Origin of the sequence: Paenibacillus durus ATCC 35681 (assembly GCF_000993825.1) — a bacterium.
Classification (GTDB): domain Bacteria; phylum Bacillota; class Bacilli; order Paenibacillales; family Paenibacillaceae; genus Paenibacillus_AQ; species Paenibacillus_AQ durus_B.
Window position 1 is genome coordinate 3629656 of the sequence record NZ_CP011114.1, and the last position, 229587, is coordinate 3859242.

General features: G+C 50.7%; 250 protein-coding genes, 3 pseudogenes and 1 riboswitch (2 of these 254 cut by a window edge). Of the genes and pseudogenes, 49 read left to right on the top strand and 204 right to left on the bottom strand.

All coding sequences use genetic code 11. From position 1 onward, the window contains the following. Positions 1-5504: the 5' portion of a WIAG-tail domain gene (locus VK70_RS16770; RefSeq protein WP_046723539.1), read on the bottom strand. Its footprint begins 4513 nt before the window's first position; 5504 of the gene's 10017 nt are visible here — the first part of the coding sequence; it begins with the start codon at positions 5502-5504; its stop codon lies off the left edge, out of view. A 299-nt stretch (positions 5505-5803) separates the two neighbouring features. On the opposite strand from VK70_RS16770, the gene VK70_RS16775 reads away from it, so the two are divergent. Then, positions 5804-6883 carry a YheC/YheD family endospore coat-associated protein gene (locus VK70_RS16775; RefSeq protein ID WP_025696377.1) on the top strand — a complete coding sequence of 360 codons (1080 nt, stop codon included), beginning with the start codon at positions 5804-5806 and terminating at the stop codon, positions 6881-6883. A 99-nt stretch (positions 6884-6982) separates the two neighbouring features. Then, on the top strand, positions 6983-7774 hold the full coding sequence (gene asd / locus VK70_RS16780) for an archaetidylserine decarboxylase (protein ID WP_025696380.1): 792 nt from the start codon (positions 6983-6985) through the stop codon (positions 7772-7774). 123 nt (positions 7775-7897) lie between these two features. Here asd and VK70_RS26575 read toward each other — a convergent pair whose 3' ends face one another. From VK70_RS26575 to VK70_RS16805, 5 genes are all read right to left on the bottom strand, one after another. After that, a complete protein-coding gene (locus VK70_RS26575) occupies positions 7898-8275 on the bottom strand; it encodes a toxin-antitoxin system TumE family protein (RefSeq protein WP_051505129.1) in 378 nt (125 codons plus the stop codon). 31 nt (positions 8276-8306) lie between these two features. Further along, positions 8307-8984 carry a helix-turn-helix domain-containing protein gene (locus VK70_RS16790; RefSeq protein ID WP_025696383.1) on the bottom strand — a complete coding sequence of 226 codons (678 nt, stop codon included), beginning with the start codon at positions 8982-8984 and terminating at the stop codon, positions 8307-8309. A gap of 280 nt (positions 8985-9264) precedes the next feature. Next, positions 9265-10014: a 2,3-diphosphoglycerate-dependent phosphoglycerate mutase gene (gpmA, locus tag VK70_RS16795; RefSeq protein WP_046723543.1), complete on the bottom strand. Its 750-nt coding sequence runs from the start codon at positions 10012-10014 to the stop codon at positions 9265-9267. A gap of 128 nt (positions 10015-10142) precedes the next feature. Then, positions 10143-10928 carry an AraC family transcriptional regulator gene (locus VK70_RS16800; protein ID WP_025700659.1) on the bottom strand — a complete coding sequence of 262 codons (786 nt, stop codon included), beginning with the start codon at positions 10926-10928 and terminating at the stop codon, positions 10143-10145. Between the two features lie 46 nt (positions 10929-10974). Next, positions 10975-12672: an aminotransferase-like domain-containing protein gene (locus VK70_RS16805; RefSeq protein WP_046723545.1), complete on the bottom strand. Its 1698-nt coding sequence runs from the start codon at positions 12670-12672 to the stop codon at positions 10975-10977. A 118-nt stretch (positions 12673-12790) separates the two neighbouring features. Here VK70_RS16805 and VK70_RS16810 point away from each other — a divergent pair, with 118 nt between their 5' ends. From VK70_RS16810 to VK70_RS28985, 3 genes are all read left to right on the top strand, one after another. Beyond that, positions 12791-13408, top strand: coding sequence for a pyridoxamine 5'-phosphate oxidase family protein (locus tag VK70_RS16810; protein ID WP_025694723.1), 618 nt, complete (start codon positions 12791-12793; stop codon positions 13406-13408). Positions 13409-13670: 262 nt separating this feature from the next. Next, a complete protein-coding gene (locus tag VK70_RS16815; RefSeq protein ID WP_025694724.1) occupies positions 13671-14987 on the top strand; it encodes an aminotransferase class I/II-fold pyridoxal phosphate-dependent enzyme in 1317 nt (438 codons plus the stop codon). A gap of 219 nt (positions 14988-15206) precedes the next feature. Continuing rightward, a complete protein-coding gene (locus VK70_RS28985; protein ID WP_211245151.1) occupies positions 15207-15317 on the top strand; it encodes a YjcZ family sporulation protein in 111 nt (36 codons plus the stop codon). A gap of 338 nt (positions 15318-15655) precedes the next feature. On the opposite strand, the gene VK70_RS16825 is transcribed toward VK70_RS28985, so the two are convergent. The 19 genes from VK70_RS16825 to VK70_RS29260 all read right to left on the bottom strand — a co-directional run bounded on the left by VK70_RS16825 (position 15656) and on the right by VK70_RS29260 (position 33041). Then, positions 15656-16393 (bottom strand): hypothetical protein, encoded by a 738-nt coding sequence (locus VK70_RS16825; RefSeq protein WP_046723546.1) that lies wholly within the window; start codon positions 16391-16393, stop codon positions 15656-15658. A 21-nt stretch (positions 16394-16414) separates the two neighbouring features. After that, positions 16415-16813, bottom strand: coding sequence for a DUF4280 domain-containing protein (locus VK70_RS16830; RefSeq protein ID WP_025695210.1), 399 nt, complete (start codon positions 16811-16813; stop codon positions 16415-16417). Between the two features lie 15 nt (positions 16814-16828). Further along, positions 16829-17356: a hypothetical protein gene (locus VK70_RS16835; protein ID WP_046723548.1), complete on the bottom strand. Its 528-nt coding sequence runs from the start codon at positions 17354-17356 to the stop codon at positions 16829-16831. Further along, positions 17338-18003, bottom strand: coding sequence for a hypothetical protein (locus tag VK70_RS16840; RefSeq protein WP_233277698.1), 666 nt, complete (start codon positions 18001-18003; stop codon positions 17338-17340). Before VK70_RS16840 ends, VK70_RS16835 begins: the two co-directional genes overlap by 19 nt. Then, positions 18000-19007, bottom strand: a complete 1008-nt coding sequence (locus VK70_RS16845; protein WP_324607945.1) for a phage tail protein — start codon at positions 19005-19007, stop codon at positions 18000-18002. Before VK70_RS16845 ends, VK70_RS16840 begins: the two co-directional genes overlap by 4 nt. Then, positions 19004-19408 carry a hypothetical protein gene (locus tag VK70_RS29355; protein ID WP_324607946.1) on the bottom strand — a complete coding sequence of 135 codons (405 nt, stop codon included), beginning with the start codon at positions 19406-19408 and terminating at the stop codon, positions 19004-19006. Before VK70_RS29355 ends, VK70_RS16845 begins: the two co-directional genes overlap by 4 nt. After that, entirely contained in the window at positions 19405-20001 is a 597-nt protein-coding gene (locus VK70_RS16850; protein WP_046723550.1) for a hypothetical protein, read from the bottom strand. Before VK70_RS16850 ends, VK70_RS29355 begins: the two co-directional genes overlap by 4 nt. Positions 20002-20033: 32 nt before the next feature. Then, positions 20034-20807, bottom strand: a complete 774-nt coding sequence (locus tag VK70_RS16855) for a hypothetical protein (RefSeq protein WP_046723552.1) — start codon at positions 20805-20807, stop codon at positions 20034-20036. A 133-nt stretch (positions 20808-20940) separates the two neighbouring features. Beyond that, positions 20941-23592, bottom strand: a complete 2652-nt coding sequence (locus tag VK70_RS16860) for an Hsp70 family protein (protein WP_046723554.1) — start codon at positions 23590-23592, stop codon at positions 20941-20943. A gap of 34 nt (positions 23593-23626) precedes the next feature. Then, positions 23627-24316 carry a hypothetical protein gene (locus VK70_RS16865; RefSeq protein ID WP_025695658.1) on the bottom strand — a complete coding sequence of 230 codons (690 nt, stop codon included), beginning with the start codon at positions 24314-24316 and terminating at the stop codon, positions 23627-23629. Beyond that, a complete protein-coding gene (locus VK70_RS16870) occupies positions 24313-25620 on the bottom strand; it encodes a hypothetical protein (RefSeq protein WP_046723556.1) in 1308 nt (435 codons plus the stop codon). The genes VK70_RS16865 and VK70_RS16870 overlap by 4 nt, the downstream gene beginning before the upstream one ends. Positions 25621-25688: 68 nt before the next feature. Beyond that, on the bottom strand, positions 25689-27494 hold the full coding sequence (locus VK70_RS16875; RefSeq protein WP_046723557.1) for a PP2C family protein-serine/threonine phosphatase: 1806 nt from the start codon (positions 27492-27494) through the stop codon (positions 25689-25691). A gap of 35 nt (positions 27495-27529) precedes the next feature. Then, the gene (locus tag VK70_RS16880) at positions 27530-28396 is read right to left on the bottom strand and encodes a PP2C family protein-serine/threonine phosphatase (RefSeq protein ID WP_025697095.1); all 867 of its coding nucleotides are present in this window, start codon (positions 28394-28396) and stop codon (positions 27530-27532) included. A gap of 74 nt (positions 28397-28470) precedes the next feature. Next, positions 28471-28995: an FHA domain-containing protein gene (locus tag VK70_RS16885; protein WP_025697094.1), complete on the bottom strand. Its 525-nt coding sequence runs from the start codon at positions 28993-28995 to the stop codon at positions 28471-28473. A gap of 18 nt (positions 28996-29013) precedes the next feature. Further along, entirely contained in the window at positions 29014-29625 is a 612-nt protein-coding gene (locus tag VK70_RS16890; RefSeq protein WP_025697092.1) for an FHA domain-containing protein, read from the bottom strand. 32 nt (positions 29626-29657) lie between these two features. Next, on the bottom strand, positions 29658-30110 hold the full coding sequence (locus VK70_RS29255; RefSeq protein WP_025697091.1) for a DnaJ domain-containing protein: 453 nt from the start codon (positions 30108-30110) through the stop codon (positions 29658-29660). A gap of 135 nt (positions 30111-30245) precedes the next feature. After that, positions 30246-30671: a hypothetical protein gene (locus VK70_RS16900; protein ID WP_025697089.1), complete on the bottom strand. Its 426-nt coding sequence runs from the start codon at positions 30669-30671 to the stop codon at positions 30246-30248. A 116-nt stretch (positions 30672-30787) separates the two neighbouring features. Beyond that, positions 30788-32956, bottom strand: a complete 2169-nt coding sequence (locus VK70_RS16905) for a hypothetical protein (RefSeq protein WP_025697086.1) — start codon at positions 32954-32956, stop codon at positions 30788-30790. Further along, positions 32916-33041 carry a hypothetical protein gene (locus tag VK70_RS29260; RefSeq protein ID WP_267885605.1) on the bottom strand — a complete coding sequence of 42 codons (126 nt, stop codon included), beginning with the start codon at positions 33039-33041 and terminating at the stop codon, positions 32916-32918. Before VK70_RS29260 ends, VK70_RS16905 begins: the two co-directional genes overlap by 41 nt. Positions 33042-33484: 443 nt before the next feature. Between VK70_RS29260 and VK70_RS16910 the strand changes: the two genes are divergently transcribed. After that, positions 33485-35599, top strand: a complete 2115-nt coding sequence (locus tag VK70_RS16910) for a VWA domain-containing protein (protein WP_046723559.1) — start codon at positions 33485-33487, stop codon at positions 35597-35599. Between the two features lie 65 nt (positions 35600-35664). Here VK70_RS16910 and VK70_RS16915 read toward each other — a convergent pair whose 3' ends face one another. Further along, positions 35665-36582 carry a serine/threonine protein kinase gene (locus VK70_RS16915; RefSeq protein WP_025697083.1) on the bottom strand — a complete coding sequence of 306 codons (918 nt, stop codon included), beginning with the start codon at positions 36580-36582 and terminating at the stop codon, positions 35665-35667. A gap of 158 nt (positions 36583-36740) precedes the next feature. Here VK70_RS16915 and VK70_RS16920 point away from each other — a divergent pair, with 158 nt between their 5' ends. Together VK70_RS16920 and VK70_RS16925 are read left to right on the top strand one after the other, a co-directional pair. Next, on the top strand, positions 36741-37097 hold the full coding sequence (locus tag VK70_RS16920) for a PadR family transcriptional regulator (RefSeq protein WP_025697081.1): 357 nt from the start codon (positions 36741-36743) through the stop codon (positions 37095-37097). Then, positions 37084-38109 carry an HAAS signaling domain-containing protein gene (locus VK70_RS16925; RefSeq protein WP_025697079.1) on the top strand — a complete coding sequence of 342 codons (1026 nt, stop codon included), beginning with the start codon at positions 37084-37086 and terminating at the stop codon, positions 38107-38109. The genes VK70_RS16920 and VK70_RS16925 overlap by 14 nt, the downstream gene beginning before the upstream one ends. A gap of 150 nt (positions 38110-38259) precedes the next feature. On the opposite strand, the gene VK70_RS16930 is transcribed toward VK70_RS16925, so the two are convergent. From VK70_RS16930 to VK70_RS16965, 8 genes are all read right to left on the bottom strand, one after another. After that, positions 38260-39141, bottom strand: a complete 882-nt coding sequence (locus tag VK70_RS16930) for a putative RNA methyltransferase (protein WP_025697077.1) — start codon at positions 39139-39141, stop codon at positions 38260-38262. Between the two features lie 381 nt (positions 39142-39522). Further along, positions 39523-40455: a hydroxyacid dehydrogenase gene (locus tag VK70_RS16935; RefSeq protein ID WP_025697075.1), complete on the bottom strand. Its 933-nt coding sequence runs from the start codon at positions 40453-40455 to the stop codon at positions 39523-39525. Then, entirely contained in the window at positions 40452-41549 is a 1098-nt protein-coding gene (locus VK70_RS16940) for an Ldh family oxidoreductase (RefSeq protein ID WP_025697073.1), read from the bottom strand. The genes VK70_RS16935 and VK70_RS16940 overlap by 4 nt, the downstream gene beginning before the upstream one ends. A gap of 35 nt (positions 41550-41584) precedes the next feature. Further along, positions 41585-42739 (bottom strand): UxaA family hydrolase, encoded by a 1155-nt coding sequence (locus VK70_RS16945; RefSeq protein WP_025697071.1) that lies wholly within the window; start codon positions 42737-42739, stop codon positions 41585-41587. Between the two features lie 2 nt (positions 42740-42741). Then, entirely contained in the window at positions 42742-43020 is a 279-nt protein-coding gene (locus VK70_RS16950; RefSeq protein ID WP_025697069.1) for a UxaA family hydrolase, read from the bottom strand. 94 nt (positions 43021-43114) lie between these two features. After that, positions 43115-44200, bottom strand: coding sequence for a tripartite tricarboxylate transporter substrate binding protein (locus tag VK70_RS16955; protein WP_233277699.1), 1086 nt, complete (start codon positions 44198-44200; stop codon positions 43115-43117). Positions 44201-44234: 34 nt separating this feature from the next. After that, positions 44235-45764 carry a tripartite tricarboxylate transporter permease gene (locus VK70_RS16960; protein WP_046723561.1) on the bottom strand — a complete coding sequence of 510 codons (1530 nt, stop codon included), beginning with the start codon at positions 45762-45764 and terminating at the stop codon, positions 44235-44237. 4 nt (positions 45765-45768) lie between these two features. Then, a complete protein-coding gene (locus VK70_RS16965) occupies positions 45769-46239 on the bottom strand; it encodes a tripartite tricarboxylate transporter TctB family protein (RefSeq protein WP_025695040.1) in 471 nt (156 codons plus the stop codon). Between the two features lie 352 nt (positions 46240-46591). On the opposite strand from VK70_RS16965, the gene VK70_RS26580 reads away from it, so the two are divergent. Beyond that, entirely contained in the window at positions 46592-47281 is a 690-nt protein-coding gene (locus VK70_RS26580; RefSeq protein WP_025695039.1) for a GntR family transcriptional regulator, read from the top strand. Positions 47282-47474: 193 nt separating this feature from the next. Here VK70_RS26580 and VK70_RS16975 read toward each other — a convergent pair whose 3' ends face one another. The 5 genes from VK70_RS16975 to VK70_RS16995 all read right to left on the bottom strand — a co-directional run bounded on the left by VK70_RS16975 (position 47475) and on the right by VK70_RS16995 (position 52302). Further along, complete coding sequence (locus tag VK70_RS16975; RefSeq protein ID WP_046723563.1) at positions 47475-48695, bottom strand: ABC transporter permease; 1221 nt, start codon at positions 48693-48695, stop codon at positions 47475-47477. Between the two features lies 1 nt (position 48696). Next, positions 48697-49443: an ABC transporter ATP-binding protein gene (locus VK70_RS16980; protein WP_046723564.1), complete on the bottom strand. Its 747-nt coding sequence runs from the start codon at positions 49441-49443 to the stop codon at positions 48697-48699. After that, positions 49440-50921 carry a DEAD/DEAH box helicase gene (locus tag VK70_RS16985; protein ID WP_046724344.1) on the bottom strand — a complete coding sequence of 494 codons (1482 nt, stop codon included), beginning with the start codon at positions 50919-50921 and terminating at the stop codon, positions 49440-49442. The genes VK70_RS16980 and VK70_RS16985 overlap by 4 nt, the downstream gene beginning before the upstream one ends. A gap of 94 nt (positions 50922-51015) precedes the next feature. After that, the gene (locus VK70_RS16990; RefSeq protein WP_025699602.1) at positions 51016-51792 is read right to left on the bottom strand and encodes an SDR family NAD(P)-dependent oxidoreductase; all 777 of its coding nucleotides are present in this window, start codon (positions 51790-51792) and stop codon (positions 51016-51018) included. Between the two features lie 51 nt (positions 51793-51843). Then, positions 51844-52302 (bottom strand): chemotaxis protein CheX, encoded by a 459-nt coding sequence (locus VK70_RS16995; protein ID WP_025699605.1) that lies wholly within the window; start codon positions 52300-52302, stop codon positions 51844-51846. Between the two features lie 255 nt (positions 52303-52557). On the opposite strand from VK70_RS16995, the gene VK70_RS17000 reads away from it, so the two are divergent. Beyond that, the gene (locus VK70_RS17000; RefSeq protein WP_025699607.1) at positions 52558-53463 is read left to right on the top strand and encodes a LysR family transcriptional regulator; all 906 of its coding nucleotides are present in this window, start codon (positions 52558-52560) and stop codon (positions 53461-53463) included. 44 nt (positions 53464-53507) lie between these two features. After that, positions 53508-54317: a histidinol-phosphatase gene (locus tag VK70_RS17005; RefSeq protein ID WP_025699609.1), complete on the top strand. Its 810-nt coding sequence runs from the start codon at positions 53508-53510 to the stop codon at positions 54315-54317. A 132-nt stretch (positions 54318-54449) separates the two neighbouring features. Here VK70_RS17005 and VK70_RS27325 read toward each other — a convergent pair. Beyond that, a protein-coding gene (locus tag VK70_RS27325; protein ID WP_144415257.1) for an IS3 family transposase occupies positions 54450-56005 on the bottom strand; the annotation gives its coding sequence in 2 pieces (ribosomal slippage) (positions 54450-55375 and positions 55375-56005; 1557 coding nt in all). Between the two features lie 100 nt (positions 56006-56105). Further along, positions 56106-56333, bottom strand: coding sequence for a helix-hairpin-helix domain-containing protein (locus VK70_RS17020; protein ID WP_025694441.1), 228 nt, complete (start codon positions 56331-56333; stop codon positions 56106-56108). A gap of 224 nt (positions 56334-56557) precedes the next feature. Here VK70_RS17020 and VK70_RS17025 point away from each other — a divergent pair, with 224 nt between their 5' ends. Genes VK70_RS17025 through VK70_RS27970 form a run of 3 tightly spaced genes read left to right on the top strand, consistent with a single transcriptional unit; the run spans position 56558 to position 57444 of the window. Beyond that, entirely contained in the window at positions 56558-56845 is a 288-nt protein-coding gene (locus tag VK70_RS17025) for a DJ-1/PfpI family protein (RefSeq protein WP_025694440.1), read from the top strand. Positions 56846-56905: 60 nt separating this feature from the next. Further along, entirely contained in the window at positions 56906-57277 is a 372-nt protein-coding gene (locus VK70_RS17030) for an MFS transporter (protein ID WP_046723566.1), read from the top strand. Next, positions 57274-57444 (top strand): hypothetical protein, encoded by a 171-nt coding sequence (locus VK70_RS27970; protein ID WP_158454074.1) that lies wholly within the window; start codon positions 57274-57276, stop codon positions 57442-57444. Before VK70_RS17030 ends, VK70_RS27970 begins: the two co-directional genes overlap by 4 nt. Before the next feature lie 150 nt (positions 57445-57594). On the opposite strand, the gene VK70_RS17035 is transcribed toward VK70_RS27970, so the two are convergent. The 6 genes and pseudogenes from VK70_RS17035 to VK70_RS17060 all read right to left on the bottom strand — a co-directional run bounded on the left by VK70_RS17035 (position 57595) and on the right by VK70_RS17060 (position 64104). Next, on the bottom strand, positions 57595-58524 hold the full coding sequence (locus tag VK70_RS17035; protein WP_046723568.1) for a metallophosphoesterase: 930 nt from the start codon (positions 58522-58524) through the stop codon (positions 57595-57597). Positions 58525-58622: 98 nt separating this feature from the next. Continuing rightward, a pseudogene (locus VK70_RS26585) lies at positions 58623-59534 on the bottom strand (DUF3891 family protein). Next, positions 59467-60330, bottom strand: a complete 864-nt coding sequence (locus VK70_RS17045; RefSeq protein WP_025695902.1) for an MBL fold metallo-hydrolase — start codon at positions 60328-60330, stop codon at positions 59467-59469. Before VK70_RS17045 ends, VK70_RS26585 begins: the two are co-directional and overlap by 68 nt. Before the next feature lie 465 nt (positions 60331-60795). Next, positions 60796-61560 carry a succinate dehydrogenase iron-sulfur subunit gene (gene sdhB, locus VK70_RS17050; protein WP_025694234.1) on the bottom strand — a complete coding sequence of 255 codons (765 nt, stop codon included), beginning with the start codon at positions 61558-61560 and terminating at the stop codon, positions 60796-60798. A gap of 114 nt (positions 61561-61674) precedes the next feature. Beyond that, the gene (gene sdhA / locus VK70_RS17055) at positions 61675-63420 is read right to left on the bottom strand and encodes a succinate dehydrogenase flavoprotein subunit (RefSeq protein WP_025694235.1); all 1746 of its coding nucleotides are present in this window, start codon (positions 63418-63420) and stop codon (positions 61675-61677) included. A 15-nt stretch (positions 63421-63435) separates the two neighbouring features. Next, complete coding sequence (locus VK70_RS17060) at positions 63436-64104, bottom strand: succinate dehydrogenase cytochrome b558 subunit (protein WP_025694236.1); 669 nt, start codon at positions 64102-64104, stop codon at positions 63436-63438. A gap of 326 nt (positions 64105-64430) precedes the next feature. Between VK70_RS17060 and VK70_RS17065 the strand changes: the two genes are divergently transcribed. Both VK70_RS17065 and thrS read left to right on the top strand, forming a co-directional pair. Next, positions 64431-65339: a LysR family transcriptional regulator gene (locus VK70_RS17065; RefSeq protein ID WP_025694237.1), complete on the top strand. Its 909-nt coding sequence runs from the start codon at positions 64431-64433 to the stop codon at positions 65337-65339. 416 nt (positions 65340-65755) lie between these two features. After that, positions 65756-67670: pseudogene (gene thrS, locus VK70_RS17070) on the top strand (threonine--tRNA ligase). A gap of 208 nt (positions 67671-67878) precedes the next feature. Here the strand turns inward: thrS and VK70_RS17075 are convergent. Both VK70_RS17075 and VK70_RS17080 read right to left on the bottom strand, forming a co-directional pair. Beyond that, complete coding sequence (locus VK70_RS17075) at positions 67879-68559, bottom strand: potassium channel family protein (protein WP_025694238.1); 681 nt, start codon at positions 68557-68559, stop codon at positions 67879-67881. A gap of 13 nt (positions 68560-68572) precedes the next feature. Continuing rightward, positions 68573-69931, bottom strand: coding sequence for a TrkH family potassium uptake protein (locus tag VK70_RS17080; protein WP_036638571.1), 1359 nt, complete (start codon positions 69929-69931; stop codon positions 68573-68575). 197 nt (positions 69932-70128) lie between these two features. Here VK70_RS17080 and VK70_RS17085 point away from each other — a divergent pair, with 197 nt between their 5' ends. Beyond that, positions 70129-71865 (top strand): CPBP family intramembrane glutamic endopeptidase, encoded by a 1737-nt coding sequence (locus VK70_RS17085; RefSeq protein WP_025694240.1) that lies wholly within the window; start codon positions 70129-70131, stop codon positions 71863-71865. A 193-nt stretch (positions 71866-72058) separates the two neighbouring features. Here VK70_RS17085 and uvrC read toward each other — a convergent pair whose 3' ends face one another. Beyond that, a complete protein-coding gene (gene uvrC, locus VK70_RS17090; protein WP_046723571.1) occupies positions 72059-74119 on the bottom strand; it encodes an excinuclease ABC subunit UvrC in 2061 nt (686 codons plus the stop codon). Positions 74120-74502: 383 nt separating this feature from the next. Continuing rightward, positions 74503-74820, bottom strand: a complete 318-nt coding sequence (trxA, locus tag VK70_RS17095) for a thioredoxin (protein ID WP_025688833.1) — start codon at positions 74818-74820, stop codon at positions 74503-74505. 507 nt (positions 74821-75327) lie between these two features. Between trxA and VK70_RS26595 the strand changes: the two genes are divergently transcribed. After that, the gene (locus tag VK70_RS26595) at positions 75328-76608 is read left to right on the top strand and encodes an S-layer homology domain-containing protein (protein WP_025698619.1); all 1281 of its coding nucleotides are present in this window, start codon (positions 75328-75330) and stop codon (positions 76606-76608) included. A 38-nt stretch (positions 76609-76646) separates the two neighbouring features. On the opposite strand, the gene VK70_RS17105 is transcribed toward VK70_RS26595, so the two are convergent. Together VK70_RS17105 and VK70_RS17110 are read right to left on the bottom strand one after the other, a co-directional pair. Then, positions 76647-76910 carry a hypothetical protein gene (locus VK70_RS17105; RefSeq protein ID WP_144415259.1) on the bottom strand — a complete coding sequence of 88 codons (264 nt, stop codon included), beginning with the start codon at positions 76908-76910 and terminating at the stop codon, positions 76647-76649. Continuing rightward, positions 76891-77088, bottom strand: a complete 198-nt coding sequence (locus tag VK70_RS17110) for a hypothetical protein (protein WP_046723572.1) — start codon at positions 77086-77088, stop codon at positions 76891-76893. The genes VK70_RS17105 and VK70_RS17110 overlap by 20 nt, the downstream gene beginning before the upstream one ends. A 203-nt stretch (positions 77089-77291) precedes the next feature. Here VK70_RS17110 and VK70_RS17115 point away from each other — a divergent pair, with 203 nt between their 5' ends. Together VK70_RS17115 and VK70_RS17120 are read left to right on the top strand one after the other, a co-directional pair. After that, positions 77292-77654, top strand: coding sequence for a hypothetical protein (locus tag VK70_RS17115; RefSeq protein ID WP_233277700.1), 363 nt, complete (start codon positions 77292-77294; stop codon positions 77652-77654). Between the two features lie 151 nt (positions 77655-77805). Continuing rightward, complete coding sequence (locus tag VK70_RS17120; protein WP_025694578.1) at positions 77806-78984, top strand: hypothetical protein; 1179 nt, start codon at positions 77806-77808, stop codon at positions 78982-78984. Positions 78985-79191: 207 nt separating this feature from the next. Here VK70_RS17120 and VK70_RS17125 read toward each other — a convergent pair whose 3' ends face one another. After that, positions 79192-79404 carry a helix-turn-helix domain-containing protein gene (locus VK70_RS17125; protein ID WP_025694579.1) on the bottom strand — a complete coding sequence of 71 codons (213 nt, stop codon included), beginning with the start codon at positions 79402-79404 and terminating at the stop codon, positions 79192-79194. 126 nt (positions 79405-79530) lie between these two features. Here VK70_RS17125 and VK70_RS17130 point away from each other — a divergent pair, with 126 nt between their 5' ends. Together VK70_RS17130 and VK70_RS17135 are read left to right on the top strand one after the other, a co-directional pair. Next, positions 79531-79902 (top strand): hypothetical protein, encoded by a 372-nt coding sequence (locus VK70_RS17130; RefSeq protein WP_025694580.1) that lies wholly within the window; start codon positions 79531-79533, stop codon positions 79900-79902. 49 nt (positions 79903-79951) lie between these two features. Beyond that, positions 79952-80488, top strand: a complete 537-nt coding sequence (locus VK70_RS17135; RefSeq protein WP_025694581.1) for a hypothetical protein — start codon at positions 79952-79954, stop codon at positions 80486-80488. A 156-nt stretch (positions 80489-80644) separates the two neighbouring features. Here VK70_RS17135 and VK70_RS17140 read toward each other — a convergent pair whose 3' ends face one another. Further along, positions 80645-80860, bottom strand: coding sequence for a hypothetical protein (locus VK70_RS17140; RefSeq protein WP_025694582.1), 216 nt, complete (start codon positions 80858-80860; stop codon positions 80645-80647). Between the two features lie 21 nt (positions 80861-80881). After that, complete coding sequence (locus VK70_RS17145) at positions 80882-81103, bottom strand: helix-turn-helix domain-containing protein (RefSeq protein ID WP_025694583.1); 222 nt, start codon at positions 81101-81103, stop codon at positions 80882-80884. A 111-nt stretch (positions 81104-81214) separates the two neighbouring features. Here VK70_RS17145 and VK70_RS17150 point away from each other — a divergent pair, with 111 nt between their 5' ends. The 4 genes from VK70_RS17150 to VK70_RS17160 all read left to right on the top strand — a co-directional run bounded on the left by VK70_RS17150 (position 81215) and on the right by VK70_RS17160 (position 82946). After that, complete coding sequence (locus tag VK70_RS17150; protein WP_025694584.1) at positions 81215-81424, top strand: hypothetical protein; 210 nt, start codon at positions 81215-81217, stop codon at positions 81422-81424. A 58-nt stretch (positions 81425-81482) separates the two neighbouring features. Next, entirely contained in the window at positions 81483-81638 is a 156-nt protein-coding gene (locus VK70_RS28375; RefSeq protein WP_155986875.1) for a hypothetical protein, read from the top strand. Between the two features lie 39 nt (positions 81639-81677). Continuing rightward, positions 81678-81995: a hypothetical protein gene (locus VK70_RS17155; protein ID WP_025694585.1), complete on the top strand. Its 318-nt coding sequence runs from the start codon at positions 81678-81680 to the stop codon at positions 81993-81995. Between the two features lie 120 nt (positions 81996-82115). Then, the gene (locus VK70_RS17160) at positions 82116-82946 is read left to right on the top strand and encodes a hypothetical protein (RefSeq protein ID WP_025694586.1); all 831 of its coding nucleotides are present in this window, start codon (positions 82116-82118) and stop codon (positions 82944-82946) included. Between the two features lie 136 nt (positions 82947-83082). Here the strand turns inward: VK70_RS17160 and VK70_RS17165 are convergent, their stop codons facing one another. The 74 genes from VK70_RS17165 to VK70_RS17520 all read right to left on the bottom strand — a co-directional run bounded on the left by VK70_RS17165 (position 83083) and on the right by VK70_RS17520 (position 136695). Further along, complete coding sequence (locus VK70_RS17165) at positions 83083-83298, bottom strand: phage holin (protein WP_025694587.1); 216 nt, start codon at positions 83296-83298, stop codon at positions 83083-83085. Positions 83299-83300: 2 nt separating this feature from the next. Then, complete coding sequence (locus VK70_RS29360) at positions 83301-84173, bottom strand: M15 family metallopeptidase (protein WP_025694588.1); 873 nt, start codon at positions 84171-84173, stop codon at positions 83301-83303. 11 nt (positions 84174-84184) lie between these two features. Next, on the bottom strand, positions 84185-84685 hold the full coding sequence (locus VK70_RS17175; RefSeq protein ID WP_233277701.1) for a phage holin family protein: 501 nt from the start codon (positions 84683-84685) through the stop codon (positions 84185-84187). Positions 84686-84779: 94 nt separating this feature from the next. Continuing rightward, positions 84780-84881 carry a CD1375 family protein gene (locus tag VK70_RS28735; protein WP_201778734.1) on the bottom strand — a complete coding sequence of 34 codons (102 nt, stop codon included), beginning with the start codon at positions 84879-84881 and terminating at the stop codon, positions 84780-84782. After that, positions 84881-85273 (bottom strand): hypothetical protein, encoded by a 393-nt coding sequence (locus VK70_RS17180; protein WP_025694590.1) that lies wholly within the window; start codon positions 85271-85273, stop codon positions 84881-84883. The genes VK70_RS28735 and VK70_RS17180 overlap by 1 nt, the downstream gene beginning before the upstream one ends. Positions 85274-85291: 18 nt before the next feature. Further along, entirely contained in the window at positions 85292-87181 is a 1890-nt protein-coding gene (locus tag VK70_RS17185) for a hypothetical protein (protein WP_025694591.1), read from the bottom strand. A 17-nt stretch (positions 87182-87198) separates the two neighbouring features. After that, positions 87199-87729: a hypothetical protein gene (locus tag VK70_RS17190; protein ID WP_144415260.1), complete on the bottom strand. Its 531-nt coding sequence runs from the start codon at positions 87727-87729 to the stop codon at positions 87199-87201. Between the two features lie 12 nt (positions 87730-87741). Then, positions 87742-88800, bottom strand: coding sequence for a hypothetical protein (locus tag VK70_RS17195; RefSeq protein ID WP_025694593.1), 1059 nt, complete (start codon positions 88798-88800; stop codon positions 87742-87744). Continuing rightward, positions 88797-89954: a baseplate J/gp47 family protein gene (locus VK70_RS17200; RefSeq protein ID WP_025694594.1), complete on the bottom strand. Its 1158-nt coding sequence runs from the start codon at positions 89952-89954 to the stop codon at positions 88797-88799. Before VK70_RS17200 ends, VK70_RS17195 begins: the two co-directional genes overlap by 4 nt. A gap of 16 nt (positions 89955-89970) precedes the next feature. Then, entirely contained in the window at positions 89971-90879 is a 909-nt protein-coding gene (locus VK70_RS26600) for a baseplate J/gp47 family protein (protein ID WP_025694595.1), read from the bottom strand. Beyond that, positions 90876-91244: a hypothetical protein gene (locus VK70_RS17210; RefSeq protein WP_025694596.1), complete on the bottom strand. Its 369-nt coding sequence runs from the start codon at positions 91242-91244 to the stop codon at positions 90876-90878. The genes VK70_RS26600 and VK70_RS17210 overlap by 4 nt, the downstream gene beginning before the upstream one ends. 1 nt (position 91245) lies before the next feature. Next, positions 91246-91875: a hypothetical protein gene (locus VK70_RS17215; protein ID WP_025694597.1), complete on the bottom strand. Its 630-nt coding sequence runs from the start codon at positions 91873-91875 to the stop codon at positions 91246-91248. 12 nt (positions 91876-91887) lie between these two features. Further along, positions 91888-92541 carry a hypothetical protein gene (locus VK70_RS17220; protein ID WP_025694598.1) on the bottom strand — a complete coding sequence of 218 codons (654 nt, stop codon included), beginning with the start codon at positions 92539-92541 and terminating at the stop codon, positions 91888-91890. Then, positions 92538-94295 carry a LysM peptidoglycan-binding domain-containing protein gene (locus VK70_RS26605; protein ID WP_025694599.1) on the bottom strand — a complete coding sequence of 586 codons (1758 nt, stop codon included), beginning with the start codon at positions 94293-94295 and terminating at the stop codon, positions 92538-92540. The genes VK70_RS17220 and VK70_RS26605 overlap by 4 nt, the downstream gene beginning before the upstream one ends. Further along, positions 94292-98347, bottom strand: coding sequence for a peptidoglycan DD-metalloendopeptidase family protein (locus VK70_RS26610; protein ID WP_052756012.1), 4056 nt, complete (start codon positions 98345-98347; stop codon positions 94292-94294). The genes VK70_RS26605 and VK70_RS26610 overlap by 4 nt, the downstream gene beginning before the upstream one ends. Positions 98348-98366: 19 nt before the next feature. Beyond that, a complete protein-coding gene (locus VK70_RS17235; protein WP_025699295.1) occupies positions 98367-98579 on the bottom strand; it encodes a hypothetical protein in 213 nt (70 codons plus the stop codon). A 46-nt stretch (positions 98580-98625) separates the two neighbouring features. Beyond that, complete coding sequence (locus VK70_RS17240) at positions 98626-99072, bottom strand: hypothetical protein (protein WP_025699293.1); 447 nt, start codon at positions 99070-99072, stop codon at positions 98626-98628. Positions 99073-99143: 71 nt separating this feature from the next. Continuing rightward, positions 99144-99590, bottom strand: coding sequence for a hypothetical protein (locus tag VK70_RS17245; RefSeq protein WP_025699292.1), 447 nt, complete (start codon positions 99588-99590; stop codon positions 99144-99146). Between the two features lie 18 nt (positions 99591-99608). After that, positions 99609-100715 carry a phage tail sheath subtilisin-like domain-containing protein gene (locus VK70_RS17250; protein WP_082210242.1) on the bottom strand — a complete coding sequence of 369 codons (1107 nt, stop codon included), beginning with the start codon at positions 100713-100715 and terminating at the stop codon, positions 99609-99611. An 8-nt stretch (positions 100716-100723) separates the two neighbouring features. Beyond that, positions 100724-100957 (bottom strand): hypothetical protein, encoded by a 234-nt coding sequence (locus VK70_RS17255; RefSeq protein ID WP_025698495.1) that lies wholly within the window; start codon positions 100955-100957, stop codon positions 100724-100726. Beyond that, positions 100938-101486, bottom strand: coding sequence for a hypothetical protein (locus tag VK70_RS17260; protein ID WP_025698492.1), 549 nt, complete (start codon positions 101484-101486; stop codon positions 100938-100940). Before VK70_RS17260 ends, VK70_RS17255 begins: the two co-directional genes overlap by 20 nt. Position 101487: 1 nt before the next feature. Further along, positions 101488-102306 (bottom strand): hypothetical protein, encoded by an 819-nt coding sequence (locus tag VK70_RS17265; RefSeq protein WP_025698491.1) that lies wholly within the window; start codon positions 102304-102306, stop codon positions 101488-101490. Further along, positions 102281-103021: a hypothetical protein gene (locus tag VK70_RS17270; protein ID WP_025698490.1), complete on the bottom strand. Its 741-nt coding sequence runs from the start codon at positions 103019-103021 to the stop codon at positions 102281-102283. The genes VK70_RS17265 and VK70_RS17270 overlap by 26 nt, the downstream gene beginning before the upstream one ends. A gap of 2 nt (positions 103022-103023) precedes the next feature. Next, entirely contained in the window at positions 103024-103902 is an 879-nt protein-coding gene (locus tag VK70_RS17275) for a hypothetical protein (RefSeq protein ID WP_025698488.1), read from the bottom strand. Positions 103903-103907: 5 nt separating this feature from the next. Further along, the gene (locus tag VK70_RS17280) at positions 103908-104183 is read right to left on the bottom strand and encodes a hypothetical protein (RefSeq protein ID WP_025698485.1); all 276 of its coding nucleotides are present in this window, start codon (positions 104181-104183) and stop codon (positions 103908-103910) included. A 53-nt stretch (positions 104184-104236) separates the two neighbouring features. Further along, on the bottom strand, positions 104237-105712 hold the full coding sequence (locus tag VK70_RS17285) for a hypothetical protein (protein WP_025698484.1): 1476 nt from the start codon (positions 105710-105712) through the stop codon (positions 104237-104239). Positions 105713-105728: 16 nt separating this feature from the next. Further along, positions 105729-106682, bottom strand: a complete 954-nt coding sequence (locus VK70_RS17290; RefSeq protein ID WP_025698483.1) for a hypothetical protein — start codon at positions 106680-106682, stop codon at positions 105729-105731. 17 nt (positions 106683-106699) lie between these two features. Next, entirely contained in the window at positions 106700-106912 is a 213-nt protein-coding gene (locus tag VK70_RS17295; protein ID WP_036642088.1) for a hypothetical protein, read from the bottom strand. Between the two features lie 39 nt (positions 106913-106951). Then, positions 106952-108079 carry a hypothetical protein gene (locus VK70_RS17300; protein WP_025698479.1) on the bottom strand — a complete coding sequence of 376 codons (1128 nt, stop codon included), beginning with the start codon at positions 108077-108079 and terminating at the stop codon, positions 106952-106954. After that, a complete protein-coding gene (locus tag VK70_RS17305) occupies positions 108079-109578 on the bottom strand; it encodes a phage portal protein (RefSeq protein ID WP_025698478.1) in 1500 nt (499 codons plus the stop codon). The genes VK70_RS17300 and VK70_RS17305 overlap by 1 nt, the downstream gene beginning before the upstream one ends. A gap of 15 nt (positions 109579-109593) precedes the next feature. Next, a complete protein-coding gene (locus tag VK70_RS17310; protein ID WP_036642085.1) occupies positions 109594-110844 on the bottom strand; it encodes a PBSX family phage terminase large subunit in 1251 nt (416 codons plus the stop codon). Then, the gene (gene terS, locus VK70_RS17315) at positions 110837-111694 is read right to left on the bottom strand and encodes a phage terminase small subunit (RefSeq protein ID WP_025698474.1); all 858 of its coding nucleotides are present in this window, start codon (positions 111692-111694) and stop codon (positions 110837-110839) included. The genes VK70_RS17310 and terS overlap by 8 nt, the downstream gene beginning before the upstream one ends. Positions 111695-111741: 47 nt before the next feature. After that, positions 111742-112155 (bottom strand): BC1881 family protein, encoded by a 414-nt coding sequence (locus VK70_RS17320; RefSeq protein ID WP_025698473.1) that lies wholly within the window; start codon positions 112153-112155, stop codon positions 111742-111744. Further along, entirely contained in the window at positions 112155-112676 is a 522-nt protein-coding gene (locus tag VK70_RS29365; protein ID WP_046723580.1) for a DUF2829 domain-containing protein, read from the bottom strand. The genes VK70_RS17320 and VK70_RS29365 overlap by 1 nt, the downstream gene beginning before the upstream one ends. Before the next feature lie 42 nt (positions 112677-112718). Further along, entirely contained in the window at positions 112719-112931 is a 213-nt protein-coding gene (locus tag VK70_RS17330) for a hypothetical protein (protein ID WP_025698472.1), read from the bottom strand. Between the two features lie 136 nt (positions 112932-113067). After that, positions 113068-114360 carry a DNA modification methylase gene (locus VK70_RS17335; protein WP_025698471.1) on the bottom strand — a complete coding sequence of 431 codons (1293 nt, stop codon included), beginning with the start codon at positions 114358-114360 and terminating at the stop codon, positions 113068-113070. Further along, positions 114350-115399 (bottom strand): DNA cytosine methyltransferase, encoded by a 1050-nt coding sequence (locus VK70_RS17340; protein ID WP_025698470.1) that lies wholly within the window; start codon positions 115397-115399, stop codon positions 114350-114352. The genes VK70_RS17335 and VK70_RS17340 overlap by 11 nt, the downstream gene beginning before the upstream one ends. Further along, positions 115396-115935: a ParB N-terminal domain-containing protein gene (locus VK70_RS17345; protein ID WP_025698469.1), complete on the bottom strand. Its 540-nt coding sequence runs from the start codon at positions 115933-115935 to the stop codon at positions 115396-115398. The genes VK70_RS17340 and VK70_RS17345 overlap by 4 nt, the downstream gene beginning before the upstream one ends. A gap of 239 nt (positions 115936-116174) precedes the next feature. Further along, the gene (locus tag VK70_RS17350; protein ID WP_025698468.1) at positions 116175-116366 is read right to left on the bottom strand and encodes a hypothetical protein; all 192 of its coding nucleotides are present in this window, start codon (positions 116364-116366) and stop codon (positions 116175-116177) included. A gap of 742 nt (positions 116367-117108) precedes the next feature. After that, positions 117109-117393: a hypothetical protein gene (locus tag VK70_RS17360; RefSeq protein WP_025698466.1), complete on the bottom strand. Its 285-nt coding sequence runs from the start codon at positions 117391-117393 to the stop codon at positions 117109-117111. Between the two features lie 38 nt (positions 117394-117431). Beyond that, on the bottom strand, positions 117432-117932 hold the full coding sequence (locus VK70_RS17365) for a hypothetical protein (RefSeq protein ID WP_025698465.1): 501 nt from the start codon (positions 117930-117932) through the stop codon (positions 117432-117434). A 90-nt stretch (positions 117933-118022) separates the two neighbouring features. Continuing rightward, positions 118023-118190, bottom strand: a complete 168-nt coding sequence (locus VK70_RS28380) for a hypothetical protein (RefSeq protein ID WP_155986957.1) — start codon at positions 118188-118190, stop codon at positions 118023-118025. Beyond that, complete coding sequence (locus VK70_RS26625; protein WP_025698464.1) at positions 118183-118575, bottom strand: LexA family protein; 393 nt, start codon at positions 118573-118575, stop codon at positions 118183-118185. The genes VK70_RS28380 and VK70_RS26625 overlap by 8 nt, the downstream gene beginning before the upstream one ends. After that, positions 118572-119330 (bottom strand): hypothetical protein, encoded by a 759-nt coding sequence (locus tag VK70_RS17375; protein WP_025698463.1) that lies wholly within the window; start codon positions 119328-119330, stop codon positions 118572-118574. The genes VK70_RS26625 and VK70_RS17375 overlap by 4 nt, the downstream gene beginning before the upstream one ends. Continuing rightward, positions 119327-119569: a hypothetical protein gene (locus VK70_RS17380; protein WP_025698462.1), complete on the bottom strand. Its 243-nt coding sequence runs from the start codon at positions 119567-119569 to the stop codon at positions 119327-119329. Before VK70_RS17380 ends, VK70_RS17375 begins: the two co-directional genes overlap by 4 nt. Positions 119570-119600: 31 nt before the next feature. After that, positions 119601-120068, bottom strand: a complete 468-nt coding sequence (locus VK70_RS17385) for a hypothetical protein (RefSeq protein ID WP_025698460.1) — start codon at positions 120066-120068, stop codon at positions 119601-119603. A 39-nt stretch (positions 120069-120107) separates the two neighbouring features. After that, on the bottom strand, positions 120108-120860 hold the full coding sequence (locus VK70_RS17390) for a hypothetical protein (RefSeq protein WP_025698458.1): 753 nt from the start codon (positions 120858-120860) through the stop codon (positions 120108-120110). 32 nt (positions 120861-120892) lie between these two features. Continuing rightward, on the bottom strand, positions 120893-121720 hold the full coding sequence (locus VK70_RS17395; protein ID WP_025698456.1) for a DNA adenine methylase: 828 nt from the start codon (positions 121718-121720) through the stop codon (positions 120893-120895). Between the two features lie 211 nt (positions 121721-121931). Next, a complete protein-coding gene (locus VK70_RS17400) occupies positions 121932-123740 on the bottom strand; it encodes a DNA cytosine methyltransferase (RefSeq protein WP_036642082.1) in 1809 nt (602 codons plus the stop codon). Beyond that, entirely contained in the window at positions 123719-123985 is a 267-nt protein-coding gene (locus tag VK70_RS17405; protein ID WP_025698453.1) for a hypothetical protein, read from the bottom strand. Before VK70_RS17405 ends, VK70_RS17400 begins: the two co-directional genes overlap by 22 nt. Further along, positions 123982-124341: a hypothetical protein gene (locus tag VK70_RS17410; RefSeq protein WP_025698452.1), complete on the bottom strand. Its 360-nt coding sequence runs from the start codon at positions 124339-124341 to the stop codon at positions 123982-123984. The genes VK70_RS17405 and VK70_RS17410 overlap by 4 nt, the downstream gene beginning before the upstream one ends. Before the next feature lie 15 nt (positions 124342-124356). After that, positions 124357-124548 carry an IDEAL domain-containing protein gene (locus VK70_RS28385; protein WP_025698450.1) on the bottom strand — a complete coding sequence of 64 codons (192 nt, stop codon included), beginning with the start codon at positions 124546-124548 and terminating at the stop codon, positions 124357-124359. 34 nt (positions 124549-124582) lie between these two features. Beyond that, complete coding sequence (locus tag VK70_RS17420) at positions 124583-125623, bottom strand: hypothetical protein (protein ID WP_025698448.1); 1041 nt, start codon at positions 125621-125623, stop codon at positions 124583-124585. A gap of 2 nt (positions 125624-125625) precedes the next feature. Beyond that, positions 125626-126159 carry a crossover junction endodeoxyribonuclease RuvC gene (locus VK70_RS17425; protein WP_025698446.1) on the bottom strand — a complete coding sequence of 178 codons (534 nt, stop codon included), beginning with the start codon at positions 126157-126159 and terminating at the stop codon, positions 125626-125628. A 134-nt stretch (positions 126160-126293) separates the two neighbouring features. Continuing rightward, on the bottom strand, positions 126294-126497 hold the full coding sequence (locus VK70_RS17430) for a hypothetical protein (RefSeq protein ID WP_025698444.1): 204 nt from the start codon (positions 126495-126497) through the stop codon (positions 126294-126296). Next, a complete protein-coding gene (locus VK70_RS28580) occupies positions 126497-126664 on the bottom strand; it encodes a DUF6906 family protein (RefSeq protein ID WP_169733344.1) in 168 nt (55 codons plus the stop codon). Before VK70_RS28580 ends, VK70_RS17430 begins: the two co-directional genes overlap by 1 nt. Positions 126665-126680: 16 nt before the next feature. Continuing rightward, a complete protein-coding gene (dnaB, locus tag VK70_RS17435; protein ID WP_025698442.1) occupies positions 126681-128099 on the bottom strand; it encodes a replicative DNA helicase in 1419 nt (472 codons plus the stop codon). Next, a complete protein-coding gene (locus VK70_RS17440; RefSeq protein ID WP_025698440.1) occupies positions 128092-128436 on the bottom strand; it encodes a replicative helicase loader/inhibitor in 345 nt (114 codons plus the stop codon). The genes dnaB and VK70_RS17440 overlap by 8 nt, the downstream gene beginning before the upstream one ends. Then, entirely contained in the window at positions 128396-129397 is a 1002-nt protein-coding gene (locus VK70_RS17445) for a hypothetical protein (protein WP_025698438.1), read from the bottom strand. Before VK70_RS17445 ends, VK70_RS17440 begins: the two co-directional genes overlap by 41 nt. 33 nt (positions 129398-129430) lie before the next feature. Continuing rightward, the gene (locus VK70_RS17450) at positions 129431-129748 is read right to left on the bottom strand and encodes a hypothetical protein (RefSeq protein ID WP_158454075.1); all 318 of its coding nucleotides are present in this window, start codon (positions 129746-129748) and stop codon (positions 129431-129433) included. Further along, complete coding sequence (locus VK70_RS17455) at positions 129712-129921, bottom strand: hypothetical protein (protein ID WP_025698436.1); 210 nt, start codon at positions 129919-129921, stop codon at positions 129712-129714. Before VK70_RS17455 ends, VK70_RS17450 begins: the two co-directional genes overlap by 37 nt. After that, positions 129918-130109, bottom strand: coding sequence for a hypothetical protein (locus VK70_RS17460; RefSeq protein WP_051505171.1), 192 nt, complete (start codon positions 130107-130109; stop codon positions 129918-129920). Before VK70_RS17460 ends, VK70_RS17455 begins: the two co-directional genes overlap by 4 nt. Beyond that, complete coding sequence (locus tag VK70_RS17465) at positions 130106-130813, bottom strand: MBL fold metallo-hydrolase (protein ID WP_025698433.1); 708 nt, start codon at positions 130811-130813, stop codon at positions 130106-130108. The genes VK70_RS17460 and VK70_RS17465 overlap by 4 nt, the downstream gene beginning before the upstream one ends. Continuing rightward, positions 130813-131712 (bottom strand): recombinase RecT, encoded by a 900-nt coding sequence (locus VK70_RS17470; RefSeq protein WP_025698431.1) that lies wholly within the window; start codon positions 131710-131712, stop codon positions 130813-130815. The genes VK70_RS17465 and VK70_RS17470 overlap by 1 nt, the downstream gene beginning before the upstream one ends. Further along, a complete protein-coding gene (locus VK70_RS29000) occupies positions 131713-131898 on the bottom strand; it encodes a hypothetical protein (RefSeq protein WP_025698429.1) in 186 nt (61 codons plus the stop codon). After that, entirely contained in the window at positions 131898-133970 is a 2073-nt protein-coding gene (locus VK70_RS17480) for a hypothetical protein (RefSeq protein ID WP_025698427.1), read from the bottom strand. The genes VK70_RS29000 and VK70_RS17480 overlap by 1 nt, the downstream gene beginning before the upstream one ends. Then, positions 133967-134197, bottom strand: coding sequence for a hypothetical protein (locus VK70_RS17485; RefSeq protein ID WP_025698426.1), 231 nt, complete (start codon positions 134195-134197; stop codon positions 133967-133969). The genes VK70_RS17480 and VK70_RS17485 overlap by 4 nt, the downstream gene beginning before the upstream one ends. Before the next feature lie 98 nt (positions 134198-134295). Beyond that, complete coding sequence (locus VK70_RS17490) at positions 134296-134532, bottom strand: hypothetical protein (RefSeq protein WP_025698424.1); 237 nt, start codon at positions 134530-134532, stop codon at positions 134296-134298. Further along, entirely contained in the window at positions 134516-134845 is a 330-nt protein-coding gene (locus tag VK70_RS17495) for a hypothetical protein (RefSeq protein ID WP_025698423.1), read from the bottom strand. The genes VK70_RS17490 and VK70_RS17495 overlap by 17 nt, the downstream gene beginning before the upstream one ends. Positions 134846-135184: 339 nt before the next feature. Further along, positions 135185-135436, bottom strand: a complete 252-nt coding sequence (locus tag VK70_RS17500; protein ID WP_025698422.1) for a hypothetical protein — start codon at positions 135434-135436, stop codon at positions 135185-135187. Next, positions 135433-135720, bottom strand: coding sequence for a hypothetical protein (locus VK70_RS17505; RefSeq protein ID WP_025698420.1), 288 nt, complete (start codon positions 135718-135720; stop codon positions 135433-135435). The genes VK70_RS17500 and VK70_RS17505 overlap by 4 nt, the downstream gene beginning before the upstream one ends. Then, positions 135717-135989 (bottom strand): helix-turn-helix domain-containing protein, encoded by a 273-nt coding sequence (locus VK70_RS17510; protein WP_025698418.1) that lies wholly within the window; start codon positions 135987-135989, stop codon positions 135717-135719. Before VK70_RS17510 ends, VK70_RS17505 begins: the two co-directional genes overlap by 4 nt. Before the next feature lie 169 nt (positions 135990-136158). Next, on the bottom strand, positions 136159-136467 hold the full coding sequence (locus VK70_RS17515) for a hypothetical protein (RefSeq protein ID WP_025700294.1): 309 nt from the start codon (positions 136465-136467) through the stop codon (positions 136159-136161). Further along, on the bottom strand, positions 136468-136695 hold the full coding sequence (locus tag VK70_RS17520) for a helix-turn-helix domain-containing protein (RefSeq protein WP_025700293.1): 228 nt from the start codon (positions 136693-136695) through the stop codon (positions 136468-136470). It abuts the gene before it with no gap. A gap of 147 nt (positions 136696-136842) precedes the next feature. Between VK70_RS17520 and VK70_RS17525 the strand changes: the two genes are divergently transcribed. Together VK70_RS17525 and VK70_RS29565 are read left to right on the top strand one after the other, a co-directional pair. Next, on the top strand, positions 136843-137199 hold the full coding sequence (locus tag VK70_RS17525) for a helix-turn-helix domain-containing protein (RefSeq protein WP_025700292.1): 357 nt from the start codon (positions 136843-136845) through the stop codon (positions 137197-137199). A gap of 157 nt (positions 137200-137356) precedes the next feature. Then, complete coding sequence (locus VK70_RS29565; RefSeq protein ID WP_411431680.1) at positions 137357-137572, top strand: helix-turn-helix domain-containing protein; 216 nt, start codon at positions 137357-137359, stop codon at positions 137570-137572. Between the two features lie 184 nt (positions 137573-137756). Here the strand turns inward: VK70_RS29565 and VK70_RS17530 are convergent, their stop codons facing one another. Further along, the gene (locus tag VK70_RS17530; RefSeq protein WP_025700290.1) at positions 137757-138092 is read right to left on the bottom strand and encodes a LytTR family transcriptional regulator DNA-binding domain-containing protein; all 336 of its coding nucleotides are present in this window, start codon (positions 138090-138092) and stop codon (positions 137757-137759) included. A 220-nt stretch (positions 138093-138312) separates the two neighbouring features. Between VK70_RS17530 and VK70_RS17535 the strand changes: the two genes are divergently transcribed. Together VK70_RS17535 and VK70_RS27975 are read left to right on the top strand one after the other, a co-directional pair. Beyond that, positions 138313-139578, top strand: coding sequence for a tyrosine-type recombinase/integrase (locus tag VK70_RS17535; RefSeq protein WP_025700289.1), 1266 nt, complete (start codon positions 138313-138315; stop codon positions 139576-139578). Between the two features lie 708 nt (positions 139579-140286). Continuing rightward, positions 140287-140445, top strand: a complete 159-nt coding sequence (locus VK70_RS27975; RefSeq protein ID WP_144415263.1) for a YqzM family protein — start codon at positions 140287-140289, stop codon at positions 140443-140445. Positions 140446-140880: 435 nt separating this feature from the next. Here the strand turns inward: VK70_RS27975 and dnaI are convergent, their stop codons facing one another. The 3 genes from dnaI to VK70_RS17550 form a co-directional block, all read right to left on the bottom strand. Then, positions 140881-141837, bottom strand: a complete 957-nt coding sequence (dnaI, locus tag VK70_RS17540) for a primosomal protein DnaI (protein WP_025700288.1) — start codon at positions 141835-141837, stop codon at positions 140881-140883. An 18-nt stretch (positions 141838-141855) separates the two neighbouring features. Next, the gene (locus tag VK70_RS17545; protein WP_046723586.1) at positions 141856-143382 is read right to left on the bottom strand and encodes a replication initiation and membrane attachment family protein; all 1527 of its coding nucleotides are present in this window, start codon (positions 143380-143382) and stop codon (positions 141856-141858) included. A gap of 258 nt (positions 143383-143640) precedes the next feature. Continuing rightward, positions 143641-143937 carry a YuiB family protein gene (locus VK70_RS17550; RefSeq protein WP_025698774.1) on the bottom strand — a complete coding sequence of 99 codons (297 nt, stop codon included), beginning with the start codon at positions 143935-143937 and terminating at the stop codon, positions 143641-143643. 179 nt (positions 143938-144116) lie between these two features. Here VK70_RS17550 and hemQ point away from each other — a divergent pair, with 179 nt between their 5' ends. Continuing rightward, the gene (gene hemQ / locus VK70_RS17555) at positions 144117-144869 is read left to right on the top strand and encodes a hydrogen peroxide-dependent heme synthase (RefSeq protein WP_025698773.1); all 753 of its coding nucleotides are present in this window, start codon (positions 144117-144119) and stop codon (positions 144867-144869) included. Between the two features lie 55 nt (positions 144870-144924). On the opposite strand, the gene VK70_RS17560 is transcribed toward hemQ, so the two are convergent. Together VK70_RS17560 and VK70_RS17565 are read right to left on the bottom strand one after the other, a co-directional pair. Continuing rightward, positions 144925-145188, bottom strand: coding sequence for a hypothetical protein (locus VK70_RS17560; RefSeq protein WP_025698771.1), 264 nt, complete (start codon positions 145186-145188; stop codon positions 144925-144927). A gap of 1 nt (position 145189) precedes the next feature. Next, the gene (locus tag VK70_RS17565; protein ID WP_025698769.1) at positions 145190-146383 is read right to left on the bottom strand and encodes an NAD(P)/FAD-dependent oxidoreductase; all 1194 of its coding nucleotides are present in this window, start codon (positions 146381-146383) and stop codon (positions 145190-145192) included. A 303-nt stretch (positions 146384-146686) separates the two neighbouring features. On the opposite strand from VK70_RS17565, the gene VK70_RS17570 reads away from it, so the two are divergent. Continuing rightward, positions 146687-147703: an NAD(P)/FAD-dependent oxidoreductase gene (locus VK70_RS17570; protein WP_025698767.1), complete on the top strand. Its 1017-nt coding sequence runs from the start codon at positions 146687-146689 to the stop codon at positions 147701-147703. Positions 147704-147887: 184 nt separating this feature from the next. On the opposite strand, the gene sda is transcribed toward VK70_RS17570, so the two are convergent. Both sda and VK70_RS17580 read right to left on the bottom strand, forming a co-directional pair. Then, entirely contained in the window at positions 147888-148031 is a 144-nt protein-coding gene (gene sda / locus VK70_RS17575; RefSeq protein ID WP_090834316.1) for a sporulation histidine kinase inhibitor Sda, read from the bottom strand. 263 nt (positions 148032-148294) lie between these two features. Further along, positions 148295-148957: a YheC/YheD family protein gene (locus VK70_RS17580; protein WP_025698765.1), complete on the bottom strand. Its 663-nt coding sequence runs from the start codon at positions 148955-148957 to the stop codon at positions 148295-148297. Between the two features lie 347 nt (positions 148958-149304). Here VK70_RS17580 and VK70_RS17585 point away from each other — a divergent pair, with 347 nt between their 5' ends. After that, complete coding sequence (locus VK70_RS17585) at positions 149305-149517, top strand: hypothetical protein (protein ID WP_025698763.1); 213 nt, start codon at positions 149305-149307, stop codon at positions 149515-149517. Positions 149518-149604: 87 nt separating this feature from the next. On the opposite strand, the gene VK70_RS17590 is transcribed toward VK70_RS17585, so the two are convergent. The 8 genes from VK70_RS17590 to VK70_RS17630 form a co-directional block, all read right to left on the bottom strand. Beyond that, on the bottom strand, positions 149605-151191 hold the full coding sequence (locus VK70_RS17590) for an S-layer homology domain-containing protein (RefSeq protein WP_046723587.1): 1587 nt from the start codon (positions 151189-151191) through the stop codon (positions 149605-149607). A gap of 66 nt (positions 151192-151257) precedes the next feature. Continuing rightward, complete coding sequence (locus VK70_RS17595) at positions 151258-158178, bottom strand: TIM-barrel domain-containing protein (protein ID WP_025694907.1); 6921 nt, start codon at positions 158176-158178, stop codon at positions 151258-151260. A 78-nt stretch (positions 158179-158256) separates the two neighbouring features. Continuing rightward, positions 158257-159534 (bottom strand): ABC transporter substrate-binding protein, encoded by a 1278-nt coding sequence (locus tag VK70_RS17600; protein WP_025694906.1) that lies wholly within the window; start codon positions 159532-159534, stop codon positions 158257-158259. Between the two features lie 181 nt (positions 159535-159715). Beyond that, positions 159716-161344 carry a response regulator gene (locus VK70_RS17605; protein WP_025694905.1) on the bottom strand — a complete coding sequence of 543 codons (1629 nt, stop codon included), beginning with the start codon at positions 161342-161344 and terminating at the stop codon, positions 159716-159718. A 25-nt stretch (positions 161345-161369) separates the two neighbouring features. Beyond that, positions 161370-163187 carry a sensor histidine kinase gene (locus VK70_RS17610; RefSeq protein ID WP_144415264.1) on the bottom strand — a complete coding sequence of 606 codons (1818 nt, stop codon included), beginning with the start codon at positions 163185-163187 and terminating at the stop codon, positions 161370-161372. 422 nt (positions 163188-163609) lie between these two features. Further along, positions 163610-164137, bottom strand: a complete 528-nt coding sequence (locus VK70_RS17620) for a DNA topology modulation protein (protein ID WP_025694302.1) — start codon at positions 164135-164137, stop codon at positions 163610-163612. Positions 164138-164204: 67 nt separating this feature from the next. Beyond that, positions 164205-164762 carry an ATP-binding protein gene (locus VK70_RS17625; protein WP_025694303.1) on the bottom strand — a complete coding sequence of 186 codons (558 nt, stop codon included), beginning with the start codon at positions 164760-164762 and terminating at the stop codon, positions 164205-164207. Between the two features lie 61 nt (positions 164763-164823). Continuing rightward, a complete protein-coding gene (locus VK70_RS17630; protein ID WP_025694304.1) occupies positions 164824-165483 on the bottom strand; it encodes a spermine/spermidine synthase domain-containing protein in 660 nt (219 codons plus the stop codon). 290 nt (positions 165484-165773) lie between these two features. On the opposite strand from VK70_RS17630, the gene VK70_RS29570 reads away from it, so the two are divergent. Together VK70_RS29570 and VK70_RS17640 are read left to right on the top strand one after the other, a co-directional pair. Next, positions 165774-166118 (top strand): helix-turn-helix domain-containing protein, encoded by a 345-nt coding sequence (locus VK70_RS29570; RefSeq protein ID WP_025695928.1) that lies wholly within the window; start codon positions 165774-165776, stop codon positions 166116-166118. Further along, positions 166112-166951 carry an IS3 family transposase gene (locus VK70_RS17640; protein WP_036640882.1) on the top strand — a complete coding sequence of 280 codons (840 nt, stop codon included), beginning with the start codon at positions 166112-166114 and terminating at the stop codon, positions 166949-166951. Before VK70_RS29570 ends, VK70_RS17640 begins: the two co-directional genes overlap by 7 nt. A gap of 383 nt (positions 166952-167334) precedes the next feature. Here VK70_RS17640 and VK70_RS17645 read toward each other — a convergent pair whose 3' ends face one another. From VK70_RS17645 to VK70_RS17780, 27 genes are all read right to left on the bottom strand, one after another. Next, positions 167335-168084: a class I SAM-dependent methyltransferase gene (locus tag VK70_RS17645; RefSeq protein ID WP_025695064.1), complete on the bottom strand. Its 750-nt coding sequence runs from the start codon at positions 168082-168084 to the stop codon at positions 167335-167337. A gap of 34 nt (positions 168085-168118) precedes the next feature. After that, positions 168119-169006: an aminoglycoside phosphotransferase family protein gene (locus VK70_RS17650; protein WP_025695065.1), complete on the bottom strand. Its 888-nt coding sequence runs from the start codon at positions 169004-169006 to the stop codon at positions 168119-168121. Between the two features lie 509 nt (positions 169007-169515). Continuing rightward, positions 169516-170016, bottom strand: a complete 501-nt coding sequence (lepB, locus tag VK70_RS17660; RefSeq protein ID WP_025695067.1) for a signal peptidase I — start codon at positions 170014-170016, stop codon at positions 169516-169518. Between the two features lie 194 nt (positions 170017-170210). After that, positions 170211-171047, bottom strand: a complete 837-nt coding sequence (locus tag VK70_RS26630) for a hypothetical protein (RefSeq protein ID WP_025695068.1) — start codon at positions 171045-171047, stop codon at positions 170211-170213. Positions 171048-171290: 243 nt separating this feature from the next. Next, complete coding sequence (locus VK70_RS17670) at positions 171291-172004, bottom strand: class I SAM-dependent methyltransferase (RefSeq protein WP_025695069.1); 714 nt, start codon at positions 172002-172004, stop codon at positions 171291-171293. A gap of 83 nt (positions 172005-172087) precedes the next feature. Continuing rightward, on the bottom strand, positions 172088-172540 hold the full coding sequence (locus tag VK70_RS17675; protein ID WP_025695070.1) for a hypothetical protein: 453 nt from the start codon (positions 172538-172540) through the stop codon (positions 172088-172090). Between the two features lie 20 nt (positions 172541-172560). Beyond that, positions 172561-173070, bottom strand: a complete 510-nt coding sequence (locus VK70_RS17680; RefSeq protein WP_025695071.1) for a hypothetical protein — start codon at positions 173068-173070, stop codon at positions 172561-172563. Between the two features lie 37 nt (positions 173071-173107). After that, on the bottom strand, positions 173108-173890 hold the full coding sequence (locus tag VK70_RS17685) for an alpha/beta fold hydrolase (RefSeq protein WP_025695072.1): 783 nt from the start codon (positions 173888-173890) through the stop codon (positions 173108-173110). A gap of 221 nt (positions 173891-174111) precedes the next feature. Further along, the gene (locus VK70_RS17690) at positions 174112-174495 is read right to left on the bottom strand and encodes a DUF5071 domain-containing protein (RefSeq protein ID WP_025695073.1); all 384 of its coding nucleotides are present in this window, start codon (positions 174493-174495) and stop codon (positions 174112-174114) included. Positions 174496-174750: 255 nt separating this feature from the next. Then, positions 174751-175167: a cytidine deaminase gene (locus VK70_RS17695; RefSeq protein ID WP_025695074.1), complete on the bottom strand. Its 417-nt coding sequence runs from the start codon at positions 175165-175167 to the stop codon at positions 174751-174753. A gap of 715 nt (positions 175168-175882) precedes the next feature. Beyond that, entirely contained in the window at positions 175883-176374 is a 492-nt protein-coding gene (locus VK70_RS17700) for a DUF6933 domain-containing protein (RefSeq protein WP_036639740.1), read from the bottom strand. Positions 176375-176610: 236 nt separating this feature from the next. Then, positions 176611-177258, bottom strand: coding sequence for a Type 1 glutamine amidotransferase-like domain-containing protein (locus VK70_RS17705; protein ID WP_025695075.1), 648 nt, complete (start codon positions 177256-177258; stop codon positions 176611-176613). A 273-nt stretch (positions 177259-177531) separates the two neighbouring features. Further along, positions 177532-178143, bottom strand: a complete 612-nt coding sequence (locus VK70_RS17710) for a hypothetical protein (protein ID WP_025695076.1) — start codon at positions 178141-178143, stop codon at positions 177532-177534. A 1022-nt stretch (positions 178144-179165) separates the two neighbouring features. Further along, positions 179166-179360 (bottom strand): CDI toxin immunity protein, encoded by a 195-nt coding sequence (locus VK70_RS29650; RefSeq protein ID WP_428829526.1) that lies wholly within the window; start codon positions 179358-179360, stop codon positions 179166-179168. Then, a complete protein-coding gene (locus tag VK70_RS17720) occupies positions 179321-179548 on the bottom strand; it encodes a hypothetical protein (protein WP_025695078.1) in 228 nt (75 codons plus the stop codon). The genes VK70_RS29650 and VK70_RS17720 overlap by 40 nt, the downstream gene beginning before the upstream one ends. 237 nt (positions 179549-179785) lie before the next feature. Continuing rightward, entirely contained in the window at positions 179786-180226 is a 441-nt protein-coding gene (locus VK70_RS17725; RefSeq protein ID WP_025694510.1) for a hypothetical protein, read from the bottom strand. A 225-nt stretch (positions 180227-180451) separates the two neighbouring features. Continuing rightward, positions 180452-181009, bottom strand: coding sequence for a DUF4240 domain-containing protein (locus tag VK70_RS17730; protein ID WP_025694511.1), 558 nt, complete (start codon positions 181007-181009; stop codon positions 180452-180454). Continuing rightward, positions 180999-181487, bottom strand: coding sequence for a hypothetical protein (locus tag VK70_RS17735; RefSeq protein WP_233277702.1), 489 nt, complete (start codon positions 181485-181487; stop codon positions 180999-181001). Before VK70_RS17735 ends, VK70_RS17730 begins: the two co-directional genes overlap by 11 nt. Positions 181488-181877: 390 nt before the next feature. Further along, a complete protein-coding gene (locus tag VK70_RS17740; RefSeq protein ID WP_025694512.1) occupies positions 181878-182405 on the bottom strand; it encodes a hypothetical protein in 528 nt (175 codons plus the stop codon). 234 nt (positions 182406-182639) lie between these two features. Further along, positions 182640-183239 carry a hypothetical protein gene (locus VK70_RS17745; protein WP_025694513.1) on the bottom strand — a complete coding sequence of 200 codons (600 nt, stop codon included), beginning with the start codon at positions 183237-183239 and terminating at the stop codon, positions 182640-182642. A 229-nt stretch (positions 183240-183468) separates the two neighbouring features. Continuing rightward, a complete protein-coding gene (locus VK70_RS17750; protein WP_025694514.1) occupies positions 183469-183894 on the bottom strand; it encodes an NUDIX hydrolase in 426 nt (141 codons plus the stop codon). A gap of 220 nt (positions 183895-184114) precedes the next feature. Then, complete coding sequence (locus tag VK70_RS17755; protein ID WP_046723589.1) at positions 184115-184579, bottom strand: hypothetical protein; 465 nt, start codon at positions 184577-184579, stop codon at positions 184115-184117. Between the two features lie 215 nt (positions 184580-184794). Further along, complete coding sequence (locus VK70_RS26635; protein ID WP_025693886.1) at positions 184795-185685, bottom strand: toll/interleukin-1 receptor domain-containing protein; 891 nt, start codon at positions 185683-185685, stop codon at positions 184795-184797. Between the two features lie 230 nt (positions 185686-185915). Next, positions 185916-186356 carry a hypothetical protein gene (locus VK70_RS26640; protein ID WP_025693885.1) on the bottom strand — a complete coding sequence of 147 codons (441 nt, stop codon included), beginning with the start codon at positions 186354-186356 and terminating at the stop codon, positions 185916-185918. Between the two features lie 267 nt (positions 186357-186623). After that, positions 186624-187013 (bottom strand): hypothetical protein, encoded by a 390-nt coding sequence (locus tag VK70_RS17770; RefSeq protein WP_025693884.1) that lies wholly within the window; start codon positions 187011-187013, stop codon positions 186624-186626. A 105-nt stretch (positions 187014-187118) separates the two neighbouring features. Then, positions 187119-187604, bottom strand: a complete 486-nt coding sequence (locus VK70_RS17775; protein WP_025693883.1) for a hypothetical protein — start codon at positions 187602-187604, stop codon at positions 187119-187121. Positions 187605-188213: 609 nt separating this feature from the next. Further along, positions 188214-188414, bottom strand: coding sequence for a helix-turn-helix domain-containing protein (locus VK70_RS17780; protein ID WP_025695361.1), 201 nt, complete (start codon positions 188412-188414; stop codon positions 188214-188216). A 172-nt stretch (positions 188415-188586) separates the two neighbouring features. Here VK70_RS17780 and VK70_RS17785 point away from each other — a divergent pair, with 172 nt between their 5' ends. After that, entirely contained in the window at positions 188587-188874 is a 288-nt protein-coding gene (locus VK70_RS17785) for a hypothetical protein (protein ID WP_025695360.1), read from the top strand. A 141-nt stretch (positions 188875-189015) separates the two neighbouring features. Here the strand turns inward: VK70_RS17785 and VK70_RS17790 are convergent, their stop codons facing one another. The 9 genes and pseudogenes from VK70_RS17790 to VK70_RS17820 form a co-directional block, all read right to left on the bottom strand. Then, entirely contained in the window at positions 189016-189717 is a 702-nt protein-coding gene (locus VK70_RS17790; RefSeq protein WP_025695359.1) for a hypothetical protein, read from the bottom strand. Between the two features lie 198 nt (positions 189718-189915). Continuing rightward, positions 189916-190623, bottom strand: a complete 708-nt coding sequence (locus tag VK70_RS17795) for a DUF4145 domain-containing protein (protein ID WP_081754820.1) — start codon at positions 190621-190623, stop codon at positions 189916-189918. Between the two features lie 245 nt (positions 190624-190868). Continuing rightward, positions 190869-191498, bottom strand: coding sequence for a hypothetical protein (locus VK70_RS26645; protein WP_025695357.1), 630 nt, complete (start codon positions 191496-191498; stop codon positions 190869-190871). 26 nt (positions 191499-191524) lie between these two features. Beyond that, on the bottom strand, positions 191525-191806 hold the full coding sequence (locus VK70_RS26650) for a hypothetical protein (RefSeq protein ID WP_025695356.1): 282 nt from the start codon (positions 191804-191806) through the stop codon (positions 191525-191527). A 165-nt stretch (positions 191807-191971) separates the two neighbouring features. Further along, on the bottom strand, positions 191972-192310 hold the full coding sequence (locus tag VK70_RS17805; RefSeq protein ID WP_051505041.1) for a hypothetical protein: 339 nt from the start codon (positions 192308-192310) through the stop codon (positions 191972-191974). Continuing rightward, the gene (locus VK70_RS28395) at positions 192310-192474 is read right to left on the bottom strand and encodes a hypothetical protein (RefSeq protein WP_155986898.1); all 165 of its coding nucleotides are present in this window, start codon (positions 192472-192474) and stop codon (positions 192310-192312) included. Before VK70_RS28395 ends, VK70_RS17805 begins: the two co-directional genes overlap by 1 nt. Before the next feature lie 244 nt (positions 192475-192718). Beyond that, a complete protein-coding gene (locus VK70_RS17810; RefSeq protein ID WP_025695355.1) occupies positions 192719-193648 on the bottom strand; it encodes a 5'-nucleotidase in 930 nt (309 codons plus the stop codon). A 144-nt stretch (positions 193649-193792) separates the two neighbouring features. Then, positions 193793-193918: pseudogene (locus tag VK70_RS29575) on the bottom strand (restriction endonuclease); the annotation flags it as partial. A 490-nt stretch (positions 193919-194408) separates the two neighbouring features. Beyond that, the gene (locus tag VK70_RS17820; protein WP_025695353.1) at positions 194409-194768 is read right to left on the bottom strand and encodes a HesB/IscA family protein; all 360 of its coding nucleotides are present in this window, start codon (positions 194766-194768) and stop codon (positions 194409-194411) included. A 369-nt stretch (positions 194769-195137) separates the two neighbouring features. Between VK70_RS17820 and mqnE the strand changes: the two genes are divergently transcribed. After that, complete coding sequence (gene mqnE, locus VK70_RS17825) at positions 195138-196244, top strand: aminofutalosine synthase MqnE (protein WP_025695352.1); 1107 nt, start codon at positions 195138-195140, stop codon at positions 196242-196244. Positions 196245-196291: 47 nt separating this feature from the next. Continuing rightward, a complete protein-coding gene (locus VK70_RS17830; protein WP_046723592.1) occupies positions 196292-197353 on the top strand; it encodes an NAD(P)/FAD-dependent oxidoreductase in 1062 nt (353 codons plus the stop codon). A 6-nt stretch (positions 197354-197359) separates the two neighbouring features. On the opposite strand, the gene VK70_RS17835 is transcribed toward VK70_RS17830, so the two are convergent. After that, positions 197360-197614: a YuzB family protein gene (locus VK70_RS17835; RefSeq protein ID WP_025695244.1), complete on the bottom strand. Its 255-nt coding sequence runs from the start codon at positions 197612-197614 to the stop codon at positions 197360-197362. 82 nt (positions 197615-197696) lie between these two features. Between VK70_RS17835 and VK70_RS17840 the strand changes: the two genes are divergently transcribed. Further along, positions 197697-197945, top strand: a complete 249-nt coding sequence (locus VK70_RS17840; protein ID WP_025692191.1) for a NifU family protein — start codon at positions 197697-197699, stop codon at positions 197943-197945. A gap of 200 nt (positions 197946-198145) precedes the next feature. Here the strand turns inward: VK70_RS17840 and VK70_RS17845 are convergent, their stop codons facing one another. From VK70_RS17845 to VK70_RS17910, 14 genes are all read right to left on the bottom strand, one after another. Continuing rightward, positions 198146-199003, bottom strand: a complete 858-nt coding sequence (locus VK70_RS17845; RefSeq protein ID WP_046723594.1) for a MetQ/NlpA family ABC transporter substrate-binding protein — start codon at positions 199001-199003, stop codon at positions 198146-198148. Positions 199004-199146: 143 nt separating this feature from the next. Beyond that, on the bottom strand, positions 199147-199815 hold the full coding sequence (locus VK70_RS17850) for a methionine ABC transporter permease (RefSeq protein ID WP_025695759.1): 669 nt from the start codon (positions 199813-199815) through the stop codon (positions 199147-199149). Further along, entirely contained in the window at positions 199815-200831 is a 1017-nt protein-coding gene (locus VK70_RS17855; protein WP_025695758.1) for a methionine ABC transporter ATP-binding protein, read from the bottom strand. Before VK70_RS17855 ends, VK70_RS17850 begins: the two co-directional genes overlap by 1 nt. Before the next feature lie 127 nt (positions 200832-200958). After that, a riboswitch (SAM riboswitch) is annotated at positions 200959-201104 on the bottom strand. 58 nt (positions 201105-201162) lie between these two features. Then, positions 201163-201870 carry a Cthe_2314 family HEPN domain-containing protein gene (locus VK70_RS17860; protein WP_025695757.1) on the bottom strand — a complete coding sequence of 236 codons (708 nt, stop codon included), beginning with the start codon at positions 201868-201870 and terminating at the stop codon, positions 201163-201165. A gap of 43 nt (positions 201871-201913) precedes the next feature. Beyond that, positions 201914-203692: a UbiD family decarboxylase gene (locus VK70_RS17865; RefSeq protein WP_046723596.1), complete on the bottom strand. Its 1779-nt coding sequence runs from the start codon at positions 203690-203692 to the stop codon at positions 201914-201916. A gap of 25 nt (positions 203693-203717) precedes the next feature. Continuing rightward, positions 203718-204671 carry a COX15/CtaA family protein gene (locus VK70_RS17870; protein ID WP_025699645.1) on the bottom strand — a complete coding sequence of 318 codons (954 nt, stop codon included), beginning with the start codon at positions 204669-204671 and terminating at the stop codon, positions 203718-203720. 292 nt (positions 204672-204963) lie between these two features. Next, positions 204964-205308, bottom strand: a complete 345-nt coding sequence (locus VK70_RS17875; protein WP_025699644.1) for a thioredoxin family protein — start codon at positions 205306-205308, stop codon at positions 204964-204966. A gap of 86 nt (positions 205309-205394) precedes the next feature. Further along, positions 205395-207020 (bottom strand): putative polysaccharide biosynthesis protein, encoded by a 1626-nt coding sequence (locus tag VK70_RS17880; RefSeq protein WP_046723600.1) that lies wholly within the window; start codon positions 207018-207020, stop codon positions 205395-205397. A 26-nt stretch (positions 207021-207046) separates the two neighbouring features. Continuing rightward, positions 207047-207532, bottom strand: coding sequence for a DUF456 domain-containing protein (locus tag VK70_RS17885; protein ID WP_025695061.1), 486 nt, complete (start codon positions 207530-207532; stop codon positions 207047-207049). Positions 207533-207585: 53 nt separating this feature from the next. Then, on the bottom strand, positions 207586-208353 hold the full coding sequence (locus VK70_RS17890; protein ID WP_144415268.1) for a Cof-type HAD-IIB family hydrolase: 768 nt from the start codon (positions 208351-208353) through the stop codon (positions 207586-207588). A gap of 22 nt (positions 208354-208375) precedes the next feature. Then, positions 208376-210463, bottom strand: coding sequence for a peptidoglycan D,D-transpeptidase FtsI family protein (locus VK70_RS17895; RefSeq protein ID WP_046723604.1), 2088 nt, complete (start codon positions 210461-210463; stop codon positions 208376-208378). 255 nt (positions 210464-210718) lie between these two features. Continuing rightward, on the bottom strand, positions 210719-212815 hold the full coding sequence (locus VK70_RS17900; protein WP_046724363.1) for a peptidoglycan D,D-transpeptidase FtsI family protein: 2097 nt from the start codon (positions 212813-212815) through the stop codon (positions 210719-210721). 106 nt (positions 212816-212921) lie between these two features. Next, on the bottom strand, positions 212922-214067 hold the full coding sequence (locus VK70_RS17905) for a transglutaminase domain-containing protein (protein WP_025700211.1): 1146 nt from the start codon (positions 214065-214067) through the stop codon (positions 212922-212924). A 21-nt stretch (positions 214068-214088) separates the two neighbouring features. After that, complete coding sequence (locus VK70_RS17910) at positions 214089-214538, bottom strand: hypothetical protein (RefSeq protein ID WP_025700213.1); 450 nt, start codon at positions 214536-214538, stop codon at positions 214089-214091. Positions 214539-214847: 309 nt separating this feature from the next. Here VK70_RS17910 and VK70_RS17915 point away from each other — a divergent pair, with 309 nt between their 5' ends. Together VK70_RS17915 and VK70_RS17920 are read left to right on the top strand one after the other, a co-directional pair. Continuing rightward, positions 214848-216050 carry an MFS transporter gene (locus tag VK70_RS17915; protein WP_046723606.1) on the top strand — a complete coding sequence of 401 codons (1203 nt, stop codon included), beginning with the start codon at positions 214848-214850 and terminating at the stop codon, positions 216048-216050. 488 nt (positions 216051-216538) lie between these two features. After that, complete coding sequence (locus VK70_RS17920) at positions 216539-216883, top strand: toprim domain-containing protein (RefSeq protein ID WP_025699580.1); 345 nt, start codon at positions 216539-216541, stop codon at positions 216881-216883. Positions 216884-216903: 20 nt separating this feature from the next. Here VK70_RS17920 and VK70_RS17925 read toward each other — a convergent pair whose 3' ends face one another. Together VK70_RS17925 and cyoE are read right to left on the bottom strand one after the other, a co-directional pair. Next, a complete protein-coding gene (locus VK70_RS17925) occupies positions 216904-217521 on the bottom strand; it encodes an SCO family protein (RefSeq protein ID WP_025699582.1) in 618 nt (205 codons plus the stop codon). A gap of 15 nt (positions 217522-217536) precedes the next feature. Continuing rightward, entirely contained in the window at positions 217537-218430 is an 894-nt protein-coding gene (cyoE, locus tag VK70_RS17930) for a heme o synthase (protein WP_046724364.1), read from the bottom strand. 304 nt (positions 218431-218734) lie between these two features. Between cyoE and VK70_RS17935 the strand changes: the two genes are divergently transcribed. Together VK70_RS17935 and VK70_RS28590 are read left to right on the top strand one after the other, a co-directional pair. Next, complete coding sequence (locus VK70_RS17935) at positions 218735-219739, top strand: metal-dependent hydrolase (protein ID WP_025699586.1); 1005 nt, start codon at positions 218735-218737, stop codon at positions 219737-219739. Between the two features lie 241 nt (positions 219740-219980). Further along, positions 219981-220157, top strand: coding sequence for a hypothetical protein (locus VK70_RS28590; RefSeq protein ID WP_169774234.1), 177 nt, complete (start codon positions 219981-219983; stop codon positions 220155-220157). A 65-nt stretch (positions 220158-220222) separates the two neighbouring features. On the opposite strand, the gene trpS is transcribed toward VK70_RS28590, so the two are convergent. Then, the gene (gene trpS / locus VK70_RS17940; protein ID WP_025695889.1) at positions 220223-221215 is read right to left on the bottom strand and encodes a tryptophan--tRNA ligase; all 993 of its coding nucleotides are present in this window, start codon (positions 221213-221215) and stop codon (positions 220223-220225) included. Between the two features lie 470 nt (positions 221216-221685). Here trpS and VK70_RS17945 point away from each other — a divergent pair, with 470 nt between their 5' ends. Beyond that, the gene (locus VK70_RS17945) at positions 221686-222663 is read left to right on the top strand and encodes an aldose 1-epimerase (protein ID WP_025695890.1); all 978 of its coding nucleotides are present in this window, start codon (positions 221686-221688) and stop codon (positions 222661-222663) included. A gap of 199 nt (positions 222664-222862) precedes the next feature. Continuing rightward, the gene (locus tag VK70_RS17950; RefSeq protein WP_025695891.1) at positions 222863-223105 is read left to right on the top strand and encodes an alpha/beta-type small acid-soluble spore protein; all 243 of its coding nucleotides are present in this window, start codon (positions 222863-222865) and stop codon (positions 223103-223105) included. A gap of 108 nt (positions 223106-223213) precedes the next feature. Here VK70_RS17950 and VK70_RS17955 read toward each other — a convergent pair whose 3' ends face one another. Further along, the gene (locus VK70_RS17955) at positions 223214-223618 is read right to left on the bottom strand and encodes a hypothetical protein (RefSeq protein ID WP_025695892.1); all 405 of its coding nucleotides are present in this window, start codon (positions 223616-223618) and stop codon (positions 223214-223216) included. 304 nt (positions 223619-223922) lie between these two features. Next, a complete protein-coding gene (locus VK70_RS17960) occupies positions 223923-225722 on the bottom strand; it encodes a M3 family oligoendopeptidase (RefSeq protein ID WP_025695893.1) in 1800 nt (599 codons plus the stop codon). 137 nt (positions 225723-225859) lie between these two features. Between VK70_RS17960 and VK70_RS17965 the strand changes: the two genes are divergently transcribed. Both VK70_RS17965 and VK70_RS17970 read left to right on the top strand, forming a co-directional pair. Next, the gene (locus VK70_RS17965) at positions 225860-226042 is read left to right on the top strand and encodes a YycC family protein (RefSeq protein ID WP_025695894.1); all 183 of its coding nucleotides are present in this window, start codon (positions 225860-225862) and stop codon (positions 226040-226042) included. Continuing rightward, the gene (locus tag VK70_RS17970) at positions 226039-226269 is read left to right on the top strand and encodes a hypothetical protein (protein ID WP_025695895.1); all 231 of its coding nucleotides are present in this window, start codon (positions 226039-226041) and stop codon (positions 226267-226269) included. The genes VK70_RS17965 and VK70_RS17970 overlap by 4 nt, the downstream gene beginning before the upstream one ends. Positions 226270-226290: 21 nt before the next feature. Here the strand turns inward: VK70_RS17970 and VK70_RS17975 are convergent, their stop codons facing one another. Next, positions 226291-227007 carry a DUF2225 domain-containing protein gene (locus VK70_RS17975; RefSeq protein WP_046723607.1) on the bottom strand — a complete coding sequence of 239 codons (717 nt, stop codon included), beginning with the start codon at positions 227005-227007 and terminating at the stop codon, positions 226291-226293. Between the two features lie 31 nt (positions 227008-227038). After that, positions 227039-227428, bottom strand: a complete 390-nt coding sequence (locus tag VK70_RS17980) for a globin domain-containing protein (protein WP_025696886.1) — start codon at positions 227426-227428, stop codon at positions 227039-227041. Between the two features lie 614 nt (positions 227429-228042). Between VK70_RS17980 and ylbJ the strand changes: the two genes are divergently transcribed. Beyond that, on the top strand, positions 228043-229302 hold the full coding sequence (gene ylbJ / locus VK70_RS17990; RefSeq protein ID WP_411431681.1) for a sporulation integral membrane protein YlbJ: 1260 nt from the start codon (positions 228043-228045) through the stop codon (positions 229300-229302). A gap of 253 nt (positions 229303-229555) precedes the next feature. Then, on the top strand, positions 229556-229587 hold the 5' end (the start) of the coding sequence (locus VK70_RS17995) for an NAD kinase (protein ID WP_025699023.1). The gene runs 772 nt beyond the window's last position; only the first 32 of its 804 coding nucleotides appear in the window; the start codon lies at positions 229556-229558; its stop codon lies off the right edge, out of view.

Below are 229587 nucleotides of genomic sequence, written 5' to 3' on the forward strand. Positions count from 1 at the left end.
TTCGGCGCAAGCTTATTTCCGGTAACCGAGCCGTCGGGCAGCAGCTCTGGGGAACGCACATCGTCTGACAGATGCTGGAGCGTAATTTCGCCTGCCGCGATATGACGGCCTTCCACCGAATCTTCCGCCAGATGCTTCGATTGAACGGAGGATGCCGTCAAGTGCTCACTGCCAATGGAGGAAGGAGCAAGATGGTAACTTTGCACGCTCTCTTCTTCCAGATGGCGGGACTGGATAGAGAAAGAGGCAATCTTCGAGCCGTCCACCGCTTCATCTTGAAGCTCCACTCCGCCCACTGCGCCTTCCGCCAGCCGGTCGCTGCCGATGCTCTTTGGCGCAAGCTTATTTCCGGTAACCGAGCCGTCGGGCAGCAGCTCTGGGGAACGCACCTCATCTGCCAGATGCTGGAGCGTAATTTCGCCTGCCGCGATATGGCGGCCCTCCACCGAGCCCTCTGCCAGATGTTCTCCAGTGACGGCTTCCGGCATCAAATGCTCGGGGCCGACCGCTCCTTCACCCAGTTTACTAGCGGTAACGCTGCCGTCCTGAAGCTGTACGGACGAGACCGAGTCCGGCAGAAGATGGCTAACGCCGACAGATGAGGGGCGGATATGCTCGCCGCCGATAACGCCAGGGGTCAAATGCTCCGGCTGAACCGCACCCGCCTCAATATGGCGGCCTTCCACCGAGCCATCCGCCAGATGCTCCGATTGAACGGAGGATGCCGTCAAGTGCTCACTGCCAATGGAGGAAGGAGCAAGATGGTAACTTTGCACGCTCTCTTCTTCCAGATGGCGGGACTGAATGGAGAAGGGGGCAATCTTCGAGCCGTCCACCGCTTCATTCTGAAGCTCCGCTCCGCCCACAGCGCCTTCAGCCAGCCGGTCGCTGCCGATGCTCTTCGGCGCAAGCTTATTTCCGGTAAGCGAGCCGTCGGGCAGCAGCTCTGGGGAACGCACCTCGTCTGCCAGATGCTGGAGCGTAATTTCGCCTGCCGCGATATGACGGCTTTCCACCGAGCCCTCTGCCAGATGTTCTCCAGTAACGGCTTCCGGTATCAAATGTTCCGAACCAACCGCTCCTGCACCCAGTTTACTAGCGGTGACGCTGCCGTCCTGAAGCTGCATGGACGAGACCGAGTCCGGTAGGAGATGACCAACACCGACAGATGAGGGGCGGATATGCTCGCCGCCGATAACGCCAGGGGTCAAATGCTCCGGTTGAACCGCGCCCGCCTCAATATGGCGGCCTTCCACCGAGCCATCCGCCAGATGCTCCGATTGAACGGAGGATGCCGTCAAGTGCTCACTGCCAATGGAGGAAGGAGCAAGATGGTAACTTTGCACGCTCTCTTCTTCCAGATGGCGGGACTGAATGGAGAAGGGGGCAATCTTCGAGCCGTCCACCGCTTCATTCTGAAGCTCCGCTCCGCCCACAGCGCCTTCCGCCAGCCGGTCGCTGCCGATGCTCTTCGGCGTAAGCTTGCTTCCTGCAATCGAGCCGTCGAGCAGCAGCTCTGGGGAGCGCACCTCGTCTGCCAAATGCTGGAGCGTAATTTCGCCAGCTGCGATATGGCGGCCTTCTACCGACCCTTCCGCCAGATGCTCCGATTGAACAGCCGATGCCGCCAATTGTTCGCCGCTAACAGATGATGGAGTAAGATGATAGCTCTGCACACTCCCTTCTCCCAAATGGCGGGACTGAATGGAAAAGGGGGCAATCTTCGAGCTGTCCACCGCTTCATCCTGAAGCTCCACTCCGCCCACTGCGCCTTTCGCCAGCCGGTCGCTGCCGATGCTCTTCGGCGCAAGCTTATTTCCGGTAAGCGAGCCGTCGGGCAGCAGCTCTGGGGAACGCACATCGTCTGCCAAATGCTGGAGCGTAATTTCGCCCGCCGCAATATGGCGGCCTTCCACTGAACTGTCCGCCAGATGTTCTCCAGTGACGGCTTCCGGCATCAAATGCTCGGAGCCGACGGCTCCTTCACCTAGTTTACCGGCGGTAACGCTGCCGTCCTGAAGCTGTAGGGACGAGACTGAGTCCGGCAGAAGATGGCTGGCGCTGACGGATGAGGGGCGGATATGCTCGCCGCCGATAACGCCAGGGGTCAAATGCTCGGATTGAACCGCGCCGGGTCCGATGGCTTTCTTCCCTACCGACCCTTCCGCCAGATGCTCCGATTGAACAGCCGAGGCCGCCAGCTTGGCGGAATTGATGCTGCCGTTCGCTAGTTTGGCGGCGGTTACCGCAGAATCGCTGAGCTTATCGCTCGTTATGCTCTCGGGCGACAGCTTGAGCGAAGTCACGGCATGATCCGCGAGATGATGGGGCTGAACCGCTTCGGCGGCAAGATGGTAGCTCTGCACGCTCGCCTCTTCCAGATGGCGGGACTGGATGGAGAAGGGAGCGATCTTCGAGCCGGTCACCGATTTATCCTGAAGTTCCTCTCCGCTGACCGCGCCTTCCGCCAGCCGGTCGCTGCCAATGCTCTTGGGCGCAAGCTTGCTTCCGGTGATCGAATTGTCGGGCAGCAGCTCCGGGGAGCGGACCTCAGCCGACAGATGCAGGAGCGTAATTCCACCAGCCGCGATGTGGCGGCCTTCCACCGAGCCTTCCGCCAGATGCTCTCCAGCTACAGATTCCGCGGCCAAATGCTCGGAGTGGACGGCTCCCGCACCTAGTTTGCCAGCGGTGACGCTGCCGTCTTGAAGCTTTACGGACGAGACCGAACCCGGCTGAAGATGGCCGAGTCCGATGGACGAGGAACGGATATGCCCGCCGGCGATACTCTCGGGGGATAAATGCTCTGACTGAACCGCTCCCGGCTGAATAGCTTCCTTCCCTACCGAACTTTCCGCAAGATGCTCCGATTGAACAGCCGAGGCCGCCAATTGCTCCTCGCCGACAGAGGATGGGGCGAGATGGCTGCTCTGCACGCTCGCCTCTTCCAGATGGCGGGACTGGACGGAGGAAGGTGCGATCTTCGAACCGCTTACCGCTTCATCCTGAAGCTCCGCTCTGCCCACCGCACCTTCGGCCAGCTGATCGTTGCCGATGCTCTTCGGTGCAAGCTTGCTCCCGGCAATCGATCTGTCGAGCAGCAGATCCGAGGAGCGCACCTCATCTGACAGATGCTGAAGTGTAATCCCGCCGTCTGCGATATGCCGGCCTCTCACCGAGCTGTCCGTCAGGTGCTCCGAATTAACGGATTCCGGGGCCAAATGTACGGAACCGACAGCATTTTCTCCCAGTTTATCTGCGGTGACGCTGCCTTCCTGAAGCTGGACGGATGAAACCGAGTCCGGTAAAAGATGACTGACGCCGACAGACAGAGAGCGGATATGCTCACTGCCGATAATGCCGAGGGACAAATGCTCCGGCTGAACCGCTCCCGCCGCGATTGCTTTCTTCCCTACCGATCCGTCCGCCAGATGCTTCGATTGAACGGACGATGCCGCCAGCTTGACGGATTGGACACTGCCGTCAGCAAGCTTGGCGGCAGTTACCGCGCAATCGCCGAGCTTGTCGTTCGTTACGCTCTCGGGTGACAGCTTGAGCGAGGTAACCGCATGATCCGCAAGATGATGAGGCTGAACCGATTCTGCGGCAAGATGGATATCCTTTACTGCGCCTTCCGCCAGCTTATCCCCCGACACCGATCCTGGCTGAAGGGCAATAGGGGCTACGCTGTTCTTCCGCAAATGCCGGGTGTCCACCGCTCCGGCCGCCAGATGTTCGGCCTCCACCGCCGCGTTCTGCAGAATGCGGGCACTGACGCTGGAATCGGCGAAATGCTTCTCTCCCACCGAGCAGAATGCGATATGCTCTCCGCTGACCGCACCCGGCGTAAGTGCGGCTCCGCCAACCGCACCCGCGGCCAGCTTGCTTGCAACTACGCTGCCGTCAGCGAGCTTGGCTGCGGTAACGCTCTGCGGACGAAGATGACCTTCGCCCACCGCTTCCCCGGCGAGCTCCCCGCCCCCAACGGCTCCGGCCGCCAGGTGCCGGGAATGCACCGCGTTGTCCTGAATCTGGCCAGGTCCCACCGCATCAGCTGCAAGCTGTTCTTCGCTTACAGCTTCGCGCTGAAGGTGGGCGTTGCCCACGGACTGAGGAGCAATTTGCGGACCGCGCACGGCGGATTTGGCGATATGCCGGGTGCTCACGACCTCGTCGGCCAGCTTGTGCCCAAGCACGCTCTGGTCGGCAATCTTGGATGAGGTGACCGCCTGTTCCACAAGCTGCGACGTGCCTACAGCGCCGTCCGCCAGCTTGGCGTAAGTTACGCCCCGGTCCGCCAGATGACGTCCCGCAATCGCTCCGCTGGCGATATGCCCGCCGGTGATGCTGTCCGGCGCAATATGCGAACTCTGTACGGAGTCATCGGCTAGCTCCTTGGAACCGACCGCACCTTCAGCCAGATGCCCGCTGCCGATGGTGCCAAGCTGGATCTGCTCCCCGCTGATGATCCGGCCCACGAGCTGTTCTCTGCCGATGGCTCCCGGCGCTAGATGCTTCGCGCTTATAATGCCATTTCCCAGATGGCGGCCTTCGATGATACCTTCCTCCAGCTTTGCGCCGGAAATAGAGTCGTCTTCGATGATGTCGCCGCCAACCGATCCGTCGGTGAGCTTGGAACGGTCGATAAGTCCATTCTCCAGATGGCGGCCGGCAATCGAGCCGCTCTGGATTTTGTCTCCGGTCACCGCTCCTTCCTCCAGCAGCTCGGTGGTGACGACGCATTCACTCAAATGACGGCTTTCAATCGACCCCTCGGCAATTTTGCTGGCGTCGATCAGACGGTCGGCCAGCTTCTCCGGACCGATGCTGCCCTCCTTCAGCTTCTCGCCGCCGATGGAGTGGTCCAGCAGCTTGCCGCCAGAGATGCTGCCTTCGGCCAAATGCTCGCCAGACACGGATTCCGGCGCGATTTTGACCGAAGTTATCGCCTTGTCCGCGATATGGATGGTTTGCACTGCATAATCCTGGATCCAGGGAGCGCCGATAATGCCAGGCTTCAGCTTCGATCCGTCGATGCTGCGCGGAGCAATTTTGGGTCCGGTCACCGCTCCGTTGGACAGGTCATCGGTATATACCTTCCGCTTCTCTTTCTCCAATCTCTCGGGAAAAGAGAGCGTATCCGGCTTTACGTCGGCAGTGACGTCTATGGCTTCCGCCACCGAATGCAGCGCCAATGCCTCTTTTTCCATGTTGTCTGCCGGTTTGACAGCCGGGGCTATGGTACCTTCTGATTTGACAGTCGGGACTATGGTGTCTTCCGGTTTGACAGCCGGGACTATGATGTCTTCCGGGTTGGCAGTCGGGGCTATGATGTCTTCCGGTTTGAAGGTCAGGTCTATATCCGTTTCATCACTTTCCACATCACCCTTCCCAGACTGCTGCCACCCGTCTTCCAGTATACTCAGTTCCTTGATGTTGGGATTATCCACAAAATACAGCCGTTTTTTCGCCTTGCTCGGCAGCTTCTTTCTGGATCTGCTCACAAGCAGTCCCTCCCTCCCTGTGTTATCGCCTAAGCATCATATGCGGGAAACCGGGCGAGTGACACCCTTTTCTCCCATATCAGGAACCAAAAGGCGTATAGAGATAGAGATCCGTCTCATTAGACAAGCTGCTCGGTCAAGCGGACAACTATTTTTATCAATATGAAAGGAATATGTAAAAAATGGGCTCCTGCCACTCGCTCATTCGTCCACCCTGACAAGCGGATATGCACATATCTTAATTGAAGAGATCGACATTAGCCGCAAGGCGCGGATTACCACCCGGGAGGGATAGACTAATGGAGCAAAAACTCATCGGCATACTACTGAATGCCGCCGCCCACCGGGGGGTTCCCCAAGGCAGGACGGGGTGGGAATCCCTTGCACGCTATGAGGAAGCCGCGGACGCCTACGGCCTGACTCCCTGCTATTTGAAGCTGTCGGACATTGATCCCGCCTCCGGTTACAGCGCCGCTTATATCAAGGGTCCTCAAGGCTATAAGAGAGTCGTTATACCGATTCCCCAAGTCATCCATAACCGGGCGATTTATCCTCCCGGAAATACCGGGACACAGCGGCTGGCCGCCCGCGGGGTCAAGGTGTTCAACCGGCGCAGCAGATACGGCAAAGATGAGATCCACAGGCTGCTGTCCCTTAATCCGGAACTTCTCCGCCATCTTCCGGGTACGGAGGCCGGAAGCAAAGGCCTGCGGAGAATGATGGAGCAGTATTCGGATCTTATCCTGAAGCCCCGCCGGGGGAGCATCGGCAAAGGGATCATGCGTCTGAGACGCGAAGACCAGGAGGGCTGGGTCTTGGATTATCTGTATAAGGGCCGGATGGTCACTGTAAATATCGATCCCTCCAAACTTCCGCATGCGCTGCTGCGCCGCATGGATGCCGGCTCTTATCTCATTCAGGAGCGCATTCCGCTTGCGGAGGCGGGCGGAAGACCCTTTGATTTACGGGTCACCGTCCAGCGGGGATGGGGCGGCGATTGGGCCGTAACCGGCCTCTTCGCCAAGCTGGCGCCTCCCGGCGGCTTTGTCTCCAACATCGCCCGGGGCGGAGAAGCGGTGCAAGCTTCTTATGTGTTGGATCAGGCCTTCCCCGCCCGCGCCGCCGCTCATTACCGCATGTCGGCTGCAAGCCTCAGCCTTGCGGTCGCACACTGCCTGGAGAGCAGCCTGCCGGGACTCGCCGATATCGGACTCGACATCGGACTTACGCGGGACGGACAGCTTTTTTTCATCGAATGCAACGGGCGAGACCAGCGGTACGGATTCTATAAAGCGGGACTGCCTGAAGTCTGGAAGGACAGCTACCGGCGGCCGATGGGATATGCGCGGTACTTGCTGGAAGGCGGGGCGGAGCGATAACGTTATTGATTTGTCCTCTATTCTATGTCAATATAATGCAGAGCGGCCCTGGGCCTAAAGGACCCGGGGCTGTGCTGTATGACGGAAGGGTGACAAGGCATGGTTAAACGACTCCTGCGGCTGATGACCGAGTTGTCCTCGCACAGGTGGATTTCCCGCATAATGGGCGCTTTTTCCCACAGCAGGATCAGCCGGTTTCTGATCCCGGCATTTATCCGGACCTATCATATTCCCGCCTCGCAGGCCGAGAAAGACCCCCGGGAATACGCGACTCTCAACGAGTTCTTCAGCCGCAGGCTGAAGCCGGGCATGCGGCCCGTCACAGAAGTGGCGGACGCTCTGGCAAGCCCCGTGGACGCGATGATTACGGCGATGGGGAAGATTGAATCGGGAACGATTCTGAATGTAAAAGGACAAGACTATAATCTGGAGGAGCTGCTGAACCACTCTCCCCACCAGGAGCTTTACAAGAAAGGCTTTTTTTTCGTGCTGTATTTAAGTCCTACCGACTATCACCGCATTCATTCTCCCGTTACCGGAAAAAAGACGGAGAGCGACCACATTCGCGGGCGCTGTTATCCTGTTAACGAATTTGGCATGAAACATATGAAAAGCGTGCTGTGCCGCAACGAGCGGCTGATCACCTATATCGCCCACAGTTCCGGTGAAGTTGCGGTCGTGAAGGTGGGCGCGATGAACGTCAGCAGTATCCGCTATTCAGTTGAGGACAAAAGCGCATGGGAAATCGGCGAGGACCTCGCTTACTTCGAGTTCGGTTCGACGGTGGTGCTTCTGACCGAGACCGGCATTTTCAGCCCCCGCCCGGGACTTGAGCCCGGCACGAAGGTCAAAATGGGTGAGCTGCTTGGATTTTTGCAGCCAGCAAAATAAGTGGCGCCATGAGTTGAACCGAAGCAGGCCGGGAGATCGGCAGGATGATAATCCGCCAATCTCCCGGCCTGTTCTTTTGCTCACGGGCTGGTTAGTGCAAGCTTAATTACAACTTAATAAGTGCTATTTACCTGATCGTCTTATCCGAAGAATATGGGGAATAATCTGGTCTGTCAGAACATCATGAATCGTATAACCTGCTATTCCAGTTACCCTGTGACCATCTTTATCTCCAATGTTCTGTGGTACATGAAAGTGCCAAGGATCGAATTGTCTCACATCATCCGAAGCCTCTTTGGGATGGTAGTGAGCATGAAACTTTTGAAGAACTTCTCCGTTGCCAGCGTGCCAATCATAATAATACTCAATCAGCATTGAAGATGAATCAAAAATTTCTCTACAGCGAAGATAACAATCATCATGGTGAAAAGAGATTTTTGCGTTAACTTCTCTTCCCTTTTTGTGGTCCAGTTCTTGTTGAGGTGTCTCAGCAACTCTCACTTCTAGAATTTCTCCATAAACATATTCAAGGTTAGAAAAAGTGGTTTTGGGTATGTTGAGCGACTTTCGCACTTGTTAACCTCGCTTTGTATGACCACCAAACTGAAGCATCGGTATCTTCTTCTGTCAATTCCTTGATTGTCTTATCACCAAAAACTTCTTCAAATGGTTTGCCGTCGTATTTATCTTCCATTTCCTTAATAGAAAGCTGTAAATATGTTATTTCGTCGACTTCAGGTTGTTGATTTTCTTTCTCCCAATTCGCTTTTAATACGGTGATGGAGACTTGCTTTCCATTCGGAAACAAGACCTCAGCCTCTTCAGGAATCCTGGACCACTTTTTGTCTTCTTTTTCCGGAACACCTATAATTTTCTTCTCACGCAACCAAGTATTGATGGTTTGTGGGGACACTCCAATATACTTAGCAACATCGGTTGTCGAAAATGTTATACCGGATATTTCTTTGGCAGACTCCTCCGAAATATGTTGCAGCAACATGGTAGCACATTCAATCAAAGAATCTTTACGGAACAAATCTTCTTCGCTCCAAGTTTTGATGTATCGTTCAGCACCTTTAACGGTATACAGAAGATTTTTAATAATTGCAGCCGTAAGAGGCAGGTCAATCTCCACCATCTTCTTCAACAAATCGTGAGCAGCCGGTCCATTTAAAAGCCCACGTTCAATTACTGTAGGACGCATAATCATCTCACCTCTCACCTCCTAATTTACTAGTATACGAACCAGATGTCAACAAAGTGAAAGCAAACAGAAAGCAAATTTAAAAAATATTATTAATCTTTCAATGAAAATTATACATATCTGAAGGGAATATCGGCGGCGCCCGTAATGATCGCCATTGTTTCAAGGATTCATCTTGCAGCTTGCCTGAGGTAACGAGGTAAATATTGCGGAGTATAAAAGAACGACGATCAGCCCGCTGGAAGCCATTCTGGGCTTGAAGGAATGAAGAAAGCAGCCCCCTTCTTCATTCGCTTACCTTGCCCTGATCTGCCACCTCGCGGGCTTTGGCCTCCACCTTCTCCGGCTCGCCGAGATAGAACCGGCGGATTGGCTTCACATCGTCGTCCAGCTCGTAGACGAGAGGAATTCCGGTCGGAATATTGAGATTCACCAGTGCGGCCTCGTCGATGTCTTCCATATATTTAATCAGCGCACGCAGCGTGTTGCCATGCGCCGAGATGAGCACACGCTCTTTCTTGCGGACGAGCGGCACGATCCGGTTTCCCCAGAAATCGCCGACCCGGTGGACCGTGTCCTCCAGACTCTCGCCGAGGGGAATATCTTCGGGACGCAGCTCCCGGTAGCGTCTGTCGTTTCTCGCATAGCGCGGATCGTCCGGCTTCAGCAGCGGCGGCCGGACCGACAGGCTGCGCCGCCAAATATGCAGCTGCTCGTCGCCATATTTTACCGCCGTCTCCGATTTGCTAAGGCCCTGAAGCGCGCCGTAATGGCGCTCGTTCAGCTTCCATGATTTCTGCACGGGAATCCACAGTAGGTCCATCTCTTCCAGAACAAGATTAAGCGTCTTGATGGAACGCTTGAGCACCGAAGCAAAGGCAAGGTCGAACGTATACCCGGCTTCCTTCAGCATTCTGCCCGCATCCTTGGCTTCCTGTATTCCCTTCTCCGTGAGATCCGGGTCGCTCCAGCCGGTAAACAGGTTCTGCCGATTGTATTCGCTCTCTCCATGCCGTATCAGCACGATTTCGTACATATGCACTCTCCTTTCCTATCCCAGGCCTGCCATTTTGCTCACAATAGTCATTTAATACAATTTTCAGCCGTTTTAAACGTTGCAGCACAAGAAAAACCGAAGACCCAAAAGGACCTCCGGTTCGTTTTTTAGCGAATTTCCGAGGGGCTCTTCCCCGTATGCTGCTTGAACTGGCGGCTGAAAAAGAAAATATCGCGGTATCCGAGCGCGTCCGCTACCTCCGTCACGTTCATTCCCGCGTACAGCAGCAAATGCTGGGCCCGTTCGATCCGGGTGCGGATGACGTAAGACTGCACGGAGGAGCCGATCAACTCCTTGAATTTGATGGAAAAATAGCGCGGCGACAGACCGGCCCGGGCCGCCAGTTCCTCCACCCGATGCACAGCGCCGGGATGCTGGCTGATATAATTCGCGACCTCGTGGATGACCTCCACCAGTTGGTTGCTGACATTGCGTTCCACCGGCTTGACCCGGTCTTCCCGCAGCAGGTTGATCATAATCTGCTTGAGAATCAGTTGGCCCTCTTCCTCCGCAGCGAAGGTCTTGACCAGAAACAACCGGACGTAGCGGGCAAGCAAATGCTCGAACTCCAACATCTCCGTCAGCTTGCGGTAAGGCTCGGGAATATCGGTGACCGGCTCCTTGACGTCAAAATGAATATATGTAAGCACAAGCGGCTTCTGCGGGTTATGCGATGCGCTAGTATGATCTCCCGGACGAAACAGGAAACAGCTTCCCTTTCCTACTTCATAGGCTGTACCGTTCCGCACAACCGTTCCTTCGCCGCTCCAGATGTAGAACAGATCGTAATTGGGCAGCGGCTTCTCCCTTTTCTGCCATTTCCATCCCGGCTCGCAGACGATTTTGGCCAAGGCGGGCAGGATGACAAAAGCGGACGGCGATGCATGCAGCATCCTTTCTCCCTCCTTCATCATTAATAGCTTATCCTATCATACCTTTTCATGATTCATTTTGCACATCGTTCCAGGCCAGCGACAGCCGCCGAACTCCCTCAATCAGTTCCTCCTCGTCCAGATGGGAAAAAGCGAAGCAAGCGGCGGGCTCTCCGGGTGTAATCCGGTAAATGGCGGCGTCTCTAAAATCGACGTCCCGCCGCTTGGCCGCCTCTTGAAAGCGTGCGAATTCCTCTTCGCTCCGCAGCCAGCGGGCGTAGATATGCAGTCCCGCGTCGCCGGGCTGCGGATGAAACAGACCGCCCGGCATTCCGGCCAGCAGCTCGCGAAGGATGCGGCCGCGTTCGCCAAAGAGGCGCGTCATGCGCCGGATATGGCGGGCGTATACGCCGAGCGACATGAAGCGGGCCAGCGCCCGCTGTTCCAGCAGCCCGGCGGGAAGCGGCTCGTACAGCGCCTTCGCGGCCGTCACAGGCGGGACCAGGGAAGGCGGCAGGACGGCGTAGCCGAGGCGAAGCCCGGCGAACATCGTGTTGGAGAAGGAGCCGATATACACGACGCGCTCCTCCCGGTCAAGCGCCTTCAGCGGCTCGATGGGACGGCCGGACCAGCGGAACTCGCTGTCGTAATCATCCTCGATGATGATCGCCCGCCGAGCGGATGCCCATTCCAGCAGCCTCCGCCGCCGCTCAAGCGGCAGGACCGCGCCCGTGGGATATTGGCGGCTCGGCGTCACGAACAGCAGCCGGGCGTCCCAGTCCTGCGGCACAAGGCCGCTGCCGTCGAGGCGGCCTGGAACCGGCACGCCGCCGGACACCTCGACGGCGCGCCGGATGCCGTGAAAGCCGGGGTCCTCGACCACGGCCTGTCCGCCGCTGTCCAGCAGCAGCTGAGTCAGCAGGACGATGCCCTGCATGGAGCCGCTGAACGTGACGATATGCTCCGCTTCGGCGCGGATGCCGCGGGTAATCCGCAGATGCGCCGCAATCGCCCGCCGCAGCCCCTCGTCTCCCTGCGGCGGTGCGGAGACGGCGAGCGAGCCGCCGCCCCTGCCCCCGGCGCGGGACAGCGCGCTGCGCCATTCCGCGTAGGGGAAATGCTCCATCGGCATTCCGGCACTGCGGAAGTTGATGACGGGGCTCCCCGCAGCCTGCTCCCTTACAGGCGGATACGCCGCAAGCCGCCGGGCCCAGTCGGACAGCGGAATGTCCGCCGTAAGGTCCAGGATTGCCGCGGCTCCCTCCGCCGGCAGCGAGGTTCCGCCGCTCCCTCCTGTGGAGAGCGGACTTCCCGGCCTGCCGGTATGAGCCGGGGCTTCCGCAGACCGGCCCTCCCTAACGGAGGCGCGGTTTCGTCCCGCTTCGCCGGGATGAGCCGCCATTCCCGCGCCGGCTTCCGCCTGTCCCGTGCTTCCGTCCGCCGTTCCCGAATGATCCTGCGCCTGTCCCGCTCTTTTTTCCGCCGCTTGCCCGCCCTCCGTCACGAAGCTATCCTTGGACACGAAGGTGCCCCGTCCCGTTTCCGATTTTACATAGCCGTCAGCGCTGAGCATATCGTATACCTGAGCCGCCGACCCCCGCGACAGACCGTATAAAACGGCAAGTTTGCGAGTGGAGGGAAGCCGCGCGCCTCCCGGCAAATTCCCGTTCAGGATCGCCGACCTAAGCGCATGATACAGCGCCAGATACTTATAGCGGTATTCGGCCAAGTATTCGTCAAAGCTTAATATTGGAATGGCGTCCATGCCTTCCTCCCCCCCATTCAAGTGGACCAATAAAAATAATGTAAATGGGCTCTTTTTTCTTGTCAATCTCCTGGTATGCTGTTGGTTAACCATTCTATCAGCCAAAGGAGCACTGCATATGAGAAGAAAAGAATTTAAAGTCGAACAGGAAGAAGAACTGCAATCCTTTCTGGATGAAATGAGCTTCGGCTTTCTCGGCGTGATCGACGGACAGGGCCGTCCGCGCGTCATCCCGCTTAATTTCGTCTACACTGGCGGATGCTTTTATTTCCACGGGAGCCATGCCGGCGGCAAGATGGACGCAATCCGCAAAATGGACAAGGTCTGTTTCACCGTCGCGGATGAGTTTGCCCTGATTCCTTCGTATTTTACCGATCCCCAAATGGCCTGCCCGGCCACCGCCTATTTTAAAAGCGTCACCGCCTTCGGTACAGCCGAGATCGTCACTGATTTAAACGAAAAAGCGGCTGCGATGGAAAAGTTCATGCAGAAGCTTCAGCCGGAGGGCGGGTACGACCCCATTGATGCGGAAAACCCGAAGTACCGCCCCCAGCTTAAAGCGGTCGCTGTCGTACGAATCGCTCCGGAAGAAATTACCGCCAAATTCAAGTTCGGGCAAAATCTGAAGGAAGAAGAACGCAGCGCTGTCATCAGCGGGCTTGAGGCCAGAGGCGGGGAACGAGATGCCGAAACAGTGGAAATGATGAAAAAATTCTGTCCGTTCCACTCCTCTTAACTGTTAAATATGCGAATATTATCGGGGATTGTCCGTATAACGAGGACAGTCCCCGCTTTGCGTGTGAACGTTTATCAAAAGCCTTAAAATTATCCCCAATTCTTTTAGAAAAAACCGATATTCCGAAGTGACTGCCCCGTACCGCAGATGATATAATGTTAGGCAATGTTAGGACGTTTGCTAACGATTTCAAGGGCGCTCCCATCTAGGCGCTCCTCGTAAGTGTGCTCCGATTTCAAAGATACCCGGAAGGATGAAACCGATGAATCCACAGGCTGGACAATTAAACGAAAGCATTAAAGCCGGAAATGAGCATGTATACGACATGCTGTCCACTCTTGGCAGAGAAATTTATTTTCCAAAAGTAGGCATTCTGAGCCAATCCGCCGAGGCGACCGCTCATGCCAAGAAATACAACGCCACCATCGGCATCGCCACCGAGAACGGCGGCCCAATGCATCTAAACGTCATCCAGGAGAAGCTCTCCGCATTTGCCCCGAAGGACTTGTACGGCTACGCTCCGCCGGCGGGCAAACCGGAGCTGCGCACCGTATGGCGCGAGAAAATGCTCCGCGAGAACCCTTCTCTAGAGGGCAAATCCTTCGGCAATCCAATCGTAACCAATGCGCTGACCCACGGACTCAGCATCGTTGCCGACCTATTCGCCGAGTCCGGCGATGCTGTCATCTACCCCGACAAGAACTGGGAGAACTACGAACTGACCTTTAGCGTCCGCCGCCACGCGGAGCTGGTTACCTACCCGCTGTTCACCGAACACATGACCTTCAACAGCGACGGACTGCTTCAGGCGCTCCTGTCGCAAAAGGACAAGGGCAAGGCGATCGTTCTGCTGAACTTCCCGAATAACCCGACGGGCTACACGCCGGGCATCAAGGAAGGCGACGCAATCGTTGCGGCGATTCTGCGCGCGGCGGAAGAAGGCGTTAACGTGGTTGCGGTGTGTGATGACGCCTATTTCGGACTCTTCTTCGAGGATTCGCTCAAGGAATCGCTGTTCGGCAAGCTGGCGAACGTGCACCCGCGTGTGCTTGCCGTCAAGATCGACGGCGCGACCAAGGAGGAATACGTATGGGGCTTCCGCGTAGGCTTCATCACTTATGCTTCCGAGAGCAAAGACGTGCTGGCCGCCTTAGAGCAGAAGACGCTCGGCATTATCCGGGCCACCATTTCCAGCGGGCCGCATCCTTCGCAGACGTTCGTGCTCGATGCGCTCAAGGCGCCGGAATTCGTCGAACAGAAAGAAGAGAAGTTCCGGGTCATGAAGGGCCGGGCCAATAAGGTCAAGTCGCTGCTCGACAGCGGCAAGTACGGAGACGAAGTATGGACGTATTATCCTTTTAACTCCGGCTATTTCATGTGCCTGAAGCTTCATACGGTCAATGCGGAAGAACTGCGCCAGCATCTGATCCACAATTACGGCCTTGGCACCATTGCCCTTGGCGACACCGACCTGCGCATCGCTTTTTCCTGCATTGCAGAGGAGAATCTGGAAGATCTGTTCGACCTGGTATACGCAGGCATTCGCGATTTGGAGAAAGCCAGAAAACATAACGTTTAAAATCCAGCCTATATATCAGCCTCCGCATAACGCATGCGGAGGCTTTTTGCGTGTGTATCATGCGGCAGCTGCGGAGCCGCAAATACTGGGGAAGCTTCTGCGGGGAATCCTTACTTTTATTTTAGCAGGCCCTAATGGCATCGGCCTATACCACAGAGGAATGAGACACATACAATACGGTGTACACAAGTACAACAACTCACCGAAAGGGGAATGAACATGAGCGAAGAAGTAAGAGGCGGATACGGATACGGACCTTTCACCAGCACTGGAGCCATCCTGGTTCTCTTTATTCTGCTGGTTATCATCACCCGTTCTCTGTTTATCTAATCGGCATTGATTCATCTTCGGAAGAGAGCCTACCGGCTCCCTTCCCTCCCATCATGTTCACGCCGCTTTGTCCCCACGGCACAATCGGCGGAAGAACTTTTCGAGAAAAATAAAGAGATCCGAACAAGTCCGCCAAGGGCCCCGGGATCTCTTTTTCTGTGACATGGTTGTCACTGGATTATTCTTATACTTAATCATCTTAAACGAGATGTACTTACTGCCACCATCGGCTTCAGCAGCCAAATGGTCGTCGTCTCCGCCACGCCGACCACTTTATCCGTTGCTTTCACCAGCTTGCTTCCAAGTAACCTTCATGACGTTATCTAGGTAAAACTGAACTATTCTAACCCATCAGATCGAACCTGATCCCCAATCGCGTAACGTTCTCCTGTCTCGACTTCATACTCAAAAAAGTCAGTATCATGCAGTCCGGCTTCTGCTCCCCCAGCCCGCTTGTAGGCGGTTAAGTTCTTGCGGGCGGTATACGCTGTGCCTGCGGGCAGGGTACGGGCGGTTCCCTGAGGCATACCAAAGTAGATTTTCGGCCCTGCTGCTTCCAATATATCACATACGATAACCGCCTGTAAGCGGCTGGCCAGCCGCTTGAGCAGCTCCCAGTCCGTTTCATCGTATTGCAAAATGGCGTCGCCTACGGCCCCCTGTTCACCAGCGCTAGGTAAAGCATCGCTATTCGGATAATCCTGCATGACTTTGGACACGAGTTCCGGATAGGTTTGATTCGCCTCGGGAAAGGAACGCTTCTTTTTTTCAATATCCATCTGATAAGAACTGCTAACGCCTTCAATGACCACCTGATGGACGCCCTGGATATGGGATAGCGCAACATGATTGACCGTTCCTTTAAACAAGGGGATATCCTGCCCGCCTTCGCTATAGAACAGGTGAATCTCATCCTCGGCGGAAGCCCCCAGGACAGCAGACGTCTGACGCGCTTCCTCACTGATGGCGTGAAGGGTCATCCGGCCATGTTCCCCCGGCTTCCACTCCAGAGTCAGATCGGTAATACGCTGTATGTAAAAAGGGGAGACGACCTTGAGCTGATGATAATGGATCATCGTCTTTGCACCTCCTCCCGGCTATTCATCTTCCTGGCCCGTCTTTTCAAAATAAATGCAGCCTTCGGGCAAATGCTGGCAGATCAGGTAAGACGCGCTGGTCAGCGCCGGCTGATCCCCAACAAGCATATCCGCTTTCGTCTGATTCCAGCAGGCTGTAATCACCGGCAGGCAAGGTTTGCCTTGAATCGTCTCTCCTTTTTCCGACACCAAATAAATCGTCTCGCCGCTTGGGTTCGATGGACTGGCGCAAATGCCGAAATGAGGCACGTTCTCCGGCTTATAATCCCCTTGGTTCATCAAGGGCTTTCCTTTGTAATAGGCGCCGTGGCTCACCGGCAGGTTAATCTTCCGCGCATGCGTTCCGTACTGGCAGCGCATAGTCGCGCCGCGTACGATGTAAGCTTCCAGACTTGACATTTCTTCATCCTCCCCTCAGGTATCCAGCTCTGCTCTTTCCAGCCGGAGGCCGGTGAAATCCCGCCTCAAGATGCTTTCGGCCACATCAAGCCGGATCACCAGCAGCGGTGTGGCGACACCGGCGACTTTGAATATTTTTTTGCCCCGTATACGCTCTTCTTGCAGAACGGCGGATTTGAGCACACTCCGGTCCAGATTAAACTCACTGCGCGGCGACAACGCATCGATTTCTTCCAGAAAGGGAAGATAGTAGTTTTTTTGCAGCTGGAGTTCCGGGTTGATCAGGGCCGCCGGTTTAAATCGGCACTCTGGAACATACACCTTCATCAGCTTCATCAGCCGGTCGGAAAGCAGCGGAAACGGGCTTTCCATAAAATCGACAAACTGGCTCTCCTTGCCCGCCTTGACATGGAACACAAGCACCCGCGGCAGCTCTTCAGGCGGCAGCTTATTCACTTTCCACAGGTCGATGCGTCCCATCCCTTTCTGCAGCACCGGTACATCGGTATACCGCTGATCCTGCTTTAAGTAGAAATAATCCATCGCTTCTCCCCTCTTTCCGCAAATGGGGATGCCGCCCCCGCCTCGGCCGTTTGGCGTTCCAGTTTACACAGGATGATACTCTCATCCCGGTACTCACCAGCCGATAGGGTGAACGGTTCCGCCTTAGCCAGTTCCTCCAGTTTTGGGCTTGTGATTAGAGCCGGAATCATGGTTTTAAGAAATTGAAGTGTCAGCAGATGATATTTAACGGCTTCGATCTGCGTGATTTGCTCGATATCCATCGACGTAATCTTGCGGGCATAGTCTCTTTTATTTTCTTCAAGTCCTGCCATTCGGTTGAAGAGCGGCCTGAACACAAAATCCGCCGACCATAATTCCGCGCACTCTACCGGGTCCAGAAACCAGTTGGCATCATGGGCGTCGATCCGGTAGTACGCTTTATTTTCAAGTAAACTAGTGCGAAGCAAGGAGATATACATATATTGGATGTCACCCTTCATCCCCGCGCGCTGCTGCAGCAATGCCTTTTCACACACGGCTTCGAATGCGCTCAGGAGGTCGGCCTCAATCTGTTCGTTATGCTCTTCCACATACTGCTCAATCAGCGAAAGATCGCCCAGCCAGCCTTCAAGCACATGCCTCTCCAGAAAATCCTGCAGCGCCGCATCCCGGTCCATCCTCTTCATTCGATGTTCACCTTGCCGCCTTTAAGCGTGACATTGTCCATGATCTGCAATGTAGCCCCGGCTTGGATCAGATCTACGCCTTCATCGCCTTCGATGAATACCTTGCTGCCCCGGATTTCGATATCCTCTTCGGCATGCAGCATGATTTTTTTGTCACTGTTGATTTCAATGCCGCCTTCATCGGTCAGACGCATGAGAAGCTGGCCGCTGCCGATAATTTCTACGGCTCCCGGTTTGAACACGATCTGTTTGCCATACTTGGTGCTGATGCTTTTCACGGAAGGGTCACTGCGCTTGACGGGGTCGGAGGAGGTGATATCGACGGAGCTTGCAGCGAAAGCATGGTGCTCCTGTTCGTCGGGGAAATACAAGCGTACCTCATCCCCCTCTTCCGGCATGACATACCAGCCGCTGCCATCCGGAGAAGAGTAGACGGTAGAGTAAGGGAACCACATGGAGCCGGATGAGGAGGAGCCCTGATCGATTTCCAGATGGAGCTGTACTTTATCTTTGGAGATCTTCGTTACCTTGCCAAAAAGGGACACTCCCGCCAGCTGCGTGGCATAAACCGTCCGGCATTCAAATCCCTGCTTATTACGAAGGTGATAACGGCTGACAACCAGACCGCCTTCAATCACCGTTTCCGCCCGGGCCACATACAGGGTTTGCCCCTGAAAGCTGACGGGACTGCCAAGCTCCAATACTTTAGGGCTGGTCACTTCATAGCTCAGGCTGCTCTGCTCGCTGGCCTCGGGAATTCCATTGCCGGCCTTTAGTTTGTATTCATGAAGGTCTTTTCGGATGGTGTAGTTAAACTCTTCAAGCGGCCGCGCCTCTCCCAAATCCGGTAAACCAACGACAAATTTCAAGCCCTGCTGCATGGAAAAAGGAATCACCACCGCATGCAGCCTGGAAGCCGCACGTTTGACAAATGCCCAGTCGGTCTCGTTGTACTGAACCAGTAATTCGCCAATGGACCGCCCGCCGGAAGCTTCGTCAATCACCTCGGCATCCGCGTACCCGCAGCAACCTGGGAGAACAGTTCGTTGTACGCTTGCCCTGTATTTTGAAAGGAGCGGCTTTGCCGGGTTAAATCCATAAGCAGCGTTAAGCTTGCGGCCTCAACGGTCATTTCACGCACATGATTTACGGCTCTCACGGTGATGTCCGACACGGTTCCCTGAAACAAGATGACCTGGCGCTCGTCATCCCGCAGAAAAACCTGAATGCTCTCCTCTTCATCCGCCTTCTCCACATACTGATCCAGCAACCCATCCGGCACGATGCCGGTAATGGAAAAAGACACGTGCTCATTAACCTGCTTAAGCAGCTTCAGACTGGTAATGCGCTCAAATTGATACGGCCAGATCACAACATTGGCTGCGGTAAAGAAAGCATCGCTCATAAGCTGGGTTCCTCCTCTTCCTGAACGGTCCGTATGGAACGAATCACTTGCACCACAATATCCCGCCAGTCCGCGTATTGTCTGTACGGACAGTTGAAACTGCCCATCACCGTCTCGCCCTCAAGTTCAAAATAGAACAAATTGTGATAGACCGGTTCATCCAGCGCAGGGCTTTTGAAATCAAAATAACCGATGCTTTTCCCGTTCACTTCTTCAAGCTGTTCGTCATAGAAAACGTTCGCCGGCTGCATTTTTTTCAGCATGGCTTTCATACCGGAGATCAGTCTTTGAACCCATTCGTCCTGCAGCTTTTGGTCCACCCGGTTTAACGTAAGATTTACCGTGCCGGGCTCATTGCTCAAGACGATCTCTGGACGCTGTTCGTAAGGGTATTTTATTTTCTGCATCGCTACAGGCATTTCCTCGAAAGTGACGGGAAGGTACATCTTCAGCTTGTCTTCAAAAAAAGCACGTTCCACAAACTGGTAGCTTTCGTCTCCGATGCGAACAGGACCCGATAAGATATCCCTGGGCATTTTAGCCTGTTCCACTTGATTAAGCAGCGCTTGTATTTGTTCATCCTGAAAGCTCACATTCATTCCTCCCTTATCCGTTGGTATACGGGTTAATCTACGATCATCCGCTGCGGGCCAAGGGCCGTTCTGCGTAAGGAATTCGCCCTTCCGGAATCCGATAAAATACGAGACAGCTCATTATGGATTTGCATATTGGAATACTCCCTGTATGCTGATCCGGACCGGCTGGAGAGATAATACAAAATCGTCTTGCGTTCCACCCGCTCGGCATTCAGACACATTAAGGAGAACATCGTATCCTGCGGCTCAACGGCTCGGCTACTTAACATTTCTGCAGCAAAATAGTGTAAAATCTCGGGTCTAAGGGTGGCTTCCCGCTTCCCTGCATAATGGGCGGTAATTGAACTCCACGTATTGTACTCAGTTGCCATATCGGAGAAATCCTGATAATCAGACCTTAATTCCGCTCCGGTCTTCAACTTGAAGCGGCCCAGTTCAAGCTCGTCCGTTCCCGATGATGCTTCGGCTGTCTCTACGAGAATTTCAGCAGAATAACGGGTAAAATCCGGCTGATCCACATCCTCCAGAAACCGCACCTTCAGCACCATCTCCCGCCCCGTTGCCGAATAAGAAACCTCCTGCTCCTCTTCCATCAGGTACAGCCGTCCGGCGTGCTTGATAATGCCTGGGGAGATGCATAGCACATGCTCCCTGACACTGACGTTTGTTCCCGCTATGATTCCGTCCGAGTAATCCTGGTAACGGATATCGAGGAAGGAGCGCGGATAGTCCCGCAGGTTTTCCAGCATGCCCGTCTTCAGAATCCGGCCTTTCTCAAATTTCGGTACGATGTGGGTAAACAATAACACTCCGCTCCTTTCGAGTGGCATACGCCGTCTCTGCGCATAGGCTGCTTACGCGCACATACGCTTGCCTGCACACCATCCGCTTGTACGCATATGCGCCGTGTCCCTCTTGGGTACCGCCTGGCTGCCCTTATTTGGTTCCGTCAAAAAAATCCAGTTCGGACAGATCGCTCTCAAACGCGAAGAACCGTTTCGCGCCAAGCTCCAGAATTTCATTCTGCCGCGCGACCGGCACAACGTGAAATCCCCAGCGGCTTCCACCAGCCAATACAAAATATTTAGTTTCGCCGTTGCGGATCGAATCCGTGTCATCCTGGGGAATCCCCTCGCCGTACAGCTCCGCGATATTCTCGTATGTGACTTGCCGGAACTCGTTCGGACGGCGCTGGTATACATGACGCTGGCGGAGCGCTCCTCCGTGCGCAGTCAGGAAGAATTCCACTTCAACCGCCTGCGACGGCCGGGAAATATAACCGCCGGAACGGCTCGGCGTCAGGCTCTCCACCAGTTCCTTCTCCTGACCGGTGTGCGTGTACGCGCTGACCGTATAAGGAATCACCGGCACATGATCGGTAATGAATGGCTCAATCCGCCCCATTTTCTTCGCATTGAGATAACGGATCGCCCCGCGCACGCACGCCAGCTTCAGCTCCGGCACCCTGTCCTGCTCCGCGGCCTTTTGCCGGAATTCAATGCTGCGTCCCGGGACAAATTCCTTCAAGGCTTCACGGAACACGTCGATGCGGCAGCTCTGACCGGTCAGCTTGATGATTGAATAATCCTGCAGACGCCCATCCTGATAGAAGTCCTCCAGAAACTTACGTACAATACCGTAAATATCCGCCTTGACCAACTGCTGGATTTCGCGAATGTTAAAGACGACGTCAGGCAGACTGTACTCATCCCGGAACCTTCCGTTCTCCACAACCGACACCATCCACCGGTTCATGACTGCAATATTCAGGTCACTGTCGGCCGACCGCACCTGTTCCGCTTCGAAACGGCTTCGGAGAATACCCGTCCGCCGAAAAAATTCGCGCTTCATCTGCTCCGCCGCGTCCCACAGCAGATGGAAATTCCCGAGCACCCGCTGATATTCGTCGCGGCTGGCCTGCTCATACTGCCTGAACGCGGTCGGCAGAATCGCCTCAGCTTCACGGTAACGGCGTTCCAGCCCGGCATATACGGACTCCACGCCGTATTCATCGACGTACCGGTACACATCGCCGGACGGAATACCGATCAGGGCGTCAATGTCCGTGTCGGGCAGGCGTGTCTCCGCCGCATAGTAGCCGGCGAATACGATTTTCATAAACTGCATAATCCGGTAGGTCAGATTGTTGCCGCCAAAATTGGTGTCCCCATTCTCATACGTGGTGTGGATATCCAGCTTGTAGGCAATCCGCCCGTCCTCGATCCTGAATCGGCATGACGACAAATCCGTTGTTCCCCCGCCGCAATCGATAACCAGCGCCTGATATTCTTTTCCGTCGGCGAACGTTCCCTTGTCCATCTGGTCGGCCAGCGTATTGTAGAGGACAGCGAGTCCTTCGTCCAAAGTGTCCTTGGCTTCAATCCGGTACTCCGGCAGAATCTCGCTGAACATCTCGATGAACTGGGCCTTCAGCTTCACCGGAGAGGACAGATGCAGATGCCGGAACCGGCATTTGAACTGCTGCTCCGCAGTCCCGACCACATAGCGGATGAACGCGGCCAGTATCTCGCTGCGCGGAGCCCGCGCCGTATTTCCTTCCGGGTCCATCAGCTCTTCCGGCCGCTTGTAATCATTGACCCAGCGTTTGATGCCGCGCATAACCGTCGCCCGGCTGCCCGGCACTCTGCCGCCCCGCAGCGCCTCTTCCCCGAAGGCATAGACAATATGCTGCGGATTCGCGCAGTCCTCCACACTGACGGCGGTCGGCAGCACTTCAATCCACTCCCCACCTGGTCCGTCCGCTCCCGGGAAGGAGACGTAATTGACCGCATCAAGCAGGACATGCCCGGCGCCGTTCGGATCGGGTGCAGATACGTAGGTACTGTCCAGATAAGCCCCCGCCGTAGTGTTGGAAGTGCCAAAATCAATAGCGAGCACCGCATCGGTCATCTCCGGCTTGCGGATGACAAGCTCTGCCACGGGAATGCGGACGGCGTGCAAGGTCGACGGCAGCAGCGGCTTGTCCCCGTAATAGGCATCGTACAAATATTCCGATTCCTGCCGTCGGAAGAACAATAGGCTGTATTGCTGGTTCGCGGTCAGCCGCAGCTCGGCCAAGCTATGCCGGGACAGAAAATAGACCCCCGCCTCCGTCTCGTCCTTAACCAGATTCAGCACACCGCACAGCCCGCCGAGCGCATTGACGATCAGCACATTGGATTCAGCCAGCCAATGAAGATCCGATTCCACCCGGTATCCGTCCATGCGGCCAAGCCGGATTTCCTCGTACAGCACGATTTTGGCCGGAACGCGAATATGTCCCGCTTCCAGCCGGTCGGTGCCAAGCCGCTTCTGCATCGCCGCTTCCAGCCGCTCGAACCCGCCCGGATGCGGTCTGCCGATCAGTTGGCTGCTGTCGGCCCCCCGAAACCGCAGAATCAGCGCGATTAATTCCTCGCGTTCGAGCCGCTTGGCAAGCCCTTCTACCAGCCGCTCTTTGTCACAGATGCCCCGGAGCTGAAACGTTGTCATCTGTTCCAGCTCCGTCCGCGTAAATCTGGCTGTGAACCGGACCCCAGCGCTCTCCATGGAGTGGTTGTACAGCCGATAGGTATAAGGTCCGTTCATCCTTCACATGTCCTTTCTTCTGCCGCAGCCGCCATTAATACAGCGCAATCGCATCCATTCGCATAGTCGATTCCGTTCCCAGCACCCCGAAATGACGGCTCCAATAAAGCTCCGTTTGAAAGCGGGGCGGCAGGAACAGCTCCAGAATCAGCTCGACGCGGATGCGGGCAGCTTCATCCTCTTCCCGTCCTACATAGATGAGCAGTTCGTCCTTCTCTTCACAGTTGGCATAGATCACCGAGCCGGGGAACAGACGCTTCATCATCTCCTTGAACAGATGCACAGCCTCCCCCGTTTCATACAGCCGCAAAATCCCTTCGGCCACCGTCTCCTGCTCCTCCCGCTCCAGCCTTGAGAAATACTCGCGAATCCGGCCGCCGAACAGCCCGCTGGCGATATCCCGCCGTACAAACCGGATATAATACTCCCGCCGGTTCATCCCCTGATACAAATCGATTTCCGCTAGAAAATGCATCAAAAGATCAAACAGCGTATCCCGCAGTTCCTCGTCGCCGGTTAAATCCGGGGCGTACAAATCGCGGAAAATATCGTAAAACCGGTAGTAGGGGTTGATTTCGAGCATCTGCCCTGGCAGCACCGCATTCAGCTCCGGCAGACTCAGCTCCATATAAGGCGAGTAGGTCTCTGCCGGCACAAACCGGATATCGGCGGCATCGGCCTGAAGATTGCGGATTCGCATCACGACATCCCAGATGTAATTCATACCCACACCCCTTCACAGCGGTATTCGGGAAAATACATCTGTACCTCCGAGACGACAAAGCTCATCAGGTCGCCGATCATAAACGGCGGGATCGATTTCGCGCCTTGTGCCCCCGCCAAAGGCTTGAACCCGAGCCGCATGACCAGCTTGCCTGCTTCCGTGCGCACGTTATCGCTGACAAACGGATTGAGCGGATAGGTCAGCGGCAAGGCTTCCCGCCGGTCCGGTTCAACAATCTCGACACCTTCCAGTTCCAGCACTTCGGCAGCTTCAAAAGAGTGAACAATGCGCGCGATCTCCGCCCTGGCGCGCACCACCATTGCCTGCTTGCGGGCATACCGTTCGGTAAAGCTGTCCCGCCGGCGGTTCGATACCAGCTTGTACAGCTGCCGTCCGAGCCGGGTCTCTACCGGCTTCGTGACCTTCAGCACCTCCCAGACGCCCGCTTTCTCGCGCGGAGTCACAACGGTCAGCTCGTGCTCGGAGCGCTTGATATAGCGTACTTCCCCTTCACCTCCGGCCCGGACCAAATATCCGTGCTCCACACCGGTTTTGCGCAGGGACAGCACATGCTCATAATTCACCCGGTCAATGGCCGGAACGGGAAAGCCGCTGTTCTTCATCGACAGCCGCTCCACATTCCAGAGCGGAATTACCTCCTGGCGGCTGCAAGCATCGAACTCATCCAGCGAGACCGTAATCTCCCGGATTTCCTCATGCGATCCGGGCTCCCCTTCGCCCCCGGTCAGCAGCACATCGACGAATTTATGCGCGTAAGGATGGTTCACCGTCTTCCACGGAATTCCGTTGTCCAGAAACACATGATATAATTTTTCAATTTCATGGATATACCTCTTGTCCTGTCTCAGCCGGATATCTATCCGGTAAGAGCCGGCATCCGTAACGACCTGGCCATGAAAGACGCGACCGCTTTGAATGAGCCGCTGCGCCTCGCCGGTCTCCATTTCCAGAAACAGCCCGAACAGCTTCAGCTCGCCGCCTTCGCGAATAACCGAAGCGACGCTGCTCATATCCACCGTGTTGTCCGCATAATCCGACGGCAGCATCGGGTACAGGAACTCATGAATCGGGTCGAAATCCTCCCGGGAGCACATGGAGACGAAGATATCGTACCGCTGGCCGTCGTCCTCCATTTCATGGAAGACGCGCTGCTCCAGCTTGCGGGTCATTTCTTCCTGATATTCCACCAGATTCAGGAACACACCGGTCATGAGATTTTTCAAAATCTGCCGCTGCTGAAGATCCTCCATCCTGCCAAGCCGGTCCTGTACAAGTTCCTTCATCCCCCTCAGCTCCTCTCCCTTAAGTTCGCTGCTTCTTGCGCTGCTGCCATAGTACCCTATAAGTTCCTCTAAGCTCCTCCTGCAGCATCGCTTGTCTCCGCTGCATCCTTAGCCGCATCCTTAGCCGCATCCGGCGCAGGCTGCCCGGACCCAGGCTGTCCGGATGCAGGTTGCCCCGGTGCTGGCTGCCCGGACGCCTTGCCCGGAGCCTCATTTACTTCGGCTGCCTGTCCGGCCGCAGCTTGCTCTGCCGCAGCCTGTTCGGCAGCCGCCGCTTCCGCGGCAGCCTGTTCGGCTTCCTGCTCCTTGGCAAGCGCAGCCGCTTCCTCCTGCTGTTTGGCCATTTTCTTATCATCAATCTTCGAAATGGTACGTTCTACGGCCACTACGCTCTCCAGTTTTCCTATTGCCTGATAGATTTCCTCGGCGTCGTTGTAGGCATCAATCGCTCCATCGAAATCCTCTGCCGCCAGCAAACGTTTTCCCCGGGCTTCCAATTGTCCGGCGCGGATCTCCTGAATCTCCTGCTTCAAAGCCGCGATCTTGTCCTGGGTCTCCTGTTTCTTTTTGGTAATGATCTCGATCGCCGCATCATAACCGGCTTCCGTTGCCGCTGTATTCGCCTTGTTGTATAACGCCAGCGCCCCCATATAATCCTGACCCTGAAATTTCAGCGCCGCTTCATCCATTTGTTTTCGGATGCCGGCGTAGTCATCTAAACTTTTTAGCTTGTGCTCAATATCGTCGCTGTCGGAGGGCAGGTAGACGTTCGCCGCTTTTAATGCCTTTTCATAGCTGACTTTCGCATTCTCAAAATCACCCTTATCCACGTATCCGTCGCCGTCAACCATTGCCTGGGAAATGTTCTGTTTGTTTACGTACAGCTTTTTGCTGATTTTGTCATTCGCTTTAGTGGCCGCATTTTTGGCTTCACTGTACGCTTTCAGCGATTTTTCGAAATCACCCATATGTGCGTAGTCATCACCCTGTTTTCCGTATTGAATCATATCTTCAATCGCCTCGGCCTTTTTTTCCGCCGCTTTCGCCGCGTAGATCCAGGCGCCGCCGCCCGCCAGCATCAGCGCCAGCGCCCCAATGGCGATCCGCTTGATCAGCTTGCGGCGGTTCTTCGGTTTCTCCTGAAAAATCTTGTCTATGTACACCGCCGCCGCCGTGTAATTCGGCACCGTCCGCAGCTGGCGGCTGAGAAGCACCTCTTCGAGCGTGTCGGTCAGCGCATTCGGGTCCTTCGCCTCTTCCAGCGCGCCCAGCATTTCCGCCAGTTCAACGTTCCCCCATAGACCGGGGGTGGCAAGCAGCAGAATGTCCCCGTCGGCCAACAGGGTTTTCTTGGATAAGAAGCTCCGGATTTTCCCTGGTTTGCCAATATACTCAAGCAAATTCCCGCGTTCTTCATGAACGGTTGCCGCTTCCTCCGGGATACGCCCCTCATCCGCCATCGCTTGGGCCAGACTGTGATCCCTGCTGCGGAAATTCAGCCTGCCGCCGCGAAAGTGGTACAGCCTGACATTCCCGCATGAGGCATACACCATGCGCGTATAGTCCGTGACGACCGCCAACAGACTGGCTTTGAGCCGTACGCGGCGGCTCTCGAATTGCAACCACTCCTGCGCATCCCGCAGACCTTCGCGCAAACGACGCTTTGACATGTACGGCTTTTCCATGAAATTTTCCAGTATGGCCTTTACCGCCATCTCGGCGCTCCTTACCTCCTGGTCGGTATCAAGTCCGTGGGCCAGAACATAACAAGCCATGTCATCCGTTTCCATATAAGCAAAATAATCGCGGTTGTCGATATGGGAGCCTGCTTCTGACACAAAGGCGGTCGTGAACTGGCTGTTCTCCTTGCGCATGCTTACCTTCCCCTTTACATTTCTCCCCCCGAACTTCAGCAGGCGTCCTCCCGCAGAATCACTACGGTGGCGTTATCCTGGCCGCGCAGCCCTTTCGCCTCAATAGCGTCAATGATGTCTTCCGCCATATCCTGGGGCGTTTTCTGCTGCAGCAGAATTTGTTCAAGCTCAATTTCTGTCAGCGCTTCGTGTACACCGTCGCTTGCGAGCAGGACCAAATCATCGCCCCGAAGCGGCAACGGGTCCTCTCCGATCTCCATCCGCTCGAATCCCTCGTAGCCGAGATAATTCGTCAACTGGCGGCGGACCGGGCTGGATGCAGCCTCCTCGCGGGACATTTCCCCGGTGAGCACCTTCTCCTCCAGCAGCGTTTCCGCCGTATGCTTCGAATTCACCGGCACGAACTCGCCGTTTCGAAAAAGGGTAATCAGACTGTCGCCTACAGCGCCGTAATACAGCTTGCCGCCTGTGATTACAGCCGCCGCCAGCGTCGTTCCTCCGCCCTGTCCATTCAGATTTTGCAGGATTTCGCGGTTGCTTTTCCGCGCGGCCCTGGCAAAGTATTCTTCCAGCTCGTCTGCCCGCTCCACTTTGGCGAATTCTCTTGTAAATGTTGTCACCGCCAAAGTGCTGGACATCCGTCCGTTCTGCAGGCCGCTGATCCCGTCGGCGACCACAGCCAGCGTCCCGACCGGCGTCGTCAGGCTGGCGAAATAATCGTCCTGCTCGGCGCGGCGGCCAATGGTCTGCCCGTTGCCGATCCGGATGGCTCCGGCCTGCCCCGGCCGCCGCCGGGGCGGAATCGCCGCTACGAATCCAAAACGGATAATAAGCAGTGCAATAATGATGCAAACTGCTATAGCCACAACAATATAAAAATCAACTGCACTCTCATAGTCCACTCTTTTCACCTCAAAAGTCAGGCTTGCAATTAACGCGCAGCATCCATTTGGCCTTGCGATTTCAGCCCGATGAACTATCCGTTGTTCTCCCACTCAAAGTGCGGCCCGCACAGCGGAATAAAGATAAACTTGCTTCTCCCAAGCTGAATGACATCGTACGCGTTGAGCTCCACCGGGGAATATACCGCTTCATTGTTATGATAAGCCAGCCCCGATGCATCTCCGGGCAGCAGAAAAAAGTTGCGCTTTTTCGGATCATACACAATGACGGCATGATTCCGGCGCGACACGGTGTTATCCCCGATAATACGGATATGCATTTCTTCTGCACGCCCGATAAAGTTCTTCTCGGCCATAATCCGGTAGTCCTGGCCCATCTGCGCTCCTTCAATGCACACCAGCCAGCCGGTTACCGGATGAATGCCGGTCGTCTCTCCGAGATACGGCATCGTCTTATCCTCTTCCGCAGGAAGCGGAATTTGGCGCGCAGCCGGATCGCCCGCCGCCGCGGCTTGCACCACTGAGTGGCAATAAGGACATGTATTTCCATGCTTACGTGTACTGAACATGTGTCCGTTCGGGCATCTTGTCAAACTCATCGTATGTACTCTTCCCCCTTATTTCACCAGCAATCTTGTGTTGGCGATATACAGCAGATCCCCTGGGCCTATCCTATGAGGCGTCCCGCTCTCGAGCTTGTCAACAGAGCTTTTCTTCGCCGCGCGCAGTCCGGTTCCGCTTCTGGAATCGACATCCTCCACGTACCATTCGCTGCCTACCCGGTTAAGGACCGCATGCTCCGCGCTGACCAGCGAAGCATACTCGCTGTCCGCCAGATCGATATCCGCCTCCTGGCGGGCATTCGTTTTCCCGATCAGCAGCGAAATCTCTCCTTTGATGTACCACTCTTTGAGCGGATCGCCGTCGTCATCAAGCAGAACAAGCTTGATCACCTCCTGTACCGGAGGACGTGCCGCCTGCCGAGGGCGCGGCTTCTTATTCGTCACCGTCTTGCCGGCATCCACAGCTTCAACGCCCCTAGCATCTGTCGCCCTGCGTCTGCCCAAATACAGATACAGCAACACGCAACACGCAGCCCCTGCAACTACCCCAACCTTCAACGGGTAAAAATCGGGTCTGCGGAACACTTGTATGGCAGTGGCCGCGATCAATCCCCAAATGATGACGTCCAGTATGAACAGCCAAATGACCCTGACCGATTTGACCAAGTCAATCTCTCCTTTGCTCCGGAAATCCGCTGTTATTTGCGGAATCCGAAAAATTGATTGAACAGTCCGTCAGCATTCACTGGGCCTCCGGCTTTCTTGCCGGAAGCTCCCGGCGTGCCCTTTCCGGTCTTTGGGTGAAAGCCGAAAAACTTCTCAAATTCCTCCGCCATGGCAGCCGGGTCCGGAGCTGCATATGATTTCGGCTTCGCGCTTCCGGTCCGGCCGCCGCCGCTGCGGGTTCGGCCGCCTTCCGCCTGTTTCCCCGCTTCCTGACCCTGCTCCATCCTGACATCGTATGCCTGCCGCGAGGCTTCGCTGCGCAGCGTCTCATAGGCCTCATGAATCTGCTTAAACTTCTGCGCCGCTTCCTTGCTTCCCTGATTCGTATCCGGATGATATTTTTTAGCGAGCTTACGGTAAGCCCGTTTGATTTCTGCTTCCGAAGCATCCCGGCCGACATCGAGCAGTTCATAGTAATCCGCCATGCCTTGTCTCTCCCCTTCATTTCTTGCGCGGATTAGGAAGCCCGCATTTCCCAATCTGAGGTGGGGAATACGGGCTTCTGTTAAGACAACCCTATCCGCTGCCCTAAGGCATTAGCTGTATAACGGAATGCGAGATTATACCGCGTAGCCGCCGTCGATCTTTGCCAGCTCGGTCTTGTCTTTTTTCTGTTTAATGAAGATCGAGAATGTACCCACTCCTTCGGTGTCGCCGAAGCTTTCGTTGTAATCTACAACAAAAGCGTTAGGGAAGGAAATTTTGCGCACAACCTGATCGGCCGCGATAACTTCCAGAGTAAGCTTGCGGTAGCAATCCGCTTTCTCAGCGGGTACAAGCGACCAGAGCGCCAGCTTCATGGTGTCGTCTGCTTTGTCTCCATCCGTTGCGGTAATAATTTTGCCGCTGATACGCAGCGTCGAGCCTACGTCTGTGGAGCGGGCGTTGGAATCATCCGGTGTGTCTGTGTCATAAACAACCTTTTGAATATTGTCCAAGCCCACCTCAATCGTTTCTTGTCCTTCAATTGTCAGTCTGAATCCCATCTGTGTTTCCTCCTTAGAATAAATTTTGATTTCCGGGAAGCTTTCGCTTGGCCGGAATTTATGTATAAAGGCGAATCGGTTAAGAAACGCCTTTAATACCTTTTTCACAGTGCCCATCACGCTTTCACAGGGCTGGTTCCCTTGGTAATCATGACTTCAAGGTTCTTGACATTGCCGTTGAAGACCAGATCGATATGGCACAGGTTGTTCTTCTCATCAATCACATAACTGATGTCATCCCCGTCCTGAATGATCGAGTTGATATATCCTCTTGTGCCGACCCACTTGCTCTTTTGGCTGCTCGGGTTGTTACTGAAGAAACGGACGATATTCTCATGCTTGAAATCCCCGGTCTGGTAGCGGAGAATCCGCTCGATATACGTGCTGACCAGTGTCTTGTAGATAGAATCGAATCCGTCCTCCGATAACGCCATACTTCTGGCTTTGTACACCGTAATCCGGCGGATGTCTTTATCCTGCAGCTGCGCATTTTCCGATGAGAACACAAACCCGAAGTTTTTCCGGTTGATCGCATCCTTGATGCTGTTCGTAAAGCCTGTAATCTCTTTGGCCATTGTCGTTACCGTGCGCAGACTGTTGTCTCCCGCTTCAATGTCGAAGCGCGCTCCCGGAAAGTCCTTGTTGACCGTTTTGAACGTTTCCCGCAGATACTCCGGACATTGATATGCGGCAGCGAGTCCTGCGGCTACATAAGCAGCTCCGACATACACGCCTTCAATCCACAATTTCAGAATGTCTTCCTTCTCCTTGGACAGTTCCACGCCATTCTCCGTTTGCAGCATCTTGCTGTCAATGATTACGCCCGATTTCTCTTTCGGAATGATGGTGAAATTCGGGACACAAGGAATGGCAAATTCGCTGTATTCCTTGCGGACCAGCGGGGCGCATTTGTCGATATACTTATCGATGCCCGCTGTCGCCATGCTGTTAAAGGTCGTATCTTCCCCGGATTCGAAATTGAAGAAGATTTGAATTTTGTAATCCTTGACCACCTGAAGCAGCATGGACAGTGATTCCATCGTGTACCCGTCATTCTTCACAACCTTCTCATTGCCTTTAAAGCGTTCGCGCGATACCTTGACTTTGCCTGCAGTTTCCAGTTCAACCGATGGCACAATGCCGAACCAGATCGTGTCGCTGAAATCATTCTTCGAGTTGACGGTGTTAAGGAACGTCTCCAGACGCGGGATGTTGCTGCTCTTCACGAGCATATCGAGCTTGCTGTTGGCAATCAGCATCGTCGGCAGCATACCTTTGTTCTTGGTGGCGTACTGGTCAAAGAACAGTTTGACGCCAATAATTTTCTCGACAAGCGGCTTAACGGTCTTAACAAAATCATCCTTGGCATTCTTATAAAATTCCAGGTAGGTATTGTAGTTCTGTACCTCCAGCTCCGTGTTCACTTCCGCATGCACGGCAGGGAGCGGTACGAAGGTACGGACAACCAAATCCTTCACGTAATTGGATGGGCTCTCCGTAATGGAGTCATAGTCCTCCCCAAAGACGGCCGATAAATCGCCTGCCCCGTTCTCATCCAGCAGTACCAGCTCTGTGCTGTCGCTTTTCGGCGCTTCAATAATCTTGAGCTCGCCGCCCTCGCCGATGGTCAGCATGCCGATCTGAACGGCTTCTCCCGCATTCTCTTCCTGTGCTCCGCCAAGCAGAAGCCGGGTCTTGATATCCTCGATCGCCAGCGGCAGCATGGCCATAACATTGTTGTAGTTTCGGCTCGCTTCCTCGAACATTGCGTTCAGCTTATCGCCCATATCGAGCTTTTTCGGGTCGCCTTCATCCAGCTGATCATATTGCCCGTACAGATAATGAATTTCTTTGCGCACCTGGCGGATATCATCCATCACTTTTTTGGGCGAAATCATATCAAGCAGGTTCTCGAATTTAAAATCGACGTTCGTGATGCCCTGGCTGCGTTTCGTATCAATCAGGGTAAACAGCATTTTCAGAAAATCATTGTTCTGATCCACCCGGATCTCCGAAATCATCTCGTCGGGAATGCCATCCGGCTTGCGCAGCGTATACATCACCTTCTGGTTGGCCGCGTTAAAAAACGAGTATACCGTCGGGGTAAACTTGTCCAGAAATTCATCGAAGCTGCGGACCAGCAGCTGCTGGTTAATCTCTTTAATGCGGTCGTCGCTTAAGCTGTCAATCCCTTTGACATCACCTACGATGGTAATCAGATCAAGCTTTTCCGGATTAATCTCCTCAAAAAGAATGGTGCGGTTCGTTTGATTGATAATCTCCATTCATGTTCGGCAGCTCAATTGCCAAAATATTGTCGATTCGCCATCCGCTGTACGAATGCCAAATACCCAGGACCTTGTCACCCATTTCGCTGCCTCCTCCTCCCTCAGTGCATATGTATGGTCGTCCGTTAGACTCAAGGAACATACATTCCCATGTCTCGCGGTTCTTCCTGAATTTCTACAAAAGCCGATTGTATTCCAGATAATTCCTCAATCTCACACCTAATATTAACGACGGCCTATTATTTTTGTCAATTTAAGTCATTCATATAAAAAACAGGTCCTATAGACTCATAGTTCCGTGAAATTACGAAAATTTCTATGCAAATAGACCTTATTACAAAATTCTCTATTCATTCCAAAATGCTGCCGTCCGATAAAGTAATGTTAGATTTTAGGGTATTGTTCATATTCAGGAATGGGTTCCATCTTGATCCGCTAAACGGTCCGAAGGTTCGGGAATGGTTCGAAAAAGCAAGGGGCTCAGGCACATAGCGGTAAATCCAGTCAAAATTCAGGGAGGAGATTATGAAGAACCTAAAGAAATACAGGACTAAGGCTGTCGTGACTTTTGTACTATTTTTAATTTTTGTTCAAACTTTTTTTTCTGCCGGTTTGACCGGATCCGCGGAGGCTGCTTCCTCGGCCCTTCCTGCCGGATATGACGTTGTGTTTGTTATGGATACCAGCTATTCAATGCGAGAATCGGACAAGGAAGGAATCGCCACTGAAGTCGTGAAAATGTTCATGGACATGAGCGACGCCAGCCGCACCAAGGTCGGATTTGTCGCTTACAATCACCAGATTGTCGCCGCTAGTCCCCTCGCCTCCATTGCAGTGGCGGCCCGGCGGACGGGAATTCAAACGGACATTTCCAGCCTGAAACGGTCCGGATATACGGATCTGGGCCTCGGTCTCCGCAAAGGAGCGGATCTGCTTGCTTCCGGGACGGGAGAAGGAAGAAAGCCGTTTCTGATTCTGCTCTCCGATGGCGAGACGGACTTCGGTCCTTTTTCCAGCTCACGGACCAAAGCGGATTCCGACCGGGATGTGGCCTCTGTAATTAAATCGGCCAAGGCCAGAAACTATCCCGTCTATACGATCGGGCTTAATCACAACGGAGCCGTAAACCGGAAGGAGCTGGAGCAAATTGCCGGGGAAACCGGCGGGAGCTCATATATTACGAGCAGCGCGGATGATCTTCCGGAAATCGTCAACCGTATTTTCGCTAGTCAGATTCGTTCCCAGCTCATGCAGACCGCCGGCATCACCGCGACTGGTTCACTCCAAGACGTAATGGTGACCATTCCCGATTCCAGCATGGAGGAAGCGAATCTCGTCCTGCTCTCCGAGCATCGGCTGAAAGAGGCGCAGCTGTACTATAATTCGGACAATATCCGAAGATATGAATCGAACCGGTACGTCATTCTGAAAATCGGCCATCCGGCAGCCGGGTCGCTGAAGCTGAAGCTGCGGGGACAGGCGGGCGATCTGATCAAAGTCAATTTGCTTGGAAGCTACGCGCTGGAAGTAGACAGCAAGATGACTGGCGGAGGGGCGAGCGGGAAGAATGCCGGAAACGGAGCGTCCCGGCTTGCGGGGGGAGAAACCCTAAAAGGGCAGGAGACCGCTTTTGAAGCGCGGCTTGTGACCGGCGGCGGGCAGCCGCTCCAAAATGAAGATGTCTATACCTCGCTTAAAGCAGAGCTTGTTGTCACTTCGGCGAACGGTCAGAGCAAGAAGCAGATTCCAATGGTCTATAAGTCCGGAAGCTTCCGTGCGAAGTACAGCTTCCCGCAGACGGGAAAATATACATGGCAGGTTAAAATGCACGGCGCGGCTTTCTACCGGAATGGAATAGTAAATAACGTCCATGCAGTGAACACCGGACCTGAGGCGACGGGGAATTGGAAGCTCCATGCCATCCGCGAGGACGGGGAAATCCGGCTGAATCTGGACGATTATTTTCACGATGCCAACAATGATCCGCTGACCTTCTCCGCAGCAGATGAGAAAGCTTTCGATCTTGGCCGATATAAATGGGAAGGACATACATTGGTATTGTCTTCTCTGCGCACGGGAGAGGCGGGCCTAAAACTGACTGCGGCGGACCCGCAAGGGGAGACGGCGAGCGCTGTCCTGCTTCTGACCGTGGAATCCAGATATACCGTGCTAAAATGGTCATTGGGCGGGGCCCTGCTGGCGATTGCCGCCGGTGTGCTGCTATATTTCTGCTTTAGACCAAGGCCAGATTTCACCGGCAAGCTTGAAGGCTTGTTCCTCGCGACGGCCAGCGGCAACGAGGTTCCGGTCAAGTCATGGCCGCTTACTTCCTTCCCTGGGCGCAAGGTTACACTAAATGAGCTGTTCCACTCGCTTGCTGTGCATGAGCCCCTGCCGGAAGCGGAGCGGATCGTCTTCACGCCAGGTAAAAACGGGATGCTGACCGTCAAGCACGATACGCGCTGCGCGGTCCAGCACGGCAAGACGCCGGTCGCGAGAAATCAAAAGGCAGTCATGTCCTACAATGAGAAACTGTACATTACATTCGAGGATGGAATAACGGAAATTGAGCTTCGCTACAAGGCGATTAAGCCGGTAACGAACATTTACACCGGCGGAGATTCGAACCGGGCAGGATAACCGGAGAAGAAGCGGAGCTCCGCTGCTCGGGTACAATGGCGCCTGAAAAGCGTCAGCCCTGAAGGTTATCCTCCAGAGCGCTGACGCTTCCCTCTGTGCAGCCAATATTCCGCCTGCAGAGCAGCCTTAAACCAGCGGAATGAACGGACCCGCCGCTGATGCTTCACAGCAAGAGCCCGGCGAATGACAAAGGACAGCAGCGGGGAAGAAGCGCTGCCGCTGAGCGCAACTGGCTGCAGATTGTCCCGGAACAACCGCTTCGGTACGTCTGGGGGAGGGGTCCCGTTACAGCAATAGTACACCGTGGCGGCCAAACTATACATGTCGGAGACCGGTCCCTGACAGGAGCGGCTCGAGTAGAACTCCAGCGGCGAATAGCCGGCGGTTGTAAAGATCGGATGCGCTTTGCCGTCATATCTTACAGCCGATCCAAAATCCAGAAGCTTAACCTCTCCGCCTTCTCCAACCATAATATTTCCCGGTTTAATATCCCGGTGGATAAAACCATTTTTGTGAATATACTTCAGCGCGTCGATTAGCGGCAGCAGCGTGCTGCGGAGGAATGCTGCATCAACCGGGGTGTTCCGGTCCTTGATCAGCTTGTCCAGGGTTTGACCTTCGCAGTACTCCATGACAAGATAGGCCGTACCGTTCTCTTCAAAATGGTCCACATAACCTACAATCCCCGGATGCCTCAGTTCCTTCAAAATCTCCGCTTCCTGCAAAAAGGAATCCATCAGCTCCCGGTACTTGCCTGCCAGCGAGTGCGAGCGGCACTTCACCGCCTGTTTGTCAGTGGTCCGTACAGCCAGCAGCGCCGGAAAAAATTCCTTAACAACCACCTTCAAGGCCGACTCGCCTTGGATGCTCCGGGCCTGGTAGACAATCGACAGCTCGCTGCGGCACAGCGGCTTCCGAATCTGATAGGTGCCGCGAAGTTTCGTGTTCCGAGACAGATTGTCATCACCCTTAACGCTGTTCATGCTTCAGCCTCCTATATAGCGGTTAATCCTAATTTTTCTACTTTAGACCATTATGTGTCAAGCCTTCCCTTCCTTTAAATAGGATTATGAATCGATAATATTATTTCATTTACAATAGTGTGTGACACACAGTATAATGAAATCAGGAGCTGATGCATATGGCCGATATTCAAGAGACGATCAACGGGTTAATTCAGGAGCTGCGGCGCGGAACAATTATCATCAGCGTTCTCAGCCAATTATCCGAGCCTCATTACGGCTATTCTCTGGTCACCATTTTGCAGGAAAAGGGTGTAAATATTGATCCGGGTACCTTATACCCTCTTCTGCGCAGATTGGAGAAGCAGGAATTGCTGGAAAGTACGTGGGACACAAATGAAACGCGCCCAAGGAAATATTATTCACTCAGTCCTACCGGGAAAGAGGTCTATCTGCAGCTCTGCAAGGAATGGAAGAGCCTGAGCGACGGCCTTGAAAGCTTAATTAAAGGAGACGATGGCAATGGAGCTGGTTAACCGATATATCCATGCGGTAACGCACCGGCTGACGGGCAGACAGCGGGAGGATATTAAGAGGGAGCTTCAGGGATTAATCGAGGACATGCTTGAAGAGCGCAGCGGAGGCCGGGACGCCTCCACCGCAGATGTGGAAGAAGTGCTGCTAGAGCTTGGAGATCCGCAAAAACTGGCTGATCAATACAGGGGGTACGGAAGATACCTGGTCAGTCCGGAAGTGTTCGGGTCCTATCTGGCTGTGCTTAAGATTGTGCTGCTCTCCATTGGGATTGCCGTTACGGTTGCATCCGCGTTCCAGATGTTTACCGCCCCTCTGGATGCGCTTGGACATTTTCTGGATTATCTGGCTTCCTTGTTTATGGGATTCATTCAGGGATTCGCCTGGGTAACTCTTACTTTTGGGTTGATCGAATATGCAGGAGCGAGACGCATCCGAACGGGGATGGGGGCAAGGAACGCTTGGAAACCAGCCGATCTGCCTCCCCTGCCTGACCACCGCTTAAGCATCAAACGGTCAGACCCAATCGCCAGTCTGATCTTTACCATTCTGCTGGGGCTTCTGTTTACCTCGTCGCTTAATCTCTTCGGAGTATGGCATTTTCCGGAGAGCGATTCCATGAAGATTGTGCCTATTTTTGACGAAACGGTATTTCGCGGGTTCCTCCCGTTTATCTTGGCGGTATTCGCCCTCAGTATTTTGAAGGATATCCTGAAGATAGCTGCGAGGAAATGGACGCCGGCGCTGATAGGCTTTGAAATTCTGGTCAGTCTGCTGTATTTCGTGCTGGCTCTGTTCATGTTCAACGATTCGGCCATATGGAATCCCGATTTTATGCGGCAAATGGCAGAATCCGGGATAACGCCGGCAGGGAGCGGGGCCTTCTACAGCGTGAGCGGCAACTGGAGCAGAATCACCGGAGGATTCATTTATTTGATCGGAATCGTAATCTTCATTGATATGATCACTGCTGCGGTAAAGGCATACCGGCTAAGAACCATTTATCAACGTTAGTGCGAATCATCTAAAGCCGGAGATACAAGAAGCGGAGAGGGGCTCTCCGCTTACTGCTCAATGACATAGATATGGTCGGCCACACGGTCAATAAACATACGGTCATGCGATACGAGGAGAATCGTGCCTTCATACTTTTGATAAGTCGGCTCATCCAGAATCAGTACTTACTCCAATCAAAATATCCAGATCCACGGTGATCTCAGCATAATCCCGGTTAATATAGCCGTCGATCCGCGTCTTATTGCTGGACCAGGAAAGTGGGGTCATGCGCACCATATTTCCGAGTTCCGCTTGATTCAGTTCTTTGATGTAGTTTAGATGAATCACATCCGCTAGAACAAAATGCTGCCTGAACAGCGCCGCCGTCTCATCGTTGCGATAGCTCATATTCTCCTCGCGGCCGAAGAGGGCTTCTCTGAGTTCTTTTAGGTAGCCGGAGCGGGGTACGACTTTAATCACTAGGCCATCATGAGCCGAAATCCGCTTGAATTCCTTGTAATTGGACGGAGACAAAATATTGAGTACGACATTAAGCGATTGGTCTGCAAGCGGTGATTTGGCCAAGTCGCCCACAATCCAAATGGGAGCTTCGTATTTTTTTGAAGCCATGACAATGCCTTCCTTGGATAGATCAAGACCGATTCCGGTAATTCCCGGACTCCCGCATTCCTCCAAAATCCGGTGTAAATGCGAGCCCTCCCCACAGCCCAAATCCGCCATCGTATAGGAGTCGGCAGAACCGCCCTTATGCTTCTCTATCGCTCCCGCAATCGTCTCATGCATCTTAGTATAGAGGCCGGATTCCGTAATGATTTTGCGCCTTGCTTGAAATAATTCTTTCGTGTATTTTCTGCTTGCGGGACGGGCCGACAAGTTAAGATAGCCGTGTTTTGAGAAATCAAAGGTGTGGTTTCTACAACAGATCAGGCTTTTACAATCGGCAACTCTCATCGGACTTTCGCAGAGCGGACATTTAAATGCCGACTCCAATTCTTTCACACGCGCTGCACCTATTGATTGTCTGGTCATGACTTATCTCCCTCTGAAAAAAATAAAAAATCACAGGCGGTTTGCCTGTGATCCAGAGTAAACGGGAAAAGCCCCATCCCTATTCGATTAAGGTTTAAGCCAAGATAGCCGTCGCCAAATAAACCTCACTTATGCTAAACAAAAGAAGAGGATGATTAAAAATGGACAGACTGATCCCGTTTACTCTGTATAGCCAAACAGAGCCTTTGAACGTATTTAATTACGCGTTCAAAGCCGGGAAACGCAGTCTGATATAGAATACCATTTTTAACAATCCTCCTTGGAAAATATGAGCGTAATATTGGAAGTATCATTCATAGTATAAAGTTCGTCAAAGCATTTGGCAATTAACAGTCAGGAGCCGGCGCCGCATTAATGTACTTACCGGTTCACTTGCCCCCGCAGCGCGGAGATCACCCCCAGCGATACAATCTCCGATATTTGAGCCTGCGATTCCCGGGTCAGCCCGGCAATATGGGGCGTAACCGTGCAGGAGGGAAGCGCCAGCAGCGGATGATCCTCCGGCGGCGGTTCGTGACTCAGCACATCCAGCACGGCGCCGGCAAGCCGGTTCGCGGCAAGCGCTTCGTACAGGGCGTCTTCATCGACCACGGCTCCCCTCGACGTATTGATTAGAATAGCGGACGGCTTCATCCGATTCAGCGCCGAAGCGTCAATCAGACCATGCGTCGACGGAAGCAAAGGAACGTGTAGGCTGACATAGTCGCTTTCGGCGAGTACCCGGCTTAGATCGGCGGGGATAATCTCCGTATTGGCGGCATCGCCGCCATCCTTAAGCCGCGGATCGCAGCCCAGGACATTCATCCCGAGTGCCGCTGCTTTGGCGCCTGTCCGTCGGCCGATTTCACCTACGCCGACCAGCCCCAGCGTCTTGCCGCCGATTTCGTGCAGCGTGAACTGCTGCCGGGGCCAGCCTCCGGAGCGCACGCCGGATGCCGCCTCCCCGAGACGCCGGGCAGAATGGAAGATGGCTGCGATGACGTATTCAGCCACAGCGGACGCATTGGCGCTTCCCGCCGTAACGACCGGGATCTTCCGGCAGGCCGCCGCATCCAAGTCGATATTGTCCAGCCCCGCGCCAAGCCGTCCAATCGCCTTCAGACGGGATGCCGTCCCGATAAGCGCCTCAGTTACCCGTGTCTGATTGCGGACGATCAGAGCGTCCGCTTCCTTGACCGCTTCCCCGAGTTCCGGACTGTTCCACAGACCCGGATCATAGCGTACATGATACCCCTCCTTCTCCAGCAATTCCAGACCATTCGGAGCGTTCCATTCCGTTACGAGGATATTCATGCTTCATTTCCCTTCCGTGTTTCTTCCCCTTCATGCGTCAGCTGCGGAGGAAACGGGGTCCCTGCCTCCCGGGCCAGCTCCTCCAGTTCACTGACGACATTGTCCGGCAGGGAGATTCCAGACAGCCGATTCCGCCCGGCGGAGCGGAATCTCCGCTCTCCCGGAAGCAATATTTCCTCCGCGCCGGGCGACAAAGGTACCTCCTTGATCTCGTCTGCGAACCGCGAGACGGTATCGTAATATGCCTCCATATTCAGCCAGCGGGCCGGCGAGAACAGCAGGATGACATGGCCCACATCGGCATGTTTATCTCCATCTTTGTACAGATTGCCAATATGCGGACCAAAGGAGGCGCCGGTCAGGATACCGCACAGCATCTCCACGGCAAGTGCCAGAGCATAGCCTTTGGCTCCGCCCAGCGGCAGAATCGCTCCCTTCAGCGCTTCTCCGGCTTCCGTGGTCGGCCGTCCCTCACTGTCGATGGCCCAGCCCTCGGGGATCGGCTGCTCCCGCTTTTGCGCCTGCATGATCTTCCCGCGCGCCACAACGCTGGATGAAAGGTCGGCAATGATCGCCGGCTTGCCTTCGGCGCCGGATGGGAATCCGAATGCGATCGGGTTCGTCCCGAGAAAAGCCGACCGGCCTCCCCAGGGGGCGATGCCCGGCGGAGAGTTGGTCATGACGACCGACGCCATGTTCTCCTTGGCCGCCTCCTGGCAAAGATAGGCCGCCGTTCCGAAATGATTGCTTCCGTGTACGAACACGGCCGCGAGCCCCTGCTCCCGGGCGATGGGTATCCCCTCCCGCAAAGCCCGAACGGCCACTGCTTGGCCCAGCCCGTTCCCTCCGTCCACAGTCAGCACCGAACCGTGACGCTCGGCCGTAATTTTGGACGCGGCATTGATCCTTCCTTCCTGAATGCGCCGGAAGTAGACCGGCAGTCTGCTGACGCCATGGCTCCCGTGCCCTTCCAAATCGGCTCGGACCAGGGAATCGGCCGTAATGAACGCGTCCTCCTCAGGCACATTCAAGGAGATCAGTACCGATTGTACAAAGTCATTGAGCTTCCCGCTGTCATAGCGCTTTGCTGTCATACGAACGTTACGCCTCCCCGTTCATTTATCTTTATTCACGCGCTCGGATACAGCTTGGTCATCACGAACTCCCGGTGGCCCAGCGCTTCTGCCGCCGTCAGACGTCCGTTGACGGTCCGTTCCAGCGTCTCCAGCAATCGCTCCCGCGCTTCCGGCAGCGTGATCGAACGCTCCAGCAGCGGGCTTACATCGACGTCGATATGCTCGGCCATCAGCTTGACCGTCTTCGGATTGGCCGATATTTTGACTACCGGCTCGATCGGGTTGCCGATGACATTGCCCTGACCCGTTGGGAAAAAGTGGATGACCGCTCCGGCAGCGGCCATGAGCGTTATGCATTCCGCAGCGGCGGAAGAGCTGTCCATGAAATACAGGCCCGGGCCGTTCTGCGGCGCCTCGGCAGGCTTCAGTACGCCAATGACCTGCTTGGTGCCGGTTTTTTCGATATTGCCGAGCGCCTTCTCTTCAATCGTGGACAGCCCGCCGGCGATATTGCCCTGGGTCGGCTGGGAGCCGAGCAGGTCCACGCCCTGGGAAGCGAATCCGGAGACATAACGTTCATAGGTGCGCTGGAATTGTTCGCGCAGCTCTTCCGTCGCCATCCGGTCCGCAATCAGATGCTCTCCGCCCGTAAGCTCGGAAGTCTCCCCGAAAAACACGGTCGCCCCCTGATCGATCAAATAATCAACCGTTTCGCCGACCGTCGGGCAGGAGGCCAGCCCCGTTGTCGTATCCGATTCTCCGCACTTGATGCTTACGGTAAGCTCCGAGAGAGATACGGGCTCCCGCTGAAGCTCTGTGGCCCACTGCACGAATTCCTTGGCTTTCCAGGACGCCCGCCGAATTACTTCCAGATCACCCAAGCCTTCGATGGAGAATCCGGCCACCGGTTTGCCTGTGGCGGCGATGCCGTCCGTGATGATCTTCGTCCAATTGGGTTCAATGCCGATCACGATGACCGCCGCGACGTTTGGATTGCTGCCTGTTCCGATCATGGTGCGGAAGTGCAGTTCCAGATCCTCTCCGTACTGCAGCCGCCCGTAAGCATGGGGGAGAGCCAGTGTGCCGGAGACGACCTTCGCCACCGCCTCGCAGGCCGCGTTCGAAATGTCGTCAACCGGTAAAATAATCACATGATTGCGGATGCCCACCTTGCCGTTTTCCCTGCGATATCCGAATAATTGTCCCATCGTTACCACCTCGCCGATTTAATATTGTGCGTATGAACGTATTCCCCTTCGGTCAGCCCCTCCGGCGCAATGCCGATGGGAATGCCGTATTCAATGACTTTGCCGCCCTTTTCAAGAACGCCGATGGATATTTTGTGCCCCAGCGGAACATCCTGAAGGCTTGTCACCGTTATTTCCGAATCGTCATCCATAAAGACCCCGACGACCTGCTGCCCGGCGGTAATGTCCGTCGTTGCGACGCCAACCTGATCTCCCTGCTTATGAATCAAAAAATGATGCATATTCTTCCCTCCGAATCTAAATTTGCGATTTGCTTACGTATTCCCGTTGTTACTTGCGAATCAGGTCCCATGATGGCCCATTTCGTATTGAGAATTACTTGCGGATTCCCGTCTCGGTGGCCAGACCTGTGTAATACTGCGCTTCCTTATTCACGAAATCCGTAAACTCCTGCCCCGTCAGTACATTCGGATCAACCTGCAACTTCTTGAGCTTTGCGACGAAATCAGGGTCCTGTGCCAGCTTGGCGACTCCATCCGCCCACTTCTTGACAATCTCCTGCGGCGTTCCTTTCGGGAAGCTCATGCCCGTCCACCAGGAGACGGACAAATCCTTCACTCCCTGCTCCGCCGTTGTGGGAACATCGGGATAATATGGACTGCGCTCAGGAGCCAATACCGCCAGCACCTTCAGCTTACCCGCTTTGACCAGGGTGGACGTCTCATTGACGGTATGAACGGCCAGGACCGCATTGCCTCCGGCGACAAGAGGCAGGGACTCGGAAGCGCCTTTGGTGGCCACCATCCGGGTCTTGGAGAAATCGGCCCCGATCGCTTTCAACCATTCGGCTACGGCAAATGTAGAGAAGCCCGCAGGCCCGACGCTTGTCCAGGTCAGCTTCTCGGGGTTGGCCTTCGCCCAGTCCGAAAATTCGCGGAAGTCCTTCCACGGCGCGTCGGCGGCGACCACAAAGACAGGAGCGTCCGTGACGACGCGAGCCGCGAATTCATGGTCGCTCAAGAGAACCGGCGCCGCGGCCGATCCAGCTTGGAGCATGGTCGTGCTCGCCACATTATCCGCAAGCACCGTGTAGCCGTCATTAGAAGCCTGTTTGAGCGCGTACTGCGCGCCGGTAGCGCCGCCCGCTCCGGGCTTGTTGACAATTTCAATCGGCTGCCCCCATTCCTTACTGAGCCCTTCCGCAACCGTTCGGGCCACCAGATCAACGCCGCCTCCGGCAGAGAAAGGCACCACATATTCGATGGGCCGGTTCGGATAATCGGCGTAGGCCGAGGATGCAGACGCAGCCGGTGCAGCGGCGGGAACCGCCGTTTCGCCGCCCGCCCCGGCGGACGCGCCTGCTCCGGACTTTGCGGAGTTCGCCCCGCAGCCGGAGATCAGAAACAGCAGCGCAAGAGCTAGCGGTAGCAGCGGGGAAAGCTTTTTGTTCAATGTTGTCACTTGGTTCACACTCCTAATTATGTTGGAACGGCACTTACGCTTCAGTATTGACGATGCTGAGCGAATCGCCGCGTTCCTCGCGGATTCTTTTTTTGGTGCGGCGGACCATGTACAGGGAAAAGATCAGCATGGCCGCTGCGGCGATAATGAAGGCAGCCGACAGTCCTCTTTGAAAAAAGATACCGAGATTTCCGCCGGAAATCGCCATGGACTGCAAAAACGACTGCTCCATTAAAGGACCGAGAATGAAGCAGAGAATGAGCGGCATGATCGGCCAATCATGCTTTTGCAGGTAATAACCGGCGATGCCGAAGACAACGGCCACCTGAACATCGAACAGATTGTTGCGCACCGTGTAGGCGCCGACCATGCTGAGCAGAAGAATCACCGGCGCAAGAATCGAGAACGGCACCCGGGTCAATTTGGCCCAAATCCCCACCAGCGGCAGGTTAAGCACCAGCAGCATGACATTTCCGATGAACATGCTCGCAATGACAGTCCACACAAAGCTTCCTTTCTGCTCGAACAGCATCGGTCCCGGCTTCAGCCCGTAGATCATGAGTCCGGCAAGCAGTACGGCCAGCGGCGGCGAAGAAGGGATGCCCAGCGCGAACAACGGAATAAATCCGGCAGAGCTGGTCGCGTTGTTGGCGGCTTCGGGCGCGGCCACCCCTTCGATGGCTCCTTTCCCGAACAGATGGCGCCGCGGCGAGATTCTTTTGGCGAAATCATATGACAGGAAGGAAGTCACGGCCGCCGAACAGCCGGGAAGCAGACCCATGAAGAAACCGATCAGCCCGCCAGCGGCTATGGAGGAAGCGCTTTGCTTCAGGTCCTTACGGCCCGGATAGACGCTGCCGATATTACCGGCCGAAATCGCGGTCTTCTTCTCGGATATGCCCCGCATCACTTCGGCGATGGAGAAGAGGCCGATCAAAATGCTCACCATATCGAGGCCCCCTTCGAGCGGTCCCCAGCCCAAGGTGAACCGGTACACGCCGGAGTTCGCGCCAAGCCCGATCAGCGACAAGGCAATGCCGGCCAGGCCCATAACCGCCGATTTAACGAAGCGTCCCCCATTCATTCCCATCATGATGACCAGCGTCAGGAGAAGAACGGCGAACATTTCCGGCGGGCCGAAACGCAGCGCTTGGCTTGCCAGCACGGGAGCGAACAGGACGAGGCCAAGTACACCCAGCACGCCAGCGATAAAGGAGGCGATTGCCGCAATGCCCAGCGCCGGTCCGCCTCTGCCCTGCTGCGCCAGCGGATACCCGTCCAGACAGGTCGGGACGGACGAGGCTTCGCCTGGAATATTAAGCAGTATGGCGGTCGTCGATCCTCCGTACATCGCCCCGTAATAAATACCCGCCAGCATGATAATCGCCTGCGTCGGTTCAAGGACTGCCGTTACCGGCAGCAGAATGGCGATCGACGAGGTCGGGCCAAGTCCCGGCAGCACGCCGACAAAGGTTCCCACAAGCACGCCGATGGCCGCCATCAACAGGTTCATCGGGGTAAACGCATGTCCAAAACCGTCCAGCAGCATGGATAAATTACTCATTTCATCACCTCCTTGAAAACTGCCATACCATTCCGGCGGGAAACGGAGTATGCAGCCATTCGATAAAGATCAGGTAGAGCCCGGCGGTCAGCAGCAGAGCGTAGACCGCGCAGCGCCACCATTTTCCGGCTCCCAGCAGGCGAAAGAGAAGCGCTGCGGCAAGAGAGGTTGCTGCCGGATAGCCCGCCCAAGGAAGAAGGAAAGTGTAAATAAGCAGTAACAGCGGAATGAGACCCGTCTTAGGAAGAAAGCGGGGGATCGCTCGTTCCCCGCCTTCCTGCCGTACGGCCTCTCCGGGAAACAGCGCCAGCCAGATGCCGGCCAACGCCAGTCCGCCTCCGATGAAGGCGGGAAACACATGGTCTCCACCTAGAAGAGTGACATGATAAGGATACAAACGGTAAGCTTCGCGAAGAGAAAGACACCCCGCCAGAATGGCAAGCACTCCGGCAGAGCGGTCGGCCACGCTTTTCATTTCTCATTCCTCCTGACTATGAACACAAACACAAAAAACCTGCCCGGCTTCAAAAGCCGAATAGCAGGTCTCCGTTCGTACGGTCGACGCCTTAGCTGAAATATGTTGTATATAACATACAAATAAAAAAGAGATTTAAAATAGTTGGAGCAGAAATTATATAGTCGATAGGTTTAGTAGGTTTTATTCCGGCTATGGCACGTATCATATCACTGCCTGATTTTCGCTGTCAATACTATTTTTTCGTATTTATTGCTGGAAAATAATCTTTGACAAAGCCTACGGATAGGTTTTAAATAAATGTTGTATATATGATTTAAGAGCATTATTTAACCGGACAAGGAATGATTCTATGGCAAATCTGATTCGAATCGACAATGCCAATCTGCTGGAGAAAACGTATGGTATTTTAAAAGAACTGATCATCAAAAGAGAATTCCCGCCCGAGCACAAGCTGGCCATACCGGAATTATCCGCCCAGCTCGGCGTAAGCCGGACGCCGATCCGCGACGCGCTGGGCCGGTTGGAAATGGACGGATTGGTCAAGACCGTACCGAAGGTTGGTACTTTTGTCGTCGGCATTACTTCCGAAAACGTGCTGGAGATTATGGACACTCGCCTGATGATTGAGCTGTGGGTTGTGGAGAAGCTGGCTTCAGGAACGGCCGCGCTTACGCAGGAGGTTGCCGCGAATCTGGAAAAAATCCATGAAACCTCCGTGTATGTCGTCAACACCTCGAAGCTGGAAAACTACCACGAAGGAGATTACAATCTTCATTTTCATATGGAGTTTCTGAAGCTGGGCGGGAACCGGAATATACAGAATATTTATCACAACACGATGAACTACCGGTACCTAGCGATGAAATCGTACCTGATTACGAAGGAAATGGTTCTTCATTCCCTTAAGCAGCACAGGCAGATTATCGATGCCCTTAAGGCGGGGTCTCACGATGATTTAAAGCAGGTGGTGAGCGAGCATCTGGAGGACGCGAAAATACGGCTGTACAAAAATATCAATCTGAACGGCGGGCTGATCTAAAGGGAAAGAACGTTTGCGGACAAACTGCGGGACGGAAAAGTTCAAACTTTCATGCTGAAATGAAAAAGAAAAGGAGGAACGGCGAGCCATTCGCCGGTCCTCCTTTTGCTTCATTCGCCCCTTGACGCGTGACGCGCGGGCGCGCCTCCGCATGGACTCTACACGGCCGCCTGCGAAAAGCCCTCGCCCCGCCTCAGAGATCGTCGTCTTCCGCCCGCCGCATTTTCCGCTCCAGACGGAGACGGATGATCAAGGTCAGCGCCACTCCGGCGGCCAGTACGCCGAGCGCTCTGGGCAGCTCGCCGCTTCCACCCGCCGCCAGCGGAAGCCACAGCGACAGTGCGAACGCCAGATGCACCCGAAATACGAAGGAGACGGTGCTGCGGGTTCGGCTGTTCTCCGGCAGCGGGTAAACCGTCAGCCAGAACGATTCCCCGTGCAGCTTCGACAAGGCCGAGAGCTGGACGCCCGTAATGAACAGGAAGAACAAGTAGATTCCGGCGCCGACGAGACTGCCCCGGTTCCACCATTCCAGCAGCAGCGCCAAGAGACCGATCCGCAGCACAATGCCGAAGACATCACCGCGGGCAAAGCTTTTGGTCAGCAGATAGCGGTACGCGCTGTCCCTCCGCCAGGGAAGCCCCGCTCCCCAGCGGGAGAGCCAGCGGCGGGAATAGACGCGCTGCTGGCGTCCGGGAACCTCGACGAACCAGCCGAGCAGCATCTGGGCCCGTCCGCTCTGTACCTTCTCCAGGGCGATCAGCCGCTCCCAGGGAACGGCATGCCGGCCGGGTACGGCAAGCGCAGCGAGATAAGCCGCCGCCAGCAGCATGGAGAAGCCAAGCCCCTTATGGAACGGCTGCCACAGCCAAGCGGCGATGATTAGCCCGAGGGCCGCCCAGCGCAGCAGGCGGTACCCGGCGGAAGCGGCTGGGGAGAGCATCTTCATCTCCCGCCAGCAGCCGTAAGCCGAGAGAAGCTTTACGCCAAGCAGCAGCGCGGCTGTGACAAACAGAGACTTCGGGGAGTCCGCCGTGCGTATGTACAAAGGCCACAACAGGATCAGCACCAGAAGGAGCCGCAGACCTTTCCAAACCGTTCCCCTGATCCATGCCGCTGAAAAATACTCCTTCATCCGGTGCTCCTGCGGCAGCAGGAAGACCGCATCGGCCGGCTGCAGATAGGTACGGAAGCTGCTGTGAACCGCAGCCGGCAGCAGCACGGCCAGCATGATCCAGCGAATCGGCACGCCGGATGGAACATCCTTCAGCAGCGAAGTGTACCAGGCCGAAAACGCGATAAGGATGAACATCAGCACAAACGCCACACCGCTCTGGATAATATATCCCACATAGGGAAGGAGCTTGGCGGCGGCCCGGCTGCGCCGCTCCCCTTGCAGCTCTCTGAGATTCATGCTACTTCCCTCCCTGGACCAGCTCGTAGAACAGCTGCTCCAGCGGCAGGCCCGGCTTGCCGGCGGCAGCTCCGATCTCCGCCAAAGTGCCCTCGGCGATGACCCTGCCCTGATGCAGCACGATGAAGCGGTCGCAATAGTTCTCGATCGTAGAGAGAATATGAGAGCTGAGCAGAATGGAGGAGCCCGATTTCTTAATTTCCAGCATAAAGTCCAGCAGGGACCGGATGCCGAGCGGATCGAGGCCGAGAAAAGGCTCATCGATCACATACAGCGCCGGACTTGCGACAAAAGCGCACATAATCATGACCTTTTGCTTCATCCCTTTGGAGAGATGGCCGGAAAGGCTGTCCATTTTATCCTCCATGCGGAACAGCTCCGAGAGGCGGCGGCTGCGGGCTTCGTAATCGGCACGGTTCACGCCGTAGGCCCTGGCCGTAAATTCCACATGCTCGCGCACCGTCATTTCTTCGTACAAGAGCGGTGACTCCGGCACAAAAGAAAGCGCGCTGTGATATCCTTCCGAATCTTTATCACGCGTTCTGCCCTGTACGGCAATCCCGCCTTTATGCGGCGTCATCAGGCCGAGAATATGCTTCATTGTAGTGCTCTTGCCGGCTCCGTTCAGGCCGATCAGCCCAACCATTTCTCCCGGCTGAACCTGCAGGGAAATATCGTGCAGCACCGGCTTGTTCAGGCTGTAACCGCCGGTCAGGCCCGTAATCTGCAGCACGGGGGTATGGCTCATTGGCCGTCACCTCTGTTCTTCTTGTCCTTCAGCCATTTAGGCGCTCCCTTGTTCTTGCGGTTCCGCTCACGCTCCGCGCTCCGCGCTTTGCCGCCCGGAGCGGCAGCCCCCGCCTTGGCGCCGCGTAGCCCGGCGCCCGGCTTGCCGCCCGGAGCCGCCTGGCGCGCGCTGCCGCCATGCGCCTCCTCGCGCCGCGCTCCGGCGCTGCCGCCGCCGGCTGGCTCGCGCCCGGCCGCGCCGCCCGCGTCCGCTGCGGCGCGGGGCCGGATGCCGGCGGTCCGCACCGCCGGCTGGCCGCTGCGCGGCTTCTCGCGGCGCGGCCCTACGCCGCCGCGCAGCTGTTCCGGCGGCAGAATTTTGCCGCCGTACAGCGCGCGCTCGCTTATGGCTATGCCGAGCTCGCGCGCGAACTTGCGCATGATGAACGTCTGCTGCGGCGTGACGATCGACAGCGACAGGCCGCTGCGACCCATGCGGCCCGTTCGCCCCGCCCGGTGCACATAGTGCTCCGCGTCGAACGCGGGATCGAAGCTGACCACAAGCGGCAGATTCTCGATGTCCAGCCCGCGCGCCGCCACGTCACTTGCGACCAGCACGCGGAATTTGCCTTCGCGGAAGCGGCTGAGCACCGTGCTGCGCGTCACCTTGTCGGCGTCGCCATAGAGCGCGCCCGCCGTCAGTCCAAGGTGATTCAGCTTGGCTTCGACCTCGGCGATTGTCTCAGCCATGTTGACGAAGACGATCGCCCGCTGCGGGTTATAATAGCGCAGCACCCGGCGCAGCGTATCCACCTTGTCCCGTTCCTCTACGGCGATGTAGAGATGCTCCAGTCCGCGCGCCGTCTTAGTATTTGGATCGATCCCGATCTCGGCCGGATCGTCCATGACCTTGGAGGCCAGCGCCCGTGTCTCCGGTCCGATTGTCGCCGACAGCATGACGAGCTGGCGGCTGCGCAGGGCGCTTGCGATAATCTTCTCCAGCTCGCCCGCGCCGCCGAGCTGGAACATTTGGTCTGCCTCGTCAAGAACGATCGTCGCGACCTCATGCATCTTCAGCTTGCGCAGCCCGATCAGCTCACGCACGCGCCCCGGCGTGCCCACGACCAGCTGCGGATGCTCGCGCAGCCGCTCGATCTGGCGGCCTATCGCCGCTCCGCCGATCAGTCCGAGCACGCGGATGCCGCGTCCCTCGCCGTAGCGCTCCGCTTCGCGCACAATTTGCATAGCCAGCTCCTGGGTCGGAGCCAGCACCAGCTTCTGAACCGTTCTCCGCTCCGGATCGATTCGCTGCAGAAGGGGCAGCAGGTAGGCCAGCGTCTTGCCCGTTCCGGTCTGGGAAGCGGCCAGCACATCCCGGCCCTCCAGCAGCAGCGGAATGGTCTCCGCCTGAACCGGAGAAGGAGAGGTGATGCCGAATTCCGACAATCGGGCTTCAAGGTCTTCCTGGATGCCGATAGTCGCAAAAGAAGCTTTATTCATAGGGAAATTCATCCTTTTCACTGTATAGTATTCATTCATTATATGCCAAAAAGACCTGTCCACCAAATGGAAGGCCCTCCTGTTCATCTTTATATTATTTCCGGTTCAGCATCTTATAGGACAGCTTGTCCGCCAGCCGCGGAAACAGCCCGTACAGACGAATGCCTACGGCCGCGAGGCGCGGCAGGTCGAGTTCTTCCTTGCCTTTCTCCATCAGCTTCACCATCCGCTCGGCGACATACTGAGGGCTCATTATAAAGCCGCCCACGTTCTTGATGTAGCTGCCGGACGGGTCCGCAACATTAAAAAAATTCGTCTCAATCGGCCCCGGATTAACCGCCGACACGATGATCCCGCTATGGCGAAGCTCCTGGCGCAGCGCGTTCGTGAAGCCGAGGACCGCATGCTTCGTTGCGGAATAGGCTGTTGCCCGTGAGGTTCCGAGCTTTCCGGCCATCGATGCCACATTGACAATCTGGCCGCTTCCCCGCTTAAGCATATGCGGAACTACCGCCTTGGTGCACCTGACGATGCCCAAATAATTGACGTTCATCATTTGATCGAACTCTTCGACCGCCATCTCCGTTAGACCTTCGAACTTGCCGTAGCCCGCATTGTTGAGCAGAATATCGACTCTTCCGTAAGCCGCAAAAATCTTGACGAATGTCTCTTCCACATCTTCGGACCTACTCACATCACAGCGGTAAAGTCCATATTCGCCCGTTATCCCCGCCGCTGCGGTCTTCAGCTTATCCTCCGACCTGGCAAGCAGCACCGGAATGGCTCCGCGCTCTCCGAGCAGCTGCGCCGTAAGCGCACCTATGCCGCTGGAAGCGCCTGTGATGACTGCGACTTTACCCTTAAGCTCCACCCTGGACAATCAGCTCCTTCTTACTCAAGTGACTGCAATCTCTTCATTATTCTAAGAGATCATCACCTGAATATCCAGTTCGCCGATTCCGTCCATAACGAGCGGAATGCTGAGCGCCTTACGGGGCAGGAATGTCACCAGATTCTCCGATTTCATAACTTGGGGAGGCGTGATATCCACCGTAACGCCCTGATTGGACAGAATGGTGCTTGCGTTGCCGCTGATCATGTTGCCAAGCTCCGAAATGGCGCTTTGCCCCATCTCGTCCATCTCGGAAATGGGATAGCCGCCCATCATGGCCGATACCATGCGCAGAGCCACATTCTCGGCGATGCCGAAGACAATATCGCCGCTTATCTGCCCCGTCATTCCTATTTTGATCCATATATGATTATCAATAAGATCAATCTCTTTTACACCCAAATTACCGGCTGACGGCGACACTTGAATCACTTGTTCAATTACGACGCACGCAGATTTTAAAAACGGATTAATCACTTCGGCTTTCATTAAGCGCTGTGCCTCCCTTTACCGGACTTAAGTCATAACCCAAAAGACCTACAACGATCTGGGTATATTATATCTTATATATCGGTACAATTCACCAAAAATTAAGGATTGGCCCAAGTAAAATAAAGAAAGGGGTGTGCGGTATCATTGCCCTGCCGGGTAGAATCTCCTATAATTTAATCAAATGCCAACATTCGGCGTAAACTATGTACATAAACGATAAGTCAACAAAGAGTTGGCCAAGGGAGGTATTCCATGAACATCAGCCAACTGGAGACGCTTATCATGATCTCCAAAACGTTGAGCTTCCGCAAGGCGGGAGAACTGCTCAATCTGACCCAGCCGGCAGTTTCCGCGCAAATCAAGAGCCTTGAGGAAGAGTTCAAGACCCAGCTGGTGGACCGGAACCAGCCCGTTACGCTGACGGACAAGGGGCAAGTATTCCTAACGCATGCGGAGCAGATCGTAAATATCGTCGACGATTTGAAGCAGAGGCTGGCCGATCTGGACGAGACGCCCCAGGGCCATATCATTCTGGGAACGACGACCTCCATCGCGATTCAGATTCTGCCGCGCATTCTTTCTTATTTCCAGGATCAATTTCCTCATATCAAAACGTCCATCCAATCCATGTCCTCTACCCAGATATACCAGCATGTTGATAACGGCCTTGTCGATGTCGGCATCGGCTACCTGATCGGAGACAGCCCCGCCATGACCACCTCCACTCTCTATTACGACACCTTTGAGCTGGTCGTGTCTCCAAGGCATCCGCTGGCCGCAGAGCCGGGCAGAGCCCGCGTCGAGGTGCTGGGCGAAACTCCGCTCATCCTGCTATCGCCCGATACGGTCGGACGGATGTTTGCCGAAGAGGTGTTTGCCAAGCATGGCATCCAGACTCATGTCATCATGGAGCTGACCAGCAGCGAGGAAGTGAAGCGGATGGTGGAGCTGGATCTGGGCGCAGGCATTATTTCGAAGCAGTCGGTGGCGGAAGAAGTAAAGGCCGGGACTCTTAAGATCATTCCGATTATGGAGCTTGAAGTGACTCACCCGGTAGGCGTCATCACCAAATCAGGCAAATATGTCAACTCCGCCATGCGGCAGTTCCTCAGCGATCTTAAGGGAATGCCGGAGACGCAGTTCATCGGATCGGAATAAGACGGCATCATCTAGATAATCTGGCCTAAGGAGATGTTCTTTCAATGAAATTTGACCTGCATACTCATCATTTCCGCTGCGGCCACGCTGACGGAAACATCCGGAACTACGTTGAGGCCGGCATTAAGGCCGGGCTTGGAGTCATAGGCATTTCGGATCATACCCCCTATTTCGGAGATCCGAGCGATCAAGCCTTTCCGCATATTGCCATGGCCAAATCGGAATTCGCCGCTTATGTGGAAGAAGTGCTCGCCTTGAAAAAAGAATATGAGGGCGTGATCGGCATTCTGCTCGGCATCGAATCCGACTTTTTTCCAGAGCATGTGGAAGCGTACCGGAAGATGCTGGACGCCTACCCTTTCGACTACGTGATCGGTTCCGTGCACAGCACGGGGGGCGTGAGTATTTTTAACAAAGGGCGGTGGAGAGGTCTCGAAACGAAAGAAAAGGTTGCTGTCAAAACGGAGTATTACCGGCTCATCTCCGAGTCGGCGCGCAGCGGCATGTTCCAGATTCTCGGCCATATTGACGCCATGAAGGGCAACTATCCTGATTTCTCGAATATTCCCGCCCCAGGTCCGGTTGACGACTGCCTGAAGGTCATTGCGGACTGCGGTGTAGCGATTGAGATCAACACCTCCGGCAAAACAAAGCTGAGCGGCGGCTGGTACCCGTCGGACGACATCCTGGAACGGGCGCTGCGCTACGGTGTGCAGGTAACGTTCGGTTCGGATGCGCACAAGCCTTCACGGGTGGGCGACGAGCATGAAGCGGTCGCGGCCCGGCTGAAGGAGATCGGCTTTACCTCCTGGGTTTACTACAAGCAGAAGCAGAAAATAGAGGTGCCTCTATAAGAACCGGATAATCCTTGCGAGCCGGAGAACGTTAGCATATAAATAAGACCGGTTGGAAAAAGACAACAGCGGCAGTTCGGGAGACTTTGAACTGCACCCCGTCAAGTAGACAGTACAAATAATAAAAATCAATTAAGCGGCCTTGGTCCTAAATTCCATCGGACTGAGGCCGTTTAGTTTTGCTTGTAACCGTTCGTTATTGTAAAAGTGGATGTAGGCCTCAATGTCCCTCTTAAGCTCCTCAAAAGTATGGTACTTGTGCAAATAATACTTCTCACATTTCAAGGTCCCCCAGAAAGATTCCATTGGACCGTTATCGATGCACCGCCCAACACGGGACATACTCTGAATCATTTTGTTGTCATTCAAGAGCTTCTTAAAGCCCAAGGAGGTGTATTGGTAGCCTCGATCGCTATGAAGCATAGGGCTGCTTTCTGGAGCTGCTTGCAAGGCCAGGTTCAACGTCTGGAATACAAGTGGATTGTTATTGGAACGCCCTAATACATAGGAGACGATGGATTTATCATGAAGATCGAGAATAGCGCTCAAATACGCTTTCTGACCATTGCCGTACTTGAATTCCGTTACATCGGTGAGCCACTTTTCATTCGGAGCATCAGCATGGAATTTACGGTTTAGTAGGTTCTCCGCCACCTGCTGCGGCGTGGCGTTCGTATACTTCTTTTTCTTTCTCCGGATAACAGACTGGATTCCCATTACCTTCATTAACCGCTCTACACGCTTATGGTTAATGGTTTTTCCGGTTTGTTTTCGCATATGCAGGGTTAATTGACGGTATCCAAAGGTGCGCTCCACTTTCTCATAGATGGTCATCATCACCTGGGTCAACTGCTCATTCTCCTGCTCACGAGAACTGGGTTTGCGATTTAGCCACTTGTAATAGCTTGAGCGCGCAATTCCTGCAATTTCGCATAGAAGTTGAACGCTAACTGCTGCATCCTTTTGAAGTGCTTGGATGGCAAGGTAAATCGTTTCCTGTCGTGTTTGATTTAGCGTCGCCTTCTTTCGAGTTCCTCTAACTTTTTTAAGAATGCATTTTCCGCCCGAAGTCGCTCAATTTCATACTCCATCTTCTTCATCTTGAGTTTCTGTTGATCGGCCTCCGTTAACTCTTCCGAAGCTTTCTTTCTCCCTCGGCCATCCTTTAACGCATCCTGACCACCATCTTCGAACTTCTTCACCCATTGGTATACTTGCTGGTAGGAGACCTGAAACTGTCCCGCTGTCTTTTGGTAGTCATGTTGATTGGTCAGGCAATACTGGACAATCTCGATCCGTTCTTGCCAAGTCGTAGAGCGACCTTTTGTCATAGCTTTTGCTTCCCCTTTATAGGCTTTTAAGCTGCTATGACCATTATACTTGTTAATCCAATTGAAAAGCTGTCTCGTACTGGCAATCTTGTATTTATCGATGATCTGGTACTGAGACAATCCCCCCTCAAGGTAATCCTTCACCGCCCGGAGCTTAAGCTCAGCACTGTAGCTTTGGAGATGCGTACGGGGCTCTAGCCCTTCATATCCAAACGTTTTGTACCGACGCTGCCATTTCATTAAAGTCGTCTTGTTAATCCCATATTTCTTCGCAGCTGCCAGAAAACCAATTTCCCCATTCGATACTTCTTCGAGAATGGCGAGTTTCTCCAAAGCATTATATTTTCCTCTAAACATGAAAAAGCTCCCCTCACAGTAGCAAGCTTTTTATTATTTCACCTGTCTACCGTATGGGGAGCATATCACTTTAACAGGTCCCGGCTGCCGCTAATTTTTTTTACTCCTGCTTCTCATCCGCAAAATTCAAACCTTGATCCGCCATTGCCCGCCGCAATTGATCCAGCGCTTTCGGCCCCATCCCATGCAGTTTCAGCAGTTCCGCCTCACCCGCTTCCGCAAGCTGCTCCAAAGTCAAATATCCGGCTCCCTGAAGCGCGCGTCTAGCCGGTTTGCTCAGTTTTTCGGGAAGACCGCTTTGAGTACCAGCCATATCTTGTTCCTCCATCTGCCCCCTCCTTTCCCTGTTACATTTATTATACCTTTTCCACTGCGGATGATTATCGGATCGGTACGCTCTATTGCAGAATCATTCCCCGCTCAAGTTACCTGAATAAGGACTTGCTCGGCTGAGGCGCATTGACAAGACGGAAAAATCGAAATAAAATTGGTAACCCCAATATTGGTAATACCAATTTTTATTTTTATACAAAAGAATAGGGAGGAAGCGTTATGGGTAAAAAAATTGCGGTTACCGTAACGGATTTGTTCGAGGATGTGGAGCTTACAAGTCCGGCAGAATCGTTTGAGGCGGCCGGTCACGAGGTTGCTCCTATCGAATGGAAAGCGGGAAAAGGCATTGACATTACCGGCTATCGTTCGATCCGTAATGATTTGAAAAATGCCGGCGCGAACTATAAAGATGAAGAAGTGGTCGTCAGCCGGAATATTGTAACAAGCCGCACGCCGGATGATCTGCCCGCCTTTAACCGGGAATCTCTGAACCTTCTGGGCCGGTAACGCTGGTATGAATTCGAAATGGATTGACCGTGGTTCTTTTGGCCGAAGGGGGATCGCCTTGTGATTACTCCTAAAATCCGCAATACCGCTTTGCTTGTCGCCGGTTGTTATTTTATGGAGAATCTGGACAGCACCATCGTTACAACGGCAGTTCCCGCGATGAGCCGGGCACTTCATGTCTCTTCGGCCCAAATGGGGCTGATTGTCACCGCTTATATGGTCACGTTGGCCGTGTTCATCCCGATCAGCGGCTGGCTGGCTGAGAGGTTCGGGACCCGGCCCGTATTTCTGTCGGCCATCGCGGTCTTTACGCTGGCTTCGGTTGCCTGCGCAATGCGCTGGCGGCGACCACGCAGAACCTTGCCGCTGCCTTCGGCATTGCCTTGGCAACGGTGGCGCTGCGCGCCGGGGAGCCGATCGCGCATGTTGTGACCGGCTCATCCAGCGCCTCGGGTCCTTACACCGTCTCCTTCTTCATCCTGGGCATCATCGCTTCATTTGCGGCGCTGGGGGCGGTACGGCTGGACCCAAGCGCCGGCAACGCTTTGCAGCGGAAGCAGCCTCAAGTAAGTCTGAATAAGCAGCGAAGAAGCGGCTAAGCCTCAACACAAAAAAATGGACCCGATTTCTCGGGTCCCAAGAATCTATATTCTCAAAAGGGGGTCATGTATACAGTTTACCCCATCACTGTTAGAGTTTGATAACGGTATTATTTCATTTGTGTAACAAGATATGACCGGGTATGGTTGCTATCCTTCCATCCGGCGCAGCGTAAATACCGTCAGCTCCGGACGGCACATGAACCGGAATGGCATGTAAGTCTCGCCAAAGCCCCGGTTGACATACAGCAGCCTCTGATCCCCGACCGTGTATAAGCCGCTGACATACTTGACCGACCCGTCCGGCACAAAGGGAGCGCCCATCAACGGAATGCGAATCTGTCCCCCATGGCTGTGCCCGGACAGCTGGAGCTGAATGGAATACTCCTGCACAAAATCCGCATAATCCGGCTCATGCATGAGCAGCACCGTGAATGTGCCTGGCGGAATGCCGCCCATCGCCGCCTTCGGGTTAGGGCCTGGACTGTTGATTAGATAATCCTCCATCCCCGCGACAGCAATGGATTCATTCCCTTTTCGGATAAGGGCATGCCTATTGCGCAGCACTGTGAACCCCGCAGCTTCCAGCAGACCGACCAGTATCTCGGCATGCTTGTAATCATGATTGCCAAGCACCGCAAATTTACCCAGCGGAGCAGTCAGACCGGCAAACAGAGGAACGGACTCTTCCAAATCCTCCGGGTGGCTGTCCACAATATCGCCGCTGAAGCAGATAAGGTCCGGCTCCGCCTCCCGGATATGGCGTATCAGCCGTTTTACATCCCCAGCATCCTTGTTAAAGCCTAGATGCACATCGCTGAAATGGACAAGCTTCAGTCCTGAAAAAGAAGCGGGAAGCTCCTTCCATTCCAGCGTTAGGCGGCTAATCTCCAACCAGCTCGGCTCACCCTTCCAGCTGTAACCGCCGGCCAGCAGCCCCGCACCGATTAACGCCGCCGCGCTGCGGGCCAGAAACTGGCGGCGGGTTATTTTTTTGCCGCCAGTGCCAGTGGAGGGCGAATCGGCCAAATTGTCGCCTGTGGGGGATACTGTAGATTTATTTTGCGCCGGTTCGTTCATTGGCCGTCCCTCCTTTCGCACCCGATTCTTCCGTCACCCAAATTCCCTAAAGGCCGATTTCGCCTAATCCTGCCCTACATACGTCAGACCCTAAAATCTTAAGGTCGCTTGAGCTCCCCTTTGTCTAGGGTAATGCTTATCACCGTTTCAGGCGTGCTGCTGTAAGCTGCCGCAAGCCCCTGGGAGACCGCCCCGCTACGGGACACCCGCCGCACTGACAGCGTCACTTCAAATGATTCGGTGAATGGGTAAGGATCAAGCAGCAGCGTCGTTCCCCGCCACTCTGCCGTTATAACCCGTCCGCCGGTAAAATCGAATTTCCCGGTGCCGGAGAAGCCGTTCTTCCACCACGGATGTTCCTGGGACTTGGGCGTTCCCGGTTCATTCAATCCAATATAGAGCGAGAGATCGTCGCAGAACGGCAGCAGTCTGCTGTCGTAATACAGCTCGGCCTCAAAGGCAGCCGCCCCGGACGCTTCCAGTTCCCGGTGAATCCGGGAGCGGCGCTTCTCCTCCTCCTGAAGGTAAACCGTCAGTTCGGGGCTGCTCTCGCTGGATATTTCAATCAGTCGTTCAAAATGCAGGCTGCATAGCAGCGCTCCATAAGGGGTCACCGCCTCGATTTAGTCCAGACCCCACCGGTAGAAAGTCAGCTTCGGCACGACGGGGAAATCGATAAAGCTGTACGGCGCCTTGGCCGTATCATTCCAGAAAGGAGCCTCGTCCAGATCAATCCATCCCCGGTCATGATTGCCTATCGCATACAGCACTTCATCCAGCCTCCGCTTCCGGGGAACCTGCTCCATATGGAACCGCGCCGCAAATTTCCCGGCCAGCAGCCCGTGGTCATGCTGCTTGATCATGACAAACTTCCCAGCCTGCTCCCGACAAATCACCGAAATACCTCCCAATAGATTCCATTTCCATGCATAGTTATGGAGATTATACCATATTTGCCTGGCCTGCCATGAAATAATCCAATCCCTGAAGCAGATCTTCGGACAGTTCATCACACTGCAAAAAGACCTTCATTTCGCGGACCACCCGTTCCCGGTCATCGCCGAACACCTTCACGATCCGGGCTAATTTCTCCCAGCCCGCCAGATCGCTGCGGAATTCTTCTCCGCTCATCGGAATACCATGCGATTCCACATACCAATGCGAGTTATACCCGTATGCCACGGACAGCAGCTTCAAAAAGGCAGCGCTGGTATACTTTCGCGGACCGCCGTAAACGGAGGGTCCCAGCGCATCGCCCAGGAACAGTACACGATCCTCCCTGACATGCAAAAAGCAGCTGTCGGAGGAATGATCCCCTCCCACGTGTACCAATTCGCAAACAACGCCGCCGAGATCAATGGCGATCCGGTCCTGGAACAGAATATCCGGTTCGATTATTCGGATGTCGCGATTTTCGCCGAACTCCTTGCGGATATCAGCCGCGCTGCCTTCGTTGATGGTCCCTTGGCGAATCAACTCCAGGAGGCAGGCGTCCGACCAGTCCAGCCCCGATAGCGAAGACAGCCCCCGGCCTGTCTCCGCATGGGCCACTACCGGGAGGCCCCAGGCCTGCATGCCAAAGGTATGGTCCCAGTGCCAGTGTGTCAGCGCCAGAATCTCCGGCATACGGACACCGCGCCGTTCCAGCTCCTTGCGGAACAATTCTGCATGCATCGGCGAATTGCCGGCATCCATGAGCAGGGTCCGCCGCTCTCCGGCGATGGCCGCGAGTATGGGACGGTCCGTTTCATGCTCGGCATGCATGATTATGACATGAGGGCTTAATTGTTGATAATGGTGGGTCATGTTCAGCTCCCCTTTTTCGCGTCAAGTGTATCCTTTGACAAAAATAGAATTGGCGTACAGTGATCACTCCAACTTAGCCGCACTAATCAGGCTTCGGATGGATGGGATGGAAATTCTCCCGCTTATTTTTCAAAAAGAGGGCTTGATTAGGGTCTAGACAGGAAAATCTCCATCTTAATCCGGCAATTTGGTAGAAGATAAAGAAAAACGGACAATAAGGCGGAGGATTTCCCGTTTAACGCCTCAAGTCTTGTTTTTTGCGAAATTAAGATGGAGGTTTTTCCGTTTATACCAGTGCCTGAACAAATAATCGAGTGCTGGCATCATCCAAATTCCAGGCATTAAGCGCATAACATCTCCATGTTGTACCAAATCGGTCTTTTATTCAAGGTAAAAGAATAGGCCGCCGCCGGATCATTGCCCGGCGGCGGCCCGCTTCGTATGCTCAGCCGCTGAATATGAATGTTACACGCCCAGCCAACGTTTGAACATATGCTTCGTCGTCTGCTTGTTGATTTCGGCGATGGAGGTCGTCAGCGGGATGCCTTTCGGGCAGGCGCGGACGCAGTTCTGCGAGTTGCCGCAGCCCTCGATGCCGCCATCCGTCATCAGCGCCTCCAGCCGTTCGTCCGCGTTCATCTCGCCCGTCGGATGGGCGTTGAACAGGCGGACCTGGGAAATGGCCGCCGGACCGATAAAGTCGGTCTTCGCGTTGACGTTCGGGCAGGCCTCCAGGCAGACGCCGCAGGTCATGCATTTGGACAGCTCGTAGGCCGACTGCCGTTTTTTCTCGGCCATGCGCGGGCCCGGCCCAAGATCGTACGTTCCGTCGATCGGTATCCAGGCTTTTACCTTTTTAAGCGCGTTAAACATTCGGGTGCGGTCGATAACGAGGTCACGCACAACCGGGAAGGTACTCATCGGCTCGACCCGGATCGGCTGCTCCAGATTGTCGATCAGGGCGGCGCAGGCCTGGCGCGGTTTGCCGTTGATGACCATGGAGCAGGCGCCGCATACCTCCTCCAGGCAGTTCGATTCCCAGCAGACCGGGACCGTGGCCTCGCCCTTGGCGTTGACCGGATTCCGCTGAATCTCCATCAGGGCGCTGATGACGTTCATCCCCGGACGGTACGAGAGATCGAATTCCTCCGTATAAGGCGCGCTCTGCGGATCGTCCTGACGGGTGATGATAAATTTCACGTTTTTGGGAGCTGCCGCTGTTTCCGCCATATGCTTGCCCTCCTAAAAGTTTTGGTAGCGTATGCTTCTGTGAATATACTTCGCAAAACTCGCTTCGAAAGCGTAGGCTTAGTTTTGGTAGCGTATGCTTTCGAAAGCGTAGGGTTATTTGTCCTTGGAATAGTCGCGGACCCGTGGAGGAATCAGCGATACGTCAACGTCTTCGTACGAGATCTTCGGCCCGTCCGGCGTCCATGACGCCTTGGTCGTCTTCAGGAACTCCTCGTCGTTGCGCTTCGGAAATTCCGGCTTGTAATGCGCGCCCCGGCTTTCATTGCGCAGCAGCGCGCCCAGCGTCATCGCCTCCGCCAGTTCCAGCATGTTCCACAACTGACGGGTAAAGGCGACGCCTTGATTGTTCCAGCCCGAGGTATCGCTCATGTTAATGTTACGGTAGCGCTCCTTCAGTTCCTTGATTTTGCCTATGGTCGCCTCAAGCTTCACGTTATGACGGACCACCGTCATGTTGGCAGTCATCCACTCGCCCAGCTCCTTATGGAGGACGTAGGCGTTCTCCGTTCCGCTCATGCCGAGCAGCGATTCGTATTTCTCCTGCTGCACACGCCGGTATCTGTCGAACACCGAAGTGGACACGTCCTGTACCGATTTTTTCAGCCCCTTGATATATTCCACGGCCTTTGGCCCCGACACCATGCCGCCGAAAATGGCCGACACCAGCGAGTTCGCGCCCAGCCGGTTCGCTCCGTGATATTGGTATTCGCATTCGCCCGCCGCAAACAGGCCGGGTATATTCGTCATCTGATTGTAATCGACCCACATGCCGCCCATGGAATAATGGACCGCCGGGAAGATTTTCATCGGGATTTTGCGCGGATCGTCGCCCATGAACTTCTCGTAAATCTCGATAATGCCGCCAAGCTTGACGTCCAGCTCTTTCGGGTCTTTATGCGACAGGTCCAGATAGACCATGTTCTCACCATTAATGCCGAGCCCCTGATCGACGCAGACGTTAAAAATCTCACGGGTGGCAATATCGCGGGGCACCAGGTTGCCGTAGGCCGGATATTTTTCCTCTAGGAAGTACCACGGCTTGCCGTCCTTGTAGGTCCAGATGCGCCCGCCTTCGCCGCGCGCCGATTCGCTCATCAGCCGCAGCTTGTCGTCGCCGGGAATGGCCGTCGGATGAATCTGGATGAACTCCCCGTTCGCGTAATGTACACCCTGCTGGTACACGGCGCTTGCGGCTGTGCCGGTGTTGATGACCGAGTTGGTCGTCTTGCCGAAAATAATCCCCGGACCGCCGCTCGCCAGAATGACCGCGTCCGCCGGGAATGTCTCGATCGCCATCGTGCGTAAATCCTGGGCGGCGATTCCACGGCAGACGCCTTCATCGTCGATCACAGCGGAGAGGAATTCCCAGTTCTCATGCTTCGTTACAAATCCTTCAACCTCCCAGCGTCGCACCTGCTCGTCGAGCGCGTACAAGAGCTGCTGCCCGGTCGTCGCGCCCGCATAGGCCGTCCGGTGATGCTTCGTCCCGCCGAACCGGCGGAAGTCGAGCAGTCCCTCCGGCGTGCGGTTGAACATGACGCCCATTCGGTCCATCAGATGGATGATGCCCGGGGCCGCCTCGCACATCGCCTTGACCGGAGGCTGATTGGCGAGAAAATCACCGCCATATACGGTATCGTCAAAATGCACCCACGGCGAGTCGCCCTCGCCCTTCGTGTTGACGGCGCCGTTGATGCCGCCTTGCGCGCAGACCGAGTGCGATCTTTTGACGGGGACAAGTGAGAATAGATGCACATGAACGCCGGCCTCCGCCGCCTTGATGGTTGCCATCAGGCCGGCCAAGCCGCCGCCCACGATAATGATATCGGCTGTTGCCATGACAGGTTCACTCCCTTATTGGATGACAGTATTTACGGCTTGGGCAATAGCCTCAGCTGTTTTGAAATCGCTGTCACGGAACGTGACGAGCGACAGCAGGAACATGAACGTCACCAGAACGAACAAGCCCATGCACAAATAGGAAGAAACCCGCTGAGAACGGGGACCCACTGTGATGCCCCAGCTGACGAGGAAGGACCACAGCCCGTTGGCGAAATGAAAGCAGGCCGCCACGATGCCAACGATATAAAAAGCAAGCCACAACGGCTGGGTAACGATATCATGCATCACGCCGCCGAGCTCTTCATGAGTAACGTTGCCAAGCGCCACCTGCACCCGGGTTTCGTACAAATGCCATATGATAAAAATAAACGTGACAATGCCGCTGACCCGCTGAAATGTATAACGCCAGTTCCGTTCCAGATTGTAGCGGTTCAGGTTCGGCTTCGACTGGTAGGCGATATACAGCCCGTAGACGCCATGGTACAGCAGGGGAACCCAGATGAACAATAATTCCAGGAAGAAGACGAGCGGCAGGCTGTTCAGCCACAGCACACTTTCCTTGAACCCGGCTGCCCCCTTCTCCACCGCCGAGAAATTCGTCAGCATGTGCTCGATGAAAAAGAACGCGAGCGGGATTACACCGAGCAAGGAATGAATTTTTCTGGAATAAAAGCCTCTCATATTGCCGTGTCCCCTTTCCGAATAAAACAGCGTTTTCATTAATGAGCATACACCTTCGGGCTGGGAGTTGAAACAGGGAATTGACGGCTGCTTTCAGCCGAACACCCCGTCCCGTCAAGCCTCTCCCGCTCCCGGCAAGGCTTTGCTTCATTTTTTACAAATTGTGAATATCCTGTGTCACTTTGTATGTTACTCTTTTTCGGCTTATAAGGGAATTGCAATCTAATTATTATGCGTTATAAAATATATGCATAAGAATTCCCGCTGAGAAGTCCCTATAAAAAAGGAGATTCGTCCGCTTTAGAGCAGCCGGAAGGAGTGCAGCGATGTTTGACGACCTTGATATTTTTGCCGTTGTTGTGGAGCAGTCCAGCCTTAATCGTGCTTCCCGTCAACTAAATTTGTCACAGCCTGCCCTCTCGCGCAAAATCTCCAAACTGGAGGAGCGGCTCGGTGTCACGCTGTTTAACCGCTATGGCAAAAGGCTCGAGCTGACCGAGGTCGGACGGCTGGCTTACACCTACGCTCTGGAGCAGCGGCAGCAGCGCTTTAAATTTCTGGAGGCGATCTCGAGGTTCAAGCAAGGCGAGCCTCTGTCCGTTACGCTTGGGGCCAGTCTGACGACGATTCAGACCACTTTGCCGCCTCTCGTAAACGCATACATGGAGAAATATCCCGCCGCCGAGCTGAAGCTGATTACGGGCAAGACACATGAGATCGTTACCTCGGTGCGGGAAGGACGGTCGGAGGTCGGCCTGATCGCTTCCGCCACCGCGGAATCCGGCCTGCGCTGCATCCCGCTCTTCGAGGACCAGCTGCGGCTTGTTATCGCAGGAAATCATCCGCTCGCCCAGCTTCCCAGGCTTGAAATGGAGCATCTGACGGCTCTGCCGATGATCCTGTTCTCCAAGGGAACCTGGTACCGCCGCATGACGGACGATCTGTTCCAGCGCAGCGGCGTACAGCCGGATATCCGCATGGAGATCGACTCTTTCGAGGCGATTATCCGGCTGCTCCCGACGATCAAGGCGGCGGCGCTGCTGCCCAATTCCTATCTTCGGCCGGAGCTGCTGTCAGGAGGGGGGCTTGCTTCCCTGCACATCAAGGAGCTGGAGCTGACTCAGCGGACCACCTGTCTGATCTACCGCGACACCGGTGATTTAAGCGCGGCGGCGCGGAGTCTGGTGCGGGTGACGGAAGAAGTGTTTCATGAGGGAAGGCCGGCTACTCTCTAAATTGGCGCTTGACTTAATCTTAGAACCTGAGGTAATGTAATATCCATCCAATTCAACAATTCAACATACCCATCAGGTAATGACCAAAGACATGATTTCCTTCACGGGCCGTCCAGAGAGAGAAGCTCAGGCTGAAAGCTTCTTCGGCAACCGGATGCGTAAATTACCCCTTTGCAGCCGTGGCGCTGAACCCGTGACATGATAGCTTAGATTTCACGGCAGTATGCGGCACCGCGTTATCCCCGTTACCGGATACCAATGAGGACTTGCAGCGGCAGTGTCCGGCAGCAGCCGGGGCATTACGCGCCGCAGGTCGAATCAGGGTGGAACCACGAGCTTAAACGCACTCGTCCCTTTGTGGATGAGATGCGTTTTTTGTGTTTTCCCAAAATAATCAGGAAATGGAGGCTGGACAGATGGAAATCAAAGTAACTTTACCAGATGGCGCAATAAGGAGGTACCCACAATGCACGACAATTGAACAAGTGGCGGAGTCCATCAGTACGGGACTGAAAAAACAGGCCGTAGCAGGACTACTCAACGGAAAGCTGGCGGAATCTGAGTGAACCGATCGATCAGGACAGCCTCCTGCGGCTGGTTATGCTGGACAGCACAGAAGGACTGGAAATTTACAGACACAGCGCAGCGCATGTTATGGCTCAGGCCATCAAACGTATATACGGCGCCCAGGCGGTTAAGCTCGGTATCGGGCCGGTGATCGAAGACGGATTCTATTACGACGTCGATATAGAGAAGCCGCTGACTGACGGTGATCTTGCGGCAATCGAGCGAGAGATGGAGAACGTAATCAAAGAGGATCTCCCCATCGTCCGCCGGGTGGTCAGCCGGGACGAAGCCGTTCGAATCTTCGATGAGCTGAAAGAGCCGCTCAAGCTGGAGCTGATCGCTGATCTGCCCCAGGATGCCGTTATCAGCATCTACGAGCAGGGTGAATTCTCTGATTTGTGCCGCGGTCCCCATCTTCCATCGACAGGCCGTATCAAGGCATTCAATCTGCTAAGCGTCGCGGGGGCTTACTGGCGGGGAGACTCCGGCAATAAAATGCTGCAGCGTATTTACGGGACCGCGTTTCCGAAAAAGTCGCAGCTTGATGAGCATCTGTTGTTCCTTGAGGAAGCCAAAAAACGCGACCACCGCAAGCTCAGCAAAGAACTTGAACTGTTCATGTTCTCCGAGGAAGCGCCGGGAATGCCCTTTTACCTTCCGAACGGGATGACGATCCGTAACGAGCTGGAGAATTTTGCGCGGCAACTACAGAGACAACGGGGCTATCACGAAGTGCGCACGCCGCTGATGATGAATAACCGGCTGTGGGAGCAGTCCGGGCATTGGGATCACTACAAGGACAATATGTATTTTACCGATGTGGATGAAACAAAATATGCCCTTAAACCGATGAATTGCCCGGGCCATATGCTCATTTACAAAAACAATCTGCATTCGTACCGGGAATTGCCCATGAGGCTGGCGGAATTTGGACAGGTTCACCGCCACGAGCTGTCCGGAGCGCTGGGCGGGATGATGCGGGTTCGCACCTTCTGCCAGGATGACGCGCATCTGTTCGTGCTGCCGGAACAGATCGAGGAGGAGATTGGCCGCGTCATAGCCATGATCGACCATATTTACAAGGTCTTCGGCTTTCAGTATACCGTCGAGCTGTCGACGCGGCCGGAAGATTCCATGGGCTCCGAAGAGCTGTGGAACGAAGCGGAACAGGCTTTGCAAAAATGTCTGAAGGCTAGCGGAATCCCCTATCGCCTAAATGAAGGGGACGGAGCGTTCTACGGTCCTAAGATCGATTTCCATATCCTAGATGCGCTGAAACGGAGCTGGCAGTGCGGGACGATCCAGCTGGATTTCCAGATGCCTGAGAAATTCGATCTCTCCTATATCGGCGAAGACAGCCAGAAACATCGTCCGGTCGTCATCCATCGGGCTGTGTACGGTTCGCTTGACCGGTTCATGGGAATTATCACCGAGCATTACGCCGGTGCTTTCCCGCTCTGGCTTGCGCCGGTTCAGGCCAAGATTCTGCCCGTGTCGGAGAAGTTTAACGGATACGCCTTCGAGGTGAAAAAATCGCTGGAAGACGCCGGTATCCGCGCCGACATGGATTTGCGGGACGAGAAGCTGGGCTATAAAATCCGCGAAGCCCAGCTGCAAAGAACACCGTATATGCTCATTCTCGGCGAGAACGAGCTGTCTTCCGGCAATGTGTCCGTGAGAAAACGGGGCGAGGGCGATCTCGGTTCCCGGAGCCTGGCGGAGTTGATCGGGCAGATGACCGAAGAAATCCGCGCCAAACAATAAAGCGGATCTGCGGCTCGGCCCCGGCGCTAACATGCGAGAAAAAGACTCTCTTTAAGCCGACCATCGGCCTTAGAGAGTCTTTCTCATCGCTTCTATCTGCTGCGTCTCCCGTTGGTATGGAAATTTTCAGGAAAAGTGGAAAACGAGCGCCAGCCTAATTAATTCCGGTAGAGCTCGCTCGCTGCGCTTTTGTCAGCCGCCAAATGTATCAGGCCTCGGCCTCCTCGCGGTTCACCGCTTTCTCCTCAAATTGATCGATGCTCTCGTTAGAGCCGATCACAACCATAATGTCGCCTTCATTGACATGGTCGTGAGCGGTCGGGGCGACGATAACCCCGCCCCCGCGGTTAAGCGCAATGATGCTGCAGCCATACTTGGCGCGGGTGTTGATCTCGGCGAGGCTCTGGCCGTCCATGCAGGACGGAACGGTCAGCTCGACGATTTTGTATTCCTTGGACAGCTCGATGTAATCGAGCAGATGCGGAGTCACCAGCTGATGCGCCACACGAACCCCCATATCGCGCTCCGGAAAAATAACCCGGTCCACTCCAAGCTTCTCCAAAGCGCGTCCGTGCAGGATGGAGATCGCCTTGGCTACCACCATTTTGACGCCCAATTCCTTCAGGAGGATGGCGGTAAGGATGCTGCGTTCCATATTGTCTCCAATCGCCACGATACCGCAGTCGAGGTTCCGAACGCCCAGCGACCGCATCACACCCTCATCCGTAGCGTCCGCCATGACGGCATGCGTCAGCTTGCCGGTCATCTCCTCCACCCGTTCCTCGTTGTGGTCGATGCCGAGCACCTCATATCCCATCTCCATCAGTTCAAGCGCCAGACTGGCTCCGAAGCGGCCAAGGCCGATGATTACAAATTGCTGTGCTTTCATTCCCGTTATCCCCTTATCCGATAATCATTTTGCCTTCCGGGTAGCGATACAATTCCTTACCCTTTTTCGGTCCCAGCGCATAGGCGAGCGTCAATACGCCCAGCCTGCCGGCGAACATGGTAAGACAGATGAGGATTTTGCCCACCGCCGAGAGATTCGGCGTAACACCCAAACTGAGCCCCACCGTAGCAAAGGCCGATGTCGTCTCGAACAGCAGATTCAAAAAGGGCGCCTCCTCCGTGGTGGAAAGCACCATCAAGACGGCAACGATCAGCAGCAGGGCCAGCAGAGTAATCGTCAGCGCCTTGAATACCCGTTCCTGGGCCAGACGGTAGCGGAACAGCACGATATCATTTCGTCCGCGCAGCATCGCAATCACAGCTCCGATCATAATCGTAAACGTGGTCGTCTTGATGCCGCCCCCCGTCGAGCCGGGAGAAGCGCCGATGAACATCAGAATCACAATAAAAAACTGCGAGGCCTGCCTAAGACCCGGCATATCTAAGGTATTGGCGCCGGCCGTTCGCGGGGTGACGGATTGGAAAAAAGCCCCCCATATTTTGCCGCCCCAGCCGAGCGAGCCCAAGGTACGCGGATTCGTAAACTCAAATATAAAAAGAACAACGGCACCGGTGACGATCAGCGCGGCGGTCATGGACAGGACAACCTTGCTGTGCAGCGAAAGCTTGCGTTTGCGCCGGTAATCCATAATGTCCGACATAACGATGAAGCCAATCCCGCCGGAGACAATCAAAAACATAACAACTATATTCACAACCGGGTCGTCGGCGTAGCCTGTCAGACTGCGGTACCCGCTGAACAGATCGAAGCCCGCATTGTTAAACATCGAGACGGCATGGAACACGCCGAAGAAGGCGGCTCGTCCCAGCGGCATATCAAAAGCCCAGCGGATCGTAAGCAGCAGCGCGCCGCAGGCTTCGATGACCAGCGAATAGATCAGGACGCTGCGGATCAGCCGGACGATGCCTTCCATGGAGCTCTGATTCATCGCTTCCTGCAGTACCAGCCGCTCCCGCAGGGAGATGCGCCGGCGGAACACCAGAGCGAACAAGGTCGCCATCGACATAAAGCCCAGGCCGCCGACCTGGATCAGCAGCATGAGGACAACCTGTCCGAAGGTTGAGAAGAACGTGCCCGTATCATGAACGACCAATCCGGTAACGCAGGCAGCCGATGTGGACGTAAATACCGCATCCAGAAACGCGATTGTGTTCCCCGGGGCCAGCGAGACCGGCAGCATGAGCAGAAGGGCGCCGATCAATATGATGATGGCAAAGCCGATCACCAATATTTGGGGAGGAGACAGCTTCAGCCAGCGGAATTCGGTAACCTTCGGTGTTTGTGAAGCCATATCCGTCACCCCGTCCATAAAATGCGTGTTTTCATCATACATTGTTCTTAGGCGATCGTATCAAATTTAGCTTGCAATTTCATCGTTTTTCAGCGAATTCCACTGTTCATAGCCTAAAAAATGGCTTTTCGCATCCCGGCTGTGATATTTTAAGGTAGTTAAACGGTTTTAGAAATCATAAACCAAGGAGGCTTTTCATGAATCCCGTCGGCCAACCCTTGCATCAACGGCCCATTTCCAAAAGACTTGTTTTCGCAGGCCTCATCGGTCTGATCTTGTTTGTCATGTTCCAGATCGTCCCCTCACTTACTCAGGAAGGCTACGGCAACGAGCAGGCGATCAGCAAATCGGAAGCCCGCGAGAGGGCGATCCGCTTTGCGGCAGAACAGCTTGGATACATACCGGAACCCGGCGACAATTGGATCGTCACTTATACGTCGGATTCCTCTTTTTACGGCTACATGTCCCGAAAAAGCCTGCTGGAGGATTACAGCAACAGAAAGCTGGACCGCCGCTATCCATACGACACCTTCCATGCTTCCCTAGATTCCCAGGAGGATAAATGGGCGAATCTGGCGGTCGATCTGAATATGTATACCGGCGAGACGGCGGGCTTCACCCGCGTCCCTGCGGGAGCCGGAAAGCAAGCAAACGTGACGGAAGCAGTCCTCACCGGCAAGGATGAGAGCGAAGAAATCGTCAGCGACGCTTCGCTAACCCCACAGGAGAAGGAACGGCTTGCAGCACCATTGTTGAATAAGTGGGGAGCCGACCCTTCACGGCTGGAACGGAATTTTCCTTCTACCGGCAGCTACGGCCTGATCTATACCGACAGCTCGGTCAAGGTCGGGGAAGCTCCGCTCCGCTATGCTTTTAAGTTTACCGCAGGGGAAGTATCCTACTTCAAGCCCGGATTTTCCCCGCCGGAGTGGCATACCGACTATGTAAAATCGCAAGTGTCGAGCGCGGGCCGCTTTACACTGTACGGTTACGGGCTGCCTACGTTCGCGCTCGGCGTTCTGGCGTTAATCTACAGTATTCTCCGCCGGAAGCACACTTCTTTTGCGCGCGGTGTCTTTTTAAGTATCGCCCATTTTGTCATTATGATGATCAGCACCTACAATATGCTACCCGAAACGGCCGGCACAGGAGACATGGCCGCCCGGATCACGAACATCGTCATGTTCATCATTTATACGCTGTACAGTCTGCTGATGTCCGCGCTGCTCTACTTCTCGCTGGTGGGCGGAAACGGCCTGTGGCGGAAAGAGGAAGGGCTGAATCCATGGCCCCGCGCCAAAGAGCCGGGCTACGGCAGATATCTCATGGACAGCGTCTATGCCGGATATATTTGGGCGTTCGTGCTGCTTGGCGTGCAGACGCTGATGTTCATCATTTTGCAGTACACGCTGCATAACTGGTCGACAACGGATGCTTCCCAGTCCCCTTACAATATGCGCTATGCCTGGCTGCTGCCGATCGTGGCGTGGCTGGCCGGACTTTCCGAGGAAGCGATCTATCGCCTGTTCGGCATCCGGATGCTGAAAAAAATCGTGCGCAGCACCCTGCTCGCCAGCCTGATTACGACCCTTATCTGGGCGTTTGGACATACACTTTATCCAATCTATCCCATCAGCTCCCGCCCGATCGAGCTGACGGTGATTGGCCTGCTGTTCAGTTATATTTTTCTGCGGTACGGCTTTATTGCCGTCATGTTCAGCCATGTCGTGTTCGACAGCGTGCTGATGGGCATCACCCTGATCTTCATGCGCGAGCCGGTGAATGTGATCGCCGGTGTCGTTACGATTGTTATACCGCTGCTCGTCGGCTATATTGTGTATCTGTTCAATCCGCCGGGCAAGGAGCGGGGGCCGCAGTCCCCGGACCCTGGGCCGGAGCCCGGTCCGGGTCCGGTGCCGGAGCATACGATTTAACTGCCGGGATGCTTGAGAATTATACCGAAGCAGGCGGCCTTCCCATTTGGCGGGCTTCGGACCCAATACAGATGTAAGGCAACAGCCCGGGAGCATCCGCTCTCGGGCTGTTTAATTAGGATAGAAGACATTTTGGCTTGGGTGCTTATGATCTGCAATAAGTATAAAATATCTTTCGTCAATCAACCGCCGACTATACCTTTTCTTCGTCTCTCAGCGCTTCCAGAATCTGCCGGGCGAGCTTGTCGCCGATGGACAGAGGGCGGAAATCCTCTACCGTCGCTTCTTTGATCTTCTTAAGCGATCCGAAATGCTTGAGCAGCAGCTTCCGCCGTTTCTCGCCGATTCCCGGGATGGCGTCAAGCCGCGACGTGACCATCGACTTGCCGCGCTGCTCGCGGTGGAAAGTAATCGCGAAGCGGTGCACTTCGTCCTGGATGCGCTGGAGCAGATAAAACTCCTCGCTGTCTCTGGCGAGATGAACCGGCTCCGGCGGGTCGCCGACCAGCAGCTCCGCGGTCTTGTGCTTGGCGTCTTTGACGAGGCCGCAGACCGGGATGAACAGACCCAGTTCGTTCTCCAGAATATCGACAGCTGCGGAAATCTGGCCTCTGCCGCCGTCCACGACGATCAGGTCCGGCCGGAGCAGATCCTCTTTCAGCACCCGCTCATAGCGGCGGCGGATCACCTCGCGCATCGTCTCATAGTCGTCAGGCCCCTGCACGGTACGCACCTTGTATTTGCGGTACTCCTTCTTCGCGGGCTTGCCGTCGATGAACACGACCATGGCCGATACGGGATTCGCCCCCTGGATGTTCGAGTTGTCGAACGCTTCAATCCGGCTGAGGCTCTCAAGTCCCAGGCTCTGCCCGAGCCCTTGTGCCGCACCGGAGGTACGCTCCTCGTCCCGCTCGATCAGGCGGAACTTCTCTTCGAGCGCCACGCGCCCGTTCTCGCAGGCCATGCGGACCATCTGCTTCTTGAGTCCGCGCCGCGGCACCATAACCTTGACGCCCAGCCACTGCTGCAGCGCCGCTGCTCCGCCTGCGGCATCCACCACACCGGCAGCGGCAGCTTCCACGTCTGCGGCGGCGCGCTGCGCCGTCTCTGCGGCTGTCTCCGGCGCTTCCTCTTCCCCTGGTGGGTCTTCTTTGGCCCCGTCAAGGGCTGGCCCGCTGCCGTAAGCTGCGGTATCGGCTGCCCCAGCCGTGCGGACCGCTGCTTCTTCGCTGTCCGCAGCAGCGGGACCGTCCACTGACGCGGCTCCGCTATCCGCAGGCTCCGGCGGAAGTACGGATGCCGCGCCTTCTATGAGCAGCGCTTCAGGCAGCAAAATCTCCTGCGGCAGCGCCGGATTCTCGCTGTAATACTGCGTCACATACGACATGAAGTCGCTGTAAGCTTCTCCGTAAAACGGAAAGCTGGACGAGTGGCGCTGAATCATTTTTCCCTGTCTCATATAGAGTATCTGCACGCACATCCAGCCTTTATCTACGGCATAGCCAAATACGTCGCGGTCCTTCGTGTCCGGTGTGTTGATGTTCTGCTTCTCCATCAAGGCTTCGATATAGTTGATTTGATCCCTCAGTTCCTTGGCCCGTTCAAAATAAAGCTCCTCCGCCGCTTCCTGCATTTTTTGCTGAAGATCCTTCTTGACCTCTTCATGCCCGCCGCCGAGAAAGGTCGAAATGCTCTGAGTAATCTCTTCATAGGCGGATTTGGACACTTCCTTCTCGCACGGGGCAAGGCACTGGTCCATATGGTAATACAGGCATACTTCCTTCGGCATCGCTCCGCATTTCCGCAGGGGATACATCCGGTCAAGCAGCTTCTTCGTCTGTTGAGCCGCGTAGGCATTCGGATACGGTCCGAAATATTTCGCTTTATCTTTCAGCACCCGGCGCGTCACTTCAAGGCGCGGATGCCGTTCATTCGTAATTTTGATGTAGGGGAAGGTCTTGTCGTCTTTAAGCTGCACGTTGTAGCGCGGCATATGCTTTTTGATCAGGTTGCACTCCAGAATGAGCGCTTCCATGTTGCTGGCCGTGACAATGTATTCAAAATCGCGGATATCCGCAACGAGCCGTTGGGTTTTCCCGTTATGGCTGCCCGTAAAATAAGAGCGGACGCGGTTCTTCAGCACCTTCGCCTTTCCTACATAGATGATCGTGCCTTCTTCGTTCTTCATCAGATAGCATCCGGGCAGGTCCGGCAGCAGCGCCAGCTTGTTCCGGATGTTGTCCATGTAGTCCATGTGGTTTTCCCCTCCTCAATCCTCCCCAATGGGGAGGACCCCAAGGGCTCCGCCCTCTGGACACCCGGAACTGGGCGAATGAGCGGCGCTGAGCCTGGGGTGGTGACCTGGTTTGAATCAAGCGGTCCCTTCTCGGTCCCCGCCCTGACGGGCGGCGGCCTCGGGACCTTTCATGCGGCGCGTCCTGGCGCTTGCCCACCATAGGTGCGGACGCCCGCTCTCCCTGCGGGAGTCGCTTTACTTCGTGCTTCGGCACATTTCTCTTAATACGTGCGGACGCCCGCTCTCCCTGCGGAATTCGCTTATTCATACGCACAAAGCGCCTCCGGTTTGAACCGAAGGCGCTGGGCAGGGCCAAAGGCCCGGACAATGCGGTATTAAAATTATTGGTGTTTGGCTACGATGTTTTTCAGCGATTCTTTGGAGTTCAGACCAACCACTTTATCGACAGGCTGGCCGTCTTTAAAGAAGATCAGAGTTGGAATGCTCATAACGCCGAAACGGGAAGCCGTCTCCGGATTTTCATCCACGTTCAGTTTCGCGATCTTCACGCCGTCTCCCAGCTCGGTGGACAATTCATCCAGAATTGGAGCAAGCATTTTGCAAGGACCGCACCAAGGTGCCCAGAAGTCTACTACAACAGTACCCTGACCTTGAACCTCATTGTTAAAGGATTGGTCAGACACGTTAACAATTGCCATGATAATGTTCCTCCTTAAAGGGGTTTGCGAAGTAGAACTCGCTTCGTAATATATGATGGTTCCTGCACAGCGGATTATACCGCTTAGGCTATACATCAGTTATGCGAAGAGAAAAAGCTTCAATAAAAGCCCGCTTCGTAAGACCCAGCATTATTTAATGCCTTCATGTAATATGATAACCAGATTACTTTTTATCGACACATTTTTATTATAACATATTTGTCTAGAATTTGTTGCACACTTTTTCGCGCTTCTACATACTTCGCGCACCGTTAAAACAATCCGATATGGATGCTTTTAACCCAATTAACTTTTCCTATCTTTTGTACTCTTCGGCGAATTCGTGATTTTCGTGTGATTTTTTTGAAGGAGAATCACCTTGTGTAAATAGTACCAGTCATGATTCCAATTATCGCCAAAACATGACTTTTGTATTAAAATAGAGTCGCAATACACTATTTAGCAAATCCCCCAGCCGATGGGGACAACTTACTGGAGACTTATTCTATGAAAAGCAAACTAATATCGTCGTTCATCGCCCTCTCTCTTGCTGCTGCACCCGCCAGTGTTCTTGCTGACACGATAAACGTGAACAATGGCATCATTAACAATGGCACGATGATCGTTCAGTTCAATGATATCAAATCTGATAGTTGGGCCTATCAAGCCGTGACCAGCATGAGCGAAAGAAAGGTCATCAACGGGTATGAAGACGGATCGTTCCGGCCGAACAACTCAATCAGCCGTGAAGAATTCGCAAAAATGATAGCAGTCACCTTCTCGCTCGATCAACCTGTTACCCAAGCCGTTTATTTTAGTGATGTACCAGCAACGCGATGGTCCTTTCCGTACATAACCGCAGCAAAAGATTATCTCACCGGTTATTACCCCCCAAAAGGCAAAGCATTCTTTGATCCCAGTGAACCCGCTACACGCGAAGACGTCGCTGCAGCGCTGGTAAAGATCATGGAACTAGACACCACGAATTACAGCTCCCGTTTTACCGATGAAAACAAGATTTCTCCGCAGCTCAAAAAATATGTGAACGTTGCTGCCGAGTACAATCTAATCACAGGGTACGAAGACGGAACTTTCAAGCCGCTCAATTCGATTTCCCGTGCTGAAGCTGCTGCTTTGCTGTATCGGGCGATTAAGAGCATCGGAGGAAGCGAGACTCCAAATGAACAATCACCAAATCCGTCAAACCAGACTATTAAAACAAATCCAACTGGCTCAAGTAAAACGTCCAATAATGGGCCTAATCTTTGGGTTGATGTAGTGAAAGAGGATACGCTCCCTGGGGGAAAACCTTCTATTTTAGTCAAAGGAGAAACAGAGCCAGATGCTACTGTAACGGTTAATGGTGAAGAGGTTTTGGTGGGCTTTAATGGAGAATTTAGTACCAACATTTTTGTTGTAGAAGACGGAAAATATAACATTGAAGTAAAGTCGGAGTATTTTGGAAAAACCACAGCGATATCTAAAAGCATTGAATTTACAATTCTTCCTCCGAAATTAAAACTAGACAAACCCGATCCACAGACTACTACGTATGCAGAATTTGTAATTTGGTTTGAGTGGGTTGATCAATACGATGCTCGTCCCGCGTTGTATGTAAATGGAGAAAAAAGGCTTTACTCGCTCGGTGGAAGAAGAGGAAACGGTGAAATATACAGTGGTTCAGTTACGGTTAACCTACGAAACGGTGAAAATAATTACGATCTCAAGCTTGTCGATCGCTACGGAAAAGAAAGCGCCACTGTAACAAAAGTTGTCTACCTCAAATAAAAAGCCAGCAATGGCTTTTTTTTTATTTTTTATCTATCCTATCTTCTCCGGGACCGCCTCCGTATGCCAGGCTCCTCCCTCTCCCACGCTTCCAGAATGACCACTGTCTCCAGTGGAGCTCCGGGCTGCCATTGGATGTATCGCTCATCGGCCAGCTCCTGAAGCGCCGCCCGAATCTGCTCTGGCCGACGACTGGATCTGCGCTGCAGCTGCCACATTGGAGGCATAACTCCGAGATGACGGCGGTAAGCATGCATAATCCGCAGCATTTTGCGTGCGTTGTCAGACAGCACGTCGTTCACCAACCGGCTGCCAGGCGAGTATGTTTGCCGTTAGAAACACGCGCGGCGCGCCGGTGGCAAGACAGGTCGCCCGAATGCGGCCGTCGCGGATACCCTTGACCTTGATCTTCCGCTGCGTAATCTTTCCGGACCGGTCCATATATACGATTTCGATGGTTTGACCTGTTCGTATTTTCATAACAACCGCCTCCCAAAAAATAAGAACGTTTGTTTGCATTATACGCCTATTCCTCAAAAGTATGCAATGGAAAATAATTCTTGTGTTCGCATACCGTTCCTGTTTACTTAGTAAATATTTTATGATATATTTATATCATAGCAAGGGACAAACGAAAACCGATAAGCCGGAGAAACCGGATGAGGTCGAAAGGATAGATTGAAATGATGAAAATTACGATTAAAGAAACTGGTAAATCCGAAGCATTGAGTATCATTGATGAAAACACAGGCGTTGACTTCATTCAAGACTTTATTGGTAACTACGGCGCATTGTCAGACGGTCAGTTCACCTTTGATGAAGAAACCGGCACATATATCGCTGATCAAGACACATTTGACTGGTGGGACAAGGTAGTCACAGATCAAACGGCTCTGGAAGCCCGGATTGCCGAACTGAAAGAGGAACATGGATATGAAGCCGTGGACGAAGTTGTTAACGAAGCAACTTCTGTCGATCTGGAGGACCTGGCTGCTGCCGTGAACAAGGCTCTGGATGAAGAATTCGGAGAGCCTGCGGGAAAGTAATACCGCCCCTACAATATGTAGACGCTGCTTGGTTATCTAGACACCTCGGGGTAACCAAGCAACATGTCGGGCAATCGGCAAAGCGGTCGATGAAGGAAGGATATCGCGGTGCCATTCCCCGGCCAGATGCATTTGTTGAGGGGCGGCCACTATGGCTGAAATGTCGATGGGTGAAAGATTCGTCATCAACAGGGGATTGACCATGGGGAAAAAACGAATCGACTTGACCGGTAAACGTTTCGGTAGATTGGTTGTTGAGAAACGGTCTGAGAAAACAATACCATCTAGTCCGTATAAGGCTTTTTGGGATTGTATATGTGACTGCGGAACACGTAAGGCGGTTGAAGGATATTGGTTAACCTCCGGGAATACACAATCTTGTGGTTGCTTAAAAAAAGACCAGCATATCAACGGATCTAAAGCCACTATGCTAAAAATAAGTCCGCGAAAAGATAATAAAACCGGTCACACCGGAGTGATCAAGAATAAGAACGGAACTTATACTGCCATGCTGGTATTCCAAGGGAAGGCCATTTACAACGGGCTGGCCCACACAACTTTTGAATCGGCGGTGCGCGCAAGAGAAGAATTGGAGTTAAAATACTTTCAACCTGTTATAGATGAGTACGCAGAGATAACAGCTGAGGACAGAAAAAAAGCCTCTCATCAACAATTTAAGGTATGCAGAACTCCGGAGTGTGGAGAAGTATTTATAGGAGGGCCAAGAGCTTTTTACTGCCCTGGTTGTAGGGAGCAACGTAAACGCCAGCAGTCAGCAGACTATCAGCGACGCAAGCGCAAAGGCGATGTTCGAGAGATCGGAAGTATCGACACCTGCGAGCGCTGCGGGAAGCAATATGTGGTAAATTCAGGACTCCAACAAGTATGCGAAGAGTGCCGGCCTCTCCATACCAGCGAATATGATCGCAGCACAGGGATTGAGCATTACCGCGCCAACAAAGATCGTATTAACCCAGCACGTAATGTCAAACGCCGCAAGAGGAGTGACAAATGCGTAGTATGCGGAAAAAAATTCGATCCTGTCAACGGCAGTACAACATGTTCCGGCGAGTGCAAACGTAAGTTGATGAACCAACACTACAAAGACTGGTATAAGCGCCAAAAGTGGAAGGTTCCCGCTGAAGTGGAGAAATTCGATATGTCGGACATTGCGCGAGAAATCGGCAAACATAAGTCAACTGTTCGCAATCACTATCTTGCCGGGAAACTTCCTGAGCCAGACGGACAATATCCTTCAGGACGGAACTTTTGGTATCGCAAATCATTGGCGAATTACATAAATGACGCCAAGGAAGGAGGTTGTAAATGATTGGGTTTTTTAAGAAGAAATGCCCTTACTGTGGGCATAAATTGATTAAAGAAACAATTAAAGAACAAATCATAGATACGGTATACACATCGATAACAACAAGATGTCCTGATGGGCATTACTTCAAATCTAAAAATAAGCAAAAAACAGTCGGATCAATCCATTAAACCATCCCCGCCGGGCACGATGCCTGACGGGGTTTGTTAACTATTCTTTATCCGGTATGTGCTCAATGATGCCATTAGGTTGGACACCGAAAAATGTACAGAGTTTGTCAATCACCTCAAGCGATACATACTCCCCTTCCTTATCAAATTTCGCAATCGTAGAGGGACCTAAACTAAGGTGCTCCCGAAGGTCCAACTTCTTCATCCCACGTTCGGCTAGTAATACTAGCAGCGGCCTATAACTTATCGCCATTTTATCACTTCCTGTATTTTATATATTTATAATAGTATTTTTTATACTACAAGTCAAATAAAGTACTTGAAATTAAATACAGGTTATGATATATTATTTACAGGAAGTAAAACAAAGGAGGAAACGATGATGAGAAACGTAATGGTAAGAGCTTGGGAGATTGCACGCAGAGCCGCAAAGCGATTCGGAGGAAAGGTTCGGGAGTACATAGCCATGTCGCTCAAACAAGCTTGGAGTGAGCTTCGCGCATCCGCCAGCGAAACCAAGATTGTCATCGTCCTTGACCGGGTGATGAAAAAGGTAGCGTCCATGAAAGTGATCGTGAAAGGTCGCATTGCCGTAGAACACGGCGTATTCGAAACTCGCGCCGCCTACACTCAAGCTTACACCCGGGCAGTTAACTGGAACGTAGGATACGGCGTACCAGTTGAGATGTACGTTCGTAACACAGACGGATCTATGACGCTGGATAGCGTACAAGAGACCCGCATGAAGTAATTTGATGCCGCAGGCGCGATAAGGCGGATGGGCAGAAGGAGAATTATAAATGTACACAATTACCGGTCGTAAGTTTGAGATTAACGGATGGTCTAATGATGTCGGCACGCACATGATGTCGCCTCCAATCATGGAAACAACCCCAAAGTACGCTAACGATTCGGACGATGCTGTTAAAGCCGCGTTGGATATGTTGCGAGATATGAAAGGTTCTGGCATGGATGTAGTTGAGGTTTATAATGATTCTTCTAATGCCGACGATATGCACTACATAATGTTTTTTGGTGTCGAGCACGATTACGGTCCGTTTAAAGACTTCGGAGTTGAGGTGGGTATTTATGATTTCGAACTGTTCAAAGCCCTCCTTCGGACAGAACCAGACCTATACCGAGAGTTTATAATGGACGGTGATCGCGAGTTATCCGAGGATCAGTGGATCGAACGCTACATGACCACCATTGAGGGCGAAGATGGAGGACAAGAGGATGCCACGGGATTGAGCGTGGTTATCCGCAAGGGCGCCCTGTCTGAAATCCGGGTGGAGCGGTACAACAGGTGTGATTGGGAGTATTATTCTTTAAGATAAAAAAACAAAACCCGAGGTGTATATCCATCGGGTTTTGTTTTGCATATAAGCAAGTATATTTCAATCCACATCCCCGCACGGAGGATGAAATGCGCGTCCGGCGCGTCCGTACCGCGCAAAACAATAATAACACGTATGGGACAATATGTAAACTGTCTAGCCATAGGCTCTAAACTCAAAGCGATGCCGGAAAAATCGGCTCCCAGCGATCTTAACGGTTTCTGTCGTATATTCCTCCACTGCCCCGCCGTAGTCCATCAGGTGGCCGATCGGATCGGGGTCTAATCGAAACCAGACAGATACTCTCACCTGCGTCAAAGATGCTGCCAGGAAGTCGGCGTCGCTCTCCAGGACTTTATATGAAACTTTCATAATCCCTCTCCTTGTCCGCTCTTAATCCTCTAATGAATCTGCTGCTTCATATTCAATCAATTCTCCTATTTGGTTCAGCTTAAAAAAAATCATCAGCTTTTCCAAATGTTCAGGCGGCCAATGTTTTGCCGTTCCATTTTCCATGTCGCTCAACGTGTTCCAGCGGATACCAGTCGCTTTGCTGACCTGTCGGACGCTCAACCCCTCAGCATTCCGAAGTTCTTCGATTCTCAACCTAATCATACGTAATCACCTCAACCTAAATATACACTAAGGGGATAATAAGTTCAACGTTTTTCGTTGACATTCAACGATATTCGTTGTATAATTAGAGTATAGAACGGGGGTGAGAAAATGGACAAGGTGACAGCCGGAGCTTTCGAAAAGCTCCAAAAACGAGAACACCTCCTGAGAGTAGCCCGCGAACGAATGGCACTCGGTCGCAGCTCCCGGGAGGAGTTCAAGGAAAGACAGGCAGAAATTCTTCGACAATACGCGCTAACGGAAGCCGAAGAAACAGCCTACAATCTCTACAGCCAGATTAACAGACAACGCCGCAGTTAGCAAGTCACGGAGGGGCCACTAGGCTCCTCCCCTAAATATAACCGGAGGAGGAATTGAATTGAAACCTCGCCGTCGAACTGGATACCTGGATTATGCAGTTGCAGGGAAAGTTATCTTCCCGCTTTTGCTGGTCAGTGAAGGGATGCTCTCTACCATCATTGACGCCAGCGAGGATGGAGAAGTTAAACTGATTCACAAATTGCGCAGAGCGTAATCATATTATGCTGGCGGGCATACACAGGAGGGATTTGAAATGAGTAAGCTGAATCAGAATGACCTTGAGTACCTAAAAGACATGGTAGGTCGTGGAGAAATGACCGCCGCTCAAGCAAATGTCGAGAAGGTCCGAATGGCGCGTGTTATGGTGGTGACTCGACTTTTTGCCGAGGTGCGGTCTGCACTCAACGCCGCCGTCAAGACTGGCGAGCTTCGCCACAAGAAGAAGGATGGACGCAAGCCAGAGGTTTATTACCATCCGAACTTTGAGCATCTGGCGAATGAGGCGCGTGACCGAGCTGAGAAGGAAATGCTTGAGGCACTTGCTGGAGTTGTTACGAGAGCGGATGAATAACACGGGGCTACGGCCCCTCTAACAAACCAAAATATTAGATATCTTATAAGTCCTTTTAAATAAATGGATATCCATGATATCTTAGATATCTGTTAAGAATAATACTAGGAGGCATTTTGAATGAGTGAGAAAGCGGCGAAGACGCAGAAGCTTTACAAACCGACGGTTGAAGCGCGAGAATTGGCCGAAAGACTGTTCAAGGAATCAGGAATCGAATTTGAGGGGGATTTCTTCGCGCATGTCATGACGACATACGAATTGCAGCAAATGAAGAACGGACTTGGCGCCGGTTACCAGAAACAGATTTCTTCTCTTGAATACCACATGAAAAGCGTCCTGGAACACTTTACATCCATGTTGCAAACGGAACATTCAGAACGAACTCAGTTGGCCGATGGATATGAAGAAAAAGTCACCGGACTCGCTGCTGAATTGTCGATACAACAAGATGAGATCGCCGAACTGAATAATATGCTCAAAGAGGCCGCAGAGCAGTCCGGAAAGTTAATAGATGATAACACTGAGCTGCGGAAGTACACAGCAAATATCGAAAATCTCAACGCGAAGAACGAAGAAATCCTAGCCGAGAACAAAGAGCGGATCGAGCGGTTATCAAAAATGGTTGCTGATGCTCAAGATGCGGTTATCCAGAAACAGGAGTTAGAAGCACGGATATCCGAAATATCGAAGATATCCGAAAAACAAGCAGAAGAACTGGCGGCGGAGCGTAAGGCCGCTGAAGCGCTCGAATCGGCCCAGGAAGAGCGTGTCAAGCAACTGTCCGAGCAACACAAGGATGAACTGGAACGGGCTGCAGAACGCTCGGAGATCGCACAGGAGAAGGCCATACTTGCGGCGGAACGAAAACACTCTGAGGAAGTCCGGAAGCTTTACGACGAAATGGACAAACTCCGGCAGCAGCTTGCCGAGGCTAAACAACCCAAGAAATAATTCATTCGCCTAATGATGGTCGAACGAAAGAAAGAAGTTACGTGCTTAATACTATTACCTGGATTGTAATAGGAGCGGGATTGATTGTCTCATAAACAAAAAAACGCCCACTAGCCGAAGCCAGTGGGCATAATTATCATTGCTTATCCGAATACCCTTTACCCGCTTCCGGATTGCTTACGATCCCGAGCACAACCAAAATACCCAGGATTGCATTTACTGCGGCTGTTACCTGGTCATATTTCTCCGGCGCCAACTGGAACCCGAAGATCGCACCAACTGTCTGCACGCCCAGCAGCGCGGCCGCCGTAAGCGACACCCACAACCCGTAATTTCTCCATTTGCTCTTCATCGTTATTTATCCCCTTTCTGTCTCGCTGCCAAGCCGAGGCGATGCAAAATCGTAATAAGGCGCGCTTCTGTAAATGTGACCTTATTCGGCGTATCAATAACCGGCTTACCATTAAGCACAGATGGCGTATTTACAAAGGCTTGTATCGCCTCTATCGCCCACTTAGGCGGCGTTGTATCCGTCAGGTGCAGCAATGCCTCGCCCAGCTCCTTAATTTCCGAAGCTTGTTTCAGAGCCTCGTCTTTGAGGGTATCCTTACTGACGGTCAATCCCTCTACCAAATCGCGAAGTTCTTTAACTTCAGACCGCAGCGCGGCCAACTCTTGTTTTTCTGCTTGGGACAATTCGTCCGCCTCCCCTATACTTTCATTGATTTTTTTAAAAGCAGCGTTTACCAGTGCAACCGCCGGACGTTCTCCCGCACGCAGCCTGTCCAAATCTAGCCCGAACGTCATTTGCAAATGGGGGTAGTCTTTAAACCCGCTCCAGTCTCCGCCCCACTCGAAGCCTAATGTTTTAGCGATTTGTACAACCTGCAGCCAGTCCGCCGTTCGGTCTCCGTTGCCGTCGCGCAGCGTGTCCCACGAGACATTCTTTCCATCCGGCAGCAGCAGCGCGAAATCAACGGCAAGCCCGAAGTTATGATAGCTGTATCCGCCTCTTGCCTTGGTGACGATCTGTCCGGGATTGGTCCGGCCCTGAGCGTATAAGGCATCCTGCTCCGCGAAGGTCCGCAATCCCTGCGTGATAATGATCGTTATGCCAAGGTCGAAGGAGCGTTTAATAAGCGCAGTGGCCCCGGCCAATACAGCCGATTGCAGGCCAACTAGCTTCCTGGCAGACTTTGCCCTTACTTGCTCTAAAGTTAATGTCACATGAACCACCCCTATGCAGTTTTATCTTGATCCGGCTTGGCCGGGTTGTTACGGGCCTTATCCTCATTAAGCTGGAGCAAGAAATCCCGGACCTGCGGCGGTAGGTATACGCCAATAACGCCGAGATTTTCGACGATGCTTAAACCTTCGCGGCCAGCGTAAAAATAAATGGCAGCCGTCCGAAAGACTGGCGACCCGGGCTGAATCCAGTCGTCAATGAGTGCCGACAATCCCACGACAAAAATGACGACCGCTTTACGCACGCCGCCCCATAACATGATGTCCGAACTTACTGTTTTGGTCTTGACAGCCCCGAGGATACCCGTCGCATAGTCGATGACCATGCATACGACAAGAACCTGAAGCGGCTTGTCCCATCCGCCTAAGTAGCCAGTGATCGTCGCAAGCAGCCCCGCCATTGAAGTAATTCCACCGGCGGCGACCTCCCGGCTCCCGGACCCTACGGCTGCGGTGTAGATCGTTACTGCAAGCTGCCTAATATGGTTAATCAAACTTCCCGCTCCCTTCTCTCTTTACGACAAAATGAAAGCCCCCGGGGAACCGAGGGCAAAATAAAAACGCCTCAATGGGCGCCGCATAAAACTATTAGGCTTCCAATAGAACTTCCACGGCTGGACGGATCACAACCGGAACCTGGTCCAATGTCTTTAGCCCCTTTTTAATAAGGGATGCATAAATAGTAGGCATCAGCTCCCACCTCCTTTCAATGCGGCGACTTCCGTCTGAAGCGATAGTGTCAGCTCGTACAGATCAGCAAGGGCGAGCTGCGCGTTTGTGGCATCTTGCTGTGCCGCAAGCATCTGCTCGTAGTTGTCGGCAAGGGCGAGCTGCGTGCCGGTCAGTTCTTCCTGTAATGCTGCAATTTGAGCATTTTCGGATAAAGGAGGACTTGCATAGTCATAATACAAGGTGTTATCACTTAAATTGACTTTTAGTTGCGGAATAAGCCCATTATTTTCAGGCACGGGAAGGTTTTCAACGGCAATCCCCTCAATACCTTCTATATTAGCTCTGTCGTAGTATATTGCTGTAATATGTCCTACTTCTTCCCTAACATCATAAGCTAAAAAATACGACATTTATTTAATCTCCTTTTATTAAGCATATAATACCATTCCATCCAGTCGCATCCCTGGATATGGACTAGCTGAACCTGGCTGCTGACAATCCCACACCAAAGTCAAAGGGCCATTTACATTGAAATTACCCGGTAGATTTCGTGTTCCAAAATAACTGTCATTACCATTAATGCCGCTATTATATATTTCTACCATCCGCGCGGCTGCATTAAAAATTATAGAACCAATACCTAATGTTGTTCCCCAGTTTAAAGTTAATAGAGTAACACTAACACCCTGATTGTCATATAAGTATAGATGTTGTGATACAGTCCCGTCGGTGGCATAACTGTAAAGTCGACTTGGATAAGTACTACCACTATGGGCACCAAAGATAAAATTTTTACATTGCGGTATTGTAGCTATATTCCAAGTACCCGTTGCCCAAGCTCCCGGATACAGATCATAGAGGATAGCCATCCGACCGGAACTATCAGCCACAAGTGTCCCTTGTGTACCATATATCCAGACTTTATCACGAATATTTCCTGGCTGTATATTTCCGTCTGCTCTAGCCTGAGCAGCGCTCAGTGTAATTTCTGGATACCCTGCTCCACCGTTGGTTTGATAAGCACCTTGTGGGATACGTACCCACATAGTGCTTCCATCCCATGCTGTAGAAATTGGGTTAGTATAACCCCCGCGTCTAGGCATAGACCCTTGTAGTCCATAAACATTTTTATCATCCGGAAAATTGATAGAATTAAAATCCGGATCGTCTGCGAAGACTCCAAAATGATTACCGCCTTGGTCGCCAGTCTGGTCGACGTAGGCTCCGAGAGGGGCATACAAATGTACTCTACCATTATTTGAGGCAACTGTTTGTGCGCGCTCATATCCGGGAAATTCTCCGCCAGTACGCCTAGCCATAGCGCCAGTGTTTTTGAGACCGTTTGAGTAATACGTTTTACCGCTCAATACTTCACTAGCTGCGGCATTTGCATCTGATGTTAAATTTGCTAAGTCTGTATCCCACCATCCGCCAAATGACTGAACCATGTCGTCCATTTCAGACTTAGAAGGTTCTTTTCCAACGCCGAATGCGTCTGTCAAATCTATTATCATAAATCCATCATAATAAATTGTTGAATATGCTGTATTATTATCCAACCTTGCGCTATCAGTGGTGGTCGTTGAGAATGTTAGAATGCCGCTCATGAAGTTCCACGTATTTGCGGTTAGCAAGGCTGAAACGCTTGGTTCTGCCCCCCGTGCATACATTTGAGCAGAAGCACCGGATGTTGTTGAATATGCCCAAACACTTAGATAATATTGATGATTTGCAATTGTAGTAATATTGGTCGGGATAGAAACCACATTCTCTAATGATCCTAAAGGGCAAGTGACAGAAAGTGAATAACTACCGAACTTTCTATATGTCGTAGAATACGCACTATTGCTTACAATATTAGCCCCCGTATTTTCAAAACTACCGCCCTTCAACATGTTAGGAAGTTTTGGAATTTCACCACCTCCTTCACCCATTAAGATAAAAGCCGATGAAACATACACGAACGTATAAGGGTAGCCTACCTTCAATTTACCTGCGGTCAATCCATTCCCCTTCTTATCCTTCAATGCTGCCGGATTTAGGGAATTGACTTGTAGTGTCGGATTGGCCCCGTTGTCTACGTGCGGAACAATCGTAATCCCAAAGCCTTCGCCAATGCTTATCGGCGCTGGAGACAGGGTTACGGTGTACGCGGCAGACGTACCGGATGTAGCGGCATAAGCGGGCTGCCGGACGTAGTCAGCTATGTGCGTGTCCAGCGCACCCCTCGCGTCTGTTATTCCCTGCTCTATCCGGTTCATATCCTCAGGATAGACAATTTCACCATCTGTCCAGTTCGTTTTCCCATTGTACGCCAATCAGTTCATCTCCTTCCCTAGAATGAGAGTTTCCAGTCAATAGTGAGCTGCATGGTATTGTTTTTTGTAATTACCGGGACTGACTTATAGTTGAACATCTGGCCTGATCCAAGCGTAATCTCTGCGTCTCCACCGAACAGTCCCATTTCCACAAGAGCACCATTCGCCTCGCTCTCAGTAAAATTCGTGGTCAACTTAAAAATATTTGTCTCGACCGCAGTCGCTACTCCGCTTGCATCAAGATATGTCCAGCTTGTGATCGCTTTTCTGAATAACGGCGTTCTCAGCGCGACCTGGAGTGGATTTTCAGGCTGCGGCGCCTGCGCGGTTCCTGTGCCAAATCCCGTCCCTACTTCAAGATGGGTTATTCCTGTTCCCCAGCTTGCACCTGGCCGCATTCGCCGGGCTATGAACTTCGATGCATTGGCCACGATCAGATTTTTAATATGAAGCTCCTGAACAATATCCCGATGCTCCAGTGCTCCACGGTGCAGATAGATACTGACAAACCCCTTGGGCAGCGTCATCCTTTCATACATGTCCATCATGCGTTCACCCTTTCAATATGATTCCTCAAAAATGATTTCCCCGGCTGCCCGCAGCGTCACGGTCATAACATCTTGGAAAGCCGTGTACTCATTGCCAAGCTTCCCCTGCCCTAATCTGCTGACTCCCAAGCGAAAAGCCGTTTTAAATCCATCACTGGGCAAGGTATGCTGTTCTACAAATCCAACCAGCACAGATAATTCTTCTTGAGGAGTCGGGTACGTTTCAGACAGCACCGTTTTAAGGATGCTGCTGAGTACATCCAGTTCTGAAAACGGCCGGCCGTGCAGATCAGAGGCATATGCTCGGTAATCCTCTGCCAAGGTAGGAGTCAAGTAATTCAGAAAGTAACGAATTCCTGCTCCCTTTGCCTCCATAAGAATTTCATGCAGATCGGAAGCATCGTCCAAGTATTTTGTTCCGACCAGCAATTCAAACTCGGCCGGCGCCCGGTCCCGAACCTCAATATTGGTATCCTGCAGCCGATAAGAGAGCAGTTCCTGCAGGGCGATATTGTTCGTCTTCGGATTAAACAGCCAAGTGGTAAACCTCCGGACAAATTGGTTGTCACTCTCTCGCGGATTCCGCTGAATTGCAAAAAAACTGGCCCAGTAATCGAGCCAGTTTCCTGAAGACATTGTGCGATTTAGTTGTCGTAAGGCGGCATCCGTGTCCATGTCTGCCTGTCGTAGCGCCCGATACAGCGGGTAAAGCCTGCGCCATACCCCGCTGCTGAAGGCAGGAAATGATACTGGGATAGACATGTCCCTTTGTTCGATCAATGCCAATGGCCTACAACCAGCATCCGTTCCCTCTGCCGCCGCGACGGCGTTATATCCCATGCTCTGGACGAGTAACAGTAATTCGTCGGTATCCAATCCTTTCAAAGCAATGGATTGTTTCTCGGGAAGATCCGGACGGTAAGGCGCAGTATGGAAGTGGAGTACACCCTCGTCCACCGTTACCCGGCTATGCAAGCCGGCCCCCAGTTCCAAATCAAGAAAGGGGATCTCTTTCGGCTGCTTGTTCCAGCGATCCCCAAGGTTATCAAGCAGTTTTCGCAGCAGTTTCATCCGTCCGCCCCCGATCGGTAAACCAACGGCTGAAGAAGCAACAGAATCTCTGTCTGCTCCGCAGTAATGTTACTATCTGACCAATGGTCTCCATCATCCAATGACAGGTCCAGTTTGACATCGTATACGCCATCCAGCAGCTTAATGCGGGTCTCAAGCGCTGTCTGTATAAGTGTTTGCCCTTGTTTCAACGTTGCAAAAAAGTCACTGACTTCGCGTTCGATATAGATTTGAATATCCTCCAAATCAACCCCTGTATTCAGGGTCAGAGTTATGCGAACATTGACCGGTTTTGTAGCAGCAGACAGCACATTGACCTGGATGCCTGCTGGCTTATAACCGTATACCGGCTTCCCATCTACATAATAGCCGGTCAGGACCCGCTGAGTGGCCGAAAGCAACTCATCCGAAGCCGTGCCGACTCCGTTCCAGATGTAGCAGTCAACCTCTCCTTTACGGTTAACAGTATCCTCAAACGCCCTTGCATCAACAACCCTTTCAATAGCCAGTCCGTCCGAGGATAAAAGCTGAACGGTCGTTGCACCATATTCGATAGCCGGCAGCGTCCCCCGAGAAAGAGAGGAAACGAACTTCTGAAACCGATTCTTCTGCTCATCCCGCGTTTCCTCTTCCTTCCCATTCGTAAAGCTGACAGGGTTGGACACCGCATCAATCCCTGCTGGTTTGGATACAAACTCAGTTATCGTGAGTGCATCGACATTGCCGTCCGTGCCAGCCACAAGACAAATAACGGGAACGGTTATGCTGGTCTCACCCATCCGCAGAATAATATCACTGCTTGTCCGAAAGCTAACGGGGGCTTTCAGCGCCGTTGCTCTTGTCCGCAGTTGAGTTCCCGCCGCGATAAGGTAGTCTGCATCAGCAGGAGTGGAGCGGCTCAGGACAACCGAACCCGTAGAATATAGAGCCGGAAGCTTAGGAAACCCCAACACCGTATAGATATTTTCTGCAATAAGCGTTCGAGTCGCGCGGTACACTTTATCGTAAAATTCCTCAAGTTCTTTGGCTACTGCTTCCATCAATGTCCGTGATCTGGAACCAACTCGGTAATCCGTGATTTTGGATGAGAGACCCCGCGACCAATCCACCATGTCTTGCACTATATTTTCAAGAGATTTCCGCTCGAATGCCATGGTCAATCACCTTCCTTTAGGCCGGGCCGGCTGTATTTAGCGATAACGAAACACGTTCCTGAGAGCCGGCCACCGTAACAACTAGCAAAACATCAATAATTGTATTCCTGATCGACACGCTGTTGATTGCCACAGCCTCAATCCGCTCCTCATCCAGGAGTGTTTCCTGTATATCCAGTTCGATTAAACGGCGGATATATGGTATCTGCGGTTGCCCGATCAGTTCATGAAGGCGGCTGCCGTAGGTGGGGTGCTGCGTCAAGCTCCCGCGCCGGGTTACGAGCCTGTGGCTGATCGCCTGCTGAATATTTTCCAGACCCGACACACTCTCCCAATCCCCGAGTCCATCGTCGATCAAGTCCCCGTCAGGAGTCATTTTCAAATCGCTGCCACCAAGTTGTTCCAGATAACTGATTTTAGGAGTTTCCACCTGGACATCTGCATTTATAAAAACAGCCTGGCCAGTAAGACGCACGCGAGCGTCATTCCCGCCGGTGAAAGGTGTTGGATTTGTCGCGGAGAGTTGCACATTACCCAAACTGCTCCTGATCTCCCACGCTATGATCACACTGCCCGCAATGGTGTTCCCAAAGCTCCCGGGCTGAGTACAGCGGACATAAAAATAACCCTCTGCTGCACCTGCAACCAGGGTTGTGTCTTCCACCAATTCATATATCTTCTGAACCCCTTCAGAATCAGGCTCAGTTGAAAATGTTGATCCGGCATATACCGTCAACGGTGATGCTGTAAATTCACGACGTACAAGCAGATAACCTGCAGCGTGGAGTTGCTTATATGCCTCTTTGCTTGTCAACGTGTACGGATATTCCAAGCCATTATAATCTGCTATAGTTTGCCAAGGAACATTGTACATAACAGCCAGTCCCTGGATTGTATCTGCGTCACTTAAAATGTGTTCTATCACACAGCAGCAGCCTCCCCATTCTCAACCACTGGCACCCCGATTACTGAGCTTCCAGCATCGAAATATAGCGTGCGTAAACTGTAAAAGGTGGACAGCACCGATCGCAGTTCCAGCAGCACATCGAACGGGATCTTCTCCGCCGTTCCCAAACTCTCACAAGTTTGCCGACAAAGAGCAAGATGCTGCTCCAGTTCATCCATATTAATATCCACCAGGTTGGCTGTCGCCGAGTTGTATGCCGTCAAGGACTCGCGCACCTGCAGAACGTATGAAACAATTTTTTCGATGTTCGTTTGTTCGTCCCGCAGGATCGGGTAGTTGACAAAACTGATGGCTTCCTGTGGTAAATAAAAGCTGTCCAGCATGCTATCCATCCCCTTTCGTCAGCTTCAGCAGCAGTTCACCGATATTTGAAACGCTGGATGTTAACTTCCCAGCCATCTTTGTTGTGGAAGGATTCCGCTTTAAGTAATCCCCTGCTGCTTCCCTCCGCGTTTTTGTCAATCGGCGTAAGCAGGTAAATCGGAATTCGTATCGGTACAGCGTAGGCTCCGACTTGCTACGCTGCAGGCGGAAGTTTTGCGGATGAATCTCATAATACTCATCGTCCTCCCAGTTGTACCAATAGAGTGCATGTTGCGGATCATTGGCAAGCAGAATTTTGCGGTAGATATCTGACCTGAAATCCCTCAGTTCTTCGTATCCATCCCGTTCTTTCCCTTCGGCGGAAGCGCGCACCCTATAACCAGTTGTCCCGCTCAACGTCACCGTGGGTAGGCCCAGCCCAAAGTCTGCAACATAGGCACCGCCGAGCGTCTGTATGATGTTCCCACGGCCCGGCTCATCCTGGCTAAAGTCGGAGGGATTGACCAGAAGCGTATGCAACGATAATGCACCAGAATCTCCGCTGGGTAATGTCTTTCGCAATTCAAAGGTCATGCGGTAGAATCGTTTCTGATCGTAGGTGGCGGCGCTCACCAAGACTTTTTTCGCCACAGTTACTCCCTCCTAATCAATCAGTGTTTTGCTGGAGCCAGAAGTTGTTGTGCCCGTACACTTACCGATCCCCGGCACATCAACGGAAACAGTATCCCCTACCCGCACCACACCTTTGCTTCCTGAGTGATGCTTGATGGCTTGGGGGTGGTTTATCTCCACACCATCCGCTGTTACCTTGATGGTGGCTGGAGCCGTAGATCCGTCTTCAGAAGTTGGGAAACTGATGAGCGCATGGTCGGGCGTGGCTTCGATGTATACGCGCTCCTCCTGCTTGCTGTTGTCCAGCAGGTTCCCAGCTACGTCCTTGGTTGCCGGGCTGTCCTTCTCCCCGATACCGAAAATGGGAAGCTGAAGCTTGATTTTATCCTTCTTCACGACGACGAAGTTCGTCGTATGACTCTCGTTCTTCACGAAGCCTACAAGGTACGGACAGTCCTTACGCCCATCCATGTAGCCAATGAGAACACTGTCCCCAGCCACGGGTTCCCGTTCAATATCCCCTACTACCCAAACAGGAACCGGCACGCTGTAATCCAAAAAAATAACTTCAATACGCCCATATTTGTTGTAATCTTTCGCGCTCGTTACCCGGGCAAAGCGAGATGTATTGAATGACGGCATCCGATTGGTTGTTTGCCCGCCAAGCGCGGCCTGATCCTTCATTTTGATCCCCCCGACACCTGAAGAACTTGCCCTTCATAAATGAACTTTCCTGGCTGAGATACATTACGATTATCACGCTGGATAAGCAAATCCTTGTTAGCTGCCCAAAGTTTCATCCAATCGTCTCCCTTCCCATACACCTTAGCCGCGATACTCCACAGGCTATCCCCTCGCTTGACGGTGTAATTGTTGGCCTTAACTGCTTCGGCCGCCGTCTTGCCAGCTGCAGTCCCGGATTGAGGGGAAGTGGAAGTGGCGGCGGACACAGAATCAGCACCCGGTTTCAAATCACGTCCACGCGTGAGTTGGAGCGTTGTCGTCCATCCTTCGTATACGCTGAACGTCTGCGTCACGGACTCGATATAGAATTCTTTAATAATTCCCTTGGTCTTCAATCTTTGGCCAATTTTATAGGCACCATTACCACGAACTGTCATGGAGCCGTTCACATAAAAATTATTATTCTCAAACCATGCTTTCAGCTTCCCGCTCAATCCGGCAACCATCTCGGTCAATTGGGTCATCGCATTCGGATCGTCCTGACTGAGCGCCAAACCTTCCACTTCTACTTCAAGGGGTGATAGTCCGTAGCGGAGCACAGCCTTTTCATTCACCAAAGGCGGGGATACCCGTTTAAGATCGATGCCGAGAGCATTAATCGTCGTCCCAGCCCAAAAGAGATTGTAATGCTCCTCGTCGCTGTATGAGAGGTCCTCATCAATAACATCCTCCGCACCGATCTCATGCGTCAATAATTTATCCCAAGCAGCCTGATCGAATGGAGTGTTTCTCATAAATACACCAACCACGCTATTATCTTTACCGAACGAAAAGCGCGGAGACGGATAGTACCCTTCACCCTTCGGATACTTCGCCTTGCTCTCGTCAGAGGATTGCTCTATGGGTTCATTAATAACCCTCGGCTTTCCGCCCTTGTTCCACGCTTCATCGGGATGCCGCGTATCGACAAAGAGTTCAGAAAATGGCTTGATCGATGTCCGCTCCATCAGATTCCATAGGGAGCCTTCATATTGATCAAGAGTGAAAAACTGCGGTAGTGTCATATTGATTTTGGCAAAATTGTATCTCAGAACATGCGTGAGCCCGATCTTCTTCGGAACGGGCTCAGTTTTACCCTCATCCCATACTGTCCATTCCACATTGTTCAACTTTGGCAGAATAAAGCGCATGATAATATCCAGAATGACAGCAGGAGTCCCTTTAGAAACAAGATCACCCCTGAAATAGTTCATCAGTTTCAGCCAGCCATCGGAAGCTAAAAAGAGGTTTTTTTGCTCCGTCTTCCCCTCTAGTTCCGGATAAAATTTAACATTGCTCTTGATTAACACCTTCCCGAAATCTCGGGCAGTGACGGATGTAATCATTCCGCCCTCCACGCTGCGGGTCCGGCGAATGCGATCCACCAGACCGACCATGACCGTGCTGAGTTCCTCGCCATTTATTGTCTTATAGCCCATTTGCACAACAACCAGGTCGTTTGGCATTATGAGTTGCGACCGGAACCATTTATCGCCGGCCAAGGTAATGCTGATTGCTCCGGCAGGCGCATCCATTGTTTTTTGGGTCGTGACCGAAAGCACCTGGCTGGTGGGGTCTGTGTTGTCGCTATCTACGGTGATTTCTCCCTTGAGTTGGTAACACGCCTTTTCGGTGTGGAAGCTGACCCGGACAATAGGGACATGCCGCTTTCCAACTACGCCGCCAACCGGCGCCCAATTATATCGTTCGATCATGAGTATCCCGCCTTTGTTGGGGACATCCGGAGGAGTTGCCGCTCCCGCTCGGTTACAATTCGATTTACGAGTTTTTCAAGCTGACTTAATGTCGCATTGTTAAGTGACTTGGCTCCTTCGCCAGTAAGGTCCAGCTTAACAGTAATTTCAGACTTCGTTGTAACAACTTGCTGGCTCGGGGAGCTGCTAGATCCGAATGGCGTTCGGGATGACGTAACAAACTGCTCAGGATTCATTTTCCCGATATCGCTATCGCCCGCGTTGAGGCTGTTCAACAGACTAACCGGGTCCATCAAAACACCGTCTTTGTTCATGTATCCTAGATGCAAGTGACTGCCTGTTGTAGAACTGCCGCTCCCTGCTGCTCCCTTATCGCCGCCCATATTCCCAAGCCATTCTCCAGCTGCAATATTGTCCCCGACCTTCAGCTTAGAATTGACAGCAGACATATGTGCGTAATAATAGGTGTTTCCGTCAGACATCTTAATTCCGACCGTCGATCCACCTGGTGTTGTGTTTGCCTTTCCATCCGGGTCGTTCGGCCCGCCATCGTCCATTTTTATAAAAGATACTTTGCCTGATGATAGTGCATCCAAAGCATCCCCTTGTTCTCCGTTGATGTCGAGTCCACCATGGGGCTTCGAACGAAATCCCTCTTTATCTCCAAAACGTGAAGTGACTCGGCTCTCCCAGCCTTTAAAAAAGCTGTACCCGGTATCTATTCCCTTGTGCGAGTTTCCCAATAGATCAGAAAGAATGCCGTTTACGCCCTTTGACCAATCGTTGTTAAGATTATCAGGGTCATTCGCTGCCCCTATAGGAGCATACTTTTTTTGCACTTTCTCTACGGTGTCGATCCCCTGCGGGACATAATTTTCCGCAATATTACTTGCCATTGCATCAATGCCATCAGGAATACTTTTGAATGACAGCAAACCATTTTTACCCATCATTCCGCCAACGTTATTCTTGTTTTTTAATGCAAGAGATGTACCTCCGGTTTCTTGCATAGATACCGCCACCAAGAAAGCCGGGTCTATCCCATATTTGTTGCCAGCTTTAATATATTCGGAACCATAGCCTGCCAAGAGACCTTTCAGCTGCTTGTTTAAGTCCTGAACAGAAACACCGCTGTTTTGCGTAATCTTGTAGCCTTGCCCTAAACCAGAAGAGAAGTCGCCTCCTACACCATCTGTGTATTTGGATGTGCCAGATAACTCCGCTACCATGTTTCGGTGCTCTTCCAGCATGTAATCCATCGTGTTAGCAACCTTGTAATACATCGTGCGGAAAATCCAAGTCGCCTTATCCAGCAGGTCGCCGGAGTTTTGTTCCATGGAAGCGTACTTCGCCTGGGCGTCGGCCGTCATGTCGGAGGTGGACTTGTCCATGCGCTTAAAGCGGGTATTCCCGTCTTCGGAGAGGTCCAGCAGCTTCACGATGCCGTCCTTTCGGAAGTCGCTCAGCGCCTTGGTGCCGTCGTTTTTTAGCCTGTCCATCTGGGCAGGCAGCTTGCTAAGGTCTTCTGGCTGGTTGTCGATAGGCAGGCCGCCCAGGCGGGCCGGGAGCTGGCCGATATCGGAATCCCCCCCGTCGGGGCTGCTTACAAATAGCCCCGGGAACATCTTTGGCGCGAACGACTTGAGGCGCATAGCGGATGGGATGAACGGGGAATCCACTTCCTTCTCTTCAGCCCGGTCCTTCGCTGCCGCTTTAGCATCTTCCGCCCGTTGGTGCGGGCTAGGCTTGCCGCCGTTCCAACTGGCATACAGCCAGTCGTAGATGTCGGCTCCAGCTTTAAAGATGGTGTCAAAGGTCTTGTCATACTCTGCCTGAAGCCCGCTTGTCGCCTTCTGCACCGCTTCGGTCTGTTTAGCCCCTTTGCGGGTGTTTGCCGCGCTTACCGCATTAATGTGATCCTGCGCTTTCCGATCCTCTGGGGTCATCCTACGATACAGGTCCGCGTTCTTTTTGGCTGTCGTTCTCGCATTATCAGCCCAAAGGGAGTCTGGGTCGGCGGGGTCCACTTTCTCCAGCAGCTCGTATCCATCTTTGCGGTCTGCCTTTTCTCCGGTGATATACCCCGTAACCTTCTCCGCGCCGTAGACAGCGCCTGCGACCGTTCGGTCCACCAGTCCTAAGCTCTCCGGGTCAAGTCCAGCCTCTTTCGCCGCTTTAATGTGCTCATCTTTGTTAGTGACGCCATCAAGCAGACCGAAGATGGCGGCGGTCGCTGCGGACGCGCCGACCAGTTTAGACCCCGTAGCCAGCATTCCGCCTACCCCAGAAGCGGCACTCTTTCCTGCACCGATAGCCCCGCCCAGTTTGTTTGCTGCGCTTAAGATACCAATGGCAGTGACCACTTTCATGATGTTTTCCGAAGTGGCGAGCCCCCCAAGGTTCCTAGTCATAAAGTCCAGGATTTTCTCTAAGGTTCCACCAGCCAGCCCCGTCCCATCATTCAGGCTCTCCAGCAAAGAGGTTACGTCCTCTTCCAGCCCTTGCACAATCGTAAGCAATGGTTGCCCGGCTTGCTCCAGTGCATGCTGAAACCGGGAGTCCACATCCATATAACCTTGTCCGGCATCACTTTTTCGTTCCGCGTCATACTTTGTTCCAGAATCAATAGCACCGTTTTTCAGCGACTCGATCTGATCCGGACTGAACTTGGTCAGGCCGTCAGTGGCATCGTAGAACTCGGAAGCTTCCCTTTTTGTGGCGGCGTATCCACCATCCGTAAGCCAGCGCTGCATGATGTACTTATCCAACTTCTTGTTGCCGCCCGTTTGACTACGGATGTATTTCGCCATAGCCGGGATATTATCGGCGTTCATGAGACCATCTTCGTATGACATTTCCATATCAAACAGGTCCATCTTGCCGTATTTCTGCGGGCTATAATTACGAAGGGCCTGAATCCCCATCCATTTCCACTTGTCGTTCCCGGGCTGAAAGATGCCTCCCAGTCCAGCAATCATATTCCCACCCTGGGCGCCGGTGAGCTGAGTCATGCCTTTTTCAACACCGATTTTGTCGAGTGTAGTCTGGTAGGCAAGAATTTGTTTGGAAGAGCCGTCCTTCAGCGTGGTGTTCATTTGCGAAAGCAGCGCATTATTGGTCTCCATGACCTCCAAGATACGCGGTGTCATCCCAGTCTTGGCCACGCTACCAGCAATCGCATCAGCGAACCCCTTTGGGGTCTGCGTGCCGCCAATCGCCTGATTGGCTCCGACAACCCCAGCCACTTCGGAAGAATTCAAGCCGTACCCACGACCGAATTTGAGAAGGTCTTGCTGTTGGCTCGTGTTGATCGCACCGGCAATCCGGCTGTATTGTTCCATGAAGCCCCACGATTCTGCTGCCGTGTACCCCATGCGATCCTTGCGGCCAACATCGGCCGAGCGATCCCACATGTCTGTTGCCTTCCCGCTCCATCCGGACTGACCACGCAGGCGCTGAGCTAGATCAAGCGAACCTGTAGCCCGCTCGTAAGAGAGATCATAGGCTTTTGAAGCCAATGAAGCTACTCCGGTTAGACCGGCTAGACCCAGTGCAAACTTACCAGCGCCGATAAGTCCAGACAACATCCCTCCACTACCCAGTCCGCCCCTGGAAACCGTAGTAGGTTCATTTTGAGCCGGGGGGGACGGCGAACGGAAAGAGCCGGCCTCTTTCGACCGCTTACTGTACAGGCGCTCTGTAGTCATGAGCTCCTTACGGAGTACATCCAGTTGCTTCTCGCGTTGTGCAATGGTCTGCCGGATTTCCTCACGTTCTGCCCGCTGCGCCGTGCTCATTTTGCTGTGCAGCGCCTCAATCACATCGTTCTGTTTGCGGAACTCGGCGTTGATTTCCCCCATCGTTCCCATAAACCGACGTTTATATAGCTCCAACGCGCGGGTTTGCTTCTCATCGAAGAATCCGCCTTTGCCGGCCCCTCTGTCCACAACACCAGCGACGCCTTTCAGGTCTTGCTGGAGCTGCTTCAACCCACGCTGCAGCTGCCCGAATTCGCCCTTGGCCGACACCCGAATCGTTTGTTCCGCTGCCATAATCTATTGCACCCCCCTTCTACAACTCGACATCTTCCCAATCGTTATCATCCGCATTCGGCCGCTGCAAGACAGCAGGATCATATTCGTAGGATAACTTCCTATCCTCTTCCTCCATTTCACGGTCCCAATCATCAAAGTCCGGATCGCTGTACTCCTCGCTTCTGCCTTCCTTGGCTTTGCGGTCCAGATCCATGTGAATGAACTCGAGCTCAACCTGTTCATCTGTCATGTCCAAAATGCGCGGGTCGGTAGGAGGAAGACCGCCATAGACGTATTTACGGAGTATCCAAAGCTTCCTCTCCCTCGGAAGCTGGGCGATCTGTCTTAGGTGCGTCTCGAAATTCCTTGCGAAAAGATGCCTCCCACACTTGGTACTTTCCGTAAACATGGAAAATAAGGTCCGATTCCTTGACCTCATTCAGCTTGAATAAAAATTCCGGCCGCTTGACGAGCACCACTTCTAAAGTGGCCAACATATGCGCCGTGAACAGGATATCGTTATCAACTAGGCGGGCATCCTGTACACCGGCTGTTCTCAAAAATTCGGACTTCAAGCCACCAATCTTCATTAGATCAGCCATAGTCGGCTTTTTGAATACCAGAACTCCTTTGTAACGGTTTCCTTCAGCACTCTCAAAATCCAATACTTCAGCTTCGTTCAATTTTCCCCCAGCAGCAACCTTTTTCCCAATATCAGCAATGTTTTGTTCTTTGTTATCCAAAGTGATCTCTCCTTTAATTGAAATAGCCCTTCCGATACTGGAAGGGCGGATAATAATTTGGTCTATATTGCTTATGTGTTCGTGGTATCCGATTCTGGTGTCCCATAGTCAGCGGATAAATACGTCCAGGTTGCGTTCTCGCCAGACATGGCGTTTGCCCTGAAATCCTCGGACGATTCTTGTAGGGTGCAACTACGATAGACAATAATGATGTCACCTGTATATTTGTCCGTCACCTCAATATCAATGACGTTCATATTCAAAATGCCTATACCGTACGACGACAATTTCAATTCGGCCAATGATTGTCTGCGTATGCGGTATTTCTCCAAAGTTACCGTTCCCTCCATACGGAGCGGAACAGACTCTTGCGGCATGATAGAACCAATCTCGTACTGATTTTCTGTTCCGAATGAGCGGCGACCGCTTATGGATTGAGCCCGACCTACTTCTTTGCCATCAATCTTCAATTTGATTGTATGCCCAGCGTGAGCCGGCTGATCTTTAACAATAGACATAACTTAATCCTCCCTTCTTTACTTCAAAGTGAAGTGTGATGTGATCAAGAAGTTGTTGATTGGCAATGTCGGAATCCCCTCCCACTCCAGAGTGAACACAGTGCCATTTCGCGAAACCTTTATCGAATCAGAAACAAATCCGCTTATCCAACCATTTTTCTGAAATCCCTGAATTTGAGACACCAAATCATTGTAGATGGTTACCTCGATACCATTTACAGTTGGAGTTCCCACATACTTTGTCTCGAAATAAGATTCCAGGTTAGCTGACATGTCGTCCTTCAGCGTGGAGACAGAAAGTTCACTTTGCGTGAGGTCATCGCTCGTTGAAAGGGTTACGCCCTGCACAATACGAAAGCCCACGTTTTTGACCGATTCAATCGGGCAAACATGGGCTTCCAGAAGCGTTTCGATTTCCTGACCGATATATATCTTTTCAAGACCGTCGAATCTCACCAACTTGTATGTTACCGGCTGCTGCGACTCTTGGCCTGCCCAAATCCCAGCAATGGCCGCTGCCATATAATAACCCGGCTTAACTACCTTGTTCCCAGTGCTATCTGCAACCAGCGGGCAAGGTGTCGCAAGCAGACCTCGTTCGACGGGGATTGCTGCAGCCGCCGCTTGAATATCTGCGATGCTAGTGCCAGCAGCGTGACCATAAAATGCCCTGCGCCGCTTCCGGTTCTTGGTGTTTGACATTAAGGTAATGTGGGTATCGACCTTCGCCCATACCGCTGCCTGGGTCGTAATGGGAATGATCCCGCTAACTTCCTCGGGCTGAAGCAGATCAATGGCGGCCTGCCATTCTGCATCCGTAGGTGCTGTGGCTGGATCCGTAACAGCTGCGGCTGATACGGCGATCAGATCAGCTCCATGACGCCAGGCCACGTTCATTACTTCAAGCAGCTCCCCCTCACCGACAGCGGCGGCTGCCAGCTTGGGATCGTTAAAATAAGCTACAGTTCCAGGGGTGATCGTCGCCCCTGTACCAGATGGGCCGATTACAGCCAGCACCTTTAGCGATCCAGGCGTAACCGGCACCATCCCGGAGGAATCCACAGTGGAATAAGCTCCTGGGCGTTTGATGGTCGCGCCGCCGAATGAAATATTAATGCTCATCATGTACCTCCTTAATATTGAGTTTTGGACTGCTGCTCGAAAGCGAGCTTCCAAGCCGACTCTGTTTTTTCCTGAAGGAGTTCGGCGCGAGTCCGAGCTTCGTAACGATAGCTGGCCACAAGACCAGGATGCACAGTATGCTTTTCCAAATAAGCATCCAAGCTCATACCTTTCGGTTCAGCAGCATCCTTTGGGGCTTGCTCCTCGACATCGGGAGCGGGTGTATTACGGCTCTTCTGTGTCAACGACTACACCTCCATTTACAAAAATATTTGTAATGATTTCGGCCATCTCGCCGACTTGAACATCCAGGGGATTAAGATACGATATTACAACGCTGGCCCAGTACACGGGAAACGGTGCAACCTGTCCGGTGAAGTCACTCTCATCCTTGCCGCCTTCCACTGTAAAGCTCCGAACGCCTTGCTCCACAATGACCGGCCGGAAGACCATCAGTAGTGCCTTCAGCAGCCGATATGCCCGTTCTCGCTCATCTGCATTTGTATGCCATATCCGCACTTCCATGGATTCTTGGTAGTAGGCGCTGTACACCTCACTGTATTCAAGCAAATCTGTATCAAAATCGCTGCCGGCGAAATCGCCCAGTGAATGAACAGTTTCACTGTCAGCAGTCCGATTAATTCCAATGCAGGGCAGTTCTGCTGCGGTCTGCGGGTCAGACTTCAGCACATTCATTCGCACTCCAGCTTTTTGAAACCCCGCCTTCAGAAACTGTAGCAGCTTTTCCTTCACATCCACCGTGTTAAAATCCAAATTATCCTCCTCCCAGCCCCGCAGCAGCCAAGTCCTTCTGGAAACCTTGGACAATCATGTCCCGGACCTGATCGCGCGTATTCTCAATGACGGCTTCCCGAATCGGCTTCGGCTTGATTGTCGGCCGGCGCCAGCTTTTGGGATCGGAGTTTTCCGACACTCGCCGGAAAGTTAGGTACTGCGTTTGACCGGCTCCACCCATTTTTACCATACCTTGATGCTTACCAGTCTTCCACGAATAGCCCGCCCCCGGATGTGATCCCGTGTGGCTCCGCTTTCCAGTATCGTCCGACTTGATCCTCCCACCCCATGAATACGTTCGGGACGGTAAAGAGGATGTCACGCGGCTGAACTCAAGCTTCTTCGCCTGCTCATGCATTCGCTTGGGCATATCCGCCATTGTGGCAGATCCCGGCGCGCCATGGCGAAAGGGGACGGTGACATACTTTTTCCCGTTCGCACCGACCTTTGCCTTTGAAGAAGCCAACAACTTAGGTTTCAAATCCTTGGCTTCCTGGCCGCTTTCTATAGCTGCACCATGTCTGGAGGTGGAGAATACTTCCCCCGTCAGGTCGTCCGGGAATCGCAGACCATCCTGGATGCTCCGAACGTATTCACCAGTCTGCACACCTATGCGGAATGTCCCGCCGCTGTAGCTAACTTCCACGCCCGAGGCGTATTGAATCCATGTAGCTTGAATCAAATCTATCGTCGCCGCACGCACAGCTTCACGTGTATAGGGAAGGCGGTCGCGATTGGAAAGGGTAGCGATAATGTTATCCAGTGCCGGTAATTCAGCCTGTATGGACACCATGCTCACGCAGGACACCTCCCGGGTAATACCGAAGCAGCACTGTGCGCGGCAAATCCTGATTGTTCTGGTGCCGGGGGCGGGGGAGGACAGCGTAAACGGTATAAACAGGACGATGCATGTATATGACGCTGTATTGCGCCCCTGGTGTGGGCTGATTGCCCGTCCAGACGATCGTTGCCCCGTCCACTTCGTAATCATCCCCAGCAGCGTACAGCGTTGTTGTGGCGCTGTCAGGATCATGCATGCGAACCGAGAGCACCTTGGTCACCTTAGGATTCAAAAGCGTGTCCGCCGGGCGCCCGTGCAGCTCTGTGTCCTTCATGATAACCTCAGACGTCTTCACTTCATCGTCAATCAGCGTCACAACATCACCAGCCCCGATATTGAACATCGGTACCGGCTCCCGGCCGGACCGATCAAAGCTGCCTTCCGGCGTACGCAAAAACATATTGGCCGGTATGCTCATCAGAGCGTCTCCAACCTCAAACATGCCGGCATAAGCCAGATAGTCCTTGCTTGTGGTCACGCTCTGCACAAGTGCGCGGCAGGTCTTCACCGGCTCATACACAAAGCCTGTGCCTCCGCAGATCGGGCAACCATAGCGCGGCTGCCCGCTATCCAAATTGATGCAGGAGCAGCGTATGGACTCTTGCCAAAGCACATCACGCCCATGACGAGCGATCAGGTCCTCGAATTTTTGCCCATTAATCTGAATATCCACTTCTAAATTCCTCCCATCGTGAAGCCGCGCATTTTGGTGCGGGCTCCGCCTCCTGCCGGGCTAAAGAAGTCCTTGACCTCCTGCTGCAGCTGCGTAATATGGGCCGAATAGGTACCATACATAGCGGAAGCCGTGGATTGAAATGATTCAGCTACGCCGTCCAGCGTCAGCGAGTAGCCCGCTACGCCGGCCAAAGTAGCGTCACCAGCAACACCCAGCACGGCCACCGCCGCTTGTTTGCCGACCACCGCCCGGATATCCTCTGTTAGTTGCTCCTTGGTGAGCCCGGCAGTGTAGTCAACGTGGAAGACCTGCGGAGTCCTGGAGAGCAGCGGGGCCGCAAACGGGGCCGTACTATAACCGGTTGGATATCCTCCGAGCATAGGCACACCCTCACCCTTAGTGACTACATGCAATTGGCTCGACTTCTTGTAGAGCTTTATCCAGTCTGGATATTGCATGAAATCTATACTGACCTGCCCACCATATGCGACCAACTTGAACGCCGAAAGATCGCTGACATACCGCTGCCGCAACTGGAGGAAACCAAAGTTCCGCCAGCGCTGCGCATCGTGATCATAAGCTGGTTCATCAATTTCATAATCAACACCCTGTTCCAGCCCCCGCGCCTCTGCATTACAGCGGATAATTGTCGGCTTGAGGAAAATGCCCAGTTGCCGCTCCGTATCCTTCACAGCCGCCAACAGGTATCCGAGTATATCCCGGTCCTCCATGGTCTGGCCGAACTGATCAGCAAGCGTCAGTCCATAACACCAACGCCTCCTGACTTCATCCGGCGTGGGCAGCCCCACAGGGGAGCTGTAGGTTATCTCCCCTGTATCCGGGTCCTCTTGCGACTCGTAGTACGGAATGATTGACATAACAGTTACTCCTTGGTTTCAGGCGGTGCAGCTTGGTCCTGATCAGTTGGCGACTGGTCTTGTTTTCCTTTGCCAGTATCCTTCTTACCTTTGGGGTCATCTGGTGTCGAGGTGGCTGGCTTTTTGAGCTTTTCCTTGTACTCTTCATACCCCGGAATCTCTAGCAGCACATCGCCGATAATCTCATCAACATCAGCTACGCCGGTTTCATCAAAATGTACCGTTTCATCCAGCACGACGATATCCAGCGGGTACTCACCCCGCGTTTTACGAATCTTCAATTCCTTCAGCTCCTTTCAGAATGAAAAACAAAAAGAGAGGTTTGTCACCTCTCTTAAGCATGTACCGGTTTAATTGTGCCGTAGCTTTCTGCTCCATAGCTCGGAGCATACAGTTCACGGTTGCTGTTCTGGCCAAGTTTGCCGACATTTTTAAAAATGACAATGCGGCGCGGGTTGTAGACCTGCAGCATGCCGAACAGCAGAATCATGAACTTGCTAGTGGTATCCACCAACCCCAACGGTACCCGCATCAAATCAGCCAGCTTTTTGAAGGCAAGAACATCATCGCCGTCGTTGTCGATCAAGAAGCAATATTCGGTGCCAGGAATATCCTCGCCGTTATCAACCAGCACCTGATTTGCTCCTGCTCCCGCATCGGTGAATTCCGTCATAAATTCGGCCAGCTGCGGATCGGAGTAGTAACCCCGATATACCTTATAGCTCTTGGCCTGCAAATTCGGATCACCGTTCAAGACGCGGGGGATCGTAATTTCTACTGTTTGTCCGGCTGCAACGGCTACTGCACCGGTCCCAACTGGGGAAGACTCCCCGGAAGTCCCCTTGGAACTTACAAAATAGAAGTAAGTGCCGGCTTCAAGCTTGGAAGCTGAATCTGCTTTTGCTACTGCAGCAGCAGTAGCTGGAGTTGCAGGAGAATCCTTCTGGCTAACCTGTTTTGGCGCACCATCAGGCTTCAAGAAACGATCTGCTATAAAATCGATGTTGGCGGCGTTGGCGGCGTATCCCCGGACAGGTTGGCCCATACGAACGTTACTGCCAATGTCCACAATGCGCTGCCGTCCAGTCGGACCAATAAACAGCTTCGAGAAATCTTTGTGCACTTGGTTGGTCAGATACAACTGCAGCAAGGCACCGCCGTAATTGTCGCTGATGATCGTAGCAGCATCTTCCAGAATTTCCTCACTAAGCGGATTCCCGCGCATATCGATAATATGCTGGGTCGCATATGGCTTCCCAGATACAAATTTCTTTACTTGAGCAAGAACGCCATCGATTGCAAGAGGATTCTTGCTGCTATCTCCGAAGTAAAGATTTTTGTTTACCTGCTGCAGCAACCACATGGTCCCGTTGCGTGTCTCTGCAGCCACAGCATCGCCGACCCCCACAGTATTGACTATTTGAGCCGGAAGAGTCGTTCCGCGCGTTACGCCCATAAATTTAACCAAACCAGCTTGACGGATATAATTACTATTCCGCTCCACCGGCCGGCCACCCTCGACAATGAACGGGTCGCCGTCATTTCCGTAGGAATCAAGAACATTGAACTCTTCGACCGTGCTGGCCGCGCCCTTTTTGGGGATGTTTCTCCAAAGGCTTAAATGTTCCTCTTTGGCGGTCACGATCCGGAGAGTCGTTTCGAGTGACTGCGGGCGAATCGCGGACATATCACCATAAATTCCATTTCCGTAAGCTTCACCCGGCGTACCTGTCCCCATTGCCTTAACCAATGCTTCCAAGTCTTGTTGAGTCATCTGGCCGAAGCCATCTGGCAGATTTGTCAAATCCATATGTCAGTCCCCCTTCTTAAACTCCCAATTTTTCTTTCACGCTGGCCGGTAAAGACAGACGCTCCAACGGAGTCCCTGTTTCAAACCGAATGACTTCACTTCCTGACAGTTCACCGGCTTCAAAGGATTTCTCCAGTGTGGCAAGCACTTCCTGACGAGTCATTTCTTTACCGTCCGGACGTGTGACCGTGGTCAAATCGCGCTGCCCGAGGACACTTTGGCGCTGTTGTGGCTGATTCAGAGACTTACGCAGTTCAGCATTATCAGTGCTGAGAGCATCCAGTTTTGTTTCCAGCGATTTAATGAGTGCAGAGTCCTCGCCTTGCTTTTTAATAAGCAGCGTGAGTGATTTCTCCAGCCCTCCCAGTTGAGCGCCAATATCCGCTGTACACATTTTCTTGTCTTGCCGCTGCTGTTGTTGATCGTCTTTCATAGGTAATCCATCTCCCTTTGTAAATGATTTGACCAGCTCCGCATAGGTCATGGTATTGACCGGATTCATGGTGAGCACCACATTTCGCAGAACAGATTTTATAATTTTGCCTGTCTGGCGGTCGCGTTCGACTACACCGCCTTCAATGGACCATCCAACGTGCCGGCTGCTCTGCGATTTCTGTAAGTCTTCTATCGCAACTACAGCCTGCACGGAAAGGTCACGATTGGCAAAAAGACGTCCTTTGACAAAGACGCCATTGACCGATTTATGCAGAGCAGGATGATCGAACTGACCAATCTTAACCTCAACTGGCTCCCCAATGAACTGATTGGGAGCATTCCCGTGTTCCCACTTGATCCAGCCTTTGGACAAAAAATAGGATGTGTCCATTCCTTCCGGAGAAATACTGTCCGCCTGCTCGTCCTCATCGTCGCTGGAGATCACGCCTTGTACGATGTAATCGCCGTTGGCATCCATCTCGACCGACTTTTCCAACGGGACAAATAGGCGGAAAGTGTCTTGAATCTCTTCCAAACCTGTTCACCCCTTCCCTATACGCGCGGCGGCCAATTCCACTGCCCGCCCTTTTCGCCCTGCTTAACATTGGTATTGAAGAACATGCCTGTGGGGTTGAGCACACAAAGATGTACGGTGGTGTCGTCCACCACGCCTGTGATCACGGCAGCGCGGGCTTCACTTCTGAATTCACCACCTGGTGTACCATAGCTGTAATAATGTACAATGCGGCCTACTGTCGGTTTCATCCGGTTAATCACCTCCTTCCAAGGCATGAAAAAAACACCCTACTCAGTGGGTGCTTCATTCTCCGATTTTGTTGGTAGCTTGGAAACACGGCCGACCCTCATCCATCGATGCCGGCAGTGAGGATGCAAAGGGCAGCAAGGCCACCATTCCGCTACCTTGCGTCCGATATTGGTCTTTCCTGGCCAAATGTATTTGTATCCATCAGTCATAGGTTTATCCGAGACAATAAATGTTTTGCCCTCCAGCAGCCGCTGGCAGTGCGGGCAGGCACCAGGAACCGTAGCGACTTGTATAATATCGCCTGGACTCAGGCTTGCCAGGTACGCATCGTTGGTCGCCATAGCCAACTCTGTAATGGCTACCCGGCGCCAGTCCCGGTTCTGATCCCCATACATGTCAAAGAACGCTTGAGAAAGCTTCTGTGCTCCCCAGCGCTCTTTTTGTGCTTGGATTATCAGTTCTTTCGCTCCTGCCCGGTGATTATCCGCTATTTGGCTCAATTTCTCGGCCGCATGCACAACGGACTGTTCGAGACCTTGATATTCCAAAGGAGATAAAGAAACCATTTCAACCTGTTTCTCATCAGTCCATAGCCGAAATGGGAAAGGCTCCTTCTTGGCCGCTTTAAGCGTCTCAGGCAATTGATCAAGCATGGCCGCCGTAATTGTAAGCTTCGCCTTTTCCTCTTGGCTTCGGTAAATACCCAGCAATCCGGACCGAACGATGTATTTTTCCGCAAGTTTGTCGACCTTTTGAAACTGGTCACGGATTTTCTGATCTACTTTACGGATGAGCTGCAAAGGAGAATCCACCACTCCATATTTAAGTAGCCTTCTCCATCCACCGCCCTTTGACCGCATTTTTTTCACCAGGTCACTGATCCGGTTCTTATCCCCTGGACCTTTCTGCAACTCATCCACGGGCAAGTCCAATAAAACTAGCAGCGAAGCCAGCATTTGCTGACCAATCGCATCCAACTCAGCGTAAAACGCATCTTCCAGAGCCGCGATCAGCGGATCGTCTGAGGCGTCCCACATACTGCGCCCGCCCTGCGGCCGTTCCGGAGGAACAGCGAGTGCCTTGGATAAGGACTCAATGATTCGGCGCCGATCCTCCAACGGGAATGAGCGTACCGCCGGCGGCAGCTTTATCTGAAGCTTCGACATCAATACCCCTCCCAGGAGATATCAATATCAAGGGACTTCTGTAATTGATCTGGCTCCGACTTGGCTTTAGCTGTAGGGGGCCTATTGTTTCCGTCCTCTTCCCCGGATTCATTCGGATTAGCTTCCTCCTGGGGTTGCTGATCAGCCATGTAAGCTTGAATAAGCACAGAGTTCGCTGGCGCATTCATCCATTCGGCTTCCGGCGGCACCTGCTGCCCGCGCTGCTTTCGCACTTCGGCGACCGTAGTCAAACCCAGCTCCATATCGTCCTTAAGGCGCTGTGCCTTTCGGTCTTCTTCCTCTTCATCCAGACCCGCCCAGTAAAGGGCAAATTCTGGCGCGATCTGATCAAGAATGTTGGCATTGAATCCGTCAGAAAGGAAGTACATGAGCGGGATAAACCCTTTATCCTTGCTGCCATCCATTTTTTCTGCGGTATTGTCCGACTGGCTCATGCTCTTTCCGCTGGTCCAGCTCTTAAAACCGACCTCGTTAGGATCGATCTGATATACTGCAGCGGCCAAATTAAAAAGAAACTCCAAGAACTCATTAAACTGCATGTCCTGGTTGCTGTTTTTGAAAGGAGTGAACTTGAACCCGTTCCCTTCCTCCATCGCCATGACGGGCACCGACCATTTGCCCTGAGCCCCATCGGTCAGCGTCTTCCAGTGACGACTGAACGCCTCTATGTCCTCCTCCTCATACTTACCGACAACCTCCAGCACACCCTGAGGCAACGAATTGTAAGAGAAATACGACGTATTGTACCGAACGCCATTGACAATGCCCGTGACAATCTCTACGAGCGTCTCCAATTCACTGAATCCGAAATCAGCATAGGCAATGTCCGTCCGGGGATTACGAATCAGGTAGGTCAGCTCCTGCCGTGAATACTCCGCAGTTATACGGCCATCCACACGCTGCACATAAGCAATCGGCCCCGCCGCCCCTATACTTGTCACCTGCTGGTACAACGTTGGCTGGTAGATTTCCGAAATAGGGGAGGTGGGCAGCAGTTCGATGGTGGCCGCATCCACCGCAAACATATCCGTGATCTGGCCGCTGCGGGTAAAGACATTTTCCCAAGCTACGGCATCCAGCGTCAGGCTGTCCCGCGTGATTTTCCGCAGAAATTGATTGAAATTATCCTTCCGCTCAGGGTTTCCCCAGTTTCCGGTCCGGAGAAAAAACTCTTCAAGCTCAAAAGCCCGGGACTGCGCCGCCCGGCTCATGGACTGCTTCGGATTTTTAAAACCGATCCGAAAGCCAAGGTCTCCCTCATACCTGGGACGCCGGGCAAAGCGGGCGACCTGATTCAACCGCGTGTTGATGATCGCAGCAATGGCCGGCACTTTCGCCATGTTACGCAATACGGAAAACGGGAGAAGCGACGGCTTGATGCGTGTTCCGCCCATCCCGGTATATTGATACGGCAGGATTACGGCGGATTTCGCCTTCGCTTGCGCCTGCTGCGCCTGAAGCATTTCTGTATTTGCCAAAGATGTTCACCTCCCTCATATGATGATTGTGGAGCGCACCGGCTTACGAATCTTCTCAAGAGCATATCTGAGAGCGTCAAGCGCGTGATTAAAATCATCAACCGGGCGATTTAAGAAGCGTCCGGTTTTATCCTGATCCCATACGTAACTTGATAATTCAATGCTTACATTTGGACAGCGAAATTTATGAACAATGATTTCATACTGTTGAAGGTACTGAATGCCGTTAATGACACTATCAGGCCCCTTCTCCGCTGCTTGTATCCTACCTATTCCATATCCTCTTATCTCATCAATGGACTTAGGCTCAGCCGAGTCGGCGATTATCTTCTCTTTTGAAAATCCCTTAGCCTTTATCATTTCAGCTATTTTGTCATTGGTCATACCTGACTCATAATGCTCATCAAAGATATAAAGCTTCTTCTCCTGTTCGTTCACAAGAGCTGCAACCAAAGCACTCGGATCGTTTGTATAACCAAAATCCAAACCGAAAACAGCTTTATATGCACCGGTCTTGATCAACTCTTTATATTCAAATTCTTCCTCGCGCCAATCCTCATAAATTGCTCCTTCAGCAATGCCCCATTCTCCTTGGCCTTCGACCCGGTAACGTTTCGGCTTATTCTTTTTCATCCATTCAAATAACGCCCGATCATCGTCCCCTAAGAACTCATTGCATGTGTAGTTGGTGGTCAGAGCCAATATATTAGGATCAGGCACATCAAAAAAACGCTTCTTCAGCCAGTGCTTTTCGTTCCACGGATTAAAAGAAAGCGTCAATTGCTTGTAGTATCCGGTCGGCAATTCCCCCCGAATGGACATGTCCACCTTGTCGAAGTCATCTTCATTTAGAATCTGATAGGCTTCTTCAAACCACGCCCAGCATAAAAAGCCGGTGTCCACCGTGATAGAAGTGATTGACATCGGATCATCAAGACCGCGGAACAATATTTTTTGTCCAGTCGGTTTATATATAGCTTCTAGTGGTGATTTCTTGAAATGCCAAAGATGACCCACATTTAGCCGATAAGTAGCCCATTTCAGTTGCGCCCACGTAGAGTCCTTGTGAACATTGAACGTTTTCCGTAAGACAAGCGTATTGGCGAGAGGAAACTTCATCATATTGAAAATAATTGATAACGCGGCTGTAACACTCTTTTTGGAGCCACGCCCACCTTTGACAACCCGATAGCGCCCTTTGAAACGCCAAAAGTCAACATATCCTTTGCCGACAGTCTCCTGCAGACTCACTTCAACGCTACTCATGAAGATCATCCTTTATAACAACGAACTGCTTATTGTTCTCAGCTCCCTGCAATCGTTCAAGTTCGATTTTAAGAAGTTTCGTTCGCGTTTTCTTCTCTTCGTCCAGCAGCCGGGCCTTTAGTTCAATGGCCTTCAACTTCTTGTCCTGGACGCGAGTCAGGGCTTCTTCGAGCGCCAGAATATCATCAATGCTGCGGTAGGTCTTTTCCTCAACTTGGGATTCAACCATCTCTGTTTTGATAACGGGGACAGTCTTCGTCACGCCTGTTTTTTCATCGTGAATAGTCATGGCATCCTTAACAGCCTTCAACTCACGTAAGACGCGCCGCTCCTTCTCCGAAAGCCCTTCTGTCAGCCGCTTAATTCGGAGCAGCATGCGCCGTTCTCGCAGCTCCAACTTTTTAATGGCATCATCCGCCTGCTTTATCGGATCGGTGTCAATGCGGTCAAGCAGCATCTGCTCGTCCTCATCCAGAGCATCCAGCCATATCGTCTCGTATTCCCCGGTCGTGACCGCCTTCTTGTTGCCGGGCGGCCCGCCGGGTCCGCCTCGGTTCCCCGCTGCGTTCGTATTGCCTGGTGGAGCGCCGCCGCGATTGCCGACAGCGTTCTTGTTCCCTTTGGGAGCGCCCCGACGTTTGGAGCGCTCCGAATTTTGCGGAGCGCTCCGTTCGTCTGATTGGAACGTTCCGTTCAGTTTGGCTTCCCAGCGGTCCTTTGATTTCCAGCCGCGAAGTGTACCATCTGACACGCCGAGCTTCGCCGCGATCTCTACCAGGTCGATCTGACCGCTGCTGGCTTTCCAGATTTCAAAAGCTTCGTCTCGCCTTGGGTCCCTTGACTTCCCCATTACATTATCACCACCCCCATGGGCTAATCAGAATAGACGAGCAGCGCCTAATCCTGATTCACGAGAATGGTCGCAGGGCCAGTAAACCGCCGTGTGTCAAACTGACGCCAGCCCGCCTTGTTTTTTTCAATAAAATTAATATCCGCCGCTACTCCAGGAAGCAGGACAATCTCCCTTACGCCTTCTCTTAAACAAAGCTCGTCGGACAGTTCCTTTGTGGAAACATCTTTCAACCACCACGGACTTTCCGTGTAAGAATTGATTTTATCAGGAGAAGTGTCTGGGTAATCAATATACTTGACCTGCACCCAAGGAATGAACGTCTGCTGGCCGTGTTGATTGGAGATGACCACACCAAATTCGTCAACGGTGTGGAGCATGCGGTTCTCCGCGGCGTTCCCATCCTTGGTCCAGACCGTAACTTTGCTGCCGATATGGTCAACAATATTCGCGTTTGGCATTACTCAATCACCTGCCAGTCTTCGGCCAATACGTCCGTCTGCGATGCCAGCCAAGGAACAAACTTATTATCCGCTGTCTTCATTCCGATCCATGGAAGCTTTTCTAAACCGAGTGAATTGACGTCGCTTGGGTTGTAACGACATGCTGGAACTAGCGTCAACCACATCACCCTACCGTTCCAGCCAGCCCGCGCAACCCTCTTGCCTGCCTTCAACGCCTCTACTGCAGCGCCGAAACTCATTATCTCGCCAGCAGATTCATACGTTTTCTCGAAAATACTTGCCTTACAAGGGTAAATTTCACCCTCGATGCCCTGAATGATGTAATCACCGGGGCGGGCCGTCATAACTCCTTCCAGTGTGGAGATGAACATCTCCATATCATTTGTACCTACACCATCATAGCGGACATCTCCGCGTCGATAAGCTTCGTTGATCCAAACCGGATCTTCTGATTGGTTCTGGTCCCCTGTCCATTTGAACGCCTCAATTACAACAGATTTCTTGCGCCACTTTGACATCTTAATCACCCTTTCGTTGTAATAAAAAAAGGACAAGCCAGTTTACAGCTCATCCTTTTGTAATTCAATGTCCAACTCTATCAGTTTCCTAAGATCATCAACAGTTTTAAATTCGATCCGACCGTCCTGAAAGTCCTTGACCCACTTAGCTACTCCAGCCTTGACAATTTTACGGTACTGCGCTTTGCTCTCCAGGATACCAGCCATAACTTCGAGCTCATGCTGCAACAATAAATTTTCATCTTGTGTTCCCATTTACGTATCCCTCGGCTTCCGTGTATGATTGGAAACGAGACAGCGGATGTCTGAGAATGCCACGCGTGGCGCGCCGCTGTCTCAGCCGGGGGATACCCTGGGTGAAGGGGAGGACGTTAGCGCGTCCTCCTTTTTCTTATGCCACGGAATCGGCTCGACCGATCAATACCGGCTCGGTTCCGGTGGCCGCATGATACCTCTTCTTAATAACGTCGCAGAAGACAGGGTCCAGTTCCATTGTCCGGCAGATCCGGCCAAGCTGGTCGCAGGTCATCAGCGTTGAGCCGCTGCCGCCGAACAAGTCGACAGCCACGTCTCCGCGTCGGCTGCTGTTCTTTATTGGAATGGCCAGCAACTCCAGCGGCTTCTGCGTCGGGTGTACATACTTCGTCACATCGCCGCGGCTGACCTCCCACACTGTCTCCGGGAGCGGCTCTTCAGCCGGGAGACCGGCACGCCATACCGTTGTTTGCCGGCGATCACCGTACCAGGCTGGCGCCTTCCCCCGAATGTGGGCGTAAAAGACCGGCTCGTGTTTGAAGCGATACTGCGCCCAACCGAAGGAAGCCGCATTCTTGACCCAGATACACTGCGTCCGGACCTCGATGCTGGCAGCATTCATGGCGTCTTCGAACTCCCGCTGATAAGACGACGGATGGAAGACGTAGATCGCGGCCGCCGGGTCCATGATGGCGGCGTATCTCTCGAAGACGGCATGCAAAAAGCCCGCAAATTCTTCTGCAGGCATGTTGTCGTTCAATATACTGACGCGTCCGTCGGCGGCCAGCCTTGCGGAATCACTCTCTACGGCTACATTGTACGGCGGGTCCGTCACCACAAGCGCGGCCCTGGCGCCGTCCATAAGCCGGCTGACGTCTGCTTCATCCGTTGAGTCGCCGCACATCAGCAGATGCGGCCCGAGCTGCCAGATATCGCCGCGCTGCGTCTCAGGCTCCTCAATAGCAAGCAAAGCGTGCTGAACATCGAAACCATCCTCTTCGACAAACACACCATCGTCGCTGGGTTGCTGCAGACCTGACAGGTATCCTTCCAGATCGCTTTGCAAATAGCCGGTTTCAAGAGCAATCTCCTCCAGCGTATACGAACTGGACAACTCCTCAAGCAGTGATGCAAGGAGTTCTTCATTGGTCCTGCCCCGTAAATTGCTGAGACTTACCGTCAACAGCTTGGACTCCTCTTGGCTGGATTCTACGATGACGCAGACCATATCAGTTAACCCTGCCTCCTTGGCCGCTCTCCAGCGCTTCTCCCCCTTGATAATCGTCATGTCCGCTCTGATCAAGATCGGCTGCAGCACACCATGTTTCTTTACGCTGGCCACCAATGAGCGGTAACGGTGGTCGTCCATTTCATTCGGGTTCCAGCCATTACTGCGCAGCTGCAGAATCGGTATTGTCTCAACCTTCAACTCGATCTCCTCCCAACCATTGAAGATAGATCTGCTCGGCGATCCGCCGCATCATCAAGGGCGGAACGCTCATACCGCAAACGTATGACACATCTGCATCCATGAAATCATAATCAGCGGGGAAGGTCTGGATACGTATAGAATCAACGTCGCTGATCCGGCATGGCTCATCTGATCTGAGAAACCAGGACGAGCTTGCCAGAGTGTTCGCGACCTTCTGATCCTTCAATATGATTGTATTGAAGTCGCTTGCCTTGCCTTTCTCTCTCCGCGTCACATGCCCCATGCTTAAATCACTCGGCCGCTTCCGCTGCCATCTCCGGAACGTTTCCTTAACAGGGTTCAACGGCTTCCCTTCTCCCGACCGAACCTCTCCATACAATACCGGCGGTTCATTCAACTCCAGACGAAGCGACGGGAACGCCTGATCCTCCCGTGCTGCGATAAAGAAAAGTCGCTCCCGTTTCTGGGGAACGCCCATCGTCGCTGAATTGAGAAGAAAGAGCTGCGGTCTGTACCCGAGTTCCCGGAAGCGGGACAAGACCAGGCTTACGAAGCCGCGAGCCTTACCGATCATCATGCCGCGCACGTTCTCGGCGACGACGATCCGGGGCCGGAGCTTCGCGGCCACGTCCAAGAAGTCAAAGAACAGATCATCCAGCCGTTGCTCGGCTTGACCTTCTCTGAATTTGAATTCCTTTCCCCATTTATCCTCCCGATCCCCCGCCGTAGAAAACACGCTACAAGGCGGCGATCCGTCCAGAATGTCCAGGTCGAACAGTTCCGGCGGCAACTCCGCATCCGGCAGCGACTTGAAGTCCTGAATCGGCATCAAGAACGGGTAACGCGGATTATGATTACGCTGGTAGATGCGCATCATCTGCGGGTCAATCTCCACATTGCCCAGCACGGTATATCCGGCAAGCTTGTAGCCCATTGTTGAACCGCCGCCGCAGCTGAAACAGGAGAACACCGTCCGGCCATGCTGTGGAACGTCCGCCAAATCGGTTAAGCGCCAATCCCATACGGGGCGACTCATGAAGGGGCTCCCGGCTGGTCGAACACAAATCCACAGCGCGGACATTTACAGTCAAAGCGGGATTCGTCAAAGTCCGCCACATCCAGCTCCCGGTTCTGAAAGTCACCAAGCTGATCTGCCGCCGGCTCCGTGAACTCTGCGATCAGATCGTCAATCTCGTCTGCATCAAACCCGGACAACGATACGTCCAGACTACCTTGCTGCAGCTCGCCCAACAACCTGGCCAGTGCCTCGTCATCCCATCGGCCCGAAACCTTGTTGAGCGCCAAGTTAAGCAGCTTCTCCCGCTCCGGGTCCAGGTTGACCACGGAAACTGCCAGCTCCGTGCGGCCCTGCTCGTTGACCAGCACCTTATACCGCTGATGTCCACCGACCATGTTACCGGTTTGCTCGTTCCAGACGATCGGGTCAACATAGCCGAATTCGTCAAGGCTGCGGCGGAGTTTCTCGTATTCCGGATCGCCTGGCTGAAGGTCGACACGCGGGTTGTAGGCTGCGGCGTTGATCTGCTCGATCGGTATGGTTCTGATGTCCATTTTGGACCCTCCTTTATGTTAAGTTGGTTTTTCCTCTTGGGGTAGGCACAGGTTTCGACACAGGCCAAGGGAATCGACTCACACTGCCATTCTTCGGTTTCATCCCTGCAAACGGACGTTCTCATGTACAATCTCTCAGAACGGCTCACAGAAGGTTGTTTTTGGGCATAAAAAAAGCACCCGAAGGTGCTTCTTGTCTCACGTTATGGTTGTCTTCTTTCAAGAGCTGACGGCAGCTTTTATTTTCTTTCGTAAATGGCGACACTGCAGTAATTGCCATCCTCGTCGACTTGAGGAATCACGCTGTGCAGTCTCCATCCATCGTGGTATTGACGATTCAACTCCAATTCCAGTTCATTAACGATAGATGAGTTCGTCAAAGGGTTGATTCGTTCCGCTTTGTACTGCTGCTGTGGAAATTGTTGCTGCATAAATGCACCTCCCTTCGACATCACATTTCGACATTCAGGAAGGTTTTTCCTTCTGACACTTCTGCTTGCTGCAAAATTGCTTCGTTCCTGTCCATTCGCCCCAATAACATCCTTTGCATCGGATTGGCTGCCGTGGCGGGTCTTTAAACCGCTGCTGCTGCTGCTTCAAGAACAATTCCCCCAATAGAAAATAGAAAAAGCCGTCCATAAATGAACGACTTTGGATGATATATGTACGCTTTTGTACGAAAAAATGACGGTTTTGGCGAAATGCGCACACCTTAAAGAATGGCGTCCGCTCCGCATCCGCAGCAAATGCGCTGCGCTCTTTGCTTAAAATCTTTACGGACTTTGTTACAAAGGAGGACAAGACCATTTTACTGATTGCCTGAAATCGAAGTCAAAAGCTTAAACATCGATTATTGGCCTTCAATAATAAAAATTCACTGCCGTGCTATCTTATGCTCGTTATTTTACATTTGAGCAGTAAAACAACTGAAGGAGCATAGCCAGGAACTCTTATCAGGAGTTCCCCTTTGCTCGACTGCCTCCCGGTTGGCCCTTCAGTTGCTTTACTCCAGAAACGGAAAAGACGAGAGGAGGTACGCCCCGGTTAAGCGCCGCTGCTGCGGCCGTGCGTGTCACTCTCGCCTGATTTCCACGTTCTCATAGTATCACGGAAAATGCGTCATTTGGTGTTCATCTTACGGTCAATAATCACCGGAAATGCGTCATTTTACGGTCAAATATCTGAGGCTGTTTTTGTAATGTATTCATCAACGCTGTCATAGTACTTGAACTGTGCCTTGTGGATGAGCCAATCAATGTTTTCACGCTTCAACTGAGGTCCGTACATGCAATGACTCAACATTTTTATTTGTTGCTCTTCTCTGATCCGTATGATCTGGGACTCTTGTTCATTCACGATGTAAAACTCTGGCTCTGTGGACTCATCCATGTAAACCATCTGAGTGCCGCCACCAAACCAGTTTCCCCGACGATCTTCCCTATAACCGCTAAATTCCATCCAGACTCCTCCCGACAACATATATTAACGGAAGTATATCACACCTCATATTTCGCCACATCCTTCTCAAAGAATCCCATCAGTTTCAATGTGTTCGCAATGCTCTCGGTTCCCTCGTCAAGCTTACGCCGAACTGTGCTGTGGCTCATGCCGTGCCTGAAGAAAAGTACTGTTCCCTTGAAAGAATGCCCCTCAATATAACGATGCTGAATTGCCTGCCGCGAATCATCGTCAAATATCAGATCAATTGCCCGTCGAATCACGCTGGTATAGAGCCGGTACTGTTCATATACCCAGCGCTGTTTCTCGGCCAAAATAACAGCGTTCGCCGCCTTATCTGCATGCAGCGCATCCTGGTCAATCCGGCGCGCAACCTCGCCGTCGATAGCCACCTGCTGCATGTCTTTCGTGTGATTTTCATAATCATCCATCAATAAACGCATGCTCTTATATTTACCCAGGAGGAACTTAGTTCTTGCAATCTCTGTATCACTTGCCTCCGGGAACAATACGCCATCTTCCCACTCTGCCACTGCCATTCCCCTCATTCCCCTTTATGCTATAATGTCAAGAGGAATGATTTTCAGTTAAGGACCCCCGCGCCCGGCCAGGTTATGGGGGTCTTTGCATTACTTTAGATATCGGCCCCATCGTCCTTGCTTGGGAGCTGTGATACAGGTTTCGAAACCATTGTTCGGCCTGCGTGCCGGCGGCTTGTCTGCCCCGATCTGGCGGAGATGCTCGGCGAGCTGCTCCGGCGTCCATGTGCTGCAAGTGACTTTTCGGTAATCAGTCATGATAAGCCTCCATATATTTTTTCAAAATTGCCCGCGCCCTTTCCCCGCCATCTGCCAACACCGGCGCAGATTTATCGGTGATGAATTCCCAATTCAACCGATCGGCATAGAACTTTAAGACCTGTTCCAGTTCCTCTGCGGAAACTCCCTTTTCCTGTAGCTTGACGCTCATCTTGACGCGGATCGTCCTCGGTCCGTCGGAGCTCTTAGAAATGTATCCTTTTTGACAAAGCAGCTCAATATGCCGGAATGCCGTGGAAGATGACTGTAAATTTAGCAATTGCGCAACTTCCCGGACTGTGGGAGGGTAGCCTTTTTTCGTGATGAACCCCTGAATGACTTCCAGCGTTCTGGCTTGCTGTGGTGTTAAGTTCTTGTCGGTCATGACTCAGCACCTTCCCCCATATCCGCACCGATTATGGCGTTTAACCGCTGCGCCCGCTCCGTTGTGTCATCGGTCAGTTCTTCTCCGATTTTCTCCAGAGCTTCCCGTTGCCGTTTTATGATCTTGTGGGCTTCGATAGCCGCCTGCTTACTGAGGCTGAGGGAGCGTCGTTCTTCCTTCAGCGCGGCCCGAGCCGTCTTGACGTCGGCAATCAACTTTACAATGTCGCCGCGCACGGACATGCTGTTGTACTCCGGTTCGATCGGGTAGCCCAAGCCGTCAGTCGGTACGGTACGGTATTCTTTGCCCAACTCGTCAAGCTGCTCGTCCGAAAAGTATGTGCCGGCGAGAGCGGCGCCTTGCAACTGATTGATGCGCACCAATGCCGTACCATACGCCAGCAACACGTCGTCTATGATTCCATCGGGGTCTATAGTAATCGGGATGCCATCCGGTCGGGAGCGGACGGCCAAAACCCGGTCTCCCGGGGATACTAGCAGTTCGGTGCCGTCCAGCAGGGGATATACTTCTTCCGACGTGCCATCTACGGCAGCTGGTGCAATGCTCTGCATCCATTGCCATATATCGGCTGACAAGTCTGCGTTGCTTGTCGCGTCTGCGTACCTGAGCAGCGCGGCCACAGCAGCCGGGTCCCGATCCGGGCGAAGCACAAAGCAATTGCCGTCGACCTCCACTCCAGTTTCCCGCTTGATAATCTGGTATTTGTTACAGAGTCCTTTGGATTGATCGCTCATGACTGCACCTCTCCCTTTGGCTTGATCCGGCAGGTAATCAGCGCCGTGTGCTCGATTGCGATATTTCCGTCCCCGTCAGTATAAGACGCTGCCAGAGGATGGATGGATATGACCTCCGTCTCACCTAGATCCATTAGGACCACGTTGATAGCCTCGTCCAGGTTGACATATCGTTTTTGAATATAATCTTGTCCTGCCCATGCCATCGCTGTTACGATTTCAGTTGCTTTGCCTAACATGTTCGTTTCCTCCCTTTGGTCTTATCCCGGATTATGAAAATCTGCGATTCTGCATGAACCATTCCCGACCTGCAGCTGTATTGAGGAACGCCTCTGCCTTGCGGTAATGGTCGATTCGCCGGACCACGCCCAACTCTTTCAAAGCTGGAACGGAACAAAGTCCCAAGAACCTATTGTGTTCATCGTGAATCTCATAGACGCCAGCTCCGTAAGGGCCACCGGTTGCATGGCAAGAGATTTTCAATGTCTCTGCCGATGCCCCATACAGAACCAGCTTCTTCCCGGGGTCTGGCGCTGTGAATACTTCGTTATAAATTCCGTCCTTGAACTCTTCGGATGTGGCCTTCACCGCAGCTGCAATAAAGTCATCCGTGACTGTGTAAAGGATCGGCTGACCGCCGGCAGCGATGATTTCTTTGGCCTGATCCAGCGTGATAACCTCTCCGTAGTGATTGATGTAAGAATGCGGGAGAAGCTCATTAATATGCACTGTTTCCACGCTTATCCTCTCCTTTATGGGAGGGCCGAAGCCCGTCCCTTATTCGATTTCTTCAACTTCCGTTTTCACGGGAATATCATGCAGATCGTAGATATAGACTTCAATATCCCGAAATTCATAATGGCCACGCCGGTCGGAATAATGGTTCCGCGTCCGGACAATCTTCGCCGAAGGGAACCGTGATTCAATCAGCTTAATGAGTTTGGTGCGGTTATTGTCATTGTCTATCAAGTGAGGTTCATTGCCGCGTTTATCAAATCCGATGTTCCATCCCTCTTCCTGCAATTGCTCAAGGCGGCTTTTATGCTGGGCTTTATCCGTTACAGGAGTATCCGAGAATGTTGATCCCATGTACTCGAGCATGAAGCAGAATTTCGCTTTATAGAAGCCGTATTGCGTGAGCCCAGCATCCGATACATGCCGGAAACCGTATTCTCTCCACCAATCCGAAACAATGCTTGTAAGGTGTGTAATCTGCTCTTTCAAACCATCTACAGGGCGGGCCTCCCCCATCTGATTCTCAAGTTCTCGAATCCGTTCATTGGCTTTCCGGATCTCGCGGTGACGCTCTTCCTTCTCTTTCGTTAAGACACTCTCATAACCGAGTTGTTTGGCGATTTCCCCGAAATGGCTTTCTATCAGACTAGGAAGAATGCCGGCCATCTCCTGGGACAAATCATCAGTGCTAATCCATTCATGTAGCTGCTTGGCCGCGAAGAACAGATCCTTCGTTGATTTAAGGACAACCGCCTTATCATCGGCGGTAAAAGTCACATTGGCTTCGTGGGTCATTCGTTTATCTCTCCTTATGAGGCTATGCCCGCTTAAAATAGCTGCAACTGACCGACCTCTCCGGCTGCTACCGGATTGATCCAAAGGACTTCTATTCGTGGCTTTCCCCGATCAGCTGTAGCAGCCCTCTCGTTTCTTTGCCAATGCTTCAGTCTCTCATCGTACAAAGGGTGCGAATATCCCGAAAGTAGAACCGGTCCGGGATGCGCGTCCAATGCATCCAGGAGTTTAAGGTGGGCCTCTTCGTCAGTTTCTCCTTCCTCGGCCATCTCGTGTTTGTACATTCGTGAAGCCCTCGTTTCAAGGAGATAAGGCGGGTCCGCATAAATGCATACATCTGGAAAGCGGTATCGCTCAAGCAGTTGCAAAGCTGGCTGATTTTCCAGTTGAACATCTTTTAAACGGTCGCAGCACTGAAGGATCTCGAGGGGAATTTCCCGCCACTGCTTCGGCCATATCTTGTGTGGAGCCTTGTCGTACTGGATGTTGCTGCGCCAGCCGGTGCGGTCGCTTGTCTTTGCCCCAATTGCCTGCCAGGTCCGGACCAGGAAGCGCCGGGCCTTCTCTAACGTATCCGCAGACTCTTCGTAGGAACGGTAGTATTCCTCCCGGCTGTATGGCGTCCACTGAACCATATGTGCCAGTTCATTCGGCCGATCTCTAATGACGCGGAATAGGTTCACTACGTCTCCATCCAGATCGTTTACTGTTTCAAGTGCTGACGGAGGCTTATTGAACAACACCGCCCCGCTGCCGAAGTACGGCTCTAGGTATGTTGTGTGCGGCGGCATGTGGCTGATGATCCAGTTAGCCATGCTCCATTTGCTGCCGGGGTAGTGTAATATGCGAGGGACTTTCATTGGCGTTCTCCTTTCTGGGCTTTACCCCTGTATTGGCCTTACCTCAGACCATTTACGGCCTCTGCTGCTGCATTAACCTCAGCCTGCCATCTATCCAGCGCCTCTCTCCCCGGACCGACGCTCTGTACACATGCCGGACGAATAGGACAGCGGGCGCAATTCGATTTGTAGTTTTCATTACATATTTTCTTTGTTGCTGGGCTGATCTCTGTCATAGGCTAAACTCCAGCTGCCCGGCTGCCGGCTTGTACCGCTCCAACGTGAGCTCTCGGCCAGCACCGACACACATTTCCGGCAAGTTCGACCTTACAAGCGCGGCAGCGAATGGCGGCGGAACGGCATTTCCGCAGCGGGCGACCTGTGCGCTCTTAGAATACTTCTGTCCGTCCGCGTCCACGTCGATGATGTAGTTGGCCGGGAAACCCTGTGCCGCGAACAATTCGTGCGGTTCGAGCATCCGCATGCCGATATCTACGATCTGATATTCGATGCCTTTAATCGTGACAATGCCGAATCGGTCATGCGTCATAATCGTGTGCAGCGGCTCTTTTAGTGATTGGCCGACGTCTTTAAAGTTGTATTTGATTAGGAACGCCCGAACCTCACCGAAGTGCAGTCCTCCAGCTGTAATCGTTTGAAGCGGCTCCGTAACAGGCTGACCTATATTAGTGCCTCTCATTTTTACAAGGTGACTCGTGACAAGGCCGCTCTTCCCGCCGCCCCCGGCGGTTACGGTGCCGAGTGGTGCGTCAACGGGGCTTCCGACCGACTCTCCGAAATGGCGGACGACATGCGCCGTTACCAGCGCGTTATGATCAACGGTCGTAACGGTCGGCGCTGGCTCCTGCAGGTCGGCGCCCGGACCGGTGTAATTTCCGCCGTAGTGCTTCGCCAGAAACGCAGCAACCAGCCCATAACGGTTGGAAGCATCCACTGTCAATACAGGCCTGTTGATCTCCTGCCCACGGACATTTCCTTTGGCTCCCTCGGTGTGATATTGCGTCAGGAATGGAGTTACCAGCAGATGCTCTGCCTTAGTTGTGACGGTCGTCAACGGATCATCAAGCTCGTACTGCAGCCGGTCTCCGCCGAATCCGGTCTGTCCGATTCGGGCGATGTACGGCGTCACAATCCCCCATCCGTTCTTTGCAGTCACAGTTTGCAGCGGCTCATTAAGTAGCTGCCCTCGGAACTGGTCGTATTTGTGGTTCACCTTGATCACGTAAGGGGCTATAAACGGATTCGGATTGTTAAGGATAAATTTTTGCAGGCCCCTGGCTATCCTCCGCTCGGTGTTCTCGGCCAACGGCTTCTTGCGCTCAAAGATTGAAGGGCAGGGAATGGACCAGTCAATGATCTCCGCTGCCGTCCTCCAAGGCTTTAACTTTCCGGCTTTAACCGCCTCGCTCGCAGGGTCCCCATGCGTCGGTTCCGGCCAGACGATCTGGCGTCCGTCCCGCCTTGCGACCAGGAATAGCCGCTTGCGGATTGTAGGCGCTCCGTAGTCGCAGGCACGCAGCTCACGCCACTCGACGCGATAACCTTGCCGCCGGAGGGCATTCACGAAGCTATTAAATGTCCGTCCTTTCCGGTCCGGATCAGGGTATCCATCTTTAAGCAACGGCCCCCATGTTTTGAACTCTTCCACATTTTCGAGCATGATCACCCGGGGCCGGACAGTGGCCGCCCAGCGCACCGCGACCCATGCGAGCCCGCGAATTCCCTTCTCTACCGGCTTTCCGCCCTTGGCCTTGGAAAAATGTTTGCAATCCGGGCTCAGCCAGACCAGTCCGACCGGACGACCACCGGTTACCTCCCGGGGATCAACATCCCAAACGCTCTCACAATAATGCTCCGTCTCGGGGTGATTTGCTCGGTGCATGGCAATCGCCGCTGGGTCGTGATTGATTGCAATATCCACCGAACGCCCCGTCGCCAGCTCAATGCCGGTTGAGGCGCCTCCGCCGCCGGCGAAGTTATCGACGATGATTTCCACTCCTACACCCCCACATTTTGAAATTCCTTACCTTCCGTCTCCTCAATCGTAATTGTGGCCATCCCATCCCAAGTCTCACGGATTTCCTTGGCTTTTGCCTTTACGGCAGCCGCCTGCTTCGGCTGCAGCTCTATAGCCATCGCCTCTTCGTAGTGCTGAGCTGCAGCGGCATACGCGCGAGAGTGTACGAAATTCATCCAGCTCCAAAATTTTGCGTTCGACAGCGACTTTACCCATTGGAAAGCCTTGCGGCGCTGTTGATCGTTCATCTTGGCTGCACCTCCTGATATTGAAAGGAAGCTGACGTATGCCAACCAATTGCACCGAACTCTTTTCTAAGTTCCTCCTTCAGATGATTCATTCGATCGTTCATGGATTTCAGCTTCTCGGCAGCAGCTTGATACCCACCGATCTCTTCAATACACTCCGGATGACAGACACTGTTCGGGAAGTGCTTATGATTGCAGCCGAGGAAGCGCGTTTCTATACCGCCTTCAATTTCATTGCGACACAAGGGGCAATGTGCAACCCTTCCGCGCACCTTAGCGTAATTCTCCGAGAAGGGCATCAGCATACTAAACACTGGAACCCCTTCTATGCTGGCAACTTCTTCGACCTTGCTCATTTGGGATACACCCTCCTAATCATCATTTCCCAAGCCGATCAATTCGGCTGAATATTCATAAAAGGCGCGCTCGTCGCGTCGGTCCAGTGCGTCGTCAATCTTCTGCAGGAGCTGCTGCCAGCGAAATCGCCGGATAGCCTGTTCCAGCACCGCCTCCGCGTTGGCGTCGAGTATCAACTCGTATATAGATCGCGAAATGAAGAACACGGCGTTTCCCCTCCTTTGTAAGAGAAGAAGCAGCTTACGCTGCCCCTCCGCCTCCTTGCATTTTCTTCGCCGCTCGTTTCTTGTACACGCTCCATTTGGCAGCCAATTGCCCGCGATCCATACCGTTAGATTCCGCGAGTTCCTTCCAGGTCTTATTTTCCTTCAGGCGTAATTCCAGTAGAGCGGGAAACTCAATAGGTTGGCCGTTAAATTCGATGTCATCGAACAGAGGGCGGTCTTCCAAGATAAATGCCTCCAGAGCATCTTTACTTACTTCATCCGTGGCGGCAGGGTCCGCTGGATCGGCACCGCCCGCTTCACCGCTTTCTCCCTGAACGGCTTCTCCAGAAGCTTCGCCTTCGGTTCCTTCGCCATCCTGATCATCCTCGGAGCTTCCTGCTTCACCTTCACCGTCAGCCGTCGGATCAGCACCATCCTGTTTTCCACCTTCAGAATCCGCCTTTGAATCGTCCAGACCAGGAACCGATCCTGCCGCCGTCGGTTCAACTGGGGCCTGCCCTTGCCGCCATTCGTCCCACTTTGCAGCCAGCGGAGCGATCCGTTTGCGGTATTCGTCCACCATGACAACGAATACTCCAACGCCCATATCCACATCCGCAGCGATTTTCAGATATGTTTCACCGTCAAGGAGGCGCTGCTCGATATCTTGAAAGTCATAGTCCATATCTTCGAAATTCTGTGCTAAGCCACTCAGGATAAATGCTTGGATGACCTCAAGATCGATCTGCTCTGGCTCTGCCTTTACCTCCACCTTATCCGGCGGCAATCCCAAATCCATAGAAAGCTGCTCACCTTCCGGTTTGGCTACGGACACGACCCCGCCGTTGTCGACAGTGTACTTCGTAAGCGGCTGCCCGGTTTTGGCGTTTTTCATAACCTTGTACGTGACAATTTGCGAGTCCAGGCCACCGATGACCTTCAGCTCTAGCATGCTTTGCAGCGTATTATATTGACCGTCCAACTCCTCGGCGGGAATGCTGATTGTGATTTCCGTCTCGTCGGCAGATTTAAGGTTAATCTTCTTGACCGTCCCTTTGAAATTGATATAGCTCATCGTTAAGCCACTCCCCTGATATATTTTTGGTGATAAGCCCAGCAAAGGGCCAAAGCGTCGGAAGGGTCGAACAGCCGCTGCTGCACGTCCCCTTTCTTGTACCTGCCTTTCGGGTCATCTTTTTTGTACAGGACAGGGATCGCCAGTTCGTCGTAATCCAAGTTAAACAGCATCTGCATTTCGACAGCGACCGTTTCCTTGTCAGCATTGCCTTTTCCAGTCTGCATTTTGAGCTCGGAAGGCCGGATCTCCCTGATCTGGACTCCGTGATGTAGAGCGGCTAGCGTAACCATGGAGTAGGCGCCGACGAGAGCCAAAATTACGCCTGACCCCCGAAAATGAACCGGACGTTCCAGGATGATCAGATCCGGCTGCTCTTGCTCAACCATCCGGAAAGTATCTTGGTAAATGGCATCCAACACTTCAGGCATCTTGATTTTGCTGTAGTCACGAAGACCGAACTCAATCGGCTTTCCGTTTTCCATCGTCGCCCAACCGGCGTAGTTTGTACCGTGGTCGATTCCTAGCAGTTTCATGCCTTTTACCTCCCCTCTTCCGCAGCGGCATCATGGCCGAATCCAGCACGTAAACCGTTCCGACCTCTCGACCGTTGTCGTCCCAAACGGTGAAGAAATGCCTACGCTGGAAGAACGGGTCAGGCAGCTTCCGCTTATTTTTCATTTTGCGCATCGCCCCCGCCCACTTGCCGCTCTCCGAAGGTCATCTCATACTCCGCGATGCCCTCCTGAACCTCTGCCATCTCCAGGTCGTCAAAGTCTACCAGCAGCTCATCCAGCCCGGGAACCTGGCCTGTATCCATGTACTGCCGCCGTATGTGATTGTAAACGTGCCAGTAATTCCGGCGTCCGTTCATTACGCCCACCGCCGCACATTCCGCGTCTTGCCGGAAACCCGGTGAATAATTATCAGTTCCGGCGTTTTCCCTTTGATATCCCGCTCGACTAGCCAATTGTCTGCATTCAAGCCAGCCGCCTTGATTTCATCCTTCTGGCGGCGATTTGGCCGCTTCCCTTGTTTCATGCCCGTTTCTCCTCCTTCACGCCCATTTGCGCTTGTCCATATTTTTCACGTCACCAGACGGCGGCGCCGGTTCGTTATGTGAACGCTCGTAATTAACGAACTTGTTAAACTGCTTGAGGAACACCAGCTCCACCGTTCCTACTGGACCATTCCGCTGCTTGGCTATAATGACCTCAATGATGTTCTTCTTCTCGGCCTCCTGGTTGTAGTAATCATCGCGGTACAGGAAGGCGACAATGTCGGCATCTTGCTCAATGGCGCCGGATTCCCGAAGATCGCTCATCATCGGACGCTTGTCCTGCCGCTGCTCCACCCCTCGGCTGAGCTGAGACAAGGCAATAACCGGCACTTCGAGCTCCCGGGCAATTTGCTTGAGTGTCCGGCTGATCTGGGATACCTCTTCCTGTCGGTTAGCACCGCGGCGCCCGCTGCCCTGAATGAGCTGGAGATAGTCGATGAGAATCATGCCGAGGCCCTTTTCCTTCTTGAGCCGCCGACACTTGGCCCGAATCTCGTTCACCGTTATGCCTGGAGTATCGTCAATGTGGATGTCCGCCTCAGAAAGTGAACTGACAGCTGTAGCCATACGCTCCCAGTCATCGCCCTCAAAGCGGCCGGTCCGCATCCTGCTCGCGTCGATCTGGGCTTCAGCGCATATCATTCGCTGTACCAGTTGGGCCGCGCTCATCTCCAGGCTGAATATCGCCACCGTCTCCTTTGCACGCACCCCGACATTCTGAGCAATATTCAGTGCAAAGGCAGTTTTTCCCACCGACGGCCGCGCCGCTACAATGATCAGGTCATTGTCTTGAAACCCTGCTGTCATCCGGTCCAAATCCGCGTAGCCAGACTCTATCCCTGTGATGCCACGGTTAATGTCGCGGACATTGTAACGCTGCTCCGCCTCTTCCCAGACTTGCATTAGAGCATCCTTGATCCCAACAAACTCACGAACCGGGACCGTTTGGTCTGAGAGCTTGGATACCGCTGTCTCAGCCATTGCCAAAAAGCCTTTAACGTCCTGCTCTTCCCCGGCGTTAAGGAGCAAGTCCATCGCCGTATCGATCGTCTGGCGCCGCAGGAACATCTCCTGCACCCGCTCAGCGTAGTAGGTTGCGTTGGCCGTTGTCGGTACCGCATGTGCGAGCTTCGCCAAATAGCTGACCCCGCCGGCCTTTTCGATTTCCTCGCTGTCCTGCAGTTGAGCTGTCAGAGTGATCAAATCTATCGGCTGTCCAGCATCGTTTAGTCGGCGCATCGCCCTGTATATCCGGGCATGGCCATCGTCGCTAAATTCACCGCCCTGCAGGATATCCGCCACGGTGTCATAAGCGGCTTGCTCAAGCAGGGCAGCCCCCAGAACCGCTTGCTCGGCCTGCAGGTCAACTGGCTTCTCGATGCCCAGTTTCTCAAGTAAATCATCACGTTCAAGCATCTGTTCCACTCCGTAATTTCTGCTTCATGGATTCCCAATAGCCTTCCGGCGGGGGTGTATTGTCAGCGCCCCATGCATCAAGCTGAGCAAAATGCTCTGCGGCAGCCTCCTTGCTCCGCTGGCTGTCCAATTGATCCCCAAGCCGGCCCCGAATTTCCGCGACATTCGGCGGGAACCGCTCGGTCAGAATGTGCTGCCGGACGTTCTTTGCTGCGGCCTCATACGGGAAATCCTTCAGGTATCGGCAAAGCCGGTCAATGTTTTCCCCGCTGGAGTCGTAGCCGGGGTAATTGGCCTTAATGGCACGGACCAGTTTGGCCACTTCTGCTTTGCTCACGGCGCATCTCCTCCTCGATCAAGCGGTCAAGCTCCTCAAGCTCCCGCTGCTGTTTGGTCTTTCTCTGCGATTTATCTGACGGACCTCCCGGGGCGACTCCAGCCATCAGCGGACTGGTAGTTTGGGAATTCTGCCAGGCTTCTTCGATCCCATCCACGTAGTACAGAAAGCTGGTGGGAAACTTGAAGCCGTCGCCTTCACGTTCGCGCTTTGCCTGAAGCAGGCCCTCCATAGTTCGGATGGTAAAGGGTACCGGCATCCCCCCGGCGACCATCTTACCCATGGCTTCGCGCTCTCGTGGCCTTACCTGGTAATCAAAACGGTTGTGCATCCTGCAATAAGCGTTTAAAATGGCGATCATTCCGTCGAACTCCGGATCTTCAGAAAACTCATCTGCGAATTCCGATTCCCCGGTAGTAGTAGTGATAGTAGTAGTAAGATCTTTTAATACAGTGTTACCTGAGGTTACAACTTTCTTTAAGTAAGGACTAAAGTGGTTCCCTGAGGTTACAGCTTTCGGAAAGTGGTAACCTGACGTAACAGCTTTAGGGTCAACTTCGGAAAAGTTGTTCCCAAAGTGGTTTCCTGAGGTTACAGCTTTCTGCCCTACTTCCTCCGACCTGTTACCTGAGGTTACAGGTTTCGGAGGCCCAACAAGATGAAAATTAATAGAATACGTTCCTCTTGAAGACCCCCGGGGAGGAGGTTCATATGCAATTATTCCGGCTTCTACCAGCTTGGAGCGATAGACATTTAGGGTCTTGCGAGTGGCAATCCCCGTTTGAACCTGAAGCTCGGTATTAGTCATCTGAAAGGTCTGCATCCAGTCCAATTTGCTGGATTTGCGCCATAAGGCAACTACTATCGCAAGCCCCTCCGGTCCAAATTCCTCAGGTCCTCCAATCACCTCAAACTGGTTCAAAAGGCCGGAAATGGATGGTTCTCTGGCTGTGTCGGTCATCTACTCCCCCCTCCCGCAGCAGCCGTATATCGGTTAATCTTTGACGATTTTAATAAAAGTGCCGTTCATGCCTTTTGCCTGTAATCCGGCGTGGACGCCATCAGTCAGTGTTTCGATGGTCTTGCCCATCAGGGGGCCGATTCCGGAGGAATTACTTGCTGCAAGGGCAATGCATGATCCAAGCGCATAGGATGCCGATTGCAGAAAATGAAGCATATGTTCCTTGCTTTGGTCAGAGGCGTTCTCCAGTTTGTCTATCAGAAAATCCAAAATTTCATTCGCTTCCTTCTTTGCTTGTTCTTCTGTCAATGCGGTCATATAGCACGCTCCCTTTTCATTTTTTCTTTCCAAGCCTTATCGCCCAGGCAATCGCCGGGGCTTACCTCAAAATGCCGGCGGCCCAAGACAAAGGAAACAAATTTGTCCGTTAACCGCTCGTAGTACATACCATTGAGGAACGGCGGCGGCGCCGGAGCACATAGCTCCTCTCCGCCGAATAAATCCAACTGCACAACATCAGTCATGCCTGTCGCCCCCGATCATCGCGGATATAGATATGCGGGTACTTGGCCCGGATTACGCTAAAATCAGGGTGACCTCTGGCGAAATACTCCCGCACCTCTCGTTTAAATGCTTCCTCGTCATGCTGCAGCGCCCAAATTCTCTCCCCGATCCTGCTGGTCCAGATACGTTCACCCATCGGACCGTTCATCGGTCGGCTACCTGGACGACAACACCGGTTAACTCCTGGATTTCCCGTTTGAAGAGCTCTGCATCTGAATTCCCGTCCGATAAATGCAGCAGCCAGATCTCCTCGACGCTGCGGGTATCATTGGCTTTCAGAAAATCTTTTACATGCTCCAGACTGAAATGAGAACGAAGCAGCCGCTTTTTTTGGGCGGGATGAAGCTTTCCGGCCAGCACGCGGCGATTAACGATATCGATAGAATAATTGCACTCGATCATGATATGGGTCAGGCCCTGAAACTTGTATCTACAGTAATAGGAGTCGGTAAGAAAGACTAGCTTGTCCCCCGCCGTATTGCCGAGAAGGAAGCCCAGCGGCTCCGCTGCGTCGTGCTCTATGCCAAAACCCATGATTGTCCATGAATCGATCTCGAACGGCTCCAGCGCCGTTACAGTCCGCAGCCGATGCCCGGAAAGCCCAAGGGCATCGGCTGTACCACGACTGGTATACACCGGAATGCCAGCGCGCATGATGTCCGCTGCAGCGCAGCTATGATCTCCATGCTCATGCGTTAGCAGGCAGCCGGCAATCTCCGACATCCGATAGTTGAGAGCCCGTTGAATCGACTTATACGGGAACCCGGCTTCCAGCAGCAGAGCCGTCCGCCCGTCCGTGATTCGGTAGGCATTTCCGTGACTGCTGGAACCAAGACACTGGATGTCGATCATCAGAAATCTATCTCTTGCTCAATCGGCGGGACATCGCCGGCGAAACCGTGAGGATCATCGACAGGTTTCTTTGTACTTGTTGTCTGCGGTTGTTTCGCTGTCTTCGGAGCAGCATCCGGCTTGATATCAATCACTTCTTTGTTCGCATGCTCTGCAATCTCTGCTTTGACTTCTTCAGGCGTCACATCAACACGCTCGTCATATTCATTTTCTGTCGACCGATTAATGGCATCGACCAACAGGTCACTGTCATCACTCGTGTTAATGTAAGCCTTAGCCGCGCGATTGATTACCGTCCGCTTCGCCATTTCCTGCGGAAACTTTTTGTGTACGGCTTGTCCTGTTTTGGACTGACTCCAGGAGGAATCAATTTCCTTTCGAGTCATAACCGTAAGGATTTCTTCATCCTCGAACGTTTTGACCACGGCGTAGGCTCCCAGAATTTCATTGTCCCGATTTTCAAAATTGGTTTCATGCTTGACCAATTTTTCGCGTCCGCCAGCAACTTCATACTCAAATACATCACCCTTATAAATCACGTTTGCCCAAATATCCTTGACGTTGGACAAACGTTTAAGCACGGCCTGTGTCCCAAAATAGGAGCGGTTGAGCTGAAGCTTGCTGCCGTACACGATGAAATAACATTGTGTCTTGGCTGGGCTTAGACCTTGCACAACCATATCTAGCAACGCATTTGCAACAGATTCCCGCGAACATACCTCCAGCGCAGGCTTGCCACTCTTATCCTGAACCTCCTGGAGCTTGAAGAAGGCGCTTTTTAGCGCATTGCTCGCATTGTAATTCGGAGGCAAGATCAACCCATCATCCTGCAACCGTGTAAGGCTCCGATTAACATCATCGGTGATGTCCTTTTGAATAATCGCCACTTGATTGCTCAATTAAATCGCCTCCTTTTGAAAATGAGATTTGAAATACTCGCCGTTTTTGCGAACATGATGATCAGTTTCCGGTCTTATACCTGGAATAATCATTTCGGTATCATCTTCGTAATATGGCCTCGCGACTTGTCCGATCATCAAGCCGTTCGCAACATCGTTCTGAATAACTCTGTATTGGGTAAGCATCAAATCGCCTCCTGTTTTGGTTGGGCCGTCTCTACACGTAATGTACTGTTTCGCTTGATCCAGTTCATTTCGGCTTTCTCTTCGCTACCATGAAGCGAAATTAAATACTCTTGCACTTCCTCTGGCAACTTTTCGAAAGAAGGAGGGACAATCAACTGGATCTGCTGTCCTTCCGTTTCAACTAAGCTTGTAACTCCCTCTGCATTGTCAATAAAAATGGGAGCAGAAAAACCGTAGTGCTGGCTCAGCGTGTTAATGATGTCCAACCCGACGTTGATCCGAGCAGCATTATTCAGGCCGCCATCGTACGGGACACCGTTGTAAAGTGTGTCGCAGGTCTCCTTCAGACCGCCGTTGACCTGCTCAGAAAACAAGCGGAAGCGGGCCAATCGGAATTTGCTGTTGATCTTGGCATCCAGCATGCTGACCTTCGTACGGGTGAACTCCTCGCAAAGATAAAGCTCATGCTGCAGGCGTTCATATTCACTAGCCAGGTCGCGCTCCTGCTTCTCCAGCTCGGTGATTCGCTGATCTGCCCGCCGGACGCCATCGAATTTCGCAAGATCGCGCTCCATATCCGCGACTTCCTGCCGGAGCCGGACGATTTCCTCCCGGACGCTCGCGGCGGCAGTCTGACTGGATTCACGAAGCTGCTTGATCTCCTCCTGCAGCCGAGCCGCCTCCGCTTGCTTTCCGGCATACTCCGGATCAGCTGCCGGGTCCTTGACGCCAGCACGCAACTCGTTAAGCTCTGCCTCGGCGGTGGAAATCTCCGTTTGAAGAACGGCCAACGCATCGTTCAGGCTGTCGATCTCGGCTTGAAGCCGTATGATTTCGTGCTCAAACTTCTCAGCTTCGGCTACCGCCGCTTTACCGCTCTCGTTGATTCGGGCTTTTCGCTCAGACAGGCTGCGGTTGAAATCGGCTTCGGCTTTGTCATGCGCTGCTTTGATTTGATCTGCAGGAAGAGTTTGTCCGCAGGCCGGGCAATTATCGTCATGGTGATGTTCGAAGGCTTGCTCCTTCAGGCCCAAGAACTCCGCTCGAAGCCGGTCTGCTTCCTGCCGACGGCCCGCCGCCAGACGCTCGTTCTGCTTGATGCGCTGCTGCTTGTCCTCTACGTTCCGGCGATAGCGGTCCAACTCCTGGTGCATCCGGTTGACCTCGTCGCGCTTAATGGCCACTTTGTCCAGCACAGCCGACTGCAGCCGGGTTTTAATCTCCAGTTGCTCCGTTTCGATCTCGCGGAGCCGCTTCTCCTTCACGGCCACTTCGCCGCCGGACAGGATACGGGAAACTTCAGCTTCCCGGGCCTCAACCCGACTCCGACGAAGGGCGATGTCCTCTTTTAGCAACTCCTCATCCAGCTCCGACACGTCTGGTATTTGCCTCTTAACCTCGCTGATCCGGACCGGAAGCTCCTTGATTTCTTTATTAATGGAAGAAAGCCGAGCGGAAACGACCTTTTTATGAGACTCCATGTCCCGTCCGGCCAGAATCGCCGGCAGTTCGGCCAGCTCTTTATTGCCGTGGATAACTTCGGCGTCCGTCAGATCCCCGCAGACCTCAAGCAGCGTCTTGCGCCGCTGGTCTTTGCTGAGAACCTCATTAAAGTACGAAGGACTTGTCAGCAGCCGGAACCGGTCCTCTTTTATGATCGAGTCAACCTCGGCCTTGTACTTCCCGGCTTTAGCCGGTACACCGTCAATGAAATATGAAGTAGTATGGCCGGTGAACTCTTCGATTGCCGCCCCTCGTTTCTTAGTCCAGTCCTCTTTGAAGACCCGGCGGAACGTCCGGCGGCGGCCGTCTACGAGCAGTTCCACCTCGACCTCGTGCTCCAACTTGTGCTGCAGCACGCGGCCGTCGCTGTCCAAGCCCTTGATCTCGAAGCTCGCGCTGTTCGCGCTGTCCTTGCCAAACAAAGCCCACAGGAACCCATCAAATAGTGTGGTCTTGCCCGTGGCATTGTCGCCGAATACATCAGCGTCCCCACCGTTTGCGGCGAGGACAAATTCTTTAATCCCTTTGAAATTGCGGAGCGTCAGGCGCTCTAAAACAATTCGCTTCAAGCGATCTCCTCCTTTGCTGCCGAAGGCATCGGCTGTGGGTATTTGATGCTGTCCAGATAAGTCCGAATAGCGAATTCCACTTCTGCCAGCTGCTCAGGATCGGCATGCAGTTGGAAGGTTGCAGCTTGTTGGCTGATAGCAAGCACTGCTGGCGAATACGCATTTGGTGGTGTAACAGCAACCTCAATCCGCTTGCCGGATACATCTGCTGAAAAAGCAGTTGACATACCCAATCACTCCCTCTTGTGTAATGCGCCCTCACCTGCTAAGATGAGGGCAAGAATATATTTGATTGTCAAGGAACAGAATGGCCGCCTGCACGCGGTCATTTTTGCATTTCTGGCGGATCGCCGTGCTCGACAATCTGTTTCCAATCCACAATGACCGGAGCGTTTTCGACACTGGCGATCAGGTCGCCGTTTTCATCTGTGATACAAAATTCAGTGTACGGAAGCTCAGCGTACTGCCTAATTTCAATAACTTCACGGCCATCAACCTCCGTGCCGACTTCGAAAACCCGGTTCGGGATGCTCAGCACAGTAAGCTTATGAATGATCTGCATCAATCTGCCTCCTTCTGGCCGCTTCTTCCCGGGCCTTAATCCGTTCGATTTTTGCAGTCATTTCCCAATCCGGCTCAAAGCTCGTTCGGTTAAGGTAGACTGTCTTGACCGTCTCATTTTGAATGATGATGTCGCCCCGGATAAACGTATCCACGGGCCAAAACTCTTCCATTTGTACCCTTACGCTCAAAATTCCGTACCTGGCGATGTATTCACGACCAACGTCAACCGCTTCTATGCCGACAGCCGATCCAACAAGCATTTTGATAGCCTCTTTGGCACTGGCCTTCGACAATCTTGGTAATTTGGACATTACCGTCCTCCTTTCTATGTAAAATCAAGGTGGGCAAGGATTTTCACCTTGCATAATATGCCGTGCTCTTAGCGCCGTCCCGCATAGGGAATCGACCTTTATGGGGAATCAACGAGATAACTTCCTCCCCACTACATTCTAGCCAACGGATTTGGTATCCGTGGATGCCTCGTTTCAGAGTTGTTATTGCATACCTATTCCCTCTCCGCGAGACGTTAGCGTCTACCTATTCCGCCACCACCTTGGATGCGATCAGCCGCATCTTGGAGCACCGGAAGGAGGAGTACCCCGAAGGGCTCCGATGCTCCAAGACAGGGCCGAGGCCGCTGTCATAAGCGCCTATTCATCGGGCGCAATGATATAGTTGAGAATGAGCTGCCTGTCCGCTTCCGGGTAAAAGGGAAGGCCGGCGATCTCATTCTGGCACCGAAGGTAAAGATCTTCGCGTCTGCGCCAGAGTGCTTGAAACTCTTCCGACTTGGCCGACATTTCGCGTACAGCTTGGAGAAGGTCTTCGGTGTTTTGCTTTAGCTCTTCCCGGGTTTCGATGTACCGACGGGCATATGGTAGAGCGATTTCTGCTTTACTCATGCCGCCCCCTCCTTGCGCTTTTGGCGTTTGAAGGGTAAAATAGGCGTAATGAGTTGCTTTAACCGGCCACTCAACCGCGTCCGACCTAGCCGTCGGGCGTTTTTATTTTGTCGTTTTGCAGCTTTTAAATCAGCTTTATGAAGCATGATCATCATTTCCAACCATTTAATGATACGATCCAGTTTCTCCGGGTCCATTAGATCTGCCTGGCGTTTGATAAGCTTCAGATTGTGTTTAGCGTTCTTGGCTGTAAACCGTGCTTCCTCTTCGATATTCACACTCATGCGTGATTCCTCGCTTCTTTGAAGTTTTGATTGATGATATATTGCATCATTTGTGCCCCGCTTCCATCCAATATGTAAGCTGCAATGACGTCCTTTGATGCCGTGATGTTTCCCCATCTGGATATAAACGACATGGTCGGCTCTTGTCGGCCGTTCTCATACCTGCTTATCGTTGCCTGATCTACATTCAGCTCTTCAGCCATTTTTTCTTGTGTTATCCCAGCCCGCTCACGAAGGGCTTTCATCAACGCCCCGTACCCATCGTTCATTTTTAATCCTCCTTATATGAGAAATTCGCATATGCAGTATTCTCATGGTTAGGAGGCGGACCACCTAGTATAATGGAAATATCAGGAGGCCCCACACCTCCACACCACGTTTTTCCCCTTATCCCCTAGCCCGCCGTAGCAGGAACAGCTCGGCGGGTTTTCCTCACCTTTACATTGCTTCACGCCGCCGTTTCCATTCGTCACCAGCATGCTTGTCCACCCACTCACTGTTGTCCTCAGCCCATTTGACCAACAGGCTCGTTATTACCCGTGGGTGGCCGAATTCCCAAGTCACCGGGAATCCCTTCCGCTTGAACAGCTCATTCGCCTTTGCCGACCCGATTCCCATGAAGTCCATGAATTCTTGCCGGCGCATGAACGGCGGTAAGTCGTTCGTTTTTATGCCCGCTACCCCTTCTTCGACAGCGCTTCGGATCAGCGCCTTAAGGTCATCCTCTTCAATCAGAACGACTGCCATTTATCCAACCTCCCTATTTTGTAACTTTTTGTTACCATTAGTTTCAAAAAAAAGAGTCCAATCGAAATTGAGAAACTCAGCAATCTTCTTTGCAATTTCGACGCTTGGATTTCTCAGTCCTGCTTCAATCATTCCGTAGTACTGACTTGTTATACCTGCAAAATCAGCGACTTCATACTTCGGTTTATTAGATTCTTCCCTAATCTCCGTTAGCCATTTTCTTCCCACTTTTACCACCACCTTGTAACTTTTTGTTACTTCATAATTCTATTATACGTAACTTTATGTTACTGTCAAGCATTATTTGAAACTGTTTGTTACATGAATGTTTAGAAACTATTAGTTACGGTATACTGTGATGAGAGGTGATATTTTGTGCTCTTTAGAAGGGATAAATTAAGAAAACTTAGAGAAGAAAAAAAATTCACGCAAGAGTACATGGCAAATAAACTTGGAATTACAAGGGTAGGTTATGGGTACTATGAATCAGGAAAACGAGGAGTAGATCTAGATACAGTAAATAAGCTAGGACAAATTCTAGATGTTCATCCTAGTTATTTTCTTGATCTTGATGATGTCCAAAACCTTGACGACAAAACTAAATCAATAATTGATTTAGTAAAATCGACGGCAGAAAAATGGAATATGTCACCGACTGATCCTAAGTTCCAAGAAATATTTTCTAAGGTTATTGATGCAGTCACTATCGCACGACGAAATGATTCTGAATAAATCTTGTTCTATTTCTTTGTAATTATCATGTTCATTGATTTCTCTATCTTTACTCATAAGAAAGCACCATCCATTATTATGAAGAATATTATTCATATTATCATACGAACTACTGTTCGTAAATGTTCCAAAAAAATAGATACAAGGTGGCAGTGCAATGGATTATGTTCCTGTGCGCTGTCGCATCCCAGAATTACTTGAACGGATCGGAAAAAGTCAACAATGGTTGGCTGATCAGTCCGAGATGAGCAAGCAACATTTATCAGACATCATTCGCATGCGATATGAGGATATGTCATACAAACGAGCTGGACGGCTTGCCTATCATCTAAGATGCCAAATTGACGATCTGCATGAGTGGGGATGGCGATAGCCGAGTAGCGTATGCTACTCACGGGATATAGTCATGGGCTGCACGTACAAAATAGTTCTAACGGTCTTCACATTTATCACCTACTTACTTGTAATACCTACAAATATACCAGATATACACAAATAATGGTGTCGAAATATGGCATAAAAAAGTACCCCTCAAACTCCATTTGAAGGGTTGACAATTACATCTGCTTCCTTACATCAACGTGCGTTCCATCAATAAAGGTGATAACCGATCCGTTGTTTTCGGATGGCTTTACCTCTTTGATTTTAGTTGTGTTGACTACTACAGACCTACCAATGTTTTCATATCCGTATTTTTCAAATGCCTTGCCAACGTCAGCTAAAGTAGCTAAGGCCAGATATGATCCATTAGAAGTGTAGAATGCCAACACCTTGCCTGAGTTCTTTGTCTTTTGCCAGAGGTCGATGTAATTAACGTCTTTCACCAGGTCCAACATAACAAAATCACTGTCGTCTCCGGTTCGTCCAAACATCTTTACAGCCAGTATTTTCATGTTGTCTCCTACCCGGGGCTGGGTAAGTAAAATTTTACGATAAGAATGATTGGATATCACTGCATAATTATTTACAAGGATTTAATGGGAATCGTGGGAGTTCCGGACACTGCTAACAAAGTTATGAACAGATAAACTTGGTATTACGCTCTGTCAAACGTCACATTTATTGATAAATAACATAGGTAAAAATCTTCATCTCAATAAGGAGTGAAACATCATGGCCGAACCCAAAAAAATACCAGCCAAGAACAAGCAGGGATACAAATGGCGCGTTGTATTAGAGGGTCCGCCCGATCCCATCACCGGAGAGCGTCGGCAGATCCCGAGGGTGAGGGATACCAAATCTGAGGCGATGAGAGCAGCTCAGGAAGAGTATGATCGGCTTGCCGGGGGTGTGGATAAGAAGAAGGCGAAGAAGACGACGTTTGCGGAAGCCTGTCCTTTATTTCTCGAAGCGTATAAAAGACGAAAAAACAAAGAAGGAACCATTCTTATTCAGGAAAAGGGTATTAAATTGCTTTCCGGTTTCCTGGGTGATTCACTTATCCACAAAATCACACAAAAGCAATATCAACATGTACTGGATCATATGCATACGGTCGGGTATAAAATCAAGGATAAGGCTAACGAAGGGAAATACATTTACAAGCCATACGCCACAGGCACGATTCGAAATATCCATGTCTTAGCGGGTATGATATTTGCGTGGGCGATGAAGGAAGGGTATCGTACCGACAACCCAACTAAAGATGTTGATATCCCTGAGAAAGTGCTGACTGTCGAAGATATAGAAGAAGGAGACATTGAAGAAAAATATTTAGAGCAGCATGAGCTTGAAGAGTTTTTACGAGCTTCTATAGAACATGGATTAGAGAACGACTCCGAAATGTTTTATCTTATGGCTTTTTCTGGAGCGAGACCTGGAGAGACCTGCGCACTAAGGTGGCCAGACTTTTTTTGGGAAATTGCAGAGATACGAATCACAAAAACATTGTATAATCCTGATAACAACATGTACAAGTACGAGCTTACCCCACCAAAGAGCAAGGGCTCTATACGGAAGATCAGCATAGATGAGGCTGTTATGGACAAGTTAGCTGCACTCAAGGTAAGTCAGGATAAAATTCACGAGAAATACAAAAAGCATCACGACGACTATCACGATAAGCAATTTGTGTTCTGTCGGCCCAATGGCCGGCCTTATTCGGTTGGAAACATGGATGATCGCTTTGCACGTTTGTTAAAGTTTACAAATATCAAAAAACATGCTACACCACATATCCTCAGACACACTCATATTAGTATGCTTACAGAAGCGGGAATGCCACTGACAAACATCATGAAGCGCGTGGGTCACGAAGATTCAAAGACTACCCTAAAAATCTATACTCACGTCACAAACAAAATGAAAAGAGATGATGCCGATCGAATTAGAATGCACTTCGGCAACCTGCTAAATTTGGATAAATCGCCGGAAATGTGATTTTTACGTGATTTATCGAAATTCAGAGACCGAAAAACCCCTTGATAACACTGGATTTTCAACGTTTTTAAACTCAATCACCATATTTGTCTAGCATATGTGAAATGTCACATTACCGTTATTCCCCAAATTTAAAAGTTCTATCAGGCGAAAGCTTCAAATTTCAAAAACAATCGCTTAAAGATTTATACGGAATTGGCTTCAACACTAAAATAAACGATCGACAAATGTGGCACCAGGCAATAATCGTCCGCACAGCTGGGGCAAGAGAATCGAAGTGACTTTTGTCAGGGTAATATCTGTCCGTATTATGTTCAACCTGGCGCGTCAAGCCATGTTCGCTTGAAACGGCTACTCTGGCTGGCAAAACAGCCAATGTGCAGTTTTTTCTATAAGAAAACGTCGACCAACAGAAAAATCCTGCCATTACGCAGGAATTTCAGGCTGTCCGGACTAAATGTAACGTTGAGCGTGCCCAAAAACTGTATGTTCGCAGGCGTGCTCCCCCATGGCTAACTCATATGGACAAAAAGATGCACCATTTCAGGTTTTCCGTCTTATCTGCCCCTTTCGTATTACTAAGGTTCTGATCATCTTTACAACTTGCTTGGGACTTGAGTATACTTAAAGAAAGCGCATTATATGTCAATGACTTAACTCATACCCCGCAATCAAAATGATTGGCCATTTCTGCGAGGAGGTCAAACTATGGATGTCAATGTGCGGAAACACGACCCTCGGGAGCATGTAAATGAAGAGCCCCGCAATGATCTTGGCGATTTGATGAACGGCTTTTTCGGAATGACTACATTTATGGCGGTTGTATTTTTCGGCATGGTCATCATCAAGTTCCTAATATCGAAGTAAAAACAGCAGTCCCGGACTACCGGGCCTGCTGTTTCTTGTTGTCCTCACAAACGTAGAGCGCATCCCGCTAGGGACAGCGGGCATACGCTCGCTTAATGCGCAATCCGCCATCCCCCACAAACGTAGAGCGCATCCCGCCAGGGACAGCGGGCACACCCTTCGCTTGATGCGCAATCCGCCGCCCCCTCTAACGTAGAGCGCATCCCGCCAGGGACAGCGGGCATACGCTCGCTTGATGCGCAATCCGCCGCCTCTCGCATGAAAGGTCCTTCGGCCGCCGCCCAGCAGGGCGGGAGCTGAATAGGGACCGCTCTACGCACGACTGCAACTTTCTACCGCCGACACCGCTCTCTCGCAAAAATTGCGGGTGTCCAGAGGGCGCAGCCCTTGGGGTCCTCCCCAATGGGGAGGATTTAGGAGGGGTATCCCACTGATTTAGGTGGGGCCGCCCCGCTGATTCTCCCCCACCAGCTGCACCACATCCACATACGGCGAAATCCGGTTCATCAGCCGCTGGCCTTTATAGACTTCCTCGCCGTCCTTACTGGTAAAGCTCAGATGCTTCTCCAGCCCGTCCAGCGGATAGTTCGACGTATAGAATGTCGGCTTGCGGTTCATCCGGTAATTGAGTATCGGTCCGAGCACATGGTCGCGCGCCCAGGGGTTCAAATTCTCCGCCCCAATATCGTCAAAAATAAGCAGATCGCAGTCCTTCATCGTATCGACGGTTTCCTTCAACTTTTGGCCATCCGTCATAATCGCTTTCAGTTCCTCGATAAAATCAGGCATATATACGATAACTCCGCTGTACCCCGCGATCGCCAGCTCATGCAGCAAATAGCACATCAGGAACGTCTTTCCAGTGCCGAAGGATCCGTATAGGTACAGCCCGCGTGCAGACAGCCCTGTTTCTTTTGTGCTCTTGATATATTGGAACAGCCGGCTCACCGCCGGAGCGCGCCGGGGGTCCTTGCCCATAATCTCAATCTCGTCGTAGCCTTCGCTCAGCACGCGCTCATCGACGTAGAAACTGCGAATCCGTTTGCGAATCCGCTCCTGATTGTCTTTGGCAGTCTGCAGCGCACAGGCCGTCTTGCGTTCATACAAATCAGAGACCCCGCCGACGCTCTCCACCGTTAGCTTGCTGTAATGCCCCTGGAAATCATTGGGGCACTGCTCAAGACCGGGACAGTTCGCACAGTTGCGGGCTTCTTCCACATATTGATACAGCCGGCTTAAATGAAGCCTGAGCCTGGATTCTTCCAATTCGGGATGGTCGCTACGAAGCCGAAGCACGAGCGGATGGTTCAGCAGTTCATGCTCTAAATCCCTCGAACGCAGACGCAGAGCGGGATTATTCATCGAACGAAGCACTTCGCCCATCGACTCCACTTTAACACCTCACTTTCCTTACGGCGATTCCGCCGCTCCTTTTTTCTTGCTGGCCTTGATATCGGCCGCCATCTGCATCATCGCCGCAAATTCTTCGTCACTCACGGCTCCTGACTGTCCGTCATCCACCGCAATCTGGATTTCGGGTTTGCCGGAAGTCCCGCCCTTTTTGGCATAGGAACGGGAACGCGTCCCCGGCGCGCCAGATGCCCCTTTTCCTTTTACCTTGGATTGATCCCTTATGTAGCGTACCGCCTTCTCATAGCTGTTAACCTGTTTAACCAGCATATTGGAAGCAATGGCCTCCACGAAATTGCGGTTAATTCGCTGTTCTCCCCCTGACGCAACCATCGTCATCAGGTAGTGGATCAGCAAGTTGATCACTTCGCCGGGAAGCTTGTAATTCAAATCGATCTTCTCGAAAATATCCATTAGCTGCCCCGGTACCGCGCCCGGAAAAAAAGTCTGAAGCAGCCGGGTATACGGCTCGTTGCGCAGCATCATATTATATTGGTGAATATCGCATTTGGTCAGAAATTGCGGAGGAACCTCCACATAATATTCCATTTCAACAGGCTGCTCCTCGGGTATGATCGCTCCATCCCCCTGCTCCGCAGCTCTAATCGCCACGACCTTGGCGGCCGCTACTTCCCTTTGCTCCTGCCGCTTCATACTTTGCCTGAAATGCTGGTTGGCCCGGTGTTGAAGCTCGTCAAGCACAAGCTCGCCGTCCGGAGAAAAAATACCGTCCTCATCAAGCAGCCGGCACATATCCTGCGCACCGAGCTTATATTTATGGGCCACATAATTGATGACGCCCATCTGCTCAAAATCAAAACGCAGCTTCTCGACATGCGCCCGGTTGACCGACTCCCGCGGAAAGCGCAGAATAATATCGCTGTACCCGATGGCAAGCTTGTTATCGGGGCCTTTCACAGGCTGGCGGACAGCGGCTACCTCGGTCAGCGCCTGCTCCAGCTCATAGTCGATGACATGCGTATTCAGCTCAAAAATATCATAGAACGGCCGTGAAATATTTTCCTTGCCTACGTCGCCCCGGCTCCATTCATCCGGCTCCCGGGTCCAGAACTGCTCTCTAAGCGACAATACGGCGAATTTACCAACCTTGTCGCGCAGCAGCAGCGTTAAATGCTGGGTGGCAAAAAAGTCGGATGGAGACAGCGGCGGCAGCATTTCGTACTCGTACATGTAGTCGTCAGATTCCGGTATAAAGATGCGGCTGGTTTGCAACAGACCGACCGCCTCGAGCCGGGAAGCCTGTTCAATCAGCGATCTGCGGCCCTTCTCATTCGGCTCTATGCCCAGCGTCAGAAACAGGCGGCGCTGCGGCTCCGCAGCCGAGTAGCCGATATTCTCCGCAGGAACATGCGAGAAGAGCAGACGGTACAAGCTGATGGCAAAAGCGCCGACCATAGGCTGGTAGATCGAATTCAGCATACGCTCGTCAACGGGACTTAGACCGAATTCGCGGGAAACACAGTACCGATGATGTTCGGTGAAATGATGTAGATGACTGATATGCATCTTCGGATACCTCCTCCTTTTCGCGAATTCAAGACGGTTTCTCTTTCAAGTAGAGTTCTATTCTATCATAAATCGACTGTCTATAAATGTTGAAAAAAGCCCAAAACAGACGCTTTCTCCCGCCCGTTCGCATCCGGTCCTCGTCATCCTGACACATGCGGATTTTTTAGAAAAAAAGATGAAAATCCAAACTAAAACGGCCGCTCCCGCACAATACGGGAAAGCGGCCGCTATCGCTTTCTCTTCATACCTGATTCGTCAGAACATTTTATATCCGCCCAGCCGCAGACGCCGGATCGTCCAGCCGCTAAGCACCGCTCCGGCCAGGCCGGCGGCGCCGGTCAAATAGTCCACCGGATGAAAGGAAGACAGATGCTCCCAGAGCGTCACGGAAGAACGGTCCCAGATGGAATACACCACTACCGGCAAAATGACGAGCACGAACAAATAAGCGGGAAACCATGTCGTTTTCATTAACATATTGAGGATAAAGCCGATACCGAACATCATTACAAAGAACAGAACGGCGAGCACAAACACAGGAATAAATCCCATCCGACTCACTTCCCCTCTCAATAAAGAAACGCACAAAAAGTATCAACCCGTAGCCAGTTTACTAGAAAAAAGGTGACGAAGCAATGAATTTCCTTGACTATGGCCTTCGGCAGTGTTTGCTCTTCACCGCAAGCTTGCGCTACAATGCTTAGAAGGACAACCATTGGAGGAGTGATCACATGAGTGAAGCCGCTTTGACGCTGGAAGGATGGTATGCTCTCCATGACTTCCGCTCTCTGAACTGGACTGCCTGGACGGCGGCCGATGACGAGGAACGCGCTGTGGCTCTAGATGAACTGAATGCCTTTATAGAAGAATGGGCCGGTGTCGAAGAAGCGAAGCTCGGCAGTTCCGCCTGGTATTCGATCGTGGGACAGAAGGCCGATTTCGTAATGATGCACCTGCGTGAAAGCCTGGAGGACCTGAATAAGCTCGAAGCCGCCTTCAACAAGACCGCTTTTGCCCACTTTACAACCAAAGCTTACTCCTATGTCAGCATTGTGGAGCTGAGCAATTATAACTCCAGCGGAGAAAGCGGGGAAGACCCGATGCAGAATCCGCATATCGCCGCCCGCCTAAAGCCGGTTCTGCCGAAAGCCCGGCATATCTGCTTCTATCCGATGAACAAGAAGCGGGAGCTGGCCGACAACTGGTATATGCTCGATATGGCCAAGCGCAAGGAGCTGATGTACTCGCACGGGCTGATCGGGCGCGGTTACGCCGGCAAGGTTAAGCAGATCATTACCGGCTCCGTCGGATTCGACGACTGGGAATGGGGCGTAACCCTGTTCGCCGAGGATGCGCTGCAATTCAAGAAGCTCGTCTACGAGATGAGGTTTGACGAGGTCAGCGCCCGCTACGGCGAATTCGGCTCGTTCTATGTCGGCAACCTGCTGACTTCCGAATCTTTTGAGGAAATGCTGAAAGTGTAAAAAAAGGGTGTGCCTCGCAGCGTATCAACGCAGGGCACACCCTTTGCCGTATCCTTTATTCTTCCGAAGACTCCCCATCGTCTTCCCCGTCCCGCAGGCTCTTTAGGTAATCCGCAGTCGCACGGTCACGGTCACGGCTCTTCTCCTTCAGCCGCTTAATCGCAGGCAGAATGAGCAGGTCGACTTCTTTCTGGATGGTATAGGCCAGATCATGTCTGCTTTGATCCTCCAGATAGGAGCCGACCTCCATCAGGCCGTTATAACGGTCCAGTTCGTCCCGGGTCAGCAGCCCCCGCACTTGCACGCTGCAGTGCCGCATTTTACAGGAACTTGCCTTTCTTCAGAACGAGCGGAATGCCGCCGATAATAAAGAGATAGCGCATGTCCACTACTTTTTTGAGCTGAGCGGCTACAAAGCCCTTCAATTTCTTGTCGCCGACTACCGCGATTCCCTCGCCCCTGCCAAGTGAAGCCACCGTTCCTTTATTGCTGAATACGAATTTCTTCGGCTGCTGATTCCGGATTGCCGCCACCAGATTATGGGCGCAGCATTCGCCCTGCTGCATGGCGATTTGCGCCGTCGGAGGGTAAGGACGGCCCTCAGGTCCGATCATAAGGGAACCGTCTCCGATGATGAAGATATTGTCATGACCCGGAGCGTGCAGGAACTCGTCCACTTTGACGCGGCCGCGCATCGCTTCAAAGCCTGCTGCTTCGATCAGACGATTGCCGCGGATGCCCCCCGTCCAGACGATTGTCGATGCCTTGATTTCTTCGCCCGTCGCGAGCAGAACGCCATTTGGCATGCATTCCTTGATGGCCACACCGATTTTGAAGGTTACACCTTTTTTGGTAAGCACATTCATGGCATACTCGACAAGCTCGGGAGCAAAGCCCGGCAGAGCCGTTGGAGCGGCCTCCACATTGTAAATGTTGACGAGGCTAGGGTCCACGTCGTATTCCTTGCATAGCTCCGGAATCCGGTCCGCCAGCTCGGCCACAAATTCAATGCCGCTGAAGCCGGCGCCGCCGACAACGAAATTGATATGCTCCTGCAGATTGTTCTCGTTCTTATACTTGGCAAACTGGTATTCGATATGCTCTCGGATCAGACGAACGGAGTTAATGCTGCGGATCGTCAAGGCATACTTGTCGAGTCCCGGAATGCCGAACGTCTCCGGCTCCCCGCCGAGCGCAATAACGAGATAATCGTAGGACAGCGTGCCGTCCTCCAGAATGACCTTTTTCTGCTGGGTGCGAATTTCCTGCACCGACGACTTGACCAGGTCGATCTTGAATTCATCGATCAGCTTGGAAATGGCTATGCGCGAATGGTCGATGCTGTCCGTTCCTGCGGCAGGCATATGCAGATGCGTAGTGAAGTAGTGATACTCATGGCGATTGACAAGCGTAACATCCGCCTCGTTGTAATTTAAGGCCTTTTGCAGACGTTGTGCGGTTAAAATCCCTCCATATCCCGCGCCTAGAATAACGATTTTAGGAATACTGTTCATTTTCCGGCTCCTTCCAACAGGCGAATCTGATTTTCTGATTTAAAGTGTCTGGATAAATCATGTTTTTGTGAATTTATACACATGAGATTGGAATAAATTCCAGTAAAACTTAAAATAAATCGAAAATAATCATATACATTGTAATCCTTACCCAGTATTTAAGCAAATAGTAATTATTATGACGATTTCTGGCTCATGCTCCTCCAAATTGTTTAAAGCTGACACTTTGCAGAGAGGTTCCGCAATGTTTATAATGGGGAAGTATGGCATTTTGAATATATCAACTTGGAGGTGTAAGATCCTGTGACTTCCCAGCAACTCGGCGCTCCTATGAGCGACCTTCTCGTCATTGGCGGAGGTCCGGCAGGCATGTTCGCCGCTTTCTACGGCGGAATGCGCCAGGCATCCGTAACTTTGATCGAGAGCATGCCCCAACTGGGCGGACAGCTTGCTGCTCTTTATCCCGAAAAATACATCTATGATGTGGCAGGGTTCCCAAAAATTACGGCACAAGAACTCGTAGATAATCTTTCCCGGCAAATGGCTCTGTTCCAGAGCGATATCCGCCTGGAGGAGAAAGTGATGTCCGTTGAAAAACGGGGCGAACGCCATTTCGTCGTTACGACCGATAAAGCGGAATATCACGCCAAAGCCATTATCATTACGGCAGGCGTCGGCGCCTTTGAACCGCGGCGTATGGAACTTCCCGGAGCTGAGCGCTTCGAAAAAGCCAACCTGCACTATTTTGTAAGCGATTTGAATGCATTTAAAGATAAAAAAGTGCTGATCTCCGGCGGCGGCGACTCCGCGGTGGACTGGGCGCTTATGCTTGAACCTGTCGCCGCTGAGGTCACTTTGATCCACCGCCGCGACAAGTTCCGCGCCCACGAGCATAGCGTGGAGAAGCTGATGAGTTCAAAGGTAAGAGTTATTACCCCTACCGAGATTTCAGCGCTGCACGGTGATGAATTTATTAACAAGGTGACGCTCTCCAATGTCAAGACCAAGGAGACTCAGGACATTGAAGTGGACAGTGTAATCGTTAACTTCGGCTTCTTCTCATCGCTCGGCCCGATCTCTGATTGGGGCCTCCAAATCGAAGGCAGCTCGCTTGTCGTCGATTCCCGCATGGAGACCAGTATCCCCGGTATTTTTGCCGCCGGCGATATTACCACCTACCCTGGCAAGCTGAAGCTAATCGCCGTAGGGTTTGGAGAGGCGCCGACCGCTGTCAATAATGCCAAGATCTACATTGATCCCGAAGCGAAGCTGTCTCCGGGCCATAGCAGCAGTCTGAAGCTGGAGCATCAACCGTCTTAATATTATTTGTTCTCAGGGTCCCCGCATAGCTCCTGAGAAGGTTTTTGAGCCAAAGCTGCATATTACTTTAAATAAAAAGGGTATCCTGACGGGTTGAAGTCAATCACAGCTCGTAAGGATACCCTATTTAAATTCTAGTAGCGGTTTAGTTTTATGTAGGGCTTCATAGATCATTCTGAAGTCATTATTGAAGTACCGCATGCTCTGGAGAGTGTAAGTTCCGTTTAAGAATTTCAACTAGCAGCAGAGCGATAAAATCATGCTCCAGTTGAAGTTCTATGGCTTTGTGATATGAGTCTAACAACATCTCATCCGACAATTCAACCACAACGTTCACCTACCTTTCCTTTATTTGGTTCTTCTCTATCATAGCAAACTATCAATTTTCGAACAAGTGTTCTTAATATCCACAGCCTAATGTGGAAATCCTGTGCATAATATGTGAGTAAAGGTAATAAATGCTGGGAAATTGCGGTGGACAGTGGGGATAAGAGTTATACACAGGATTCGCCTTTGGTAGTATAATAAAAAAATTTCATTTTTGCTATAGCTATTATTAAAAATCGTTCTCTTTTCCCTATTCGGAAAGAACTATTGCGGTCTTGTGTTCACTTCCAGAATCCAGATTCTCCCCGAGCGGTCTACTGCATAATCGAAGCCGAGTTCGCCAATTCCCGGAAAATGGCTCTCCAGCACTCCAATGCAGGTTAGGGTGAGATTACGCATCTCCTTTCTTTTGGCGGATATCTTGATCCGCGGAAGGGATCTTCTCAGTCCTTCCCGGCAGGTCAGCATAGTGCCTCCCTTGCACAGATTGGTCACGAACAGTCCGGGTCTGGCCAAGCGGCCAACCATGGAACGAAACTCCCAATGCTCCCCGTTCTTCACAACCTTGACCCGATAATCGATAGGACGTCCGGCTATGCTGGCAAGCGATATGCCCTGCTGGATCAAATATCTGCGTTTAACCTTGGCTCTATTCAGCGCCCCTGCCATGCTTGAATAGTCCCGGTATATTCTGGTTCTGTCCATATAGGTAAAACCATACCCCCTGCCGTCCCGGAACACCTTGATGACGCCGTAGCCCCCGCCGCCGACAATCGGCTTGATCACCACATTGCCGTACCGTTGAAGCATGGATTTCAGGGCGGCGTTGCTATAGGGCGCCGTTCTCGGTACATAACCGGAAATCCGGCTGTCGCTGAGCAGCGCTTCGGTCTTCCGCCATTTGCTGGCAAGTTGTCTCCCCGCCATTTGCTCCTCTCTCCTTTCTCAAAGCCTGCTATACTGTACTCAAATGCCGATTTGACCTCTTGTATGATTGTCCTTAGCTGAAGGCAGCTGTGTAAAAAGGGGCGGCTATGCCGCGGCGGATGCCACGGGGACCGGGAGAACAGCCTGCGAAATTCGACAGCATCCGAGCCACTGGCATCTGCCGGAGAAAAGGCGGGAAAGATGTCGCCTTAGCCGCCGCTGTAATACGACATATTTCTGTATAGGGGAACGGCCAGCAGGGCGACAAAAAGTAATCGCTTCCAAAAGGGGGCTGGATAGCTTATATTTAAAGTATCTATCCGGATACGCAAGAGGGAGGCTTTACGATGGCTCAATTGTTTGAGGTATTGTACTGGTTCGCCATGGTCGGCTCGTCCGTCGTACTGGCCGCAACTACGCTGCTGGTCTGCGGGCTCGGTGTCAAATTCTTCATTAAAGATGGACGGAGAGCGCTGGGCGCGGGCTGCATCGCCTTTTCGCTCGTATCCGCAGCCCTGATCGTCTTTATGATTGACTACAAGTTTATCTTGGCGGCTTGACAGCAGGCATGTTCCTGCTGCTGCAAGCAACACAAAGATGCCCCCTACTTGCGGAGGCATCTTTGTGTTCAACCCGAAATACCGGTATCAATTCCCGGCATTGAGCAAATTTGCAATCGCCTGAGCCGCTTCCGCCCGGGTCGCCGTTCCCTGCGGGACGAACGCCCCCGCGCTTCTGCCTCTCATCAGGCCAAGTCCCGCCGCCTTGCCGGCGGCATCCCGTGCCCAAACGCTGATAGCCGCTTGGTCCTTAAAGACCGGCGGCGCCGCGCTTTCGGGCCCGGCCTGCGGCCGAAGGACGCTCCAGGCTCTAACGAGCATTGCCGCCATTTCTTCGCGGCTGATCGTCCGCTCCGGCTTGAAGGAAGCTACTCCAAGGCCCTTGACGATTCCGGCCTGGGAGGCTGCCGCCACCTCATCCGCATACCACTTGCCTGCCGGGACGTCCGTGAACGACGCGCTTCCTCCGCTCAGTCCGAGCGCGCGCACCAGCAGCGCCGCGAATTCTGCGCGCGTCACCTTACGCGCAGGAGCGAACTCTTTCAGGCTTATTCCTTCTACAATGTGCTTCGCCGCCATTTCCGTAACGGCGTCATACGCCCAGCTTCCAGAAGGAACATCCGTGAACGTCTTGCGGTATTCCAGCAGTGTATATTTGCTGAAATGATTCATTTGGCCGCTGAGCCACCCCTCTGCTGACAGGCTGCCGACATAATCAAGCTCCCCGGCATCAGAAATATAATAGATTCCGGCCAGTTTGGCCTCGACCAGCCCATTTTCCTTAAGCTGGAGAGTGATCGGATGATCGAATGCGGAGATCACCGTTTCCGCTCCGCCGCTTGTGATCAGCTTTAGCTCAAATTCGTACAGATCGCTTCCCGGCTTGAGTTCCGCATAATTGAGCTGCTTGGCAAGCTCCAGCAGCGATTTCATGTCGGCAGCGGCCACCTTGTTAATACTTACAGTCACCTCACCGCCGCCCGCCTTGGATGCCTGGCCCAGCAGATCGCGCAGCATCTGAACGCTCAGCTTCAGCGTAAATTCCTCACCTGCCAAATTTAAGCCGGTGCCGCTTTGCACAAGCTTTTCCAGCAGTGCGGCAGGAATGCGAGCCTCCGCGCCTGTTCCAAGATTGAACGTCGCCTCTTTTAAGACTTCATTCAGCGTGAGCTTATCCTCGGTTACCCGTACGATATTGGCAGGAGAAGGGGCCTGCGAAGCCGCTGCACCCGAGCCGCCCGCACCCGAATCTGGACCCGCTGATGGAGCCGGGGCGCCAGTAGGAGTAGGATTCGGAGTAGAAGTCGGGGTTCCAGTCGGAGTCGGCGCCAGTCCGTATGTAAAGCTGGTCTTATATGGAGTGCCGCTGTTCTCTGCGCCGATCTGCACATCATACTTGCCCTCGGCGGAAATATTCCATTTAAAAGTGAACACCCCGCCGTCTCCGCTTTTTACGCTGTCCAGAAAAAATGGGCCGCCGGGTTCCACCACCTTCAGCGTTACCAACTGTCCGGCTCCGGAGACTACTTTCCCCGTAACCGCAGCCTGCTTGGTGGACGCGTCCGCGCTTGCCGAGACGTCTGTAAACCAGACGGTCTCCGAAGCGGCAGCCATTGCTTGCCAGAACGTAGACAAGAGCAGAATTAAGATTAGCGATGTTATGCTCTTCTTCATGATTTGCCTCCTTCTAAAAGGAGCCCCGGCGTGACATCCCCGCCGGGTTCCTTCATTAATAATTGTTCAAGGGGCCAGCTCGGTTACGTCAGCAAGCGGCATCATGGTGGTGTTCAGCAGATCCTCGCCTTCCCAGACCATCAGCTTGACTTTGTATCCCGCAACACTGGACGGAAGCTGGAAGCCCGCATTCAGCTGCAGGGTCTGGCCCGCTTTGACAAGTGAGGAGCTGTAAGCGTGATTGACCATCTTCAGTCCGCCGTTCGTATCATAGAGCGCGGCGATGATCATCACTTGCTTGTCTTCGGATAAGGCGTTCGTTACTTTGACCTTGGCGTCCAGATATTTACCGGCTTCAAGCTTATTCATGTTAAATGACGGTTCCATCTTGAAGCTGTCTTCCATTCGCTTTAGTACTGTGTAATCCAGCGTATACGATGCGCTTCCGGCTTCGACGCGAATCTGGTACGGGCCTGCGGGAAGCGTGGCTGGCAGCGGCAGAGTCAGGCTGGCCTTGCCGCCGATAGTGGAGCCGGAAGCAGCCGGAACTCCCTCATAGGGCAGGGCGTTTTTCAGCAGAACCGCCTTGACGGCCGTTCCGTCAGCGACGTTAGCCGTATTAACGGCGAGCTGCACATCCTTGGCGCTGCCAGCGCGGTGCATAGCGGCGTCCAGCGTTACGTCTTTGATGTTCGCGTTTCCGTCCTTGGTAAGCGCGGCTGTGATTCGCTGAGCCTCCGAAGTCGCAACTTTCGCCGTTCTGACATACAACTTGCGGGCAGCCGCGTCGTAGTACCATACGTCCTGGCCTGCGTTCACGGCATTTTGAGAGTCAACCTCTGTCAGTTCTTTGCCGCCACGTTTGACGGAATAGACCGTCTTGCCTTCGGCACCGACCTTCACTTCGGAGGACCACACCCGCTGGTCTACCTTGCCTGTGTAGCTGCCCTTCATCGCGGCGATATTCAGCGTCACTTTGTCATCCTGCGCATTTGCCTTGATCTCGGTTGCCGCCGATTGGCCTTTCTCGTAAGCATACGTCTTGCCGTCATCCTCATAGAGCGTGAAGCTTGACGTCTCGCCGCTGCTTAACGGATACACTTTGAGCGTCAATTCGCTTGCCGGAGTCTGCTCGGAGAAATCCTGAGCTTCTCTGGTCGGAATGATGGCTCCTTCCTTCACCAGCATCGGAATGTTGTTCAGGTCCGCGCTGTACGTAATTTCCTTCCCGCCGGTAAACTGCTGCTCGGAGTTCCAGTCATACCAGGTTCCGCTTGGCAGGTAGACCGTTCTTTCCGTTGCTTTCTCCTGATGGACAGGTGCGGCTAAAATGGAACCGCCGAACATCCACTCATCCTGAATGTTGTAAACCTTGCTGTCGTTCGCATAATCCATAACGAGCGGTTTCATCAGCGAAGCTTCGCCGTCCGCCGTCTGCTTGGCCGTTGAATAAATGTACGGCAGCAGCTGGTAGCGCTGATTGATCGCTTTCGTTACCGAAGCTTCCGCTGCGGCTCCGAACGCCCACGGCTCTCTGATATTGGTCGGATCCGAAGGATTGTCGCCCAGAGCCACGTGGGACCGGAAAATCGGCATCAGCGAAGCCGCCTGCATCCAGCGGGTGTACAGCTCCGGCGTAGGCTTGCCGACAAAGCCGCCGGTATCGTTGGTGAAATACGAAATGCCCGATGCCGCCGCGCTTAAGCCGAGCTGCAGCTGATGCGAGAAGGATTCCCAACTGGAGTTGATGTCTCCACTCCAGACGGTGGTGCCGTACTGCTGAATGCCGGTGAAGCCCGATCTTGCCAGCGTCCAGACCCGGTCGCCCGTGTAGCCGCGCTGGCCGTCATAGAACGCTTTTGCCTCATTCAGTGCATACACGTTCGTAATTTCCGCCGCGCTGCCCGCAGCAAACTGGTCTCTCACCGAATCGGTCGGCTGCTCCGGCTCGTTAAGGTCGATCCAGTAGCCTTTTACACCGGCATCATGCAGCTTTTTTACCTGAGAGCTGTACCACTTGGCCGCTTCGGGATTGGTGAAGTCGATCAGTCCCGCTTTACCGTACCAAGCCGGATAAAGGACCGTTTTGCCGGAAGCATCCTTGACAAAATAGCCTTTGCTGTCGCCCTCTTTAAAATTGGAAGCCGTAACCTGAATATAAGGATCGACGATGGTCACGATATTGACGCCTTTTTCCTTCAGTTCATCCATGTTTGCCTTTGGATTCGTAAAGTCCTGCGCAGGGTTGTCGTTCCAGGTCATATCGAAATAATGATTCTTCTTGGCCCAGTATACATCCAGCACCATGGAGTCGAGCGGGATGTTCTTATCGCGGAAGGTATCCACGATGCCGTCCACTTCGTTCCAGCTTCTGTAACCATATCTGGACTGCATATAGCCTAGTGTCCACATCGGAGGAATCGGAGCGGTGCCGGTCAGGCTGCCGAAGCTTTTCATAATGCCGTTCAATGAACCGTTGTTCTCGCCGGCGATGAAGTAATACAGCATTTCCCCGTTCGGTGCGCTGAAGCTGTATTTGCTCTCATTCGTCGCCCCCATATCGAAGGCCGCTTTCTCGAACGTATTATCGAAATACAACCCATAACCTTTCGTGCTGGTAAAAAAGGTGCTGGAGACGTCGGACGTATTACCCCCGTAGCCTCCGGTCATCGCATTGTCCATAACGACCTTCTTGCCTCTGCGGTCAAACGACTGCGCGTCCCGGTCCATGCCGAGTCCGAAGATATGTTCGTCCGGTGCAAGGGACATCTCGCTGTATACGCCGGTGTCGCCGTCGTACCCGAAGCCTTCGCCGCCAATTTGCTCAGAGAGCAGCTTCGTATTGGAAGCATCATAGTAAGCCAGGCGGAACGGTGACTTGTAGGCACGCACGCTCATGGCATCCGTTTGAACTAAAATATAGCCTTCATCTTCCATATTCTTAACGGCAGGCTTCACCGTTCCCTGTTCGCTGTCGACAACGAAGGTGTCCTTCTTCGCAAAGGTTCCGGTCGGCTCCATCCATACCTTGGCCGTATCAGCTTTTACAAATTCAAGTCTCACCTTCGCGCTGCCCTGCGAATTCAGCACAACCGCCCGCCCATCGGCGGATATCTGATACGGATCGGTTTCCGACAGACTGCTAACGAATGTAACATCCTTAAACTGCTGGTCATTGTCCTTCTGCAGCTTGAAGTCGTCGATATCGAGCAGACTTCCCGCTTTACCCTCGGAAATCACACCGACCTTGACCACTTCGTTCATGGACAGCTGAAGATTCGGCAGCTTCAGTTCCTTAAAGTCCGCACCGGCCGGAATATCCAGCTTCTTGATGCCCCCGGAATAGCTGACATACACCTCAGCCTTGTCAAAGTCCCCGGTCTTACGGGTCTTCAGCGACAATTGATATACGCCGTCTGCTGGCGCATTGCGGAACTGCCAGATGTCGGAGGAATAGGCGCTGGCTCCGGCGATTCTGGCGAAGGCGTTATCCCCGTCTTTGGCGATGGCCTGATGCGTCATGTTCGTGCGGCTCCAGCCGGTGAAGCCTTCGTCAAAGCCCGGATTGTACAAGGCTACCGCCGGAGCTTCAGTTACCGCTTCCCCGGATGCAAATTTCACATTGTCAATCTGCATCGAGGTGTCCGCCTTGGGCGCCTCCAGGATGAACTTTACAGTCGCTTCCTGCTCTGTAATATCCGCTTCTGCCTTGAATTCCTTGTACTCAAAATCGCCTGATTCCCATTTTGTCTTACCTGTTGATGGAACTCCATCCTTGAGGCTTGGCGTAATATTAACGGCCACATCGTCTTTGCCCGGCTGCGAAATGATCATCTTCGCCGTTCCGCCCGCAAATGTCGGATCGGTATGCGGCATCAGCTTAACCATAGCTGACAAAGTATAATGCCCGTTCTTCAGACTGGTAATCTTCTGCTGGGATGTCGCCGTTCCTCCGGCGTCCGGCGAATACAGGTACTGCTTGCGGCCTGCATAGGCATCATTGGTATCCACGCCATGCCATATCGTGGTGCCGTGCGTATCCACTGTCCATCCGGTTTCGTTGCCCATTTCGAAATCACCGTTAATCAATTGGCCGGTTCCGGAACTGAACGAAATGGAGTCGATGTAAACGGAACCCGCACTATCCTCCGTCTGCTTCAGGGTGATCAGATTCGTACCTTTTTTCAACGTAACTGTCTTTTCCGCGCTGCTCCATTTATCCCAGCTGCCTTTGCCGAGACTCTTGAAAGCGACCGTATCCGAATCAACCGCACTGCCGGCCTCATTCTCTACAGATACCGCAAGTAGACTGTCCGCTTCATTGCCATTTGCGTAGCGGACATTCAGCGGATAATCGCCGTCCTGCGGAACACTGACGGCAAAGGTCAGCTTGGCGTCTTTGTTATCCAGCCCGCCGATGTAGCCAAAACCCTGATATCCCGCCGCATCATTGCCGAAGATCGCTCCGCCTTGATACGCAGCTACTTCCGCCTGATATGACTTGGAAATTGTCTTCGGAATAAGCTTCAGCACGACGCTGTCGTGAGGTTCAAGGGTCTTCGAGTATACCTTTTTATATCCAAGGTCTTGGTGCTCCCAAATATCGCGCACATACGCTCCGTCACTCAGCCCAAGCTCCTTCGTGAAATCCATGGACAGCGCTTTGGATTCGTCGCTGCGGTTGAACAGGGCAATGGCCCAAGTTCCATCCGGCAGCTGTCCGGCCCACCGCTCGCTGTCGCGGCTGGCATTGTTCTTGTAATGTTCGCCCGAATAGTAAATCGGCTTGCCGGCAAAGCCCGATTTGTTTAGTTCGACCAGTTCCGGGTTCTGATAAAATTTGGCGTTGTCTCCGATGGTGTCGTACTGGTCGGCGATCGTAATCGGAGAGCCCGCGATGGTGAACAGAGATAAGGCCGTCTTCCGTTCGTTGTCGGCGTATTGGCCGGTGTAGGTGTTCAGGCGCAGGAAATCGCCGTCATTAATCATCGAGCCTCGGCCCGAAATATCGGAGAAGCCGGTGAAGCCCTGGAACGGATTGGCCCATTGCGACCAGCCGGGAGTCCAGTTCTGGCGGCGTCCGCTGGTATGATCCCAGCCGCCTGCGAATACGTCCTCGTCGATGCGGATCATATCGCCGAACTGCTGCTCATATTTGGCATGGCCCTTCAGGTCCGGCATAACCAGGCTGAGAAATACATGATTGTCGGCGGATGCTTCGTCCATCCACTGGAGTGCTTTGGCGTATTCCGTATCCGAATTATGGCCCGTTCCGATTTGGCCAAGGCCCTGATCGTAGCCCGATTCATACCAGGACAGGAAATCTACGCGCAGGAATGAAGCTCCCTGCTCGGACAGGAATTTTATATAGCCTTGAAGGTATTCTTTGGCGCCCTTCTTGTTGACATCCAGCCAGTACAGCGCTTGGTCGGCGCCCTGTCCGCCGTCAAAGCGGTCGCCGTTCAGCTGCTTGCCGTTGCCGAGATTGTACGGCTCCGTCTTAATCAGGCTGGCTACCGGAATCTGCTCGGTGGTGCCGTCGTCATTTTTCACGGTGACATGGTATTTGTCCGGATGCTTCAGCACTTCGGGGGTAACCCACAGCGGGTTATAGTAAATCCCCAGCTTCATGCCTTTGCTCTTGATATAATCTCCCCAGTACTTCCAGGTGTGGCCGTTCGGATAAACCTCGGAAGGGTAACCCTGCCAGTCATTCGGTCCGATCCATTTGACCTCTACATCGTCCACATCGATTCCCGTGCTGTCCGATTTGCCCTTGGGGTCGGCGGCAAATTCCAAGTTCAGCGAACCGGAGGTCACATCAACCTCAATGGAGTAGTCCGTCCAGCTTTGGCTGGTTACCGTTTTGACCAGAGCCGCCTCCGGAACAGCCGAGTTGTATCCGTTAACACGGAAGACGGCAGTCGCTCCGTTTTTAATCATGTCATCCTTGGTTTTCGCTTTCGCTTTTACCAGATATTTGCCGCTGGGCAGAGTAATGCTCTGCTTGATGGACTGAACCGTATTGGCGTCATTCGACCAGGTCCACAGGGATTTATCTCCAGGATCGTCATCATTGGTTCCGTGCAGGAATCCTTCCCCGAATGTCCAGCCCACGGAATCGCCCTGCTCGAAATCGCCGTTCACCGCACGGTTCGAGGTATCGACCTCATCCGCAACCTTCTCCAGCTTCACATCGTCAAGGTCCAGCCCGGCGCTTCTCTTCGATTGGGCCAGCGCATCATAGGAGAATTCAAGATACACGTTCGGATTGGTGATGTTCAGCTCAGCGCTGTAATCCGTCCAATCTTCATAAGTAATAGCGGTTACGGTTTCCGCCTCCGGATCGGCGGCATCATAGCCCTTGATCTTCATGAAGGCCGGGACGCCATCCGTGTACATCCCGTTCTTGGTCTTCGCCTTTGCGCTCAGCCGGTACAGGCCCGTATCCTCCAGATAGACGTTCTGGCTGACGGTCTCTTTATGGGGATCATCCATCCACGTATACAAGGAATCATTGCCGCCTTCGGTATTCCGCCCATGGGAGGCCGGTCCGGTAAAGGTCCAGCCCTTAGTCTCGGGAGCGCTGAAATTGCCGTTGACCACTCCGTATACCGGGCCTGTATCCCCATCGCCCGAGCCCAGCGGATCGGTCATCCATTTATTGTTATGCGACACGATGTAACCGTTCTCATTTAATAGCGTGGCCCCTTCAATCCAACCGTCTGTGCTGATCATATCGTAACCGTACGGCTGAAAATTTTCCGCCATCCAGTCAATGTTCGCTTTCCAGCGGTCTTCCGGCATGAACGTGTTCTGGGTCCATTGATGCTCATACGTGATCCAGTACATCGGCCCCGAGCCTTTTCGGGTGAACTCGCTGTTCCTCGCCGCCACGGAACCCGAGCCGAATGCAGGCATGATCAGGCTTAGCGCCATAATCGAGGCCATTACGCGATGTAATCGCTTTCTATTCTTTTTTTGCATCCCCTAGTGTCCTCCCTTTTTAATAGAGTGGATAACCATATCACCAAAGCATCACGCCCTGCTGCGGAATTCACCTCCTTACATATTCGCAGCCTTCGCCAGCTTCACCCAAGCCTTCGTCAATTCGTCAAGCACCTGATCCTTTGTCTTGACCTTCGCTGCATATTCCTGAAAAAGCGCCCCCAGCTGCGTATCAAAGCCATCCGGCCAATATCCTTGAACCCATGGGTAAGTCTCCCCCTTGTTCATATAGCGAATCGTCTCAGTTGCAAGCTGTCCGTCAGGGGCCGCTCCGCCCTTCACGACCGGGACCTCGCCGTGCCAGCCGTATTGCTTGATATAATCGGTAACGATGTAATCGAGAAATTTTTTTGCTTCATCTATATGCTTGGAGCTGTTGCTGATGCGAAGGAGTACGGAGGAATCGACCATCAGCCTCGCTTTGGAGGGATCGTCCCCGACCGGTTCCGGAAAAAAGCCGATCTCGGCGGACGGGTTCGCTTTCAGCATATCGCCTTCCGCCCAGTTTCCGTTATGGATCATGGCCGCCTTACCCTCAGCCACCATAGCGAGTCCTGTGCCATAATCCGTCTCCAGCGGCTTATCGCTGCCGTATTTGACCATCAGATCGATCATATCGAAGCTTCTACCAAACAGCGGCAAATCCTTGAAGGTCTTTGTTCCTTCCGAAATTTCCTGCGCCGTTTGCGCATAATCACCTTCTTCAGCCGCAAGAGTCTGGGATGCGATATGCTTGAACACCCACCATTCCTTGAATGAGTTGGCAAACGGCATAATGCCTTTAGCCTTCAGGCGCTTCGCCGCCTTCTCCAGTCCGGTATAGGTTGTGGGCAGGGTGTCGATGCCTGCATCAGCGAACACCTTTTTGTTGTAAATGAAGCCGTACGATTGGATGCTGACGGGAACTCCGTATATTTTGCCATCCCATTCAGCGGCTTTCAGGGCGCTGTCTTTAATCTGATTCAGGAACGGCTCGCCGGTGAGCTCCACCACGATATCCTTATATGTCCGGTTGGCCCAATAGCCCTGAGTCATGAAGATATCCGGCACATCGCCGGAATTCAGCTTTGTTTTGAGGACCGAATCGTATTCGTTGGAAATCAGCTCCGTTTCTACGGTAACTTCCGGATGCAGCGCGTGATATTTGTCCGCCATATCATGAAGCTGCTCCGACAACCCTTCGCCGAAGGTGAACATTTTCAAGACGACCGGCCGGGCCTGCACCCCGGTATCCTGGGTTTCTGCAGAATAACTGCCTCCGCCAATCGAACAGCTTGTGAACACAGCGGCCATAAGAATCCAACTTAGCACGGTGAATACCGGTTTCTTTTTCATCCTGAGGCTCCTCTATTCAGGCTCCACGTAAACGTTTAAGGTTCCTCTATGACAGAATAACGCGAAGCCGTTCCGATTGTAATGTACAAAAATGAAGCATTTATAGGAATATCCTGAACTCCAAAAACAGCACGCACAGCGGACTTGGGGCGCGGCACTTGTAGCTTTACAGCTAGCCGTCTCAGATGCTCTTATTCGATTGCAGCGTCAGGTTCCGGTATTCGCTTGGCGACAGGCCGGTGTATTTCTTGAAGGCTTTGCTGAAATAGGCGTTGTCGTTAAAGCCGACCTTGCTGGAGACGAGTTGGATTTTGATGGACGGATCATCCAGCATTTCCTTGGCCCTGTCCATTCGCACCTTGAGTACATACTCATAGATGCCGAAGCCGAATCTTTCTTTAAAGAGCCTGGACAGATACTCCTTGCTTAAATAATACTGCTCCGAGAACATCGTCAAATGGATATCGGTAAAAAAATGGTCGTCGATATAGTTCTTGATGCGGATAATGTTGAAAGCTTCCGAATTTTTCAGCCCATCCTGAATTCTGTCGAACACGAGCGAAATGACGCGAAACACAAATTCGCTAAAATCCTCGAACGTAGGGTAGGCAGCGACGGTTCCGTAGGATAACGGCCTTCCTTGCGCATCTTCGGCGATGCCAAGCTGAGCCGCAATATCTTCGATCATCAGGATAAATTCCGCAGCGGCTCTTCTCGCGTCGTCCATGCTGAAATAGCCGGTCTGTTTGATAAGCTCAAAATACCCGTTCACAATCCCCCGCGTAAACTCAATATTCCCGCTCTCGAAGGCGCGGATCAGCAGCTCTCTTTTGTTCATAATAGAAGACAATTCTGCCCTGCGTCCGGTCTGGGCCTCCGTAAACACCCGGTTCTCGCATTTAAGGATGTTGATGCTGGACTTGATGGCATGGGCTTCGCTGTAGGACTCTCCGAGCTTTTCAAAGGAAGCAGAAAAACCGCCAATCCCGGCGATTGAAGCAAAGCCGAACAAAGTCTGCAAAGCGTGGATAACTTCTGTCATTTTAGCGGCGCTGTACACCTTGGGTTCCGGGCGGGTACCGATTTCCAGCACGACAATAATCTCATGATCGGTCTTGTAGCTTCGGAAGCTGAAGCCCTGGCTCCAGGGAGCGCAGCATTCGTCAATCATATTCGTTAATGCAAAATAGCAGGAGAACGAGTCTCCCTTAAATTTGGAAGCGCACACCTCATCAAAATTAAGCACCTGAATAATGGCGCAGCCGTAAAGTACATGCTGCTTCGTCATGGAGGTCAGCTTCTTGTAATCTTCAAGAATCGGGGGATGGATGCGGTCGCCGTCGATGATCATGGTCAGCAGTTTCTCCTTGAATAGGGGCAGAGACAAATTGTTCATCATGCTTTGACGCTGCTTCATCTCCCGGTCCTTTCTTTCCTCGTCCAGCTGTCGGACCGCCTCGCTCAAAGACCGGTTCAGCTCCACCTTGTCAACCGGCTTCAGCAAATAATCCAATACCCGGTACTGGATGGCCTGCCTTGCGTATTCAAATTCATCAAAGCCGCTGATGATGATATATTTGACTTCCGGGTGCCGGGCACTCGCTCTGCGCAGCATTTCCATACCGTCCATGACGGGCATCTTGATATCAACCAGGACGATGTCCGGCTTCCACTCCTCCAGCAGCCGGAGTCCCGTATGCGCTTCCTGCGCCTCCGCGATTTCGGATATCGCAAGCTTCTCCCACTCTCCGGCGAGCCGGATCGCCATCCGGACAGGACGCTCATCATCGACAATCAACACCTTATACATGCCAAGATCCCTCCCGATTGTTTGCTCATGGGTATATCCCTCCAGCCTCCACAGGAATGATGATTTGTACGGATGTCCCTCCCTCCGGAAGGTTGCGGATTTCCAGCCTGGCGTCACTATGGATTAACAGCTTTAATCTCTCGGATAAATTCTTCAGCCCGATGCTCCCCTGCTGCTCGTTCATCCAATTCTCCTTTTGCAGCAGTTCCTGCAGTTCCTTGAGCCGGGCTTCCGGAATGCCGGGACCGTTGTCGCTCACCTCGATGATGGCCCATTCTTCCCTGAAATAGCCCCGAACCCTGATCAAGACGGGGTCCAGCGTCTGCTCCAGAACATGCTTGATCGAATTCTCCACCAGAAGCTGAACAGCCATTTTAGGGATGGGGATATCAGCGATTGTTTTATCCAGATCGATCTTGACGGATAACCTTTCGCCGTACCTGGCCTGCTGAAGCATCACATAGCTTTCGACATTTCTCATTTCCTGGGACAGATTCACGTTATCGCCGGTTCGGATCGAATACCGCAAAATATAAGCCAGCGCCTGCACCATCCGGTCAATATGATCGACCCTGTGAACAAGCGCCTCCGTGGAAATCGTCTGCAGAGCGTTGTATAAAAAATGCGGGTTTATCTGCGCCTCGAGCGCCTTCATGCGCGCGGTCTTCTCGCCCAGCTTGGCTTTATATTCTTCATTAATCAGATCGTTGATCTTGGCAACCATCGCGTTGAATTTTTTCGAGAGATAGGCGATCTCATCGTTGCCGTTAATTTCAATCATCACATCAAAATTCGCGCCGCCGACCTTTTCCATCTGCTTCGACAGCCGTTTCAGCGGTCGTGTAATCGTTTTCGTTGCAAGTGTGACGAGGAGTGTGCCGATCAGCAAAAAGACCAATCCGATCAAAAACTCCAGATTTCTCGTATTCTTGGCCCGCTCGTTCAAGGCACTGGTAGAGATCAGCTTAACCAGCTTCCAGCCGTCGCCCGGCGAAACGTCATACATGACGAGAAAATCCTGCTTTCCGTCATTCCAATTCAGATAGCCTTCCGGCTTCGTCCAGTCAATGGATTGCACCAAATCCGCTTCATTGCTTAAAGTCTTAGGATTGCTGTTATAAAAGGAAGTATTATTCCGGTCAAAAATCGCGATAACCTCGGCGTTTTGATCAAGGATATCGTTAATCATCTTATCTCTGTATGCGGAGTTGATCGTGATCGACACCATCCCCAACGGCCTCTGGCTCGGAATATTTATGAGTGCCCTATGAAAAGTGAAAAACAGCGGTTTATTATCCGTATTATACGCCCAGGATGACTGCAGCGGCGGTTTGATGCTGCGGAACGTATTGGCTCTGGAGCTGGCCTCCTTGAACCACGGGTTCGACATGATATACTCAGGATAATCGACTTCCAGCTTCGGCGAATCCGTCAGCCGCGAGATGGTGTACTCGGCCCCGGTCCGCGGAATATACAAGGAGACGGCGGCGATATCTCTGCTGGAGGAGAAGAACAGGTTCCTTAGCTGGTTCTCAATGTAGAGACGGCTTGAAAAATCCTCTTCGTCGTTAATCAGCGCCTCCATAAAGTTGTCATCCCGCCTGAACGACAGCGACAGCGCGTCAATCTGCGCCACATAGCCTTCCAGACTTTCGTTCATATGCTTCAGCTCTTTAGCTGTATTGGAAATGTAGTTGTCTTTGATAATCCAGGTAGTCCGGTAATAGGACACAGTGGCAAGCACCAGAATCAGCACACAGACAATGAGCGAAAAAGCCAATCCTAGCTTATTCCCCAGCTTACGGGTGTATCTCCTTGACAGATTCAAAAGAAAGCGCTTCACCCCATCACCGCCGTTGCCAATGTAATAATGAAGACGATTTCAAGATAAATTAATAGTATCATACCTGATTTGAGGGCTCCATCCTAAAAAAGCTGCGAAAAACCTCCGGCGACTGTTCACGAAACGCCCGGCAGCTCCAGGAATCTGAAATCCCCGGAAGGATTATCCATCAACTTAGCGAATAGTTACCTATATTATAGAAGAAAGTATTTTGGAAGAAAGGCGGAATTATTCGAATTATGGGTTGTTTAGATACAGACATTGAACTGTTCACCGCCGCTCTCTTGCAGGCTCGCATCATCATCCGCAAAAAGGACGGATCCGTAGTGAATTGCGGTGGGTCTATCCAACGCTACACTCCGTTTACCGTCAAAATTGGGGGCTTATCCTACATAAGAAGCGAGTTTGATTTCGTGGTGTATTCACCGAGCGATTGAGAAGTTGCTTTTTAAGCTTTCTATCCATTCCTCAACCTGTCTTCTTGTTTTTACAATGATTACTTGTTGATTTTCTCTGATATGTTCAAGTTTCTTTATTGTGTTCATTCGACTTCTCTTTCTATAATTCCAAACCCATTTAACAAATTCCCAATCTAATTTCTCTGGGCATCCTTCATTCATATCAGGTCTAGCTTTCTTATGATACTTAATTCTCCGTTTAATAATTCGATACATACATAGAAGCCTTGGCATATCCAAAAAAATGATCAAGTCCGCTTTCTTAATTCTGATATCCATAGTTCTTGAGTAGTTTCCATCGATTATCCATTGATCTTCGTTCGTAAATTTTTCAACGATCTGATCCCACTCATCATTTGGTGTAGGGACCCAATTAGCATTCCAAAAATATGCATCCAAGTGTATTACCGGAATATTGAGTATTTTGATAAGCTTTTGAGATAAGGTTGATTTGCCCGATCCGCTTGAACCAATAACCAATATTCGATTCATACTGCCTCCTACTTCTTGTCTTTGCAGGGCACTTCAACAGCTGCTTTTTCATCTTTGGTATGGTTTTTTAGGTTCTTGTCGTATTGATCATTTCCAGTACTTTACTGACTCTTTCATGAACACTTGATGTGATATCCCCTTCAATCCTTAATACAGGGCACTTTAATTTAGAGATCCATTGTTCATGCATAGCCCGGCTTCTTGTTTCTACACCAGCTTCGTCATAGCTTGACGCCCATTCGATAAACTTTAGGAATGATTGGTATCGGCTTCCATTTTTTTCAATCTCTTTCCCATACCTATTTTGCTCTCGTTCAATTAACCGTTTAATCCGTATTTCCTGAGGTATCCATATGAACACTACTAAATCAAAATAGGGTACAAATATATCCCCCCAACCGCATAATGACCCCGACAATATCCATTGGGGAGTGTTGGTTAGATCCTTTTTTAGAAGGGATTGACGATCTTGAATAGGTCTTACCCTAGTAAAGGGTACGTCCGTTGGAATCCAATAGTAATCATCTGTATCCAAATGCTTATATCCTAACTTCTCTGCCAAGGCTTTCGCTAAAGTAGTCGTTCCAGAGCCAGACGCGCCAAGAATATGTATCTTATTTATCATCTATATCCACCTCACTCCCTGGGTTCGCTGTTGCAACGCTCCAATATGGCTCCCCTACTTCTTATAACTTCGATAAGTATATAAAATCTGGTTCTTCGCTTTGATTTGTATCAATTGACAATGTGGTTACAGTTGAAAAATGTATATGTAGACGCTCCAAAAAATCGGCAGATGATGAAGAACTCCAAAATGAAATAACTCCATTGGGTTTTAAAAGGCGGGAAAGAGTCTTTAATCCTTCATCGCCGTATAGGCACTTATTCTCCTGAAAAACGGTCCAGTCAGGCCCGTTATCAATATCTAAACAGATTGCATCAAATGTCTCTTGGGTTTGTGATATCCACTGAATGAGATCAGCATGAATGATGTTTGCTTTCTTATTATCCACGGCGTTTCCGGTAAATTCCGCAAAAATTGATCGATACCAGTCAATGATCTTTTCTTCGATTTCAACTACAATAACTTGTTCTGTCCGTGCATCACCGATTGCTTCCGCTAACGAGTAGCCGACACCAAGTCCGCCAATTAGCACGGAACATTTATCCTTCCCGCAGGCATCCAAGGCTGCTTTAACTAGCAATTTCTCCGATTCCCCATTATAAGTTGCCATAAGAAATGTACCATTGCTTATAATTTCATATTCTGTTCCTCGGCGTTGAAGTTGAATTTCTCCATGAGGAGTGCTGCAGCGGTCAATAATCTTTAAATAATCATCAAGCATCTATTTCGCCCCTTTACGGAATTATACCTGCTCCCATTTAGCCCAGATTTCACTTGGATTCAATTCATATCTAACCTTGTTCAACAAGCATCAAATTTAACAATCATCAAATTTGATAGTAATTAAAACACTGCTTTTTGTCAAGTTTTGGTTGTAAAAAACAAATTAAGGATATGAAAAATGCAGAAGGCCACCGAACAAACCATTCTGATATTATCCCCTTCAGGTAGACACTCAAAAAAGTCCTCATGGTATCATGAGGATAGAGTGAACTTGGAGGGGATATTTGTATGGCCAAAAAGGGACAGAAATTTCAAACCTATGGAGAAGAGTTTAAGACGGCGGCGGTTCAGGCCTATTTGGAGGGGACGGGCAGTTACACGACGGTTTCAGCCCGACTGGGAATCCGGAGTAAGACCCAACTTCAGGAGTGGGTGAAGAAGTACAAAACGGGGGAAGCGTATGACACCCGCAAGGGATTAACCAACCCTCTTAAAGGGCGGCAACGCACGAAATTTGCTAGCGTCGAGGAAGAACGGGATTATCTGAAAGCGCAGGTAGATTATCTAAAAAAGCGGTACCCAAATCTGGTCAGGGAGGTCGCCCCCGTCCGCAGGACAACTACCAAATCGTAGAGGAGTTACGCGACCGGCACGGCGTGACACGTCTGTTAGCCATTGCCGGAATCCCTAGAGCCAGCTACTACAAGTGGCGAGCAAGCGGGTCAAAGCGTAAAGAAACTCATTCGCGGGATCATGAAATCAAAGAGCATATGCTAGCGATTCACTTGATTCATCCCTACTTCGGATATCCCCGGATGAAAACCGCTTTACGGGAGGCGGGTTATCTCGTCAATCACAAGAAAGTATGGCGACTAATGAAGGAGTTGTCGATTCCCTCGGTGATCCGGAAGAAACGAAAGTACTCGAGCTACACGCCTTCTGTGGTCTACCCGAACCGGCTGAGGCGTCAGTTTCATGCGGCAGGGCCACAGCAGAAGCTGGTGACTGACATTACGTATATCTCAGACGGTGCGCGCTTTTATTACTTGTCCGCCATTCAGGACCTGTTTAACAATGAGATTGTGGCTTGGCAGATCTCAGAGCGAAATGACGTCAAGCTCGTCCTGGATACGGTCGAACAATGGACACGAAAAAGAGACGTGTCCGGGGCCGTGCTCCACTCGGATCAGGGCTTCCAGTACACGTCTGCGGCGTACAACACGCGACTCGAGGAATTCGGCGTCAAGGGCAGCCACTCTCGCAAAGCAACCTGCCTGGATAACGCCTGCATCGAATCCTTCTTTTCGCATCTCAAGACGGAGAAGTTGTACCTCCACCAGTGTAAGTCAGAAACCGAGATACATCAAGCAGTGGAGGAGTATATCTATTTTTACAATTACCAGCGATTTCAGGCCAAACTCAAACAGCGCGCACCGATTGAGTACCGGCACGCGCTGGCTGCTTAGCCTTTTTTCATTGTCTACTTGACAGGGGTATGACCATTCCGGCAGCCTTTTTAAATATTGCTAACGTTCTCCGATAGTTTAAAGGTTCTTTTTCAAATGTTAATTTTTCTTAAGAAATTCAGCATTCGAGGGGCGCGCCTGCCCCGGGTCCGACGGACTTTGATAGTCAGATTTATCTGCTGATTCAACCTTCCCTGAAAGCCTATGGAGACGAAGAGCTGTACAGATCGGAGTGGGAATGCGGTGTTATCTGACGCCGACCTTCATAACAATATCCATCAATATCTTCTGTATTTTGATCATTTTTACTAATCTGATTCATTTTATTCTTCATAAAATCGGGGAAATCTAGCATATCCCCCCCATAACATGAATTATTGTGATTAATCTTTATATCCTATCATTAGAAATCGTTCTGTAGTATCGTCAATCGGGTCAAAAGGCTTTCCATCCCATGTTGTCATCTCAATTCGGCCAAAACCGGCAGCAAGCAATAACTCTCTTGTACAATGGGTATTTACTGTTTTGGAATCGATATACTTTATTGTTATCTCAGCAGTATTTGTATTGATATAGGTTTCTTCATGTTCAATGGTTGAGGTTGCATGATTATACTCGTGACGGATTAATTTATAGATTCCCCCTTCTAAAGTCCATGTCTTGTTGAAAGTATATCTTTGTTTCTGCTTACCAAAGTTCTCGTTCCACATCTCATAGATGAACATTCCTCCACTTCGCAAAGAATTGAAGATGTTTCTAACCGGTTTAGCTGTAATCTCAATTGGATCAATCCATGTCGCAATATCAAATTGTTCTTTGAAGTCTAGGCTGTTGATATCTTGGACCAAATAGTTAGCATTTGGAAAATCACGGTTGTTATATGCAGATTGTTCAATAAACGTTTCGGATAAATCAACACCGGTTACATTATAGTCCTTGCATAACCACACTTTATGATATCTGGATAAACCACACGCTAAATCAATAATGTCTTTTCCTGAAGACTGGAACACAGATAACATTTGAGAGGCTATAAATATTTGCTCATTCTCTTCATCAAATCCCCAATTGATGTAGTCCTCATCGAAATCCTTCTCGCCGTAGCGCAGCATAGATTCCCTATTTATTTTCATTTTTTCTCCTCGTATTTAGATTTTTTATACGCAATTAGGTTAGACCATAAGGACTTATATCTTTTGCTGTAAAAAAGTGATTTAAATACCATGAAACATCATTACTCTCAAACCCTATAAGCGCCCACCTTATTGAAGAAACATTAGCATAGAATCTTGATCTATCCATTAGTGATTCCATATCATTGTAGTACTTACTTACTCTCTTTAGAAATCCCTCTCCTAGAGTATCAAGAATAACACTTACATCATGAGCCGGATCACCATAACCTGACACACCAAAATCAATTATGCCAATCAGATTATTTGCTTCTTCAAGGATGTGGTATGGAGCTAAATCCCCATGTATTAATGTTGGACTGTAATCAAGGAAATTCTTGTTTTCAAATACAGGACGAAAGATATTTTGAATGCAATCAATGACATAACTCTTCATATGTGGGAATAGTGTATTCTCTATTCTTGAATATAAATCCTTATATGATTCTTGAGTTCCATTACCAGGAAACGCACTAATATTATTTTCTTGAATTATACTCATTGGAATGGAATGCAGCTGAGATAAAAATAGACCTAGTTGATGAGCGATAAGATCCTGAATGGCTTCATTTAATTTCAAAATATTATTCCGATAGATGGGCTTCCCCTTAATATAGGAATACTTTGAAACTCCTTCATCAATCAGTTCTAGATTAGGTACTGGCATGTCAACAAATTGTCTCACAATTTGAAGTACCCTGTATTCGTTATGCAAAAGGCTTTTACTAAAATCGTGTTTGGCAAAACGAAAAACATCCCTATCATTGATTATGATCACATCGTTATGGAGACCATCCGTTAAGTTAGACTTGATTTGCTTTATTTCGATATCCGGGTATTTTTCTTGGATGTAATTTATGTATTGTGATTGTTTTTCTTCCATAAATACCTCCTGACTACGCTATAAATTCGAACTTATACTTCATCAATTTATTTAGTTTCTTATATTGATCAAAAGTACAAAAACTTATAATGCAGTCTTGTTCTAAGTTCAAAAATCGTTACCAAATTCTCCACCCATTATTGTCAGCAATGTATAGTACGGATTCTGTTCATATTCTTCTCGATCGAAGTGCTCTAACAAATAATCAATAGAAATATTACTGCCTAAACGGATTCCGAGCTCATTAAGAGTGTTTATTTGATCTTCTAATGTAATCCTCTTCTTCTTGAAGAATCTAAACATATTTTTCTCCTCATTTTTTAAACATATACATACTGTATGGAAAGCTCCAGATGAATGAAATTAATAGAATAGTACTTCTGTTAAAAAGTTGGCCTATCTCAAATAAAACGCTCGGAAGGGCTAACATTATCAAGGTAATTGGCAGGCTTGTTTGGTTCATTCCTTCAGCATATGGATTTACCCAAATTAAAATACAATTGTTCGAATTACCTTACTGATGATGGTCGTATTTTTATTACTTTACCTAGTACTTTGTCAACACTTATTGCCCCCATTATTCTACTATCCACACTGTCTCTACGATTATCACCTAGAACAAAAATTGAGTTTTGAGGTACTTTAGTCTCTGGAAAATCTAAATTGTATTTCTCACCTATTTGACTATTATTTGAAACCTCTTCCTGTATATACGTCTCATCTTGTAATACGTCATTAACATAAAGTTTATTATCAGATATCTTAACTTTGTCACCCGCTAATCCTACTACTCTCTTTATGTATTTAGACTCATTTACTGAGGTAGTAAATATTATTATGTCACCACGCTCAATCTTATGCTCTTTATAATAAGTTGGATCAACTGTTATACGATCCTGAGCTAATATAGTTGGAGCCATTGAGGGTCCGTCTGCTATATAAAATTTATAATTAGAAGATTGTATAGACCCCGAGAACAACACCATCATTATTATGAACAATACTTGCATAGCGAAAATCTCCTTGTAATGGTTTTATTCATTTATTACGTATCTTTCAGCTAACGTTATTATTTAACGAATCCGCAAGGTTGCTGCCTGACATAACTTTCTCGTATTAGCTTCTGCAGACCAAGGGCCAAACGGCCCGCTGCATGAATACGGTGTTAGGCGATGCACTCGACTTCTTAGAATACTAAAAGCCCCTACATTTTTTCTAAGTTGAATTCTTTTAATCTAATTAATTCTTTTTTTCCTCGATTTCCTTTTTTAGTGGTTGTATTTCCTTTTTCGTCAGTTCTTCGTTGTATGTAATCTCCTGTCAATAGATTGATGTCGTCTTCATCAGCTTTGTCAATTGTTGTTATTCCAGTAAAGTAACTTCCCATTGTTACACCTATTAAAAACCAATCATTATCTTGATACCTAAATCTATATTTATTGTACCATCTCCAATTACTTCCTCCATAATCGCTAACTATGACAGAACCACGATTAATGATAAGACTATCAAAAGGGTCTCCCCATACTCCTCCCTCATCAGCTTTTAAGATGACCTTATCGGCGATTATTGATATCGAATATGTATTATCTTTATTGCCGAATGCAATTAATAGTGACCTTGGAGACACCGTTTGATTAACCAAAGTCTTTTGAATTATTGTAGCAAAATCTGAAATATTATCTTTATTTAAATCACCTTCAACTATAACTGGTTCTCCTTTAACGCGTTCAAAAATATCCCATCCCTCTGGTATTATTGAATTCATGTTATTTTTCTTTTGCTCATTGTTTTCTTTTGGAGTTTGCACTTTTAATACTTCTTGAGTTGTAGTCGGAGCTATACTGGTCGTTGGGGCAACAGATAGAGTTGTTTCTGGAAGTATTGGTTTCTTTGTGGGTATCGAACCACTTTCAGTTTTTTGTTCAATGGTTGGAATGTGTGAGCTATCCGTAGCTTCATTATTATGATTTTCTGTACAACCGATTAGAATGCCTACAAGTGCGGCAATACTAATAGTTGTTGTTATTAACTTCTTCATCGAGTCATTTTACTCCATTTCTTTATTTGATTTCGAGAGTTTCACCTAACGTTACTGTATTCACGAACCCTCATCACCTTAAGGTCTTGAAGGAAACTGGCCGGTACGCGGTTAGGTGGTACTGGGTTATCTGCGTGATTCCACTCCCTGGCTTCTTAGCTTCTAGTGGATACAAGGGCCGTAAGGCCCGCTTCAGGAGTACGGTGTTACGTAAGTTGAAGCCTTCCTTGAGTTACTACTACTTCATTTCTTCCTCCAAAGACTAGCCCATAAAAATGGTACACCGAATTTCATATCTAAATCGTTACATTCATTCATCGCTCTGAGCTCGATTAAATCAAAATAATCCCCTAAAATATCTATCAATTTTTCTTTGCTATAGGCTTGCCCGCCTTTCATACTTCTTTCCCGATAAATTTCCCAATCAGTGAGTTCATATGCTCCACCTATCTCAGTAAATCCTGGAGCGAAGCAAGTTAATCCGAAATACCCCTTTGATTTGAGAGCATTAGATATCATCTGAATATATCCAACTCTCCTATGCGGCCACAAATGATGCAAACAGCCCGAATCATAAACGAAGTCAAACTCTTCCATATATTGTAGGTTAAATACAGATTTACATTCAAAATTGACACTAATATTCCTTTCTTTCGCTCGTTCCATGGCCCAGGTTATCGCTTCTTCCGATATATCTATGGCGTCTACGGCATATCCATTGAGTGTTGCATAAATTGCATTTCTTCCAGGCCCACATCCCAATTCTAACATTCGTCCTTTGTTTAACATTCCAGATTCAATATAAGAAACCAAATTCTCATCAGGATATTCTACAAAAAAAGGTATTCTCTTCGTTCTATCACTATAAAAATGATTCCAAAATGGTGCTGGTTCTCTCATTAATGAATCCAACATCGTAAGAACATCTTCTGGTTTTTTTATGATTTCTGTTGACATTTCCGAAACTTCCCATTCGTATCGTAAACTTAACCTCAATTGGTGTTAGCCGATGTTAATGTCTTTTTAAGTTACCTTAAACATTAGGAACCATAAAAATATTTGGTTTTCTTTGTTTCTTTCTTCTTCACCTTATAATTTTTACATATATAGTCCCCTATAGTTATTCTTTCGTTTGTATAATATGAATGTATTTTTATAATTTTACCATTTTTTAGATGCAATCTATAATAATCTTCTTCCGGGCTTGCTACTTTAATTTCGATCTGGCCAAATTTTTTTACGCTGCAAAACTCGATGAAATCTATTTCGTGAATAGCAATTTCAAAAAGTCTATAGCCAAAAAAGTATTTGGTCACCGTGTCATGAGACACTAGGTAATGGTTACCAATAATAACTAGAAGGACTGCAGCCGAAGGTATTGAAACGAATATGGCCAGCGCTGTGCCGTTGAAATAAATCCATATTATATTAAAAATGCTTAAAACAACTCCGAGGAAGGCTTTTACTAAAAGACTTCTTTGAAATTTCACCATCGTAATATAGCCCTTTTCTATTAGTTATTCCTATATATCATTTCGCCTTTTTCATTAAATACTTCTACTATGGCTTTTGAGGAATTAGTCCGTTTTCCAAGGGGATGATCGACAATATAAGCTTTTTCATGGTGCATAATCTTTTCAACCGAATTCCCGTCTTCAAATGTTATTTTCATTTTGTTGCCTTGCTCCAGTACATCACTTCGATGAATGATAACTCCGATAAAAGGGGTCTCATGTGATACAGCCGTTACAACTATCCGGTCCGGCCCGCCACTCCATGAGCTTCCTACATACTGAAATTCGTTATCCGCTGTTATGGACAAGGTGTACACAGAGTGATCACCTAGAATGATGGTATGATCCTTGTAGTTTTTTACTGTTAATGCTTTAACTCCTTCTGTACTTAAAAAACGTTCCAATTCCTGCTCCGTAGGTGTTCTAACCCGAATTTGCTGATTCCCATGAGCTGCACAACTGGTTAAAATCACTAATCCAAGTAAGAATAAAATGATCTTTGTTTTCATGTTTTTCCTTTCTCTTAGCGTCTATAAAAGGCTTTTCTTATCTGGAGAATTCTTTAAGTAATAATGTTTTGAATACATCTCTTGCATATCGTTCTTTCCAAGGCGTATGTCCGCAGCGATCAATTAATTCATATCTAAAATATTTTATTATTTTCGATAACGGTTCAATTACCCCCATGTATGGATGAGGATCATAAGTACCATGAATTGCGATTACTGGACAAGTGATATTCCTTCCGTATTCAAGTAACTTCCCATTCTTTCTTAATATACTTGCTTCTCCCCATACACTTTCATAAATTTCGAAATCTATATTTATATTATTTGGTTCAGTAGGTATTGAATCATAGTTATCTATCTTTGACATTAATTTCCCAAATTCACTCAAAATTTCGGCTCTGTCTACTTCTTCTTTGCTTAATTGTTCCATAATTTCATCATGCTTTATTTTATCTAAATCTGTCATTCTGCTTATTCTCGTTTGGATCATTTCCTGAACATACTTCTCTTCAAACGGTCCACTTCCTACAAGTATTAACTTATATACCAATTCCGGATAAACTGAAGAAAAGATAAAAGATAGCCAAGCCCCCCATGAATAACCAACCAAATTAACTGGAGCAATCCCTATTTCATCAATAACTTCTTTCATTTCAGTAAGTAATTCATTTATGGATCTCTTAGTCTGAAAAGGTTCGACAACACTTATTTCAGTACATAATATTTTGGATAGTGGAGCTAATTCCCCAGCCGCTGCAGGTCCTCCGTGAATTAAAAATGTGGTATAAGGCGGTGCACCATAGGTTTTATAGTTCTTCATTTGATATACATTCCTTCTTATTTATTCGGGCCTTTCAGAAAAACAGATCCAACAGCTCAACTGCATCACGACCGGCAGCGACTTGGTTATGTAGTGCAGGTGTGTCGCCTGAATACACTTCCCCGAAATGCCTCGCGGCGATCAAGGGCCCGTCAGAACCCGCAGCGCGAATGAATGTTATTAGATGTAATTACCTTCTATGAACCCACCTACAAATTAGCTTAATTCCCTAGCAATTCTCTAGCTGTAATATGTACTTCTTCAATTTTTTCTCCCTTAGTTGGTTTATAAGCTATTCGCTGAATTTGCTCTTGTAGTTGTTGTCTTAATTCAATAGGTAAATGCATTACAAAATATCTTAGGTACCATTCTTTCCAAATGTCATCATCTCCTTGGAGGACATCTTTAACATAGGGAATTACCTCTTCGGGAATTGTTAGTAACAACTTTGATATCTCAATAGCTATTGGCCAGTTTATGTCTTGTAGCCACATTAATAAATTCGGAATGAGTAATATCAATTCTTCTTTATCTAGTTTTTTCAAGTCGTTTACTCTCTCGAAGTCATGTTTGTCTCTTGGCAAACGATTTAATAAATCATCCATCTTTTATAAATCCTTTCTAAACTCCTTGTAACTATTTCTGATAACGTCCCGGTATTCACGAACCCGTCAGGGTTGTCTGCAGATATAACCTCTTCGCCTTAGCTTCTGGAGACCAAGAGACCGTAAGGTCCCGTCGCGTGAATGTTATGTTATACGATGTTAATATCTTCTTAGACATTCATGTCGCTTACGCGGCACCATCTGATGATGAAATAACGTTATTTCAGGATAGACTCCCCTAACTAATTTTAGTCTTTATTCTGTTCTTATATATTTATCCGGTAATAATTCGTGAATTTTCTTCTTTATATAATTATCAGTTCCCTTTAAAATGACCTGTGTCTCTGTTCCATAATCGCTTATCAGTTCCCTGCAGATTCCGCAGGGCGATACTACTTCTATCTTTTGTTCCTTTTGAGTGGGATCAGGATGTCTTACGGCTACGATCGTATCAAAATCACTTTCTCCTTCTGATATGGCTTTGCCTATTACAATCGCTTCGGCACATACGGATACCCGTCCAATATAAGCCTCTAAATGTACCGCCGAGTATATTTTCCCTGTTTTTGTTCTAATCGCTGCCCCGATGTGGTGCTTGCCATCTTTGTATAGTTTTTTTATTGTGTTCTGTGCTACCTCAATGAGTTCTAAATCTGCTTTTTCTAAAGGCATTTTCGAATCCACTCCTTGGAATATGTATCTGCATTAATGTCGTAAAACCTCTTAGCATTCACGAACCCGAGAGCGTTATCTGCTGATTCCGCTTCCTTGAAAGCCCTCTTGCAAACCAAGCGCAGTCAGCGCCCGCTGCGTGAATACCGTGTTAGGCGATGCATTCGACTTCTTACAAATACTAAAAAACCCTTACATGTTTTCTAAGTTGAATTCTTTTAATCTAAATAACTCAACTTTCGCAGAGCCAAAGTTAGTATAACTCCAGAACAGACATGAGTTTAGCCATCATAAACTAATTCGCTTGTCAAAATAGAAAAACACCGCTTCGTTTGATAGAGTGAAAGTGTCCGCAATCACTAAATCACAGAAGAGGTGTCCCTTCCATGATAAAACAAAAATCATCCTTCGATCAACTCCCTGCTGAAATTCAGCCGGCCTTTCAGGAACTCGGCGTTGAGCTTCATGATATGCTCTCCCAATTTCCTTATAGTGTTTGTAGCTCTTTATATATGCTGCATCTTTCACATAACGTTCTGGCATTCACGAACCCGAGAGGCTTAAGGCGCCAGCCGCCGGGTCAGACAGACTTAGCCAGTGCAGGGGTTGTCTGCTGCCTTACTTCCTCGCCGTAGCTTCTGCAGACCAAGGGACCGTCAAGGCCCGCTGCGTAGAATGTATTGTTATGTGATGCCTGTGCCTTCCTTGAGTACTCTTACAAATAATTCCTTTCAATAGCTTCCTTAAATACATTTATTGGTTCCTTATAGTCAATTGGTTTGTAGATTAATCTATTTAGCCATTTCATTTGCTCTTCCTTACTTTCAAATTCCATTTGCGTTTCTGTACTATACATTGTTATTTCTTTCATTGTACCCAAGACACTTCTATTATTAGTTTTTGATACCCTCACTTCTGAACCGTCTCTCATATACGACGCTATTAATTTCTGTTCAATTCCTTCGCTTACCAGATAGTCCAAAAGTGCCGACAGAAATTTACCTATTAAATTATTTAACTGTGTAGCCCTAACTCCATCTATTATCACACTCAACCGACTTAAATCATTGATAAGTAGGATATGTTTCCGATTGTTCAATCGAATAATATTTGCATGCCAGCTAAAAAGAGGGAATTCGAGTTCATTCTCTTGAGGGGTAGCCCTCATATCTTTCAATAGAGTTTGAGTAAATCTTAAAACGAACATTTTCAGTTCATTCCTTTCCTCACTATTCTTGCATAGGTTTCACATAACGTTCCCGCATTCAAGAACCTGAGATGCTTAAGGGGCGCCAGCCCCGGGTCCGACGGACTTAGCCAGTGCAGGGTTGTCTGCCAGTTCATAACCTCCTCGCTTTAACCTTCTGCAGACCAAGGGCCGTGAGGCACGCCGCATGAATACGGTGTTAGGCGATGCACTTGACTTCATTGAAATAGCTTAAACTATTGATTTGGTTCTATGATTTGTAGGCCACCAATTGGTTCAACCTTTGAATTGTTTATTACAATTCCATCACCATCTTTACAAGCATAAACAATAGTGTTTCTTTCTCTTGCATATTTTCTTAGTAATTTTATTGTTTCTTCCGATTCATCCCAATGCGGCATAAATTGAAAATCAACTAAACCCAAAGCATTCAAATCATCAAGACAAACATGATCCTGATCAGCATCTTCACCATACCCAGCAAGCTCAATTGTCTTTGACATCATGATACTTCCAGCACTGACGCCAATTAGAATTCCTCCACTATTCACGTAGGAACGAATTGATTCGATTATTTTTCGTTTCTTTAAAAGGTTTAGAAAATTAAATGTGTTTCCACCCGATAAATGAATCGCATCATAATCGAATATGTGAGAGAATGTGTCTCCATCATACTCTACATCCAAGTCGAAATAATCGATTTTTGCAATCCCTAGCTTCTTGTAATATTCAGATGTTGCTTGAAAGTACTTTCTATGCAAATCGGAACATGAAGGTATATACCCGATTGAAGGTGTCTTATGTTCGAACAAACTGATCAATCTACGATTCAATTCAACATTTTCTTTTTTTAATTGATCACTAAATAAAACCAATTTAGTCATTGTATTTCAGCTCCTTTCTTACAGAAACACGGTAGGTTATGTATTTTTATGATCCTTTATACTTGCAGGTATTTCGCCTAACGTTCCCGCATTCACGAACCGGAGAGCCTTAAGGGCCATAGGCCCGGCTGCGACGCGGTTAGGTTCGCAGGGTTGTCGCCTGAATCGCTCCCCTGATATCCCTCTGGCGACCAAGGGACTCGGAGAGTCCCGCTGCGTGAATGCATTGTTATGTGATGTAAACGACATCTTCAAATAACTAGGAGAGCCCTTTCAATGATTACTTCTCACGGATTCCAACTTATCTATTATTCTGGTCACGCATTCGGGAAAATGTGTATTAAATTCACGACGCTTAGATTGAATTGTCGTGGTGTTAACATCAATAAAATCACATTCTCTAGCCAGTACTATGAATTGTTTCGGCAAATTTTCTTGAAAAGTTATATATGCCGTTATACTGTGTCCATCACTTTTATGCGGCCTGTCCTTCCATGGAGTCTTAGTGCCCTGACAAGAATATTTAGTTCGAAGTCCCATTAAGTTTAATCTATTTATTATGTCTACAATTTCCTCATCAATTTCATTATTGTTACGTCGCTCTACGGTATCCTTCTTGATATTGAACTGTTCCCGGTAATTTATGTCTCCACAAAATTTTGAAATAAATCGTTTATAATGATTGTCACTATAGTCACTAACGAGAAAGTGCCTATAATACTCATCAACAATATGGTTATTGATATCAAACAGTCTAATATTACAAGTATAGCAGCCTTCATTGTTATCAGGTTGAAAATCATAAGTATATGCAGACAATGTAAATACAGCCCTTTTGCCTTCCTCGATTTTCCGCCTTGTCTTTTCTTCCAGTATGAGCCCCACAAAATCCCTCCTATTCAGAACATTTCATGATCTTTCCGTTGATTTCACATAACGTTGTTGTATTCACGAACCCGAGAGGCTTAAGGCAGAAAAGCTGCCGAGTCGAAGACTTAGCCTCGCAGGGTTGTCTGCAGCTGTTACCTCTTTGCCTTAACTTCAGCAGACCAAGGGCCGAATGGCCCGCAGCGTGAATGCATTGTTATCCGATTCACCTATCTTCCTGAACTTACTCATATAAATCATTAGTCGTGTTTATCATCTTTAAAAACTTCTTTCATCAAGCCTTATTGGATTTCATATTTGCCTTATCGTACATACAAATTATTCTGTTCAATTATTGTTTGATACTCTTTATTTTTATAATGAATCGGGAAACTAAGATCGAAGTTACCTCTTATCACTGACTCTCCATAATTAAAAATATAGTCGCAAAAGTGAATTTCTCTTGTTGATAATTTTAGAAATAGTTCGATCTCATTAATGTCCTCGATTTGTATGATCTTACTCGCTTGATTCCTTATAATGTTTAATTTCTTTAGTTCCTTTTGGGTTATTAGCCCACGATTCATCTTCGGTAGTTCTTCTATAGATTCACCTAAATGAACGAAACAATTTGACGAACCTCGTTCCTTAAACAAGGACTTAAATAAGTTTATAAATTTATCCTCATGCTTTAAATGATATTCATATGGATGGATCAATATCTTAGCTTCTTCTTCAGATAGACAATAACTAAAAACATCAAGTACTCCAGTATATGTGAATCCCTTACTCAAGGATTCTTCTTGAACTACGTCGTCAAGTAGTCTATAAAGTTGGGTATTTAATTTTATGAATTGCAATAAAAATTCCCCTTAAATATTTTACTTTAGGTGTTTCGGATAACGTTATTGTATTCCTGAACCCGCCAGGGTTGTCTGCAGATTTAACCTCCTCGCCTTAAACTTCTGCAGACCAAGGAGCGTAAGCGACGCAGCAGGAATATGGTGTTATAGGATGTTGACTGCTTCTTCGATTTATCTTTATTTAATCGTCCCTTGATTAGTGCTTATAGTTCTCGTAATTGTTCCTTCGTGAAAAAACTCAATAACATATTTATTGGGTTTATATAGCCATACATCCGGAGATACCGCAGTGACATCATCAATGTTCTTAATAATTTTTTCAAGTCCGGCTTCTAGTACTGGGTTTGTACCATGACTCCATACGATATACATCTTTCGTCTATATCATTATCAAATAATTCATATATTTCTTCGGTCTTCTTCTCACTATAGATAATAGTTCCGTCTCCAAGAGCAGCAATACATTCTTCAAATAATGTATCGAATACTTGTTTTTGCTCTTTGGCCTTTTGTCTTTGGAGTAGTATATAAAGTCTTTCTTTTCGTTTATTTGCGTCCATCTTTAGTCCTCATAATAATCCATTGTCAATTTCCCATAACGTTTCCGCATTCACGAACCCGAGAGGCTTAAGGCAGCGCAGCTGCCAAGTCGAAGTAGCCTCGCAGGGTTGTCTACAGCATTAACTTCCTTGCTTAACTTCTGCAGACTAAGGGCCCGCTAGGGTCCGCAGCGTAAATGCAATGTTATATGCCGTCAGGCTCTTCTTAGAAGTACTCACACGCTTTTCTTGTCCTCATTAATAAATCATAATCCCTTCGATCTCTCTAATCCTTAATATTTCTTGTCGATCGGTCGTTTTGATAAATCCTTGAATCTCATGGGCTATGGTTATTAACCATTCTTCTTTGTTTTTATAAAAACATAAATCTTCTAATAATTCAGGTTGCATCCATTGATAAAGTCTTTCTGCCTTATTGGTCAATAATTGTTCCAATTCTGGTTTGCAATCAAAATAGTATACATCCGCATTATGTCCCAATAGTTGTGTTCCTGGCCATTCATTTTGTTTCCTTATTGCTGTTACATATGGTTTTAATTCTTTAATTAATAATTCACTGTTTTTACTTAATTCGATTTGATCTCTTTTGACTAAAATGAACTCATCGCATATGTTAAATGCCAGTGATATTAGTTGCTTGTATGTATTTCCAACTGGTTCTTCTAGTATCTCTATCATTAGAATCTCCTTGAATTTGATATTGTGATCTTTAATCTCTTGCCTGATTGCATATAACGTTGGTGTATTCACGACGTCGCACCACCATAAGGTCACGTACTGACCTTATGGTGGTGCGGATGTGTCCCGGCAATCACTTCTCAGACTTATCTTCCGGACCGAGGGGGCTTGTCCCCCGATGCGTGAACACATTGTTATAAGATGTCCTCGCCTTCGAAGCGTCCCCTAGGTTAGTGGATTCTCTCCAAATCTATCCCATAATAAAGGATACCTTTCCTCTAGGTCTTCTTCCTCCCAATCTAATTTAATATCTATTGGTTCAAATGTATAACCTCGAGCTTCTAATTCATTAAAAAAATCTGTGTAAGTATCCTCGTTATACTCGAACGTACCGGTTTTTTGATAAGTGTACGCATCTGAAGACACTGATAATATTTCTTCCAACTGGGGTGCAAATTCATCTTCTTGTAAATTATCTTCCGTCAAATATTCGGCTAGAAATTCAGGATTATTTATTGCCTGATTGAATACTTCTTCTCCTCGGGAGATTAGCCAACCCCTGAAGTAATCAAATCCATCATCTGAACATCCTCCCATTATTACAAAAGCTGCACCCCATAATGAAGATGTATATGATTGTTCCAACTTATTCCTAAACTTTATTTCGAATTCAAGGATCTCTTCATTCTCTTTCTTTACCAATTCTTGGATTAACCATTCTACTTGTTCTGCACCGTGCTTTTTTGAATTAGCTATTAATTCCCAGAAGTATTTAGTCGTCATAGGTATAGATCTCCTTTGGTTTCGAGATTTCATTAATAAAGTGATTTATTTTGTCGGTTTTAAAATACATCGGTTTGATTCGGGGCTCATTCTTTAAATCTTGCAGCCATTCTACCTTTCTATCCCTATACTGATTAACTTCAAGCTGCGTAACAAATGGATCGATTGCAAATCCCTTAGCCTTTAAGAGTAAGGCGAATAATTTTTCTGTGCTATCCATCGACCTTGAAAGATTAAATTCTACTTGGCTAACTTCATGGTTATATGTCTTCCGTATATCGTTTTTTTCGCCTTTATAGTTATTTTCAAAATCCTCATACACGGTATCCGTCCATCTTAAATCCGTATAAATATGCAAAAAATAACCCAATACAAATTCTTTCCACTCCGTCTCCGATCGTTTCGACAAATATTCACGGCACTTCTCCATGATCACTTCCTTGGCCGGTAATTTATCGTTATGTACAAGATGGGTCACGCCTTTTCTTCCCTGGATACGTGGCCTCTCATATGTATGGCATCCGGAGCGATACTGCCTAATAAAAGCTCGGGAGTAGAATTACCATCCGTTAAGATTTCTGAAATTGCAAAATGAACCATAGGCCAAGGCAAATCAATTCCTCCCTTGATATCTCCCTCAATTATGCTCTTGCTGGAATTTCAGTTAACGTTCCTCGCATTCACGACGTTAAAGCGGCTTAAGGCACGCGGTGCCAGGTGGCTCCGCCATTTAGCCGGTTGGAATGTGCCCGGTGTCCCTACTTCCCTGAAATGCCTCTTCCGGACCAAGGGTCGGGCTTGTCCCAGCCCGCTCGTTGAATGCAACGTTAGACAAAGTATTGTGACTTCATTGAGTTTACTTCAATCTTTATTGTAATCTTCTCTTTATTTTTATTTCTTGCATTATGTCCTTATATTTTTCAAGATCGTATCGAAACTCTAATTTATTGGATATCATTAAACTTTTGAGTTCTTCTAATCTCTGTATTAACTCTTCTGTAAATTCGATTATATTTCTCCATGAAAAAACAAATTTATTAGAACTCTTAATTGTTCTCTCCATAAACGGTGATTGTTGTGTTGTCCAAATCATCGTCTCATAGTTATGTACAACGTTCACATAATACCCTCCACAACCGAAAATACCACAAGTGCAAGTAAACATGGGATACTTCCCCGGATAAAGTAACGATTTGAAATAAACATCTTCTACAAACACTTCATCTTCATATAGTTTATGGCCGTTTATATATAAGGAGATCCTCCAATCAATAACAGGCATTAGTACTCTCTTGTGTTTAGAAATATTCTTGTATTCTTTTCTTCTGTCTATCTCAACCTCAATAGATAATAAATCTTGTTTATTATCATTGCCCTTCTTTGAAAAAATCTTCATGATCCTCTCCAAGGTTGTTCTGATTTTAAATTAAGATCATCACTATATTTCGCCTAACGTTTTCGCATTCACAAACCTGAGAGCTTAAGGTGCGTTAGCGACGGGTCGAAAACTTATCCTCGAAGGGCTGTCTGCAGCCTTAACCTCTTCGCCTTAGCTTCTGCAGACCAAGGGATCGTCAGGCCCCGCGCGTGAATGCTGTGTTAGCTGATGTTCCTGCCTTCCTCGAGTATCTTAAGAGTCTATACCTACAAGAAACCACTCATACATCTTCTCTTTCATTATTTGGGCTATCCTTTGATCTTTCCGATAAATCCATTGATATAATGGTTTATCAATAAAACACTCCAGATCTCTTTTTGATTCTTCAAGATTATCTAGAAGTTCTTTATATTTAAAATCAATATAATAGCTTTCTATTGACTCAGGGTCATCAGACCAGACCCTAGCCAAGTCACCAATGTATGTAATTACCGGGAAAGGATCATGACCAAGCCACGGACTCTCTTTCTTGGTTACGGAATTATAAATATCTCTAAATTGCTCAAGGCCACAGCAGCAACTTGGCATAATAAGTTTATTCTCGCTTTCAAAAAAGGCAATACCACCTAAAATAGCCACTGAGTCTTTAACTAACAATTCATTAAAAGTATCATCCATTGATTGATCTATGTTGATACTGTTATATCCAAATAGATGTACTAAGAAAAGTTCCACCTCTGATGAGTTGCAGTTAGTAGATAAAACAAGAAATTCTATGCGATCAACATCTTGATCAAACCAAGTTGGACAATCGTAATATGGTTCTCTAATAACGGGTTTTGTATAGGACATCTTGATTACACACCTCTGTTTATATAACTGCAGGATTTCAGCAAACGTTTCCGTTCACGAACCCGGGAAGCTTAAGGCACGAAAGCGCCGGGTCGCTAGACTTAGCGTCGCAAGGTTGTCTGCAGCCATAGCTTCCTCACCTTAGCTTCTGCAGACCAAGGGACCTTCAGGTTCCGCAGCGTGAATGCTGTGTTATATGAAGGATATGTCTTCTTTGAAATCGCTAAGTTTATCTTCTTCCTTGATCAGTATATGGTATTTCTAAGTTTTTATTTATTAGTATTCTTATTCCTTCTTCATAATACGGCATTAATTGTTCTGCTTCATTAATGTCTTTCCATGTTATCTCAGTTATTTCATCTGGTCTTTCGACCCGTTCATGACCATTTATAATCTCGCCGTTAAAAGTAAAAAACACAGCATGTTCCTGCCTATCTTCAAAAATGCATTCATTAACTGCAACTATGCCGAATACATTCACTTCATATCCAGTTTCTTCTTTCGCCTCTCTAATTGCAGCTTGTTTTAGTGTTTCTCCTTTTTCTACCGCTCCTCCTGGTAAGGTCCAATTATTATCGTCTTTGTTCTTTACCATCAAGATTTTAGTTTTGTTTTCTTTAGTTATTATTGAGTAGGCTACATCAATTCTATTCAAAGTTACATCCCCTTTAGTTTTTTTGTATATCTTTGATATAACGTTTCCGCATTCACGAACCCGAGAGGCTTAAGGCGCTTCAGCGCTGGGTCGAAGACTTAGCCTCGCAGGGTTGTCTGCAGCCATAGCTTCCTCGCCTTTGCTTCTGCAGACCAAGGGACCATTAGGGCCTGCAGCGTGAATGCATTGTTAACTGATGTCACTAACTTCATCGAATTACTTAATATACAATGATTCTCCTAAATTTCTCTTCGTTATTAAATAGTTTTGCCCGTATATTGATTCCATTTTCATAATTCTTCTCATCTATTATTCCTGCAAACATCGGATCTACCTTCATTTCCTTTGTAATCTTGGTAGCAATTATATAGGGGTACTCTGTATGGGGGTTTGGTGTATGGATATAAAGCGAATCACAGGTTCCACTCTCTGCATCAATATGAATCCATGTTTGAAACGGTAGCTTACTATTTCTCGAATGGTCTTCTACTCCATCCAAGAAATTAAGCAACTCTTTAATATGACTTCTACGATGCTTCAAACTTATGTTGCTAATGCCTTTTCCTTCAACATGTACGTGCCACATATTGTACCAAGATTCTTTATCATCCAAATGTAAGGGTATGTTTATTAAATTTTTTCTTATTCTTCTATAGTGTTTTTTTAGTCCTCTAGTCTTTTTCATGTTTCCTCCATTTCTTCGCTGATTTCAGTTAACGTTATTGTATTCACGAACACGAGAGCCTTAAGTGACCGGAGGGAACGGGGCGCCAGACTTAGGCTCGCAGAGGTTGTCCGACTGAATCTATATTCTGGCTTCTCAACTTCGGTCCGGATCAAGGAGCGACAGCGACGCATCGCGAATATGGTGTTAGCCGATGTTCATGTCTTCCTGATCTATTAGAAGAGATTTTCTCCCTTATACCAGTTGAATTTTTTTACAATCTCTTTAGCAGTATCATATATTTCGTCTCCTCTAGAAAATCTCTCTGTAAAATAATATGCATCTTTAGTTGGTTTCCCATAACTCCTGTTAAAATCATCCATAATTCTCCAAACATACTCATCACATGAATTCACTGAATTTCCAATATAAATATCAAAATCACTGACTTTTAAATTATTTGGATTTGTTTCATCCTTAAAAGAAGCCATATATGAGTTACTCACACCAACAAGCTTTATTGATACAGATTTTCTAGCCTGTTTATTATAAGTACTGAGTGTAATTGAAAACTCATTTCCTGTTCCACCTACCCATGCGCTCCAATTGAAATCTTTCGCTCTATCGACAAGAGTAGTGACTAACTCTTCAAATTCCCTTATCTTATATTGTTTCCAATCAACTTTTCTATACTTAGTGAATTTCCTCCAATTATCTTGAGTAATTGTTTCTGTTTCTTCTATTCCGAAGATAGCCGCTAGTTCATTAAAACCATTTTCATAATCGTTTCTAAAATCTGCAAATCTTCTATCAGCTAAGAAATATGGAATTTCACACTCTCTATAATATATTGGTAATACAAACACCTTCTTCTGCTGCATCTGTTTTACCCATGCTGCTCCTAATTCGCTCCTTACCCATTCTGACTTTAAAGACTCTGGGGAAAGTATAATCCCCAGATACTCATTCTCACGTATTCCATCTTCAATCTTCCATGTTATTGAATCACCTATCTTAATCTCCCACTTATCAAACCATACATTTACCCCAATTCGTTTTAAATCTCTTGCTAATTTTTCTACAAAGGGTTTATCAAAACTAGTATGGCTTAAAAAAATACTAGGCATTTAAAATATTACCTCCTTAACACATGAATTTCGGCTAACGTTTCCGTATTCACGAACCAGAGAGGCTTAAGGCAGTACAGCTGCCGGGTCGTCAGACTTAGCCTCGCAAGGTTGTCTGCAGCCGTAACCTCCTTGCCTTAGCTTCTGCAGACCAAGGAGCCGTTAGGGTCCGCAGCGTGAATGCAATGTTATACGCAGTTCCTTACTGCCCGAATAATCCTCAAATTTGTTTATTTATTCTTTTCTATATCTACTGATCCTTTTAGTTTGTTTATTGTCTTTAATATTACTTCTCGGTTATTCTTTTCCTTTATCCATTTAGGCAATCTACTAAAGAGTCCTTGATTATACCATCCTAATTTCTCATGTTTATTACTTTCACGTAGTTTTGCTTGTACGTAGTTTTCTATAAATTCCAAATGTCTTAAGTTATATGCCCATAGTGTATTTCCTTTACAATTTGCTACTAGCCATAGTTCATGATTATTCGAACCTTCTTCTATTCTTCCACAGTGATTACATACAAAAGTCTTCTTTTTAAAAAGGTTAAATATTTTCTCTTTACTATTTGTTGTTACAGTTGCACATTTGCTACAACTAGGGCACTGTACCAAAAAAATATCAGCAAAATCATAAAGATGTAATCTGGGATCTTTAAATCTTGGCACCATGAGAGAACACCTTCTCCGTCAAAAAATTAATATTTTCAGTTTTCTAGGAATTGCGTATAACGTTTCCACATCATGAACCCGAGAGGCTTAAGGCGCGCCAGCGCTGTGTCGTAAGACTTAGCCTCGGAGGGTTGTCTGCAGCATTAACTTCCTTGCTTAACTTCTGCAGACCAAGGGCCCGCTAGGGTCCGTTCCGCAGCATGAATGCAATGTTATACGACGCATTGGCTTCCCTGTAATACATTCAACATTGTTATATTAGTCTTGTTATTCTTCACTTAGATCGTTAATATGCTCGGGTACTCCTGAGTTCGTTTTAACATTAAATTCTTTACCATCAATATAAATATCCAGGAAATCCCAATACACTACGAATCGATCTTTTTCCTTTAAATATATAAAATCCATCCAACCATCTGCGACTAGCCGATCTTCCTTATTAAAAATCATAATTCCTGAAAAGTTCTCTACTAAACCATCCAAATACTTTAAACACTTTCCTTCAATACAACTTTCAGACCAATCAAATCGAAGATCATCAAGGTAGCTGTTATAATTATTTAAGTCCTTTATTAATTGCCTTTCGACTTCTTTTCTTAGGTGCTGACCCATGCAAGTTGAAAGACCCATATCTTTATAATTTGGTTTAATTCGCATTGCTTTCCTCTTCTATAATTATTTTTCCCAATGTTTCCTATAACGTTCTTGCATTCACGAACTCTCATCAACTTAAGCTCCGAAGGAGCGGCTGCGCTTGCGCAGTTAGTCGGTGCAGGGTTGTCCGCTGAATCCACTTCCCGAAATGCCTCTTTCGGACCGAGGGCAGTTTGGCCCGATGCGTGAATGCTGTGTTAGACGATGTACTTCCTTCTCTGAGCTACTTGAAATCATTCTTTTTCGAAATCGTCCTTCATCATCATGGTTCTCATAATATGACGTGATCGTTAATGTAAATCCAGGAATTCCAATATCCCCATAAATGATGAATTTAAAATCCTTGTTCTTATATATTTTCTTTAAGTATTCATCCAGCTTACTTTCAACAAAGAGTAATGATCTCGTTACATCCTCTATATTTAGAGTCCCTTTCCTTAGTAAACGTGTAAATCCATGAATATATCTATAGTTAGTTCTCGCTTCTAGAGCAATCAGAGTTGGATCATTAGAGAAAAGAAGGTCTGGTTGTTCTGTGATTTGTTGTATTTCTTTATAGGCTTTTTGAGCATGTTTGCTTAAAAAATCAAGCATGTTGGTTCCGTTCTTTATTTTAGTAGTCTTTCCGTAATTTCACCTAACGTTATTGCATTCACGAACTAGAGAGGCTTAAGACGTGCCAGCACAGGGTCGAAGACTTAGCCTCACAGGGTTGTCTGCAGCCATAACTTCCTCGCCTTAGCTTCTACAGACCCAGGGTATGATGCCATGTACTTATTCGATAAGCCTACATAAAAACCCTTAATTCTTCTTTTAGTATTTCTTTATGTTCTTCTATATAGGTAGTTAGATAATTAAATATATTTCGCTCTGATGTATATAGATAAAATTGCTCTGCCAAATGCTCTATTCTATGTATTGTTTCTTCATGTTCTTGATTCAATAATTCTTTATGTGTTATGACTTGATATAGTTTTAGTTCCTGTATTCTGTTAAATAAATTCGTTGTACATAGTCCATTGTCTTTTAATTCGCACTTTTTGTAATCTTGGCAGCAATTATATAGGGGGTGCTCTGTATGGGGGTTTGGTGAATGGATATAAAGCGAATCACAGGTTCCACTCTCTGCATCAATATGAATCCATGTTTGAAACGGTAGCTTACTATTTCTCGAATGGTCTTCTACTCTATCCAAGTTCGTCATTATTCCGCTATGTGTTCCAATAAATCTCCAGGCTGACAACCTAAAGCCGTACATAATTTATCAATCACCTCTAGGGAGACATATTCATTTGTATTGAGCTTCGCCATTGTAGCAGACGAAATCCCCGTCATTTTCAACAAATCCTGCTTCTTAATTTCCCTGTCAATCAACAATTTTTGAAAAGGTTTGTAACTAATCATCTGATATTCCTTTCAAACACGAAGTAAATTTTTCTTTAATTATATGAAAGTATATTTCCTTTATCAAAAACATCTTCAACATCTATTGACTTAAATATTCAATATGATAAAATTATATTCAATAAACTAAACTTTTATTCATAAAATTAAATCAATCGGATGGTGTTCTATTATGCCAAATTCTTTAGAAGTCTTACTTGATTCACTGATTCGTACTCGAATTGAATCTTTATATGGCCAACTTATCAAAAGCAACTCTAGTTACAAGCAGTTCTCATCCGAACGTAATCTTTACTTCAAGCAATTACACGAACTATTACCAGAAGAGATGCATAAGACATTATTTCTTTATGACGATGCAGACCTCTCCGTTCAAGCCATTTTAGAACGCGAAATCTATTTACAAGGTTTTAAAGACGCTCTTTACCTACATAACGAATTACATGTATCTTTAGATTGAGGGCGTACTGGCTCTCTTTGAGTTTTAAATCTGCGTATAACGATTCTCCCATTCATCAAGCCGTCACACTACTTTTCATGATTTTCGCAACAAATAATGTGATAAGTTTCGTTTTGTTATGTATGTTTCAATGTAGCAGTGTTAATCTTTCTTTTTGCCCAAGTGCCTGTACTGACCGTTAGCAGAAATATAGAGATTATGCTTTGGAATTGAAAACGGCAAAACCCTTGTAACTACCTCTACTCTTTTACCTAACATTAATGAATAATCTTTTTTCAATAGCTCTAATAACCTCTCAAAACCTTTTTGAAGATGTTGAGCTAATTTATAGTTCAACATCGCATCTTCTTTCTTTATATTTTGGTTATAATTAATTTCAATTTTTTCTGATGGCCATTGAAACTCAGGATGCTCTTCAAGTTGTTTCTTCCTATAGTTTCCCCATTCCATCATTTTTGCATCTGTGAAATGATGTTCGTAATTTCTTCGCTTATAAAGGTCATTCATTATTTCAAGATCTTTTTGTTCATGTTCTACATAATTTATATGAAACTCCTCAGCTTTATCCAACATTACTTTTCTTATACGAAAATATGAAGCTGAATTTTTCGATCTGTCTGCAAATAGATTCAGCAAATAGTTTTGCGGTGAGTATAACTTATCCTCTACTGCTTTGTATTGCTTATAATCTATAGGCTTATTAGACTTAATAATTTTTGAAAATTCATCTAAATATCTTTTATGTCTATCCAAATGTCTTATAGACAACTCTAGTACAAGGCTCATGTACATAATTAAGTCTTCTTTACTATCAAATTTAAACAACTTAGGATCTCGACTCATAATTTTCTCCTTTTGGTCGCAATATTTTTTGATTCTGTCGTATAACGTTGTTGTGTTCCTGACGTCGATTCTCCTTAGATAGCTCTTATCTTAGGGGAAACGATGTGTCTGCCTGAATTTACATCCCAGAAATACTTCTGGCAGATCGAGGGCCGAATGGCCGATGCGTGAATACGGTGTTATCCGATGCCAATTCTTCTATGGATTACTATCTATTTTTTCATTTTTAAGATTTTCTATATGTTCATTAAGCTCTTTTATTCTATGCGGAAGAATAAACAAATACTCTATTAAGTACTCAAGCAAATCTACCATATATTTTGAGGTTTCATAATTGGGTTCTTTCTCTAAATCAAAGTGTGCTCCTAAATTCCCTCCAATTCTTATTGCATGTGCGAGGGTTAGTATTGGTTTGTCAAGATCTACTTTATTAGGCAATATCTCAAGTTGTCTAGCCAATGGTCTATATTGTTCGGTTTCAGGTAAAATTGACTTAGTAATACCTTCTAGTAGTCTTCTACACAAAATAGATGTAGCTGTCCACTCCCCTAAATTGAACACATTGATTGTTGAATTATATGCTCTGACTAATCCTTTATTAAATTCAGGGTAAGATTCAATTCCTTTTATTGGTTTACGTCTATTAGAACCAGGAGAAATATATAAGATTCCCTCGTAATAATCATCAGAGTTTTCCATAAATTCTACTAGATAAAATTTAGACATTCCTCCGCAACCAGAGCATCGCGAAGTTGTAAACATAACTCTACCATTATACTCATTCCAATCTAAATAATAATTAACTAGTCTTGAACAGAATCCACAAGTGAAGTCTACAGACTCAGGGAGAGAGAATTCATCTATTTTAATTGTTTTTACAATATTACTTTCATTAATAATCTCCATATCTTTCACTCACTTTTTATTAATTGGTTTCGGATAACGTTCTTGTATTCACGAACCCGAGAGGCTTAAGGCGTTTCAGCGTCAGGTCCAAGACTTAGCCTCGCAGGGTTGTCTTATAAGTGCGCTTCCTCGAAAAGCATCTGCACACCAAGGGCCGTCAGGTCCGCAGCGCGAATACGGTGTTATCTGATGCCAGTGCCTTCTCTGAGTCACTAACAAAATCCCCCTTATAATCCACTATATATTTAAGCTAAGGTTCTCTTCATAAATTCATCAGACAATTCACTGTAATTTCTCCCTTTTCCCGAGGGAGAATACCCCCGTGTAATAATTTCAAATGCACAATATACCTTATTATTATTGAAATTAATTTGCTTGAATTTTTGATTTAATGTAAAGAAGACTGAACACTCCCTACCGTCAACACCATCATGTGAATAAGAATCATCATTAAAAATAACTGAAATATGATGTTCTATATCATTTTCTTCATGGGGCTCCCCATTTTCAAATCTATAAATAAAATCATCCCATATGTCTACCGTAAAGTCTTTATCTGTGTATCCAAATCTTTCTTGAAGCTTTTTATCAAGAAATATACCCTTTACGTTATTTTCCAATTTATTATAAAATTCAGATGCTTCATATATAAGATAAGTACCGACCTCATTAATTGATGTAAAGATTTTGGAATCTATTGAATTTATATTATTTTTGATTGCATCTATTATGACTTTTTTTGCTTTCTTTCTATCTTCGCCGTCTTTTCCAGTAAGTTCATAACAAAGTGGTCTTCTATATTTAAGATCAAATGGCAGATCATCGAAACTACCATATGCTCTATTATATATACATATAATTCTATCCCAACCCAATGTCCTTGCTACATAACCTAATTCAATTAGAACATTAGGATTAGGGGTTTTTCTTCCTTCTCTACCGGAATTAAAATACTTACATCGGCAATAAATAGTTTTGATTTATCTATTTTGGAAAAGATTGTTTCAGCAATATGCGGGGTGCCTGCTTCATCTTTAGTATCTTTATCTATACTAAATTCAATATCATATAGGTCAGAGATATTTAGTTCCTTTAGGGCACCCGTAATGCAAGTTTCAAGAAAACCTCGATTTGTATTGTTTGGTAAATCTGACTGCCAAGAATAAAATACATGGTTTTTCATGTCTATTGATCCTCTCTAAGATTTGATTTCATTTCTTGTGCTCAAATGAGAAGTGATGAACTATTGCTTTTTAGTAAATTGATTTCAGATGCAGTAGGAATATAATGTTGCAGAATGTCAGCGACTTCTTTGAACTACAATCTCCCTTTGTATTAAATTGGGATTTTAAGATTTCTTCTTATCATTTATATATTTAGATTTTTTAATTAATTCTACATATTCTCTATGCTTCTCTTCTAATGCCCTTATTATCATTTCAAGAATAAAAGGTGCATCCTTGAACAAGACATTAATATTCTCCTCTAAGTACTTATACAGAGCTTCTTTTTCAACTGTCATAGGCAACATTGGAGGAAGCGGCATTATTGTAGGCCCTTCCTTTATTGCTAATTCTTCAGGTGTAATAAATCCAAAGTGAAGGAAGTTATATAGTTCTCTGCTTTTCTCTTCAGTTATTTGGTATTGTCCACTAGAGTCTAAAGTGATTCGATCAAATTCAATCATTAATAGTTTTGAGGGTTTCCTATCTTGGATTTCATATACAAAAGTACCTCAAGAACTTCTTGTCGAGCTAAATCTTCAATATATTTCTTTGGTATTCTGTTGTTTTGGGGTATCTTAAATACTTTGTTTTCTTTTGTTATATATAAGCGTCTTACTCCGTTCATTTTGACCTCCTAGGAATTAGTTTAAAGATTCATTACTTGCTGATTTCCTACAACGTTTCCGCATTCACGAAAACCCGAGAGGCTTAAAGTGCGTTAGCGCCGAGTCGCTAGACTTGGCCTCGCAGGGTTGTCGGCAACCATAGCCTCTTTGCCCTCGCCTCTGCAGACTAAGGGGTCGTTAGCTCCGCCGCGTGAATGCTATGTTATAAGATGTTCCCGCCTTCTAGCACTACACTCAAATCTATTATGTATTATTTCTCTTGTTAACATCTCCAAATGGGACATGAACAGAAGGAAATGTTCTGGCAACCCCTTCGATATGGCCAACTTGATCATCAAAGAATATATGTGGCATGAAAACACTCAACACTCTTATTTTCTCAATACCTCCGAGAAAAAATGCTTCGTCAACTCTAATATCACGTTTTCTAAGTGTAGTAATCACTCTTTCATGTGCAGGAGCATTTCTAGCAGTAGCAATTGCTATTCGAATTCTCGGTTTATAATCAGGATCATTTTGATTCTTTAAGATTTCTCTTTGTTGTAGCTTAGATATCTCAGTGAAGAATCTTAACAAAGGCCCAGCTGGCAAGGGTTTACTTGCGAACTCTTTCTCATGAGAATGGAAACTTTCTAAAGCGCCACTTTGAAAAATAGACTCAGCGGAATCATCAGCAATGACACCATCGAAATCAAATGCTAAACGTATCTCATTATCCTCTTCGTTATCAACATAATCCGAAGGATAAATACATCCTGCAGGAAATCCATGTTCAACTGCTTCTTTAACGTCATCTGGATTTCCAGATAAAAATAGAGATGCATTAAAAGCATCCATGTACTTAAAAGGATTACTTCCAGCGACAAAAACAGCTCTACTAATTGTTAATCCGTATTTTTCAATAGACTTAAAAACCCTCAAACCCGTATCAGGATCATTTCTTGAGAGCAAAATAACCTCGACTATTTGATCTTGGGGGGTATTGATGCTTAATAATCTTTTTATAAGTGGGTAAGCAACACCTGGTGTTAATATTTCATTCTCATGCTCTCTCTGATACTCTCGATATACTTCTTCTCCATGTTCTCTGAATACACGGTCGGATTCTGTAAGATCAAATAATGCACTTGAGGCTACCGCAATAACAAATTTGCTTTCAATATCAAACGGCATTAATCTTTCATCCTTTCTCTTACTTCTTGAAATTTACAATGTACCTATCAAAATCACTTCCCCATCACCCTCTTCACATACTTCTCCGCCTTATAGTCCTTGCGCACTTCACGCAGTACAGGATTATTAGCCTCACTCCACGATTCCAAAATCACGACTTCCGACAGTCTTGTATACACCTGAGTAGCCAAGTTCAAGAAAAAGTCTGTATAGGTACATTTCGAATCCTGAACCATCTTCCATCCTGTCAATATCAGCGATAGTAATCGACTTTAAATCGTAGTTTTCTTCAAGAAACAGGGAAGGTCTATTGCGTTTTTGTAGAATTCTAAAGAACATCAAGCCGACAACAAAAAACACAACAATTACTACTGCCACAAATACATAGATCAATAGAACTACCTCCATTGGCTTAATAGTAAAATGATACCATAATTTTCTTGGGATATAATCGAAAAAAATGGGTTTTTTGGGTACAAAAAAGAGACAATCCTACTGGAATGCCTCTCTTCCCCATATTCAAGTCCAATTTTAAGTATAAAAAACCTCCCGAAGCTGCGTTTAGCAATAAACACAAGCTTGGGAGGTACGTTATCCACAACCCTAAATCCACGTTTTATGGGTTGTTAACGCCGGGCTTTCGGGGTTGTTAATGTTCAATTTTGTCGCCGCAATCCGCAGCTCCGAGCGCTCGTTTGCGCGGGGCTACCGGATCGCTAACGTTGAGATCAGCGGAGAAAAAACTGCGTCACACCAACACTCAGCAAGGCTCCTCGCTAGGTTTCCCTTCGTCCGTTGCCGTGCGGAAGCTGTGGCCGCAGCCGCAGGTGGCGGTGGCGTTCGGGTTGTTGACGGTGAAGCCGCCGGTCATGCCGGATTCCTCGAAGTCGATTTCGAGGCCGTCGAGAAGGCGCAGGTTGTCTTTTTCCATAATGACCTTGAGGCCCTTCACATCCATGTAGACGTCCTGATCGGTCTCGTTGTCATCAAAGCCCATCGCATACGAGAAGCCGCTGCATCCCCCGGGGTTCACGCCAAGACGAAGGAACATGTTCGGGATCTCCTGCGAGTCGCGCATGGTCTTAAGCTGCTCCGCAGCCGCATCGCTGATAGAAATCATGTTTCCAGCCTCCTTTTTATTTTTATGGAAATCGAAATATTGTTCATATTTTTAAATAAAGTATACTTCACTCCCACCCGGTCCACAAGTTACAGATCAAGGGAAGTGAAGGGAGCGGGGCGGTTGCTCACCTGTAAAGAGGGGTTTATAATAGGAAAAGCAATGAGTTAAAATTCGAAATTTTGTCACGTACGGCAGAGTCCTTATCCAAAAAATGAATTGCTGCCGCTTCGATATGTTGTTCCTGAAAACATCTGCGTCGTTTTTCAATACGTGAGAAACAGCGGGATGTTTTCTGTTCTTAAATGGCGGCTTTACGTCCATGCTGGCTAAGCCTCTTTACTTACAACCCTACTAGGAGGAATCATAATGTCTACTCTTATCACTCCCCACACGGATGCCAGAATGGCGGATATCATCGAAAAGGTTCGCGGCGGTGAAAGATTAACCCTGGAGGACGGCGTTTATTTATATGATAGCAGCGATCTGCTGACGATCGGCCAGCTCGCGAACGAAGTCAACCAGCGGAAAAACGGAAACAAAGTGTATTTTATCGAAAATATGAGTCTGTACTTTACCAATGTGTGCGAATCCCGCTGCGCGTTCTGCAACTTCCGCAAGGATGAGGGCGAAGAGGGAGCCTACACGCTCTCCGGCGAGGAAATGGTCTCCTATGTGGAGCAGCATATTCACCCCGGCGTGCGGGAGTTCCACATTGTGGGCGGCCATAACGACCATGTTCCGTTTCAATACTATGTCGATTCCCTCCAGGCGCTGCACGACCGCTTCCCGGATGTTACGTTGAAGGCTTATACGGCGGCGGAGATTGATTTTTTTACCCGGATCAGCGGTCTGAGCATCCGCGAAGTTCTGGAACGGCTGCAGGCAGCCGGACTCAAGACGCTGACGGGCGGCGGAGCGGAAATTCTGTCGGATCAGTACCGCAAAAAAATGCGCGTAGACAAGGCGAACGTCGAAGAGTACCTGGAGGTACACCGGCAGGCGCATCAGCTCGGTATGCGGACCCATACGACGATGCTGTATGGCTCCATCGAGTCCCATGAGGACCGCGTCCGGCATATGCTGCAAATCCGCGAGCTTCAGGACGAGACGAACGGCTTCATGGTGTTCATCCCACTGTCGATGCAGCCCAAGAGCAAGAACGCAGGCATTATGCGCCGCAACTCCGCGTATGAGGACCTCAAGACGATCGCCATCAGCCGGCTGATGCTGGACAACATCGATCATATCAAAGCTTATTTTATCAATATCGGACCGCAGCTCACCCAAGTATCGCTCAGCTTCGGCGCTTCGGACGTGCACGGGACGATTCTGAAAGAACGGATCAGCCATTCCGCAGGCGCACTGACTCCAGAGGGGATGACACGGGAAGAATTGATTTGGCTAGTAAAGGGCGCAGGCAAAATCCCTGTTGAGCGCGACACCTTCTACAACGAGATCAAGGTATACGAATAGCGATTGCACCTCACATACACCTTTTTTTGAAAGGCAGGGCTATCTGTATGAAAAAACTGCTTGTTCTCGGCGGCGGCTATGGCGGCCTCGCGCTAATCCAAAAATTGCTGGAGCAGCATCTTCCAAACGATGTGGAAATCGTCCTGATCGACCGAATGCCCTACCAGGGCATCAAGACGGAATATTATGCGCTTGCCGCCGGGACCGTCTCCGACCATGATCTTCGAATCGCCTTCCCTGTCCACCCAAGGCTCTCCGTCAAATACGGCGAAGTCGATGCTATCAATCTGGATAAACGGCTTGTCCTTATGACAGATGGCGAGCTTGTGCCCTATGACCTGCTCGCTATCGCCCTCGGTTGTACGGATAATTATCACGGCATCCCCGGAGCCGAGGAACATACCTGCGGCATCCAGACGCTCTCGGATACAAGAGAAACTTACCGCCGCCTGAACGATGTGAAGCCATACGGCACCGTCAACATTGTCGGCGGCGGGCTCAGCGGAGTCGAGCTTGCCGCCGAGCTGCGGGAAAGCCGGCCTGATCTGAACATTACCATTCTCGACCGGGGCGAGCGGGTGCTGTCCGCTTTTCCCGCGAAGCTGTCTCAGTATGTGGAAGAATGGTTCACCGAGCACCATGTGCAGACGCTTGGCCGCGTGTCGGTCTCCCATATCGAGAAGGACGCGGTCTTCAACGGTTCGGAGGCTATTCCTTCCGACGTAACGGTCTGGACCGGAGGCATTCAGCCGGTTAAAGTGATTCAGGAGCTCAATCTGGCGAAGGACCACGGCGGAAGGGTGATTCTCAGCCAGTACCATCAGGTCCCCGACTATCCCGAGGTGTATGTGATTGGGGACTGCGCCAGCCTGCCGTTTGCGCCCAGCGCCCAGGCGGCGGGAGCCCAAGGCGAGCAGGTTGCGCAAATTTTGCGCGCCCAGTGGCGCAATGAAACGCCGAGGCTGGGCAAGATCAAGCTAAAGGGAACGCTCGGTTCCTTGGGAAAAAGCGAAGGCTTCGGGCTGCTGGGCCGCCGGTCCGTCATGGGCCGGGTGCCCCGCATTCTAAAGAGCGGAGTGCTGTGGATGTCCAAGTGGCATTTCGGATAATCTTGGTCAGTCCAGCTCAAGCTTGTCCCAGGCTTCCAATTCTTTGATCTTAGTCTCTATGGCTTCTTCCAGTTCTTCGGCCGAATCCGCAGCGATGACTTCACCGTTAACCATGGCGAACGGCTCGAAGCGGCACTGGCTGCAGTTGCCCAAGCAGGTGTACTCGACAACATCGTAATCCATATTTTGTTCCAGTTTATTCTTCAGCGCTTCGGTGCCATGCCCCAGATTGCTGACACAAAATTCAATAATTGGTCGCATATAGTTCTCCTTGGCCCTTACTAACCGTTTTATTTTTTAAATATTTGTACTATAATATACGTACGAAAGGAGTGATTGAGAAATGAGTGAGAATACACAAAGTACTAGCATGTATGATGAAGTGCTGGAAGTTCTTGATAAACTGCGTCCGTTTCTGCAGCGTGACGGCGGCGACGTTGAGCTGGTCGACGTTGAAGACGGTATTGTTAAGCTGAAGTTGATGGGTGCCTGCGGCAGCTGCCCAAGCTCCACCATTACGCTGAAAGCCGGAATCGAACGCGCACTCATCGAAGAAGTTGAAGGCGTTGAGGAAGTCGTTCAAGTATTCTAATTTTTGCGTAAACCCGTCCCGGTTGTTTGCTTAGGCAAATGGCCGGGATTTTTTTATTCAATCACTATAAAAATGAACTTGAGATTCTATCGGTCATTATATAAAATTTTATATATTGTCACAACTATTCGCGGCGACAATAACAAAATCCCGCACGGCCCAAAGGAGGGCTGTGCGGGATTTGTTCAAATGACGGACAATTAGAACGCCGGAATGATGGAGCCTTGGTATTTGTCTTCGATAAACTTCTTGGCTTCCGGGGAAGTCAGCGCGGCAGCCAGCTTCTTGATCGCGTCCTTGTCTTTGTCCTCCGGGCGGGTGACAAGCAGATTCGCATATGGGGAATCTCCGCTCTCGATGAACAGGGCGTCCTTCGTCGGAACGAGGCCCGCTTCCAGCGCGTAGTTGGCGTTGATCAGCGCAAGGTCGACTTCATCCAGCTGACGCGGCAGGTTTGCGGCTTCCAGCTCGATGATCTTGAGATTCTTTTTATTCTCCGTGATATCCGCCTTGGTCGAAGAAATGTTGTTAGGGTCCTTAAGCGTGATCAAGCCGTTCTTCGCCAGCAGGATCAGTGCGCGTCCGCCGTTGGTGGCGTCGTTAGGAATGGCAACTTTTGCTCCGTCCTTCAGCTCGCCGATCGATTTGATTTTTTTGGAGTAAGCGCCAAAAGGTTCAACGTGAACGGCGGCGGCGGATACGAGGTTCCAGCCGTTCTTTTGGTTCTGATCGTCAAGGTAAGGCTTGTGCTGGAAGAAGTTCGCGTCCAGTTCGCCTTCGGCCAGTTGAAGGTTCGGCTGCACATAGTCAGTGAATTCCTTAATTTCCAGCTTGATGCCCTGCGCTTCGAGCTGCGGAGCGATAGCTTTCAGAATTTCGGCATGCGGAATCGGAGATGCTCCGACGACGAGCGTAACCGGCTCAGCGGCGGATGGCGAAGCCGAAGCTCCGGCCGTTGCTGCGGCATTCGAGGCATTGTTGCCTCCGTTATCGCTGCCGCAGGCGGCCAGCACCGCAATCAGCGTCAGACTTAGCAAGGTGAACAGTAGTTTTTTCATTGTAAATCCCCCTCCATAGTATGTGTTTAGGCCGGACGCCTGTACGATTCCCCATCGCGCAGGTCCGCCACTTTCGGCGAAACGTAACAGCTTTTTAAAACGGAATACCTTTCGCCTCAATAAGGTAATTTATAGGAATAGCCTTATTTTCGAGTAAAATGTCTGACCAGCCGGTCGCCCGCCATTTGCAGCAGCTGCACCAGCACAACCAGCAGAACAATCGAGATGATCATAACTTCCTTCTCGTAACGCTGATAGCCATAGCGGATGGCCAAATCGCCCAGTCCGCCGCCGCCGACCATGCCAGACATGGCCGTATAGGATACGAGCGTGACCGCCGTTATCGTTATCCCGGCAAGCAAGCCCGGACGGGCTTCCGGCAGCAGCACGCGCATCACGATCTGGGTAGTCGAAGCACCCATTCCCTGCGCTGCCTCGATCACACCCCGGTCCACCTCGCGAAGCGAGGTCTCCACCAGACGGGCAAAGAACGGCGCGGCTCCGATAACAAGCGGCGGAATGGTTCCCAGTACACCGATGGAGGTGCCAACCACAGCCCGGCTGAACGGGATCAGCGCAATAATTAGAATGATAAACGGCACGGAGCGCAGAATGTTAACGATAAATGAAAGAACCGCATAAGTGCCTTGCACAACAGGAGTCTGGGATTTTCCCCATAAATACAGCATAATTCCTAGCGGCAAGCCCAAAATGATGGTGAATATCGCGGAGCTTCCGATCATTTTCAACGTATCCAGGGTGCCGGTCAGCATTTCTTCCCAATTAACGGCTGAGAAATCAAGTCCGAATATCATGAGAGCACCTCCACATCGAGTCCCTGCGCCGTCAGTTCGGAGATCGTCCTGCCAACGGCATCGGCATCCCCTTCGAAGCGGACAATCAGTTGGCCGTAGGGAGTATCTTTAATCGTGGAGATCGTTCCCTGCAAAATCGCAAAGCTCACTCCGGTGCCGCCCGCCACACGCGACAGCGTGGATTCGTAGGTTCTTTGCCCAAGAAACGTAATCTTGACCGCCTTCGCCGAGTCGGGATGCGGGGCAAGCAGGGCTGCGAGTAGCGGACTGTCATTCTGCGCTTCACTGCGGATGAAATCCTTCGTCACTTCATGCTTCGGTTTCAGGAATACATCGGCAACGAGTCCCTGCTCCACAATGCCGCCTCCGTGAATAACGGCTACCCGGTCGCAAATGCTCTGGATGACATGCATCTCATGGGTAATCAGCACAATGGTCAGATTGAAGCGCTTATTGATGTCAAGCAGCAGGTTCAGAATCGAATCCGTCGTCTGCGGGTCCAGCGCCGAGGTCGCCTCGTCACACAGCAGCACATCCGGATCGCTGGCCAGCGCCCGGGCGATGCCGACACGCTGCTTCTGGCCGCCGGACAGCTGGGCCGGATATTTACTCTGATGCTCCGTGAGCCCTACAAGCGCTAGCAGTTCTTTCACCTTCCGGTCGATCGTTTCCCTCGGCGTATGCACCAGCCGCAGCGGAAAGGCGATATTATCGTATACGGTCGCCGATGAGAGCAGATTGAAATGCTGGTAAATCATGCCGATCTTCCGCCGGCGCTGCTGCAGTTGGCTTTTGCCGAGCCGGGTGAGTTCGATGCCATCGACCCACACTTCGCCTTTCGTCGGACGCTCGAGTAAATTGATGCAGCGGATCAGCGTGCTTTTTCCCGCGCCGGAGTGGCCGATCACGCCGAAAATTTCGCCTTTTTCAATGCTGAGATTCACATCTGAGAGTGCGGTCGCGGCGCGGTCGCCTTTTCCATACACTTTGGTCAAACTCTTTAACTCTATCAATCTTGCTGCCCTCCCCATGACCCTACAAATATCCGTCCCGTCAAGCGATCCTTCCAGTATTAAAAAACCTCCCATAGGTTCTTCGCAGACCGCGGGAGGCTCTCTTTTCAATTAAAAAGACAATGTCCTCTCATCTGCACAAAGCTGACAAATCTCCCTCAGCAATGTAGGAATTAGCACCATGACATTGATGCTGCTGACGTATATATGCGCCGCGTATCAATCGGTTGCCGGGCTTCATCGGGCCTGTCCCTCCGCCACTCTTGATAAGATTTAATATGAAATTTTCCTGATTAGTATAAAATCTTTTACACGCCTTGTCAAATATTTTTTAAAGGTTATTATTTGTTTTATTGCTATAACGGAAGACTTCGCTCAGAGTTTTGCATACCATTTCCAGTCCCTGGCGCAGATCCTCCAGATGCTCGTCGAGATCCTCAAGCTGGATTTTATCGTGCAGACCTTGATGCCGCTGCCATAGATCGTCCTGCATTTCGGAATTCATATAATGAATCTCGGCGTTGCGTCGGTTACGCAGCTTTTGCAGCGGGTCGCGGTACGAATCCTTGATCTCCTCCAGCCTGCCGGACAGCTCTCTATGCCTCTTGGACGAGCGGAACCGCCGCAGCACGGTAAAGTAGGAAAAATGGACCTTTACTCTAGAGGTGTTCAGATCGTACAGCGTGTTCAGTACCGTGCCAAGCTTGTCCAGCAGGGAGAAGACGCGAATAAAGCCATTTTTGTAAAAATAGACATACCGCGCATAGTCGCCCTGTTCGCTCACGGACATCTCATCCATGCTGCCCGCCTTTACCGATTTGCGAAAAAAGGAAGCGGCGAACAAGCTCTGCTCCAGCTCGTCGAGCGAAGAGATCAGTCCTTGAATCCAAATCTCCAGCTTTCGGTATTCATGGTCATGGTCTTCATCGTCATTCATTTTCCTGCGCAGCATCGACTCGGCTTTGGTCATAGATTCCATCGCATCGGCCAGCAATCCGGTATTTTCGCGGGGAGGTTCCCCTAGGATCGTCCGCAGCATAATCCGTCCTCCTGTTACGCGTTCAACGCAAACGCATGATTAATTATCTTATCCCCGCAGGGAAATAATTCTTCCAATTGCGGTCGACCAGCTCTGCGATGTCCTCCCTCGGGAACAGCTCGTCCGGGTATCCCGGCTTCATGCGAGCGTCAATGACGATGGGGAGCTCGTAGCCGATATGATGATTTTTGACCGTGGCTTCGGCAAAAATATCGGTGGCCGGGTTGAAGCGGGTGAACACCGTCCACAGGAAGGAGGTCTGCGTCTTCACCGTTTCGGCGGCATTGTCGACCAGAATGACGAGCGGCCAGGCGGTGTTCTTCTCCCGAAGGGTGCCGACCAGACGCTGCGGCAGCTCTGGATCTTCCGTATAGGCCGGGCCGGAGACGACGAGACAGCCGCCGCAGTATGGCAGCGCCGCGTGAATGCCGGGAAGGTTGCCTTCCTCGTAACTTCGCGGAAGCTCCCGCACTTTATCGCCGATGCCCATCATGACGCCTTTGCTGCCGTGATTCATTCTTTGGCCGGTATAGTCGAGCGTATCATGCGATGTTTTGTTGAAAATAAACAGATCGACCGCCGGATCGAACCGCTCCAGCACCGTTTCCAGCAGCTTCTGAAAATCGGAGAGATCGATCGGCTCGTTCGTCAGAATCAGGAACTTGGTCAGAGACAGCTGCCCTTCGCCCAAGATGCGGAAGGCCGAGACCAGCGCTTCGCGCGAATAGCTCTCCCGCACGACGGCGGATGCCAGCGTATGGGAGCCCGATTCCGAGTACGCCCACAGGGAGCGGACGGACGGCATGACGAGCGGATAAGCCGGAGACAGCAGCCGCTGAAGGAAGTCGCCAAGGTAGTAATCCTCCTGCCTTGGCTTGCCGACGATGGTCGCCGGATAAATGGCGTCCTTGCGGTGCCACATGCGCTGCACATGCATGACCGGGAAGTCATGCTTCAGCGAGTAATAGCCGTAGTGGTCCCCGAATGGGCCTTCCGGTCTGCGCTCATGCGGCGGGACCAACCCGCGAATCGCGAATTCCGCCTCGGCCGGAATCCGGTGGCCGCCCATTGGGTCCTTGACCATCGGCAGGCGGCCGCCCAGCACCATAGAAGCCAGCAGCAGCTCCGGCATGCGCTCTGGCACCGGGGCGATAGCCGTGGCGATCAGGGCAGGAGGACCGCCGATAAAGACGGATACCGGCAGCGCTTCATTCCGCTGCTCGGCCTCATGATGGTGGAAGCCTCCGCCCTTGTGAATCTGCCAGTGCACGCCTGTCGTCTGATCATCATATATTTGAATCCGGTACATCCCGAGATTATGATCCTTGGGATTAGAAGGACTTTCCGTGTAAACGAGCGGCAGCGTGACGAACGGCCCTCCGTCCTCCTGCCAGCTTGTGATCCGAGGCAATCCTTTAAGCGGATCAGTACTCTGGCAGACTTTTAAAATAGGCGCCTCGCCCTGCGGAACATTCTTGATGCCCACTTTGAGCAGATCAAACAATAGCCCTTTCTCCTGCCACACCCCGGTTACCGTTGGCGGCAGCAGCGTTTCCGTCGCGCTCATAAGCGACTTCATCAGCGCTTCGGGACGGGGGCCAAAAGCCTGATCCACCCGCCGGACTGTGCCGAACAGATTGGTGACGACCGGAAAGGGAGTTCCTTTTACATTCGTAAACAACAGAGCCGGCCCCTCTTCCTGGATAACGCGGCGATGGATCTCCGCGAGTTCCAGATAAGGATCGACCGGCGCTTCAATGATGGCAAGGTCTTTGTCCTTCCGCAGTTGTTCTATCCACTGGCGCAAATTACTGTATCCCAATATATTGTTCCTCCTTGAACCTGCTCTATCCAAAATGGCTGATTTCAGCCGGACCCTTCTCTTTGTTTATCCTGCCAAGCTGCCATACACGTACGCTCATGTAGCACAGCACGCCAAACAGCCCGGATATCAGCACAATATGGGCTAGTGCGGCAAACAGGTACCACTGTTCGTTGTACAAAGTGAATACGACACTCGCGCCGCTTAGCACCTGGAGTCCGCACAGAATGACTGCCGAGATTCCGAGCTTCTTAAGCTCAGGATAGCCGCCATGCCTCCAGAACGCCAGATGTCCGAGCACGGCGGTAAGAATGAACAGCAGCATAGCCGCAACCCGGTGAAAAAACATAATGCCGGTTCCGCCGGAAAGCTCCGGAATCACCTCGCCGTTGCACAAGGGCCAGCCCGAGCAGCCTCCCTGCGAACCCGTATGACTGACTAAAGCGCCGATATAGACGACGATATAAGCATAAATCGTGGTCATCCAGGTCAAATTGCGAAAGCCCTTACCAAGTGGCGGGAGGGTTCCGGTCTGCTCGCCGGAAAGGCGCCTTCCCGCGCCAAGAGCCAGCATCAACGAGCTGGCGAAGGCGATCAGCGAGAAGCCCATGTGCAGCGCCATGACGGCGGCGGACTGCGGCCGGACGACGGCGAGCGCGCCCATGAATGCCTGAATGACGACGAACAGCAGCGTCATGAAGGCATACGCCTGCAAATCTCGGCGATCCCTGGCATAGCGCCGGAAGGCCAGCGCAGAGGCCAGAGCAGCCAGACCGGCAAGACCGCTGAGCAGCCGATGGCTCCATTCGATCATCTGTCCAAGCGTATATGCAGGAACCAGCTTGCCGTTGCACAGCGGCCATTCATTTCCGCATTCGAGGCCAGACCCCGTCTTGGTAACCAGCGCACCGCCAAGCAGGGCGAGAAACATAATGAGACAGGTTATGTACCCAAGCCATTTCAGCTGTTTCGCCGTCAAATCCGATCACCCGCCGTTGTATGGGATTTTACCTGAGCGTAAACCGGTCTTCCGGTCAGAAAAGTTATGCGTTTCCATTATAACCGATAAGGGTGGATGCGGCATACCTGAATTGTGCAAAACTTGAATGGCCTGCTGATTACAAGAAGAAACGGCTTCGCCGTCCTCGAAGGAGGAGGGCATCCGTTTCTCGTAGAAATATAAGACCAAATGATAAGCGCACAGCTTATAAATTCTTATATTTTTAAAAACGCCGCTTCCACACAAATTCGGCGAAAGCGGCAAATGGCGATTACTGATGGATGCTCTGATAGACCTCGGTCGCGCGGTTCAGAAAATCTTCGATTTCCTGTCTCGACTTGCGCAGCTTGTTGACGAACCGGACCAGTTCCCGGCCTTCCGAGTAGGCGACGAAGCTGGGAATGCCGAGTATATTCTGTTCCTGGCTGACCTCGCCCACCGCATCGACGTCAACCTCTACCAGCGTCAGCTTGTCTGCGTAATTCTGTTCGACCTCCGGCATAAACGGATTGATAAACTTGCAATCTCCGCACCAGTCCGCCTTGAATACGGCCACGGTCAGTCTGGGGGATTGAATGGCAGCCTGAAATTCAGCGGGAGAGCTGATTTTATCCATACTTGCACCGTCCCTTCTCATATGACAAATGTCTCTTGTTACTCTTTAAGTGAAGCAAAATGCACAGCAGAAGTCAACTGCCGCTCTTATTCTCTCTCCCGGACGCGCGCCGGTTGCAGCTTCATGAGCGGACTCAGCAACTTCCGCACCGGACGCGGATAGCTCGCCAGCTCCCCGGCGCTTAATACGCCCAGAACAATCAGCAAGACCAGATAAAGGATCACAACGACTGCGCCGACAGCCAGACAGCCCACAAGATAGGCGAGACGCGCAGGCATCATTCCCGTAAGGCTGATGGCCGCCGCATTCAGGCCGTAACCGGCTGCGCCCGATACGAGCACCGCCAGCAGATACCCGCGCCAGCGCTTGCCCATAATCTCAAAGGGCACAATGCTCCGAAGCAGCCGAAGATTAAGGGCAGTAATGACGATAAAGCAGAGCGCCGTGGCGATAATAATGCCGTAAATGCCCATGAACCGGCTGAGCAAAACGCTCGCCGCAAGCTTGACGATAATCCCAGCCAGCACGTAGAACATGGAAATCCGCGATTTGCCCATGCCGAGCAGGATGGAGTTTGAGGTGGTCATCGTTATCTGAAAAATAGTGCCCAGCGTCAGCAGGGCAATCATACCGCTGCCGGACGGGGTGCTGAAGAGCAGGCCGTTGACCGAGTAGGCCGCAACGACAAGGGACAGCACGATCGGCGTTCCGGTCAGGATCGCAACGCGCATCGCGAGCGTAATCTGCCGCTTCAGGTGATCCTCGTCACGGCGGGCATAAGCCGCCGAAATGACCGGAATCAGCGAGGTGCTGAGGGCGATTGCCAGCACGGGCGGGATACCCGCGATGCTCTGCGCCTTCTGGCCGAGAATACCGAGCAGCCGGGTTGCTTCGGTGCCGCCCACCTGCCCGCTGAGCAGGGGAACGATCAAGGAAGAGTCGATGAAATAGACCGCCTGAATGGTCATGGATGACAGGATGATCGGAATGGATAAGCTGAAAATATCCTTATAAATCCCGAGCAGCGGCAGTTTGGCTTCCGAGGAGGCGTGGATACCGCTTTGTTTGTCGCTCCGCTTCATCTTGATGGCGGCGTACAGCATAATGGCGAAAGCCCCGACGCTGCCGAACACGCTGCCGAACGAAGCTCCCGCCGCCATAACCGGGTTGCCGTAACCCTGGTGAAGCAGGAAAAACGCTAGTAGAATGGCCGTAAACACGCGGGCAATCTGCTCTACGATTTGCGAGATTCCGTTGGCCATCATGTTGTTGCGGCCTTGCGAGTATCCGCGCATCATCGCGATTGTAGGGAACAGCAGCAGCGCGGGGGCGATCGCCCGGATTGCCAGCGTGCTTTCCGGCACGCCAGCATGCTTCGCGAATAGCGGAGCGGCTATGTACAGCGCCGCGCTGATGATTACGCCAGCGACGGCGCCAAAAATAAGCGCGGCTCGGTAAACCTGCCGCGCTTCGTCCGGACGGTTTAGGGCGTAGCGCTCTGAAACCATTTTGCTGAGCGTGCTGGGAATACCCGCCGTGGCGAGCGTCAGCAGCATGAGATACACATTGTTGGCCTGCGAGAAGGCCGCATCCCCGACATCGTTAAACAAATGCTCCAGCGGAACCCGCTGAAAAATGCCAAGCACGCGCGCCACCAGAGCGGCGGCGGCGAGAATAATCGTGCCTTTGATAAAAGAATCCTTCTTCGACAACCTGTTTCCCCTTCTTTGCAGTGAATTTAATACAGGCCGATCCAAATAAAGAAGAGGATGACCATAACGATTTGCAGCACAATTTTAACGACCGTGCTGCTGAACAGCCCGAGCAAGGAGCCTGCGCTGACCTTGAGCGCTTTGCCCGGATCTGATCCGGCGATCATCTCGCCGATAAACGCTCCCAGAAGCGGTCCGATAATCAGGCCGAACGCCGGAATAACGAACGGCCCCGCGATCAGACCGATTGTGCTGCCGATGATGGAGGAACGGGAACCGCCGAATTTTTTGACGCCCCATGCCCCCACAATATAATCGGCAATGAACAGCGCCGCGACGATCAGCGTCTGGATAATCCAGAACCATGGCCCGAACGAGGCGAAGCCGAAGAACCAGCCATAGACGAAAAAGGCAAAGTAAATCGCCAATGCTCCTGGCAAAATAGGGTAGACGGCCCCGGCCAAGCCGACGGCAAACAGTGCGATAATTAAAACCCATCCGAGAATAGCCAAGCTTGGTCCCTCCTCAATATTAGGATCTGCGCCCCCAAAGGCTCCGCATCAGTTTACAGCTCCCGTGAAGCTGCCGCTTCATCCTGCAAAATAAAACGTCGGATAACCTCGGCGATTCCATCTTCGTTGTTCGTCGAGGTTACCGCGTCGGCTGCCTGCTTGACGGTATCCTGGGCATTGCCCATCGCTACGCCAAGACCCGCCTGCTGAATCACCGCAAGATCGTTCAGGCTGTCGCCGACCGCGACGACCTCCTCCATCTTGATTCCCAGCAAACCACACACTTCTTTGATACCGGACGCCTTGTTCATGCCGAGAGCATTAATCTCCAGATTATAAGGAGACGAGTTGGTAATCTCCAGACCGCCCATGTCCTGAAGCTTCATCAGCACCTGATGGCGGATCTCATCATCTTCCGTGTCATAGCCGAATTTCAGCCATTCCCGCCCGTCGATATTGCCGTCCCAGCTTTCCTTGTTATACACTCCATCAACCGAGTACGCCCAGTACCAGATGCCATACTCTATCGCAAACGCGTGCATTTGTTTGATCAGCTGCGGGTCCATCAGGGAACGGCGGTACAGCTCATGCGGCGCCCGCCACACTTCACTGCCGTTCACTGTAACCATCGGCGTTTTCAGCCCAAGCTGCTGGGCGTAAGGATACGCGGAGTTAAACGCCCGCCCGGTGGACAAGCAGACATGAATGCCCGCGTCCACCGCCTTATGTATCCATTTCACCGTCTCCGGTGTAATCCGTTCTTCACTGTTCAGCAAGGTTCCATCCATATCCAAAGCTAACAGGCGGTATTTGGCAGTCATCGCCATCCCTCCATTTTATGTTTTATTTGTTGGTATTAGCCGCTTGATTCTGCTGCAAACTCTTCTTCGGTACGCCGTTCAGCCCGTACTCCCAGTCGTAGGCGTCAAAAATTTTGCGCGCCACCGGCGCAGCGCTGTTCGAGCCGAAGCCGCCTTCGGGGATTACGACCGCGACAGCCAGTTTCGGCTTGTTGCGCGGCGCGTAGGCGATAAAGACGCCGTTGTCGACGGTATATTTTCTTCCTTTACTATAATAATCCTGCTGCGAGGTTCCCGTCTTGCGGGCAAAGTCGTAAGGGAAGCCGTCAAATACCTTGACATCGCTGTTCATGCCACGCTTGACCTCATTCCAGTAAGCGTCATCCATCTTGACGGTATTCAGTACCTCGCGTCCGAACGTTTTGACTACTTTTCCCGTGGAGTCCGTGATTTTGTTGACAAGATGCGGCTTGATTCGCTCGCCCTTATTTGCCAAGGTAGACGCATACTGGGCAAGCTGCAGCGCGGTGTATTTCCCCTGCTGGCCGAACGAGGCATAGACGAGCGCCGCTTGGGGGCTGCCCGCAGCTTCAATATTGGTGTAGTTGATAACTCCTCTGTGCTCTTCAGGTAGGTCTACTCCCGTAAAGACACCAAGGCCGAACTCCTTCATATATTTATCCCAAACCTTAATGCCTTCGGAACCATATTTATTGTATAATCTCTTGCCTACCATATCCACCATAAAAACGTTAGACGATTGTGCTATGGCCTCAGCCGGATCCATTCTACCTAAAATGTGGCCGGAAGCATTGCGCACTCTTGTTTCATGGCCAGCTTTACCGAAATAAGTAATCCCTGTATCCGTGTACCAATCTGAGGTTCCAAAGAGCCCTTCATTTAGCCCAAGCAATACACTGAGCGGTTTGACGGTGGAACCCATCAGAACTGTCGAGTCAAAGTTATGGCCCGATCGGCCTGAAGCATTTGGAGTAATCGTACCATTCTGATAGTAATCTTCAATTTCATTGTAGGTTGCAGTATCCATGCTGCCGCTTGCCCAGACATTCGTATCGTAATCCGGGATGCTGGCCATCGCCACGATATTTCCGGTATCCACTTCCATCGCGACCGCGTAGCCCGTTACAGCGTCAGGATGCGTTTTTCCCTGAACCGCATGGGTATGCAGCCACTTTAATTGATCGATGATCGCCTGATCCGTCTTCAGCTGCACATTTTTGTTAATCGTCATCCAGATGTCATTGCCTTTGATGGGAGGAACTACCTTCTCGATTTTCTCGGCCATGTTCTGCGGATTGATGGAAATTTCCTGATATCCGTTCTGCCCGCGAAGCTCGCGCTGGTACTGAAGCTCAAGACCGTCGAAACCGACGAACTCATCATCTTTATAGGTGAGACCTGCTGTCGGATGCTCTTTCATCGCATTCAGAACGTCCTGGTAGATGGGGAGACTGTTGGAATTCTTGAACAGCTTGACATAGCCAACCGTCTGCACCGCTACCGTATCCTTATCGTAATGCCGCACGTTCTCTTCTACGACTTCAAGGCCGGGGTACTCATCCTTATGCTCCATAAAATAAGCAACTTCCTTGGCGGAGAGCCCCACCTTGATCCGGCGCGGTGTATAGCCGTTGTACTTCCTGAACTTCAAGTCGAGCGAGTCTTTGACCTCTTCCACCGTCATCTTTTTCTCGTTCGGGTCGCCAAGCTGACTAAATTTATCCACCAGATCCGCTGCCAGCTTGTTCACATTTGCCTTCGCTTCCGGCGTAAAATCCGTAATGCTGGTATCCTTGTCCGTCTTTGTCGCCGTATACTCCTTGGTCAGCGTAATGTACAGCGATTGGACAGGAGTAGAATATGCGATTTTCTCGCCTCCGGCGGCGAGGATCGAACCGCGTATGGCGGCAAGCGGCACATTTTTCGTATCCCGGTTCGTCTCTACTTCGGTCAGCGTCGGTCCTTCTACAAATTGCAGTACGGCAAGACGGATAATAATTACGCAAAAGATGACAAACGTGCTGAAAAAGAACATATTGATCCGCAGCCCCAGGGTGCTTTTGCTATTGGTCTCGTCCGAAGGCGAGCCCTGTTTGCGAAAAAGGCTCACTTTGTTCTCTCCTCAATTATAACATTTAAGAGTACCATATGAATTCCGGAAAGCAGGCTAATGCCTACGGAACCCATTTATTGTAACATATGGTCCGCTGCGGCTCTAATATTTTCAACACACTTCTGTCGAATGCTTGGAAAAGTTAAAGGGACATCTTCCATTTGTGGAGAAATTGAGATGACCTAAACAATTTCCATACAAAGAAGACGTCCCCTCTCTTATATACCGAGTTAAAGGCTGATGTCAGCTCCTTTAGTTCGTACCCGTTGTGCCGCTCTCGCTAGAGCTGCTGCTTTGACCCGCAGATTTCTGCTGAAGGCTCTTCTTCGGCACCCCGTCAAGACCGTACTCCCAGTCGTAGGCGTCGAAAATCTTACGCGCCACCGGCGCGGCGCTGTTCGAGCCAAAGCCGCCTTCCGGAATAACAACTGCTACGGCAAGCTTCGGATTGTTGCGCGGCGCGTAGGCAATGAAGACGCCGTTATCTTTTAATACTCCTCTTGCCGCCTGCTGCGAGGTTCCGGTCTTTCGGGCGAAGTCGTAAGGGAAGCCATCAAAAGCGTCAACCTTGCTATTCATTCCTTTTTTTACTTCATTCCAGTACGAGTCATCCATCTTAACGGTATTCAGTACCTCGCGTCCGAACGTCTGGACCACTTGCCCCGAGGGGTCCGTGATTTTGCTAATAAGATGCGGCTTGATCCGCTCGCCCTTATTAGCTAGCGTAGAGACATATTGGGCAAGTTGAAGCGTGGTGTAAGCTCCCTGTTGACCAAAAGAAGCATAAACCAATGCGGCCTGGGCGCTACCTGCTGCCTTTAGATTCGTATAGTTGATTCTACCTAGAAACTCATTGGGAAGATCAACTTCAGTCGACACGCCCAGTCCAAACTCCTTCATATATTTATCCCAAACGTCGATGCCCTTGGAAGGATATTTTTCATAAAGTCTCTTGCCAACCATATCTACCATAAAGACGTTGGATGAATGCTCAATAGCCAAGGCCGGGTCCATTCCTCCATAGACGTGACCGGAGGCGTTCCGAACCTTTGTTTCATGGCCGACCTTACCGAAGGAAGTAATCCCTCTATCCGTGTACCAATCTGTTGTTTTAAACAGTCCTTCATTAAGCCCGATCAATACGCTTAGCGGCTTGATGGTCGAACCCATTAGAACAGTCGATTCAAAATTATTGCCTGATCTCCCTGACGAAATCGGAGTAATCGTACCATTCTGATAGTTGGTTATGTCTAAAGTTTTCGAAATACTGCCGTCAGTCCATGCATTCGTATCATAATCCGGCATGCTGGCCATCGCCACAATATTGCCGGTATCGACTTCCATTGCGACTGCGTAGCCCGTTATGGCGTTAGGATGCGTCTTGCCCTGAACGGAGTGCGTATGCAGCCATCTCAGTTGATCCGTTATCGCCTGCTCCGTCTTGAGCTGCACATTTTTGTTGATGGTCATCCAGATATCATTGCCCTTGACGGGAGGCACGACCTTCTCGATTTTCTCGGCCATGTTCTGCGGGTTGATGGAAATTTCCTGGTATCCGTTCTGCCCCCGAAGCTCCCGTTGGTACTGAAGCTCAAGACCGTCGAAACCGACGAACTCATCATCTTTGTAGGTCAGGCCCGCTGTCGGATGATCTTTCATCGCGTTAAGAACGTTCTGGTAGATGCCAAGACTGTTGGAATTCTTGAACAGCTTAACATAGCCAACCGTCTGCACAGCTACCTTATCCTTGTCGTAATGCCGCACGTTCTCCTCCACGACTTCCAGGCCGGGGTATTCATCCTTGTGCTCCATAAAATAAGCGACTTCCTTCGCGGAGAGTCCTACCTTGATCCGGCGCGGTGTGTAGCCGTTGTACTTTCTGAACTTCAAGTCGAGCGAGTCCTTTACCTCTTCCACCGTCATCTTTTTCTCGCTCGGGTCGCCAAGCTGATTAAATTTTTCCACCAGATTCGCCGCCAGCTTGTTCACATTCGCCTTGGCTTCAGGAGTATAATCCGTTACCTTGGTGTTCTTGTCCGTCTTTTTCGCCGTATACTCCTTGGTCAGCGTAATGTACAACGACTGGACAGGAGTGGAATAAGCGATTTTCTCGCCTCCGGCGGCGAGGATCGAACCGCGCATGGCGGCAAGCGGCACATTTTTCGTATCCCGGTTCGCCTCCACCTCGGTCAGTGTAGGGCCTTCCACGAATTGCAATACCGCTAGACGAATAATAATTACGCAGAAAATGATAAACGTACTGAAAAAGAACACATTGATCCGCAGCGCCAGGGTGCTTTTGCTATTGGTCTCGTCCGAAGGCGAGCCCTGTTTGCGAAAAAGGCTCACTTTGTTCTCTCCTTTATAATTTGAATTCATTAAAATAAATGCCGGAATATGCCTCCATAATCAGACTCATCCATTGTATCACAAGCGAAGCCGCACCTCTAATGCTTCAAAGCACACTTTCTTTGATGTGCGTGGAGTCAAAATCCGCTGGATTAAACCAATCTCCGCTCTTAGCCCAGGTAGAATCCAGAGGAATCCAGGCATTCCGCTCCGGGATATAAACCTCGTTCCAGGCATGCGGCCCATAGCCGCCGCGTCCGTCGTAACCGCGCCCGGTCACCACCCGCACGTCAAGGCCTTGAGACCTGGCCATCACGGCATACAGCCGCGCATAATCAATGCATACGCCAAGCCGGGTATCGAAGGTATCCTGCGGCGTCTGTTCTTTCCATATCCGGTTCTGTTCGTAGTTCTCGGCTTTGGCGTAATCATAAGAAATTCTCGTTCCGACCCAATCGTAGAGCAGCCGCGCTTTATCTTGATCGCTCTTCGCCTTTCCGGCAATATCCGCCGCAGCAACAGTAATATCGCTGGAAACGTCCCGGTCGATAATTTCGTATTTTCGCCGGAGGATATCGTTCATTTCCGCCGCAACTGCCTTGGTCAGAACCGGAAGCTTGTCCTGTACCGCTGTTCCGGTAACAGGCTCAATCAACGACTCGACACTCTGGCGGTATATTGGCGAATCTTCGATATAACGCGCTGCGTCGCTGCTTGGGATAAGACTGGTTCCCACATACAGAGCGATGATCAGCAGGAGGCACCGGACAGCTCCTATGAAAAGTCCAATACCTGCCCCCCCGAACCGACTTGCCGCCGAGATCTTGCGGTCCCACAGCCCTCCGGATTTGCGGAAGCGCGGAAGCGGCAGCAAATAAGCCAGAAGTCCCAGAACGATCCGAATCAAGCTGTAGCTTATCATCAGCAGAAACAGAAACCGCAGCAGCGGAAGTCCTGCAAGCGCCGATACGGCAGTATAATAAATCTGCTGCCACTGGTTGAGTTCACCCTTGGGAGCCGCCGTATCCGCAGCCCATGTTTGAACGTATGGCGAAAAATAGGCGGCGGCGAGCGCGGCAAGAATGAGCGCCGCAATCGTCAGAATGCCTGAACCAAGCAGCCCGAATAATCTGCCTGCGGACAAAGAAAAGCCCCGCAACCAGCCCTGAATCAACGAAAAGGCGGCAACAACCAGCAATAATAACGTGATGATATTGGCATCACGCAGGCTCTGCAGCCATTCGTTCAACATGTCTTCCCTCCTGCTCTAGCGTTATTGACTCGCACCTTGAGCTTTACGCGCTTCCTCAATGAAGCTCTTCACAGTTTCATTCACACTCCACTGGCCGAGGCTGACCCCCCGGAAGGTAACATTAACCTTGTCCTCACCGGCTCTTCCTTTCACCTCAATATTGGGTGTCGTTATCGTAAAGGTTCCGTCGCTATTTGCGGTATAGACGGCGTCCCGCGCTTCCTTCAGCATCACTTGCTGCGCCTCGTTCTTCAGCGTACCGACCGTCTCCTCTTTTACCTTGCTTACTGCATTACCGATCTGATCTATCGTAACTCCGCTGTAAACGAGCAAGCCTCCGATAATAACAATGACAATGGCCCATTTCAGCACCGTTTTGACCAAATTGACAACTGCGAACAATAGCACAAGCGCAATGACGATAACAAGCCAATTTTCTCTAATAAACTGCGACCACACCTGAGTATCCATCACTCCGGCAACACACTCCTATTACTCATTTGCCCGTGCTTTCCGCCAAATCCGGCAGCATGCCACGGATATTCATTATTATACATGATCATCAGGCTTAATTCATAAATCCGCCAAAGGGATGACAACATTGTAAGCTTTTACGCGGCGGTTCTACCAGCAAAGTAAAAAAAGGCATATGCCGCCCCGCCCTCACGTAAAGTACAAGTAGCGATTGTCCACGCCTTCCAGGGAAGGTGTCTCTTCATTTTTCATTTCTGTCCGCCCTGATCTTTGCAAGCCGGGAGCGGAATTGGAGGTGCAGATTTCTTGAAAACCGCGCTATGGCTGTATCTGTTCTTGTTCCTTGCATACTTTGATCTGCATGCGCAGTATCCCATTCTGACACCCTTTGCTCTCTCGCTGGGCGCCGGACCGGCCTTTATCGGCTGGATGATGGGCATGTATTCGCTCACGCATCTCCCGGGGAATCTGCTCGCCGGTGTGCTAATCGACCGAAAGGGCAGCCGCCGCTATATCGTCTACAGTCTGATCGCGGCGGGAGCGATACTGCTGCTCCAGGCATATGCCCGCCTGCCGTGGCATCTGCTGCTCTTCAGGGCGGCCAGCGGGTTTGCGCTAGCTTTCCTCTCCCCCGCCTGTATGGCGCTGCTCGCTTCGCTGTCGGGCGATTCGGTGAGGCAAGGCAAATATATGTCCGGCCAGGGGATTGTGCATACACTTGCCTCCGTCCTCTCGCCGGCAGCAGGCGCTTTCATCGTGGCCAAAGCCGGCTTCTCCGGCACGTTCCTGAGCCTTGGCTGGCTGCTGATCGCCACCGGCGTAATGGCATACTTCAGCGTGCCGAAGGCTGCCCGAAAGCTCCCGGCGCAGGCCGTCAGCTCTGCGGCAGTAGACGGCGGCTCCGCAACCGAAACGCGGCTCTCCCCGAACTCAGGCTCAGTGGTGGCGGTTCCCTTCCGCTACCTCCTGCTGCCGTTCTTCATCGCCTCTGCGCAGGGCGTGCTCTTCTTCGAGCTTCCCCTTTCCCAGACCCGTAACGGAAGCGACGGTATCCTTTCGACGGGCATCCTGCTCTCACTGCTTAGTCTAGGTGCGCTTATCACGCTGAGCATGCTGTTTCTGAACCGTCTGTCCGTGCTCTTGCGGATCGGCGCGGCGCTGCTCGGTATGGCGCTCTGCTTCTTCGCACTCGCCGCTATTCCCTCCATTCCTCCAGCGGTTGTCCTATTTCTGCTCGGCACCGCGAAAGGAGTGCTGTTCCCGGCAATGGCCTCGCTGTTCATCGGCATCAGCGGCCCTGGACGTATGGGGCGGACTTTCTCGCTGCAGTCGATCGCGACCTCCCTTGGCGCCTTCGCCGGACCCGTCGCTGCCGGACAGCTGCGGGGGATGGTCTCGCCGTACTTCATTGCCTTTCTGCTGCTGATGACGGCGCTGCTGCTGCTTCCGTCTTTCGGTTCGGGCAAGCTTTCCGCCTATCATCCGGATTGGAACGGCCGGGCGGCCTGACACGTACACCGCCAGCATTCTCCCCAAAAAGCATGATGTCTGCTTCATATACAATGGGCAGGGATACAAACCCGGTGGATGAATTGACATATAATACCGTGTAGTTAAGAATCCACTGCGAAAGAGAGTTGAACTGTAAATGTCCAATCCTTGCTGTCCTAAACCTATTGTCGCTCCATGTTGCCCTACTTCTGCCGGCATCATTCTGGTTCTCTTCATTCTGCTGGTTATCATTCTTAAAACTTTCTGATAATATCCAGCCGCTTCTCTATCAAAGTGTAAATCTCGCGCAATCACCCGGACCGCCGCTGGCGTCCGGGTGATTGTTTATGGCAGCGGATATACGACATTTCCCGGGGAATGACTGCAACCCAAACCGCCCTGTTGTTAAATACGATAAACGTTAGGTAATATATAGTTAAGCCTGACGCAATCCGGCATTTTGTGCCGTGCGCTTGCACTATTCGGACGGAGGTGACGCCACGATTATGTCTATTACTATTATTGTCGAAGGCAAGAATGACCGCAGCCGTTTGCGGCGTCTCCTGAAGCCCGAAGTCGACATTCTGTGCACCTTTGGCACACTCAATACAGTTAAGCTTGAGACACTGCGCAAGCAAGTCGGAGACAGTGAAGTCTATCTCTATATGGATAACGACAGCTCCGGCAAAAAAATACGCGGCGTTCTGCGCGACGCCTTCCCGGACGCAGAGCATATTTACACTCGCCGGGGTTACGCAGGAGTCGAAGGCACTCCCGATGAATACAACATTACACAGCTAGAAAAAGTGGGATTGGAAGAATTCATTATCTACCCTGATCCGCTTTTCTAACAGCCGCATCATGTTCTGCGCTACTCACGGGCCAGCTTTTTCACGGCATCAGCCAAAAATTCCGGCGTAACCTGGTCTGTATCGCTGGCATTATATAGTGCACGCAGACGGTTCTTCCGATCCACAAGGCCGATCAGATTCGCGTGAGCGAAATTGTCCTTGTTATTTCCGGCAATCAGAATTTTGAAGGAGCCCGCCGCCAAATCCCGAACCTTCTCCTGATCCCCTCGCAGAAAGTACCAGCCTGCATAATCGGCGTGGAAACGGTCAGCGAATGTCTTGATCGCTTCGCGCGTATCATTCTGCGGATCAAATGAGATCGACAGGAAGGCCGCGTCTTTACCAAAGCTGCCGTCCTTAATGAGCAAATCCTGTGCCTGCGACAGAGCGAAAGTCGTAATCGGGCACACATCCGTACACTGGGTAAAAAAGAAATAAACTAACCGCACCTTGCCTTCCGTATCGGAAAGCGTAACGGTGTCACCGCTTACATTTTCAAGGGAGAAGTCCTGCACTTCCCCGATAACCGGCAGCTTTCCCGCTTGGAAAGCCCAGGAGCTTACGACCAGATAGGCCGCCATGGCCAGCGCAAGCAGCAGCAGAAGCCAAGTCCATTTATACCGCGTCAGGATGTGCATGATCTTCTCCCTTCATTATCCGTGAATCGTATTGAGCACCAGCGCGATCAGGCTGAGAGTCAAATAATTTATGGAAAAGAAGAAATTTTGCTTCGCCCAGGCATCGTCGTCTTTAGCCTTAAGACCCTTGAGCGTAAGATAAAGCCAAGCAAGAGAGAGCCCGGCGGAAACAATCAAATAATAGATGCCGGCATATTCATACGCATACATGAGTACCGAAACCGGAACGAGCAGCGCGACGTATGGTATCATCTGTATTTTGGTCCGGCGTGTACCTTTCACAACCGGAAGCAGCGGAAATCCCGCATTCCGGTATTCTTCCTTGCGCCGGATGCCGAGCGCCCAGAAATGAGGGGGCTGCCACAGGAACAGCATCGCGAACAGCAGCCAGGCGCCAAGATCAACCTTGCCCGTCACGGCAACATAACCGATTACCGGAGGCATCGCGCCGGAAATCGCGCCGACTGAAGTGCTCCAAGTGGAGGTCCGTTTCAGCCAAAGGGTGTATACTATAACATAGACGAACATCCCAACGATTCCGAACAGCCCGGCCAGAATTCCGGAGAAAAGAAACAGCGCGGCCAGGCCCAGCGTGCCAAGTCCCAGAGCGTAAAGCAGAACCGTATTCGGCTTAAGCCGTCCGGTCGGCAGTCCGCGCTTCTTGGTCCGTTCCATTTTCATATCCAGATCGCGGTCGAAATAATTATTAAACACACAGGCCGAAGCCATAACAAGCATGGTGCCGATCAGGGTCAGCAGCAGCTTGCTGTAGTTAACCTCCCAACCGGAAGCCAGCCAGAAGCCGGCAAAGGCGGCAATCAGATTCGACCGGATAATGCCCGGTTTGGTAACCGTAATGAAATCGCGCCAACTGGCCCGCTCAGCTTCAGGGGGGAGCTTGGCGGACATAGCCGCAGAATCGGAAGAGGCTTGATATCTCCATTGATTATTCACGTATTTGAGTTCCTCCTTTATGTTCAGTCTGTAAGACAGAACGAACTTGCAAGCCTGTTTATCAGTTCTTATTGATAAATTTCAGTCTTCCGCTGTTAACTTTATCATAACAAACCGCAAAATACTTTGACAATCTTTGACTTAGATGTTCATTAATTTGACAACTGCGTGACGTAAATAATTTTTTCAATATAAATATTAAGATGATAAAATGGGTAGTTATTAATAGAGAACTTCCGTGCAAAGGAGATCTACGCTCATGGATACTGCTACACACTTCGTTATAGGTTTTGGACTTGCCGGGCTCTCATTCATCGATCCCGCCGTCAGTTCTCAGCCGATGCTGTCAGGCGCCGTTATGCTGGCCACCGTTATCGGCTCGCAGGCCCCTGATGCCGACACCGTCCTGCGCCTTAAGAGCAACGCGGTGTATATTCGCAATCACAGGGGGATTACGCACTCCCTTCCGTTTTTACTGCTCTGGCCCGCCTTGATTACCCTTGTGCTCAGTCCGATTTTCGGTCTGAACGATATCCGTTCCATCGGCCATCTTGCCCTCTGGAGCTTCATTGCCGTAGCTCTACACGTCTTCACCGATCTGTTCAATACCTACGGCACCCAAGCGGCGCGGCCAATCACCGAACGCTGGATCGCGTGGAACATTATCCATATTTTCGATCCGTTTATTTTCGGCAGCCATGTTGCGGCCATCGCGCTGTGGATCACCGGCATCATTCCCCCGGCGCCCTTGTTCGCCTCGCTGTACAGCATCATCGTCCTGTATTATGTTTGGAGGACCGCCGCCTATTTTCGGCTAACCCGCAGCATCAAGGCCAAAGATCTACACCATGAACCCGGGGAGAAATATATCCTTATCCCGACGATAACGCCAAGACGGTGGAATGTCGTCAAGACGAGACAGGATGGCAGCTATTATGTCGGCCAGCTTAACTACGGGCGCCTGGAATGGCTCAAGCACGCGGTCAACTCCCGGCATCCGGCTGTGGAGCGTTCCAAGTCCCATCCGGATATTCAGGCTTTCCTGTACTTCACTTCCTATGCCATCGCCGAGGTGGAGGAACTGCCTTCAGGTTACATTGTACGCTGGGGGGACGTCCGTTATTTGCACCGGAAGCAATTTCCGTTTGTCGCTGTCCTGGTCATGGATCACCAGTATCATGCGCTTCAGACGTATGTAGGCTGGCTCAGCAGCGAGAAGCTCGATGAGCGTTTCGCGATTGAACCCGGCTCGATGAAAGTATAGCTGCGGGCTGCACCCGCGCTGGGTAGCGTCAGGCTAACTGGCTGCTGTCCGGCTCTTTGATTGTCCCTAAAACAAATCCCGGAGCACCCATTGCTCCGGGATTTGCCGCTTATAGCGCTGACTATGCTCAGAAAAGCTTTAACAGCATCCTAATTCCATAATAATATAGACATATACCCGGCGGCCGCTATTAAATGACCGGAAGCGGCTTAAATCCGCCGGAAACGAAAGGAGTCATCCCTTGAGCAAAGGACTCTCGCTTTGGTTTGCGATTTCTTCCATTCTTTTGCTTGCTGCGGCTTCAATCGCCATCAGCTACCGGCTATGGGCCGCACTGCTGTTGGGTGCGCTGTGCGTGCTGTGCGTGCTGAATATCGGCTGGGGATTCATTATCAAAGCCCGCCGTGAAAGAGAGTGACAGTCTCCCGCTACTATGTGGCGGCTCAGCGGCTGTACACGGGGCGTAAGCCCTTTACTTTGAATTTACTTTGACCGTGGAGGCAGGAATCCCATGCGATCCTTGACTCCTTGGAGTGTTACCGACGCCACGGCACGGGCGCGTTCCGCGCCCGACGCGAGAATATCGGTGATGGCGCCGGAACTGCGGATTTCATGGTAGCGCTCCTGGAGCGGCTCCAGCGCCGCCACGACGACCTCGGCCAAATCCTTTTTGAAGCCGCCGTACATCTGTCCTTCATAGCGGCCTGTGATGTCCACAAGTGACAGCCCGGAGCACTCCGCGTAAATGCTCATCAGATTGCTGATTTCCGGCTTGTTCGCCGGGTCGTACACGACTTCGCGTCCGGAATCCGTAGTGGCCCGGCTGATTTTTTTGCGGATCACGTCCGGGGGATCGAGCAGAGCGATATAGCTGCCGGCATTCGGATTGCTCTTGCTCATTTTCTTCGTTCCGTCATCCAGCGACATAATCCGGGCGCCGACCTGCGGAATATACGGCTCCGGAATGGTGAAGAACTCACCGTAGCGGTGGTTGAACCGTCCTGCCAGATCGCGTGTAAGCTCCAGATGCTGCTTCTGGTCTTCGCCTACCGGAACCAGATCCGCGTTGTATACGAGAATGTCGGCGGCCATCAGCGCCGGATACACGAATAATCCCGCGCCCACGGTGTCCTTCCCGGATGATTTGTCTTTAAACTGCGTCATCCGCTCCAACTCGCCCATCGAGGTGAGCGTCGTCATCAACCAGCCCAGCTCGGCATGCTGGGGAACATGCGACTGAAGATATACATTGGAGCGGGCGGGATCAATTCCCGCTGCGATAAACAGCGCGGCAACGGCCTCGGACTGTTCGCGCAAGCTGGCCGGCTCCTGCGGTACGGTGACGGCATGCAGGTCAACCACCATGAAATAGCATTCATGCTCCTCTTGAAGCTTGACGAAATTTTTCATTGCGCCGATGTAGTTGCCGAGCGTCAAGCTGCCGCTGGGCTGTATGCCGGACAGAACTTTTTTCATACTGTAACTCCTCCGATTAAGAATTATGTTGGTTACAAAAGAACGCAAAAAAGCCTCACTCCGAAGGGACGTGAGACCGTGGTGCCACCCTTATTCGCCGCTTGCAACCTTTCCCATGCTTCCCGCCTATAAACGGACCGCATAGCGAAATACTGATCGCAGCCTTAAGACATCCTGTAACGGGGACGATCCGGCCGGTCTACCAGGGAATGCTTTCCCGTTCGAGCGCGGCGCTCAGGGGTCCATTCATCCGGGAGTTATCCTCCGGTTCGCATTATCCACCGGCTTTCTGAAGGCCTCTCTCCCGCCTACTTATCCCCATCATCGCATTGACAAACTTAGTTAACTGAGTTCATCATAGAACCGGCAAAGAAGTTTGTCAAATTTTTAACCCCTCGAACATAAATCTGTTATGATAAGATTATCGTGTTCACATTTTGTATCAAGTGAATGATAAAGGAGCATGGATCATGAAACAGGTGACCAAAGGGCAATGGTGCGGTTATGATACTTATATTTTGCACAGCCGCGACTTGGAAGTCACGCTGCTGCCGCGTCTTGGCAACAACGTTATCTCCCTGTGGGACCGAAAGGAAAAACGAGAGGTTCTGCGCCGGCCGGAAGAGGCCGATCTGGATTTTTATATGCAGAAGCCGTATCACTTCGGCATTCCGCTCTTAATTCCGCCGGGACGTATCTCCAAGGGACAGTTTGAATTTGATGGCGCCCATTACCAGTTCGACCGCAACACCGCCGGTGACAATCACATTCACGGCCTGCACCGGACGCAATCCTGGTGTGTCAGCGATATCGAGGAAGATGAAGACGGCTGCGCGGTGACGACCGAATTCAAGACGACAGACGATGCTCATTGGATGGATCAGCTGCCAGTCCCGCTCAAATTTGAGATGACATTCCGGCTGCAGGACGCGTCTTTGAAGCAGACCTTGAAGGTGACCCACCTTGGCGGTGAACGGAGTATTCCATTTGGAATCGGCTATCACACCTGGTTCATGATTGACGGTCAGCCGAAGCGTTGGAGTCTCAAGCTGCCGGTTGAGAGCATCTACGAATTGAACGACCAGCTGCTGCCCACTGGAAAGGTGCTTCCACTCGGCTCACTGGAAGCTTTGAACGAGGGGATGAACCTGCAGGGCACGAACTTCGACACCGCCCTGCGTATTGGAGAGAAGCGGCCCGTAGAAGCTTTGCTGCTCCGGGATGACGGCTATGGGCTGCGTTACCTCGCAGACGAAAGCTATTTCCGCCACTGGGTTATCTATACGAAAGGACCCGCCGACCAATTTCTCTGCGCCGAGCCCTATACATGGCTGCCGGATGCGCCTAATGTGTCCTCTGATCCTAACTTTACCGGTCTGTTGACGCTTGCTCCCGGACAGAGCCTTGAGCTGACTACTTCAATTGAAATGATCTATCCTGAAAATTGAGATTTGCAGCCAATTGAGCATGCTGCGATCATTTGCCAAGAGGGCGGCCCGCTGGAACATTCGGACCGCCCTCTTATTTTAAGTTGCAAAGTTCACTTTTTATACACTTATTCCCAGCCTTATAACCTTCTTGCACCATGCATGATTTCACCTCACCGCGCTCATACTATCTCTACCAAGGGTGAAGGAGGTGACAAACATGGGTCAAGTAGGTCAAAACCAAGGTCGTAGCGGCCGTTCCAACAACCTGGTCGTTCCTCAAGCAACCGCTGCGCTGCAGCAACTGAAATATGAAGCAGCGCAAGAGCTTGGTGTAACAATTCCTCAAGACGGTTATTATGGTAACTACACTTCCCGCGAAACCGGTTCTCTGGGAGGTTATATCACCAAGCGTCTCGTACAGCTGGCAGAGCAGCAACTCTCCGGTCGTACGGGTGTGTAATGCCTCGTTTATCGCTTTTATTCGGTCCGCCCGCAAGGGCCGCCGAACAGATTTACAGCCCTCCCGCTTCCACAAGGAAGCGCGGGGGTTTTTCATGGCCCGTACCTGTTATCCGCAGTCCTCCTTATCCTGCTGCACATTTCTCGGGTAGCGGATCATCAGGTTAGCCATATTGTAATTGGACTCTAGAACAGCATCGACAATGACAATCCCCTTCTTCACGGCAAACTCATAGCTTATCTCTCCATGCGTCCAGCGGCGTTTAAACTTCAGACTCTCGAGTGCCATCAAACGAAACGAAGACTGCTGTGAGGCTGTCAGCCCCTCCGCCTCCTCCGCAAACGTTCCGCTGCGGCCGTACAGTGGATTATGACGGATTCCAAACTTCCCAATGATATTATTTCGTATTTGCACAAAAACCGTACCGGAAGATACCCCCGATAATTCCTCCTGAAGCTCCTTAAACACCAGGTCCATTTGCCTAGCCAAAGACAATTGATCCGTCTTAAGCATACTTTTCCTCCTCTGTCATACTTGCTGCCTTACTCCTTAAGGCTTAGGACTCATTATAGGATAGAAGGCAATACCCCACAACAATCGTCAATATAATTGGGTTATTATCCCTATAAAATGCGCTTTTTCTTCTATCTTCTTCCAAATTCGCCTCGATAAAACGATCATTTTCGACAAATTTGCATAAAAAACGACCCCCACGATCAAATCTATCCTGAGGGTCATTTCGCATTTGCACAATATTCAATCCATTACTTGCGCTTAACTGCACGGACAAAGGCCAAATCTTTCATAAATACGAAGTTTAAGCTAGATGCTTGGTCATATCCAGGAAGGTGGAAATATCTTCAAGAATCAGATCGGCGGCTCCCTGCCAAAAATCCGGCTTCGACAGATCCACGCCCAGATGCTTGCCCGCCAGATCCTCAAGCGTCATAACGCCTGTATCGCGCAGCAGCGCATCATATTTGTCCGCAAAGGAAGGACCTTCCTGCAGAGCGAGACGGTACAATCCGGTGCTAAACATATACCCTACCGTATAAGGGAAGTTATAGAACGGCACGTCGGTAATATAAAAATGCAGCTTGGACGCCCAGAAATGCGGATGGTAGCCGGAAAGAATGCCGCCAAAAGCTTCCTTCTGCGCTTCCACCATAAGCGCGGAAATCTCTTCTGCGCTGACAAGTCCCGCCTTGCGCTTCTCGTAGAAACGGGTCTCAAACAGGAACCGGGCATGTATGTTCATAAAAAAGGCGACGCTGTTCTGGATTTTCTCTTCCAGCAGTGCCAGCTTCTCTTCATCGCTCCCTGCCGCCTTGACCTGCGCACCTGAGACGATGACCTCGGCAAAGGTCGAAGCCGTTTCCGCCACATTCATCGCGTAGTTCTGGTTAAGCACCGGCTGGTCATCGAGCAGATAAGAATGGTAGGCATGGCCTAGTTCATGCGCAAGCGTCGCCACATTGGAAGGCGTGCCGCTGTAAGTCATAAATATCCGCGACTCCTTGCTCAGCGGGAACGAGACGCAGAAGCCGCCGGGACGCTTGCCCGGCCGGTCTTCCACTTCAATCCAGCTGCTGTCAAATGCGCGCTCGGCAAATTCCGCAAGCTTCGGACTGAATTTACCGAACTGGGTGACAATTTCTTCCGCCGCCCGGTCATAAGATATTTTGCCTGAGGACCGCGCCAGCGGGGCTTCCACGTCTTCCCAGCCGAGCTTTGCAAGTCCCAGCAGCTTCGCCTTGCGCTCCAAATAGGCGATAAGAGCGGGCTTGCTCTTGACGATAACGTCCCACATAACATCCAGCGACTCGCGGGACATGCGGTTAATGCTGAGGGGCTCTTTCAGCACATCGTCCCATCCCCGGCGCTCATACAGCTTCAGGCGGAACCCGGCCAGATGATTAAGCGTATCCGCGGCGTAATCGGCGACGCCTTCCCACGCTTTTTCCCATTTGACGAACATATCCTTCCGGGCTTGATTGTCATTGTCTTGCAGCTTGTTGAAAGCCTGGCCCGCCGACAGCAGCTTCTCCCCGTCCTCATCCGTGTAGGGAATGGCGATGGAGCTGACAATCGTTTCATAATGCTCGCTCCAGCCGTGATAGCCATCCACCGCAAGCTCAAGCGCCAGGCTCTCCAGCTCCGGGCTCATCTTCTCACGGGCTAGATCCCGGCTCTCGCTAAGCACGAATGTCAGCGGGGCGATCTCAGGCCGGGCCATCCACTCCTGCCATACATCCTCTTCCGTCTGGCGAAGCACATTTTCAAATTCAGAGGATACACCCTGAAACCGGGCGCTGAGTCCGGCAACGGTTCCCGACAGGCGTACGGCTCCTTTATCCTGCTGGTTCTGCGCTCCAAGGCATCCGGCGAACTCCGAGGCCTGAACAAGACGCGCGGTACAGCTTTGCAGAAGCTCGATAACGCCGTCCAGCGACTTCGTCGACTCCAAATCCGCTGGAGCCTTAGCCGCTCTTACTTGCTCCGCGAGCTTGCCGATATCGCCTTCCAGTTCGCTTAAGAACCGTTCAAATCCGGGGGATGCCGAGCCCCCTTCAAAAATGGAATCCAGTTCCCAAGTTAAAGACAACGGTTGTTTCATTTTCGTACCACCATTCCTTTACTTTTCATTCGGTTCACCAATCCCATCATACAACATTCACTTTGTAATTGGAGCTATCCCATGGTAAAGTGAATAACACGCCATACCATTCATTAAAGAACAGGAGGACATTAATGATGCGGCCACTGCAAATTTCGCCGGAAACGGCCTTGGCGCTCTCTAAGCAGCTGGGTGTGCCTCTGGAACATTTAATGCATATGCCCCAGCATATTCTGCTGCAAAAAATAGCCGAACTATCCAAGAAAAATACGGATGGCGGAGAACCGAAAGACGGTGTGGAAGGCAAGGACGAAGCATGATTCCGTTCAGCCACACGTGGCCGTACGAACTCATACTGGGCGATTTGTACGTCCAATCCTGCCCATTCTGCAGCGCGGAGAACGTGCTGCTCCCTATGAAGCCCAAGGAGCTTCAGAGCGTCCGGGAAGGCAAGAAGAAGCTGCTAGTCTTCCCCTGCTGCAGCGAAAGACCTGTCGTGGTGGATAGCGACGGCGATTATCTGCTGTTCGACCGGGCGGTGCGCTAAAGGCACCGTCCGGTTCTTTTTTTACAATATCCCCCTTAATTCTTCCGTTCCCGTACTCGAACCGCCTTGTTCTCCGAGCATCTGTTCGCGAATAATCGTCCACTGCTCGCGAGCCGCCCGTATCATCGCCGCATCCATAATTTTCTGGTCATTGACCAGACGCGAGAACCATTTCACCGCCTCGTTGAACCAGCCGATTCGCCGGTTAAGCTCCCCGATCAGAAACATCAGACGCGCATCATTTCCGGCAACCCCGTCCCGTTCAAATACATTAATGTAGGACTCCAGCGAATAATGAAGAAAGCGCTGTTCCTGCTCGGTGTTGCCCTGATACCGGTACAACCAGGCGATATGATGCAGAAGGCTGGCGACGATGCGCTCTTTGTCGCCTATGCACTGCGCACAGAGCAGCGCCAGCTTGTACGTCTCCAGCGCCTCCTCCCAGCTCCGCTTGCCTCCGAAATCGCGGGGCTGCCAGCGGCTGCCGACCCGCTCGCTGAACGCCTTCCGCTGCCATTCGGCCAGCTTGCTCACGGAGTTCTCCGTGGAGGCGAAGCCGCAGAAAGGGCATACCCGGACGACGTAATAATCGGGATTCTCTTCCTTGTAATAAGAGCAAAAATCCGCATCCCGGCGAACAGCCCTCTTGAGGCTGGGACGCACTCTGGAGGTTACGAATTCGCGTTCACAATTGCCACAGTTTACTTTAATGGAGTATAGGGGCTCCAAATAGGTCATGTGCCCTCATTCCTTTCGCGTCAGTCATGCTTCAATCTCTTTCTCCGGGCATGTTGACAAAATGGCGGGCCGGGCCTGCAAGCCGGTGCAGTACGAGCGATCGGAGCGGTTCATCTACTCCGGTTTCCTTCAGCGCTTCTCCCATGCAGCCCAGCCACTCCTCCGATCGCTCCTCCGTAATCGGCACATGCATATGACGCGCTCTCATCATAGGATGTCCGTACAGCTCGGAGTACAGCTGCGGACCGCCGAAGAACTGAGTGAGAAAGCGGTATTGCTTATCCATAACGGGTACGATGTCGGCCGGAAACAGCGGACCAAGCCGTGGATGCGCCTGCACTTTACTATAAAACACTTCCACCAGTTTGCGCAGCCTCTCGGCTCCTCCCAAATTCTCAAATATGCTTTTCTCCGGATTCATTGATGCAACCAACTTTCTGCCGATTTTAATCGTATTGACCTATTCATTATACCAAAATCAGGGTCATACGACATCTTGCCAACACGAAAAATGAGAGAAAAAATTCCTATATACCTAAACGAATGAGCCCCGTATCCCAAACCTTTGTCCTAAGAAAAGGGGCCTACATCTTAAATGTGAAGAAATGTTCAATATTTCCAAAGAAGAAACGCCTGACGGCGTCCTTGAAGGACGCAAGTACGTTTCTCGTAGAAATATAAGGCGTTTACAAGCGTGAAACTTATGAATTCTTATATTTTAAAAAAAGCCAAAAAAGACGCTAAACGAATGTTTAGCGTCTGCAGCATATTAATAGGTCCGCCAATCCTCATCACCGGGAGAGACGAGGGAGGCCCGGATGACATAAACAAAAGCGCAAACGAGAACGCCGGCAACTACGCTCATCATCATCACTCCATCCCTAATATTAAAGTTTTCGAAAAGGTGCTTTAATTAATTTTTATATTACCACAAATACAGTAAAAATGCACCCTCTGCTGTAACCGCTTACTTTGTTTTTTTGTACTGTTTGTCCCTCTGCATGCATACATCTTATCATAGACCGGGAGGCGTAAATGATGACCTTGAAAAAGCTAAGCGGCCCTTCTTGGGCCTTGGGGCTCGCCGGCTGTATGCTGCTCGTACTGGTTTATCCCGATGCTTCTCTTCGTGCTGCTCTGAGGGGAATGGCCATCTGGTGGGATGTGCTGTTCCCGTCGCTCTTTCCTTTCTTCGTCATTTCCGAACTCATGCTCGGCTTCGGAGTCGTCCACCTGTTCGGCGCTCTGTTTGATCCGCTGATGCGCCCGCTGTTCCGCATTCCCGGCAGCGGCGGCTTCGTGCTTGCGATGGGCTATGTGTCCGGCTATCCGGTCGGAGCCCGGCTGACGGCCAAGCTGCGGGAGCAGAACCTGCTTACCCGCGTCGAAGGGGAACGGCTTGTGGCTTGTACGACTTCCTCCGATCCGATCTTCCTGCTCGGCGCTGTTTCGGTCGGTTTTTTTCATAATCCCGCTTTGGGGCCCTGCCTGGCGCTGGCCCACTACGGGAGCGGTCTGCTTGTCGGCCTGCTGATGTCCTTTCACGGACGAAGGGAAGAACGGAACGCCGCAGCCGGGCAGAAGTCTATCTTGATGACCGAAACGCACCGCCCCGGCAAGCTAAAGAAGCAGCGGCCGGAACCGGGCCGTCTCCGTACCGCCTTCGCTTCCATGGCCGAAGCGCGCCACCGCGACGGGCGGACGCTCGGGGAGCTGCTGAAGGGGGCGGTGCAATCCTCTCTACAGCTTATTATTGTCGTAGGAGGGCTCGTTGTATTCTTCACCGTACTGATGGAACTGCTGAGCCGGGCAGGTATAATGGCCTTCCTCTTCTCGGTAATCGGGCGGTTTCTTTCGGTTTTAGGCTTCCCCCAGGGGCTGACCGAGGCGGTAACGAGCGGCTTTTTCGAGGTTACGCTCGGCGCCAAAGCGGCCGGAACCGCGTCCGCCGCACTCCCCTTCAAGGCCGCCGCCGCCGCGTTTATTCTCTCCTGGGGCGGTCTGTCCGTGCACGCCCAGGTTGCCAGCATCTGGAACGGGACGGGACTCCGTTATCTGCCCTTTGCCGCCGCCCGTATCCTGCATGCTTTCCTGTCGGCCGGACTGACGCTGCTTCTCTGGCCGCCGATGATGGAAGCTTCTCCGGCGCTGGCTCCGCTCTGGATGCCGGGTCCGGCCCTGTACTCTCCAGCAGCAGGGCTCATGCTTCTCGCCCTGCTGCTGGCCGGCGCCTTGCTGCTGTCGCTTGCGGCGGCCGCCTCCGGCAGAGTCCTGCGGATTCTTCTCCGGCGCTGAACGGCGAAGGATTGCTCCACCGCGTGCAGCTCCCAGCGTGCGGTGGAGCAATACGTGGCCGTCAACCACACGCTCCGCCCTTCGCGAAAGGCCCACCCTTTCGCCGAAATTCCCTTGAGAACGGCCGCCTCTCTCGGACGAAGGGAGGCGCTGTTTTTTCCGGGTACAGTCTTTCCCCTGCTAAACATTGTTTTCCTAAGCAAGATTGATTATGATCGGTGTATGACAGAACTAACAAAGGAGTCTATTCATCTTGAGATATTATGTCCTGGACCGTGGCGATCA

Excerpts from the sequence above, each read along its gene's own strand:
- VK70_RS17620 (WP_025694302.1), bottom strand. The coding sequence starts at position 164,137 with ATGAATCGAATATTGGTTATTGGTTCAAGCGGATCGGGCAAATCAACC.
- VK70_RS17130 (WP_025694580.1), top strand. The coding sequence starts at position 79,531 with ATGATGAGAAACGTAATGGTAAGAGCTTGGGAGATTGCACGCAGAGCC.
- VK70_RS26625 (WP_025698464.1), bottom strand. The coding sequence starts at position 118,575 with ATGACCGACAAGAACTTAACACCACAGCAAGCCAGAACGCTGGAAGTC.
- VK70_RS17300 (WP_025698479.1), bottom strand. The coding sequence starts at position 108,079 with ATGTCGAAGCTTCAGATAAAGCTGCCGCCGGCGGTACGCTCATTCCCG.
- VK70_RS26630 (WP_025695068.1), bottom strand. The coding sequence starts at position 171,047 with ATGAAGAAGTTAATAACAACAACTATTAGTATTGCCGCACTTGTAGGC.
- uvrC (WP_046723571.1), bottom strand. The coding sequence starts at position 74,119 with ATGGACTACATGGACAACATCCGGAACAAGCTGGCGCTGCTGCCGGAC.
- VK70_RS17375 (WP_025698463.1), bottom strand. The coding sequence starts at position 119,330 with ATGAGCGATCAATCCAAAGGACTCTGTAACAAATACCAGATTATCAAG.
- VK70_RS17125 (WP_025694579.1), bottom strand. The coding sequence starts at position 79,404 with ATGGCGATAAGTTATAGGCCGCTGCTAGTATTACTAGCCGAACGTGGG.
- VK70_RS17035 (WP_046723568.1), bottom strand. The coding sequence starts at position 58,524 with ATGAACGAACCGGCGCAAAATAAATCTACAGTATCCCCCACAGGCGAC.
- VK70_RS16865 (WP_025695658.1), bottom strand. The coding sequence starts at position 24,316 with ATGAATTACATCTGGGATGTCGTGATGCGAATCCGCAATCTTCAGGCC.
- VK70_RS16980 (WP_046723564.1), bottom strand. The coding sequence starts at position 49,443 with ATGAGCCATACCCCCGTGCTGCAGATTACGGGCCTGACCGGCGGTTAC.
- VK70_RS16870 (WP_046723556.1), bottom strand. The coding sequence starts at position 25,620 with ATGAAGGAACTTGTACAGGACCGGCTTGGCAGGATGGAGGATCTTCAG.
- VK70_RS26610 (WP_052756012.1), bottom strand. The coding sequence starts at position 98,347 with ATGGCAGCGGAACAAACGATTCGGGTGTCGGCCAAGGGCGAATTCGGG.
- VK70_RS28985 (WP_211245151.1), top strand. The coding sequence starts at position 15,207 with ATGAGCGAAGAAGTAAGAGGCGGATACGGATACGGACCTTTCACCAGC.
- VK70_RS26635 (WP_025693886.1), bottom strand. The coding sequence starts at position 185,685 with ATGCCTAGTATTTTTTTAAGCCATACTAGTTTTGATAAACCCTTTGTA.
- VK70_RS28580 (WP_169733344.1), bottom strand. The coding sequence starts at position 126,664 with ATGAAACAAGGGAAGCGGCCAAATCGCCGCCAGAAGGATGAAATCAAG.
- VK70_RS17080 (WP_036638571.1), bottom strand. The coding sequence starts at position 69,931 with ATGGCTTCACAAACACCGAAGGTTACCGAATTCCGCTGGCTGAAGCTG.
- VK70_RS17065 (WP_025694237.1), top strand. The coding sequence starts at position 64,431 with ATGTTTGACGACCTTGATATTTTTGCCGTTGTTGTGGAGCAGTCCAGC.
- VK70_RS17340 (WP_025698470.1), bottom strand. The coding sequence starts at position 115,399 with ATGAGTCGCCCCGTATGGGATTGGCGCTTAACCGATTTGGCGGACGTT.
- VK70_RS17320 (WP_025698473.1), bottom strand. The coding sequence starts at position 112,155 with ATGCCAAACGCGAATATTGTTGACCATATCGGCAGCAAAGTTACGGTC.
- VK70_RS17410 (WP_025698452.1), bottom strand. The coding sequence starts at position 124,341 with ATGAGCAAGGTCGAAGAAGTTGCCAGCATAGAAGGGGTTCCAGTGTTT.
- VK70_RS17725 (WP_025694510.1), bottom strand. The coding sequence starts at position 180,226 with ATGATAGAGATACTAGAAGAACCAGTTGGAAATACATACAAGCAACTA.
- VK70_RS17245 (WP_025699292.1), bottom strand. The coding sequence starts at position 99,590 with ATGTCTATTGTTAAAGATCAGCCGGCTCACGCTGGGCATACAATCAAA.
- VK70_RS17650 (WP_025695065.1), bottom strand. The coding sequence starts at position 169,006 with ATGGAAGAAAAACAATCACAATACATAAATTACATCCAAGAAAAATAC.
- VK70_RS26605 (WP_025694599.1), bottom strand. The coding sequence starts at position 94,295 with ATGATCGAACGATATAATTGGGCGCCGGTTGGCGGCGTAGTTGGAAAG.
- trpS (WP_025695889.1), bottom strand. The coding sequence starts at position 221,215 with ATGAAAAAAGTTCTGTCCGGCATACAGCCCAGCGGCAGCTTGACGCTC.
- VK70_RS17495 (WP_025698423.1), bottom strand. The coding sequence starts at position 134,845 with ATGTCCAAATTACCAAGATTGTCGAAGGCCAGTGCCAAAGAGGCTATC.
- VK70_RS16775 (WP_025696377.1), top strand. The coding sequence starts at position 5,804 with ATGGAGCAAAAACTCATCGGCATACTACTGAATGCCGCCGCCCACCGG.
- VK70_RS29650 (WP_428829526.1), bottom strand. The coding sequence starts at position 179,360 with ATGTATATCGTATGGAGTCATGGTACAAACCCAGTACTAGAAGCCGGA.
- VK70_RS17505 (WP_025698420.1), bottom strand. The coding sequence starts at position 135,720 with ATGAGTGTGAATATCGAAGAGGAAGCACGGTTTACAGCCAAGAACGCT.
- VK70_RS17515 (WP_025700294.1), bottom strand. The coding sequence starts at position 136,467 with ATGGCAGTCGTTCTGATTGAAGAGGATGACCTTAAGGCGCTGATCCGA.
- VK70_RS17905 (WP_025700211.1), bottom strand. The coding sequence starts at position 214,067 with ATGTTGAACGAATGGCTGCAGAGCCTGCGTGATGCCAATATCATCACG.
- VK70_RS17160 (WP_025694586.1), top strand. The coding sequence starts at position 82,116 with ATGAGTGAGAAAGCGGCGAAGACGCAGAAGCTTTACAAACCGACGGTT.
- VK70_RS26650 (WP_025695356.1), bottom strand. The coding sequence starts at position 191,806 with ATGAAAAACCATGTATTTTATTCTTGGCAGTCAGATTTACCAAACAAT.
- VK70_RS17195 (WP_025694593.1), bottom strand. The coding sequence starts at position 88,800 with ATGAAACTGCTGCGAAAACTGCTTGATAACCTTGGGGATCGCTGGAAC.
- VK70_RS17345 (WP_025698469.1), bottom strand. The coding sequence starts at position 115,935 with ATGGACATCAGAACCATACCGATCGAGCAGATCAACGCCGCAGCCTAC.
- VK70_RS16860 (WP_046723554.1), bottom strand. The coding sequence starts at position 23,592 with ATGAACGGACCTTATACCTATCGGCTGTACAACCACTCCATGGAGAGC.
- VK70_RS16945 (WP_025697071.1), bottom strand. The coding sequence starts at position 42,739 with ATGGGACAATTATTCGGATATCGCAGGGAAAACGGCAAGGTGGGCATC.
- VK70_RS17200 (WP_025694594.1), bottom strand. The coding sequence starts at position 89,954 with ATGGCATTCGAGCGGAAATCTCTTGAAAATATAGTGCAAGACATGGTG.
- VK70_RS17790 (WP_025695359.1), bottom strand. The coding sequence starts at position 189,717 with ATGAGTCGAGATCCTAAGTTGTTTAAATTTGATAGTAAAGAAGACTTA.
- VK70_RS17935 (WP_025699586.1), top strand. The coding sequence starts at position 218,735 with ATGGATACTGCTACACACTTCGTTATAGGTTTTGGACTTGCCGGGCTC.
- VK70_RS17700 (WP_036639740.1), bottom strand. The coding sequence starts at position 176,374 with ATGTTCGTTTTAAGATTTACTCAAACTCTATTGAAAGATATGAGGGCT.
- VK70_RS17875 (WP_025699644.1), bottom strand. The coding sequence starts at position 205,308 with ATGGATAAAATCAGCTCTCCCGCTGAATTTCAGGCTGCCATTCAATCC.
- VK70_RS17275 (WP_025698488.1), bottom strand. The coding sequence starts at position 103,902 with ATGTCAATCATTCCGTACTACGAGTCGCAAGAGGACCCGGATACAGGG.
- VK70_RS17380 (WP_025698462.1), bottom strand. The coding sequence starts at position 119,569 with ATGTTAGGCAAAGCAACTGAAATCGTAACAGCGATGGCATGGGCAGGA.
- VK70_RS17550 (WP_025698774.1), bottom strand. The coding sequence starts at position 143,937 with ATGGGATTTATTCCTGTGTTTGTGCTCGCCGTTCTGTTCTTTGTAATG.
- VK70_RS17420 (WP_025698448.1), bottom strand. The coding sequence starts at position 125,623 with ATGAGCTATATCAATTTCAAAGGGACGGTCAAGAAGATTAACCTTAAA.
- VK70_RS17835 (WP_025695244.1), bottom strand. The coding sequence starts at position 197,614 with ATGCGACCAATTATTGAATTTTGTGTCAGCAATCTGGGGCATGGCACC.
- VK70_RS16790 (WP_025696383.1), bottom strand. The coding sequence starts at position 8,984 with ATGATTATGCGTCCTACAGTAATTGAACGTGGGCTTTTAAATGGACCG.
- VK70_RS17945 (WP_025695890.1), top strand. The coding sequence starts at position 221,686 with ATGAAACAGGTGACCAAAGGGCAATGGTGCGGTTATGATACTTATATT.
- VK70_RS17780 (WP_025695361.1), bottom strand. The coding sequence starts at position 188,414 with ATGATTAGTTACAAACCTTTTCAAAAATTGTTGATTGACAGGGAAATT.
- VK70_RS17465 (WP_025698433.1), bottom strand. The coding sequence starts at position 130,813 with ATGATCGACATCCAGTGTCTTGGTTCCAGCAGTCACGGAAATGCCTAC.
- VK70_RS17960 (WP_025695893.1), bottom strand. The coding sequence starts at position 225,722 with ATGAAACAACCGTTGTCTTTAACTTGGGAACTGGATTCCATTTTTGAA.
- VK70_RS17250 (WP_082210242.1), bottom strand. The coding sequence starts at position 100,715 with ATGATGAGCATTAATATTTCATTCGGCGGCGCGACCATCAAACGCCCA.
- VK70_RS17210 (WP_025694596.1), bottom strand. The coding sequence starts at position 91,244 with ATGCTGGACAGCTTTTATTTACCACAGGAAGCCATCAGTTTTGTCAAC.
- VK70_RS17115 (WP_233277700.1), top strand. The coding sequence starts at position 77,292 with ATGATGAAAATTACGATTAAAGAAACTGGTAAATCCGAAGCATTGAGT.
- VK70_RS17600 (WP_025694906.1), bottom strand. The coding sequence starts at position 159,534 with ATGAAAAAGAAACCGGTATTCACCGTGCTAAGTTGGATTCTTATGGCC.
- VK70_RS17670 (WP_025695069.1), bottom strand. The coding sequence starts at position 172,004 with ATGTCAACAGAAATCATAAAAAAACCAGAAGATGTTCTTACGATGTTG.
- VK70_RS17590 (WP_046723587.1), bottom strand. The coding sequence starts at position 151,191 with ATGAAGAAGAGCATAACATCGCTAATCTTAATTCTGCTCTTGTCTACG.
- VK70_RS17310 (WP_036642085.1), bottom strand. The coding sequence starts at position 110,844 with ATGAGTAGCGTTGAAGTGAGTCTGCAGGAGACTGTCGGCAAAGGATAT.
- VK70_RS17020 (WP_025694441.1), bottom strand. The coding sequence starts at position 56,333 with ATGGAGGAACAAGATATGGCTGGTACTCAAAGCGGTCTTCCCGAAAAA.
- VK70_RS17580 (WP_025698765.1), bottom strand. The coding sequence starts at position 148,957 with ATGGCGGGGAGACAACTTGCCAGCAAATGGCGGAAGACCGAAGCGCTG.
- VK70_RS26580 (WP_025695039.1), top strand. The coding sequence starts at position 46,592 with ATGGCAAATCTGATTCGAATCGACAATGCCAATCTGCTGGAGAAAACG.
- VK70_RS16800 (WP_025700659.1), bottom strand. The coding sequence starts at position 10,928 with ATGCTGCATGCATCGCCGTCCGCTTTTGTCATCCTGCCCGCCTTGGCC.
- VK70_RS17965 (WP_025695894.1), top strand. The coding sequence starts at position 225,860 with ATGCGGCCACTGCAAATTTCGCCGGAAACGGCCTTGGCGCTCTCTAAG.
- terS (WP_025698474.1), bottom strand. The coding sequence starts at position 111,694 with ATGGGGAAGTCAAGGGACCCAAGGCGAGACGAAGCTTTTGAAATCTGG.
- VK70_RS17365 (WP_025698465.1), bottom strand. The coding sequence starts at position 117,932 with ATGGCAGTGGCAGAGTGGGAAGATGGCGTATTGTTCCCGGAGGCAAGT.
- VK70_RS28395 (WP_155986898.1), bottom strand. The coding sequence starts at position 192,474 with ATGAACGGAGTAAGACGCTTATATATAACAAAAGAAAACAAAGTATTT.
- VK70_RS16925 (WP_025697079.1), top strand. The coding sequence starts at position 37,084 with ATGGAGCTGGTTAACCGATATATCCATGCGGTAACGCACCGGCTGACG.
- VK70_RS17680 (WP_025695071.1), bottom strand. The coding sequence starts at position 173,070 with ATGAAAACAAAGATCATTTTATTCTTACTTGGATTAGTGATTTTAACC.
- dnaB (WP_025698442.1), bottom strand. The coding sequence starts at position 128,099 with ATGCTTGAACGTGATGATTTACTTGAGAAACTGGGCATCGAGAAGCCA.
- VK70_RS17950 (WP_025695891.1), top strand. The coding sequence starts at position 222,863 with ATGGGTCAAGTAGGTCAAAACCAAGGTCGTAGCGGCCGTTCCAACAAC.
- VK70_RS16920 (WP_025697081.1), top strand. The coding sequence starts at position 36,741 with ATGGCCGATATTCAAGAGACGATCAACGGGTTAATTCAGGAGCTGCGG.
- VK70_RS28380 (WP_155986957.1), bottom strand. The coding sequence starts at position 118,190 with ATGACTGATTACCGAAAAGTCACTTGCAGCACATGGACGCCGGAGCAG.
- VK70_RS16910 (WP_046723559.1), top strand. The coding sequence starts at position 33,485 with ATGAAGAACCTAAAGAAATACAGGACTAAGGCTGTCGTGACTTTTGTA.
- VK70_RS17150 (WP_025694584.1), top strand. The coding sequence starts at position 81,215 with ATGGACAAGGTGACAGCCGGAGCTTTCGAAAAGCTCCAAAAACGAGAA.
- VK70_RS17395 (WP_025698456.1), bottom strand. The coding sequence starts at position 121,720 with ATGAAAGTCCCTCGCATATTACACTACCCCGGCAGCAAATGGAGCATG.
- VK70_RS17775 (WP_025693883.1), bottom strand. The coding sequence starts at position 187,604 with ATGCTTGATTTTTTAAGCAAACATGCTCAAAAAGCCTATAAAGAAATA.
- VK70_RS17565 (WP_025698769.1), bottom strand. The coding sequence starts at position 146,383 with ATGAACAGTATTCCTAAAATCGTTATTCTAGGCGCGGGATATGGAGGG.
- sdhA (WP_025694235.1), bottom strand. The coding sequence starts at position 63,420 with ATGGCAACAGCCGATATCATTATCGTGGGCGGCGGCTTGGCCGGCCTG.
- VK70_RS17810 (WP_025695355.1), bottom strand. The coding sequence starts at position 193,648 with ATGCCGTTTGATATTGAAAGCAAATTTGTTATTGCGGTAGCCTCAAGT.
- VK70_RS29565 (WP_411431680.1), top strand. The coding sequence starts at position 137,357 with ATGGATTATGTTCCTGTGCGCTGTCGCATCCCAGAATTACTTGAACGG.
- VK70_RS17350 (WP_025698468.1), bottom strand. The coding sequence starts at position 116,366 with ATGCAGCAACAATTTCCACAGCAGCAGTACAAAGCGGAACGAATCAAC.
- VK70_RS27975 (WP_144415263.1), top strand. The coding sequence starts at position 140,287 with ATGGATGTCAATGTGCGGAAACACGACCCTCGGGAGCATGTAAATGAA.
- VK70_RS17795 (WP_081754820.1), bottom strand. The coding sequence starts at position 190,623 with ATGGAGATTATTAATGAAAGTAATATTGTAAAAACAATTAAAATAGAT.
- VK70_RS16995 (WP_025699605.1), bottom strand. The coding sequence starts at position 52,302 with ATGAAAGCCGAAGTGATTAATCCGTTTTTAAAATCTGCGTGCGTCGTA.
- VK70_RS17730 (WP_025694511.1), bottom strand. The coding sequence starts at position 181,009 with ATGACGACTAAATACTTCTGGGAATTAATAGCTAATTCAAAAAAGCAC.
- VK70_RS29355 (WP_324607946.1), bottom strand. The coding sequence starts at position 19,408 with ATGAGCGATGCTTTCTTTACCGCAGCCAATGTTGTGATCTGGCCGTAT.
- VK70_RS17705 (WP_025695075.1), bottom strand. The coding sequence starts at position 177,258 with ATGACTAAATTGGTTTTATTTAGTGATCAATTAAAAAAAGAAAATGTT.
- VK70_RS17805 (WP_051505041.1), bottom strand. The coding sequence starts at position 192,310 with ATGATTGAATTTGATCGAATCACTTTAGACTCTAGTGGACAATACCAA.
- VK70_RS17235 (WP_025699295.1), bottom strand. The coding sequence starts at position 98,579 with ATGACAGATGAACAGGTTGAGCTCGAGTTCATTCACATGGATCTGGAC.
- VK70_RS17145 (WP_025694583.1), bottom strand. The coding sequence starts at position 81,103 with ATGATTAGGTTGAGAATCGAAGAACTTCGGAATGCTGAGGGGTTGAGC.
- VK70_RS16810 (WP_025694723.1), top strand. The coding sequence starts at position 12,791 with ATGAGAAGAAAAGAATTTAAAGTCGAACAGGAAGAAGAACTGCAATCC.
- VK70_RS29260 (WP_267885605.1), bottom strand. The coding sequence starts at position 33,041 with ATGGGTGACAAGGTCCTGGGTATTTGGCATTCGTACAGCGGATGGCGA.
- ylbJ (WP_411431681.1), top strand. The coding sequence starts at position 228,043 with ATGATGACCTTGAAAAAGCTAAGCGGCCCTTCTTGGGCCTTGGGGCTC.
- VK70_RS16830 (WP_025695210.1), bottom strand. The coding sequence starts at position 16,813 with ATGTCAAGTCTGGAAGCTTACATCGTACGCGGCGCGACTATGCGCTGC.
- VK70_RS17045 (WP_025695902.1), bottom strand. The coding sequence starts at position 60,330 with ATGACCCACCATTATCAACAATTAAGCCCTCATGTCATAATCATGCAT.
- VK70_RS17980 (WP_025696886.1), bottom strand. The coding sequence starts at position 227,428 with ATGAATCCGGAGAAAAGCATATTTGAGAATTTGGGAGGAGCCGAGAGG.
- VK70_RS17720 (WP_025695078.1), bottom strand. The coding sequence starts at position 179,548 with ATGGACGCAAATAAACGAAAAGAAAGACTTTATATACTACTCCAAAGA.
- VK70_RS17970 (WP_025695895.1), top strand. The coding sequence starts at position 226,039 with ATGATTCCGTTCAGCCACACGTGGCCGTACGAACTCATACTGGGCGAT.
- VK70_RS29255 (WP_025697091.1), bottom strand. The coding sequence starts at position 30,110 with ATGGCGGATTACTATGAACTGCTCGATGTCGGCCGGGATGCTTCGGAA.
- VK70_RS26595 (WP_025698619.1), top strand. The coding sequence starts at position 75,328 with ATGAAAAGCAAACTAATATCGTCGTTCATCGCCCTCTCTCTTGCTGCT.
- VK70_RS17535 (WP_025700289.1), top strand. The coding sequence starts at position 138,313 with ATGGCCGAACCCAAAAAAATACCAGCCAAGAACAAGCAGGGATACAAA.
- VK70_RS17165 (WP_025694587.1), bottom strand. The coding sequence starts at position 83,298 with ATGAAGAGCAAATGGAGAAATTACGGGTTGTGGGTGTCGCTTACGGCG.
- VK70_RS17675 (WP_025695070.1), bottom strand. The coding sequence starts at position 172,540 with ATGGTGAAATTTCAAAGAAGTCTTTTAGTAAAAGCCTTCCTCGGAGTT.
- VK70_RS17530 (WP_025700290.1), bottom strand. The coding sequence starts at position 138,092 with ATGAAAATACTGGCTGTAAAGATGTTTGGACGAACCGGAGACGACAGT.
- VK70_RS17390 (WP_025698458.1), bottom strand. The coding sequence starts at position 120,860 with ATGACCCACGAAGCCAATGTGACTTTTACCGCCGATGATAAGGCGGTT.
- cyoE (WP_046724364.1), bottom strand. The coding sequence starts at position 218,430 with ATGTCCGCCAAGCTCCCCCCTGAAGCTGAGCGGGCCAGTTGGCGCGAT.
- VK70_RS17460 (WP_051505171.1), bottom strand. The coding sequence starts at position 130,109 with ATGAACGGTCCGATGGGTGAACGTATCTGGACCAGCAGGATCGGGGAG.
- VK70_RS16815 (WP_025694724.1), top strand. The coding sequence starts at position 13,671 with ATGAATCCACAGGCTGGACAATTAAACGAAAGCATTAAAGCCGGAAAT.
- VK70_RS16930 (WP_025697077.1), bottom strand. The coding sequence starts at position 39,141 with ATGACCAGACAATCAATAGGTGCAGCGCGTGTGAAAGAATTGGAGTCG.
- hemQ (WP_025698773.1), top strand. The coding sequence starts at position 144,117 with ATGAGTGAAGCCGCTTTGACGCTGGAAGGATGGTATGCTCTCCATGAC.
- VK70_RS17910 (WP_025700213.1), bottom strand. The coding sequence starts at position 214,538 with ATGGATACTCAGGTGTGGTCGCAGTTTATTAGAGAAAATTGGCTTGTT.
- VK70_RS17955 (WP_025695892.1), bottom strand. The coding sequence starts at position 223,618 with ATGCTTAAGACGGATCAATTGTCTTTGGCTAGGCAAATGGACCTGGTG.
- VK70_RS17605 (WP_025694905.1), bottom strand. The coding sequence starts at position 161,344 with ATGTATAAGGTGTTGATTGTCGATGATGAGCGTCCTGTCCGGATGGCG.
- gpmA (WP_046723543.1), bottom strand. The coding sequence starts at position 10,014 with ATGTACGAAATCGTGCTGATACGGCATGGAGAGAGCGAATACAATCGG.
- VK70_RS17330 (WP_025698472.1), bottom strand. The coding sequence starts at position 112,931 with ATGGGAACACAAGATGAAAATTTATTGTTGCAGCATGAGCTCGAAGTT.
- sdhB (WP_025694234.1), bottom strand. The coding sequence starts at position 61,560 with ATGGCGGAAACAGCGGCAGCTCCCAAAAACGTGAAATTTATCATCACC.
- mqnE (WP_025695352.1), top strand. The coding sequence starts at position 195,138 with ATGTCTACTCTTATCACTCCCCACACGGATGCCAGAATGGCGGATATC.
- VK70_RS17490 (WP_025698424.1), bottom strand. The coding sequence starts at position 134,532 with ATGCAGATCATTCATAAGCTTACTGTGCTGAGCATCCCGAACCGGGTT.
- VK70_RS17585 (WP_025698763.1), top strand. The coding sequence starts at position 149,305 with ATGGCTCAATTGTTTGAGGTATTGTACTGGTTCGCCATGGTCGGCTCG.
- VK70_RS17545 (WP_046723586.1), bottom strand. The coding sequence starts at position 143,382 with ATGCATATCAGTCATCTACATCATTTCACCGAACATCATCGGTACTGT.
- VK70_RS29000 (WP_025698429.1), bottom strand. The coding sequence starts at position 131,898 with ATGCTTACCCAATACAGAGTTATTCAGAACGATGTTGCGAACGGCTTG.
- VK70_RS16950 (WP_025697069.1), bottom strand. The coding sequence starts at position 43,020 with ATGCATCATTTTTTGATTCATAAGCAGGGAGATCAGGTTGGCGTCGCA.
- VK70_RS17630 (WP_025694304.1), bottom strand. The coding sequence starts at position 165,483 with ATGCTTGATGATTATTTAAAGATTATTGACCGCTGCAGCACTCCTCAT.
- VK70_RS17140 (WP_025694582.1), bottom strand. The coding sequence starts at position 80,860 with ATGAAAGTTTCATATAAAGTCCTGGAGAGCGACGCCGACTTCCTGGCA.
- trxA (WP_025688833.1), bottom strand. The coding sequence starts at position 74,820 with ATGGCAATTGTTAACGTGTCTGACCAATCCTTTAACAATGAGGTTCAA.
- VK70_RS17500 (WP_025698422.1), bottom strand. The coding sequence starts at position 135,436 with ATGAGTAAAGCAGAAATCGCTCTACCATATGCCCGTCGGTACATCGAA.
- VK70_RS17745 (WP_025694513.1), bottom strand. The coding sequence starts at position 183,239 with ATGTCCTATACAAAACCCGTTATTAGAGAACCATATTACGATTGTCCA.
- lepB (WP_025695067.1), bottom strand. The coding sequence starts at position 170,016 with ATGCAAGTATTGTTCATAATAATGATGGTGTTGTTCTCGGGGTCTATA.
- VK70_RS17430 (WP_025698444.1), bottom strand. The coding sequence starts at position 126,497 with ATGAACGGACGCCGGAATTACTGGCACGTTTACAATCACATACGGCGG.
- VK70_RS17925 (WP_025699582.1), bottom strand. The coding sequence starts at position 217,521 with ATGCACATCCTGACGCGGTATAAATGGACTTGGCTTCTGCTGCTGCTT.
- VK70_RS17005 (WP_025699609.1), top strand. The coding sequence starts at position 53,508 with ATGAAATTTGACCTGCATACTCATCATTTCCGCTGCGGCCACGCTGAC.
- VK70_RS17405 (WP_025698453.1), bottom strand. The coding sequence starts at position 123,985 with ATGAACGATCAACAGCGCCGCAAGGCTTTCCAATGGGTAAAGTCGCTG.
- VK70_RS16835 (WP_046723548.1), bottom strand. The coding sequence starts at position 17,356 with ATGGATTATTTCTACTTAAAGCAGGATCAGCGGTATACCGATGTACCG.
- VK70_RS17830 (WP_046723592.1), top strand. The coding sequence starts at position 196,292 with ATGAAAAAACTGCTTGTTCTCGGCGGCGGCTATGGCGGCCTCGCGCTA.
- VK70_RS16825 (WP_046723546.1), bottom strand. The coding sequence starts at position 16,393 with ATGATCCATTATCATCAGCTCAAGGTCGTCTCCCCTTTTTACATACAG.
- VK70_RS16875 (WP_046723557.1), bottom strand. The coding sequence starts at position 27,494 with ATGCGCAAGGAGAACAGCCAGTTCACGACCGCCTTTGTGTCAGAAGCA.
- VK70_RS17085 (WP_025694240.1), top strand. The coding sequence starts at position 70,129 with ATGAATCCCGTCGGCCAACCCTTGCATCAACGGCCCATTTCCAAAAGA.
- VK70_RS17695 (WP_025695074.1), bottom strand. The coding sequence starts at position 175,167 with ATGCCTTTAGAAAAAGCAGATTTAGAACTCATTGAGGTAGCACAGAAC.
- VK70_RS26640 (WP_025693885.1), bottom strand. The coding sequence starts at position 186,356 with ATGGTGCCAAGATTTAAAGATCCCAGATTACATCTTTATGATTTTGCT.
- VK70_RS17180 (WP_025694590.1), bottom strand. The coding sequence starts at position 85,273 with ATGTCGTATTTTTTAGCTTATGATGTTAGGGAAGAAGTAGGACATATT.
- VK70_RS16900 (WP_025697089.1), bottom strand. The coding sequence starts at position 30,671 with ATGGGATTCAGACTGACAATTGAAGGACAAGAAACGATTGAGGTGGGC.
- VK70_RS16805 (WP_046723545.1), bottom strand. The coding sequence starts at position 12,672 with ATGGACGCCATTCCAATATTAAGCTTTGACGAATACTTGGCCGAATAC.
- VK70_RS17425 (WP_025698446.1), bottom strand. The coding sequence starts at position 126,159 with ATGAAACTGCTAGGAATCGACCACGGTACAAACTACGCCGGTTGGGCG.
- VK70_RS29570 (WP_025695928.1), top strand. The coding sequence starts at position 165,774 with ATGGCCAAAAAGGGACAGAAATTTCAAACCTATGGAGAAGAGTTTAAG.
- VK70_RS17060 (WP_025694236.1), bottom strand. The coding sequence starts at position 64,104 with ATGAGAGGCTTTTATTCCAGAAAAATTCATTCCTTGCTCGGTGTAATC.
- VK70_RS17785 (WP_025695360.1), top strand. The coding sequence starts at position 188,587 with ATGCCAAATTCTTTAGAAGTCTTACTTGATTCACTGATTCGTACTCGA.
- VK70_RS16940 (WP_025697073.1), bottom strand. The coding sequence starts at position 41,549 with ATGACAGCAAAGCGCTATGACAGCGGGAAGCTCAATGACTTTGTACAA.
- VK70_RS17485 (WP_025698426.1), bottom strand. The coding sequence starts at position 134,197 with ATGTCAACTGCTTTTTCAGCAGATGTATCCGGCAAGCGGATTGAGGTT.
- VK70_RS16985 (WP_046724344.1), bottom strand. The coding sequence starts at position 50,921 with ATGAATAAAGCTTCTTTTGCGACTATCGGCATCCAGGAAGACCTTGAA.
- VK70_RS17860 (WP_025695757.1), bottom strand. The coding sequence starts at position 201,870 with ATGCTGCGGACGATCCTAGGGGAACCTCCCCGCGAAAATACCGGATTG.
- VK70_RS17820 (WP_025695353.1), bottom strand. The coding sequence starts at position 194,768 with ATGATTTCTATCAGCGATGCGGCTGCGGAGCAGCTTAAGACCATGCGC.
- VK70_RS17595 (WP_025694907.1), bottom strand. The coding sequence starts at position 158,178 with ATGCAAAAAAAGAATAGAAAGCGATTACATCGCGTAATGGCCTCGATT.
- VK70_RS17740 (WP_025694512.1), bottom strand. The coding sequence starts at position 182,405 with ATGAAGATTTTTTCAAAGAAGGGCAATGATAATAAACAAGATTTATTA.
- VK70_RS17075 (WP_025694238.1), bottom strand. The coding sequence starts at position 68,559 with ATGAAAGCACAGCAATTTGTAATCATCGGCCTTGGCCGCTTCGGAGCC.
- VK70_RS17000 (WP_025699607.1), top strand. The coding sequence starts at position 52,558 with ATGAACATCAGCCAACTGGAGACGCTTATCATGATCTCCAAAACGTTG.
- VK70_RS17220 (WP_025694598.1), bottom strand. The coding sequence starts at position 92,541 with ATGAAGGATCAGGCCGCGCTTGGCGGGCAAACAACCAATCGGATGCCG.
- VK70_RS16935 (WP_025697075.1), bottom strand. The coding sequence starts at position 40,455 with ATGAATATCCTCGTAACGGAATGGAACGCTCCGAATGGTCTGGAATTG.
- VK70_RS17770 (WP_025693884.1), bottom strand. The coding sequence starts at position 187,013 with ATGCGAATTAAACCAAATTATAAAGATATGGGTCTTTCAACTTGCATG.
- VK70_RS17840 (WP_025692191.1), top strand. The coding sequence starts at position 197,697 with ATGAGTGAGAATACACAAAGTACTAGCATGTATGATGAAGTGCTGGAA.
- VK70_RS17190 (WP_144415260.1), bottom strand. The coding sequence starts at position 87,729 with ATGATGGACATGTATGAAAGGATGACGCTGCCCAAGGGGTTTGTCAGT.
- VK70_RS17110 (WP_046723572.1), bottom strand. The coding sequence starts at position 77,088 with ATGAAAATACGAACAGGTCAAACCATCGAAATCGTATATATGGACCGG.
- VK70_RS17455 (WP_025698436.1), bottom strand. The coding sequence starts at position 129,921 with ATGACTGATGTTGTGCAGTTGGATTTATTCGGCGGAGAGGAGCTATGT.
- VK70_RS17155 (WP_025694585.1), top strand. The coding sequence starts at position 81,678 with ATGAGTAAGCTGAATCAGAATGACCTTGAGTACCTAAAAGACATGGTA.
- VK70_RS17295 (WP_036642088.1), bottom strand. The coding sequence starts at position 106,912 with ATGAAACCGACAGTAGGCCGCATTGTACATTATTACAGCTATGGTACA.
- VK70_RS16905 (WP_025697086.1), bottom strand. The coding sequence starts at position 32,956 with ATGGAGATTATCAATCAAACGAACCGCACCATTCTTTTTGAGGAGATT.
- VK70_RS16840 (WP_233277698.1), bottom strand. The coding sequence starts at position 18,003 with ATGAAGAGGATGGACCGGGATGCGGCGCTGCAGGATTTTCTGGAGAGG.
- VK70_RS17690 (WP_025695073.1), bottom strand. The coding sequence starts at position 174,495 with ATGGATGATTTATTAAATCGTTTGCCAAGAGACAAACATGACTTCGAG.
- VK70_RS17510 (WP_025698418.1), bottom strand. The coding sequence starts at position 135,989 with ATGAACGATGGGTACGGGGCGTTGATGAAAGCCCTTCGTGAGCGGGCT.
- VK70_RS17890 (WP_144415268.1), bottom strand. The coding sequence starts at position 208,353 with ATGACTGCCAAATACCGCCTGTTAGCTTTGGATATGGATGGAACCTTG.
- VK70_RS17135 (WP_025694581.1), top strand. The coding sequence starts at position 79,952 with ATGTACACAATTACCGGTCGTAAGTTTGAGATTAACGGATGGTCTAAT.
- VK70_RS17845 (WP_046723594.1), bottom strand. The coding sequence starts at position 199,003 with ATGAAAAAACTACTGTTCACCTTGCTAAGTCTGACGCTGATTGCGGTG.
- VK70_RS17285 (WP_025698484.1), bottom strand. The coding sequence starts at position 105,712 with ATGGATTTGACAAATCTGCCAGATGGCTTCGGCCAGATGACTCAACAA.
- VK70_RS17120 (WP_025694578.1), top strand. The coding sequence starts at position 77,806 with ATGGCTGAAATGTCGATGGGTGAAAGATTCGTCATCAACAGGGGATTG.
- asd (WP_025696380.1), top strand. The coding sequence starts at position 6,983 with ATGGTTAAACGACTCCTGCGGCTGATGACCGAGTTGTCCTCGCACAGG.
- VK70_RS17025 (WP_025694440.1), top strand. The coding sequence starts at position 56,558 with ATGGGTAAAAAAATTGCGGTTACCGTAACGGATTTGTTCGAGGATGTG.
- VK70_RS17445 (WP_025698438.1), bottom strand. The coding sequence starts at position 129,397 with ATGACCGACACAGCCAGAGAACCATCCATTTCCGGCCTTTTGAACCAG.
- VK70_RS17560 (WP_025698771.1), bottom strand. The coding sequence starts at position 145,188 with ATGCGGCACTGCAGCGTGCAAGTGCGGGGGCTGCTGACCCGGGACGAA.
- VK70_RS17625 (WP_025694303.1), bottom strand. The coding sequence starts at position 164,762 with ATGATAAATAAGATACATATTCTTGGCGCGTCTGGCTCTGGAACGACT.
- VK70_RS17685 (WP_025695072.1), bottom strand. The coding sequence starts at position 173,890 with ATGAAGAACTATAAAACCTATGGTGCACCGCCTTATACCACATTTTTA.
- VK70_RS16960 (WP_046723561.1), bottom strand. The coding sequence starts at position 45,764 with ATGAGTAATTTATCCATGCTGCTGGACGGTTTTGGACATGCGTTTACC.
- VK70_RS29365 (WP_046723580.1), bottom strand. The coding sequence starts at position 112,676 with ATGTCAAAGTGGCGCAAGAAATCTGTTGTAATTGAGGCGTTCAAATGG.
- VK70_RS16885 (WP_025697094.1), bottom strand. The coding sequence starts at position 28,995 with ATGAGTTTGACAAGATGCCCGAACGGACACATGTTCAGTACACGTAAG.
- VK70_RS17920 (WP_025699580.1), top strand. The coding sequence starts at position 216,539 with ATGTCTATTACTATTATTGTCGAAGGCAAGAATGACCGCAGCCGTTTG.
- VK70_RS17975 (WP_046723607.1), bottom strand. The coding sequence starts at position 227,007 with ATGACCTATTTGGAGCCCCTATACTCCATTAAAGTAAACTGTGGCAAT.
- VK70_RS17645 (WP_025695064.1), bottom strand. The coding sequence starts at position 168,084 with ATGAAAATAAATAGGGAATCTATGCTGCGCTACGGCGAGAAGGATTTC.
- VK70_RS16965 (WP_025695040.1), bottom strand. The coding sequence starts at position 46,239 with ATGAAAAGCGTGGCCGACCGCTCTGCCGGAGTGCTTGCCATTCTGGCG.
- VK70_RS16975 (WP_046723563.1), bottom strand. The coding sequence starts at position 48,695 with ATGAATCTCAGAGAGCTGCAAGGGGAGCGGCGCAGCCGGGCCGCCGCC.
- VK70_RS28735 (WP_201778734.1), bottom strand. The coding sequence starts at position 84,881 with ATGCCTACTATTTATGCATCCCTTATTAAAAAGGGGCTAAAGACATTG.
- VK70_RS17755 (WP_046723589.1), bottom strand. The coding sequence starts at position 184,579 with ATGAAAAAGACTAGAGGACTAAAAAAACACTATAGAAGAATAAGAAAA.
- VK70_RS16915 (WP_025697083.1), bottom strand. The coding sequence starts at position 36,582 with ATGAACAGCGTTAAGGGTGATGACAATCTGTCTCGGAACACGAAACTT.
- VK70_RS17360 (WP_025698466.1), bottom strand. The coding sequence starts at position 117,393 with ATGGAATTTAGCGGTTATAGGGAAGATCGTCGGGGAAACTGGTTTGGT.